The organism is Stenotrophomonas sp. YJH_SMC_14-1, assembly GCF_059372275.1.
In genome coordinates this window covers 55,317-276,946 of the sequence record NZ_JCAFVK010000002.1, presented here as the reverse complement: position 1 = coordinate 276,946, position 221,630 = coordinate 55,317, and the positions used below count along the sequence as shown (strand labels likewise).

The following is a 221,630-nucleotide window of genomic DNA, read 5'->3' as shown; positions in this document are numbered from 1 at the left end:
GCGGGTGCCGGGCGGGATGAATTCGGTCATGCAGGCATTCTAGCGGGGCCGCATGTGGAGCTGGCGACACGCTGGTTTCCATCGGCGATGCAGGTAGTGCCGGCCGCTGGCCGGCAACCTCGCAGGCGCATCACGATTCATGAGGTTGCCGGCCAGCGGCCGGCACTACCGCGGCGCGTTACGGGAAGCGCAGCTCCAGAACACCGTCGTGGGGCAGGCTCACCTTCACCGGCACGCTCTGCAGGTCATCCTCGCTGCGGTTAGCGCTGCCGGTGCGCGAGATGCGTGCCAGCACTTCCACTTCGCGATGGGCCGAGAGCGGTGCGGTTGGCATCGGGCTGTCAGCGTCACCCAGCCCGACCGTGGCCGGGAATCCGGCCAAGGGCAGCTTGCGTGCGGCCACCGGCATCGGCGGTCCACCCACGGCGCGGGCCAGCACGAATACCTGGGTGCTGGCCGGCCACTCGGTGCCCTTCAACGCAGGCAACTGCACGCGCACCTGCAACAGCGCCGGTGGCGCCGCAACGGCTGCATCGGACGGCTGACCGGCGGCTTCACGGGCGATGGCGATCTGCGCCTGCAGCGCCTGCGCGGCGCCGGGCTCAAGCCGTGGCAGCAGGCCGCTCCACACATCTGCGGCCTCGGCATTCTTTCCGCGCTGGCGCAGCGCGATCCCCAGCAGCCAGCTGGCACGCTCGGCATCGGGTGCCTGTGCACGCGCCTGCTGCAACCAGGCCATCGCGGTGTCATCGAACTGCTTGCCGGCATCGGCCTGCGCACGTGCCTGCGCCGCTTCCACCAGCACGCCGGGGTCTTCGGGGGCGAGAGCGGCGGCACGTGCGAAGGCGTCCGCCGCAGCCGCGGCGTTGCCCAGTTCGGCTTGCGACCGGCCCAGCAGCGCCCAGCCATCGGCCCGCTGTGGGTCACGCTTCAGTGCATCCTGCAGGGCCTGCACGCCATCGCGCAGGGTGGCTACCGAAGGCGTCGGTTGCATCTGTGCGGCACGTGGATCACCGACCAGCAGGTACAGGCAGGCACCGGCCACGCCCAGTGCGAATACGCCGACCACGAAACCGCGGCGGCCAGAGTGGCGCAGCGGCCACAGCACCAGCGCTGCCATCAACGCCGCAACCAGACCGGCCAGCACCGGCAGCCAATGGCTCACCATCCGTCTCCTTCATCGGCCTTGCCGGCCGCTGCGGCGCCAACCGTACGGCCACGGCGGCGGACGATGCCCAGCACCACCAGAGCACCCGCACCGAGCATCAGCAGGGGACCTCCCCACAGCAGCCAGGTGCCCGGCTGCAACGGTGGCTGATAGAGCACGAACTCACCGTAGCGCGCGACCAGGAACTGCTTGATCTGCGCGTCGTCGTGGCCCTGCTGCATCAGCTGCAGCACCTCGCGGCGCAGGTCCTGCGCGATCTGCGCGTTGGAATCGGCCAGCGACTGGTTCTGGCACTGCACGCAGCGCAGCTGCGCGGCCAGGTCGTGGAAGCGACGTTCTTCGGCGCCATCGCGGAACTGCAGCGGCTGCGGATCATGCAGCGGCTGCTGTGCCAGCGCGGCCAGCGGCAGCATCAGGAGCAGCAGCGCCAGCAGCCAGCGCATGGGCTCAGGGCGCCGTGTGCAACGTGCTGCCGGCATTGCCCTGGGCCTTCTCGATCTTCTCCAGCGCCGGGATCAGCTTCTCGTCGACCACGCGCTGGGTCATCGCACCGCTGTACTTCCAGCGCACGATGCCGCTGCCGTCGACAAGGAAGGTTTCCGGTGCGGCGGTCACGCCCCAGTCGATCGCGGTGCGGCCTTCCACGTCGCTGAGCACGACCATGAACGGGTTGCCCAGCTGTTCCAGCCAATGCAGGGCATCGGTCGGTTCATCCTTCCAGTTGTAGCCGATCACGCGCACACGCTTGCTCTCGGCGAAACGGGTCAGCACCGGGTGTTCCTCGCGGCAGGCCGCGCACCAGCTGCCCCACACGTTCAACAGGTACGGCGCGCCACGCAGTTCGTCGCTGTGCACGATCATTTCCGGGTCGTGCAGCACCGGCAGCGCGAACGCTGGCGCCGGCTTGTCGATCAGCGCCGATGGCAGCACGTCGCGCTGCGGATCACCCGATTTCATAACCCCGTAGATCATCAGCCCGAGCAGGCCGAAGAAAAACAGCACGCCGATCACGATGGCTACCGGCGGCAGCGGGCGGGAGGGGCGCGGGGCGGGGGACTCGGACATGGAAACTCCTACGGACGACGGAAACGGCGGTCGGCGGCGGCGATGAATCCGCCCAGGGCCATCAACAGCGCGCCCAGCCAGATCCAGCGCACGAACGGCTTGATATGCACCCGTACCGCCCATGCATTGTTGCCCAGCGGCTCGCCCAATGCCACGTAGACATCGCCGTCGAAGCGTGCATCGATGCCGGCCTCGGTCATCACCTGGCCGCCGCTGGCGTACTGGCGCTTCTCCGGGTGCAGCAGGGCCAGTTCGCGGCCGTCGCGGAATACCCGCAGGTGACCGCGGTCGGCGATGAAATTGGGGCCTTCGCGGTGGTCCACGCCCTCGAAGCTCACTTCGTAGCGACCGACCACCAGCTGCTGACCCGGGGCCAGCGCCACTTCGCGCTGCACGTTCAAGGCTTCCACCAGCAGCGCGCCGGCCAGGAACACGGCGATGCCGGCGTGGGCAACTATCATGCCGAGCATTTCGGCGGTGAAGCGGCCGTTGCCGCGCAGTCGCTGCCAGACGAAGCGTGCGGTACCGAGTGCGACCCAGGCCGCAGCGGCCACGCCGATGCCGGCCTTCCAGCCGTTCTGCGGCGCCTGCCACCAGGCCAGCGCGCCCAGCAGCAGCGCCAGGCCCAGCCACGGTGCCAGCAGCGCGAAGGCGCGCGAGGGCTGGTCACGCTGCCATTTCACCAGTGGGCCGAACGGCAGCAGCAGGATCATTGGCGCCATCAGCAGCAGGAACAGGCTGCCGAAGTAGGGCGGGCCGACCGAGATCTTGCCCAGCGACAGCGCATCGGCCAGCAACGGATACAGCGTGCCGAGCAGCACCATCGCGCAGGCCGTGGCCAGCAGCAGGTTGTTGGCCAGCAGCAGGGTCTCGCGCGAGGTGGCGGTGAAGCCACGGCGCGGGTCGTCGGCGTCCACGCTCAGCTGGCTGGCGCGCAGCGCGTACAGCAGCAGGCTGCCACCGACCAGCACCGACAGGAACACCAGGATGAACAGGCCACGCGAGGGATCGGCGGCGAACGAATGCACGCTGGTCAGCACACCGGAGCGCACCAGGAAGGTGCCCAGCAGCGACAGCGCGAAGGCCGCGATCGCCAGCAGCAGGGTCCAACTGCCGAACGTGCCGCGCTTCTCAGTGACGGCCTGCGAATGGATCAGTGCCGCACCGACCAGCCATGGCATGAAGCTGGCGTTCTCCACCGGGTCCCAGAACCACCAGCCACCCCAGCCCAGCTCGTAGTAGGCCCACCAGCTGCCCAGCGCGATGCCCAGGGTCAGGAAGCCCCAGGCGACGTTGGTCCAGGGTCGCGTCCAGCGCAGCCAGCGCGCATCCACGCGACCTTCCAGCAGCGCCGCCACCGCGAATGCGAACGGAACGGCGAAACCCACGTAACCGATGTACAGCATCGGTGGATGGATGATCAGCCCCGGGTCCTGCAGCAGTGGGTTGAGATCGCGCCCTTCCAGCGGCGCCGGGTTCAGGCGCAGGAACGGGTTGGAAGTGAATATCAGGAAGGCGAGGAAGCCAACGCTGACGATGCCCATCACCGCCAGTACGCGCGCCTGCACCGGTGCCGGCAGGTGCCGGGAGAACAGCGCCACCGCGCCGGTCCACAATGCCAGCACCAGCGCCCACATCAGCAGTGAGCCTTCATGCGCGCCCCAGACCGCCGAATAGCGGTAGATCATCGGAAGCAGCGAATTGGAGTTCTCGGCCACGTAGCGCACTGAGAAATCCTGCTGCACGAACGCGGCGGTCAGCACCGCGAACGCGCCGGCGAGCAGCAGCAGCTGCGCGAACGCGGCTGGCCGTGCCACCGCCATCCATGCCGTGTTGTTGCGATGTGCGCCGACCAGCGGCAGGCCGGCCTGCAGCAGCGAGGCCAGCAATGCGCACATCAGCAGGATCTGACCCAGTTCGGGCAGCACTCAGCGCACCTCGGGGGCCGTCACCGGCACATCGTGCTTGCGGTGGGCATCGCCCATCTTGTCGGCCACTTCCTTCGGCACGTACTTCTCATCGTGCTTGGCCAGCACTTCGTCGGCGACGAAGGTGCCGTCCTGCAGGCGGCCGCTGGCGACCACCGCCGTGCCTTCGGCGAACATGTCTGGCAGGATCCGCGAGGTGGTCACTGCCAGCTGCGCGTCGCCGTCGGTCACTTCGAAACGTGCTTCCAGCGAGCCGACCGGCCGATTGAAGGAGCCCTTCACCACCATGCCGCCCAAGCGGAAGCGCGACTGCGCATCGACATCACCGCGCAGCACTTCCGAAGGCGTGTACAGATAGGCGATGTTGCGCTCCAGTGCCATCGCCACCAGCGCAGTGGCCAGCCCGGAGGCGAGCAGGGCCAGCAGCACCCATGCCAAGCGGCGACGCTGTACCGGGGTCATCGTTCCAGCTCCGTCGACAGCGGCGCAGCTGCGTCCCGCCTGCCGGCGCGGGTCTGCTGCCGCTGCTGGCGGGCCAGCGCCAGCCGGCGTGCCACGCGCAGGCGCAGCCACGAACCGAGGGCATCGGCGCTGAGTACCAGCACGAATACGGCGTAGGCGCCGATCACATAGGGCAGGTGGGTCATGGCTGGGCCTCCCGTGAGGCGCGCGCCGCATCGACACGGCCGCCGACCCAGGCCTTGCCGGCCTCGCGGTCGAGATTGTCGGCGCGGGCCTTGGCCAGCACCGAACCGGCGAACCAGAACTTGGTGCCGATCACCATCCACCACAGCGGCGCGATCATCGCGCTGCTGATTGCCGATTCACCGAACACGTTGATCGACTGGCGCTGGTGCAGGCCACCCCACCAGTCCACCGAATAGCGGATCACCGGCAGCAGGCTGACACCTACAATGGCCAGCAGCCCAGCGGCGCGCGCGGCGCTGCGGCGGTCCTCGATGGCGTGGTACAGGCCGATCACGCCCAGGTACAGGAACAGCAGTACCAGTTCGCTGGTCATGCGCGGGTCCCAGTCCCACCAGGTGCCCCAGGTGCCCTTGCCCCAGATGCTGCCGGTCAGCAGGGTGATCAGGGTGAAGCCGGCGCCCATCGGCGCGCAGGCCATGGCCAGGATCTCGCAGACCTTGATCCGCCAGATCAGCGCGATGGCGGCATACAGCGCCATCAGCGCGAACACGAACAGGCTCATCCAGGCACTGGGCACGTGGATGTAGAGGATGCGGAAGCTGTCCAGCTGCTTGGCTTCCGGCGGCACCACCAGCAGCGCCTGCCACATGCCGACCAGCAGCACCGGCACCGCCGCGAGGTAGAACACCCGCGACCAGCGGGCAGCGAAACGGTCGAACGTGGGAGGCGAACCGAGTTGGTGGAACCAGCGGACAATCGGATTCATGCGTGGCGGCTATCCAGCAGGGGTGGATTGGCTCTCAGCTCGGTCAACTCAGAGAAATACGTATTGCAGCGGCAGTGGCCAGCGGCGCCAGCACCAGCGCGAGCAGCAGGCCAGCGCCCAGCATCAGCAGCGCACCGACTGGATCCTGCCCGCGTCCGGCTGCCGCCAGGCTGCCGGCGCCGAACACAAGCACCGGCACGTACAGCGGCAGCGACAGCAGCGCCACGAGAATACCAGAGCGTCGGATGCCAACGGTCAGTGCGGCGACCACGCCACCGATCAGGCTCAGCAACGGCGTTCCCAGCAGCAACGATGCCAGCAACATCGGCAGCTGGTCATGCGGCAGATGCAGCATTTCGGCCAACAGCGGGCTGACCACGATCAGCGGCAGCGCAGTGGTCGCCCAGTGCAGGAGCACGCGCACCAGCACCAGCCAGGCCAGCGGCACCGGCGCCAGCAGCCACTGTTCCAGCGAGCCATCTTCGGCGTCGGAACGGAACAGTGAATCCAGCGACAGCTGTCCCGCCAGCAGCACGGCCAGCCACAGCACCGCGCCGGCGGTGGCGGCCAGCAGCTGTGGTTCGCGGCCTTGGGCCAGCGCGAACAGCACCACTACCAGCACCGCGAACAGCAGTGGTTGCAGCGCATCGCCGCGGCGGCGCCAGAGCAGGCGCAGGTCGCGCTTGAGCAGGGCGCCTGCGGTCTGCCACAGGCCTGGTTCGGTACCCGGCGCGATCATGCGGCACCGCCGAGGTCGAGCTGGCGGGTACGCACCGGCGGTGCGGCATAGGCGCCATGGGTGGTGACCAGCGCAGCGCCGCCGGCACGCAGGTGCGCCGAGATCATCCGGTTGACCAGGGTGATGCCCTCCAGGTCGAGGTTGGCATAGGGTTCGTCCAGCAGCCACAGCGGCGCCGGCGACAGCCAGATGCGTGCCAGTGCCAGCCGCCGCTTCTGCCCGGCGGACAGATGCCGAACGAGGGTGTCCTCATAACCGGCCAGGCCCACGATGGCCAGCGCGTTGCCGGGCATCTGCCGCGCACGCCGTCCATGCAGGCCGCACAGGAAGTGCAGGTTCTCCAGCGTGTCCAGGTCTGGCTTCAGGGCCGGCAGATGGCTGAGGTAGGCCACGTAGCGTGCACGTTCGGCATTGCTCGCCGGCTTGCCGTCGATCCGCACCTGGCCGGCGCCGGGCCGGGCCAGGCCGGCCAGCACGCGCAGCAGGGTGGTCTTGCCGGCGCCATTGCCGCCCTGCACCAGCAGGGCTTCGCCGGCGTCCACATGGAAGTCCAGCGGGCCGAACACCGGCTCGTCATTGCGGGAGAAGCTCAGGCCGCTGGCGGCCAGCAATGCAGGGGTGTTCAAGGGGCAGGGGTCTTCATGCCGGAGTGCGATGGCAATTGTAGCGGTGAATGCCGATGGTAGTGCCGGCCGCTGGCCGGCAGATGCGACCCGGCGTCGCAGATCGTCCCAGGGGTGCTGGCCAGCGGCCGGCACTACCGACGCGCGGATTGCGTAAACTCGCAGGCCTGTTCCCCCACAGCCCAGGCCGATGCAACCGAACACCAAGCTGCCCAAGGTCGGTACCACGATCTTCACCGTGATGTCCCAGCTCGCCGCCGAACACGGCGCAGTCAACCTGGGCCAGGGTTTCCCGGACTTTTCGGCGCCGCAGCGCCTGATCGACGAGACCGCCAGGGCGATGGCCGCCGGGCTGAACCAGTACCCGCCGATGACCGGCGTGGCGCCGCTGCGCCAGGCCATCGCGCAGAAGGCGCTGGACTGCTACGGCGCGCAGGTCGATGCGGACAGCGAGATCACCGTCACCAGTGGCGGTACCGAGGCCATCTTCAACGCCATCCACGCCGTGGTGCGTGCCGGCGAGGAAGTGATCGTGCTCGACCCGGCGTATGACTGCTATGAACCGGCGATCGACCTGGCCGGTGCCAAGGCCGTGCATGTGTCGCTGGATCCGCAGACCTTCGCGGTCGACTGGGACCGCGTGCGTGCGGCGATCACCCCGCGCACCCGCATGCTGATCGTCAACACCCCGCACAACCCGTCCGGCGCGATGCTGTCGGCGCAGGACATGCAGGCACTGGCCGAGCTGCTGCGTGGCACGCAGATCTATCTGATCTCCGATGAGGTGTACGAACACATCATCTACGACGGCTGCCGCCATGAATCGGCGCTGCGCTACCCGGAACTGCGCGAGCGCGCGTTCGTCATCTCCAGCTTCGGCAAGACCTATCACTGCACCGGCTGGAAGATCGGCTATGCGATCGCACCGCCGGCACTGACCGCCGAGTTCCGCAAGGTGCACCAGTACAACACCTTCACCAGCTTCGGCCCGGCGCAGTATGGCTTCGCCGCGATGATCCGCGACGAACCCGAACACCACCTGGAGCTGGGCGCGTTCTACCAGGCCAAGCGCGACCGTTTCCGCGAGCAGCTGGCCGGCACCCGCCTGAAGGCGCTGCCGGTCCCCGGCGGCTACTTCCAGCTGGTCGACTACTCGGCCATCAGCGACCTGCCGGACCATGAGTTCGTGAAGTGGCTGACCATCGAGAAGGGCGTGACCGCGATCCCGCTGTCGCCGTTCTACGAAAACCCGCCGGCCGGCCAGCGCCTGGTGCGCCTGTGCTTTGCCAAGAATGAAGCAACGATGGACGCGGCGATCGAACGCCTGCGCCTGCTCTGAGCGAGGCTTGAACATGCAGGACCTGCGCATTTCCCTCGTCCAGGGCGACACCCGCTGGCACGATCCGGCCGGCAACCGCGCCTACTACGGCGCGCTGCTGGCACCGCTGGCCGGCACCACCGACCTGGTGATCCTGCCGGAGACCTTCACCAGTGGTTTCTCCAACGACGCCATTGCCCAGGCCGAAGGCATGGACGGCCCGACCGTGGCCTGGGTGCGCGAACAGGCCAGGACCTTGAACGCGGCGGTGATCGGCAGCGTGCAGCTGCGCGACGGCGAGGGCGTCTACAACCGCCTGCTGTTCGCCACGCCCGATGGCGACCTGCAGTACTACGACAAGCGCCACCTGTTCCGTTACGGCGGCGAGCACGAGCGCTATGCCGCCGGTCGCGACCGCCTGAGCGTGGAATGGAAGGGCTGGCGGATCAATCCGCAGGTCTGCTACGACCTGCGTTTCCCGGTGTTCTGCCGCAACCGCTACAACGTGGAGCGTCCGCAGCAGCTGGATTTCGACCTGCAGATCTTCGTCGCCAACTGGCCGTCGGCGCGCGCCTATGCGTGGAAGACCCTGCTGCGTGCGCGGGCGATCGAGAACCTGTGCTTCGTGGCGGCGGTGAACCGCGTCGGCGTCGATGGCAACCAGCTGCACTACGCAGGCGACAGCGCGGTGCTGGATTTCCTGGGCCAGCCGCAGGTGGAAATCCGCGAACGCGAACAGGTGGTCACCACCACCATCTCGGCCGAGGCGCTGGCCGCACACCGCGCGCGTTTCCCGGCGATGCTCGATGCCGATGCCTTCCACCTGGACGAACAGGCCTGAGCGACGGCCTGAACACTGCTGCACCAGCGCGTGCGCCTGCATCCAACGTGCACGCGCGCGCTGCTAGATTCGCCGGCAGTCCGACCGAACTGGAAGTCCTGCCATGAACAAGCCCTTCGCCCTGCTGCTTGCCCTGTCTGCCGCATCGCTGGCCCCGGCCGCGCACGCCGCTGGCAACCTCGACTGCGAGCTGCGCTACAACCTCTCTGGCTGGTCGCTGATCTACAAGACTGCATCCGGCAATGGCACGGTCACCTGCAGCAATGGCGCCAGCATGCCGGTGCGCATCCAGATGAAGGGCGGCGGCCTGACCGTGGGCAAGTCGAAGATCACCAACGGACGTGGCAGCTTCACCGGCGCAGTCAGCGTCAACGAGCTGCTGGGTACTTACGCCTCGGTGGGCGCGCATGCCGGTGCGGTGAAGTCCAGCAACGCGCAGGTGATGACCAAGGGCGACATCTCGCTGGCCCTGTCCGGTACCGGCAAGGGCTGGGATCTGGGCGTGGACGGCACCGCGTTCACCCTCAGTCGGCGCTGAGGCGCGACGGCGCGGCAGTTCCCCAGCTGATGCGGATGTAGTGCTGTTCGGAATCGCTCAACAACCGTTCGACACCGAAACCATTCTTCAGCAGCTGTGCGACCACATCTTCGACGAGCTGCTCGCTGGCCATCACCTGGCTGAAGCCGAACACGATGTAGCGGCGGCCATTTTCCGAGCCGATCTGGATGGCGTTGTCGAGATCGCGGTAGAACAGTTCGATCGGGCGCTTGGCGGCATCGACGTTGGCGCGGGCCTGTTCGGCGGTGATGGTGATCATGGGCATCTGCCTTGTGTGGGAGCGCGACGATAGCCAGCAACCGGATGTGAATTCCGGGCGTGGTGCACAACACCTCGTGTTTGCAGCAATTCCTAACCCGGGGTGTGAACATTGGGACAGGCACGAAATGTGCTGCGCGATGGTGGGCATCCTGCATCGACGTGAAGTCATCAGGAAGGGATGGGTGGCAGCCCCAGCGCAGGCGTGCAATGTCCCCGCCCACAAGGGATCCCGCCGTGATCCGGGGGCTGTGTGCGCGCAGCGATTAACGTTTCCTTGATCCCGCAGTAACCCTGCAGTGAATAACAGGGACATCCCAGCGATTCTGCTGGGATCATAGGAGACGCTGAATGGAGCTCAGAACGTCCGTGCTGCTCGTGGCCCTCATCGCCGCGCCCGCCATCGCCCACGCCGAAGTCTGCCTGTCCGACAGCGGAATCGTCGTGTCCTGTCCAAGGCTGTTGCCGCATCCCGTGACGTCCCGGTTCGAGATTGGGACCTTGCCGCGTGTGGCGGGCTCGCCCTCGGAAATCTACATCACAGGGGGCGGCCAGGTGGATGGAACGAGTAATTTCTCGGTGTATGCCAATGGCCAGTTCCTGTGCCGTACCAATGACAATCTCGACGGTGGCAACACCACGCCGATCCGACATTGCACCGCGACCATCGCAACGCCTGGAACCTACGTGATCTCGGCGTCGCGCAACAATGCCGGCAACTTCCTGGCGCCGATGGACGAAGTGATCAACGTCCAGTAGTCGGTTGCCCGCTGATCCTGGCCCCGGGGCAGGGACCCGGGGTCCCCATGGCCGCAGGAGCGGTTTCTTCACCGAGGCGCTGCACGTCCCGGGCTTTCGCCGTCAATTGACCGACCCCGCTTCAGCCAGAGCGCCAGCAGGCCACACGCGATAACGGTCGGTGCCAGCATCTGCACTGCACCGACCAGCGCCATCGCCGCACCGATCAACAGGTAGTAGAGCAGGCCGAACAGCGCGCCTGCGCTGCCACGACAGTGTGGATAGCCGCGCAGGGCCTGGCCGAGCACATTGGGAATGGCAAGGCCGAAGCCCGTCACCACCGGTACCATCGCCACGATCAGGGCCGGGTGATCATGCAGCAGCGCGGCCAGCAGGCCTCCCGTCAGGACCAGTCCCGCGGCGATGCGGATGCGCGTGGTTGCGGCAACGCCTGCACGCAGCAGGCGGCCATTGCCCCACGCGCCCAGTGCCGAGCCCAGTGCCAGCACCGCGCCGCTGGCGCCGAACCAGGTGGCTGGCCAGTGCAGGCGCGCAAACACGAAGGGGCCGAGCACATACCAGCTGTACATAGCCACGTTGAAGGCCATCACCAGCAACGCGTGTGACCAGATCCAGCGATCGCGCAGCAGTTCCCGCAGCAGCGGCAGCATGGGCACGTGCGGGATCTGTGCAGGGCGGCTTTCGCGCAGGCCCGCCAGGCATGCGACTGCCAGCAGGGCAGCGATCAGCAGCAGGCCGGACTGTACGCCGACATAGCCATGGGCGGCGACCAGCAGCGTGCCCAGTGCAAGGCCGATGGCCGGGCTCAGGGCCAGGGCCATGGCGATCCAGGAGAACGCCTGCGCCAACGCGAGTCCCTGCAGGTGGTCGCGTAGTACGGTCTGGGTTACCACCGAGGCCGCCGCCGCACCCAGTGCGGCCAGTGCCTGTGCCAGCAGGACCTGGCCGAAGGTGCTGGCCAGCAGGCCGCCGCAGGCGGCCAGTGCGAACACGGCCAGGCCGCATAGCAGGGCAGGGCGACGACCGATACGATCGGCCAGGCGCCCCCACAGCAGCACGCCTGCAGCGAAGCCGAACAGGTACAGGCTCATGGCCTGGCTGGCGGCACTCGGCGGCAGGGCGAAGCGTTCGGCCAGATCGGCCAGGGCCGGGCTGTACAGGGTCTGTGCCAACTGCGGGAACATCAGCAGTGCAATGGTGAGCAACAACAGGCGGCGCGACATGCGGGCGCTCCAGGAACAGGGCCGCGCATTGTGGTCGCGTCCGCAATGGCGCACTCTGTCTATCCTGTCATCGAATGTATGAAATCAGACATGGCCTGGTTGCAGCCGCACGCGCACTTCGACGCCGATGCCTGGAGTGCTCCGGTGCTGGGGATTGCAGCCTCACTGGCGGATCACGACTCGGGTTGGCACCAGCATGCACGCGCGCAGCTGCTGTACACCCGGCAGGGCTGCACGCGCCTGACCTACGGTGATCGCATCAGCCTGCTGCCGCCCGCGCGTGCCGCGTGGATTCCGGGCGGGCTGCTCCATCGCGCGCAGATGCGCCAGGCGGTCGACTACCGTTCGTTGTACTTCGACGCCGCGCTGTCGGCCCAGCTGCCCCGGCAGCCTGCGATCATCGGCGTGGGGCCGCTGCTGCAGGCCTTGCTGGAGCCGATCGCGCAGGCGCCGTTCGACCATGACTGGCAGTCGCCGCGCGCGCACCACCAACTGGCGTTGTGCGTGCTGGAAATCGCTGCTGCACCGGTGGCGCCGATGGACCTGCCTCTGCCTCGTGATCCGCGGATCGCACGGTGCCTCCCGGTGGCCGAACAGCTGCCGCCCGAACTGGGGGAGCTGGCCGCGCGCACGGGCCTGAGCGCGCGTACCGTCGGCCGGTTGATGCAGCGTGATACCGGCATGAGCTACCAGGCCTGGCGCCAGCAATGGCGCCTGATGCGGGCCATGGAGTTGCTGCTGCTTGGCCAACGCGTGGCGCACGTGGCGCAGGACACCGGCTTCTCCGCCGAGAGCCCGTTCATCGCCTTCTTCCGCGGCATGACCGGCACCACACCCGCCGCGTTCCAGCGCCACGCAAAAGGGGACGGAGGGGATTAAGTCGCTCTCGCCCCTTTGACACAGGCCGTGGCAAAAACGACTTAATCCCCTCCGTCCCCTTTTCAACGAAAAACCCCGGCCTGCGCCGGGGTTTTTCATTTCAGGCGTGCCGGTGATCAGCCGCCGCGCGGGCCGCTGCGGCGCGGGCCGCCCGGACCGCGGTTGCCGCCGGGGCCACCCGGGCCACGGTTGCCACCCGGACCGCCGGGGCCGCGATTGCCGCCCGGACCACGGTTGCCACCACCCGGCCCGCGACCGCCCGGACGGGCGCCCTGCGCCGGCTTGGGGCTGCCATACGGGTTGAAGCCCGGCGTGGCGTGGTCGGACGGGAAGCTCGGGGCATTGCCCGGATGACCATACGGGTGCTTGTTGCCATGGCCCTGCGAGCGGTTGCCGGCACCGGCCGGACGACCCTGGCCGCCTGCGCCGCCACGGCCTTCACCGCCGAAACCGCCACGGCCCTGTCCGCCACCGGCGCCCGGACCCTTCGGCTTGCCGTACGGACGGCCCTGGCCGCCTGCGCCCGGACCACGGGCACCCGGGCCGCGCGCGCCCGGACCGGCATTGCGATGGCCGCTCGGGCCCGTGCTCACGCCATCCGGCACGTACCAGGTGCGGAACGCGGCCGGGTTGCCTTCCGGCAGCGAACGGTCGTTCTTCTGGGTGCGCTGCTTGAACGGCTTCTGCGACTGCTTGGCTGCTGCTTCACCGCTGACCGTCAGGCCACCCTTGAAACCGCCGCCCTTGCCGCCGCGGCCACGGCCGCGGTCTTCGCGGACGTTGTCGAAGCGACGCAGCTCGCGGCCTTCGTCTGCGGTGTTATGGCCGTTGACGTAGGCATTGCCACGGCCACCTTCGCGCACGCGCACGGTGGTCTTGGCGGCGCGGCGCTGGCCGATCACCGGCTGCAGGGTCAGAGCCGACGGCGCGCCTTCTTCCAGCTTCAGCTGCGCACGCAGCGCTTCAACCTGGGCGGTGCCCAGTTCCACCGAATGGCCACGGGCCAGTTCGCGCGGCAGGCTCACCTTGCCGTAGCGGGTGCGCTTCAGGCGGCTGACCTGGCAGCCCTGCGACTCCCACAGGCGGCGCACTTCGCGGTTGCGGCCTTCCTTCACCACGACGCGGAACCAGTCGTGCGAGTCGGTGCCGCCGATGCGTTCGATCTCGTCGAACTTGGCCGGGCCGTCTTCCAGTGCCACGCCGCGTGCGAGGCGGTCGACGATGGCGTCGGAGACCTTCTCCTCGCCTTCCGGGGCGCGCACGCGCACCACGTACTCGCGCTCGACCTCGAACGACGGGTGCATCATGGCGTTGGCCAGTTCACCGTCGGTGGTGGCCAGCAGCAGGCCGGTGGTGTTGATGTCCAGGCGGCCGATGGCGATCCAGCGCGCGCCCTTCAGCGGCGGCAGCGATTCGAACACGGTCGGGCGGCCTTCGGGGTCTTCGCGGGTGGTCACTTCGCCTTCCGGCTTGTTGTAGACCAGCACGCGCGACGGTTCGGCCAGGGCGGTGGCGACGAAGCCGCGGCCATCCAGCTCGATCTTGTCGCCGCTCTTGACCGACATGCCGGTCTGCGCGACTTCACCGTTGACCTTGACCAGGCCTTCGGCGATGCGCTGTTCCAGCGCGCGGCGCGAACCCAGGCCGGCCTGGGCCAGCACCTTGTGCAGGCGCTCTTCCAGCTTGAACTGTTCGGAGGTGGCTTCGCGCTTCAGCGAGAGCTTGTTACGGGGGGTGTCACTCATCAGTTTTGCTCCGGCCGACGGTTTCGGGGTCGGCCTCTGGTTCGGAATCGGCTTGGTCAACAGCCACGGTCGTCATCGCGACGGCGTTGTCTTCGCGTTCGTTCAGGGGCACCGCGCGCTCGCCCGGCGCGGAATCGGGGTGCCCATCATCAAGGGGCGAAGGTGCTTGCTCATCGGAAGCCGGCGCAGTCGCTGCGTCGGCGGAATCGGGGATGTCGCTGCCGGCCAGGCCGGCGTCATCGTTGGCAGCAGCGCCATCGGCGCCAGCTGAAATGTCCGGACCCTCGGCACTGGCGGCGGCCGGTGCGTCGCGGTCCAGGGCCAGCTGGGGTTCCAGCTCGCCCAGGTCCTTCAGTTCCGACAGCGGCGGCAACTCGTCCAGGCGCTTCAGGCCGAAGTAGTCCAGGAAGCCCTTGGTGGTGCCGAACAGGGCAGGCTTGCCGGGCACGTCGCGGTGGCCGACCACGCGGATCCACTCGCGTTCCTCCAGCGCCTGGATGATGTTGCTGCTGACCGCCACGCCGCGCACCTGCTCGATCTCGCCACGAGTGATCGGCTGCCGGTAGGCGATCAGCGCCAGGGTTTCCAGGGTGGCACGGGTATAGCGGGTCTTGCGTTCGGTCCACAGCCGGCTGATCCAGCCATGCACTTCGCCGGTCACCTGGTAGCGGAAGCCGGAGGCGACCTCGACCAGTTCCACGCCACGGCCTTCGCAGGCTTCGCGCAGGCGCTCAAGCGCACGTTCGATGCTGCCCGGCGGTGCCGGCTCCTCTTCCGGGAACAGGTCTTTCAGCTGGGCCAGGGTGAGCGGCTGGCTGGAGGCCAGCAGGGCACCCTCGACAATGCGGTTGATCAGCGTTTGGTCCATCGGCAGTCAGCGCTCACTCGTTCTCGTTGGCGGCGTCGTTGTCGTCGAACTCGCTGCTGAACTGCAGCGGGGCATTGGTGTTACCGGCGGCCAGGGACTTCACGTAGATCGGCGCCAGCGGCTCTTCCTGGACGATGTCCAGCAGCTGTTCCTTGGCCAGTTCCAGCACCGCCAGGAACGTGACCAGCACGCCCAGCTTGCCTTCTTCTGCGGTGAACAGCCCTTCAAAACGGTAGAACTTGCCATCTTCAAGCCGGCCCAGCACTTCGCCCATGCGTTGCCGCACGCTCAGCGCCTCGCGCTTGATGGCGTGGCCACTGAACAGCTCGGCGCGCTTGAGCACGTCGTGCAGGGCCAGCAGCATTTCCTTCAGGTCCACCGGCGGCGGCAGCTTCACCGCAGCACGTTCGGGCATGAAGGCGTGTGCCACCGTGGTGTCGCGGTCCTGGCGGGGCAGGGCGTCGATGTCCTCGGCGGCCTGCTTGAAGCGTTCGTACTCCTGCAGGCGGCGCACCAGTTCGGCGCGCGGGTCGGCCTCATCGCCTTCCTCGCTGACCGGGCGCGGCAGCAGCATGCGCGACTTCACCTCGGCCAGGATCGCGGCCATGACCAGGTACTCGGCGGCCAGCTCGAAGCGCAGCTCGCGCATCACGGTGATGTATTCCACGTACTGCCGGGTGATCTCGGCCACGGGAATGTCCAGTACGTCCAGGTTCTGGCGGCGGATCAGGTACAACAGCAGGTCCAGCGGGCCTTCGAAGGCATCCAGGATGACTTCCAGCGCGTCCGGCGGGATGTACAGGTCCTGCGGAATCTGCAGGACCGGTTGCCCATGCACCACGGCCAGCGGCATTTCCTGCTGCTGGGGGGCGGGCGGCCGGGTTGGCGGGTTCGCGTCGAGCGCGAGTTCGGAAGTCATCTAATGGACATCAGGATTGCATCGGACCAGTCGCGGCAGCGGGTTCACCGGGCCAACGCCACGGCGCCCCACGGCACCAGACACGCCGGGATCGGCGCGATTCCACACATATCAAACAGCAGGACGCGCCGCAGGAAACGGCGGCGACGGAACTACGGGGAGGTCGTCTACGTGGCCCGGCCAGGTGGTCCGGTTCGAAGCAGCGGGACGGTCGTCGGGGGCTGCATTGGCCGCAGAAACCGACGGGCTGCTGCATCCAGCCACGTGCAATGGTGTCTAGGGTAAGCCTTTGTCGCGCCAGTGTCCAGCCGGGCTGGGGCGAGGGCGGCATTGGCTAGAATCTGCGCACCCGACAACGCAAGCGAGGAAATGCCGTGTGGTATGTGATTGAAGGCTATGACGGCCAGGACGTGCTGGCACAGCGACTGCAGGCACGTCCGGAACACCTGGCGCGCCTGCACGCGCTGCGCGACGAAGGCCGCCTGCTGCTGGCCGGACCGTGCCCGGCAGTAGACAGCGAGGACCCGGGCCCGGCCGGCTTCAGTGGTTCGGTGGTGATCGCGCAGTTCGAGTCGCTCGTGCAGGCCCAGGCCTGGGCTGATGCCGACCCTTACGTAGCCGCGGGCGTCTACACCCATGTACAGGTGCGTCCGTTCCGCAAGGTCCTGCCGTGAACGCGGAGCGGATCGAGCGGATGCGTGACGCACTGCAGCAGGCGCTGGCCCCCAGCGTGCTGGAAATCGAAGACGACAGTCATCGTCATGCCGGCCACGCCGGTGCGCGCGATGGCCGCGGCCATTTCAACGTGCATGTGGTCAGTGAACGCTTCGCCGGACTGGGTCCACTGGCCCGGCATCGCGCGGTCTATGCCGCGCTGGGCGCGATGATGGAGACCGACATCCACGCGCTGTCCATTCGCGCATTGACCCCGTCAGAACAGGGCTGAGCCCTTGTCCCACACTGTCCTGGCGGGTCCGTCTGCGGGCCCGCCACAGACAGATTTCCATGTCCATTTCAGGACATTCGCCTAACGGACTGTTTACAAGCCCAGATGGAAACGCTTACATTCCGCGCCAATGCTGGTAGGTCCAAGCCGTGGAGGGCGGCTTCGTGAACAAGGCAGCTATCACAATCAAAGACGTCGCTCGCGAAGCCCGGGTCTCCGTGGCCACGGTTTCCCGCGCGCTCAACGGGCATGAGAATGTCGCCGAACCGGTCCGCCAGCTTGTGCTGGAGGTGGCCGCACGGCTGCGTTACACCCCGCACGCCGCCGCCCGCAGCCTCAGCAGCCGTCGCACCAATACGGTGGGCGTGGTACTGCCTGACCTGTACGGCGAATTCTTCTCCGAGCTGATGCGCGGCATCGACAACGTCGCCCGCAACCGCCGCCAGCACCTGCTGGTGTCCAGTTACCACGGTGACCAGGAGCAGCAGGGCGCTGCCCTGCGCGCCATGCGCGGCCGCGTCGACGGCCTGCTGGTGCTCTCGCCCTATGCGGAGAGCCCGGGATTCCTGACCGACAACCTGCCGCAGTCATTGCCAACGGTGTTGATCAACACCTATCTGCCCGGGCAGGACCACCCGGTGCTGAGCATCGATGACCATGCCGGTGCGATGGCGATGACCCGCCATCTGCTTGACGCGGGTCACCGCCGTATCGCTTTCATTTCTGGCCCGGACCTCAACTTCGACGCGCGCGAGCGCCTGCGTGGCTTCCGTGACGCGTTGGCGGCTTTCGGCAGTGACGCCGAAGGCATCGAGCTGCCCGGTGATTTCGACGAAGCTTCCGGCCATCGCGCCGGTCAGGAGTTGTTGGCAGCCGGAGCGCTGCCTGATGCCGTGTTCGCCGCCAACGACATGATGGCGCTGGGTTGCCTGTATGCGTTCACGCAGGCAGGTGTCCACGTTCCGTCCGACGTCGCCCTGGCCGGTTTCGATGACATTCCACTGGCGCGTTTCGTCCACCCGTCGCTGACCACCATGCAGGTCAGCATCGCCGAACTCGGCGATCGGGCCATGACGCGCCTGATGCAGTTGATGGACGGCACCTCCACGGATGGGACAGGGGACAAGCAGACCCTGGTTCCCCGCTTGATAGTTCGCGATTCCACCACTCCGCCATCCGGCCGTTGAAGCCGGAGGCGTTCCTTCTTTTTTGATTGATCGCAGGGACCGCGCAAGCGGTTACCGCCACCCGGAGATTGAGTTGATGATGCACACCACCTTCCGCACGCCGGCACGCCGGCTGCTGAGCACCGCACTGGTCAGCTGCCTGATGCTGGCTGCTGCTCCGAACGTCATGGCGCAGTCGGCCAATGCCAGCCTGCGCGGCCAGGTTTCCGGCGCGCAGGCCGGCGCCGAGGTGACCGCCACCAACGTGGCCACCGGCACCGTCCGTCGCGGTACCGTCCGTGCCGATGGAAGCTACTCGCTGATGGGCCTGGACCCGGGCACCTATGACGTGGTCGCCAACGGCCAGTCGCAGAAGGTCACCGTCACCGTGGCCTCGACCGCTACCCTGAACTTTGCCGGCGCTGCCAGCAGCACCCCGGGTACGACCGCAGCCACCAACCTGGACACTGTCAACGTCGTCGCGCCGACCCTGCTGCAGGAAGTGCGCACGTCCGAAGTCGGCAAGACCGTCAGCCTGCAGCAGATCCAGACCACCCCGCAGGTCTCGCGCAACTTCCTGGAGTTCGCCGACGCGGTGCCGGGCATGATCTTCACCCGCGACGCCAAGGGCAACACCTCGCTGCGCGGCGGTGCCACCAACTCCGACGGCACCAACGTCTACATCGACGGTGTGGGCCAGAAGAGCTACGTCAAGGGCGGCGGCGTGGCCGGTCAGTCCGGCAGTGCCGGCAACCCGTTCCCGCAGCTGGCCATCGGCGAGTACAAGGTCATCACCGGCAACTACAAGGCCGAGTACGGCCAGGTGTCCAGTGCAGCGGTCACGGCCGCGACCAAGTCGGGTACCAACGAGTTCAAGGGTGAAACCTTCTACCGTTATACCAACGACAGCATGCGCGCGATGACCCCGGCCGAGCGTCAGCCGGGCAAGGGCAAGGAGGATTCGGCCGAGAAGGAATACGGTTTCGCCCTGGGCGGCCCGATCGTCAAGGACAAGGCCCACTTCTTCGTGACCTATGAAGCCAAGCGCTTCGATCTGCCGGTGACCATCGCACCGCATGGTTCGGTGACCAACAAGGCCAACCGCGTCCCGGCTGATGCCCAGGCCGGCCTGGGCCCGGCCAGCCAGCCGTTCCAGCAGGACCTGATCTTCGCCAAGGTCGACTTTGAGCCGACCGACAACGATCGCCTGGAACTGACCTTCCAGGACCGTGATGAAACCCAGCAGCAGTTCTCGGACCAGACCGCGCCGATGCACGGCAAGGAAACCAAGAACACTGACCGTCGTTACGCGCTGCGCTGGAACCACAGCGGTGAGCGTTACTACAACGAGCTGATGGTTACCCACGAGGATTCGTTCAACAATCCCAAGCCGCTGAGCATGGGCAACGGTTTCAACTACACCGCGCCGGACGGCAAGAGCGAGGAGCGCGCCATCGTCTCGATCGGTGGTTCCTCGGCAATGTCGTCGCAGGTGAAGGGCCAGAAGGGCTGGTCGATCGAAGACAACCTGACCCTGGATGGCATCCAGTGGGCGGGCGACCACACCATCAAGATGGGTGCCAAGTACAAGCAGATCGACCTGTACGCCTCCGATGCGGCGCAGATCAATCCGCAGTTCTACTACACCATCGACAACCCGACCTTCCCGGACAGCATCCCGTACAAGGCACAGTTCGTGAAGCCGGTCACCGGCGTGTCCGGCGTGTCCGGCGAAGTGCGCTCGAAGGTGAAGCAGATCGGTCTGTTCATCCAGGATGACTGGCAGGTCAACGACCACCTGCAGCTGAACCTCGGCCTGCGCTGGGACTACGAGAAGAACCCGTCCTATCTGGACTTCGTGACCCCGCCGGAAGTGGTCAATGCGCTGTTCGCGCAGGATCCGCGTGCCGCCGCTGGCCAGAGCTACGCCGACACGCTGGCGCTGAGCGGCCTGAACATCAACGATTACATCAGCAACGGCCACAACCGCAAGGCATTCAAGAATGCCTGGCAGCCGCGCCTGGGTTTCTCGTATGACATCAATGCCGACGAGCAGCACGTGATCCACGGTGGTGCCGGTCGTTCCTACGACCGCGACCTGTTCGACTACCTGCAGCTGGAAACCACCAAGCTGGCCCTGCCGCAGCCGACGATCTACTTCCGCAATCCGGCAACCGGTCAGTGCTTCCAGGGCAACGCCGCGTGCTATGACTGGAATCCGAACCTGCTCAACGGTATCGGCAACCTCCAGAGTCTGGTCGGTTCGACCAGCAATGCAGGCCTGGAAGTCGACCTGCTGAACAACAATCTGAAGGTGCCCTACGCTGACCAGTTCAGCCTGGGCATGAGCAACCAGATCGGCGACTGGCTGACCGACGCCACCATCTCGCGCACGCTCACCTATGACGGCTTCGCCTTCACCCTGGGCAACCGCTACCCGACCGGCAACTTCTTCGACGATCCGCGTCTGTGCGGTGGCACCGAAGCCGGTCTGGGTCAGGCGTGGAGCTGCAACGTGCCGGGCTTCGGCAGCCTGATCATCGGCCAGCAGGGCATCAAGACCCGTGCTACCCAGATCCTGTTGTCGGCGCAGAAGCCGTTCACCCAGGAAAGCGGCTGGGGCACCTCCATCGCCTATACCTGGACCACCGCCCGCCACAACCGTGACATCAACGAGCACTACGCGTTCGACCGTGGCGTGATCGGTGACTACCCGACCATCCGCTCCAACGGCGCGCCGCGTCACCGCCTAGTGGTGACCGGTTCGTATGCGGGCTTCTGGGGCATCACCTTCGGTGGCAAGATCACCCTGGCCACCCCGACCGCGATCAACGACTGGTACGGCGTGCCGCAGGCCAATGGTTTCGACCTGCCGACCCCGATGGCGGCGGTTCCGGGTGGCAACGGCAAGTTCCTGCTGGGTGGCAAGATCTTCGGTTATCGCTCGGTCGACCTGCAGGCGACGAAGACGTTCAAGATGCCGGGCGATACCGAGCTGTATGCGCGTATCGACATCATCAATGTGTTCAACTTCGACAATTTCTCGAACTACAACTACTACAAGAATGGCAAGTTGACCGCGAGCTACAACGAGACCGGCGACATCGTCGGTACGCCGCGCCAGGTCAAGGCCGAAGTGGGCTTCCGCTTCTAAGCCCGGATGGATGCATGACCCCGATGCCGCCGCTCCGCCGGCGGCATCGGTCGCGTGAAAACGGCAATGGCCGGCCCTGCGCCGGTCCATTGCCCATGCCGCTGCCGGTCAGGGGGCATCGGCATGGGCAGTGATCGCGGTGTCAAACCACGTTTTTCGTGGTTTTTTAAGAACGCACCTTGTAAACGATTTCAGATCATTGGACGGTATGCTTTCCCATCGATCAGACCACCGGAGAAATCGCGCCATGCAGGCACGTCATCTGTTGTCCGCCGCAGCGTTGAGCCTGGCCATGGCCGCCTGCCAGCCGGCCCAGCAGGAGCCTGCCAAGCCGCGGCCGCCGGTGATCCTGATCGAGGCCGATACACCGCCGCGGCCGATGAAACCTGAGCTGCCGCCGCTGTTCGATGACATCGAGCGCCGCACCTTCCAGTTCTTCTGGGATACCACCAACGAGATCAATGGCCTGACCCCGGACCGCTATCCGTCGCGGCCGTTCGCCAGCATCGCCTCGGTCGGCTTCGCACTGACCGCGTATCCGATCGGCATCGAGAACGGCTGGGTCAGCCGCAACCAGGCGATCGACCGCACCCTGACTACCCTGAAATTCTTCCGCGACGTGCCGATGGGCCCGCAGCGTACCGGCAAGGCGGGCTACAAGGGCTTCTATTACCACTTCCTGGACATGCAGGAAGGCCGTCGCTACGACAGCTGGGTCGAACTGTCCTCGGTGGATACCGCGCTGCTGATGATGGGGGTGCTGTTCGCGCAGTCGTACTACGACGGTGACGATCCGCGCGAGAAGGAAATCCGCCAGATCGCCGACACGTTGTACAAGAAGGTCGACTGGCCCTGGCTGCAGCAGCGTGCGCCGCTGATCTCGATGGGCTGGTTCCCCGAGAGCGGTTTCATCGACCACGACTGGATGGGCTACAACGAGGCGATGATGGTCTACATCCTTGCCCTGGGTTCGCCGACGCACCCGGTCAGCCCGGATGCGTGGACGGTGTGGACGCGCACCTATGACAACGACTGGGGGGTCTACCAGGGCCAGGAATACCTGTCCTTCGGCCCGCTGTTCGGCCACCAGTACAGCCACGTCTGGATCGACTTCCGCGACATCCAGGACGCCTACATGCGCGAGCGCGGCAGTACCTACTTCCTCAACAGCCGCTCGGCCGCACTTGCCCAGCGTGAGTACGCCATCGCCAACCCGATGCAGTGGAAGGATTACGGCGAGAACGTCTGGGGCCTGACCGCCAGCGATGGCCCGCAGAACACCACGCAGGAATACCGTGGCGAGCAGCGCCAGTTCCGCCATTACTCTTCGCGCGGCGCTGGCCTGCGCGAGAACTTCGATGACGGCACCATCGCTCCGACCGCCGCGATCGCGTCGGTGGTGTTCGCGCCGGAACAGGTGATCCCGGCCACGCTGGAGATGCACAAGCGCTACGGCGATTACATCTATTCCAGCTACGGCTTCCTGGATTCGTTCAATCCCAGCTTCAACTACGACATCCCGATCAAGACCGGTCGCGTGGTGCCGGATCGTGGCTGGGTCGCCAGCGACTACATTGCCATCGACCAGGGGCCGATCCTGACCATGATCGCCAACTACCGCAATGATTTCGTCTGGGAAGTGATGAAGAAGAACCCGTACATCCGCAAGGGCCTGGAGCGGGCGGGGTTCAGTGGTGGCTGGCTGGCGCCGGAAGGTTCGTTCCAGCCGCTGGAACTGCAGAAAGACGAAAAGGCCGCGGCGGCACGCGCGGTGGGTATCGCCGAATCACGCGCGGCTGCCGCGCAGGAACAGAAGAACAATGCCAACCGCAACACAGGCCAGGGCAAGTAACCCGATGCCGAACTGGATCGACCGTCTGCGCCGCTGGACACTGCCAGCCCTGGCCGCACTGGCCGTGGCCGGCTGCGCCCGCACCGAACCGGGCACCACCACTGTGCGCTTCTGGGCAATGGGCCGGGAAGCCGAGGTGGTCAGCGAACTGATCCATGAGTTCGAAGCCGAGAACCCGGGCATCAAGGTGGACGTGCAGAACATCCCGTGGACCGCTGCGCACGAAAAGCTGCTGACCGCGTTCGCCGCCGACGGCCTGCCGGACGTGTGCCAGCTCGGCAACACTTGGGTGCCGGAGTTCGCCGAGCTCGATGCGCTGACCCCGTTGCAGCCGTTCGTCGATCGCTCTGCCGTGGTCGATGAGAATGATTATTTCCAGGGCATCTGGGACACCAACGTGATCCACGGCGAGCTGGTGGGCGTGCCGTGGTATGTCGATACACGCCTGATCTACTACCGCAAGGACCTGCTGGCCAAGGCCGGCTACGACCACCCGCCGCGCACGTGGCAGGAGTGGGATGAGCAGATGGCAGCGATCAAGCGCATGCAGGGCCCGAACCGCTATGCGGTGCTGATGCCGATCAACGAGTTCGAGCAGCAGCTGTCGCTGGCACTGCAGCAGCCCGATCCGCTGCTGCGCGATGATGACACCCGCGGCAACTTCAGCAGCCCCGGCTTCCGCCGCACGCTGGCGTTCTACGCCAACATGTTCGAGCAGGGCTGGGCGCCGAAGATGTCCGAGACGCAGATCTCAAACGTCTGGGATGAGTTCTTCCGCGGCTTCAACGTCTTCTACATTTCCGGCCCATGGAACATCCGCGAGTTCAAGAAGCTGCAGCCGAAGGAACTGGAAGGGCAGTGGGGCACCGCAGCGCTGCCGGGGCCGGAGGGTCCGGGCGCGGGCATCGCCGGTGGCACCAGCCTGGTGATCTTCCGCAAGTCGCAGCAGAAGGAGGCGTCGTGGAAGCTGATCGAGTTCCTGTCGCGCCCGCAGATCCAGGCACGTTTCCATTCGATCATCGGCGACCTGCCGCCGCGCCGCAGCACGTGGAGTGCGCCGTCGCTGGCCAACGATCCGCTGGCCGCAGCGTTCCGTGACCAGCTGGAGCGGGTCAAGCCGACGCCGAAGGTGCTCGAATGGGAGCGCATCGTGCAGGAAATGCGCATCGTCACCGAGAAGGTGGTGCGCGGTGGCCTGCCGCAGGACAAGGCCGTCGAAGAACTCGACCAGCGCGTGGACAAGGTGCTGGCAAAGCGCCGCTGGATGCATGAACAACAACGCCTGCGGCAGCGCGTTCCGTCGCCGCAATCGAGCAGTGCCGTGGCCGCCGGGAGCGCGCAATGAAACGTACTTCACTCGCCGGCTGGATTTTCGCCGGTCCCTCGCTGATCGTGCTGGGCGTGTTCTTCGGCCTGCCGGTGGCTTCGGCGCTGGCGCTGAGCGTGACCGACTTCGACCTGTATGCCCTGGCTGACAGCAGCAACCTGCGCTTTGTCGGCCTCGGCAACTACATCGATCTGCTGCAGACACCGATGTTCTGGAAGTCGCTGTGGAATACCACTTACTTCGTGTTGATCGGCGTGCCCTTGTCGATCGGCGTGTCGCTGGGCGCGGCAATGCTGCTGAATGCGCCGGCCGCACGCTTCAAGGCGTTGTTCCGCACCGCGCTGTTCGCGCCGGTGGTGACCACGCTGGTGGCGGTGGCGGTGATCTGGCGCTACCTGTTCCATACCAGCTACGGCCTGGTGAACTACGGCCTGGGCCATCTGGGCATCAGTCCGATCGACTGGCTGGGTGATCCCAACTGGGCGATGCCGACCATCATGCTGTTCGCGGTGTGGAAGAACTTCGGCTACAACATGGTGATCTTCCTGGCCGGCCTGCAGGCGATCCCGCATGACCTGTACGAGGCCGCGCGCATCGACGGTGCCTCGCGCTGGAAGCAGTTCCTGCACATCACCCTGCCGATGCTCGGCCCGGTGCTGCTGGTGGTCGGCGTGATCACTGTGTCCGGCTACTTCCAGCTGTTCGCCGAACCCTACGTGATGACCCGCGGCGACCCACTGCAGAGCACCGTCAGCGTGCTGTATTTCATGTTCGAGGAAGGCTTCAAGTGGTGGAACCTGGGACGCGCCTCCGCCGTGGCGTTCCTGCTGTTCCTGATCATCCTGGCGGTGACCACCGTGATGCTGCGTTTCGGCCGCAAGAGGCAGTTGGTATGAGTCGTGAAATCGGCCAGTCGCGCTGGTACCCGTGGTTGATCAATGGTGTGTTGCTGGTGCTGGCCCTGGTCAGCCTGGCACCGCTGTTGTGGATGCTCTCGGTCTCGTTCATGCCGCAGGGCGAGGCCAGCCATTTCCCGCCGCCGCTGCTGCCTTCCAGCATCACCACGCACAACTACCATGAGCTGTTCGCGCGCACTGGCATGGGCGGCAACTTCGCCAACAGCCTGCTGGTGTCGCTCGGCATCACGGTCGGTTCGCTGCTACTCAACACCATGGCCGGCTACGCGTTCGCCAAGCTCAACTTCGTCGGCCGCGAGCGCCTGTTCCAGGTACTGATGGCGGCGCTGGTGATTCCGGCGCAGGTGGCGATGCTGCCGCTGTTCCTGCTGATGAAGCAGCTGGGCCTGGTCAACAGCTTCGGTGGCGTGATCGTGCCAGCGCTGGCCAGCGTGTTCGGCATCTTCCTGGTACGCCAGTACGCGCGTTCCATCCCGGACGAACTGCTGGAAGCGGCGCGCATCGACGGGGCAGGGGAGCTGCGCATCTTCTTCCAGATTGTGCTGCCGATGCTGAAGCCGGTGCTGGTGACCCTGGCGATCTTCACCTTCATGGGCGCATGGAACGATTTCATGTGGCCATTGATCGTGCTGACCGACCAGGAGCACTACACTTTGCCGGTGGCGCTGGCCACCCTCTCGCGCGAGCACATCATGGACGTGGAAATGATGATGGCTGGCGCGGTGGTCACCGTGGTCCCGGTGCTGGCGCTGTTCCTGGTGCTGCAGCGGTACTACATCCAAGGTCTGTTGCTGGGGAGCGTCAAGGGATGAAGCGAGCGATCGCCGTTGGACTGGGCCTGTTGTGGACTTCCCTGGCGATCGCCGCACCTCCGGCGCTGCCGGCACCGAAGGTGCTGGACGACTTCGACGACATCGCAGCCTGGACGCTTGTGCTGTCCGATCAGGTCAGCGGTTCGCTGCGCCCGGTCAGTGGCGCCGGTGGTGGCCGCGCGCTGTGCCTGGACTATGACTTCCACGATGTCTCCGGCTACGTCGGCATCCGCCGCGCGCTGAACATCGAATACCCGGTCAATTACCGCTTCGGATTCCAGCTGCGTGGCGAATCGCCGGGCAACGACCTGCAGTTCAAGCTGATCGATGCCAGCGGCGACAACGTCTGGTGGGTCAACCGGCCCGGCTACAGCTTCCCCAAGGCGTGGACGCCGGTCGAGTACCGCCGCCGCCAGATCGACAAGGCGTGGGGTCCCTCGCCCGAGAAGGAGATGGCACGAAGCGCCGCCGTCGAGTTCACGATCTACAGCAAGGTCGGTGGCCGCGGCACGGTGTGCTTCGACAAGCTGACCCTGCAGGGCCTGCCGCCGCAGGATGATTCGGCGTTGGTGCCATCGGTGATTGCCGATACGGCCACCGCGCTGCAGGACCGTATGATCGACGGCAAGAGCGACACGTTCTGGATCAGCGGTGGCGTCAAGCAGCAGACCATCAGCCTGGACCTGCACAAGAGCCGCGAGATCGGCGGTGTAGTGATCGATTGGCTGCCGAACCTGGAAGCCAATCGCTACACCGTGCGGACGTCCGAGGATGGCCGGGACTGGCGCACTGTGCGCGAGGTGACCGGCGGTGCGGGGGGGCGCGATTGGCTGGCGCTGCCGGATACCGACGCGCGCTACGTGCGTTTCGATCTGCGCGATGGCCCGAACTGGCGCTATGGCATCCGTGACATCGCACTCAAGCCGCTGGCGTTCGCCGCCACGCCCAATGCCTTCCTGTCCTCGGTGGCCGCCGATCTGCCGCGTGGCTCGTTGCCGCGTGCCTATGTGGGCGAACAGCCGTACTGGACCCTGCTCGGCCTCGATGGTGGCCAGGAGCAGGCGCTGATCAGCGAAGATGGCGCGCTGGAGCCGGCCAAGGGCAGCTTCAGCATCGAGCCGTTCATCCGCCTGGACGGCAAGCTGCTGGACTGGTCGAAGGTCGCCATCACCCAGTCGCTGCAGGATCACTACCTGCCGATCGCCACCGTCGACTGGGTGCATGAGAAGGCCGGGCTTTCGGTGACCAGTTTCGTGCAGGGCACGCCCGAGCGCGCGCAGCTGATCGGCCGCTACCGGCTGAGCAATCCAGACAAGGTCGCCCACGAGTACACCCTGGCGCTGGCAATCCGTCCGTGGCAGGTCAACCCGCCCACCCAGTTCCTCAACACCGTCGGTGGTTTCAGCCGCATCGATGCACTGGATGTGGGCGAACAGCTGGTTCGGGTCAACGGTGAGCCGCGCATCTATCCGCTGCAGGTGCCGGATGCGCGCTTTGCCAGTACGTTCGATGGCAAGCTTGATGCGATGCATCTGGAAAGCGGCAAGTACCCGGCCACGACCGCAGTGAAGGACAGCACCGGCATGGCGTCGGGTGCGCTGATGTACACGATCAAGCTCGAGCCCGGCCAGAGCCGCGAAGTGGCGGTGGTGCTGCCGCAGACCGGTGGCTGGGCGCCGCAGGCGCTGGACGTGGCCAGGGCGCAGGCGCAGGTGGCCGATCAATGGCGGCAGAAGCTGGGCGTGGTCTCGCTGCAGGTGCCGGCTGCGGGCCAGGCACTGGTCGATACCCTGCGCACGGCCGTCGCGCACATGCTGATCTCGCGGGTTGGCCCACGCCTGCAGCCGGGCACGCGCTCGTACGCGCGCAGCTGGATCCGCGATGGCGCGATGATTTCCGAGGGCCTGCTGCGCATGGGGCGCAGCGATGCCGTGCGTGACTACATCAACTGGTATGCGCCGTACCAGTTCGAGAACGGCAAGGTGCCGTGCTGCGTCGACGCGCGCGGCAGCGACCCGGTACCGGAGAACGACAGCCATGGCGAACTGATCTACAGCATTGCCGAGTATGGACGCTACACCGGCGACAGCACGTTCACCGAGCTGATGTGGCCGCACGTGCAGGGCGCCTACAACTACATGGAGCAGCTGCGCGCCAGCGAGCGCACCGAGGAGAACCGCGCGCGCAATCCTGCCTTTTACGGCATGATGCCGGCCTCGATCAGCCACGAAGGCTATTCGGCCAAGCCGATGCATTCGTACTGGGATAATTTCTGGGCGTTGCGCGGCTACAAGGACGCGGCATCGCTGGCGGCCCAACTGGGCAAGGTCGAGGCGATGCAGATCGCCGGATCGCGTGACCAGTTCCGTGATGACCTGCAGGCCTCGCTGCTGTCGGCGATGCAGCAGCACGACATCGACTACCTGCCGGGCTCGGCCGAGCTGGGCGATTTCGATGCGACCTCGACCACCATCGCGCTGGCGCCGGGCGGCGAGCAGGGCCGACTGCCCCAACAGGCGCTGGAGGCGACCTTCGAGCGCTACTGGAAGGAGTTCGTGGCCCGCCGCGACGGCAAGCGTGAGTGGAAGGACTACACCCCGTACGAGTGGCGCAACGTGGCGGCGTTCGTACGCCTGGGCTGGCGTGACCGCGCCTGGCAGGCCACCGAGTTCTTCTTCAGGGACCGTGCGCCGCAGGCCTGGAACCAGTGGGCCGAGGTGGTCTCGCGCACGCCGCGCAAGCCGTTCTTCGTCGGTGACCTGCCGCACGCCTGGGTAGCCTCGGACTTCGTGCGCTCGGCCTTGGACATGTTCGCGTACAGCCGTGACATGGACGATGCGCTGGTGCTGGCCGCCGGCATTCCGAGCGCCTGGCTGCAGGGCGAGGGCATCGCCGTGCAGGGCCTGCGCACGCCGCAGGGCCAGCTCAACTACCGCCTGCAGCGCAGCGACAAGCAGCTGGTGCTGGAGGTGCAGCCGGGCCTGGTGCCACCGCTCGGTGGCGTGGTGTTGCCGTGGCCGTACGCCGGTGATCCGGGCGAGGCGACCATCAATGGCGAAGCGGCCGAATGGGTCAACAAGGAACTGCACGTGCACCAGCTGCCGGCGCGGGTCGAGATCGATGTACCGAGCGCGGTGCGCCGCGCCGAGCGCAAGGGGCAGTAACGATGAAGCAGCAGGGGGCAAGAGTGCGCACGATCGTGCGCGCCCTGGGGCTGGCCACTGCATTGGCACTGCCGGGCGCCGCGATGGCGGCCGATCCAGCCGCCGGGGCAGCGGCTGATGTCGCCACCGCGCCAGGCATGAGCATGGTCACCTTCAATCTGCATCATGACCGCGAGGACTGGCCACGCCGGCGCCGCACCATCCTGGCCGAACTCAAGCGCCTGCAGCCGGATGCGGTTGCCCTGCAGGAGGTGATCCAACGCCGCAACGTGCGAAACCAGGCGCAATGGCTGGCCAGCCAACTTGGTTACAAGTACGTGTTCGTGTCCACCGATGCGGTCGGCGCGCCCAAGCGCTACGGCAATGCGCTTCTGACCCGGCGGCCGATCCTTGCCCAGGGGGATCATCTGCTGCAGCCCCTGGACGACTACCGCACCGTGGCCCACCTGCGCATCGACGTCGATGGCACGCCGGTAAACGTCTACGCCACGCATCTGAACGAGCGCAGTGATGAGAGCGGACAACGCATCCGTCGCAGCCAGGTCGAGGACCTGCTGCGCTTCATCAGCGCGACGTCGGCGGGCGCACCGGTGGTGATCGCAGGTGACTTCAATGCACTGGTGGATGCCGGCGATCTGAGCGAGCTCCGCAGCCACTACGGCGACAGTTACGGCAGCGTGCACGTCAACACCGATCTGTCCGGGGTCAGTACGCTCAACCGCCACTATTACCAGGCGCCGTCGCGGATCGACCACATCTTCTTCCAGCAGGACGAGATGGTCGCGCGCGAGGCGAAGATCCTGTTCGACCAGCCCGACGACAGCGGTCGCTGGGCCTCGGACCACTACGGCGTGTGGACCCGCCTGCAGTTCGCGCCGAAACCCTGACGGGACACGCTTGGGTAGGTGCCAACCTTGGTTGGCACGGGCGTGTCCGCGTGCACTCGATCAACGGCGCCAACCAAGGTTGACCTCTACCAAAGCGGTGGCCGTGCGCGGGTTGTGCCCTGGTGGGTGCCAACCTTGGTTGGCACGGAGGTGTCCGCTGGCGACCGACCCACGGCGCCGACCAAGGTCGGCCTCTACCAGTGCGCTGTGCGTGCATCAGGTGGGTGCCAACCTTGGTTGGCACGGTTCGGCCCGAAGCGCAAACAAAAACGGCGGGGATCATTGATCCCCGCCGTTTCGCTTTCACGCTATCAAGGAGCGATCAGTTCGCCGGCGGCGTGCGCTTGGCGGCCTCTTCGTCTTCTTCATCAGCCTTGGCTTCTGCAGCCTGGGCTGCAGCGTCGGCATGGCCATCGGCGACCGGATCGATCGACGGCGTCACCACCGCATCAGCGCTCGGGGCGGCGGCTTCGATCGGTGCGGCTTCGACCGCCACCGGAGCGACCGGCTGTTCCACGATCGGCGCAGTCTCGACGATCGGCGTGGCTTCAACGGCCGGGGCGGCCTCCACCACCGGGGCACTCTCACTGGCCACCGGCTTGGTTTCAACCACCGGGGTTGCTTCAACCACCTGCGGCTTCGATTCCACGACCGGCGCGGCCTCGACTGCGACCGGCTTCGCTTCGATCACCGGAGCGGCTTCAACCACCGCGGCCGTTTCAACCACAACCGGCTTTACTTCGATGGCCGGCGCAGCAGCGTCCACCACCGGAGTGGCGTTGGCGACCGGTGCGGCAGCGGCGACCGGCTGGACCGGGGTCGCGGCGTCGATGGCATCGAGCATGCTGGTCTGCACCGGCGAGGACACGGCTTCGGTCTTCGCCGCAGCTGCGACCGGGGCCTGCACTTCAGCCACGACCGGGGCGGCGGCTTCGACCACGGCGCTGCTCACCACCGCGACCGGCGCGGCGACAACGGCGGCGGAAGCACGGGCCGGCTTCTCGGCGTCGACAGCGGCGGGTTCGACTTCGTCATCGAAGTCGAACTCCGGCTGCGAACGCGTGGGCTGCACAGCCGCGACCAGCGCAATGCCGGCAGTGCTGTCGATGTTCGGCTCGGCGCTGTCGGCGTCATCACCGTCATCACCCTCGTCCTGGTCATCACCCAGGGCGTCGCTGCCGGCGGCGTTCTCGGCGCCACCGCGGCGACGACGACGGCCACCACGACGGCCACGGCGACGGCGGGTTGCGCCTTCGCCAGCCTGCTCGCCATTGGCGTCGGTTGCAGCCTCTTCACCGGCAACTGCAACCACGTCGGTCGCACTGGCCGCATTGGCAGCGGTGTCGACCGGTGCGGCCGCTTCCACCGGGGCGACCGGGGCGGTGGCTTCCTGCGCGTTCACCCCATTGGCGGCGACGGCCGTAGCGGCTACGGCTGCAGCTGCGGTCACGGCTTCGGCAGGTGCTTCGGCGGCATTGCGCTGCGGCTTCTCGGCCGGCTTGTCACCGTCCTGCTGCTGCGGGCGCGGCTGCTTGGGCTGCTTCAGCTTCGGCTGCTGCTGGTTCTGGCCCTGCTGCTCGTTGCGCGGCTTGTTCTGCTGCTGCGGCGGCTGCTGGCCATCCTTGTGCTGCGGCTCCTTCTGCTTGCCCTGCTGCGGCTGCTGCTGCGCATTGCCATTGTTGCCGTTGCGGCCGTCCTTGCGCTGCTCGCCGCGGTCCTTGCGGTTGCCGCCATCCTTCTGCTGCTGCGCGTTGCCATTGCCACGATTGTCGTCGCGACGGTCCTTGCGGTCCTTGTTGCGATCCTTGTTGCGGTCCTTGCGACCGCCGTCCTGCTGCTGGCGTGCAGCCGGGGCGGCCGGTGCCGGCGCGGGCGCCGGTTCGCCACCGAACACGCGCTTGAGCCAACCGATCACGCCGCCCGCCGGGGCCGGCGCAACAGGCGCTGCAGCGACCGGGGCCGGAGCGGCCGCGGCCGGCTCCACTTCCTCGCGCACCGGGGCCGGGGAAGTGTGCTTGACCTGGGTCACCGCCGGCGGCGGGATGTTCAGCTGGCCCTTGGTCAGCGCGTGCACCGGCAGCTTGCGCGGGGTGCCGCGCTGGTAGCTGGGCTTGCTGCTTTCTTCACCCAGCTCGTTCTCGCGCAGGCGGGTCACGGTGTAGTGCGGGGTGTGCAGCTGCTCGTCGGCGACGATCACGATCGGCGCCTCGTGGCGCTGTTCGATCTCGCGCAGGGCGCTGCGCTTCTCGTTCAGCAGGTAATTGGCGATCTCCACCGGGGCCTGCACCAGCACCTGCCCGGTGTTCTCCTTCATCGCATGCTCTTCAGCCACGCGGATGATCGACAGCGACAGCGACTCGACGCTGCGCATGCGGCCGTGGCCGTCACAACGCGGGCAGACGATCTGGCTGGACTCGCCCAGGCTCGGGCGCAGGCGCTGGCGGCTCATTTCCAGCAGGCCGAAGCGCGAGATGCGGCCGACCTGCACGCGCGCGCGGTCGTACTTCAGCGCGTTGGCGAGGCGGTTCTCGACTTCGCGCTGGTGCTTGTTGGAGGCCATGTCGATGAAGTCGATCACCACCAGGCCGCCCAGGTCACGCAGGCGCAGCTGGCGGGCCACTTCCTCGGCCGCTTCCAGGTTGGTCTGGAACGCGGTGTCCTCGATATCGCTGCCCTTGGTGGCACGCGAGGAGTTCACGTCGACCGCGGTCAGCGCTTCAGTCTGGTCGACCACGATCGAGCCGCCCGACGGCAGGCGCACGTTGCGCTCGTAGGCGCCTTCGATCTGCGATTCGATCTGGAAGCGGTTGAACAGCGGAATGTCGTCCTTGTAGTGCTTGAGCTTGCGCAGGGTCTGCGGCATCACCTGCTGCATGAATTCGCGGGCGTGCTCGTACATCTCCTCGGTGTCCACCAGGATCTCGCCGATGTCGGCGCGCAGGTAGTCACGCAGGGCGCGCACGATCAGGCGCGATTCCTGGTAGATCAGGAACGGGGCGGGCTTGCTCAGTGCCGCTTCGGCAATGGCGCGCCAGACATTGAGCAGGTAGTCCAGGTCCCACTGCAGCTCTTCCGCATCGCGGCCGACGCCGGCGGTACGGATGATCACGCCCATGTCGTCGGGGATGTTCAGCTTGTCCAGGGCGTCCTTCAGCGCGGCCCGGTCTTCGCCTTCGATGCGGCGCGACACGCCGCCGGCGCTGGGCGAGTTCGGCATCAGCACCATGTAGCGGCCGGCCAGCGAAATGAACGTGGTCAGGGCGGCGCCCTTGTTGCCACGCTCTTCCTTGTCGACCTGGACGACGATCTCCTGGCCTTCCTTCAGCAGCTCGCGGATGCCGGCCTTGTTGTGGTCGACACCGGCCTGGAAGTAGTCGCGGGAGATTTCCTTCAGCGGCAGGAAGCCATGGCGGCCACCGCCGTACTCGACGAAGGCCGCTTCCAGCGAGGGCTCGATGCGGAAGATCCGGCCCTTGTAGATGTTGGACTTCTTCTGTTCCTTCGACGGCTGTTCGATGTCGATGTCATACAACGACTGGCCATCCACGATGGCAACACGCAGCTCTTCAGCCTGCGTGGCGTTGATCAGCATTCGCTTCATTGTTGCGTTCCTCGCAAGCGGCTACCGCGCGGAACGCCATGGGGTTTCGCCTCTGGACACGGCTCGCCGCCCATTCGCGCAAGCGCGGGGAGGGCGGCTTGGGTTTCCAGCGCTACGACACCACGGCAGGCCGCGGGAGCGCTTCACTCTTATGGTTTTTGGGTGTTGCAGGGCCGCAGGCAGCTGTCAGCCAGGCTGGAGCGCCACGCGGGACATGTTCAGCACGGTTGCGTGTCAGGCATCCGGCGATGGCCGGGAAGGCCGGTGAGCCGCTAACATGGCCGCCCCGCGGGCGGTGGTCGCGCACTGTGCCGGATTCGTCGGAAGCTGGGCTTCTGGCCCTGAGTAACTTCCAACGAAATCAATCCCTTATCTCGCCCCCCGAGTGTAACAGAATAAACAGCCTGATGACCGCCCAAGACCCCACCAAGCCCGCTGGCGACAAGCCTTCCGTGCGCATGATCACCGTTCCCGCCGACCGCGCCGGCCAGCGCCTGGACAACTTCCTGCTCGGCCAGCTGAAGGGGGCCCCGCGCAGCCTGGTCTACAAGCTGGTGCGCAGTGGCCAGGTGCGGGTCAACGGTGGCCGCGCCAAGGCCGAGCGCAAGCTGGAGGCGGGCGACGAAGTGCGCGTGCCGCCGGTTCGTCTCACTGAAGAGGGAGACAAGGTGGGTCCCCCGGAGGCATTCATGCGCCGGCTGGAGCAGGCCATCGTCTTCGAGGACGCGCGCCTGCTGGCCCTGAACAAGCCCACCGGCGTGGCCAGCCACGGCGGCAGCGGCATCAGCTTCGGCGCCATCGAGACCCTGCGCGCGCTGCGCCCGGGGCAGACCCTGGAGCTGGTCCACCGGCTGGATCGCGACACCTCGGGCCTGCTGATCGTGGCCAAGAAGCGCTCGGCGCTGAGCGAACTGCAGGCGCTGCTGCGTGAAGACCACGGCGCCGGCATCCGCAAGCGCTACCTGACCCTGCTGGCCGGGCGCATGCCCGACGGGGTGATGACGGTCGATGCGCCGCTGCATGTCGGCCTGCGCCAGGGCGGCGAGCGCCATGTGCAGGTCAACGCGATCGGCAAGGAATCGATCAGCCACTTCCGGGTGCTGGAGCGCCGCGGCGGCCATTCCTATTGCGAGGTGCGCATCGAGACCGGCCGTACCCACCAGATCCGCGTGCATGCCCAGCACCTGGGTCATCCGGTGGCCGGCGACGACAAATACGGCGATCCGGCGGTCAACAAGCGGCTTCGTGAGCAGATCGGGCTGAAGCGTCTGTTCCTGCACGCGGCCTCGCTGGAGTTCGCGCTGGACGACGGCAAGAGCCCGTATGTGCTGAACGCGCCGCTGGCCGATGAGCTGGTCGAGGCGCTGGATCGCCTCCGCTGACAATGGCCGGGTAGCGCCGGGGCATGCCCGGCCGCTACCTTGTTCGGGTAGATCCACGCCATGCGTGGATGCGCCCTTCTGGGCCGTTCACCACTTGAACAGCACCAGGCTGATCGCCAAGGTGCCCATGCCGGCCACCAGGCCATATACCGTCTCGTGGCCCTTGGCATAGCGCTTGGCTGCCGGCAGCAGCTCGTCCAGCGCCAGGAACACCATCACGCCGGCGATCAGTCCGAACACCCAGCCAAACGTGGCGTGCGACAGCGATCCTGACAACAGCCAGTAGCCCAGCGCCGCGCCCACCGGCTCAGCCAGGCCGGACAGCAGGCTGGCACTGAACGCGTAGAGCTTGTTCTGGGTGGCGAAGTACACCGGCACCGCGATCGCGATGCCCTCGGGAATATTGTGGATGGCGATGGCGAACGCCAGCGGCATGCCCACCGACGGGCTTTCCAGCGTAGCGAAGAAGGTCGCCAGGCCTTCCGGGAAATTGTGCGCGGTGATCGCCACCGAGGTCAGCAGCGCGACCCGCTTCAGGTACTCGCGACTGTTTTCGCGGAATGCAGGGTCCTGTTTGTCCAGGCTGTCATGCGGATTGGGAATGAAGTGATCGATCAGCACGATCACGATCACGCCGGCCAGGAAGGCCAAGGTGCCGTAGGTGAAGCCGGTCCGCTCGCCATAGGCCAGGGCGAACGATGCGATGGACTTGTTGAGGATTTCCGATAGCGACACGTAGACCATCGCGCCGCCGGCGAAGGCCAGGCCGAACGCCAGCAGGCGCGGATTGGGGCGGCGCGAGAACAGCACCAGCAGGCTGCCGATGGCAGTGGCCAGACCGGCCGCGAGGGTGACCGCCAGTGCGATCCAGACATTTTCGGGGGGAATCTGCAGCATGTACCGACGCGGTCCTGGTCAACAGACAGCCGCCCCGGATGAGCCCGGGGCGGGGAGGGCGAGGCGGGCGTCGGCTGGCCTCGTCGGGGCGCGCGCGATCAGCCGCCGCGGCGCAGGCGTTCTTCGATGGCGAAGCACTGATCGGGCTTCGGCTGCGGCGGGTTGAAGCTGACCGGTACCTGGATGGTGGCCGGCACGGCAGCGCCGTTGCGGGTGGCAGCCTTGAACTGCCAGCCCTGAACGGCCGTTTTGGCCAGTTCGTCCAGCTGCGGGTTGCCGGCGCCGGTCAACAGGGCGACCTCGCTTGGCTTGCCGTCGGTGCCGATGGTCACCTTGAAGGTGCTGGTGCCGCCTACGCCCATGCAGGCCAGTTCAAGCGGGTACTGCGGTGGCGGCGTCTTCACCGCGGCTACTTCGGTCGGCGGCGGCGGCGGTGGTGCCGGCGGTTCCGACGGGCCACAGCCGGCCAGGCCGGTCGCAGCAATCAGGGACAGGCTCAGCAAGCGTACGTTCATGGCAGTTGCTCCGTCAGGGCCGAAGTCTTCGCAGCGCAGATGAAGTCGTTCTCGCTCAGGCCGCCCACGTCGTGGGTGGAAAAGCGCACCACAGCGCGGTCGTAGTGCACGCCCAGGTCCGGATGGTGGTCCTCGCGGTGGGCAATCCAGGCCAGCGCGTTCACGAAGGCCATGGTGGCGTAGTAATCCTTGAAGCGGAAGGTGCGCGTCAGGGCCTGTCCGCCCTCGCTCAGCTCCCAGCCGGGAATCTGCGGCAGCAGTTCGGCCAGGCGGGCTTCGCCGAGCTTGTGGTCGCTGCCTTTGCGCGGCACGCAACGGGCCTGGGCCAGTGGAATCAGGTCGGCCATGGGAATCTCCACCTCGTGTTGACTGAACAATGCGCCAGACGGTGTATAAATCGAATGAGCGGCTGACGCTTACTTGGCTAGAATAGCCTGATGATCCAGATCTCCGACACTGCCCAGACCCATTTCCGCAAGCTGATCGAACGCGAGGGCGTGCCCGGCATGGGTGTGCGCTTGAGCGCGGTCGATCCCGGCACCCCGCGCGCCGACGCCCGGCTGGAGTTCGCCGAACCGACCGACCTGCTTGGCGACGAGTGGGCGGTGGACTGCGATGGTTTCACGCTCTACGTTGATGCCGGCAGCGTCGGTTGGCTCGATGGCGCCGAGATCGACATCGTCGCCGGCAGTGCCGGTACCCAGCAGCTGACCATCAAGGCGCCGCGCATCAAGGGCGAAGCGCCCGGCGATGCCGCCTCGCTGGTCGAGCGCGTGCACTGGGTGGTGGAAAACGAAATCAATCCGCAGCTGGCCTCTCATGGCGGCAAGGTGGCCGTGCAGGAAGTTTCGGCCGAAGGCGTGGTGCTGCTGCGCTTCGGTGGCGGTTGCCAGGGCTGCGGCATGGCCGACGTGACCCTCAAGCAGGGCATTGAAAAGACACTGATGGGCCGCGTGCCGGGCGTGACCGCCGTGCGCGACGCGACCGACCACGACAGTGGCCACGCGCCGTATATCCCTCGCGGCAACGCCGCCTGATCGCTGACGCGTGCCTCTGACCCGGGCCGAGCAGTTCATCGACCTGCTGCTGGCCCGCCAGCAGCCCAGGGCCGTCCTCGAGAAAACCACGCGCCTGCCGTATGGCTGGGCGCTGTGGCTGCGCTCGCTCGGTCCGTTGCCGCGGCCGCTGCACGCCAGCGAGTTGATCGCGGTGCTGCTGCCGCGTCCGCTGCCGGGGCCACCCGGGCAGTTGCCCCGGTTGTCACCCTTGCAAGCGTTGCGCCGTCTGTTCTGGCAGGACTGGGATGCTGCGCCGCGCGACCAGCGCTGGATGCGTTGGGTCTCGGCCTTGGCCAGTGCGCTGCTGCATCTGCTGTTCTTCATGCTGCTGCTATGGGTGGCAGTGATCCGCACCTCGGCACCGGAAGAACAAGGCGCCGAGGGCGAGCGCGTGCAGGTGGAGTTCGTCGGTCGCGCTACCCAGGAGGGCGGTGGCGATCAGCCAGGTGCGGAAGCGGCGGCCGCTGCACCGCCGGGCCAGGTTGCAGCTGGCCAGAACGCAGGGGCCGCAACGGCGCCTGAGCCGCGTCCGGCGTCGGCATCGGCAGCTGCGTCCGCACCCGCTCCGGCTGCAGTGGCCAGCGTGCCACCGCCGCCCGCCGAATCCGAGCCGGCGCCGGTCGCGGCACCGCCGCCGTCTCCGGTGCAGGCCACCGAAGTAGCCGAGGCCAGTGCGGATTTCGTGGTGCCACCGGTCAGTGTGCCGCGCACCGAGGTCAGCATCGTGCCGCGCGACACCACACCGACGGTGCGCGAGCGCAGCGTGCAGCCGGTGCAGGCGCCGCCGACCCCAGCCACACTGCGTGCGCCGGAGATCGCGGTGCGGGCACCGCAGCTGCGTGACATTCCGGTGCAGGAGCGCGAAGTCAGCACGGTCGATGCGCCGGCGGTGTCGCAGCCGCTGCGCACGGCTGATGTACAGGTCCGTGTGCCGCAGCGCGACGTGCAGGTGCGCGAGCGCGAAGTGCAGGCCGTGGTCGATCCGCAGGTACGGATGGCTGCTGTGGCCGGGCGTGAGCCGACCGTGCGTGCGCCGGCGGGCCGTGACCTGCAGGTGCGCGAGCGCGAAGTTGCGTCGGCACCCGCGGCGGCGCCTTCAACGTCCAGCGGCAGCGCGCCAGCGGCAACGGCGGCGCCTGCGGCCGGCACTGCAAGCCAGGCCAGCAGCAGTACGCCACGGTCGTCCGCCTCCAGCACGACACCGGCCCAGGCCGGCGCGCGTCCGGCTCCCAACCCGGGCAACTGGGCCACGCCTGCCAAGGGCGACGACTGGGGCGCGTCGAGCCGCAACCACGACGGCGCCAGCAGCGGCGCAAGCCAGGCCAGTGCCGCCGGCAAGGGCAATGGCCTGTTCAATGCCGATGGCAGCGTGCGCATGCCGGGGCAGCAGGGTGACGGGCACGCCGAGCGTGGCGCCCCCGGTGGCGCCAACGATGGCTGGAGCAAGGAGCGCATCGCGCAGTCCGGTACCTGGTTGAAGCGACCGCCGTACGATTACACGCCGACCTCGTTCGACAAGTACTGGGTGCCGCAGGAATCACTGCTGGCCGAATGGGTGCGCAAGGGCATCAAGTCGATGGAGATTCCGTTGCCGGGCACCGGTACGAAGATCTCCTGCGTGATCTCGATCCTGCAGGCGGGTGGCGGCTGCGGCCTGACCAACCCCAACATGCAGGACCAGCCGGCGGTGGCACGGCCGCCGCCGGACATTCCGTTCAAGAAAGAGCTGCAGGAAGATAACGGGAGCCGCTAGGCGAGGGGCGCGCCACGCCCTGGCCGGCTCGCGTTTGGGTAGGTGCCAACCTTGGTTGGCACAGGAACGCCGACCAAGGTCGGCCTCTACCAGGGCATTGCCCTACGCGCTCTGCGACAGGAACACCCAGAACGGCACGTCGCGGCCGACCCAGTCGCGGCTGGCTTCGTCCATCACGTCCAGCAACGTGTCGAAATCCTTCTGTGTGGAGGCGCGCAACGTATCCACGTCGGCCAGGAACAGCGCGTAACCGTCGGCCGGCAGCCATTGCAGATCACGCAGGTTGTCCGACAGTGCATCCCAGTTGCCGCCGAAGCCAGCCGGGAAATCCAGCTGCGCCGCCAGCCGGGCGAGCAGGGTGCGTTTGTCGGCCACGCCTTCCAGGTCGATGCGGATCACCTTCAGGCCGGCATCGCGCATCGCTGCGGCCAGTGCGCCGATGTCGTCGCTGTCGATGGCGTAGACGCCGGCATTGTTGATGTCATGCAGGCCGAGGCCGAAATCATCGTGGCTCATCACTGCGCTCCCTGGGCCGGTACGGTGAAGCTGCGGAACGATGCGTAGTGGTCGTCGGTGTAGTACCACGCCTCCGGCGGATCGCCGCCGGTGACGATGCGGCGCGTGCCACGGGTGCGCGCGCCGGGGGTGTCCACGGTGTATTCGCGGTAGTAACCGCGCGGACGCTGCGGCAGCTGCTGTTCGCGGTTGCCGAAGGTGCTGCCATCCTGGCGGTGCGGGAACGGCCCGCCGCGCTGGATCAGCGCGATCGTCTGCAGGGCTTCGGCGGGCAGGAAGGCGGGCAGACCGTTGCCCTTGCCGGGCGTGGCCGTGGCCGGTGCGCGCGCGGCAGGCGCCCCCTGCAGGTCCGGCGCGAACTGCGGCGCCGGCGGGCGCTGCATGAAATGGTTGACGACCAGGCCGAGCAGCAGCAGGGCGATGGCGGTGATCAGCAGCCGGGGGTTGCGCATGGGCAAGGAAACGGGCAAGGGTGGTGCTCGCACTGTAGCGCCTGCGCGCTGCACGGTGCATGAGGACGGCGCTGCGTCACCGCTGCGTAACAATTGCCGTCGTGCTCACCGGCAGGACGCAATTTCCTTTACATCCCCCTTGGTAATCTGGCGGTCTGTCCCCATCATTCACCGCGCAACGCCCGACACCGTCGGGTGCCCTCGCAATCAGGAGATGCATCATGGCCTATACCCTGCCCAAGCTGTCCTACGCCTACGACGCGCTGGAACCGCATATCGATGCGGCGACGATGGAAATCCATCACACCAAGCATCACCAGACCTACATCAACAACGTCAACGCGGCGCTGGAAGGCACCGAGTACGCTGACCTGCCGGTCGAAGAACTGGTGAAGAAGCTCAAGTCGCTGCCGGAGAACCTGCAGGGTCCGGTGCGCAACAACGGTGGCGGCCATGCCAACCACTCGCTGTTCTGGACCGTGATGGCACCGAACGCGGGCGGTAACCCGGTGGGCGACGTGGCCAAGGCCATCGACAAGGACCTGGGCGGCTTCGACAAGTTCAAGGACGCCTTCACCAAGGCAGCGCTGACCCGTTTCGGCAGCGGCTGGGCCTGGCTGAGCGTGACTCCGGACAAGAAGGTGGTGGTCGAGAGCACCGGCAACCAGGACAGCCCGCTGATGGAAGGCAACACCCCCATCCTCGGCCTGGACGTGTGGGAACACGCGTACTACCTGAAGTACCAGAACCGCCGCCCGGAATACATCGGCGCGTTCTTCAACGTCATCGACTGGAACGAAGTCGAGCGCCGTTACCAGGAAGCGATTGCCTGATCTCGTTGGCTAGATGAAATGAAAAGGCCGGGGGAGACCCCGGCCTTTTTGTTTTCCGCATTGGTAGTGCCGGCCGCTGGCCGGCAGCCCTGGAATGCCGGCCAGTGGCCGGCACTACCTATTCGGCCGTGGCCGTATCGCCCTGCAGGCGCAGGGTGGCCATTACGCCCAGACGCAGGCCCGGCAGGTCACCGTCGGCCGGCAGCAGGATCGGCTGCTGGCGGATGCCGCCGAAGTGCTTGACCTGGAACAGCACGTCCAGGCCATGACCACTGGCGCCACCGCCGCTGGCTGCCGGCGGCTCGGGGCGGCCGCCGGGATTGCGCCGGGCCGGCTGGAACCCCGGGGTACTGCGCACGAGCTCGACGGTGGTTGCCGAGAAATCACCGGCGATCAGGCTGGGCATGCCCTCGGCGGTGGCGCCTATCCAGGTCATCAGGTCGCTGGTCTGGTGCTGGCGGGCAGTGGCCTCGTCCGGGTCCGGGCGCAGCCGTGCCACATAGATGTTGACCAGCGCCTGGCCCAGCTTCAGCCGCATCATGCCGGCGGCGCTGAAGGTTCCGGGTGGGTGCAGCAGGGTTACGCCATCCTCGCTGACCGGCAGCCGGGTCAGCATCGCGTTGCCGTGCCGCAACGGCTGGCTGGGCGGATCGGCGGTAACGAAGTCGCAGCTGTAGCGCAGCCGGCTGGCCAGCCAGCAGGCCGGATTGCGGCCCTGCTGCTGCAGCACCTGCTGTACGGAGATCACGTCCGGCTGCAGCTCGGTGAGCAGGTGCGCCACCTGTTCGCGGCGCTGCTTCCACTGCGCATCATCGCGGCTGGGCAGTTCCAGCGCGGCCACGGTCAGCTGCCGGGGCTCGGCCTCACCGCTGGCGGCGGCCGGTGCCTGCGGCCGCGCCTGTGCCTGCAACGCCAGCAGCAGCACGAGACAGCTGAGCAGGAGACGGGCGTGGGCGAGGGGGCGCATAACGATAAGTTTACGCTTTTGTCGTGCAGGTGCCGTGACTTCCGGCATGTAGTGACGTTGCCTGCCATGGATTGGCACCGTTGTCATGCAGCCCTGCAGCGTGCTTCGCAAGCCCCGCTTCCGGTAACCTTGCGCCTTTCGCTTTGCAGGATTGCCTTACAGGATGAGCCACGACGCAGTTGCCCCCATCGCCGGCCAGGGAAAGATGCCGCGCCAGATCCCGTACATCATCGGCAATGAGGCCTGCGAGCGGTTCAGTTTCTACGGGATGCGCAACATCCTGGTGCAGTTCCTGATCACCTCGCTGCTGCTGCAGGAAATCACTGCGGAAGGCCGTGCCGGTGAAGCCAAGGACATCATGCACAGCTTCATGATCGGCGTGTATTTCTTCCCGCTGCTCGGAGGCTGGCTGGCCGACAGGTTCTTCGGCAAGTACCACACCATTCTCTGGTTCAGCCTGGTCTACTGTGCCGGCCATCTGTGCCTGGCGCTGTTCGAGAACAGCCGCGAGGGCTTCTTCCTCGGTCTGGGCCTGATCGCGCTGGGTGCCGGTGGCATCAAGCCGCTGGTGGCCTCGTTCATGGGCGACCAGTTCGACCAGAGCAACAAGCACCTGGCCAAGATCGTTTTCGACGCCTTCTACTGGATCATCAACTTCGGCTCGCTGTTCGCCTCGCTGCTGATCCCGCTGGTGCTGAAGAACTGGGGCCCGCAGTGGGCGTTCGGCATCCCGGGCATCCTGATGTTCATCGCCACCTTCGTGTTCTGGCTGGGCCGCAAGCGCTACGTGCTGGTGCCGCTCCCGCCGAAGGACCCGCATTCGTTCGCCAACGTGGTGCGTACCGCGCTGACCACGCGCGTGGCCGGCCAGGGCCGTCCGGGCCTGGTGATCGCCGTACTCGGCCTGGTCCTGGCAGTGGCCTCGTTCGGCCTGGTTGGCTCGCTGGGCATCGTCATCTGCCTGTGCCTGGCGCTGGTGTCGATCCTGGCCGGTATTGGCGGTGGCACCTGGATGCAGCTCGATCGCGCCCGTGGCCTGCACCCGACCGAAGCCGTGGAAGGTGTACGCTCCGTGCTGCGCGTGCTGGTGATCTTCGCGCTGACCACGCCGTTCTTCTCGCTGTTTGACCAGAAGGCCTCGACCTGGGTCCTGCAGGGCCAGCAGATGCAGATGCCGAGCTGGTTCACCGCCTCGCAGATGCAGGCGCTGAACCCGCTGCTGGTGATGATCCTGATTCCGTTCAACAACCTGGTGCTGTACCCGGCCCTGCGCCGCTTCGGCTTCGAGCCGACCGCGCTGCGCCGCATGACCGCCGGCATCGCCTTCAGTGGCCTGGCCTGGATCGTGGTCGGCGGCATCCAGGTGGTGATGGACGGTGGCAATGCCATGTCGATCTTCTGGCAGATGCTGCCGTATGCGCTGCTGACCTTCGGTGAGGTGCTGGTCTCGGCCACCGGCCTGGAGTTCGCCTACAGCCAGGCGCCGCAGGCGATGAAGGGCGTGGTGATGAGCTTCTGGAACCTGACCACCACCATCGGCAACCTGTGGGTGCTGCTGTCCAACGCTGCTGTGCGCAACGATGCGGTGACCCACAAGATCGCCAGTACGGGCCTGAGCGAGGCGGCATTCCTGATGTTCTTCTTCGCCGGTTTCGCCTTCGTTGCGGCGTTGGCCTTCGGTTGGTACGCGAAACGCTATCGTATGGTCGACAACTACCGTAGCGCCTGAGCCTGACATGACCCCCGTCAATCTGCTGTTGATCGCCATCACCGCCCTCCTGTCGTGGATGGCGTTCAACAACCGCAAGCTGGCCGACCGCCTGATCCTGTGGCCGCCGGCCATCGACCGTCACCGCCAGTACGACCGGCTGGTGACCTATGGCTTCATCCACGCCGACTGGTCGCACCTGATCTTCAACATGATCACCCTGTTCTTCTTCGGGGGATTCATCGAGAGCGTGATGGTGCAGCTGACCGGCAGCTACCTGACCTATCCGGCGTTCTACATCGGTGCGCTGCTGGTCTCGATCCTGCCCAGCTACCTGAAGAACCAGAAGAACCCGAACTACCTCAGCCTGGGCGCGTCCGGTGCGGTGTCGGCGGTGTTGTTCGCCTTCATCCTGATCAAGCCGTGGTCGATCATCCTGGTGTTCTTCATCCCGGCACCGGCCATTGTCTATGCCGCGTTCTACGTGGGCTACAGCATCTGGATGGACAAGCGCGGTGGTGATCGCATCAACCACAGCGCCCACCTGGCGGGCGCGGCGTTCGGTGTGATCTTCATGCTGGCCATGCAGCCGAGCATCTTCACCCACTTCCTGCGCGAGCTTTCCAACCCGACCTTCCGCCTCGGCGGCGGTTGAGGGGGCTGGGGTCGGATCCACTGGATCCGCCCCCGGGGGCAGGGACCCGCTCCTGGTCAGGCGCGGGTCTGCTGGCCGTAGGTGTCCAGCAGGCGGGCGAATACCTCTTCGCCGATGCGCTGGAAATCCTGATCTTCGGTCTGCCCTTCCACCGCCAGCTGCAGCAGGCCCTCCAGCAGGGCGCGGTCGGTGTCGGAATGGGAATCGCTGGGGTGCATCGGAGCCTCCGCGGTGGTGCGCATGATCAACGGTCGCAAGGGCCGTGCCAGCATGGCCGTACCCCTCCACAGGCGATAGCGGCCGTCCTCGCTCCAGCTTGAGGGTCGAAAACTGACGTGAATGGATTGGACTTGCCCCTGTTCAGGCTTCACGCGATCATGGCGCCCGGCTGCGCACCATCCACGCAGTCGCCGCAGGAGACAGTTCCATGGCTTCGGTCACGCCCCCCGGTCTGGCCTATGAGGTCGAACACGACCTGGCCAACCATCGCTTCACCGCCCGTGTGCGCGGACAGCTGGCGGTGCTCGATTACCAGATCAAACGCAGGCGCATGGTCATCACCCACACCGAGGTACCCGAGCCGATTGCCGGCCGTGGCATCGCAGGTGAGCTGACCCGCGTGGCACTGCGCTTTGCCCGCGAGCAGAAGTACAAGGTGGTGCCGGCATGTTCCTACGCCGAGGCCTTCCTGCAGCGGCACGAGGAGTACCACGACCTGCTCGCTGGCTGAATGCCAGCGGGCCACGCTTCAGCCATGGCAGGCGATGATGTACAAACATGAACAGGGGATCCCGATGAAGATTGGAAACAACCGGCCATTGCACGGCAGCGTGCTGGCCGGCGTGGTGGGCGTGCTGTTGCTGGCCGGTTGCCAGCGTGAAAGCGAGCCGGCACCGGCGACCGACGCGGCCCCCGCCGCCGAGGCCACTGCCGCAGGTGAAACGCCGGCCCCGGAAGCGCCGCTGGACCTGCGCGACGTGATCGAGAACAACGAGCGCGAAGTGGTGGGCATCAGCTACCCGGCCGGCATCGATCGCTACCCGGGCCTGGCGCGCGCGCTGCAGAACTACGCAACCAGCGCACGCAGCGACCTGCAGCAGGCACTGGACGGGCTCGGCAATGACAAGCCGACCATGCCCTACGAACTGTCGTTGAGCTTCGAAAAGCTGCTGGAAACGCCGCAGCTGGTGGTGGTCAGTGCCGATGGCAGCCGCTATACCGGTGGCGCCCACGGCGAGCCGCTGGTGGCGCGTTTCGTGTGGCTGCCGGCGCAGCAGCAGATGCTCAGTGCCGACAAGCTGGTGGCCGATGCCAAGGGCTGGAAGGCGATCAGTGATTTCGTCGCCGACCAGCTGCGCGAACGCGTGGCCACCCGCCTCAGTGGCGAGGACATGGACCCGGCCCAGCTGCAGGAATCGCTGCGTAACGCATCGCGCATGATTGCCGACGGTACCGGCCCCCAAGCCGACAATTTCAGCCAGTTCCAGCCGCTGACCAACGACAAGGGGCAGATAACCGCGCTGCGCTTTGTTTTCCCGCCGTACCAGGTGGGTCCATACTCGGACGGCACACAGACCGCCGACGTACCGGCGGCGGTGCTGTTGCCGCACGTGGCCAAGGACTACGTGGAGCTGTTCGCACGCGGTTGACCGCAGTCGAGGAGGTGGCGTGGATACAGGGTTGCAGGAGCGGGTCGCCGGCCTGCTGCAGGAAGCCGGGGTCCGCATCGGCGGCACCCAGCCACAGGACATCCAGGTGCATGACCCGCGCTTTTTCGCGCGGGTCATGGCGCACGGCTCGCTCGGCCTCGGCGAGAGCTACATGGACGGTTGGTGGGATGCCAACGTCCTCGATGAATTCCTCGTCCACCTGATGCAGGCACACCTGGATGAACGGGTGCACGGTTGGCGCGAAGTGGCCGATGCGCTGAAGGCGCGCCTGTTCAACCTGCAGGTCGGGCAGGGCAGCTACGAAGTGGGCCGCCGCCACTACGATCTTGGCAACGACCTCTACCAGGCCATGCTCGGCCAACGCCTGGTGTACAGCTGCGGCTACTGGCGCAATGCCGGTGATCTCGATGCCGCGCAGGAGGCCAAGCTGGACCTGGTCTGCCGCAAGCTGGGGCTGCGCCCCGGGCAGCGTGTGCTGGACATCGGATGTGGCTGGGGTGAAGCCCTGAAGTTCGCAGCAGAGCGCTACGGCGTCAGCGGCGTCGGCGTGACCATTTCGCAGGAACAGGCCGGGTTCGCACGCGAACTGTGCGCCGGCCTGCCGATCGAGATCCGCTTGCAGGACTATCGCGAATTGGATGAGCCGTTCGATGCGATCTTCTCGATCGGCATGTTCGAGCATGTCGGCGACAAGAACTACGCCAGTTTCTTCGAGGTGGCCAGGCGCTGCCTGTCTTCGCGCGGGTTGCTGCTGCTGCACACCATCGGCACCAACATCTCGCGGCATCGCACCGATCCGTGGATCGCGCGCTACATCTTCCCCAATTCAATGCTGCCGTCGGCGGTGCAGATCAGCAAGGCGTTCGAAGGGCGCTTCGTGCTGGAGGACTGGCACAACTTCGGCACCGACTACGACCTCACCCTGCAGGCTTGGCGACGCAACGTGGAAGCGGCGTGGCCGCAGCTGGACGCGCGCTACGACGAGCATTTCCGCCGCATGTGGCGGTTCTACCTGGCCGGATCGATGGCCACCTTCCGCTGCCGGCACGCGCAGCTGTGGCAGCTGGTGCTGTCGCCGGAAGGCGTGCCGGGCGGGTACGTGGCGCCGCGCTGAAGCCAGCGCGGGGCGGAAACCCCGGGGTCAGATCCCTTTTCTCAGAAAAGGGCTCTGACCCCAACCACAACAAAAAACCGCCCGGTTTCCCGGGCGGTTTTTCGTTTCAGGCTACTGCGCGGGCGATCAGTTGCCGGCGCCGGTCAGGCCACGCTTTTCCAGCAGCGGTTCGATCTGCGGCTCGTGGCCGGCGAAATCGCGGAACAGCTGCATCGCGTCGACGCTGCCGCCCTTGGACAGCAGGGTGGCGCGGAAGTGGTCGCCGTTCTTGCGGCTCAGGCCGCCGTTGTCCTTGAACCACTTCTGGGTGTTGGCGTCGAGCACTTCCGACCAGATATAGGCGTAGTAACCGGCCGAATAGCCGCCCATGATGTGGCTGAAGTACGGGGTCTTGTAGCGCGGCGGCACCGGCGCGTAGTAGATGCCGTCCTTCTCCAGCGCGGCGCGCTCGAAGGCCATCACGTCCTTGGCGGCCGGCACCTGGTCGGCGCCGATCTGGTGCCAGCGCTGGTCCAGCATGGCCGCACCCAGGTACTCGGTGGTAGCGAAGCCCTGGTTGAACTTGGCTGCCGCCAGCACCTTGTCCAGCAGTGCCTGCGGCATCGCCGAACCATTCTGGTAGTGCTTGGCGTAGTTCTTCAGGATGACCGGGTTGTCGGCCCACATCTCGTTGACCTGCGAGGGGAACTCGACGAAGTCACGCGGCACCGAGGTGCCCGAGAAGTACGGGTACTTCACGTTGGAGAACATGCCGTGCAGGGCGTGGCCGAACTCGTGGAACGTGGTGTTCACCTCGTCCCAGGTCAGCAGGGTCGGCTGGCCGGCCGGCGGCTTCGGAATGTTCAGGTGATTGGCGACCACCGGCTTGAAGCCGGTCAGCTTGGACTGCGAGACGTAGGAGTTCATCCACGCGCCACCGCGCTTGGAGGCGCGTGCATACGGGTCGAAGATGAAGATCGCCAGCTGGCTGCCGTCGGCGTCGAACACGTCGTAGACGGTGACGTCATCGTGGTAGACCGGCAGGTCGGTGCGCTGCTTGAAGGTCAGGCCGAATTCCTGGCCCGCGGCGTAGAACACGCCGTTCTCCAGCACGTTCTTCATTTCGAAGTACGGCTTCAGCTGCGACTCGTCGAAGTTGTACTTGGCCTGGCGCACTTTCTCGCTGTAGAAGGCCCAGTCCCACGGTTCCAGCTTGAACGTCGGCTTGCCAGCGGCCTTCTGTTCCTGGTCGATCATCGCCTGCAGGTCGGCGGCTTCACGCTTGGCGTTGGCCACCGCGGCCGGGGCCAGCTTGCCCAGCATCGCGTTGACCGCTTCGGGGGTCTTGGCGGTCTGGTTGGTCAGGTTGTAGGCGGCGAAGTTCGGGAAGCCCATCAGCTTGGCCTTGTCGGCGCGCAGCTGCATGATGCGCGAGACCAGAGCGGTGTTGTCGAACTCACCGCCGCGGCTGCCGCGGCTCACCGATGCTTCGTAGATCTTCTGGCGCAGGGCGCGGTTGGCCAGGTTGGTCAGCGGCGGCTGGCCGGTGGTGTTGAGCAGGGTGATCACGTACTTGCCGTCCTGGCCGCGGGCCTTGGCGGCTTCGGCGGCGGCGGCGATCTGCTCCTTGGACAGGCCGTCCAGTTCCTTGACGTCGTCGACGGTGATCGCCGAAGCGTTCACCTCCGACTGCACGTTCTGGCTGAACTTGGTCCCCAGGTTGGCCAGCTCGGCGTTCATCTCCTTCAGCTTGGCCTTGTCGGCGTCGGACAGCCTGGCGCCTGCGCGCACGTAGTTGTCGTAGTACTTCTCGACCAGGCGCACGCCTTCGGCGTCCAGGCCCAGCTGGCTGCGGGTGTCATACAGCGCCTGGATGCGGGCGAACAGCTTGCCGTTCAGCGCGATCGCATCGCTGTGCGCGGCGAACTTCGCCGAGTAGTCGGCCTGCAGCTTCTTGCGGGTGTCGTTGGTGTCGGCACCGACCAGGCTGAAGAACACGGTGGTCGCGCGGTCGAGGACATCACCGCTCTTTTCCAGGGCGATGATGGTGTTGTCGAAGGTCGGCTTGGCCTTGTTGTTGGCGATGGCCTCCACTTCCTTCAGCTGCTGCGCCATGCCGGCGTCGAAGGCCGGGGCGAAGTCGCTGTCCTTGATCTTGTCGAACTGCGGGAAGTGCAGCGGCAGCGGGCTTTCGGCGAAGAAGGGATTGGCCTGCTGGGCGGTGCTGCTGGCGGCCGGGGTGGCGGCGCCGGCCGAGAAGGCGGGCAGGGCAAGGCCGAGGGACATGGCCACGGCAAGGGCAAGGCGGGTGGTCAAGGCAGGAACTCCGGTAAGGCAAACAAGGGCCCGAGGGTAACCCGGCCGGCGGCGCCCGCACTTGTGTCAAAAGGCATGTTGCCGCGGCCGGGCGCGGGTACCATGCATTCACCGCCCACGGTTCAGCGCCATGACCACTGCCTACGATTTCAGCTTCCGCGACCTCGACGGCCAGCCACAGGCCCTCGCCGGGTACCGGGGTCACCCGCTGTTGCTGGTCAATGTCGCCAGCCGCTGTGGCTTCACCCCGCAGTACACCGGGCTGGAACAGCTGTGGCAGGAGTATCGCGAGCGTGGCCTGGTGGTGATCGGCTTCCCATGCAACCAGTTCGGCGCGCAGGAGCCGGGGGACGCCGCGCAGATCCGCCAGTTCTGTTCGCTGGATTATCCGGTCAGCTTCCCGCTTTCGGAGAAGATCGAGGTCAACGGCGAGGGGGCTGATCCGTTGTGGGCATGGCTGTCACGCGAGAAGCGCGGCCTGCTGGGTAGCGCCCGCATCAAGTGGAATTTCAGCAAGTTCCTGGTCGATCGCCAGGGGCGGGTGGCTGCGCGCTTTGCGCCAACCACCAGGCCGGAACAGCTGCGCAGCGCGATCGAAGCGCTGCTGTGAAGGGGGTAGTGCCGGCCGCTGGCCGGCAATCCCGGAGCGCACGGAGAGCCGGCCGGCGGCCGGCTGCCGTTGCAGATCATTTCTCGACGAACGCGCGCTCGAACACGTAGTGGCCCGGCTGGCCGATGCGCGGCGAGACCTGGAAGCCGCGGGCATCGAGCACGCTGCGCAGATCAGCCAGCATCTGCGGGCTGCCGCAGATCATCGCGCGGTCGTTTTCCGGGCTCAGCTCCGGCAGGCCGAGGGTGCGCTGCATCTGGCCGCTTTCCATCAGCTGGGTCAGGCGGCCCTGGTTGGCGAACGGCTCGCGGGTGACCGCGGGGTAGTACAGCAGCTTGTCGCCGATCATCTCGCCCAGGAACTCGTGCTCACGCAGTTCCTTCTCGAAGTAATCGCGGTAGGCCAGATCCTTCTCGTAGCGCACGCCGTGGCAGAGGATCACCTTCTCGAAGCGCTCGTAGGTCTCCGGGTCCTTGATGACCGACAGCCACGGCGCCATGCCGGTGCCCGTGCCCAGCAGGTACAGGTTCCTGCCCGGGTGCAGGTCGCTGATCAGCAGGGTGCCGGTGGGCTTCTTGCCGACCAGCACCTTGTCGCCCGGCTTGATGTGCTGCAGGCGCGAGGTCAGCGGGCCGTCCTGCACCTTGATGCTGAAGAACTCCAGGTGCTCTTCCCAGTTGGCGCTGGCGATGGAATAGGCGCGCAGCAGCGGCCGTGCCTCGGTTTCCAGGCCGATCATCACGAACTGGCCATTCTCGAAGCGGAAGCCGCTGTCGCGGGTAGTGGTGAAACTGAAGTAGGCATCGGTCCAGTGACGGACCTCAAGCACCGTTTCGGCGCCGAAAGCGGAGGACATGGGCGTATCTATCGGAAGTCGTCGGGGGTGATTCTATCTCAAATGAGATGGGTTCTCATTGGGCGGAACGAGAGGCGTTCTCAGCGGTAACCCGCCGCCTGCAGCTCGAACAGCTCGGCGTACCGTCCTCCTTGGGCCATCAGCTGCGCATGGGTGCCGCTGGCCTCGATGCGGCCATCGGCCAGCACCAGGATGCGATCGGCCATGCGTACCGAAGAGAAACGGTGGGAAATCAGCACTGCCGTACGATTATCCGCCAGCTCCCTGAACCGCTGGAACACTTCGAACTCACTGCGCGCGTCCAGCGCTGCCGTTGGCTCATCCAGGATCATCACCTGCGCATTGCGCATCCACGCGCGGGCAATGGCGATCTTCTGCCACTGGCCACCGGACAGGTCCACGCCCTGCTTGAAGCGGCGCCCGATCAGCTGGTCGTAGCCGCCGGGCAGGTCGTCGATCACTTCCTCGGCCATGCCTCGTCGCGCGGCATCGGCGATGCGTGCCTGGTCGTCCATCGCCTCGACCTGGCCGACGCCGATGTTCTCGCCGGCGCTGAGGTTGTAGCGCACGAAGTCCTGGAAGATCACCCCGAGGTTGGCGCGCAGGTCGTCCAGGTCGTAGTCGCGCAGGTCGCGGCCGTCGAGCAGGATGCGGCCTTCGTCGGGCTCGTACAGCCGTGCCAGCAGTTTCACCAGCGTGGTCTTGCCCGCGCCGTTCTCGCCGACCAGGGCCAGCACTTCGCCGGCCTGCAGCTGGAAATCGAGGTGGCGCACCGCCCACTGTTCGGCATCGGGATAGCGGAAACCGACGTTCTCGAACACGAAACCCTGCTGGATCGGCTGCGGCACGCGCACCGCACCTTCGCGCGAGTGGATTTCCGGCTCGATCTGGAAGAACGAGAACAGGTCGTCCAGGTACAGTGCCTGGCTGGCCACCTGCGAGAAGCCGATCAGCAGGCCTTCCAGCAGCTGGCGCAGGCGCAGGAAGCTGCCGGCGAGGAAGGTCAGGTCGCCGATCGAAAAGTCGCCGCGTACCGTACGCCAGGCAATGTAGGCGTAGGCGGTGTAATACCCCAGCGTGCCCAGCGCGGCCAGCAGCGTGCCCCAGAACGCGCGGCGCCGGGCCAGTGCACGGTTGGCCTGGAACAGCGCCACCGACAGCCGCCGGTAGCGTTCCACCAGGAAGCGGTGCAGGTTGTAGATCTTCACTTCCTTGGCCGTTTCCACGCTGGCACCGAGCTGGCGCAGGTAGTCGAGCTGGCGGCGCTCGGGCGTCCACTGGAAGTTGAGGCTGTAGCCGGCCGCGTTGAAGTGCGATTCGCCGATGAAGGCCGGCACCAGTGCCAGCGCCAGCAGCAGGATCAGCCACGGCGCGTAGACCAGCAGGCCGACAGCGAGGCTGGCCACGGTGATCGCGTCCTGGACCTGGCCGAACAGCTGGCTCATCAGGTTCATCCGGCCCATGGTCTGGCGCCGCGCACGGTCCAGCTTGTCCTGCAGGTCCGGGTCCTCGAAGTCCTCCAGATCCAGCGTCGCCGCGTGTTCCATCAGCCGGATGCTGGTGACGTTGGCGAACAGCTCGGAGAGCAGGGCATCGGCGTAGCTGACCAGCCGGCCGAGCAGGTCCGAGGCGATGGCCAAGCCGAATTCCAGCGCCAGCAGGCCCAGCAGCGGGTTCAGCACGCCGCTGGACAGCGCTTCGCCCAGCGGCGGGAAGCCCGCGTCGTGCTGGCTCAGGTGCAGGGCGCTGTCGATGATCAGCTTGCCGACGTACAGCATCGCCACCGGCAGCAGCGCGCGGATCAGGCGCAGCCCCAGGCTGGCCAAGGTGAGCGCGGGACTGGTCTTCCAGACCATGCGCAGGAACGGCGGCAGGTTGCGCATCGCCCTGAAGCGCTGGCGCAGGCTGGGTTTCTTTGCGGCGTCAGCGCCAGCGGTGGGGGTGGCAGGCATGCGCGTATTGTGCGCGCCTGATACGTGCAGAGGGGGTCAGTGCAGGCGTGTGGCTGGCGCCGGGGTCAGATCCCTTTGCGCGGCAAAGGGCTCTCACCCCAGCGACCCACAGCGGGTCAGATCCCTTCGCGAAGCGAAGGGATCTGACTCTCCCGCATCCACGCGTAGCGTGGATCTACCGTGTCGACCAAGGTCGACACCTACCGGCAGCTCCAGTGAATTGTCGAAGGCGGGGTGGGTCAGGCCGGCAGCGGCGGCAGCAGGCCCGCACCCAGCCGGTTCCAGGCGTTGATCACCGCAATTCCCATGCTCAGGTCACTGATGCCCTTCTCATCGAAGTGCGGCGCCAATGCATCGAACGCCGCCTGCGACGGCGCGCCGTCGGTCAGCCGGGTCAGTGCCTCGGCCCAACCCAGCGCCGCGCGCTCGCGTTCGTCGAAGAAGCGGCTCTCGTGCCATGCCGGCAGCGTGTCCAGCTTGCGCGGCTCGATGCCACCCTTGCGCAGCGCCGTGCCGTGCATGTCCATGCAGTAGCCGCAGCCGTTGAGCTGTGACACGCGCAGGAACACCAGTTCCATCAGGGTCGGATCGATCGAGCTGTCATGCACCGCCTGGCTGGTGGCCAGCAGGCCCTTGAAGGCCTCGGCGGCCAGGCGGGTGTAGGGGACGCGGGGAGAAGTGTGATTGGACATCGGGGGCTCCACGGCGGCCACGATGGCCGCCTTTCACTACCAGGACGCCGCAGCGTCGCCGCGCGTGACAACCTTCGGCAACTTTTCCGGATTCAACACGCTGTAGACATTGGCGATGCGGCCGTCGACCACTTCGATGGTGGTGACCGAGTGCAGGCGCTCGCCGTGGAAGCGCAGGATCGCCGGTTCGCCGTTGACATAGCCCAGCTGCGCCGGATGCGCCGCGCTGCGGCGGGCGATGGCCCAGAACAGGCGGCCGATGCGCTCGGCGCCCCGCAGCGGGCGGATCGCGGCGGTAACCACGCCGCCACCGTCGGAGACCAGCAGCGCGTTGGCGTGCAGCAGGGCCTGGATCGCCTCGCTGTCGCCGCGCTGCGAGGCGTCCATGAAGCGCGCCAGCAGCTGCCGGTGCTGGCTGGCATCGGCGTTGAAGCGCGGCCGTCCGGCGTGCAGGCGCTGCCGGGCACGGTGTACCAGTTGCCGGCAGTTGGCTTCGCTGTGGCCGATCAGCTCGGCGATTTCGCGGTAGTCGTGGTCAAAGGCCTCCTTCAGCAGGAACGCGGCGCGTTCCTCGGGGCCGAGCTGTTCGAGCAGGGTCAGGAAGGCGACCGAGACGTCGTCGGCCAGCGCATGCAGCTGCGCCGGGCCGGGCGCCGGGTCGGGCTCCAGGGTGACCGCCAGCGGCTCGGCCAGCCATGGGCCGACGTAGTGCACGCGCTCGCGCTTGGCCGCGCGCAGCCGGTCCAGGCCGAGCCGGGTGGTGGTGGTGACCAGCCAGGCTTCGGGGTCGCGGACGGCCGCCGGGTCGGCGCCGGACCAGCGCAGCCAGGCATCCTGGAGCACGTCTTCGGCGTCGGCGCGGCTGCCAAGCAGGCGGTAGGCCAGGGCCATCAGGCGCGGGCGGTGGGTCTGGAAAGCGGTTTCGGCGTTCATGTGGGCAAGGACGCCGCAGTGGCGCGTGGCGTGACAGAGCGTCGGGGGAATCTTGCCGGCCAGCGGCCGGCACTACCACCCCGGGGCCGGGGGAGGGGGTAAAATGGGCGGATTACCCCCGCCAGCCTCGAGCAAGCGAGCAAGACGTGACATCGATCAAGCAGGAAGACCTCATCCAGTCCATCGCCGACGCGCTGCAGTACATCTCGTACTACCACCCGGTCGACTACATCAAGAACCTCGCCGCCGCTTACGAGCGCGAGGAGTCGCCGGCCGCGAAGGAAGCGATGGCCCAGATCCTGATCAATTCGCGGATGTGCGCCGAAGGCCACCGTCCGATCTGCCAGGACACCGGCATCGTCACCGTGTTCCTGGAAATCGGCATGGACGTGCGCTGGGACGACGCCACCATGGGCGTGGAAGACATGGCCAATGAAGGCGTGCGCCGTGCCTACATGCACCCGGACAACAAGCTGCGCGCTTCGGTGCTGGCTGATCCGGCCGGCAAGCGCATCAACACCAAGGACAACACCCCGGGCGTGGTCAACGTCAAGGTGGTGCCGGGCAACAAGGTCGACGTGATCGTCGCCGCCAAGGGCGGTGGTTCGGAAGCGAAGACCAAGTTCGCCATGCTCAACCCGTCCGACTCGATCGTCGACTGGGTGCTGAAGACCGTGCCGACCATGGGCGCCGGCTGGTGCCCGCCGGGCATGCTCGGCATCGGCATCGGTGGCACCGCCGAGAAGGCGATGCTGCTGGCCAAGGAAGCGCTGATGGAGCCGATCGACATCACCGAGCTGCAGGCCCGTGGTGCGTCCAACCGCATCGAAGAGCTGCGCCTGGAGCTGTACGAGAAGGTCAACGCGCTGGGCATCGGTGCGCAGGGCCTGGGTGGCCTGACCACCGTGCTCGACATCAAGATCAACGACTACCCGACCCACGCGGCCAACCTGCCGGTGGCGATGATCCCGAACTGCGCGGCCACCCGCCATGCGCACTTCACCCTCGATGGCAGCGGCCCGGTGATGCTGGACCCGCCGTCGCTGGAAGACTGGCCGAAGCTGACCTACGACGCATCCAAGGGCACCCGCGTGGACCTGGACACGATCACGCCGGAAGACGTGGCCAGCTGGAAGCCGGGCCAGACCCTGCTGCTCAACGGCAAGCTGCTGACCGGCCGCGATGCCGCGCACAAGCGCATGGTCGACATGCTCAACAAGGGCGAGGAACTGCCGGTTGATCTGAAGGGCCGCTTCATCTACTACGTTGGCCCGGTCGATCCGGTGCGCGACGAAGTGGTGGGCCCGGCCGGCCCGACCACCGCCACCCGCATGGACAAATTCACCGAGCAGGTGCTGGCACAGACCGGCCTGCTGGGCATGGTCGGCAAAGCCGAGCGCGGCCCGGCCGCGATCGAGGCGATCAAGAAGCACAAGTCGGCCTACCTGATGGCCGTCGGTGGCTCGGCCTACCTGGTGTCCAAGGCGATCAAGGCCGCCAAGGTGGTTGGTTTCGCTGACCTGGGCATGGAGGCGATCTACGAGTTCACCGTGCAGGACATGCCGGTGACCGTGGCAGTCGACTCCACCGGTGAATCGGTGCACAAGACCGGCCCGCGCGAATGGCAGGCCCGCATCGGCAAGATTCCGGTGGTGGTGGAGTAACTCCCCGCACGCTTCGGTCCAGACAACGGCGCCCGTGTGGCGCCGTTGTTGTATCCGGGGGGGAGGATTAACGCGCCTGTAGCCCTTGCTCTGCTACGGTCGGCACACCCTCGCACAGGACGTGTCCATGGCCCTGCATCGATTCATCGTGGTAGGCATGCTGCTGGCGCTGGCCGGCTGCAACACCCCAGCGTCGTACGAAGGCGCGGATTTCCCTGCATCGGCGCAGTGCCGCGTGCAGTGCCAGGCCGGCTATCGCAGCTGCATGGCGCAGAATGACTCTCTCGGCAGCCGCCAGAGCAATTGCGAGCAGCGGATGGTGCCGGCGCCGGACAAGCGCTGCAAGGACGTGGACAACCCCGACCTGCGCCATGCCTGCGAACTGAAGACGCATGACTGTACGATGCGCGCGCCGATGATGTCCTGTGGCGAACGCCGGGATTCCTGCATGAGCAGCTGCGGCTGAGCAACGATCGTGCGCGCGGGCGCATAATCGGCTGATCCACCTGTACAGGATCTTCTGCATGAGCACCACGCTGTATGGTTCGACCAGTACCGCCGCGCTGGTGGTGCACTGGCTGCTGATCGAGCTGGGCATCGAGCATGAACTGGTGCTGCTGGATTTCGACGCGCGCGAGCACAAGTCGGCGGGGTACCTGGCGCTGAATCCGGCCGGTGTGGTGCCGACACTGCTGATCGATGGCTTGGTACTGACCGAAGCGGCGGCCATTGCGTTGTACCTGGCTGATCGCCATCCGGACGCCAACCTGCTGCCCGCGCTGGGCACGCCGCAGCGCGCCGATGCCTACCGCTGGATGTTCTGGTGTGCCAATACGCTGCAGCCGGCCTATCGAGCCTGGTTCTATCCACACGAAATGGCGGGCGAGGCGAACATCGAGGCCAGCCGCGGGATGGCACGGCAGCGCCTGGAAGCGGCCTGGCAGCATGTGGCCGCGCACCTGCATGCACATGGCCCCTACCTGCTGGGCGCCACGCCCTGCGTGGTCGACTACATGCTGGTGATGCTGATGCGCTGGTCGCGCAACATGCCCAGGCCCACCGACACCTGGCCGGTACTGAAGGCGCACGCCACGTTGATGAAGGCGCGCCCGGCGTTCGCCGAGGTGTACCGCCGCGAAGGCATCACCGACTGGCTGTAAGCCAGCCGGGGAGGAGGGCGTCCGGGTAGAAGAGGGCGCTGGGGTAGAGTCGACTGTCAGTCGACTATCGCACGCAGTGCGGGCTTTTCCGCGGATGCATATGAAGGGTGAGGAGGGAGTCGACTAACAGTCGACTCTACCAACAGTCGACTCTACCAACACGCTCCGCTACGCGGCGGCGAGGCGGGTTACAGGATCTCCAGCACTGTTTCCGGTGGACGGCACAGGCGTGTGCCCTTGTCCGTGCGCACCACGGGGCGGTTGATCAGTCGCGGGTGTTCGGCCATCGCGGCCAGCAGCGTGGCCTCGTCCGCACCTTCCAGGCGCAGTTCGGCGAACTGCGCCTCCTTGCTGCGCACCAGATCACGTGCGCTCAATCCTGATTCGGCCAGCACCTGGCGCAGCGTGGGCACGTCCGGCGGGCTGCCCAGGTAGTCGACCACCACCGGCTCGAAGCCGGCATCACGTATCAGCTTCAATGCGCCGCGCGAGTTGCTGCAGGCCGGGTTGTGCCAGATCGTCACGGGCATCAGAACCACTCCAGCAGCGACACGCCCACGCCCACGTAGGTGGCCTTGTGGTTGTAGTCGATCAGGCTTTCGCCGTAACCGTCGAACACCTGCACATGCCCGCGCAGCAGGTTGCTGATCGGGAAGCCGTAATCCAGCTGCAGGGCACCGTGAGAGCGGCTGCCGGTGCGCAGCGAATGGCGCGCCATCAGCGAGACTTCGTGGCCGTTGCGGTTCCAGGTCAGGGTCGCATCACCGCGGCCCATGTAATCCTCGATGTCCGGATTGTTGTCGTCGCTGCGGGTCTCGGGAATGCGGTACCAGGGGCGCAGCACCAGCGCCCAGTTCTCGCGGTCAAGGCCGATGTTGAGCATCACCCGGTTCCAGCTGCGCGAAAGCGGGTCGGCGCGGCCGTTGGATTGGTGGTTCAGCGCGATGCCGGTCATGCGCCCGCGCCAGCCACCGATCGAGTAGCCGTTGCGGAACACCATCATCACTTCCGGCTCGTAATTGGTTTCGCGGAACGGGCGTGAATCCTCGCCGTTGTAGGCCTGCCAGCGCGAGCTCTGGGTGTAGCCGGCCCAGATGTCGCCGTTGTCGCCGAACAGGTTCTCGGCGATCTTGGTCTTGAAACTGATCTGGAACTTCAGCTCGGCACTGTCCAGCACCTGCGGCGTGGTGACCGTGTTGGCCGGGTTCGGCGAATGCGGCGTGGTGTTGCGATCGCTGGTCCAGAACGCCGGCAGCAGGTACACCGGCTTGTAGGCGCGCAGCTGGAACGGGCCCAGCTTGGAGTCCTCGGCCAGTTCCCAGCGGCTGTCCAGCAGCGAACCGCGGCCAGCATTGGCCAGTGCGCTGTCAGGGGCTGCTGGACGGAACAGATCGCTGACCCGCTCGCGCAGCTTCTCTTCGCCCTGGCTCACGCGTGCAGTCTGGCGTTCTTCGCGACGGGCCTGCGCGGCCGCCTCGGCCGCAGCGTCGGCCTCGGCAGTGGCCTGCGGGGTACGGCCGAACTGGCGGTCATAACAGGCCAGGCGGGCAGCATCGGTGGTAATCGCCGCGCACGCGGCCGGCGAGGCTTCGGCGCTGGGCGCGAACTCCTGCGCGGCCAGCGGCGCACTGGCCAGGGCCAGCGCCAGCGGCGCGAGACGGGGAAGCAGCGGAGACAGGGTCATTGCAGCAGGCCCTTAGGTGAATACGGGAATCGCACAGTGTGGCGGCTGCACCGGTTCACGGCCAGCCCCCCACGGTTTATGCACGGGCACCGCGTGCGCGCGGCGTGAAGGCAGTGCGGGTTACAGGAACCAGGCGAAGGCGAACAGGCCGAGCATCGCGATCACCACGGCCAGTTTCAGCGCCAGGCCGAGCAGGATACCGAGCCAGGTGGCCAGGCCTACCTTGGTCGAGCGCCCCAGTTCGCGGGTGTGCCAGTACTCGCCGGCCAGGGCGCCGATCAGGGGGCCTGCAAAGAGGCCGATCGGCATGAAGAACAGGCCGACGATGCTGCCGACGAACGTACCCCACAGCGCCTTGCGGCTGGCACCGACCCGCTGCGCACCCACCACCGTGGCCAGCACGTCCACCAGCAGCGAGAGGACGGTCAGTACGCCCAGCGCGACCAGGGTCGGCCAGCCGACGTGGGTGAAGCCGTCCGCCCAGGCCGCCAGCAGCAGTCCAATGAACACCAGCGGGATGCCGGGCAGGGCCGGCAGGATGATTCCGGCGATGCCGGCAAGGACAAAAATGACCGCTAGCAGATATAAGATGAATGAGAGTCCCATGCTGTCCCGTATGGTCGCCGTTTTGGGGTTGACAGTGAAAGATTTTGCCAGTTGCTTTTTCGTTTTGGGCGGGTTAAGTTGCAGTCGCTGAGCTTGGCAAGGTCACCGTGGATCGTGGCCTGATGAAGCAAGATCTTCCCGATCCGCTGCATCGATGCACCTCGCTTCCCCCTTGCTTGTCAGCCGCCCACCAGGCGTTTCCAACAACAAGAGAGAGTCACCAGGGAGTTAGTGAGATGTCTGATCGCGAGACCGGTACCGTCAAGTGGTTCAACGATGCAAAGGGCTTCGGCTTCATCAGCCGTGAAAACGGCGAAGACGTGTTCGTGCACTTCCGTGCCATCCAGACCCAGGGCTTCAAGAGCCTGAAGGAAGGCCAGAAGGTCACCTTCACCGTCGTGCAGGGCCAGAAGGGCCTGCAGGCCGACGCCGTGCAGCCGACCTGATCGCGCTGCAAGCCGTCACATGAAAAAGGCCCGCGCAAGCGGGCCTTTTTCTTTGCCGCCGGCCCGGCGCAGGTCAGCGCAGGATGACCTTGCCGTTGACCACGCGCACGTAGGTGTTTTCGCGGATGCCGCCGAGGTCGCGCTGGTTGACCACGATGGTGCGGCCATCGTCCATGCGTACGCTGATGTCGTAGGTATCACTGGTCACGTTCTTCTGGATCTGGTTGCCGGCCAGCGCGCCACCGACCGCGCCTGCGGCCGCAGCGATGTTCTTGTTGCCACGGCTGCCACCGGTGTGATCGGAGATCTCATGGCCGGCCACGGCACCGACGATGCCGCCGAGGATGGCGCCGGTCGCGCTGGGCGCGGTGCGGCCCGACGGCACGGTGTTGATGCGGGTGACGATGCCACAGTCAGCGCAACGGCTCTGGTTGTAACCGCCGTTGTTGCCGTAGCCACCATTGTTGTAGCCGTTGTTGTAACCACCGCCACCGTAGCCGGGCGAGGTGGCACAGCCAGCCAGGGCGAGGGTAGCGATGGCGCTGGCGGCAATGAGCTGGATCTTCATGGAGCGTCTCCTGGCCGTGAAGGCGGGTGTGTTGGGTGGTACTGCGTCATGCAGCAGGGTGGACGAATCCTCTCCTTTCGAACGTGAACAAGGTGCCAACCAGGCGTGCCTTGCCCGGCTACAGGATGAATGCGCGTCAGCGGAAGTCCTGGTGGCAGGCGCGGCAGTCGGCCTGCACGGTTTCCACGACCTTGGCCAGGGCGGTGCAGTCACTGGGCGGAGCCGCCAATGCGGCGTTGAGGTTGCCGCGCAGCTGGCTGGCGTGCTGCTGGAACCGGCCGTTGTCCTTCAGCCCGGGAAAGGCCAGGTCGAGGTCGTTGGACAGAAGGCGCAGGGCCTGCAGCCGCGGCACGCTGTCGGCCAGGCTGCAGCGGTTCTGCTGCTGGGCCTGCTGCAGCAGCTGCGATTGCCGCTGCATCACCTGCATCAGGCTGTCCGGGAACGGGTCGCGGCGGGCCTGCAGGGCGCGGCCGACCATGACCGTGGCGACCAGGCCGATCAGCAGGCCCAGGCACAGCACGAACAGGTACCGCTGGGCAGTGGACGGGCGGCGGGGCGGGCTGGCGTTCATGGCGGGCTCTCCGGGCGTGCAACGGTGGGTTCGATGCCGGCGCGCTGTAGGCACTGGCGCCTGCACGTTAAAATAGCCGCATGAACGAACAGGTCAAACAACGCTTCGCCGGCATCGAACGGCTGTATGGCGTAGGTGCGCTCGAGCGCCTGCAGGGCAGCCGCGTGGCGGTGGTGGGCATGGGCGGGGTCGGCTCGTGGGTGGTGGAAGCGCTGGCGCGTTCGGCGGTCGGCCACCTGACCCTGATCGACGCCGATGACATCTGCGTGTCCAACACCAACCGGCAGCTGCCGGCGATGGAAGGCAACTACGGACGCAACAAGGCCGAGGCGATGGCCGAGCGTTGCCGTGCGATCAATCCGGACATCGAGGTCGATGCCGTGCAGGCATTCCTGACCGTGTCGAACATGGCCGAGTTGCTGGACCGTGGCTTCGACCTGGTGATCGATGCCTGCGACAGCTTCCGGGTGAAGGTCGAGACGATCGCCTGGTGCCGCCGCCGCAAGCTGCCGCTGCTGACCGTGGGGGCTGCCGGTGGTCGCACCGATCCGACCCTGGTGCGCATCCGCGATGTCTCGCGCACCGAGCACGACGCCATGCTGGCGCTGATCCGCAAGAAGCTGCGCAGCGAGTTCAATTTCCCGAAGAATGCCAAGCGCTATTTTGGCGTACCGGCGGTGTACTCGCTGGAAAACGTGAAGTATCCGCAGGCCGATGGCAGCGTCTGCGGCATCCGCCCGAACCTCGGTGCGGATGCTGCATTGAAACTGGACTGTGGCGCAGGCCTCGGTGCGGCAACCCACATCACCGGTGCCTTCGCCTTCGCGGCGGTCGGCAAGGCGCTTGAAATGCTGCTGGAGCCGAAGAAGGTGAAGGCCGAAGTGGTCGAGGATCACGCCGACGCGTGACGGTAGTGCCGGCCGCTGGCCGGCATCTGCGCTGATCGAATCATTCCGGAGTTGCCGGCCAGCGGCCGGCACCTACCCGTTACATTGCCGGCAGCGCGAACAGGCGCCGCGCATTCTCCGTCGTGGCCTGGGCCACCGCGTCCAGCTCCATCCCGCGCAGTGCGGCCACGTGGCGGGCGATGACTGCCAGTCGCGCTGGTTCGTTGCGCTGGCCGCGGATGCCGGCGTCAGGCTGGTCGGGCGCGTCGGTCTCCAGCAGCAGCTGTTCCAGCGGCATCCCGCGCACCAGGCGCTGCAGCCGTTGCGCGCGTTCGTAGGTCAGCGGACCACCGAGACCGAGCAGGAAGCCTTGCCGATGCAGTTGCGCGGCCTGTTCCGGGCTGCCGGAAAAGCTGTGCACCACGCCGCGCAGGCCGCCGACGCGACGGATCGCGGCAATGACCGCATCCACCGCTCGTCGCGCATGCACGATCACCGGCAGCTCGAACTCGCGGGCCAGTTGCAGCTGGCCGATGAAGTACGCCTGTTGCGCCTCTGCATCAAGTCCCTCGACGAAGAAGTCCAGCCCGCATTCGCCGATCGCGCACGGGCGTTCGCGAACGATCCATTCGCGCAGCAGCGGCAGATGGTCGGGCCGGTGCTCGGCCAGGAACAACGGATGCAGGCCGTAGGCCGGGTACAGCCCCGGTGCCTGCCGGCAGACCTCGCGCAGCTTCGGCCAGCTGGCGGCCGTGACGGCCGGTACCACCTGCTCGCGCACGCCCGCGGCGCCCGCGCGCTCGATCACCGCCATGCGGTCAGCATCGAATTCACTGGCATCCAGATGGCAGTGGCTGTCGACCAGCGGGATCAACGCTGTTCCAGCGGCGGCGGGGCCGGGACTGTATTGCGGCTCTTCCAGTTGGCCAGCAGCAGGGTGCCGAAGCCCAGTACCAGCTCGTCGACGAACGGAATCGGGTCGGGAATGAACAGGGTCAGCACGAACAGGCCGGCGGTCAGCTTGAACAGGGTGGGGTAGCGCAGCCGGCGGGCCCATTGCAGTACCGGCAGCAGCATCGGGTTGGCCATGGCGTGGATCCTCGTGGGGAATATGCAAACGCTACCACGGGCCCAGCATTTCCCGATGCTGAATGGGTTACAGGAATGAGCAGGAAATGTGGAGATTCCGTTCAGGCAGTGCATGCTGCAATCTGGGCCGAGAACGTTGCGGATGGTCCGCAAGGAGCAGGTCATGAAAAGCACAACTACAACTGTCCTGGTCGCAGCGGGCGCGCTGCTGGTCGGTGGCATCGCCACCGCCGCCTTCATGAAGAGCGGTGACAAGTCGCCTGATTCCATCAGCGCCGGAACCCCCAACGGTGAATCGCGGCTGGTTGACGGCAATGCCGTTGACGATGGCGCGCGTGGTGACAAGCTCGACCCGTCTGCACCGCGCGGGCTGGAATACGCCGACGTGCTGAAGGTCGACCCGATCACCGAGAAGCAGAAGGCCTACGCCACCGTGATCGGCACCGATCCCGTGCGCGAGACCTCCACCACCCAGACCCCGCACGAGGTCTGCCAGGACGTGACCGTGCAGGAGCGCCTGCCGGAGCGTGACGGCAACGTCGGCGGCACCGTGGTCGGCGCGGTGGTCGGCGGCCTGCTCGGCAACCAGGTCGGCGGTGGCAACGGCAAGAAGGCCGCGACCGCAGCCGGTGCCGTGGCCGGTGGCTTCATCGGCAACCAGATCGACAAGCGCCACGTGGGTGGCCGCGTGGTCAACCGTACCGAGCGCCAGTGCCACACCGAGACCGCCACCTCTGAGTCGAGCCGTGTTACCGGCTACAACGTGACCTACCGCAACGAGGACGGCACCACCGGCACCATGCGCATGGCCAGCAAGCCGGGCAACCGCATCGCCATGGGCACCAATGACGTGGTGAAGGGCTACAACGTGACCTACCGCTACGACGGCGCCGAGAAGACCGTGCGCATGGACAACAAGCCGGCCAGCGATCGCCTGCCGGTGGTCGATGGCCAGCTGGTCACGCAGACCGCTGCTGCCGGCGCCACTGCGGCCACGCGCCAGTAATCCAGAATACTTGCTGTACCCGACGGGCCGGCGCATGCCGGCCCGTTTCGTTGCGAGCGCGGGCATTCATCCGTGTGGAGGCGGAATCCACCATCATGGTGGCCCCTTCGACATGGAGTCGGCATGAGCATCTTCGACCTGCGCCTGGAAACCGAGCGCCTGATCCTGCGTCCGCTGCTGCGCGAGGACTACGAACCCTATCTGGCGTTCTGCGCCGACGAGGAAACGATGCGCACCCTCGGTGGCGTGCAGCCGCCTTCGGTAGCCTGGCGCGGCTTCTGCAGCCTGGCTGGCGCCTGGCAGCTGTTCGGCTTTTCGATGTTCAGCGTGATCGAAAAATCCAGCGGGGACTGGATCGGGCGGATGGGCCCCTGGCAACCGCAGGACTGGCCGGGTACCGAGGTCGGCTGGGGCATCCGCCGCGCCAGCTGGGGCCGGGGCTATGCGCCGGAAGCGGCGGTCGCGGCGATCGACTGGGCCTTCGACACGCTGGGTTGGCACGAGGTGATCCATACCATCGCCGAGAACAATGACAACTCGCGGGCGGTCGCGCGCAAGCTGGGCAGCACGTTGCTGCGGATGGGCGAACTGCCGCCGCCGTACAACGACAAACCGATGCAGATCTGGGGCCAGTCGCGCGAACAGTGGCGGCAGCGTGCGCGCTGAACGTGACCCGGTAGTGCCGGCCGCTGGCCGGCAACCTCGCTGCAGCAGGATTCGTGCGATTGCCGGCCAGCGGCCGGCACTACCGGGGTGCCATGCTGCATCCGCGCTTGGCATTCCCTGGCGCACTTGCCAGACTGCACGCAGCCGGCCGCCGGCCGGATCCGATGGAGCAGGCAATGGTGGAAGAGCGCGTCCCGCTGACGGTGCATGGCATGTCGGTCTCGGGCAATTGCCACAAGGTCCGGCTGCTGCTTGAGCAGCTCGGCAGCCGTTACCGCTGGGTGGAAGTGGACAGTGCCCATGGCCAGACCCACACGCCCGAATTCCTGGCGCTCAACCCGAATGCCAAGGTGCCGCTGATCGTCCGCGACGACGGCCGCGTGCTGACCGAATCCAACGCGATCCTGTTCTGGCTGGCCGAAGGCACGCCCTACCTGCCCAGCGATGGCTGGGAGCGTGCGCAGGCGTTGAGCTGGATGTTCTTCGAGCAGTACACGCACGAGCCGTGCGTGGCGGTAGCGCGCTTCATCCGGGGCTGGACGGCGCCCGACTCGCCACGCCGTGCCGAACTGCCACGCCTGCACGAGCGTGCCGCCACCGCGTTGGCGGTGATGGAGCAGCACCTGCGCGAAGCGCAGTGGTTCACCGGCAGCGGATACGGCATTGCCGATATCGCCCTGTTTGCCTATACCGATGTGGCGGGCGAGGGCGGCATCAGCCTGGAGCCGTTCCCGGAAGTTCGCGCCTGGCTGCAGCGGGTGCGTGCGCAGCCGCGCTTCCTGCCGATGCCGGCGGTGACCGCCGAGGTGCGCTCGCGCTTCGAGGCGGCTTGATGCCCACAGGGTAGCGCCCGGTATTGCCGGGCGGAACGCAACAACGACACGGAGGGTGTTCGATGTTCGCTGTGGTTCCGGATCCGATTCCCGCGCGCATGCGGGGGCTCAACCGCGCCGAGGTGTGCGACGTCAATTTCCTTGAGGCGGTGCGCGGGTGGCGCGGGACGCCGCGTCCGCGACCCGCGGCAGATGCTCCGATCCTGCCGGGCAGTACGCTCACCGCTGCCGCCTTCGATGAACTGTTCGACTCGCAGCTGGCCAGCCGCCAGCTGGACCTGATGGCGCGCGTGCTGCGCGTGCAGAACAAGGTCTTCTACACCATTGGTTCGTCCGGCCATGAAGGCAACGCGCTGCTGGCGCGGGCCTGCCGGTACACCGATCCTGCCTTCCTGCACTATCGTTCCGGCGCCTTCATGGCCGAGCGTTCGCGGCAGGTGCCGGGCATCGACCCGCTGCGCGATGCGGCACTGTCCTTCGCCGCCAGCGCGGATGATCCGGCCAGCGGTGGCCGCCACAAGGTGTGGGGCAGCAAGCCATTGTGGGTGCTGCCGCAGACCTCGACGATTGCGTCGCACCTGCCCAAGGCGCTGGGTACCGCGCTGGCCATCGAGAGTGGCAAGCGGCTGGGGCAGGCGCTGCCCATTCCCACCGACAGCATCGTGCTGTGCTCGTTCGGCGATGCGTCGGCCAACCACGCCACCGCGCAGACCGCCTTCAATACCGCGATGTGGTCGGCCTACCAGAAACTGCCGGCGCCGATCCTGTTCGTCTGCGAGGACAACGGCCTGGGCATCTCGGTGAAGACCCCCGATGGCTGGATCGCCGAGCGCTTCAGCCACCAGCCGGGGCTGGACTATTTCTTTGCCGATGGCCTCGACCTGGCCACCGGGCACGCCCAGGTGCAGGCGGCGGTGGAACACTGCCGGCGCACGCGGCGGCCGACCTTCCTGCATCTGCGCACCACGCGCCTGATGGGCCATGCCGGCACCGACTTTGAAGTGGAATGGCGCGCGCTGCCGGAGCTGTGCGCGGCCGAGGCGCAGGATCCGCTGCTGCGCTCGGCGCAGATCGCGCTGGAATCAGGCTGGATGGATGCGGCCGCCATCGAAGTGGCCTACGAAACGATGCGCGCGCGCTGCATGGCCGCTGCCGCCGATGCCGAAGGCAGTGCGAAGCTGGAGTCGCTGCGGGAGGTGATGGCGCCGCTGGCACCGTACACCCCTGCAGCGGTGCAGGCCGAAGCGCAGCGCGAGGTCGCTGCCGAAGCACGCGGGGCACTCTATGGCGGTGCCGAGGCATTGCCGGAACGACAGGCGCCGCGGCATCTCGCAATCCAGATCAATCATGGTCTGCAGGAGCTGCTGGCCAAGTATCCGCAGAGCCTGCTGTTCGGCGAGGACGTGGCGCAGAAGGGCGGTGTCTACACCGTCACCAAGGATCTGCTGCGCCGCTTCGGGCCGCGCCGGGTGTTCAACACCCTGCTGGACGAGACCATGATCCTGGGCATGGCGCAGGGCCTGGCCAACATGGGCATGCTGCCGATCCCGGAGATCCAGTACCTGGCCTACCTGCACAACGCCATCGACCAGCTGCGTGGCGAAGCCTGTTCGCTGCAGTTCTTCTCCAACGACCAGTACCGCAACCCGATGCTGGTGCGGGTGGCCGGGCTGGGCTACCAGAAGGGTTTCGGCGGCCATTTCCACAACGACAACTCGGTCACCGCCCTGCGCGACATCCCCGGGCTGGTGGTCGGCTGCCCATCGCGCGGCGACGACGCGGTGATGATGCTGCGCACGCTGGCGGCGCTGGCCCGGGTGGATGGGCGCGTGGCGGTGTTCCTGGAGCCGATCGCGCTGTACATGAGCAAGGACCTGCATGAGCCGGGCGATGGCCAGTGGCTGTTCGACTACCCGGCCCAGGGCCGGGCACTGGTGCCGGGCGAAGGCCGTGTTTACGGGCCGGAGGCTGGCGACCTGGTGGTCTACACCTACGGCAATGGCGTGCCGATGGCGCTGCGCGCAGCGCGGGCCATCGAACAGCAACTGGGCTGGCAGGTACGGGTGGTCGACCTGCGCTGGCTGGTGCCGCTGGATGCCGGCTTCATCGCCAGCCAGGCCGCCAGCGCACGGCGCGTGCTGGTGCTGGACGAGGGCCGCCACAGTGGAGGGGTGGGCGAGGGCGTGGTCACCGCACTGGTCGAGGCCGGTTTCGGCCACCTGCCGCTGCGCCGGGTCTGCGGCGCCGATACCTATACCCCGCTGGCAGGGGCAGCAATGTTCGGGCTTCCAAGCGACAATGCGGTGATTGGCGCCGCCCTTGAACTGGCGCAGGAACCTTGATGCATGTGTGGATTGGCGGGAATGTTGTTGCCGGCGCCGGTGGCGTCGGCCGAGGTGCTGCAGGCGCAGGTCCTGGCCATGGGCGAGGCGCTGCACCACCGCGGGCCGGATGATGGCGGCAGCTGGGTCGATGCCGGGGCAGGCATCGCGCTGGCGCACCGTCGGCTGAGCATTCTCGATCTGTCGCCGCTGGGCCACCAGCCGATGGCCTCGTCCGATGGCCGCTACGTGATGGCCTACAACGGCGAGGTCTACAACTTCGCCGCCCTGCGTGCCGAACTGGAGCCGCTGGGGCATGCTTTCCGTGGCCATTCCGACACCGAAGTGCTGCTCGCGGCGATCCTGCAGTGGGGCATGGAAGAAACCCTGCAGCGTTGCAACGGCATGTTCGCCATCGCGCTGTGGGACCGCCAGGCGCAGTGCCTGTGGCTGGCACGCGACCGCGTTGGCAAGAAGCCGCTGTACTACGGCTGGGCCGGTGACACCCTGGTGTTCGGTTCCGAACTGAAAGCGCTGTGGCAGCACCCGGCGTTCGACAACGACATCGACCGCGACGCGCTGACCCTGTTGCTGCGGTTGGATTACATTCCGGCCCCGCACAGCATCCACCAGCGCTGCTACAAGCTGATGCCCGGCCGCATGCTGCGCCTGGACGCCGAAGCCGTGGCGGCGGGTGCATCGGCGCATCGCCCGGAGCAGGCGCAGCGCCCGTACTGGGATGCGCGTGCACGCATGCAGGCGGCACTGGCTGCGCCGTTCCAGGGCCGCATCGAGGAAGCAGAGGAGCAGCTGGACGGGCTGCTGCGCGACGCGGTGGCGCTGCGCATGGTGGCCGACGTGCCGGTGGGCGTGTTCCTGTCCGGCGGTACCGATTCGTCGCTGGTGGCGGCGCTGATGCAGGCGCAGAGCGGGCAGCCGGTGCACAGCTTCAGCATCGGCTTCACCGATTCGGGCCACGACGAGGCACCGCTGGCCAGGGAACTGGCCACGCATCTGGGCTGCGACCACACCGAGCTCTACGTCAGCGGCGCGGATGCACTGGCGGTCGTGCCGCAGCTGCCGGCAATGTTCGACGAACCCTTTGCCGATGCCTCGCAGGTGCCGACCGCGCTGGTCGCCCGGCTGGCGCGGCAGGGCGTGACCGTGGCGTTGTCTGGCGACGGCGGTGATGAGCTGTTCTTCGGCTATACCCGCTACGTGCGCGCGCTGCGCAACTGGCAGATGCTGGGCCGCGTGCCGGGCCCGCTGCGACGCTGGATGGGCGCGCGCGCGCAGCACCAGGGCGAGGCCTCGCGGACCGGCGGACTGGCCGCGCTGTTGGCCGAGTCCGGCGCGCGAGGCATTGGCGACGTGTACCGCAACCGCATCTCGCGCTGGCGCGACCCCGCCGCGGCAGTGCCCGGCGCACAGGCCGCCGGCAGCTTCTACGACCTGGCCGATCCGCTGCACGGTGCCGGCACGCCGGCCGACGCGATGATGCTGGCCGATTACGTGACCTACCTGCCGGATGACCTGCTCTGCAAGGTCGACCGCACCTCGATGGCGGTCAGCCTGGAGGCACGTGCGCCGCTGCTGGACTGGCGCGTGGCCGAGTTCGCCTGGTCGCTGCCGCTGGGCTTCAAGCGCAGCGAAACCACCAGCAAGGTGCTGCTCAAGCGCGTGCTTGGCCGCTACGTGCCGCAGTCGATGGTGCACCGGCCCAAGCGCGGGTTCGGCGCGCCGGTCAGCGACTGGCTGAAGGGCGACCTGCGGCCGTGGGCCGAAGATCTGTTGCAGCCGGCGCGCCTGGAGCGCGAAGGCGTGCTGTCGGCGGCGGCGGTGCAGCCGCTGTGGCAGCAGTTCCTGGGCGGCCAGCGCAAGTGGCATACCCACCTGTGGAACGTGCTGATGTTCCAGGCCTGGCAGGCGCATTGGCGCCAGGTGCGGACCCGCGTGACCGGGGGCTGATCTTCACCGGACGGCACGGGCCCGGCGTCTAGGCTGGGCCTCCCGCACCGTGAGGAGTATGTCCCTATGTCCGTCCCCACCATCGCCGTGTTCGTCGGCAGCCTGCGCAAGGATTCCTGCAACCGCAAGCTGGCCCATGCGCTGGAGAAGATCGCTGGCGACCGCGCGCGCTTCCGGTACGTGCAGATTGGTGATCTACCGCTGTACGACCAGGATTTCGATGGCCAGTACCCGCCTCAGGGCACCCGGCTGAAGGATCAGGTGCGCGCCGCCGACGCGGTGCTGTTCGTGACCCCCGAATACAACCGGTCGGTGCCGGGCGTGCTGAAGAACGCCATCGACATCGGCTCGCGCCCCTACGGTGACAGTGCGTTTGCCGGCAAGCCGGCGGCGGTGATCGGCGCCTCCATCGGCCAGATCGGCACCGCCGTGGCCCAGCAGCACCTGCGCAACAGCCTGGCCTTCCTGGACATGCACGTGCTCGGCCAGCCCGAGGCGTTCATCCATTTCAAGGACGGCCTGATCGACGCCGACGGCACGATCCACAACGAGGGCACGCAGAAATTCCTGCAGGGCTACGTGGACCGGTTCCTGGCACTGATCGCGGTGCACGTGAAGGGCGACTGAGACCGATGGGGTAGCAGCAGCCAGGCCGCGGGTCGGATCCCGGCGCGCAGCGGCGGGCCCTGGCCCCACGTTCCGCTGAGCACCGGAGTCCGTGCGCTGCACGGAATCCGACCCTGGCCGCCTGATCTGCGATAATGACCCACCCGGGCGCCGCAACGGCGCCCGTCGCAGGCACTGCGACGCCCCCGCGCCAGAGTGGCCAGGCACTGGCGGATATCCCCCGTTTCTCCACGGCTTATCCACAGGCTTGTCCATGGCTGCCGGGGTCGGCGCATGCCTACACTCGTCCGGCCCACTTTTGCAGGAAACACCGCAGCATGTCCGCTCGTTCCGGCTTCCGTTCCAACCGCAGAGAGCGCGGTGATGGCTTTGATCGTGATCGCGATGAATCGCGTATCGACCAGTTGCGCGTTCCGCCGCATTCGGTGGAAGCCGAGCAGGCGGTGCTGGGTGGCCTGATGCTGGCGCCGGAGGCCTACGACCGGGTCAACGACCAGCTGACCGAGGGCGATTTCTACCGCCGCGATCACCAGATGATCTACCGCGCGATCCGTGAGCTGTCCGAGCGCGAGCGGCCGTTCGACGCGGTGACCCTGGGCGAGTGGTTCGAATCACAGGGCAAGCTGGAGCTGGTGGGCGATGGTGCCTACCTGATCGAGCTGGCGAGCACCACGCCGTCGGCGGCCAACATCGTGGCCTATGCCGAGATCGTGCGTGACAAGGCCGTGCTGCGGCAGCTGATCCAGGTCGGCACCGACATCGTCAACGATGGCTTCCAGCCTGAGGGCCGTGACAGCAGTGAGCTGCTGGCCTCTGCGGAGAAGAGCGTGTTCGCCATCGCTGAACAGGGTGCACGCGGCCGTACCGACTTCGTGGCGATGCCTGGCGCGCTGAAGGATGCCTTCGAGGAACTGCGCAACCGCTTCGAGAACGGCGGCAACATCACCGGCCTGCCGACCGGCTACAACGACTTCGATGCGATGACCGCCGGCCTGCAGCCGACCGACCTGATCATCCTCGCCGCGCGCCCGGCCATGGGCAAGACGACTTTTGCACTGAACATCGCCGAGTACGCGGCGATCAAGTCGAAGAAGGGCGTGGCGGTGTTCTCGATGGAAATGTCGGCCTCGCAGCTGGCGATGCGCCTGATCTCCTCCAACGGCCGCATCAACGCGCAGCGCCTGCGTACCGGCCAGCTGGAAGATGAAGACTGGAGCCGCGTCACCAGCGCGATCAAGATGCTGAAGGAAACCAAGATCTTCATCGACGATACGCCGGGCGTGTCGCCGGAAGTGCTGCGTTCCAAGTGCCGCCGTCTCAAGCGCGAGCACGACCTGGGCCTGGTGGTGATCGACTACCTGCAGCTGATGAGCGTGCCGGGCAACAGTGAAAACCGCGCCACCGAAATCTCGGAGATCTCGCGTTCGCTGAAGGGCCTGGCCAAGGAACTGCACGTGCCGGTGATCGCGCTGTCGCAGCTCAACCGCTCGCTGGAAACACGTACCGACAAGCGCCCGGTGATGGCCGACCTTCGCGAATCGGGCGCAATCGAGCAGGACGCGGACATGATCGTGTTCATCTACCGCGACGATTACTACAACAAGGAAAATTCGCCAGACAAGGGCCTGGCCGAGATCATCATCGGCAAGCACCGTGGTGGCCCGACCGGATCGTGCAAGCTGAAGTTCTTCGGTGAGTACACCCGCTTCGACAACCTGGCCCACGACTCGGTCGGCTCATTCGAATAACCGTAGTGCCGGCCGCTTGCCGGCAACCACCCCACGGCTTGCAAACCATTCAGAACGCCAATCTTCCGTACGTGGCGTGTAAATGACATGTAACGCGAGGCTTCTACGATTCCGCCGCTGCTGCTCTTCGACGCCGCCCTTCGGCGTCCAGCGTGCCCAAGGAATCCGCCTCCATGCCGTCCCACGCTCCGCTTCGCCGCAATCTGCTGGCCCTGCTGGTCTGTGCTTCGCTGCCGTCGCTGGCTGTCGCTGAAACCGCCCCCGCGACCGACGCGCAGTCGGCCACGACCCTCGATTCGATCTCGGTGATCGGCCGCGGCGAAGCCCGCCAGGTGCAGCGCGTGACCGCCGAGGACATGAAGGTCCTGCCGCCCGGTGCCAACCCGCTGAAGCTGCTGGCGGCCAAGCCGGGCGTGCATTTCGAATCGGCCGATGCCACCGGCGCCTACGAATGGTCCACCAGCATCAGCCTGCGTGGCTTCAACCAGAATCGCCTGGGCTACACCCTCGATGGCATCCCGCTGGGCAACATGGCCTACGGCAACAGCAACGGCCTGCACATCAGCCGCGCGGTGATCAGCGAGAACCTGGGCGGTGCGGAGGTCTCCACCGGCATTGGTGCGCTGGGTACGCCGTCCACCAGCAACCTCGGCGGCGTGTTCCAGTTCTACTCGATCGATCCGTCCACCGAATATGGGGTCGTGCTGGCACAGAGCTTCGGCAGCGACAATGCGCGCCGCAGCTATGCGCGCCTCGATACCGGCGACCACCAGGGCTTTGCCGCTTACCTGTCCGGCGTGTATTCCGAAGGCGACAAGTGGAAGGGCAAGGGCTCGCAGGAACTGAAGCAGTTCAACGGCAAGGCCACCTACAACTTCGGCACGGACAGCAGGATCACCGCGCTGTTCAACGCTTCGCGCCGCGTCGAGGCCGACTACCAGGACCTGTCGCTGGAGATGATCGATCGCCTCGGCTGGGACTGGGACAACTACGCGCCGGACTGGGATCGCGCGGTGGCTGCTGCACGCGGAAAGTACAGTGGTGGCGTCAACAGCCCGTGGGACGCCTATTACTCCGGTCACGGCCTGCGCAATGACGATGTGTCCAGCATTGCCGGTGATTTCGGCCTGAATGAATCGATGCGCCTGAAGGTCAACGTCTACAACCACAGCAACCGTGGCCAGGGCCACTGGTTCAGCCCGTCCAATCCGTCCAACCCGGGCACCAGCCGTGAGATCCCGATCTCGATCCGCACCACCGAGTATGCGATCGACCGCACCGGCGTGACCTCGGCGTTCACCTGGAACGTGGCGGGCCACGAACTGGAGGCGGGCCTGTGGTACGAAGACAACGGCCACAGCGTGCAGCGCAACTTCTACTACATCGACGGCCCGATCACCGACGACTTCTTCCTGCGCAATCCGGACCAGCGCGTGTGGCACCAGCGCTACACCACCATCACCCGCCAGTTCTACGTGCAGGACCGCTTCCGCCTGTTCGGTGACCGCCTGACCATCGATATCGGCGCGAAGTCGCCGCACACCCGCACCCGCGTGCGCACGCCGCTGGGCAGCTATGCCAACAACAGCAGCCTGACCTCGAAGAAGGGCCTGCTCCCGCAGGCGGGCTTCAACTTCAAGCTCAACGAGGGCAACGAGATCTTCGGCTCGTTCGCCAAGAACGTGGCCGCCTACGCGCTGGGCGTGGGCAGCCCGTTCAACGTGCCGCAGGCCGCCTTCGATGCCAGCGCGAAGAACCTGAAGCCGGAACAGTCGCGCACCATCGAGCTGGGCTGGCGCGGCTACGGCCAGGGCTATGAAGCCTCGGTAGCGGTGTACGACGTCAAGTTCGACAACCGTCTGCTGGCCATCGCGCAGTGCGTGGGCATCCTCGGTTGCCCGGCGTTGTTCTCCAACGTCGGTTCGGTAACCAGCCGCGGCGCCGAGGCGACCCTGCAGCTGAAGCCGATGCAGGACCTGACCTGGTCCAACGCGCTGTCGTGGAATGACAGCACCTACGACAACGACTACGTCAACAACGGCGTGGTGCCGACCCGCGGCAAGAAGACCGTTGACACCCCCGAATGGATGTTCGCCAGCACCCTGGCCTGGACCCCGGGCCCGTGGGACCTGCGCCTGGCCGCCAACCATGTCGGCAAGCGTTACGTGACCTATACCAACGACGTGTCGGTGCCCAGCTACTGGCTGGTCAACGCTTCGGTGGCCTACGACTTCGGCAAGCTCGGCCCGGCGCAGAACCTGACCGTGGCGCTGAACCTGACCAACCTGACCGACAAGCGCTACCTGTCCTCGATCAACACCAACGGCACCTACGCCGCCGACCCGACCCGCAGCCTGGCGACCATGCAGGTTGGCGCGCCGCGGCAGGTGATGGCCACCGCCACCGTGCACTTCTGATGCGCGGCCCCGTCGATCCGGAAAGCCGTCGTCGCCTGTTGCGCATGGCGTGGCAGGGCACGGGGGCGGCGATCGCACTGGCGGCGATGCCGGGGCTGGCCACGGCCGGCCCGCGCCCGCGGTTGGGGCGTGATCCGTTCACCCTGGGCGTCGCCGCCGGCGATCCGGATCCGCAGGGAGCCGTACTGTGGACGCGTCTGGCGCCGGACCCGCTCAACGGCGGCGGCATGCCATCGCGGGCGGTGCCGGTGCGCTGGTTCGTGGCCGAAGACCCGGGCATGTGCCGGCTGGTGCAGCGTGGCGTCGCCGCGGCAGTGCCCGAGCTGGCGCATTCGGTGCACGTGGAGGTCAATGGCCTGCGCCCAGGCCGCGACTACTACTACCGTTTTGCCTGCGACGGTGACGAGGAAAGCGCGGTCGGCCACTTCCGCACCGCGCCGCTGCCCGACGCGCAGCTGCAGCAGCTGCGGCTGGCCCTGTGCACCTGCCAGGCCTGGAACAGTGGCTACTACCCGGTGCTGCGCGATATCGCGAAGAGTGATGTCGACCTGGTGCTGCATGCCGGTGACTACCTGTACGAGTACAGCCCACTGCAGAACGCGCGCGGATGCACGCTGGATGCGGAACGCTTCAGTGGCGAGACCGTCAGCCTGGAGCGCTACCGCGACCAGTACGCGCTGTACAAGCTCGATCCCGATCTGCAGGCCGCGCACGCCGCCCACGCGTTCGCGGTGATCTGGGACGACCACGAAGTGCAGAACGATTACTCCGGCATCCATCCGGAGAAGCCCGGCGCCTCGACGGAGGACTTCATCGTTCGCCGGGCGGCGGCCTACCGCGCGTTCTACGAACACCTGCCGATGCGTAGTACGCCTGCGGGCAACGGTGGCCTGCGCGTGCATCGGCGCCTGCGTTACGGCGATCTGGCACAGCTTGTGCTGCTCGACTGCCGCCAGTTCCGTCCGGCCAATCCCTGCGGGGTGGGCGAGTCGCCGCGCTGCGACGCTGCGTTGGATCCACGCATTGGCATGCTGGGCGTGGGCCAGGAAGCCTGGTTCGCGCAGTCGATGGCGGCCGCACGCGGCACGCGCTGGAACGTGGTGGTGCAGCAGCTGCTGATGGCGCAGCTGCGGCTGGACGGCGGCACGGCGCGCGAGCGCTTCTGGAACGATGCCTGGGACGGCTATCCCGCCGCACGCAAGCGATTGCTGCAGGCGATGCGGGCAGGCGGGCAGGGCAATGCCATCGTGCTCGGTGGTGACTGGCATTCCACTTTCGTCAACGACCTGAAGCTGGATTTCGACGCGGCCTGCGCGCCGGTCGTCGCCACCGAATTCATCGCTCCGGCGATCAGCAGCGGCGGCGACGACACACCGTACGGGCCGTACTATGGGCCGTCGATAGCGCAGAACCCGCACATCCGCTATTTCGACGGTGACCGCCGCGGCTGGTGGAAGCTGCAGCTGAACCGGCAGACCGTGGATGCGGAGCTGCGCTTCGCCGACAGCGTGCTGCGCGCGGATGCGCCGGTGCGCACTGCGGCGCGCTTCCAGGTCATCCACGGCCGCCCGGGCGCAGTGCCGGTGTGAATCCGTTCGGTCGTGCCGGCCGCTGGCCGGCAACCTGATCAATCTTCGGTTTCCCCACCACCGGATTCATCGCCCCGAGCCGGGTTTCGTCGCAAACCGTTTGCGGGCGGCCAGAGCGGGGCGCCAAGGTGTCCGCAGGCGGCAAGGTGCCGCCACAAGGAGACCGTGATGAAGACCCTGTTCGCACTCGGCGTGTGGTGCCTGGTGTTCGTGCTGTGCTGGCCGCTGGCGATCCTCGCCCTGATCGCCTGGCCGTTCGTGTGGCTGCTGAGCCTGCCGTTCCGCCTGGTCGGCATCACCTTCTCGGCGCTGTTTGCGTTCCTGCGCGCGCTGTTCATGCTGCCCGCGCGGTTGCTGGGTGGCCGGGCGGTGGCCGCATGAGGATGGTGCTGCTGGTGGGTCTGGTCCTGCTTGCGGGCCCGGTACTGGCCACACCTCCAGCACCGCCCTCGGTGTGGCTGGAACGGCAGCAGACCGCTGCGGCTGACGAGGCCAATGCTGCGGCGGTCTCTGCGCCGAAAGCCAAGGAGCGCTGCAGGGTCGCGAAGGAATGGAGGGTCGGCGATACGGTTGTGCAGCACAGGGTCTGCGAGGATCCACCGAAGAAGCCGGCTGGAAAGGTGTAGCGCCGAGCCCATGCTCTGCGCTACAGGGAAACGGGCAACAAAAAAACCCCGCCGAAGCGAGGTTTTTCGTATCCGGGTGATGCCGGCCAGCGGCCGGCACTACCAGCGAACGATCAGTTCGCCTTGTGGATGGCGCGCTTGCTGACCGCCATCGCCGCGTCGTGGATCACTTCCGACAGCGACGGGTGGGCGTGGCAGATGCGGGCCAGGTCATCGGCCGAGCCACTGAACTCCATGGTCAGCACGCCTTCGTGCACCAGCTCGGAGACGTTGGCGCCGACCAGGTGCATGCCGAGGATGCGATCGGTTTCGGCATGGGCCAGGATCTTCACGAAGCCCGCCGGCTCGATCATCGCCACGGCACGGCCGTTGGCGGCGAACGGGAAGCTGCCGGCCTTGTACGGGATGCCTTCGGCCTTCAGCTGGGCTTCGGTCTTGCCGACCCACGCCAGTTCCGGCTCGGTGTAGATGACCCACGGGATGGTGTCGAAGTTGACGTGGCCCGGCAGGCCGGCGATCAGCTCAGCCACCGCGATGCCTTCCTCGAAGCCTTTGTGCGCCAGCATCGGGCCGCGCACGCAGTCGCCGACCGCCCACACGCCGTTGACGCCGGTGTGGCAGTGCGCGTCGACTTCGATCTGGCCGCGCTCGTTGATCTTGACGCCGGTGCCTTCGGCCAGCAGGCCCTTGGTGGCGGCGCGACGGCCAACGGCCACCAGCAGCTTGTCCACGGTCAGGGTCTTTTCGCCTTCAGCGTCGGTGTAGGTGACGATGACTTCCTTCTTCTTGCCCTTGCCGGTGATCTCGGTCTTGGAAACCTTGGCATTGAGCTTGATGTCCAGGCCCTGCTTCTTGAATTCCTTGGCAGCGGTCTTGGCCACTTCGGCGTCGGCAGCCGCCAGGAACTCCGGCATGGCTTCGAGGATGGTGACTTCCGCGCCCAGGCGCTTCCACACGCTGCCCAGTTCCAGGCCGATGACGCCGGCGCCGATCACCGCCAGGCGGTTCGGCACTTCGGTGAAGTCCAGGCCGCCGACGTTGTCGACGATGGTCTCGCCGTCGAACTTGGCGAACGGCAGTTCGATCGAATCCGAACCGGCCGCGATGATGACGTTGGTGCCCTTCAGCTCGACGATGGAACCGTCATGCTGGGTGACCTTGACCACGTTGCCCGGCTGCAGTTCGCCAAAACCATAATAGGCAGCGACCTTGTTGGCCTTGAACAGCATGCCGATGCCGCCGGTGAACTGCTTGACGATCTTGTCCTTGCGGCCAACCATCGCCTCGACGTCGATCTTGGCATCCTTGAAGCTGATGCCATGGTCGCCAAAGATGTGGCCCATGTTCCAGAACTGGCGCGAGGAATCCAGCAGCGCCTTGGACGGGATGCAGCCCACGCGCAGGCAGGTGCCGCCGAGGGCCGGCTTGCCGTCCTTGCCCAGCGCCGCGTCGATGCAGGCGGTCTTCAGGCCCAGCTGGGCCGCGCGGATGGCAGCGTGGTAACCGGCCGGGCCGGCACCGATGACGACGACGTCGAATTGTTCAGCCATTGAATTATTCCTTGATGCATTACCAGAACCCCTCCGCGCAGGCGCGGAGGGGCGGGAGGTTTCTTACAGGCCGAACAGCATGCGGCCCGGGTTTTCCAGCTGGTTCTTGATGTCCACCAGGAACTGCACCGAGTCCTTGCCGTCGATGATGCGGTGGTCGTAGGACAGCGCCAGGTACATCATCGGCGCGATCACGACCTGGCCGTTCTGGGCGATCGGACGCTCCTTGATGGCGTGCATGCCCAGGATGGCGCTCTGCGGCGGGTTGATGATCGGGGTCGACAGCAGCGAACCGAAGGTGCCGCCGTTGGTCACGGTGAAGGTGCCGCCCTGCAGTTCTTCCAGGCCCAGCTTGCCGTCACGGGCCTTCTTGGCGTAGTCGGCGATGGTCTTCTCGATGTCGGCGAACGACATGCGCTCGACGTTGCGCAGGACCGGCGTGACCAGGCCCTTCTCGGTCGACACGGCGATCGAGATGTCCGAGTAGCCGTGGTAGATGATGTCGTCGCCGTCGATCGAGGCGTTGACCAGCGGGAAGCGCTGCAGCGCGTTGGCAGCGGCCTTCACGAAGAAGCTCATGAAGCCCAGCTTGATGCCGTGGGCCTTGACGAACTCGTCCTGCAGCTCCTTGCGCGCCGCCGACACCTTGGACAGGTCGACTTCGTTGAAGGTGGTCAGCATGGCGGTGGAGTTCTTCGACTCCATCAGGCGCTCGGCGATGCGCTTGCGGATGCGGGTCATCGGCACGCGCTCTTCTGGACGTGCACCACCGGCCTTGCCGGCGCCGCCGTTGCGGGCGAAGTTGACGATGTCTTCCTTGGTCACTGCACCACGACGGCCGGTGCCGTCGACGTCGGCCGGGTTCACGCCTTCGGTGATGGCGATGAAGCGGGCGCCCGGCGGCAGGGTGTCGGCGGCCGACTTGGCAGCCGGAGCCGGAGCGGCGGCAACGGCCGGAGCAGCGGCGGCCGGTGCGGCTTCAGCCTTCTTCTCCTCAGCGGCCGGGGCCGGAGCCGCAGCCACGGCGCCTTCTTCGATGATCGCCACGACCTGGCTGGAGGTCACGGTATCGCCTTCCTTGAACTTGATTTCCTTCAGCACGCCGTCAACCGGCGACGGCACTTCCAGCACGACCTTGTCGGTTTCCAGGTCAAGCAGGTTTTCGTCGCGCTTGACGGCGTCGCCCACCTTCTTGTGCCAGGTGGCGATGGTGCCGTCGGCGACGGATTCGGGCAGTACCGGGGCTTTGACTTCGGTGGCCATTGCGGGAGCTTCCTGGTTTGTCTTCTAAATAGGGGGAGGATTATTCAGCGAACGTGTCGTTGAACGGGTTGACCAGTGCGTCGGCAATCAGCTGCTGCTGCTCGCGGACGTGGTCAGCCATGTGACCGGCAGCCGGCGACGCCGAACGTGCGCGACCGGCGTAGTGCAGGTTCTGGCCATCGGCCAGGCAGAACTGCAGGTGGTGGCGGATCTGGTACCACGCGCCCTGGTTCTGCGGTTCTTCCTGCGTCCACACCACGTCGGTGGCCTTGCCGTACTTCTTCAGCTCGGCAGCCAGCAGCGCACGCGGGAACGGATACAGCTGCTCCACGCGGATGATCGCCACGTCGTCCTGGCCACGCTTGGCCTGGTCTTCCAGCAGGTCGTAGTAGACCTTGCCCGAGCACAGCACCACGCGCTTGACCTTCTTGGCATCGGCATTGGCGTCGCCGATCAGGTGCTGGAACTCGCCATTGGCCAGTTCGTCCAGGGTCGACACGGCCAGCTTGTGGCGCAGCAGCGACTTCGGCGACATCACCACCAGCGGCTTGCGGGTGGTCATGTGCAGCTGGCGACGCAGCATGTGGAAGGCCTGCGCCGGGGTCGACGGCACGACAACCAGCATGTTCTCCAGGGCGCACAGCTGCAGGAAGCGCTCCAGGCGCGCCGAGCTGTGTTCCGGGCCTTGTCCTTCATAGCCATGCGGCAGCAGCAGGGTCAGGCCCGAAATGCGGCCCCACTTGGCTTCACCGGCGGCGATGAACTGGTCGATCACCACCTGGGCACCGTTGGCGAAGTCGCCGAACTGGCCTTCCCAGATGCACAGCGTGTTCGGATCGGTGGTGGAGAAACCGTACTCGTAGGCCATCACCGCTTCTTCGCTCAGCAGCGAGTCGATGACGGTGGCCTTCTCCGTCGAATCCACCAGCTGCCGCAGCGGCATGTAGTAGTTGTCGGTCTTCTGGTCGTGCAGGATCGCGTGGCGGTGCGTGAACGTACCGCGGCCGACGTCCTGGCCGACCAGGCGCAGCGCATGGCCTTCGTCGAGCAGGGTGGCGTAGGCCAGGTTCTCGGCAAAGCCCCAGTCGCCCGGAATCTCGCCGGCGGCCATCTTGCGGCGGTCGTCGTAGACCTTGGCCACGCGCGAGTGCAGCTGCACTTCGTCCGGGATGGTGTTGATCAGCTTGGCCAGCTCGACCAGCTTGTTCTTCTCGACCTTGGTCGAGACCGGGTCGGACAGCTTGCCTTCCAGCAGCTTCGGCCAATCGACGAACAACGGGCTGCTCGGCGGGGTCTTCTCGACCTTGGCCAGCTCGGTGGTCACTTCACCCGCGTCCAGCTTCTCGCGGTAGGCATCGACCATGGCCTTGCCGGCACCGGCGGCGATCACGCCCGCCTTTTCCAGCTGCTCGGCATACATCTCGCGGGTGGTCGGGTGCTTGCGGATCACCTGGTACATCAGCGGCTGGGTGATCGCCGGCTCGTCGGCCTCGTTGTGGCCCCAACGGCGGTAGCACATCAGGTCGATGACCACGTCCTTGGCGAACTTCTGGCGGAACTCGAAGGCCAGCTGCGCGGCGAACACCACCGCTTCCGGATCATCGCCGTTCACGTGCAGCACCGGGGCGGCGATCATCTTCGCCACGTCGGTGGCATAGCGCGTGGAGCGCGTATCCAGCGGGTTGGAAGTGGTGAAGCCGACCTGGTTGTTGACCACGATGTGTACGGTGCCGCCGACGGCGAAGCCGCGGGCCTGCGACATCTGGAACAGCTCCATGACCACGCCCTGGCCGGAGAAGGCCGCGTCGCCGTGGATCAGGATCGGCATGACCTGCTTGCGTGCGGTGTCCTTGCGGCGCTCCTGGCGCGAACGCACGGAACCGGCCACGACCGGGTCGGCGATTTCCAGGTGCGACGGGTTGAACGCCAGCGCCAGGTGCACCGGGCCACCGTCGGTGGCCACGTCGGCGGAGAAGCCCATGTGGTACTTCACGTCGCCGGCCGAAGCGTGCTCGTCGTGTTCGAACTTGCCTTCGAACTCGTCGAACAGCTTGCGCGGGTTCTTGCCCAGGGTGTTGACCAGCACGTTCAGGCGGCCGCGGTGGGCCATGCCGATCACCACGTCCTTGACGCCATCCTTGCCGGCGCTGCGGATGATGGTGTCCATCATCGGGATCAGCGAGTCGCCGCCTTCCAGCGAGAAACGCTTCTGGCCGACGTACTTGGTGTGCAGGTAGCGCTCCAGGCCTTCGGCCGCGGTCAGGCGCTCCAGGGTGCGGCGCTGGGTGTCAGCGTCCAGCTGGTAGTTGCCACCGGCCGCTTCCAGCTTCTTGTAGATCCACTGGCGCTGCTCGACCTCGGAGATGTGCATGAACTCCGCGCCGATCGAGCCGGTGTAGGTCGCCTTCAGGCGTGCGAGCAGGTCGCGCAGCTTCATGCGCGGCTGGCCGCCGACGCCGCCGGTGCTGAACTCGCTGTTGAGATCGGCATCGGACAGGCTGTGGAACGGCAGGCCCAGGTCCGGGGTGTTGACCGGCGCGGCCAGACCCAGCGGATCGAGGCGGGCGTCCAGGTGGCCGCGCGAGCGGTAGGCGGTGATCAGACGACCGACATTGCGCTCGCGCTCGTCGCCCGCACCGGTGCCGGTGCCAGCTTTCAGCGCATCCTTGGCCGCGTCCGCGATGTGGGAGATGACGGCCGAGTGCGGAATGTCGCCTGCTTCGCGGCCCTTGAAGCCGTCGAAGTAGGTCTTCCATTTGGGATCGACACTGTCCGGGGAGACCAGGTACTGCTCGTACAGGTCCTCGACATAGGAGGCGTTGCCGCCGGCGAGCTGCGAAGATTGCGCAAACTGCTTCAGTTGATTGTCCACGATGGAGGGTGTTGATTCGCTTTGTGGGGTATGGCTTCAGAAGGACCCGGCAGGAAGATGAATAGCCCTGCGCGGGCGCGTTCAAACAGCCAAATTGTACCCCCATCCGGACACGAAGGGGCACCACCACAGGCATCCCGCGTCCCCCGGTGCCGCTTCCAGACAGGTTGAGTGGGCGGTGCCCGCTCAGATGCCGAGCGCACGCAGTTCGCTGCAATCGCGCGAACGGTCCCAGACCCGCTGCAATTGCTGCTCGAACGGCTGCGAACGTGCAGGCAGCGCGACGCCTGCCTCGCCGTCGAGGCGATGACCGATCAGACGAAAGTAGAAGTCGCCGGCGTCGTTGAGCAGGCAGGCCGAGGCCAACGCACGGTCGATCGGGTCGGTGACCTCGCGGAACTGGATCACGCTGGGCAGGCGCTGGGCCAAGGCCAGCAGCGGTGCCCCGGCAGAGGCGATGGCGGCGGCGTCGTGCACGATCACCCGCAGCTGCTTGTCGTGGCGGGCGGTGACGAAGCGGCGCAGGGCGGCCTGTACCGACGGCGCGTCGAGCAGTCCCGGGTCCAGCTGACGGCTGTGCAGCCACACTTGGCGGCGGGCGCGGTGGACGATGGCCGTGGTGATGGCCACCGCCTGCTCGCGGCTGTCGATGGCACTGGCCGCGCCCAACCGGCGGCGCATCTGCTGGTGGCCGATGCCGGCCTCCTCGAATACCTCGCCTTCCGGCAGGAAGCCCTGGCGGGCATAGAAATCGCGGGCGGGCAGCTGGGCGTGCAGGTGCAGCTCGGCCAGGCCGAGCCTGCGCCCGGCCTCGACCAGTGCCTCCAGCAGGGCCTCACCGACCCCGTGGCTGCGATGGCTGGCCAGCACCGCCATGCGGCCGATGCGGCCGTCCGGGGCCAGCCGACCGGTGCCGACCGGCTGGTTGTCACTGTCCAGCGCCAGCACATGGGCGCTGAGCGGGTCCAGCGCATCGCGTTCCAGTTCGGCGGCGATGCCCTGTTCCTGCACGAACACGCGTTGGCGCACGTCGTGGATGGCAACGTGGGCGTCGGCGTGGCTGACCTGCTGGACCCGGACCATGGCAGGGCTCAGGCGCGACCGTCGTCGCTGTCGTCTTCGTCGTGATCCTCGAAGTTGACGATGACCTCGATGCCGTCGTCGTGCACGGTCACGGTGTGGACATCGTCGGACACCGCGTCGGCGTCGATCGCGTCGACACGGTCACGGCCTTCGACCACTTCGCCGAGCACCACGGCGTCTTCGCCGTCATCCTCATCTTCAGCGTCATACACCTCGTTCGGATCGATCAGCTGGAACACGCCACCGACCAACAGCTGCTGGACCACCGCGCGGCCCTTGTCGGACAGGCCGCGATAGGCGGCGGCATCGAGCTGCTCGGCGCCGGCCAGGCGCTGCGCGTCCTTCACCGGCAGCGCGAAGTCCTGGCCACTGACGTACAGGCTGGCGCCGCGCTTGGCGCGGCGCCAGGCCAGGCGTGCCCACGGATGACGCTGCAGCAGCAGGCCCGAGGCCAGGGCCTGGACCACTTCCTCCAGTGCCGGTGCGGCCTGGTGAGCCATCACTTCGCCGGCCGCGCGGTAGGTGGTGATGAAACGGCCGAACCAGTCACCCAGCTTGTCCGGATCGTTCATGCGGATGGCGTTGAGCGCGGTGATCACCCGCGCCATCGCCACCGTGTCGATCTCGTTCGGGTCGGCCGGCACCTTCAGGTCGGCATCCTGGTAGCGGATGTTCTCGTCGGCATCGGCGATCAGGGTGTCCAGGTAGTCGCTGATCAGCTCGGCCGAGGACGGCGCACGCATGCCGAAGGAGAAGGTCAGGCAGGGGTCTTCGGCGACGCCGTGGTGCGGCACGTTCGGCGGCAGGTAGAGCATGTCGCCCGGCGCCAGCACCCAGTCGTGGGTGGGCTTGAACACCTTCAGCAGCTTCAGCTCCACGTCGGGGCGGAAGCCCAGCGGCGGCTGCCTGCCCTTGATCGATTCGCTGGCATCGATCTGCCAGCGGCGGTGGCCGTGGGCCTGCAGCAGGAACACGTCGTACTGGTCGACATGGGCGCCGACCGAGCCGCCGGTGGCGGCGAAGCTGATCATCACGTCATCCATGCGCCAGCGCGGCAGGAAGCTGAAGTGCTCGATCAGGGCGCGCACGTCCGGGTCCCACTTGTCCACGTCCTGTACCAGCAGGGTCCAGTCATGGTCGGGCAGGGCGGGGAACACGTCTTCCTGGAACGGGCCGGTACGCACGCGCCAGCCGTCCTGGGTCTTGTCGTGCTCGATCAGGCGCGCCAGCACGCCTTCTTCGCAGGCCAGCCCGGCCAGGTCTTCCGGCTGCACCGGGGTCTGGAAGTCGGGGAAGGCGTTGCGGATCAGCAGCGGGCGCTTCTGCCAGAAGTCGCGCAGGAAGGTGGCCGGCGCCATGCCCAGCGGCTGGCCGGGGCGGGCGGTGACTTCGATGAGGGGGGCGGAGGACTTGCGGGCGGCCATGGGGGGGAATCCTTGCAGCGGAAAGCGGGAGGGGCGGCGTGGCGGGCCGCCAAGGAGTCCATTGTCCGCCGTTCGTGGGGATTGCGCACGTGCGGTGGTTTGTCGCGGGGTTCCGGCCAACGGCGGAGCCCCTCGTGGCGGGGTGGTTGGTCGCGCAAAGCGCTGGCTTCATGGGCTGGGCCGGGCGGGGTGGGTTCGCGGGACACGCCGTGAACCCATCCATGGGGGCTCGATGGCGCCATCCATGGCGCCAACGGTCCCGCGAACCCACCCCGCCCGGCCCCTGACAGTTTCCTGCGCGGCCCGCCACGGAATGGAAGAAGAAAATCAAAGGCAACAGCGGGTCGCACGCTGCGCTTGCTCATCCCAAAACAAAAGAGGGACGCGGCGAAGCCGCGTCCCTCTTTCAAATTCCGTCCCGACAACCCCACGCTCTTCGATCCGTCACCGGAAATCTGTCAGAGGTGGGGCGGGAGGGGCCAGCGGGACCGTTGGCGCCATGGATGGCGCCATCGAGCCCCCATGGATGGGTTCACGGCGTGTCCCGCTGGCCCCTCCCGCCCCGCCCAGCCCCCAGCAACCCAGAGCCTGGATCGCTGTTGCTGTTGCTGTTGCTGTTGCCGTTGCCTGCCGCAGGCAGCGCTCGCGGCCGCCGCCGCAAAGGAAACCCCTTAGATCTTCTTCGCCAGCGCCTCGGCCAGGCCGGTGTAGCTGCCCGGGGTCATCTCCAGCAGGCGCTGCTTCGCATCCGCCGGCAGCTCCAGCCCCTGCACGAACGCACGCATCGACTCGGCCGTGATGCCCTGGCCGCGGGTCAGCGCCTTCAGCTGCTCATACGGGTTCGGCAGGCCGTGGCGGCGCATCACCGTCTGCACGGCCTCGGCCAGCACTTCCCAGGCCGCGTCCAGATCGGCATCCAGGCGCTGCGGGTTCACTTCCAGCTTGCCCAGGCCCTTGGCCAGCGAATCCAGCGCCACTTGGCTGTGGCCGAACGCGGTGCCCAGTGCGCGCAGCACGGTGGAATCGGTCAGGTCACGCTGCCAGCGGCTGATCGGCAGCTTCGCGCTGAAGTGCTCGAACAGCGCGTTGGCGATACCGAAGTTGCCTTCCGCATTCTCGAAATCGATCGGATTGACCTTGTGCGGCATCGTCGACGAGCCGACTTCGCCTTCCTTCAGGCGCTGCTTGAAGTAGCCCAGCGAGATGTAGCCCCAGATGTCGCGGGCCAGGTCGATCAGGATGATGTTGGCGCGGCGCGCGGCATCGCCGATCTCGGCAACATTGTCGTGCGGCTCGATCTGCGTGGTGTACGGGTTGAACACCAGGCCCAGGCCGGTCACGAAGCGCTCGGCGAAGGCCGGCCAGTCCACGTCCGGGTAGCTGGCGATGTGGGCGTTGTAGTTGCCGACCGCGCCGTTGATCTTGCCGGTCAGCTCGACCGCGGCGATCTGCCTGCGCTGGCGCTCCAGGCGCGCGACCACGTTGGCCAGCTCCTTGCCCAGCGTGGTCGGCGAGGCGGTCTGGCCATGGGTGCGCGACAGCATCGGCTGGCCGGCCTGGGCGTGGGCGAGGTTGCGCAGCGTGGTGGCGATGCCGTCCAGGGTCGGCAGCAGCACCTCGCGGCGGGCCTGTTCCAGCATCAGGCCGTAGCTGAGGTTGTTGATGTCTTCGCTGGTGCAGGCGAAATGCACGAATTCCAGCGCCGGAGCCAGCTCGGCGTCGTCCTTCAGCTGTTCCTTGATGAAGTACTCCACCGCCTTGACGTCATGGTTGGTGGTGCGCTCGATCTCCTTCACGCGCGCGGCCTGGGCCGGGCTGAAGCGGGCGGCCAACCCGCGCAGGCGGGCGACGGCGGCGTCGGAGAACGGCGCCAGTTCGACGATGCCCGGTTCGGCGGCCAGCGCCAGCAGCCATTCCACCTCGACCACGATGCGGGCCTTGATCAGACCGTATTCGGAGAAGATCGGGCGCAGGGCGTCGACCTTGCCGGCGTAGCGGCCATCGAGCGGGGACAGGGCGAGCAGGGCGGAATCGGACATGTCGGCAGGGCTGGGACGAGCGGCGGGGGCCATATTCTACGACGTGCCGGTCAGCGAGTGCCGGCCGCGGGCCGGCAACCACGCCCGGCCCTCGATTCCATGGATTGCCGGCCAGCGGCCGGCACTACCCTTGCGCGCGCAGAACGGCCGTGCAGGTGGAACGATCTGGCCCGCCCTCGTCATCCCATGCTGCGGGCAAGGGAGTATTGTGGCCGCAGCCGCCAGCCCGGGAAGCGACACCCTGCCAGCCGCCGCTTCCCTTTCCCCAACTGAAGTAGTGCGGAGTTGATGCAATGAGCAAAGCTGCAAGCAAGGGTTTCAGAATCGAACACGACAGCATGGGCGAGCTGCAGGTGCCTGCCGATGCCCTGTGGGGCGCGCAGACCCAGCGTGCCGTGCAGAACTTCCCGGTGTCGGGCCAGCGCATGCCGCGCGGTTTCATCCGCGCGCTGGGCCTGGTCAAGGGCGCGGCCGCCGGCGTCAACGCGGAGCTGGGCCACCTGCCGAAGACCGTGGCCAAGGCCATCCAGACCGCTGCCGCCGAAGTGGCCGCCGGCAACTGGGACGCGCAGTTCCCGATCGATGTCTACCAGACGGGTTCGGGCACGTCGTCGAACATGAATGCCAACGAGGTCATCGCCACCCTGGCCAACCGTGCCGGCAAGGCGGGCAAGACCACCGTGCATCCCAATGACCACGTCAACCAGGGGCAGAGCTCCAACGACGTGATTCCGACTGCGCTGCGGGTGTCGGCGGTGCTGGCGACGCACGAGCAGCTGCTGCCGGCGCTGGTGCACCTGCGCAAGACCCTGGACAAGAAGGGCCGCAGCCTGCGCAAGGTGGTCAAGACCGGCCGTACCCACCTGATGGACGCGATGCCGCTCACCTTCGAGCAGGAATTCGGTGCGTGGTCGGCGCAGCTGGCCTCGGCGCAGGAGCGCATCGAAGACAGCCTCAAGCGCGTGCGCCGGTTGCCGCTGGGCGGCACCGCCATCGGTACCGGCATCAACGCCGACCCGCGCTTCGGCGCGCAGGTGGCCAAGGCGCTGAAGCAGCAGACCGGTTTCAAGTTCGACAGCGCCGAGAACAAGTTCGAAGGCCTGGCCGCGCAGGACGATGCGGTGGAACTGTCCGGCCAGCTCAATGCGCTGGCCGTGGCACTGATCAAGATCGCCAATGACCTGCGCTGGATGAATGCCGGTCCGCTGGCCGGGCTGGGCGAGATCGAACTGCCGGCACTGCAGCCGGGCAGCTCGATCATGCCGGGCAAGGTCAACCCGGTCATTCCGGAAGCCACGGTGATGGCCTGCGCGCAGGTGATCGGCCACCACACCGCGATCACCGTGGCCGGGCAGACCGGCAACTTCCAGCTCAACGTCACCCTGCCGTTGATCGCGGTGAACCTGCTCGATGGCATCGGCCTGCTGGCCAATGTGTCCAGGCTGCTGGCGGACAGCGCGATCGCCGGGCTGAAGGTGCGCGAGGACCGCGTGGCCGAGGCGCTGGCGCGCAACCCGATCCTGGTCACCGCGCTGAACCCGATCATCGGCTACGAGAAGGCAGCGGCGATTGCCAAGCGTGCCTACAAGGAACAGCGCCCGGTGCTGGACGTGGCGCTGGAAGACAGCGGGCTTGACGAGGCCGAGCTGCGTCGCCTGCTAAACCCGACTGCGCTGACTGCTGGTGGCATCCAGGCTGGCGGTGGTGGCGCCGGGGGGTGATCTGCCGGTTGCAGAGTCGAGCCACGCTCGACGGTTGTTCCGGAGTCGGGCATGGTTCGACTCTACGGAAACGAAGAACGCCGCCCTCGGGCGGCGTTTTTCTTCAGCGACGGTCGGCGACGATGTTGCCGAAGGTGTCGGTGTAATCCTTGAACTCGGGGATGCGCTGGATCAGGTCGGCCGGGATCACCTCCATGCCCTCCGGCGGCTGGATCTTCACCGGCTGCATGTTCGGATCGGCCGGTGCGGCCACCAGCGTGTTCTGGCGCAGCACCTGCAGCTTGCCGAACATCGTCTGCAGCATCTGCTTCTGCCCGTCGTCCAGTGGAATCTGGATCTCGTCCACCTTCATCGTGCCGTCGCCGAGGATGATGATGTTCGGTGCCGGCGGGCGGCGCACGGTCACCATGCCTTCGCTGACGGAAATCTTGGGCTTGCCGCGCTCGGCGCGGTGATTGCGGTAATCCTTGTCGCAGCCGACCAGGCCCAGGCAGAGCAGGGCGGCCAGCAGCAGGAACAACTTCTTCATGGCGTTCGGTTCGGGGGCATCCGGGGGCCCCATTGTAAGCCCGCCGACAGTGCCCGACCGGCAACGGAAGGCCGCAGCCGGTCGGGTGCGTCGATTTGTCTCAGTTGGAGAACGTGACCGAGTTGTCCTTGCCGCAGTCGTCCACGTCGCTCTGGTCCATCGTCGCGTAGGGCTTGAATGCCGGCAGCTCGCGCGCCAGTGCCTGCTGGCTGGCCAGCATCGCCGGCAGGCGATCGCAGATGCGCTTGGCCTGGGCCTCGATCTTGGCGGCTTCGGCGTTGATGCGCTTCTCCACCCCTTCGCTGTCGCCGTTGAAGATGCCCTTCAGCGCTTCACCGGCGGCGTTGGCGCCGAGTTTGGCGCCGGCCAGCCCGACATCCATGCCCGCCATCGCAACGGCGACCACGTGACCGCGGTACTCCTGCAGGTGGCGGCGCTGGACGTCGTTGGCGGCGACCTCCTTGCCGGCGATCAACAGGCGGCCATCCGGCGTGATCTCCGCACGCGGCTGCTTGTCGGCCGAGATCTTGATGTTGCCCTGGGCGATGTCCTTGCGGGCATCGTCCATGGCTTCCTTGACGGTCTGGCCGACGCCGCTGGTGGCTTCGGCGACGCTCTTGCCGACGCTCTTGTCGGGGGCGGAGGACGTGCCACCACAGGCGATCAGCGGCAGGCACAGCAGGGTGGCGGGCAGCAGGCGCAACAGGTTCATGATGTTCCCCTGGACGTGTGTGGAAGAGGATTACTTGCTGCGCGGCAGGGTGACCCGGCCGCTGACGTTGCGGTGTTCGATATCGCCGCTGCCGCTGTGATCGACGGTCAGGCTGCCGCGTACGCCGTCCACCTGGATGTCGCCCGAGCCGTGGCTGCGCACATGCACGTTGCCGCCGATATCGGCCAGATCGATGCCACCGGAGCCGACCACGCCGACTTCGACGCTGCCCTGCACGCGCTTGAACTCGATGTCGCCGGAGCCGACCGTATCCAGGCGTGCGTTGCCACGCACATCGGTGATCTTCAGGTCACCCGAACCGACAGTGCCGGTGATGGCATCGCCGCCGATGTTGCGGACATTGACGTCGCCGGAACCCAATGACAGCAGATTCAGCGAACTGCCGCCATCGATGTTGAGGTCGCCGGAACCCACTGCAGCGTGGATGCTGCCACGGGTGCCGCGGGCGACTGCGTCACCGGAGCCGACGTCCACGCTGAGCGACTGTGCGTTCTCCACGCTGGCGTCACCCGAGCCGACCTTGAACTGTAGCGGCAGGTTGTCCGGCACGCTGCCACGGATATCCAGCCAGGCGTAGCTGTTGCCCAGGCTGATGCCGCTTTGGCGGCCGTCGCGGCGCAGGCTCACCACCAGCTTGTCGCCCACCTTGCGCTGGTCCAGTACCAGCTGGTCCAGCCATTCCTGGCTGGACGCGCAGGCGCGGCCGTCCAGCTGGCCGCCGCCAGCGCTGGCGACCACCTTCAGGTCGTGCTGGTTGACCTCGAACACCACCGTCTTGGCACCGGCCACGTCCAGCTTCAGCGCGCGGGCGGCAGTGAACTTGCAGTTCGGAGCATCGGCGGCCAGCGCCGACAGCGGCAACAGCAACAACGCAGAACAGGCGAGCAAAGAACGCATGGGTGGTGCCTCCGGGTGGATGGAATCAGATCTCGCCGGCGCGCTTGCGCAGGCGGATGGCGAGGAAGATGAACAGTGCCCCGACGGCCGCACCGATCCACAGCTCCGGCATCGCCAGCGACTTCAGCTGCGAGGCGGGGGACATCAGGCTGACCACCGAATCCAGGTCGCGGCGCGAACCTTCACCTGCGCCGAGGCGGTACAGCAGGTCCATGCCGGGCACGCCGCCCAGCAGCAGGCGGCCGACGATGTTCTGCCAGAACCAGCCGGTGGTCAGGCCGATCAGCGGCATGATCTTGGTGGTGCTGACGATGACGCCGGCAAACAGTGGCAGCATCACCGCCCACAGGAACGGCTTGCTCTTGGCCCAGGCCGAGCACAGCAGCAGCCACCCTGCAGTGGGCAGGGCCCAAAGCGCGTAGACCGGAATCCAGCTCAGGTGGCCAGCGGCCAGGGTCAACGGGCTGGCGGGCCCCCAGATCAGCGCCATCGGGCTGCCACCGTGCATCAGCGCGACGATGCTGATGATCAGCATGAAGCCGAACATGGTGATGATGCCGGCAATCACCGCGATCAGCGGTGCCACGACCAGTGCGCTGATGACCTTGGACAGCACGGTCTGGGTATCCGACAGCGGCAACGACTTCCAGAACAGGATGCTGCGGTCGCGGCGGTCGTCGTACAGGGCGCCGAGGCAATAGAAGAAGACCACGAAGGCCAGCACCAGGAACGGCCATGCCGAGCTGAGCACCAGGGTCAGGTCAAGGCCGTTACCGAGGTCGGCAAGGTCCTTGCCGTCGATGTTGCGGGTGAGCAGCGCCAGGTCCAGGCCATTGACGTTCACGCTCTCGCCATCGACATGCAGCGCACCGTTGCGCGCCGCGCGGTTCAGCGCAAACAGGCCGAAGGCGATGCCGACGGTGCTCATCACCAGCGAGATCAGGCCGGCGATCAGCGGGGCATACAGGAAACCGCCGCGGTTTTCCCAGTACTCGCGCTTGAGCAGCCAGCGCAGCGTGCCGAGGGGGCTGACGGGATGGTTGACGGCATTCATGCGTAGGTCCCCTTCATGACGGCGACGAACAGGTCGGCCAGGCCCGGGCTGCGGGTCTCGCCAAGGGTGGAAAGCTGGGCGCGCGGTACGCCGTCGAACAGCATTACGGTCTTGCCGAACGCCAGGCTGCGTTCGTCGATCGGCTTCAGGGCGCGTGCGGTCTCCAGCTGGTCGGCGTTGACCAGCAGTTCGGTGTAACGCTGGCCGACCTCGTCCATTTCCGCATCGAGCACGATGCGGCCATCACGGATGAACATGACGTCGCTGAGGATGTGCTCGATCTCTTCCACCTGGTGGGTGGTGACGATGATGGTCTTCTGCTCGTCGAAGTAGTCTTCCAGCAAGCGCTGGTAGAACTCCTTGCGGTACAGGATGTCCAGGCCCAGGGTGGGCTCGTCCAGCACCAGGATGCGGGCATCGATGGCCATCACCAGTGCCAGGTGCAGCTGCACGATCATGCCCTTGGACAGCTCGCGCACGCGCTGCTTCGGCTGCAGCTTGGTGTTGGCCAGGAAGCGCTCGCAGCGTGCGCGGTCGAAGCGCGGATGCACGCCGGCGACGAAATCGATGGCTTCGCGCACCTTCAGCCAGCGCGGCAGCACGGCGACGTCGGCGATGAAGCAGATGTCGTTCATCAGTTCGTCGCGGTGCAGCCGCGGGTCGCGCCCGAGCACGCTCAACTCACCTTCCACCGAGGTGAGGCCAAGAATGGCCTTCAGCGCGGTGGTCTTGCCGGCGCCATTGGGACCGATCAGGCCGACGATGCGCCCGCTCGGAATGCTGAAGCTGGCACTGTCGAGGGCAACGGTGGACTTGTAGGCCTTGCGCAGGCCGCGGGCGGTGATGACCGGTTCGCTTGCGGTGCTATTCATCAGACTTTCCCCTGGGGCAGCAATTCGTCGAGGCTCAGGCCCAGGCGCTGGATGCGCTCCAGCACGGCCGGCCATTCTTCATTGAGGAAGCGCTCGCGCTCGCTGCTGCGCAGCTGCGTGGCGGCCTGCTCGGTCATGAACATGCCCAGCCCGCGGCGCTTTTCGACCAGGCCTTCGTCGGCCAGTTCCTGGTAAGCGCGCGAAACGGTGATGGGGTTCAGTTGGTAATCGGCGGCCACCTGGCGCACCGAAGGCAGGGCATCGCCCGGCTTGAGGATTCCGTCGAGCATCATGGCGATCACGCGCTCCTTCAACTGACGGTAGATGGGAGCGCCGTCGCTCCACTGGATGTCGCTCATATTCAGCTCCGTGGGGTCAGCGGCTGGGCGAACGAGAAATACGGCATGGACAGGGAGCTGTGCAGCCGACGCGGGGGAGGGGGGGAGGAATCGGCGTTCCCGGCCGGTGTAGCGATTGCATCCTGCGCACTGTCAGGCGAGGCGGGGGCGGTGGGCGTGGCCAGCCAGGCCAGCCAGGCCAGCACGATCAGGGTCGAAACAGCAGCGGCCGCGGGTGGGGTGAGGTTGCGACGGATCCGGGCGTTCATGGCTTCCCCCTGTCTCAGGTGACTGGTGTTGTATGCAACTATAACACCGGCACGCCTACGTGCAACCCCTTGCCGTCCCCAACTGATGGCAGGGGTGGTCAAATCGCTGAAATATCCGCTTATCCGACTGATTCGGAGGGGAAATCAGGTTCTGGCGCGGGCCGACCCAGGCCCGCCTTCCATTCAGTATTGTCCATGCTATGTCATTACTGCGCCGTTGCTGGCGGGTCGTGCATGAAAGCGCCATGCAGCGCAAAGCCACAGGCGCCCCTTGCAACAAGGGGGAAGGGGGGCCGGTGCTATAGTTCGGCCGACTCCGGCCGCTACCGGCCGGCCCTGTGAATGGCCACCGCGGACTGCTCTCGATGCCCTTGCCGACCGTTATGCCGCGCCGCCTGCGCGGCCTGTCCCTGCTGACCCTGCTGGTAACCGGCCTGGCCGGTTCCACCCAGGTGCTGGCGGCCGATCTTCTCGACCTCGACTACCGCCCGCTGGCCAGCAAGCAGCAGGTCAACCTGCAGCAGCGCTACCACGGACAGGTGCTGCTGGTGGTCAATACCGCAAGCAAGTGCGGCTATACCCCTCAGTACGAAGGCCTGGAGGCGCTGCAGAAGCGCTATGCCGGCCGAGGTTTTGCCGTGCTCGGCTTCCCGTCCAACGATTTCAAGGGCCAGGAGCCCGGTGACGAGAAGCAGATCCAGGATTTCTGCACGCTCACCTACGGGGTCAAGTTCCCGATGTTCGAGAAGGTGCACGTGGTCGGTGCGGAGGCGACGCCGCTCTATCAACGGTTGACCGCGGCCACCGGCGTGGCACCGGGCTGGAATTTCCACAAGTACCTGGTCGGCCGCGATGGCAAGGTCATCGCCCAGTTCGCCAGCAAGGTGACGCCGGATGATCCGCAGCTGACTGCGGCCATCGACAAGGCGCTGGCCGCAGCGGCCGCACATTGATATCCGGCACGGATGCCTCGACATCGACGGCATGCGTGCGACAATGCTTCTTTTCGCGCCGACGTCGGCGCCCAGACACTTCCAGGAATGCAGCGAATGAAGATGGGAATGCGCGGCGCCGCGGCGTCGGTTCTGATTCTGGCGATGGGCACTTCAGGTGTCGCTCTGTCGCAACAATCGGCTGCCCCCGCAGCCGCCAAGGAGACCGCAACCTTGAATTCCCCCAAGCAGAAGCTCGGCTACGCCATCGGCCTGGACGTGGCCAAGTCGTTCACCCCGATCGCCGATGAGATCGACGTGGCCGCGCTGCGCACCGCCGTGGAGCGTTCGTTCGAAGGCCTGCAGCCGCAGATCACCCAGGAACAGGCCAAGGCCACCGACGCGGCCCTGCGCCAGGTCGTGATGGCCCGCAGCGGCCAGCAGGTGCCGGGCATGGCGCCGGGTTCGCAGCCGCCGAAGGTCGACCGCGTCAAGGTGTCGCAGATGATCGGTTCCTACTCTGTGGGCCCGTCGCTGGCGCAGCTGAAGGACGACATCGATGTTGCCTCGCTGTTTGACGCGATCAGCACCGGCCTGACCAAGGGCCAGCCGAAGATGACGGAAGCTGACGCGACCGCCACCATCCAGGCCTTCATGGGCAGCAAGCAGGCTGAAATGCAGGCCAAGGCTGCCGCTGCTGCGCAGACCAACCGCGAAGAAGGCAATGCCTTCCTGGCCAGGAACAAGACCCAGCCGGGCGTCGTGACGACGGCCTCGGGCCTGCAGTACCAGGTCATCCGCCCGGGTAGCGGCGAGCGCCCGTTGCCGAGCAGCAAGGTGCGCGTGAACTATGAAGGCAAGCTGCTCAACGGCACCGTGTTCGACAGCTCCTATGGTCGTCAGCCGGCCGAGTTCGGCCTGGACCAGGTGATCAAGGGCTGGACCGAGGGCGTTGCGCTGATGCCGGTCGGTTCGAAGTACCGCTTCTGGATCCCGGGCAATCTGGCTTATGGCGAGAACGGTACGCCGGGTGGCCCGATCGGCCCGAACGCGACTCTGACGTTCGACGTCGAGCTGCTGGGCGTCCTGCCGTAAGCCACCACGGAGCCTGCACGGACATGCGCGTTGCGATTTTCGGTACCGGTTATGTAGGTCTGGTGACCGGTACCTGCCTGGCCGATGTCGGTCATCAGGTGGTCTGCGTCGATATCGACCAGGCCAAGGTGGATGGCCTCAACCAGGGCATCATCCCGATCTATGAGCCCGGCCTGGAGCCGATGGTGAAGGCCAACCACGCCGCGTCGCGGCTGGCATTCACCACCGATGCCGCGTCCGCGATCGCGCATGGCCAGGTGGTGTTCATCGCCGTCGGCACCCCGCCGGACGAGGACGGCAGCGCTGACCTGCAGTACGTACTGGCCGTGGCCCGTACCATTGGCCGGCACATGAGCGTGCCGACCGTGGTGGTCAACAAGTCGACGGTGCCGGTGGGCACCGCCGACAAGGTGCGTGCGGCCATTGCTGAAGAACTTGCCGCGCGTGGCGCGGACATCACCTTTGACGTGGTGTCCAACCCGGAATTCCTGAAGGAAGGCGACGCGGTTGCCGACTGCATGCGCCCGGACCGCATCATCATCGGTGCGACCAGCGAGGAGTCGGTGGCGGTGATGCGTCGTCTGTATGCGCCGTTCAACCGCAACCACGACCGCGTGGTGGAAATGGACGTGCGCTCGGCCGAGCTGACCAAGTACGCGGCGAACGCGATGCTGGCGACCAAGATTTCGTTCATGAACGAAATCGCAAACATCGCCGAGCGCGTCGGTGCCGACGTCGAGCAGGTCCGCCAGGGCATCGGCTCGGACCCGCGCATCGGCTGGCACTTCATCTACCCGGGCGCCGGCTACGGTGGCTCCTGCTTCCCCAAGGACGTGCAGGCGCTGGCCCGCACCGCCCAGCAGCATGGTCTTGAGCCGAAGCTGCTGAACGCGGTGGAAGCGGTCAACGATGCGCAGAAGGGCCACCTGTTCGCCCTCATCCAGCGTCATTACGACAAGGGCGAGGACGAAGGCGTGCGTGGCAGGACCTTTGCCGTGTGGGGCCTGGCCTTCAAGCCGAATACCGACGACATGCGTGAAGCCTCCAGCCGTCGCCTGCTGGCGCAGCTGTGGGAAGGCGGTGCCACGGTGCGTGCCTATGATCCGGAAGCGATGCATGAATCGCAGCGCATCTTCGGCGAGCGCGATGACCTGGTGTTCTGCAGCAGTGCTGATGAGGCCCTCGAAGGGGCCGACGCGCTGGTGGTGGTCACCGAGTGGAAGCAGTTCCGCAGCCCCGACTTCCAGAAGCTGCGCGAGCAGCTGAAGGACGCGGCGGTGTTCGATGGGCGCAATCTGTACGATCCGGCCGAAGTGGAAGCTGCCGGCCTGGCGTACTACGGCATTGGCCGGGGGCGTTCGCTGCATGTCTGACCTGCTGCCGACCGAACGCGAGCAGGCGCTGGAAGCGCGCCTGGTTGAACTGGAAATGCGCGTGTCCTTCCAGGAACAGGCGTTTGCCGAATTGAGCGATGCGCTGGCCGATGCCCGCATGCAGGGCATGCGCAACGCCGACGTGCTGCGTGTGCTGCTGGAGGACCTGGGCAAGGTCCGCAACGCACTGAATTCTTCCGATCCGGCGAGCGAACCGCCGCCGCCGCACTACTGATCCGAATCCTATGAGCGATACCCTCCGCGACCAGCTGATGGGCCTGGGCTTCAAGCCCGCGCCCAAGCCCGAGCGCAAGAATGATGGCCCCCGCCGTGATGGCCGCCCGCAGGGCAAGGGTGGCAACGGCAATGGAAAGCCGCAGGGCGCTGGCAAGGGCGAGCACAAGCCCGGTGAGCGTCGCGGGCATGGCCACGGTGGCCCGGGCAGGCCCGCCCAGTCGCGTGGCCCGGGCCAGCAGGGTCCGCGCAAGCCGCGCAGCGCCGAAGAGATGGATCTGGCCAAGGCCTATGCCATCCGTGCGCAGCGCGAGAAGGAAGAGCGCATCGAGACCGAGCGCCTGAAGCAGGAAGAGGCACGCGTGCGTCGCGAGGCGAAGGCCAAGCTGGAAGAACTGCTGAAGGACAAGGGCCTGAACTCCGAGGCGGCTGATATCGCTCGCCACTTCCCGTATGGCGGCAAGATCAAGCGCATCTACGTGACCGCCGAACAGCTGACCGCGCTCAATGCCGGTGAGCTGGGCGTGGTCCAGCTCAATGGCCGTTACCTGCTGGTGACCGCCGAAGTGCTGGCACAGTCCGAAGCGGTGTTTGCCGCATCGGTGGCACTGAAGGTCGACCCGAACGCGCCGGCCGAGGAAGATCCCTACTCAGACCCGCAGTACCAGGTACCGGACGACCTGGTCTGGTAACTGCACCTGCTGCACGATGAAAACGCCGGGCATTGCCCGGCGTTTTCGTTACCGGACGCGCGCAGTGCTGTGGCGTGCACGGATCAACGGCAGGCTCAGCGCGAAGAAGCACAGCAGTGCGCCGACCAGAGCGAATCCGCTACCTGCGAGGAAGGCCGTGCGTCCCTCGTCGATCTTCCACAGTTGGCCGGCGATGAGCGCGCCCAGCACGCCGCCGACACCGGACGAGAAACCGTACAGCAGGCCCTGGCCATGGCCATTGAGGCGACCGGGGAAATAGGTCGCCAGCATCTGCATCGCCGCGGCGAAGAACGCGGCAAAGCCCAGCGCGTGCGCGGTCTGCGCCAGCAGCATCACCGGCAGGTTTTCCGGGAACAGCGCGGTCACGGCCCAGCGCAGGCAGGAGCTGACCAGGGCGATCAGCAGCATCCAGCTGGCGTCATAGCGGCGGAAGAAGCGGCCGATGGTGAAGAACACGCCCACTTCGAACACCACGCCGATGGTCCAGAGCAGGCCGAGCGTGGATGTGCGATAGCCCTGGTGGTCCATGTAGACCGAGAAGAAGGTGTAGTACGGGCCGAACGAGAGCTGCTCCATGAAAGCGGCCAGGAAGAACGCCAGCACCGGCGGGCGGCGCACGATCTGCCAGAAGCCGCTGGCATCGCCGCCGGTCCTGCCGATGTCGCGTGCGTAGTGGTTGCTGAAGGCCGAGGCGACCAGCAGGGCGAACAGCGGCAGCATCATCCAGGGCAGCAGCCCGGCGCGGCCGGCGGTGCCGTCACCTTCGATCAGCCAGCCGAACAGGGTGACGATGGCGATGAAGCCAAGCGAACCCCAGACCCGGATCAGGCCGTAGCGATGGCTGTCGCTGCCGAGATGGGTGAGGGTGATCGACTCGAACTGCGGCATCACCGCGTTGTAGAAGAAGCAGAACACGATCATCGCCGGATACATCCACGGCTGCGGCAGAGGCAGCAGGAATGCGGCGAAGCTGATCAGGGTCAGCACGCAGCCGATGCGCAACAGTCGGATCGGCCGCGGTGAGGTGGCTGCCAGCGAGGTCCAGGCACTGGGTGCAACCACGCGTGTGGCATACCACAGCCCCATCATCACGCTGATGGCGGTCACGCTCATCCCGCGTGCAGTGAGGAACAGGCTCCAGTACGGAGTGAACGCACCGAGTGCCGCGTAGTAGAAGAGATAGAAGCTGGAGAGGCGGGCAGCAGGAACATTCATCGCGGCATGATGAAGCAAAAAAGGGACGGAGGGGATCAAGTCATTTGTGCCACAAGCGACTTGATCCCCTCCGTCCCCATTCTGTGTCATTCGGGATCGTAGTCGAGGTTGGAGGCCAGCCAGCGCTCGGCCTGGGCGCGCTCCACGCCCTTGCGCCGGGCGTAGTCGGTGACCTGCTCGCGGCTGAGGCGCCCGACCACGAAATACTGGCTTTGCGGATGACTGAAGTAGTAGCCCGACACTGCGGCGGTCGGAAGCATCGCAAAGCTCTCGGTCAGTTCCATGCCGGCGTTGGCCTCGGCCCGCAGCAGATCGAACAGGCGCCGCTTCTCGCTGTGCTCGGGGCACGCCGGATAGCCGGGGGCGGGGCGGATGCCACGGTACTGCTCATCGATCAGGGCGTCGTTGTCCAGCGTCTCGGCCTGGTCATAACCCCAGAATTCCGTGCGTACGCGCTGATGCAGGCGCTCGGCCAGGGCTTCGGCGAAGCGGTCGGCCAGGGCCTTCAGCAGGATCGCGTTGTAGTCGTCATGCTCGGCTTCGAAGCGCGCCACGTGGGCATCGATGCCGATGCCGGCGGTGACCGCGAACGCGCCGATCCAGTCCTGCCTGCCGCTGTCGGTCGGGGCGATGAAATCGGCCAGGCAGAAATCCGGGCGCTCGGCCGGCTTGTCCACCTGCTGGCGCAGGAAGTGCAGGGTGGTCTCGCCCTGTGGGTGCTGCACGCGCACGTCGTCGCCGACGCTGTTGGCCGGCCACAGGCCGAACACGGCCTTGGCGGTCAGCCACTTCCCGCCGACGATGCGGTCGAGCATCGCGCGGGCATCGCGGTACAGCTCGCTGGCCTGGCTGCCGACGATCTCGTCGGTGAGGATCGCCGGGAACTTGCCGGCAAGCTCCCAGGCCTGGAAGAACGGCGTCCAGTCGATGTACTCGACCAGCTCGGCCAGCGGATAGTCATCGAAGACGTGCAGGCCCGGCTGCTTCGGTGCGGGCGGCGTGTAGTTCCCCCAGTCGCCCTGGAACTTCTGCCCGCGTGCATGTTCCAGCGACACCAGGCGCTTGGCATCGCCACGATTGCGGTGCCGTGCCCGGATCTCGGCATAGTCGGCCTCGTTGGCGGCAACGAAGGCTTCGCGCAGGTCGCGCGAGATCAGCGACTGGGCCACGCCGACCGCGCGCGAGGCGTCCTTCACCCACACCGTAGGCGCTTTGTAGTGCGGGTCGATCTTCAACGCGGTGTGCGCGCGCGAGGTGGTGGCGCCGCCGATCAGCAGCGGCAGATTGAAACCCTGGCGCTCCATCTCGCGGGCGACGTGGCTCATCTCCTCCAGCGAGGGGGTGATCAGACCGGACAGGCCGATCAGGTCGGCGTTGTGCTCGCGCGCAGCATCGAGGATCTTCTGCGCCGGCACCATCACGCCAAGGTCGACCACCTCGAAGTTGTTGCAGGCCAGGACCACGCCGACGATGTTCTTGCCGATGTCATGCACATCACCCTTCACCGTGGCCATGATGATCTTGCCGTTGCTCTTGGCAGTGTCGCCGCTGCGCGCCTTCTCCGCCTCGATGTACGGCAGCAGGTAGGCCACGGCCTTCTTCATCACGCGTGCGGATTTCACCACCTGCGGCAGGAACATCTTGCCGGCGCCGAACAGGTCACCGACGATGTTCATGCCGTCCATCAGCGGGCCTTCGATCACGTCCAGCGGGCGGCTGGAGGCCTGTCGGGCCAGTTCGGTGTCTTCTTCCACGAAGGCATCCAGGCCGTGCACCAGTGCATGCGCCAGGCGCTGCGCCACCGGCTTGTCGCGCCAGGCCAGGTCTTCGGTCTTCGCCGCACCCTTCCTGCCCTTGTAGCGCTCGGCGATCTCCAGCAGGCGCTCGGTGGCATCGCTGCGGCGGTTGAGGATCACATCCTCCACGCGCTCACGCAGCTCCGGCTCCAGCTCATCGTAGATCGGCATGGCACCGGCATTGACGATGCCCATGTCCATGCCGGCGGCGATGGCGTGGTACAGGAACACCGAATGGATGGCCTGGCGCACCGTTTCGTTGCCGCGGAACGAGAACGAGACATTGGAGACGCCGCCGGACACATGGCAGTGCGGCAGCGTCTGCTTGATGATGCGGGTGGCTTCGATGAAGTCCACCGCATAGTTGTCATGTTCTTCGATGCCAGTGGCGACGGCGAAGATGTTCGGGTCGAAGATGATGTCCTGCGGCGGGAAGCCGATCTCGTCGACCAGGATGCGGTAGGCGCGGGTACAGATCTCGACCTTGCGCGCACACGTATCGGCCTGCCCGCTTTCATCGAAGGCCATGACCACCGCGGCGGCGCCATAGCGCAGGACCTTGCGCGCGTGTTCGCGGAAAAGCGCCTCGCCTTCCTTCAGCGAGATCGAGTTGACCACGCTCTTGCCCTGCAGGCACTTCAGGCCGGCCTCGATCACGCTCCACTTGGAGGAGTCGACCATCACCGGGATGCGGGCGATGTCCGGCTCGGACATGATCAGGTTGAGGTAGCGGGTCATCGCCGCTTCCGAGTCGATCAGGCCCTCGTCCATGTTGACGTCGAGGATCTGCGCGCCGCTTGCCACCTGCTGGCGGGCCACGTCCACCGCTTCTTCGTAGCGGCCTTCCTTGATCAGCTTGCGGAACTGCGCGCTGCCGGTCACGTTGGTGCGTTCGCCGACGTTGATGAACAGCAGGTCCGGAGTGATGACCAGGGGTTCCAGGCCGGACAGGCGGGTAGGGCGGACAGGCGTCATGGCAGGCGTCGGCTCAGCAGCAATAGGGCGGGAAGTGCGGAACGGTGGCGGCGACATTCATGCGGCCTGCTCCCGGGTGCCGGGCAGTGCGCGCGGCGACAGCCCGGCCACAGCCGCGGCAATGGCGCGGATATGGTCGGGCGTGGAGCCGCAGCAGCCGCCGACCAGGTTCAGCAGGCCATCTTCGGCGAAGCCTCGCAGGGTGCTGGCCATGTCCTCCGGCGTCTCGTCGTACTCGCCGAAGGCATTGGGCAGACCGGCATTGGGGTGTGCGCTGACGTAGCAGTCGGCGACCTGTGCAAGGGTTTCCACGTGCGGTCGCATCGCATCGGCGCCCAGCGCGCAGTTCAGCCCGATCGACAGCGGCCGAGCATGCGCCAGCGAGGCATGGAAGGCTTCCGCAGTCTGCCCGGACAGGGTGCGACCGGAAGCGTCGGTGATGGTGCCGGAGATCATCACCGGCAACCGCGCGCCGCGCGCATCGAACGCTTCCTCCAGCGCATACAGCGCGGCCTTGGCGTTGAGCGTGTCGAAGATGGTCTCGACCATGATGGTGTCGGAGCCGCCGTCGATCAGGCCCTCGATGGCTTCGCGGTAGGTGTCGCGCAGTTCGTCGAAGCTGGTGTTGCGGAAGCCCGGATCGTTCACGTCCGGGCTGATCGAGGCGGTGCGGCTGGTCGGGCCGATCACCCCGATCACGAAGCGCGGCTTCCCCGGGGTGGTTGCGGCCGCGGCGTCACAACAGGTGCGCGCGACCGCAGCGCCGGCCTTGTTCAACTCGTACACCAGGTGTTCGAGGTGGTAGTCGGCCTGGCTGACCGAGGTTGCATTGAAGGTGTTGGTCTCGACCAGGTCCGCGCCCGCTTCCAGGTAGGCGGTGTGGATGTCTGCGACGATCTGCGGCCGGGTCAGCAGCAGCAGATCGTTGTTTCCCTTCAGGTCATGGCCCTCCGGCGTGCCGTGGTCGCAGCCGGGGCCATGGCTGTGATCGTAACCGCCGGCGAAGCGTTCGCCACGGTAATCGTCTTCCTGCAGGCCGTGGCGCTGGATCATCGTGCCCATCGCACCGTCGATGATCAGGATCCGCTCGCGCAGGGCGTCGAGCAGGGCGTTGGCACGCTCAGGATGCAACCAGGGCAGGGCAGGCATGGCGTTCTCGGGCTCAGGGTTTGTGGGCGATCAGCGAAATCACTTCGAAGTGCGGCGGACGCTTCTCGCGGGTGACCGTCTCCAGGCTGGATACCTGCAGGCCGGCCTTGTCGACGAACCTGCGCAGCTCCTTGTCGCTGAAGCCGAGGTTGACGTGGCCGTAGGCTTCCACCGCGGCCTTGTGTTCGTGGCGGGCCAGGCTGCACAGCAGCAGGCGCCCGCCCGGGCGCAGCACGCGCGCGCCTTCGGTCACCGCCTGCGCCGGCTTGCTGGCGTAGGTCAGCGCGTGCATCAGCACTACCAGATCGAAACTGTTGTCCTTGAAGGGCAGCGCATGCATGTCGCCCTCGCGCACTTCCACGTTGGGCAGACGGCGCAGGCGCTCGCTGGCGGCGGCGACCACGCGCGCGCTGGTGTCGATGCAGATGTAGCGCTTGGAATGCGGGGCCACCAGTTCGGCCAGCACGCCGTCACCAGAGGCGATGTCCAGCACGTCGCCGGTCTCCAGCAGCGGCAGCGCGGTACGGGCGAGGGCTTCCCAGGTGCGCCCCGGGGAGTAGTGGCGTTCCATGTCGCCGGCCACGCTGTCGGCCCAGTTCTGGTCGGAGGCGCGGTGGGCCAGCACGGCAGCGACGCGTTCAGCGTCCTGGCGCAGCAGCGGGTCATCGCTTCCGTTGCTCAATGCATGCCACAATGCACGCTGCGCCGGGTCCAGCTGGGCCTCGTCGAAGCGGTAATAGGCCGATACGCCCGCACGGCGGTCGCGGACCAGGCCGGCTTCCTTCAGGCGCGCCAGGTGGGTGGACACGCGTGGCTGTGCCAGCCGGGTGATCGCCGACAGTTCGGCCACGGTCAGTTCCTCCTGCTCCAGCAGCGCCAGCAGGCGCACGCGGGTCGCATCGGCGAACACCTTCAGGCGGGTCGACCAGTCTTCAAGATCCATAAATATCTACCTATCGCGATATAGAGATATATTCACTGAAAGGGCCCGTCGCGGTCAAGTCGCCAGCGTACGGAAACAGCCGGGCCCCGGTACAATCGGGGCACCTGGGCGCGCCGTATGTAGCCCATAACTTCATGTACCCGGGAGGGTGTTGTGGATTTCAGCTTTACCGAAGAGCAGTTGATGCTGCAGGACGTTGCGCGGCGCATCGCGCAGGAGAAGATCGCCCCGAGCGCGGAGCACCATGACCGTACCGGCGAGTTCCCGCTCGACAACATCCGCCTGCTGGGCGAGAACGGCCTGATGGGCATCGAAGTGCCGACCGAATACGGTGGCGCGGGCATGGACCCGGTTGCGTACGTGCTGGCGATGGTGGAGGTCGCCGCCGCCGACGCAGCCCATTCGACCATCATGTCGGTCAACAACTCGCTGTTCTGCAACGGCATCCTCACCCACGGTACCGAGCAGCAGAAGCAGACCTACGTGCGTGCCATCGCCGAGGGCGAGGCCATCGGCGCGTTTGCGCTGACCGAGCCGCAGTCCGGCTCCGATGCCACCGCCATGCGCTGCCGCGCGGTGAAGCAGGCCGACGGCACCTTCGTCATCAACGGCAAGAAGAGCTGGATCACCTCCGGCCCGGTGGCCAGGTACATCGTGCTGTTCGCGATGAGCGAGCCGGACAAGGGCGCGCGCGGCATCACCGCCTTCCTCATCGATACCGACAAGGCGGGCTTCGGTCGCGGCAAGACCGAGCCGAAGCTGGGCATCCGCGCTTCGGCCACCTGCGAGATCGAGTTCAGCGATTACGTGGCGCGGGCCGAAGACGTGCTGGGCCAGGAAGGCGAGGGCTTCAAGATCGCCATGAGCGTGCTCGATGCTGGCCGCATCGGCATCGCCTCGCAGGCCATCGGCATCGCCCGCGCCGCCTATGAGGCGACCCTGGAATACGTGAAGGAGCGCAAGGCCTTCGGCGCGGCCATCGGCACCTTCCAGATGACCCAGGCCAAGATCGCCGACATGAAGTGCAAGCTGGACGCAGCGCTGCTGCTGACCCTGCGTGCCGCGTGGGTGAAGGGTCAGGGCAAGCGTTTCAGCACCGAAGCAGCGGTGGCCAAACTGACCGCTTCGGAAGCAGCGATGTGGATCACCCACCAGGCGGTGCAGATCCACGGCGGCATGGGGTACTCGAAGGAGATGCCGCTGGAGCGTTACTTCCGTGATGCCAAGATCACCGAGATCTACGAGGGCACCTCGGAGATCCAGCGCCTGGTGATCGCGCGCAACGAGACCGGGTTGCGCTGATGGACACGACGGGGCGGCGATTGCCGCCCCGTTTCCCTTGTGCGATCAACGTGGCAATCGGCAAACGATATCCGTTCCGTTCCATTCACAGACGATCTGCAGCGACTCAGGTGGAGCACCGGGGAACATGTTCACCCCATAGAGGCGACCGGAGTCGATCCATCGATCCAGATCGTCCCGGCTGTTGAAGTTGTAGGTGCCGGCGAAGTGTTGGGCCAGGCCGGGGCTGGTTGCCGCGCCGTCGGGAATCATGTTGCCATTGGCGTCCTTGCTCTGGCCTTGCACGTATCTGGCGGTGTCCACTGACGAAGAGACGATGGCCAGCGTAGTCTTCGAGCCATCGCGCCAGGTGATCCTGTAGATTGCACCGTCGATTCCGAGGGCCTTGCTGACGAAGCTCAGGCCGATCGAGGACAGGAATGTCGCCATGCTGTTCCAGGCCCTCGACGATGTCGTGGCGCCTGTGAATGCCTTGCCCATGGCGCTCTCCAGCCTGAATCGCTCGGTTGCCATCTGCACGACATCGTAGGCGTTGAGGTTCTTGTGCTCTTCCGGGAAGCCTATGCCGCTGGCGTACTGCGGGTCATCAGGATGAACCTCGTACTGGACTCCTCTTCCGGCCCATTGCCGCGGCGCGAACTGTACGGTTGGCACGTTGTTGTCGAGCATCCCCATGACCCGATTGAAGGATGCGTTGATTGGCCCGGGAATCTGCGCCCTGGTGGCGCGATAGCGACACAGCTCGCGATCGTATTCCACATCGAAACCATGGAGCCGGCGCTGCTGGAAGTCGGCGACGATGGTGGGCCCCGTGCCCGAGGACAGCGCCAGCGCGCGTGGATCGCGACAGCTGTCACAGACGAGGACGCCTGCCGCATGTGCGTCCTGGACGCTGCTGGCCGCGAAGAGCGCGCCAAGCAGAAGGGCGGGGCGGCTGAAGCGTCGTAGTGGTGCTCTTTCCATGAACTGTCTCCTGGGCGGCATCGGATCGATTGCCGTGGAGGCATCTGGATAGCAACGATCCGGGCGTGCCGCACTTCTGCGCGCCCAGGAATCCAAAGCGCGGGCCTTATGCGAAACCGGTAGACGCCTTGAGCGCCTCGTTGTCGGCGCAGCAGTGGAAGGGACTTTTCAGTACAGGCCGTATGCGACCGGTCCCCGGGCAGGCGACATGCCAACGATTCATTGGCATTCCCGCTCCTTGGTCGCAGAATGCTCCACCGTTCATGGACACCACCAGATGCTCATCTATCGAGGCGCAGGGCTGCTGACCCTGCTCACACCGATCGCTGCCGTGCTGCTCATCCTCATCCTGTTCCCGGATCCAGCGGTGGGTCGCGGCAATACTTCACTCAGCCAGGTCCTGCTGGCGTTCGGCCTCGGCTCGGCAATCAACACGGTGCTGGGTTTCGTGCTCAATCGAAAGCCGCGTGCACCTGGGCAGCATGCTCCGCATCACTTCTTCTTCCTGCCGATGCAATGGCCTGCACTGGCGATTGTGGCGGCATGCGTGGTGATCGCAGTGTTGCGCTGAGACGCTGCCCGGACAGCGCCCACCAAGGTTGGCGACTACCGGGTATGCCGTTGCCCCGGTAGATGCCAACCTGGGGCGGCATGGATCCAGAAGCGGCAACAAAAAAGGCCCCGGATCGCTCCGGGGCCTTTCTCGTTTCAGTTCACCGCTGGATCAACGATCCGGACGGTGTGCTGCATCCGCGTCGCGCTGGCGTTCCATGAACTCCTTGGACGGTTCATCCAGCTTGTCGCCAAGCATGCGGCGCACGACCACGAAGAACACCGGGATCATCAACAGGCCGAGCAGGGTGGCGAACAGCATGCCGCCGATCACGCCGGTACCGATGGCGTGGCGGGAGTTGGCGCCCGCGCCGGTGGAGATCGCCATCGGGATCACGCCCATGATGAACGCGAACGAGGTCATCAGGATCGGGCGGAAACGCAGGCGGGCCGCTTCGATGGTGGCATCGCGCAGGTTCTTGCCGGCGGCGCGCTGCTCCACCGCGAACTCCACGATCAGGATCGCGTTCTTCGCCGCAAGGCCGATCACGGTGATCAGGCCGATCTTGAAGAACAGATCGTTGGGCAGGCCGCGCAGCATCGACAGGCCGAGGGCGCCGAGCACACCCAGCGGCACCACCAGCAGCACCGCCACCGGGATCGACCAGCTCTCATACAGCGCGGCCAGGCACAGGAACACCACTACGATCGACAGCACCAGCAGCAGCGTCGCCGCGTTGCCAGCCAGGATTTCCTGGTAGGACATGCCCGACCAGTCGTAGCCGAAGCCGGCCGGCAGATCGTCGTTGACGATGCTCTCCATGGTCTGCATCGCCTCGCCCGAGCTGGTACCCGGGGCCTGCGAGCCGACGATGTTGATCGCCGAGTAGCCGTTGTAGCGGCTCAGCGACGGCGGTGCCGACACCCATTCGGACTTGACCACCGTGTTCAGCGGGATCATCGAATTGGTGCCATCGGCGTTCCTGGTCAGGCTGGAGGGGCTGTAGAAGCTCTTCAGCGATTCCTGGCCGGTGCGGTACGGACCATCGGCCTGCATGGTCACGCGCTTGATGCGGCCTTCGTAGAAGAAGTCGTTGACGTACACCGGGGCCAGCATCAGCTGGATGGTGCTGTACACGTCCGACACCGACATGCCCATCGACTGCGCCTGCACGCGGTCCACATGCAGCTGCAGCTGCGGCGCGTTTTCCAGGCCGTTCGGGCGCACGCCGACCAGGTGGTCCGGCTTCTGCGCGGCCTGGCCGAGCAGGATGTTGCGGGCCTGCGTCAGCTGCTCGTAACCGGCACCGCTGCGGTCCTGCAGCCACATGTCGAAGCCGCCGAACTGGCCAAGGCCCTGCACGGTGGGCAGGTTGACCACGAAGATCTGCGCTTCCTTGATGCCGTAGAACGCGCCGTTCATGTTCTGGATGAATTCGGGCGCGGTGAACTTGCGTTCCTCCCACGGCTTCAGGCGGATGAAGCCCATGCCGACGTTCTCGCCGGAACCGACGAAGCTGAAGCCGGCCACCTGCAGCATGCCTTCATAGCCATCCTGCTTTTCCAGGATGCCACGCATCTGCGCGAACACTTCGTTGGTCTGGCCCTTGGTCGAGCCCGGCGGCAGCTGCACGATCGCCAGCGCATAGCCCTGGTCTTCTTCAGGCAGGAAGCTGCCCGGCATGCGGGTGAACAGGAAGCCGCACAGTGCGGTGAGCACCACGAACAGGATCATCCAGCGCGGCGCATGGCGCACCGCCGAGGTGATGTGGCCGACATAGGTGTGGCTGATCTTGTCGTAGTACTTGTTGAAGGTGCGGTAGACGATGTTCGGATTGTCGTTGTGCGTCGGCTTCAGGAAGGTCGCGCACAGCGCCGGGGTGAAGCCCAGCGCCAGGAACGCCGAGAACGCCATCGAAATGGCGATGGTCAGGGCGAACTGCTTGTAGATCTCACCGGCGGCGCCGCCCTGCAGGGCGGACGGGATGAACACCGCAGCCAGCACGACGGTGATCGCCACCACCGCGCCGGTGATCTGGGTCATCGCCTTCTGCGTGGCCGGCTTCGGCGCCAGGCCCTCCTCGGTCATGATGCGTTCGACGTTCTCGATCACCACGATCGCGTCATCGACCACGATGCCGATCGCCAGCACCATCGCGAACAGGGTCAGCTGGTTGATCGTGAAGCCGATCATCCACATGCCCAGGAAGGTACCGAGCAGCGCCACCGGGATGACCAGGGTCGGGATCAGCGTGGCGCGGAAGTTCTGCAGGAAGATCAGCATCACCAGGAACACCAGGAACACTGCTTCAAACAGCGTCTTGACCACTTCCTGGATCGAGATCTTGACGAAGGTGGTGCTGTCGTATGGCGAGAACCAGGTCACGCCGGCCGGGAAGCTGGGCTGCAGCTCGTCCATCTTGGCGCGCACCGCCTCGGCCACGTTCAGGGCGTTGGCGCCCGGCAGCAGCTGGATGGCGAAGGCACCGGTCGGCTTGCCGTTGTACTGGGTGTCGAAACCGTAGTTGTTGGCACCGAAGGCAACGCGGGCGATGTCCTTCAACAGCACCCGCGAGCCGTCAGCGTTGGCGCGCAGGATGATGTTCTCGAACTCCTGCGGCGAACTGAAGCGGCCTTCGGCCGAGACCGTGGCGGTGAAGTGCTGGCCTTCCGGCGACGGATCCGAGCCAAGCGCACCGGCGGCGAACTGCACGTTCTGCGCGCGCACCGCAGCCAGCACCTGGCTGGCCGACAGGCCATAACCCTGCATCTTTTCCGGGTTCAGCCAGATGTTCATGGCGTACTCGGAACCGAACTGCTGGGTGCTGCCGACGCCGGGGATACGCGAGACCTGGTCGAGCACGCGCGAACCAACGATGTCGTTCAGCGCATCACGGTTGATGGTCGGGGTATCGGACTGCAGCGCCACCACCATCAGGAAGCCGGCGTTGGCCTTGGCCACCACCACGCCCTGCTGGGTCACTTCCGAAGGCAGTCGGGGCGTGGCCAGCGAGACCTTGTTCTGCACCTGCACCTGGGCGATGTCCGGATCGGTACCCGTCTCGAAGGTCAGGGTGATCTGCGCACGGCCGTTGGACGACGAGGAAGAGCTGAAGTACAGCAGGTGATCGATACCGGTCAGCTGCTGCTCGATCACCTGGGTGACCGATTTTTCCGTGGTGTCGGCACTGGCGCCCGGATAGGTGGCCGAGACGGTGACCTGCGGCGGGGCGATGTTGGGATAGGACTCCACGCCCAGGTTGAGGATCGCGATCACGCCGCTGAGCGAGATCAGGATCGCCACCACCCAGGCGAAGACTGGATGTTCGATGAAAAATTTAGGCATGACGGAAGGTTCCCGTTACTGCTTGTTCGAATCGGTGGCGGCCGGCTTGGCCGCATCGGCCTGCTCGGGCTTGGCCGCGTCGGCCGGTGCCTTGCCAGCAGCCGGTGCGGTGCCCGCCGCAGCGGCGCCGCCTGCGGCCGGCTTGCCGTTGGCGTCCTGCCCCGGGGTCCACGGCTTGGCGACCGCCGGTGCACCTTCCTTGACCTTCTGCACGCCGGCCACGATCACCTTGTCGCCGGCGGCCAGGCCGTCGCTGACCAGCCAGTTGCCGTTCTGCGCGCCATCGGTCTTCACGTTCTTGCGCGCGACCTTGCCGTCGGCGCCGACCACCATCACGTAGCCGCCGGTGGTGTCGCGCAGCAGGGCCTGCTGCGGTACCAGGAAGGCATTGTTGCGTTCGCCCAGGTTGGCCTGGAAGCTGACGAAGGCGCCCGGCAGCAGGATCTGCTGCGGGTTCGGCAGCAACGCGCGCAACGAGACCGCACCGGTGGCCGGGTCGACCGTGGTCGAGGAGAAGTCCAGGGTGCCCGGCTCACTGTAGGTGCTGCCGTCGGCCAGCTTGACGTTCACCGTGGCCTTGCCGTCGCCCGACAGCGCCAGCGCGCCCTTGGCCTGTTGCGCGCGCAGCTGGGTCAGCTCGTCCACGCTCAGCGAGAAGTTCACGTACAGCGGGTCGAGCTGGTCGACGGTGGTCAACAGGGTCACATCGCCCTGGCCGACCAGCGCGCCTTCGGTGACCTGCTGCTTGTTGGCCACGCCGCTGATCGGTGCGGTTACTTCGGTGTAGCCCAGGCTGATGCGCGAGGAAGTCACCGCTGCTTCGGCCTGCTTGACCGCCGCCAGCGCGGTACGCTCGGCCGATTCAGCGTTGTCCAGGTCGGACTTGGAGACGAACTGCTGCGGCGCCAGCGAACGTGCACGGTCGGCGGCCACCTTGGCGTTGGCGTAGGTCGCGCGGGCCGAGGCCAGCTGTGCTTCGGAGGCGTTGAGCGAGGCACGCAGCGGCGCTGGGTCGATCAGGAACAGGGTCTGGCCCTGCTTGACCTGCGAGCCTTCCTGGTAGACGCGCTTGAGCAGCACGCCCGGCACGCGCGCACGCACGTCGGCGCTGCGGAACGGCGACAGGCGACCGACCAGCTCGCGCTGCAGCGGCAGGGTCTGCGGCTTGGCGTCGATCACGCCCACCTCCGGCGGCGGGGGCGTCTGCTGTTCCGGCTTCTTGCAGGCAGCCAGCGCGACAGCAACGGCGCACGTCAAGGCAAGGGTGCGGAGTGGGGCGGTCATCAGGAGGAACTCCGGGGTTGGTTTGAAGACGGGGCCGGCGACGGCTGAGGCGCGAAGGCGCGCAGGAAGCTGTCGACGGAGAACTCTGCCCAGCGCCGACGCAGCCGCGCGTCATCACGATGGGGGGTATGGAAACGCTGTTTGTCGAAATCCTGACCGGCAATCATGCTCAGCAGCAGTTCGGCCATGAAGTGCGGGTCGTCATGCCGGAGCTGGCCACGCATGCAAACGGTTTCAATCCATTCAGCAAGATGAAGTGTCAGTGCGCCGGCTCCGTGCCGGTACAGCGTACGCGCCTCTTCGGGAAACTGGGCCGCGTCGGCGGCGATCAGCCGGCAGGCCTGGCCCACGTGCGGTTGGTTGAAGTGCTCCAGGAAGTCGGTGGCGAACTGGAGCAGGCTGGCACGCAGGTCGTCAGTGCGGAGTGCACGAACCATGGCGCCGGTAGCGTGGCCGACGTGGCGCTGCATCACCCGGCGCAGCAGTTCCTGCTTGCTGCCATAGCGCGAGTACAGGGTCTGCTTGGAGCAGCCGGCGTGCTGGGCAACCGCCTCCATGCTCATCTGCATGCCCTGCTGGGCCAGCAGTTCGCGTACGGCGTCGAACACACGCTCATCGCGTGCATCGAGGGCAACGGGGAGGTAGGCCGGGTTCACGCGGTGGACTATACCGTCCAGTTCAGGATTGTGGAATCGCATCGGCGTCGCCGCGTGTGTCTTCCGGTAACACGTTTTGCCGATCCTGTCGGCAGTGCTGAAACAGGCGCCAGCACCATACCGGTGCGAACTGAATAGGCGTTTGAACCGCAGCAAACCCGAATCTGCTTATTCCGTCCTGCAGCAAGGCCTTTTCGCGCGGTAGGGCTACAATTTCATTTTCCCAACTGAGCAAGCGCATCGCTCTGCCATGAAACCGCAAAAAACCGCAGCCAAGACCGTGAAGAACAAGACGAAACCAGCAGAGTCGGAGGTCGCAGTGACCGCTGGTTTCTCCCTGGAGCCGGTGTACACGGCCTTGCGCAAGCGCTACCCCGCGGCCGCACAGGCCGAAGCAGTGGCCTTTGCCACTGACTTCTACAAGCGCATGGAGTCGGACGAGTTCCCGCACCACAGCGCTGAAGAGTGGGCCGCTCTCGCGGCTGAGACGCTGGAATTCGCGCGTGCCCGCAAGGCCGGCAAGGCCAACGTCCGCGTGTTCAATCCGACCGCGAAGGCCAACGGTTGGGAATCGCCGCACACCGTGCTGCAGATCGTCAACGATGACATGCCCTTCCTCGTCGATACGGTCACCATGTCGCTGGCCGAGCAGGGCGTGGGCGTCCACGTGCTGGGCCACCCGGTGCTGCGCTTCACCCGCGACAAGGCCGGCAAGCTGGTCAAGGTCGGCGAGGGTGATGCCGAATCGGTGATGCTGCTGGAGATCGACCGCCAGCCGGCCGAAGCCATGGCCGCCATCGAACAGGCCATCAACAAGGCGCTGGACGAAGTGCGCGCGATCGTGCGCGACTGGCAGCCGATGAAGGACAAGGCGTTGGCGCTGGCCGACGACCTGGGCAAGCGCCAGCTGCCGGTCGACGATGCATCGCGCAAGGAAGCACAGGAGTTCCTGCGCTGGGCCGCCGACAACCACTTCACCTTCTTCGGCTACCGCGAGTACCGCGTCGAGAAGCAGGGCAAGGAAGACGTACTGGCGCCGCTGAACGACACCGGCCTGGGCCTGATGCGCGGCAAGGACAAGTCCGCCGCCCGTCCGGTCAAGACTCTGGCCGCGCAGGGCCTGAACGCCACGGCCGGCCTGAAGGATGCGCTGATCCTGACCAAGACCAATGCCCGTTCGCGCGTGCACCGCGCCGGCTACATGGACTACATCGGCGTGCTGGAATTCGACGCCAAGGGCAAGATCATCGGCGAGCAGCGCTTCCTTGGCCTGTTCACCTCCAGCGCCTACAACCGTCGCCCGTGGGAGATCCCGCTGGTGCGCCAGCGCCACGAGCACGTGATGAAGCAGTCCGGCCTGGCCCCGGCCAGCCACAGCGGCAAGGCCCTGCGCCACATCCTGGAAACCCTGCCGCGCGAAGAGCTGTTCCAGTCCAGCGAGGACGAACTGTTCCGCACCGCGATGGGCGTGCTGGGCCTGCAGGAGCGCGTGCGCAGCCGCCTGTTCCTGCGCCGCGACAAGTACAGCCGTTTCATCTCCGCGCTGGTCTACCTGCCGCGCGAGCGCTTCAACACCGACGTGCGCCTGCGCATCGAAGCGATGCTGAAGGACGCGCTGCACGGCGAGTACGTGGACAGCTCGGTGGTGCTGGGCGAATCGCCGCTGGCCCAGGTGCACCTGATCGTGCGCCCGAAGCCGGGTGAAATGCTCGACGTTGATACCGCCGAACTGGAGCAGAAGCTGGCCCAGGTGCTGCGCAACTGGCAGGACGACCTGCGCGAAGCGCTGGTGGCCCGCCACGGCGAGACCGAAGGCCTGCGCATCGCCGCCCGTATCGGCAAGGCCCTGCCGGCCGGCTACATCGAAGACAACAGCACGGCTGTTGCGGCCAACGATGTCAGCCAGCTTGATGCCCTGACCGGCCCGGACGACCTGCGCCTGAGCCTGCAGGCCGTGCCGCGCGAAAGCGGCGATGGCCTGCGCCTGAAGCTGTATCGCCAGCTCGACGACATCCCGCTGTCGGACGCGCTGCCGATGATGGAAAACATGGGCCTGCGCGTGATCGCCGAGCGTCCGTACCGCCTGTCGGTCGACAACGCCCCGGTGTACGTGCAGGACTTCGAGGTCGAATCGACCGCCGGCGCGATCGATGCCGCCAGCGTCGATGAAGCCTTCGGCGAGACCTTTGCCCGCGTCTGGCACGGCGATGCCGAGAACGACGGCTTCAACCGCCTGGTGCTGGCTGCCGGCCTGCACTGGCGCCAGGTCGCCATGCTGCGTGGCTACTGCAAGTACCTGCTGCAGACCGGCGTGCCGTTCTCGCAGGCCTACGTGGAAGGCACCTTCGCGCGCTACCCGCTGCTGGCCCGACTGCTGGTCGAGCTGTTCGAAGCGCGCTTCGATCCGGCTACCGGCCACGAGAGCAAGGACGACATCGCCGCCGGCCAGGCCCAGCTGAAGGCTCACTTCGATGTGCTGGCTGCTGGCGACGACGCCACCCTGAAGGTGCTCAAGACCGTGGTCGACGCCCGCAAGGGTGACCGCGACGCGCAGATGCAGGCCGCGCGCGATGCGCTGCTGAAGCTGATGGACCGTGTGTCCAGCCTGGACGAGGACCGCATCCTGCGCTCGTTCATGGGCGTGATCGACGCGACCCTGCGCACCAGCTACTACCAGACCGATGCCAACGGCCAGCACGGCCATGTCATCAGCTTCAAGTTTGATTCGGCGCTGGTGCCGGACCTGCCGAAGCCGCGCCCGTACCGCGAGATCTTCGTCTACGGCCCGCGCGTGGAAGGTACCCACCTGCGCTTCGGCGCGGTCGCCCGTGGTGGCCTGCGCTGGTCGGACCGTCGCGAAGACTTCCGTACCGAAGTGCTGGGCCTGGTCAAGGCACAGATGGTCAAGAACACCGTGATCGTGCCGGTCGGCGCGAAGGGCGGCTTCTTCGCCAAGACCCCGCCGGTGAACGGCGACCGCGACGCGATCTTCGCCAACGGCGTGGCCTGCTACAAGCTGTTCATCCAGGGCCTGCTGGACATCACCGACAACATCGTCAACAACAAGATCGTGCCGCCGGTGGATGTCGTGCGCCACGACATGGACGATCCGTACCTGGTGGTGGCCGCCGACAAGGGCACCGCGACCTTCTCCGACATCGCCAACGGCCTGGCCATCGCGCACGGCTTCTGGATGGGCGATGCGTTCGCCTCCGGTGGTTCGGTTGGCTATGACCACAAGGGCATGGGCATCACCGCGCGCGGCGCGTGGGAATCGGTCAAGCGCCACTTCCGCGCGCTGGGCCGTGACAGCCAGACCCAGGACTTCACTGCGGTCGGCGTCGGCGACATGTCCGGCGACGTGTTCGGCAACGGCATGCTGCTGTCGCGCCACATCCGCCTGGTCGCTGCCTTCGACCACCGCCACATCTTCCTGGACCCGAACCCGGATGCGGCCACCACGTTCGTCGAACGTGAGCGCCTGTTCACCGTGCCGCGTTCGAGCTGGGCGGACTACGACGCCAAGCTGATCAGCAAGGGCGGCGGCGTGTACCCGCGCAGCCTGAAGTCGATCGAGATCACCCCGCAGGTGCGTGAAGCGCTGGGCCTGGATGACAACGTCAAGGCGCTGTCGCCGAACGATCTGATGAGCGCGATCCTGAAGGCACCGGTCGACCTGCTGTGGAACGGCGGCATCGGTACCTACGTGAAGGCTGCCAGCGAGCAGCACAGCGATGTCGGCGACCGCGCCAACAACGCCCTGCGCGTGAACGGGGGCGAGCTGCGCTGCAAGGTGGTGGGCGAGGGCGGCAACCTGGGCATGACCCAGCTGGGCCGCATCGAAGCCGCCCAGGCCGGCGTGCTGCTCAACACCGACTTCATCGACAACTCGGCCGGTGTCGACACCTCCGACCACGAAGTCAACATCAAGATCCTGCTCAACGATGTGGTGCGGGCCAAGAAGCTGACCGTCGAGCAGCGCAACAAGCTGCTGGCCTCGATGACCGATGAAGTCGCCGAGCTGGTGCTCAACGACAACTACCGCCAGAACCAGGCGCTGAGCCTGATGGAGCGGATGGCGGTCAAGCGCCTGGGTTCCAAGCAGCACTTCATCCGTACCCTGGAACAGCAGGGCCTGCTGGATCGCCAGATCGAGTTCCTGCCGTCCGACGCCGAGCTGTCCCAGCGCAAGGCACGCGGCCAGGGCCTGACCCGCCCGGAACTGTCGGTGCTGCTGTCCTACTCGAAGCTGGTGGCGTTCGCCCAGCTGCTGGAATCGGACATCCCGGAAGATCCGTACCTGTCCAAGGAACTGCAGCGTTACTTCCCGACCCCGCTGCAGAAGAAGTACGCCGACGCGATGGAGCGTCACCGCCTGAAGCGCGAAATCATCGCCACGGCCGTGACCAACCAGACCATCAACCGCATGGGCGCCACCTTCCTGATGCGCATGCAGGAAGACACCGGCCGTTCCATCGCCGAGGTCGCCAAGGCCTACACCATCAGCCGCGAAACACTGGATGCGCGCGCGCTGTGGGCGCAGATCGATGCCCTCGACGGCAAGGTGCCGGAGTCGGTGCAGATCGACGCACTGGAAGTGATCTGGAAGCTGCAGCGTTCGTTCGTGCGTTGGCTGCTGTCGCGCCCGGGCGCGATGCCGGGCATCACCGAAGCGGTCAACCGCTACCAGGGTCCGTTCAACGACATCCGCGTTGCCTCGGGTGTGCTGCCGGATTCGCAGCGTCCGACCTACGAAGCCCTGGTGGCCGAGTGGAAGGAAAAGGGCCTGCCGTCCGCGCTGGCGCAGCAGCTGGCCGAACTGCACTTCCTGGAGCCGGCGTTCGACATCATCGAACTGGCCCGCACCCGCAAGCTGAAGCCGGTGGACGTGTCCAAGGTCCACTTCCGTCTGGGCGATGCCCTGCAGCTGCCGTGGCTGTTCGAGCAGGTCGATGCGCTGGAGGTCAACGGTCGTTGGCACGCCGTGGCACGTGGCGTGCTGCGTGACGAGCTGGCGGCCAACCACCGCAACCTGGCCGGCCAGGTGCTGGGCACCAAGGGCAGCAGCGCGGAGGCCAAGGTCGCAGCCTGGATGGGCCGTGACGACAACAGCCTGCGCTTCACCCTGGCGATGCTGGCCGAACTGGCCGAGCAGAAGACCCTGGACTACCCGACCGTTTCGGTCGCGGTGCAGCGCCTGGGCCAGCTGGCTGCACATGGCGCGTAAGTGAAGTAGTGCCAGGCCATGCCTGGCATGCGTGAACCGGAACGGCCCCGCGAAAGCGGGGCCGTTCTGTTTCTGCCCTTGACCTTTGCGACCATCTGACCCGACGCCGGCCGTGAATCTGCCAGGTGGATGACCGGCCCGTCCGCCGGGACCGTGAGCGCCATGGATGGCGCGAGCGAGCCCCCATGGATGGGTTTACGGCGTGTCCCGGCGGACGGGCCGGTCATCCGCCCAGCGGGGTCCAACCCCCGGCGCTCGGTTATGCTCTTCCTCATGCCTTCCCCCCGGATCCACCGATGAGCGACACCCCCCGCATCGCTTTCCTGGCCAGCACCGCCGAGCCCGCGCAGATCGCCCGCGCGGCGATGATCTCGCGTTATGGCGATCACGCGCCGGAGCAGGCCGACGTGCTGTGCCCGCTGGGGGGCGACGGCTTCATGCTGCAGACCCTGCATCGGCATGGGCACCTGGGCAAGCCGGTGTTCGGCATGAAGCTGGGCACGGTCGGCTTCCTGATGAACCAGTACCGTGGAGACGACGACGTGCAGGCCCGCATCGCACGCGCAGAACCGGCCAACCTGCGCCCGCTGGAAATGGTGGCGCTGACCGAGTCCGGCACCAGTACCGGTTCGCTGGCCTACAACGATGTTTCGCTGCTGCGCCAGACCCGGCAGGCCGCGCATATCGGTATCGATCTGAACGGCCAGGAGCGCGTGGCCGAACTTATCGGCGACGGCGTGCTGGTGGCCACCCCGGCCGGCAGCACCGCCTACAACTATTCCGCGCATGGTCCGGTGCTGCCGCTGGGCTCGCACACCATCGCGCTGACGCCGTTGGCCCCGTACCGGCCGCGGCGCTGGCGCGGCGCGATCCTGAAGGCCGATACCGAAGTGCGCTTCCGCGTGCTCGATCCGTACAAGCGCCCGGTCAGCGTGACTGCCGATTCGCACGAGACCCGCGACGTGGTCGAGGTGACCATCCGTGAGTCGAAGGACCGCCGCGTGACCCTGCTGTTCGACCCGGAGCACAACCTGGAAGACCGGATCCTGAGCGAACAGTTCGTTTTTTGAGGACAATGGGCAGCCGGCCGTGCCGACCGCTTGAAGGACCCCCACCGATGGGCGACAACTCCCCCCGTTTGCTGACCGTCGCGGTGACCTCGCGCGCGCTGTTCGACCTCGAGGAAAGCCACGCGCTGTTCGAGAGCGATGGCGTGGCGGCCTATGCCGAATTCCAGCGCCAGCACGAGGACGATATCCTCGGCCCCGGCGTGGCCTTCCCGGTGGTGCGCAAGCTGCTGGCTTTGAACCAGGGGGCCAGCCCGGAGAATCCTCGCGTCGAGGTGATCCTGCTGTCGCGCAACTCGGCCGATACCGGCCTGCGCATCTTCAATTCGATCCAGCACTACGGCCTGGGCATCATCCGCGCAACGTTCACCGCCGGCGAGCCGACCTGGCCGTACGTGAAGCCGTTCGGCACCGACCTGTTCCTGTCGGCCAACCCGGAATCGGTGCGCAGCGCGCTGCGCCACGGCATCGCCGCAGCGACCATCCTGCCCAAGCCGCCTGGCGAAACCGCCGCCGCGGCGGCCGACCAGATCGATACCGGTCGCCCGGCCGGCCAGTTGCGCATCGCCTTCGACGGTGACGCAGTGATCTTCGGTGACGAGAGCGAGCGCATCTCACGCGAGCAGGGCGTGGAGGCGTTTGGCCGGCACGAGCGTGAACGGGCCCGCGAACCCCTCAGCGGCGGCCCGTTCCGCGGTTTCCTGTCGGCCCTGCATACGCTGCAGGAAGTGTTCCCGGCCGGCGAGAGCGCACCGATCCGCACTGCGCTTGTGACCGCACGCTCGGCACCGGCGCATGAGCGGGTAATCCGCACCCTGCGCGAGTGGGGAGTGCGCCTGGACGAAGCGCTGTTCCTCGGCGGCCGCCACAAGGGGCCGTTCCTGCAGGCGTTCGGTGCCGACATCTTCTTCGATGATTCGCAGCACAACATCGACAGTGCGCGCGAACACGTGGCCGCCGGCCACGTACCGCACGGTGTCGCCAACGAGGGGTGAGACCACGCCGGATGGGTGCCAACCGTTGGTTGGCACTGCCATGCATCGACGCCCACCAAGGTGGGCATCTACCAGAGCGCTGTACCGCGGTAGTCGCCAACCTTGGTTGGCGCCGTCCTGGATCCATGCCCACCAAGGTGGGCATCTACCGAAAGCAGCACCGTCGAAGGGCATGACCCGTCACGGGGTGGCCGACATCCCCAACTGCAGATCCACCACCTTCCAGCGCAGGCCCTGCGGTTCCAGCACCACTTTCATCGGCGGCTGGTCGGGGCCGCGATCGACGTCGATCACGAAGCGGTCCAGCGCTTCGAAGTGATGCTCGGCGTTCTTCAATGGCCGTGCCGGCTCGGTCGCGCCGAAGGCATCACCGCCCTGCAGTTCATTGCGGCCGCGCTTCCACAGCACGTGGCCCTGCAGCATTGCGCCGATGCCGGTCGGGGTCACCATGGTTTCCACCGCTGCACCGCCGAGCTGGTCGCCGAGGTCGTAGAGCAGGGCGCCGAACGGGCTGGCGGCCACGTCCGGGCCGGCCTGGCGTACCAGATAGTCGTTGAGCTGGGCGCGCAGGCTGCTGCGCACGCGAGGGAAATCGACATAGCGTTCCAGTCGCGCCGTGTCGCGTTCTTCGATGGCCTTGGACAGGCCGTGCACGGCCATGTACGGGCCGCCGAACCACCACGCAGCCAAGGCCAGGACCAGCAGCACAGCCAGTGCAGTGAGCTTCTTCATGCTGTCCAGACTGCCGCAAGTGAGGCAGCCAGTGGTGAACGGCAGGTGATGCGGCTCAGAACTCCAGGTCCAGCGCCGCGCACAGGTAGTCAACGAACGGGCCGAGCCCAGCCAGGTCCTTGCCCAGCGTGGACAGCAGGCGCGGGCCGGTCATGGTGGCATCGTCCAGCGAGCGCCACATCACCCAGTTGCGGTGCTTGAGGTCGTCGATGAACTCGAAGTCGGCCGGGAAGCCACGCGGGGGCCGCACCAGCTTTTCGCTCTCCTCGAAATCGAAGCGTTTGCGCAGGGCCGGTGCATGCGCGGCGGCCTTCCAGCTGCCCGGATTGTCGAGGATGAAGTGGCGTACGCGGCGCTGGGTTTCCGGTTCCGGATGCCACAGGCCGGCGCCGACGAAGCTCTCGCCCGGCTGCAGGTGCACGTAGAACGAGGGCGCGGCCACTTCGCGGCGGCGCTCATGGAACAGGCGTGCACCCTGCCAGGTCTTGTACGGCGACTTGTCGTTGGAAAAACGCGCGTCACGATGGATGCGGAACAGCGAGCCACCGACGCCACGGGTATCGGCGCGGAAGTGCTCGCTGACCTCGGCCAGCGCCGGCTGCAGGTCGCCCAGCAGGCGCAGGAACGGCTGCCGCACGTGGTCTTCGTACTGCTGGCGGTGATCGTTGAACCAGGCCTTGTCGTTGTGCCGCGCAAGGCTGCGCAGGAACTTGAAGCTGGCGTCCGAGAAATAAGTGCTCACAGCGTCTCCTGCAGGTGCTGGCCCCAGTCGCGCAGCGATTGCAGCAGGGCCTGGCGCCGGGTGTCATCGGGCGCTTCGGCGGCCAGTGCATCCAGCTGCTGCTGGTACTGGGGCAGGTTGAGTTCGCCCAGGCCGCCGTCTCCGAGCAGGCGCTGGCGGCGGTAATCCTGCCAGCGCTGGCGTTCAGGCGGCGCGAGGCTGTCGGGATGATTGCGCGCGCGGTAGCGGAACAGCAGCTCCGGCAGGCGCGGGTCGCGGAAGCGACCTTCCAGCGCGGCCAGCTGCTCGGGCGCGGTGGTGCGTGCGAGCGCAAGCAGCGGCTTGTCACCGTTGCCGAGGAAGCCGTCGTACAGCGAGGCATCGACGTCGGCCACGGTGGCGGCGCGGGGCTGGTTGTAGACCTGCCGGGCTTTTTCGGCCAGCTGCGGGGCGAACGCGCGCAGGCGCTCCACCTTGGCTTCGATCGCAGCCACATCCAGGCCGAGGCGCGCGTGGTCATCGGCGCGCAGGTGGTTCCAGGCGATCAGCGCCGGCACCTTGTTCAGATGCACTTCCTTCAGCGGTACCCGTGCCGCGCCTTCGGGCAGCTCGCTGGCGCGCATGTACAGGCGCTGTGCGATCACCTCGGCCGGCAGCTCCAGCAGATCGTCGATCTCGCCTTCCAGGTCGAACACGATCACCCGGTTGTTGATGGTCGGGTGCACGGCCAACGGCAGCACCGGTGCCGCGCACAGGCGGCTGGCCGGGTAGCGCATGGAAATGTGCAGCACCGGCTTCATCGCGGCCACGTCCAGCAGGCCGCCGACGAAGCGCTTGTCGCGCAGCTTCAGGGCGTAGTCCCACAGGCGTGGTTGCGACTGCTTGAACAGCCGCGCCATGCCGATGGTGGCGCGCACGTCGGACAGTGCTTCGTGTGCATCGCCTTCGCGCACGTGGTTGGCCTCGGCCAGGTGCTCAAGCTTGAACGAGGTGGCGCCATCCTCGCGCAGCGGCCACTGGATGCCGTCCGGGCGCATCGCGCGCATCAGCCGCAGCATGTCCAGCAGGTCCCAGCGCGAATTGCCGTTGCGCCACTCGCGTTCGTACGGGTCGTGGAAGTTGCGGAACAGCCCGTAGCGGACGAACTCATCGTCGAAGCGCAGCGTGTTGTAGCCCAGCGCGCAGGTGCCGGGGCGCGACAGCTGCTCGTTGATGCGGTCGAAGGCCTCGGCCTCGCTGATGCCCTCGGCCAGTGCCTGCTGCGGGGTGATGCCGGTAACCAGGGTGGCCATCGGCGAGGGCAGCAGGTCATCGGCCGGGCGCACGAAGAAGCTGACCGGGGTGTCGATTTCGTTGAGATCGGCGTCGGTGCGGATGGCGGCGAACTGCGAGATGCGCGTGCGCCGCGGGTCCTGGCCGAAGGTTTCCAGATCGTAGAACAGGAAGCTGTCAGCCATCAGTGCGCGCCCTCCAGGACCGGCAGCTGCGCGTGAATCTGCGCTTCCAGCGCGGCCCAGTCGATGTTGTCCAGTGAATCATGGCCGGTGGTGGCGGCCACCAGCATGTCGCGTTGCAGTTCGGTGCGGCGCAGCGCCTCGGCGTACGGCGTGTGCAGGAAGGTGACCATGGTGTAGTGCGGCACGAAGCGGGTCGGCCAGCGCCGCTGCAGTTCCTGTTCCAGTTCGCGCTGCAGCAGGAATGCAGGGTCGGCGACGCGGTCGCGCATTTCCAGGTAGTTCTCCAGCGCCATCTGCTGGATGGCACGTGCATTCGGCTTGCGCTCGGCTTCGAACGCGGCGAACGCACCTTCCAGATCATCGGCCTCCATCAGGTGGCGGGCCAGCGCAACGCAGTCCTCGAACGCGCAGTTCATGCCCTGGCCGTGGAACGGCACCATCGCATGCGCGGCGTCGCCGATCAGCACGGCACGGCCCTGCTGGTGCCAGCGATCGAGCGTCAGCGTGCCAAGCAGGCCCGGCGGGTGCTGTTCCCAGTCTGCGCGCAGGTTCGGGATCAGCGGCAGGGTGTCGGCGAACTCGCGCGCGAACAGCGCCTCGGCCTGCGCGCCGGTATTGATCGTGGCGAAGCTGGGATCGCCCTGGTTGGGCAGGAACAAAGTGACGGTGAAGGTGCCTTCGTGATTGGGCAGGGCGATGCACATGTAGTGGCCGCGCGGCCAGATATGCAGCGCGTTGCGCTCGATGCGGAAGCTGCCATCGTCGGCCGGCGGAATTTCCAGCTCCTTGTAGGAGTGATCGAGGAACGCGATGTCCTCGCCCAGCGGCGCCCGCCGGTTCATCGCCGCGCGCAGGGCCGAGCCTGCACCATCGGCACCGATCAGGGTGTCGAAGCGGATGTCATGCGGGCTGTCGTCGCGGTCGTCGATGAAGCGTGCGTAGCCGGCGTCGAAATCGACGGTGTGCAGGCGGCGGTGGAAGTGTACGGTCGCGCCAGCCTGTTCGGCCAGTTCCAGCAGCGTGGTGTTGAGGTCGCTGCGATGGATCGACCAGATCACTTCGCTGTCGTCGCGGCCATAGCGCTGCAGCTGCGGTTCGCCTTCGCGCGGATGCACCATGCGTCCGCGCATCATCACCGCGCGCGCCATGACCTCGTCTTCCACACCGGCCTGGCGCAGCGCATTGCGGCCACGCTCGGCCAGCGCCAGGTTGATCGAGCGGCCGCTCTCATAGTCGGCCACGCGTGGATCGCCACGGCGTTCGTACAGGGTGATGCGCCAGCCCTGGCGTGACAGCAGGATGGCCAGCAGCGACCCGGCGAGGCCGGCACCGATAATGCTCAACGAGCGGGAAGCATGTGCGATCAACGAACTGTCCAGCAGTAGGGGAGGGACCGGCTCAGAGGCCGGCCCAGGCTTCCACTTCCTCGACGAAGTGGTGCACGTCCAGGTAGCGGTTGTAGAGCGGGGTGGGCGAGATGCGGATCACGTCCGGCTCGCGCCAGTCGCCGAGAACGCCGATGCCGCGCAGGTGCTCGAACAGCGCACGGCCGCGCTCGCGGCCACCGATCACGCGCAATGACAGCTGGCAGCCGCGGCGCTGCGGCTCGGCCGGGGTGATGATGTCGAGCACGCCGGAAAGGCGTGCACGTACAAGCGCTTCGAGCATGCCGGTCAACGCCAGCGACTTGTTGCGCAGTGCCTCCATGCCGGCGCGCTCGAACAGGTCCAGCGACGCGCGCAGCGGCGCCAGGCCAAGGATCGGCGGATTGCTGAGCTGCCAGCCTTCGGCACCGATGGCGGGGGTGAACTGCGGTGCCATCTGGAAGCGGGTGGCTTCCTCATGGCCCCACCAGCCGGCAAAGCGCGGCAGCGTGGTGTCGCGGTGATGGCGCTCGTGCACGAACGCGCCGGCCACCGCACCCGGGCCGCTGTTGAGGTATTTGTAGTGGCACCACACGGCAAAATCGGGTGCGACGTCATGCAGGCGCAGCGGCAGGTTGCCGACCGAGTGCGCCAGGTCGAAGCCGATGCGCGCGCCCTGCAGGCGGGCAGCACGGATGATTGCATCGAGGTCGAAGGCCTGGCCGGTGCGGTACTGCACGCCGGGCCACAGCACCAGTGCAAGGCGCGGACCGTGTTCGGCGATGGCGCGCTCGATCGCGGTGAGCGAGATCGTTCCGTTGGCTTCGTCCGGCTGCACTTCCACCAGGCACTCGGCCGGGTCGAACCCGTGGAAACGGATCTGCGCTTCGACCGCGTGTCGGTCGGTCGGGAATGCACCGGCTTCCATCAGGATCACCGGGCGCTGCGCGGTCGGTCGGTAGAAGCTGACCATCATCAGGTGCAGGTTCACGCTCAGCGTGTTCATCGCCACCACTTCGCTGGGCAGTGCACCGACCACGCGGGCCAGCTGCGCGCTCACCAGACGGTGGTAGGACAGCCACTGCGTCGGGCCGGTGAAGTGGCCTTCCACCGCCAGCTCGCCCCATTGCTTCATCACTTCCTGCACCGCGGCCTGGGCGCCACGCGGCTGCAGGCCCAGCGAGTTGCCGACGAAGTAGGTCTGCTCGCCACCGCCATGTCGCGGAATCAGGAATTCGTTACGCAGCGGGCGCAGCGGATCGGCGGCGTCCAGGGCAATGGCGTGGGTGCGGCTGAGCAGGTCGGACATGGTCGGGCAACAGGCTGCAACGGGACCGCCAGTGTAGCGCCTGGGGCATGGCCCGGTAGACGCGGCCACGCTTCGAGCGCCGCGTTTCCTGGTAGCGGCCAACCTTGGTTGGCGCGCGTGGATACATGCGCCCACCAAGGTGGGCGCCTACCGGTGTGGGCGTCAGCCCGCCGCCGGCACCGGCAGCGGATCCACATGCCCGCACTGGCTGCAGGTACGCAGCTCCAGGCTGGCGTGATAGTGCGCAAACACCTTGGGCAGGTCGGTCTCGATGTTCTGCAGCGGGAAGAACTCTTCGTGCAGCTTGTGGTTGCAGCGTTCGCAGTGCCAGATCACGCCGTCCTTCTCGTGCGGCAGGCGCTTGCGCTCGACCACCAGGCCGATGCCGCCGGGCGGGCGCCGCGGCGAGTGCGGCACCCTGGGCGGCAGCAGGAAGATCTCGCCGGCGCGGATCGGGATGTCGCGCACCGCGCCGTCCTCCTGCACCTTCAGCACCATCTCGCCCTCGAGCTGGTAGAACCACTCCGGGCCTTCGTCGTAGTGATAGTCGGTGCGCGAATTCGGCCCGCCCACGACCATCACGATGAAGTCGCCGTTGTCGATCATCTTGTTGCCCACCGGCGGCTTCAGCAGGTGGCGGTTTTCTTCGATCCAGGCGTGCAGGTTGATCGGCGAGGCGAGCATGGTCGTGGTCCGTAGTGAGGTCAGTCGCGCCGGCCCTGGCGGGGCACGTAGGACAGTGCCTTTTCATAGGCTGGCTTCAGCTCTTCCGGTCCACCGACATCGATGCCCATTTCGCTGACCCGGCCGTTCTTCAGGCTGTAGACCCAGCCGTGCACCATCAGCTTCTGCCCACGTGCCCAGGCGTCCTCGACGATGGTCGAGCGGCACAGGTTGGCGACCTGCTCGATCACGTTCAGTTCGCACAGGCGCGCGTGCTTCAGCTCGTCATCCTCGATCGCATCGAGGATGCCCTGGTGCTTCTGCACCACGTCACCGACATGGCGCAGCCAGTTGTCGGCCAGGCCGACGCGGGTATTGTGCAGGCAGGCGTGCACGCCGCCGCAGCCGTAGTGGCCGACGATCAGGATGTGCTTCACCTTCAACTGGTCCACCGCGTACTGCACCACGCTCAGGCAGTTCAGGTCGGTGTGCGCGACCACGTTGGCGACGTTGCGGTGCACGAACACTTCACCCGGGGCCATGCCGATGATCTGGTTGGCCGGCACCCGCGAGTCGGAGCAGCCGATCCACAGGTATTCCGGATGCTGCTGCTTGGACAGCTGCTGGAAGAACCCAGGGTCTTCCTTGGCGATGCGGTCGGCCCAGTCGCGGTTGTTCTGCAGCAGGCGGTGGATGTCTTTCATGTGCGGTATCCCTGGCGTCGGGTGGGGGCAAGGCGCGGCCGTTCTGGTCGCGCCGTCGCGGGAAGCTGGGGTGATCAGCCGCTGGAGGCGGACTGTTCACGGTGCCAGCGCATCCACTGCGCCAGCTCATGGGAGGACGGGGAGGCGAGCGCTTCCAGTGCGGCGATCACGGCCTGCTGGTTGGCGTCGGGATGGTTCTGGCTGAGTTTCAGCTTCAGCTGCACGTGTTCCACCTGGAAGCGGAAGCCGACGATGGCGCGCAGCTCCGGGCCGTGTTCGGCGCGCGCGGCATCGAACTGCCAGGCCTGGCCGACGCTGGCTTCGAAGCGGTCGCTGATCGCGCCGACCAGTTCGGCCAGCGCATCAGCGTCGTCGAAGGTCTGCAGCTGGCCACGCAGCTCGGCAGCGGCGTAGTTCCAGGTGGGTACCCGCGCGGCGGGCTCCTTGTCCGGATACCAGCTGGCCGACACATAGCCGTGTGGGCCATCGACCAGTACCTTGGCCGCGCCGCTGTGGCGCGACTGCGGGTTGGCGCGGGCCCAGTGGCCGCGCAGTTCGATCTGGTCGCCGTCACGCCGGTACAGCACCGGCATCCGGGTCAGCTCCGGCAGGCCATCGCTGCCGGCGGTGAGCACGGTGACGAACGGGTCGCGCGCCAGCAGGCGGTCCAGCCAGAGCAGGTCGGTCTCGGCGAAGGCGCGCGGGGTGAACATGCAGGGATCAGGCGCGCCCGCCCAGCGACTGGATCATGCGGCCACGCAGACCCTCGTCGCTGTCGGCCTGCGGCGGCTGCACTTCGTGCAGGCTGAAGCCGCGCACCAGTGCGTCCTCCTCGTCCAGGCCGTCGTACTCGACGAACTCGGCGTCGAACAACTGCGAACGGGCGGTGTCTTCGCTGTCGTAGCTCAGCGTGTTGCCATCGCTGTCGAGCACTTCGGCGGTGCCGGCCGGGCGCACGCGCAGGCGCGCCCAGATTAGGGTGTTGCCGAGGCTGGCCAGCCACCAGCTGTCGCGCGAGGTGGTGATGTCATTCATGGGTGTATTACCAGAGCGAGGCCAGCCAGAGCAGGGCGGCCATGCCCAGTCCGGCCAGCAGGGTCAGCAGCGATACCCACGCAGGTGTCGCCAGCCCGGACAGCGAGCGGTCCGGTTGCTGCCGATAGTCGCGGCGCAGCAGCCAGGCCAGGGCATCGGGCTTGAGGAAGGCGCCGCTGCCGAAGCGCGCGGCGAGCGCCGGATGGCGGTCGCGCACGTGCACCAGGGTCAGCGGCCAGAAGATCACGAAGGCACTGAACCCGGCCACTGCAACGCCGACGAAACAGAGGGCGAAGAACAGGGTCATGGGGGCAGTACCTCCGTGGTCGTATGGGGCTTAGAAGTCCGCGCTGCCTGGGGCGCGCGGGTAGGGGATCGCATCGCGGATGTTGGACAGCCCGCAGACGTACACCACCAGTCGCTCGAAGCCCAGGCCGAAGCCGGCGTGCGGCACCGAGCCATAGCGGCGGAAATCGCGGTACCAGCTGTAGTGCTCGCGATCCAGGCCGAACTGGGCCATGCGCGCGTCCAGCACGTTCAGGCGCTCTTCGCGCTGGCTGCCGCCGATGATCTCGCCGATGCCCGGGGCCAGCACGTCCATCGCGGCAACGGTCTTGCCGTCGTCGTTCAGGCGCATGTAGAAGGCCTTGATGTGCTCCGGATAGTTGGTCACCACCACCGGGCGGCCGACGTGTTCCTCGGTCAGCCAGCGCTCGTGCTCGGTCTGCAGGTCCAGGCCCCATTCGACCGGGAAGTCGAACTTCCTGCCGGACTTCTGCAGCAGGCTGACCGCGTCGGTGTAGTCGATGCGCTCGAACGGTGCGTTGATGAAGTCTTCCAGCTTGGTGATCGCGTTCTTGTCCACGCGCTCGGCGATGAAGGCCAGGTCGTCGCTGCGCTCGTTCAGCACCGCACGGAACAGGTACTTCAGGAACTCTTCGGCCAGGCGTGCGTCTTCGGCCAGGTCGGCGAAGGCGATTTCCGGCTCGATCATCCAGAACTCCGCCAGGTGGCGGGTGGTGTGGCTGTTCTCGGCGCGGAAGGTCGGGCCGAAGGTGTAGACCTTGCTCAGCGCCAGGCAGTAGGCCTCGACGTTCAGCTGGCCGGACACGGTCAGGAAGGTTTCCTTGCCGAAGAAGTCGCGGCTGAAATCGATCGCGCCCTTCTCATCGCGCGGCAGGTTCACCATGTCCAGGGTGGACACGCGGAACATCTGGCCGGCGCCTTCGGCGTCGGAGGTGGTGATGATCGGGGTGCTGATCCAGTTGAAGCCGTTCTCGTGGAAGAAACGGTGCACGGCCTGGGCCAGGCAGTTGCGGATGCGGGTGACCGCGCCGAACAGGTTGGTGCGCGGGCGCAGGTGCGCCACTTCGCGCAGGAACTCCGGCGACATCGGCTTGGGCTGGATCGGGTAGGTGAGCGGGTCTTCGACCCAGCCGACCACTTCCACTGCACTGGCCTGGATCTCGAACGACTGGCCCTTGCCCTGCGACTTCACCAGGGTGCCGGTGGCGATGACCGAGCAGCCGCTGGTCAGGCGCTTGATCTCGTCGAAGTTGGCCAGGCTGTCGCCGGCCACGACCTGGATCGGGGCGAAGCAGGAGCCGTCGCTCACATTCACGAAGGCCAGATTCGCTGAACCGCGCACCGTGCGCACCCATCCGCGTACCGTGACTTCGCCGCCTTCCGGGATCTTCCCGGCAAGCGCATGTTCAACGCTGACCACCGTCATGACTTGAATCCTCTGCTGATCGACTCGATCTGTGAACACGGGAGTTTACCGGTTGCAGCGTTCTGCTTGCGAGGCATTTTTCGCGGCAACGGCTCCTTATAATGTCCCCGTACCTCTGGAGTAGCCCCATGGCCGTCAGCCTGACCCCCATTGCCTTCGAGCGCGTGCAGCGCTTTGTCGCCCAGACCCCCGGTGCGCTGGGCCTGCGTTTCGGCGTGACCAAGACCGGTTGCTCCGGCTGGGGCCACATCACCGACCTGGCACGCGACGAGCGCGAGGGCGATACCGTGTTCGAGCAGGACGGCGTGAAGATCTATGTCGACGCCAAGAGCCTTGCGCTGGTGGACGGCACCGTGATCGACTTCGGCAAGCACGGCCTGAGCGAGACCTTCACGTTCAGCAACCCCAATGCCACCGCCGAGTGTGGCTGCGGCGAGAGCTTCACCACCGACGCCGACAAGGCCTGACGGCCCGGCGCGTCCCGGTAGCTGCCGACCTTGGTCGGCACGCGGGGCTCGGCAGGGACCCCGCCGATGGAACGACCGGCTTTTACCTATCACCCCAACGCCTACGCCCTCTCCTTCGAAGAGGTCGACGGTATCTGTGACTGCTGCGGCCAGCCGCGCACACTGCGCTACCGGGGGCCGTTCTACACCCGTCTGCGTCCGGATTACCTTTGCCCTTGGTGTATCGCCGACGGCAGGGCGGCGGCCAGCTACGAGGGTGAATTCACCGGCTGGAGTGATATCGAAGGGGTCTCGCCAGACCCCGTCGACCCGCCGCCGAGCATCGCCCGTGAGCTGCTGCTTGAGATCTGCGAGCGCACCCCGGGCTACCCGTCCTGGCAGCAATCGGTCTGGCTGAGCCATTGTGAACGGCCCTGTGCCTTCCTCGGTTTCGCCGGCAGCGACGATCTGCTGCCCATCCTCGACCAGGTCCGGCCCGATGTGGCGGAGGTCAATCCGCGCGACGCCGACTGGGTGCTGGCGCACCTGAGCCGGGACGGGATGATGGTCGGCTGCCTGTTCCAGTGCCTGGAATGCGGCCAGCACCGCCTTCACGTCGACCTGGGGTGAATCCAGGCGGATTCGTGGACTGTACGGGGCTCCGGTAGCGGCCAGCCTGGGTCGGCATGGGGGGGGGGGGGCTGCGCCCCCGGTTCAGGTTGCCCTGTGACCCGCCGGTTGCCCGGTACCCCCATCTGCGCCATAATGCGCGGCTTCCTGCCTCCCCGGCGGGAATCCTTGCCCCACCGCGGTATCAACGGCGGGGGGCTGTCCGGCCGCAAGGCCACATCCGAAAGGTAGAAAAAAACATGAGTCGTCATTACGAAATCGTGTTCATGGTCCACCCGGACCAGAGCGAGCAGGTCCCGGCCATGATCGAGCGCTACAAGTCGCTGGTCGAGAACGGCAACGGCACCATCCACCGTCTGGAAGACTGGGGCCGCCGCCAGCTGGCATACCCGATCCAGAACCTGGTGAAGGCCCACTACGTGCTGATGAACATCGAAGCCGACCAGGCCGTTCTGAACGAACTGACCGAGAGCTTCCGCTTCAACGACGCCGTGCTGCGCAACCTGGTCATCAAGCGTGACGAGGCTGACACCGAGCAGTCGCTGATCATGAAGAGCAAGGACGAGAAGGGTGACAAGCCGGAGCGCGGTGAGCGCCGTCGTCGTGACGACGAAGAAGGCGAGTCCAACAACACCGCTGACAACGAAGCCGGCGACGACGCCGCTTCCGCCGCCTAAGGAGCCTTCCCATGTCCAAGTTCTTCCGTCGCCGCAAGTTCTGCAAGTTCACTGCTGAAGGTGTGAAGGAGATCGACTACAAGGATCTCAACACCCTGCGCCAGTACCTGACCGAGAACGGCAAGATCGTGCCGAGCCGCGTCACCGGCACCAAGTCGAAGTACCAGCGCCAGCTGGCGACCGCCGTCAAGCGCGCTCGCTTCCTGGCCCTGATCCCGTACACCGACAACCACGACGTCTGATGCCGGCGGGGCGGCCCGGCGCCGCCCCCGCTGTGCCAGCTATTCGGACAGCCTTTGTTGCGGGGCATCGCCTCGCTAACGAATAACTTATCTGGAGCAATACCATGCAGCTGATCCTCCTGCAGAAAGTCACCAACCTCGGCAACCTGGGCGACCTGGTCGACGTGAAGCCGGGCTACGGCCGTAACTTCCTCGTGCCGCAGGGCAAGGCCGTGCCGGCCACCGAGAGCAACAAGGCCGAGTTCGAAGCCAAGCGCGCCGAATACGAAGCCAAGGCCCAGGCCATCCACGCTGACGCCGAAGGCCGCAAGGCCAAGCTGGAAGGCGCGAGCGTGACCATCGCCGCCAACGCTTCGACCGAAGGCAAGCTGTACGGCTCGGTTGGCCCGCGCGACATCGCCGAGGCCTTCACCGCCGCCGGCCTGCCGCTGGAAAAGAGCGAAGTCATCCTGGGCGAAGGCGCCTTCCGCAACATCGGCGAATACGACGTGCTGGTCCACCTGCACGCCGACGTCGAGACCACCGTCAAGGTCGTCGTCGTCGCCGAAGCCTGATCCCACGCCGCAAGGCCTGGCATCACCGCAGAACGGGCGCCCGCAAGGGTGCCCGTTTTGTTTTTGGCGCCGTTCCGCGGTGTCGGGCCAGGTCCGTCCGACGGGGTGGGCAATGTTCCACGCCCATTCGTAGAACACGTCCACATCGGTATACTCAGGGCGTCACACCCGTTCCACGGGCATCGATCCCAACAGGATCAATGGCTTGGAGGGTAAACGCAGGCCGCTTGCCGGCCCCAGTCCGGAACCCCTATGCGTCTTTCCACGATCAAGCTGTCCGGCTTCAAGTCGTTCGTCGATCCGACCACCCTGCACCTGCCGACCAACATGACCGGCGTGGTGGGGCCCAATGGCTGCGGCAAGTCGAACATCATCGACGCCGTGCGCTGGGTCATGGGCGAGAGTTCGGCCAGCCGCCTGCGTGGCGACTCGCTGACCGACGTGATCTTCTCCGGGTCCAATGCCCGCAAGCCGGTGTCGCAGGCCACGGTCGAGCTGATCTTCGACAACTCCGACCACACGATTTCCGGCGAGTACGCCTCGTTCAACGAGATCTCGGTCAAGCGCACGGTCAGCCGCGACGGCACCAGCAACTATTACCTCAACGGCACCAAGTGCCGTCGCCGCGACATCACCGATCTGTTCCTCGGCACCGGCCTGGGCCCGCGCAGCTACTCGATCATCGAGCAGGGCATGATCAGCCAGATCATTGAGGCGCGCCCGGAAGACCTGCGCGTGTACCTGGAAGAGGCGGCCGGCATCTCCAAGTACAAGGAGCGCCGCAAGGAGACCGAGACCCGCATCCGCCACACCCGTGAGAACCTGGACCGGCTGGGTGACCTGCGCGACGAGATCAGCAAGCAGCTCGAACACCTCAAGCGTCAGGCCAAGCAGGCCGAGCAGTACCAGGCCCTGCAGGAAGAGCGCCGGATCAAGGATGCCGAGTGGAAGGCGCTGGAATTCCGTGGCCTCGATGGGCGCCTGTCGAAGCTGCGCGAAGGCCTGTCGCAGGAAGAGACCAAGCTGCAGCAGCTGATCGCCGATCAGCGCGACGCAGAGGCCCGCATCGAAACCTCGCGAGTGCGTCGCGAAGAGGCCGCCGATGCGCTCAACACCGCGCAGGCGGCGGTCTATCAGGTCGGCAGCACGCTGGCCCGGCTGGAGCAGCAGATCCAGCACCAGCGCGAGCTGTCGCAGCGCCTGCACAAGGCGCGCGACGAAACCCAGCAGGCCCTGGCCGAACTGGGGCAGCACATCAGTGGCGACGAGGCCAAGCTGAGGGTGCTGCGGGAGGCGGTAGAGGCTGCCACCCCGCAGCTGGAAGAACTGCAGGAAGAAAACGAGATCAAGCAGGAAAGCCTGCGCGAGGCTGAAGACCGGCTGGCCAGCTGGCAGCAGCGCTGGGAACAGCACACCTCGCAGAGTTCGGAAGCCTCGCGCGCCGGCGACGTCGAGCGCACGCGCGTGGACTACCTGGACAAGCAGATCCTCGATGCCGACCGGCGTCGTGAAGCCCTGGCCGCCGAGCGCGCCGGGCTGGACGTGGACGCGCTGGAAGAAGCCTTCGAGCAGCTGCACCTGCAGCACGACACGCAGAAGACCGCGCTGGATGAACTGAGCGAAGACGTCGAGCTGCGCAAGCAGGGCGTGGCGGCGGTGCAGGAACAGCAGCGCAATGGCCAGAACGAGCTGGCCGAACTACGCAAGCAGGCCAATGGCCTGCGCGGTCGCCTGGCTTCGCTGGAAACCCTGCAGCAGGCCGCGCTGGGCCAGGAGCAGGGTGCTGCCGTGGCCTGGCTGAAGGCGCGTGGGCTGGATTCGGCGGCGCGTGTCGGCGAACGCCTGGATGTCGATGCCGGTTGGGAAAACGCGGTGGAAAGCGCGCTCGGCCAGTTGATCGAAGGCGTGCTGGTCGATGACCCGGCCAGCCTGGTCGACGCGCTGGGCGAACTGGGCGAGGGCCACATTGCGCTGGTCGCCAACGATGGCGCGGACCTGAAGGTCGCGCCGACCTCGCTGGCTGCACGCGTGCGTGGCCCGGCAGCGATCCGGCGCCTGCTGGCACACCTGCACGGTGCCAGGGATCTGTCCGAGGCCAAGGCGCTGCAGGCCAGCCTTCCGGAAGGCGATTCGATCATCACCCAGAGTGGCGAGCGCCTGGGCCAGGGCTGGCTGCGCGTATCGCGTTCCGGTGCCGCCGCGCAGGGCGCGCTGCTGCGCGAACGTGAGATCCAGGAACTGCGTGAGCAGATCGAGCAGCTGCAGGACCGCGAGGCCGAGCTGGAAGAACAGCTGGCCGGCTTCCGAGAGCAGCTGCAGGCTGCCGAACAGCAGCGCGAAGACGCGCAGCGTGCGCTGTACCAGGCCCATCGTGCGGTGTCCGAACTGGCCGGCCAGCTGCAGGGCCAGCAGGGCAAGGTGGAGGCAGCGCGCACGCGCATCGATCGCATCGAAGGCGAGCTGAAGCAGCTGCAGGAAACCATTGAAGCCAACAACGAACAAGCGCGTGAAGCGCGCTCGCGGTTGGAGAACGCGGTCAGCAGCATGGGCGACCTGGAATCGACCCGGCAACGGCTGGAGGGCGAGCGCCGCCAGTTGACCGAGGCGCGCGACCTGGCTCGCGACGCCGCCCGTGCGGTACGCGAGCGAGCGCACTCGCTGGCCCTGACCCTGGAATCGCAGCGCGCGCAGCTGGCCTCGTTGAGCCAGGCGCTGGAGCGCATGGGCACCCAGCGCGGGCAGCTGGATTCGCGCCTGGGCGAACTGCATTCGCAGCTGGACGAAGGTGATTCGCCGGTCGAAGCGCTGCAGGCCGAGCACCAGAATGCGCTGGAAGAGCGCGTTCGGGCCGATCGCGTGCTGACCGAGGCGCGCACGCTGCTGGACGGCATCGACGCCGAGCTGCGCAACTACGAACAGACTCGCCACCAGCGCGACGAACAGGCATTGGCCCAGCGTGAGCGTATTTCGCAGCGCAAGCTTGACCAGCAGGCGCTGGTGCTCAGCGCGGATACCCTGCAGGCGGCGGTGGAAAAGGCCGGTTTCGTGCTGCAGGACGTGCTCAATGCACTGCCCGAGGACGCCCGCCTGGGCGACTGGGAGCAGGCCGTGCACCAGATCGATGGCCGCATGCGCCGGCTGGAGCCGGTCAACCTGGCCGCCATCCACGAGTATGGCGAGGCCTCGCAGCGCTCGGACTACCTGGATTCGCAGCACGCCGACCTGACCACAGCGCTGGAAACCCTGGAAGATGCCATCCGCAAGATCGACCGCGAGACCCGCGGCCGCTTCAAGGACACTTTCGACCGTGTCAACGCCGGCGTGCAGGCGCTGTACCCGCGCCTGTTCGGTGGCGGCCACGCCTACTTGGAATTGACCGGTGAAGACCTGCTCGACACCGGCGTGACCATCATGGCGCGCCCGCCGGGCAAGCGCGTGTCCAGCATCTCGCTGCTGTCCGGCGGCGAAAAGGCGATGACCGCAGTAGCGCTGGTGTTCGCTATCTTCCAGTTGAATCCGGCACCGTTCTGCCTGCTGGACGAGGTGGACGCACCGCTGGATGAAGCCAACGTCGGTCGCCTGGCCAACATGGTCAAGGAAATGAGCGAGAAGGTGCAGTTCCTGTTCGTCAGCCACAACAAGGCGACGATGGAGGCTGCGCACCAGCTGTCGGGCGTGACCATGCGCGAACCGGGCGTCAGCCGCCTGGTCAGCGTGGACCTGGAAGAAGCCGCACGATTGGCGGGCGCGGCCTGACGTGCCATCCTAATTACCTGAATGAACTAGCCGGAGAACCTATCGAATGTCCGACACGGCACTGTTGCGCATCGGCATCCTGGCCGCCGGCCTGCTGTTGATCGCTGCGATCTTCCTGTTTGGCCGTCCGAAGAAGAAGCCCCAGGGGCGTCGCGTGGAAAGCGCGGAACCGACCGGCGGCGAGCGTCGCGAGCCGGTGCTGGGCGATGATGGCGTCACTGTGGCCGATGGCCGCGTAGAGCCGGGCATGGGCTCGGAAGGCGAGCAGGCCGAGCTTGGCCTGGCCGACACCGACGCCGGCGCGGCCAGCGACCTTGGCAAGCGCGCCACCCAGGACTTCGACAAGATCGTGTCGCTGTTCGTGGCCGCTCGCGCCGGCGAACAGCTGCGTGGTGAAGACATCGTGGTGGCGGCGGAGAAGACCGGCCTGGTGTTCGGCCACATGAACGTGTTCCACCGCCTGGTGGAAGGCCACCCCGAGCGCGGCCCGATCTTCTCGATGGCCAGCATAATGAAGCCGGGCAGCTTCGACATGGCCAACATCCGCGCCATGGAGACCCCGGCCATCGCCTTCTTCCTGACCCTGCCGGCGCCGCTGACCGCGCTGGATGCCTGGGAGAAGATGCTGCCCACCGTGCAGCGCATGGCCGAGCTGCTCGACGGCGTGGTGCTGGACGACAGCCGCAACGCTCTCGGCCGGCAGCGCATCGCGCACATCCGTGACGAACTGCGTGCCTATGATCGCCAGCACCAGGCGCCGCCGCTGACCAAGACCCCGCGCTGGTGAGCGCCATGGTGTGCCGACCAACGGTCGGCACCCACCCCGACCAGCGGTCGGCACCCACAACAGTAGATCCACGCCATGCGTGGATGGGGCGAACCAAGGTTCGCCCCCACCAACAGGGTCAGGCCGGTACGCCGGCGACCTTGGCAAATGCCCTGCGGAACGCGGCCATTTCATCTTCGGTGCCGACGGTCACGCGCACGCGCTGCGGCCAGATCGGCCAGCTGCGCCCGATGATCACGCCGTTGTCTGCCATCGCCTTGGCAAAGGCGGCACCGTCGCGCTGCACATCCACCACGAAGCAGTTCGCTTCCGACGGCACGCAGCTGAAACCACGCTTGCCCAGCCACGCGACGGTGGCCTGCCGCACCTTGGCATTCTGCAGGCGCCGCTGCGCGATCAACTGAGGATCCTGCAGGCTGGCCAGTGCCGCGGCCAGTGCTGGCACGGGTAGCGGGTTGTCGCCCAGGCTGGCCAGTTCGCGCAGGCGGTCGGGATGCGCGGCCGCCACGCCCAGGCGCAGGCCGGCCATGCCATACAGTTTGGAGAACGTGCGCAACACGATCAGGTCATCGCGCTGCGCCACCTGCGCGATCAGGCTCGGCTGCTCGCTGTACTGCAGGTAGGCCTCGTCGACCAGTACGCGGGTGGACGCAGGCTTGTGGGCCAGCAGCCAGGCGAGCTCATCCGGCGGGCTGATCGAGCCGGTCGGGTTGTTCGGGTTGCACACATACAGCAGCCCGGTCGGGCGCGCGTGTGCGGCGGCGACCATCGCGCGCAGGTCATGTGCGCCGTCGTCGCGCAATGGCACTTTCTGCACGTGCGCACCGTGTGCGGCCGCGACCTCGCCCAGCGTCTCGAAGGTCGGATCGGCGACTACCAGTCCCGCCTGCGGGCCGGTCCACAGCACGGCGGCACGGTTCAGCGGTTCGCTGGAACCCGGATAGAGCCGCACGTGATCGGCCGGAATGCGCGCCTGTTCGATGAAGGCGTCGCGCACCTGTCCGGCCAGTGCGAAACGGTAGCGGCCGCAACCGGCGATGCTGTCGCGCGCGGCCTGCTGGGCAGCGGGCGAGGGGCCGTAGGGGCATTCGTTGAAATTCAGCAGCACCGCACCTTCGGCGGGGGCCGGGGCGGCTGTCGGGGGTTGGGCATGGCCGAGTCGCGGCAGCCCGCTGCCGGCGACGGCGAGGCCGGCACCGGCCAGTTGCAGGAAGCGTCGACGGGAAGCGGGCTGGGGCACGGGCAGGATTCCGAAGGGCAGACCGTCGCACGCTAGCGCCGGTGAGGGTGAGCGGCAAGCTGCTTTTTGTGGCGTCGGGCCATGCAGATGTGCCAACCAAGGTTGGCACCTACCGGAACGAGGGAGAAGGTTGGCACCTGCCGGAACGAGGAAGAAGGTTGGCACCTGCCGGAGCGGGGAGTGCCCGTCGAGCACGCTCGACGCTGCAAAGGCGGAGGCGTTACAGGGCCTGACGGCCGGGCGCGGTAGAATCCCCGGCCATCCCAGAACCACCGGATCCCGATGAGCCCCAGCCCCGCCGAACGCGCCGAAGACCTTCGCCGGCAGATCGCCCAGGCCAACCGCGCCTACCACGAGCTGGACGCGCCGGAGATCCCCGACGTCGACTACGACCGGATGGTGCGCGAGCTGGAAGCGCTGGAGCGCGAGCACCCGGAACTGGCCCGTGCCGACAGCCCGACCCAGCAGGTCGGTGCGCGCCCCTCTGGCCGCTTCCCGGAAGTGCGCCACGCGGTGCCGATGCTGTCGCTGTCCAATGCCTTCAGCAACGAGGAAGTGGCCGATTTCGTGCGCCGCATCGACGAGCGCCTGGGCCGTCGCAGCCTGCAGTTCTCGGCCGAGCCGAAGATGGACGGCCTGGCGATCAGCCTGCGCTACGAGGACGGTCATTTCGTGCTCGGCGCGACCCGTGGCGATGGCAGTACCGGCGAGGACGTGACCGCCAACCTGCGCGAAATCGGTGACATTCCCAAGCGCCTGCACGGCAAGGACTGGCCGGATGTGCTGGAGGTGCGCGGCGAGGTCTACATGGCCCGCGCCGACTTCGAGGCCTACAACGAACGTGCGCGCCTGCAGGGCGGCAAGGTGCTGGCCAATCCGCGCAACGCGGCGGCCGGTTCGCTGCGTCAGCTCGACCCGAAGATCAGTGCGCAGCGCAGGCTGAGTTTCTTCGCCTACGGCACCGGCGAAGTGCAGGGCGGCGAGCTGCCGGACACCCATTCGGGCACCCTGGCCCAGCTCGGCGCCTGGGGCTTCCCGGTCAGTGAGCTGTGCAAAGTGGTGGAGGGCACCGACGGCCTGCTCGGTTACTACCGCACTATCGGTGAACGCCGCGACGGCCTGCCGTTTGATATCGATGGCGTGGTCTACAAGCTGGATGACCGGGCGGGTCAGCAGGCGATGGGCTTCGTCTCCCGTGCGCCGCGCTGGGCCATCGCGCACAAGTTCCCTGCGCAGGAACAGAGCACCACGGTGGAGGCGATCGAGATCCAGATCGGCCGCACCGGTGCTGCCACGCCGGTCGCGCGACTGGCGCCGGTGGCTGTGGCTGGCGTGATCGTGTCCAACGCCACCCTGCACAACGCCGACCAGATCGCGCGCCTCGATGTGCGCGTTGGCGACAGCGTGATCGTGCGCCGCGCTGGCGACGTGATTCCCGAGGTGGTCAGCGTCATTCTCGACCGCCGCCCGCAGGGCACCACGCCGTGGCAGATGCCGACGCGCTGCCCGGTGTGCGGCTCGGAGATCGTGCGTGAGGAGGGGGCGGCGGCGTGGCGTTGTTCGGGCGAACTGTCCTGCCCGGCGCAGCGCAAGGAAGCCATTGCCCATTTCGCTTCGCGCCGCGCCATGGACATCGACGGTCTCGGCGACAAGTACATCGAAACCCTGGTCGACGCGGGCATCGTCAAGAGCGTGGCCGACCTGTACCGGCTCAGCCGCGATACGCTGCTGCACCTGAAGCTGGTGCTGGACGCCGAGGAGCCGTCGGCGCTGGCAGCGGCGCTGAAGCTGCACCTTCCCGCCGAGGGCAGTGGTGCGGTGCTCAATGCGGTGCTCAAGCTGGACGGCAACGATCCGGGCTGGCGCGCGCAGGCGCTGGCGCAGCCGGCCAGCTTCGAATGGAACACGAAGAAGATCGCCACCAAGTGGGCCGACAACCTGATCGCAGCGATCGACGCCAGCCGTGCGGCCACGCTGGAGCGCGTGCTGTTCGCGCTTGGCATCGAGCACGTGGGCGAGAGCACGGCCAAAGCGCTGGCGCAGTGGTTCGGTGACCTGGAGCTGATCCGCCACCTGCCGTGGCCGTTGTTCAAGCGTGTGCCGGACATCGGTGGCGAAGTGGCGCGTTCGCTTGGCCACTTCTTCGAGCAGCAGGGCAACCAGCAGGCCATCGATGACCTGCTGCAGGTCGGCCAGGTGCGCATCAGCGACGTGCATGCGCCCAGTGCCAAGCTGCGCGACGGGCTGGATCTGGCGCAGTTGCTGGTCGAGTCGGAGATCCCCGGGATCACCCGCCTGCGCGCCGAAAAGCTGGTGGCTGCGCTTCCCGGCGCACAGGCGGTGCTCGATGCCGAGCATGGCCAGTTCGTCAACGCCGGTCTGCCCGATGACACCGCGCGCGGTCTGGCCGAATGGCTGGACGCTGATGGCCACGGTGCGATGCTGTTGGCCGCCGAGAACGCGATGCGGGAGATCCTGGCCAAGGCGCCGGCGCTGGCCGAGATCGTGGCGGGTCCGCTGGATGGGCAGACCGTGGTGCTGACCGGCACCCTGGCCCAGCTCACCCGCGATGCCGCCAAGGAACGCCTGGAAGCGCTGGGTGCCAAGGTCTCCGGCAGTGTGTCGAAGAAGACCAGCTTCGTGGTTGCCGGTACCGAGGCCGGCTCCAAGCTGGACAAGGCACAGTCGCTGGGCGTGCCGGTGTGGGATGAGGACCGCCTGCTGGCCTATCTTGCCGAACACGAATGATGACGCCACCGGGTGCCCGGCACCCGGCATGAAGCACAAAGGAACACCGATGCAGACTGCCCCACTGGATTTCCGCCTGGCCACCCGTGCCGACGAAGAACTGTTGATCGCGTTGATGCGCGAGTTCTATGCCGAAGACAGGATCGACTTCGACGACGCGCGCGTGCGTCGCGGCGTGGATGCGCTGCTGGCCGACCCACGCAACGGCGAAGTGCTGCTGTGGCTGGACGAGGCGGCCGAGGTGGTCGGTTACGCAGTGATCGCGATGGGCTTCAGCCTGGAGCAGGGCGGCCACTTCATGCTGCTGGACGAGCTGTACCTGAGCCATCGTGCGCGTGGTCGCGGCCGCGGCAAGCAGGCGCTGGCCATCTGCGAACAGCGGGCACGGGGCCGCGGCGTAAGCCGCCTGCGCCTGGAAGTGAACCACCACAACGAGCTGGCCCGTCGCCTCTATCTGGCGAGCGGTTACATCGATGACACCCGCGATCTGCTGACCCTGCCGCTGGACCACCCGCGCCCGGAGGGCATCCTGTGAGCGAGGCCCTGCTGCGCGCGCTGCAGCAGCGCGCCGCGCTCAATGCGCTGGTGCGCCGCTTCTTCGCCGAACGCGATGTGCTGGAAGTGGAAACGCCGATCCTGTCGGTGGCCGGCAACACCGAGCCGAACATCGACAGCTTCCATACCGATTTCACCGGCCATGTCGATGCCGGCGGACGCCGCCGCTGGCTGCGCACCTCGCCGGAGTATCCGCTCAAGCGCCTGTTGGCGGCGGGCGTGGGTGACTGTTACGAACTGGGCCGCGTGTTCCGCAATGGCGAGGCGGGCGGCCGCCACAACCCGGAATTCACCATGCTGGAGTGGTACCGGGTTGGCTGGGATCATCATCGCCTGGTGCAGGAGACCGCCGAGCTGGTCGGCCAGGCGCTGGCGCTGGTCGGGCGCAGTGCGACCCTGCGCGTGCTGAGCTACCGCGAGCTGTTCCAGCAGCATGTGGGCGTTGACCCGTTCAAGGCCGATGAGGCTGCATTGCGGGCCGCGCTGGGTGATGTGCACATCGATCCGGTCGGTTTGACCCGCGATGACTGGCTGGACTTGTTGATGACCCATCGCATCCAGCCGCAGTTTGATGACGCAGTGATGACCGTGGTCCATGACTGGCCGGCCAGCCAGGCGGCGCTTGCGCGCATCCGTGCCGGTACACCACCCCTGGCCGAGCGTTTCGAGTTGTATCTGGGCGGGGTGGAGCTGGCCAACGGCTATCACGAACTGAACGACGCCCACGAGCAGCGCGCGCGCTTCCAGCGTGACCTGCAGCGACGCCATGAACGTGGCCAGGTGCAGCCGGCGCTGGACGAGGCGCTGCTGGCCGCGCTGCCATCGATGCCGGCGTGCGCGGGCGTGGCGGTGGGGGTTGATCGCCTCCTGATGGCGATGAACCGCACGCCGCGCATTGCCGACGTGCTGGCCTACGACTTTGCCCACGCATGAGCGACCTGCGTTCCTGAACGTCAAAGACTGAACGGAATTCCGCGATTCCGCGCTTGCTTCGGTAAGCAGGATGATGCTTTTATCACGGCAGATGCCGGACACTGGCACGCAGTTCATCCATTCCTGCTGGGGAAGGCTTTGGTCAAGTGGTTTGCGGTTGTCGCTGCACCGGTTTACTCCATCGCGCTCTGGGGTGCCTGGCTGCCGTCATCGGCATCTGCCCAGCAGGCCGGCTACGACGGTGAAGTGGTGACCTGCGAATCACGCGACATGGGCTGGGTGCATTGCGATATCGATGTCAGCAACGGCGTCGACCTGGTGCGCCAGCTTTCCAACAGCAGTTGCATCCGTGGCAGCGAATGGGGCACCGACCGCAGTGGCGTGTGGGTCACGCTGGGCTGCCGCGCCGAGTTCCGCGCACGCCGCGCTGCGGTTGGCGCACCGGTAGCCAGCGAGGGCAAGCGCCTGGTCCGCCGCGTGGTGCGTTGTGAATCCAATGGTCGCCCGCAGAGCTGCCCGGTGCGCCTGGATGGCGCGCCAGTGCGCCTGCTGCGCCAGCTGTCGGCGCTGCCATGCCGCGAAGGGCAGGGCTGGGGCTACAAGCGCAATGAAGTCTGGACCAGCCGCGGTTGCCAGGGGGATTTCGAAGTGGCTGACGAGGACGGCCGATTCGTTGACGTACCACGCCGGCTGACCTGTGAATCGAAGTCGAAGAAGCGCCGTTTCTGCGGCGCGAGCATTTCGGTCGGCGCCGTCGTCACCGAACAGTTGTCCAGCACCCCGTGCGTGGAAGGCAGTACCTGGGGCTGGAACCGCAACGGCATCTGGGTGGACGGTGGCTGCCGCGCCGAGTTCTCGGTGAATTGAGCCCGGGCGGGCTCCAACCCCGGGGGGCGTGGCCCTACAATGGGCCCATGAACACTGCCTCCGACATCGACTACGCCCGTTACGACCATATCCGCCCGATCCTGTGGACCGGCGATGCCCTGCAACTGCTGGACCAGCGCAAGCTGCCGTTCGTGGTCGAGCATGTGGTCTGCCATGACAGTGACGAAGTGGCTGCAGCCATTCACGCGTTGACCGTGCGCGGTGCGCCGGCCATCGGCATCGCCGCCGCCTGGGGCGTGGTGCTGGCCGCACGTGACGTGCAGGCTGCAGACGGTGCGCACGCGCTGCAGCAGCTGGAACCGGCGCTGCAGCGTCTGAACGCTTCGCGTCCGACTGCCGTCAATCTGGCCTGGGCGCTGGCGCGCATGCGCCGTTGCCTGCATGCCGCCGGTGCTGACTGGAAGGCGAAGCTGGAGGCCGAAGCGCAGGCCATCGCCGAGGAAGACCTGGCCGCCAATCGCCACATGGGCGCGCTGGGCGCAGGCCTGATCGAAGCCGGCAGCGGCGTGCTGACCCACTGCAACACCGGCTCGCTGGCCACCGCCGGCTTCGGCACCGCGCTGGGCGTGATCCGCGCCGGCATGGCCCAGCACCGCATTGCCCGCGTGTTCGCTGGCGAGACCCGTCCGTGGCTGCAGGGCGCGCGCCTGACCGTGTGGGAGCTGCAGCAGGATGGCATTGACGCCACGCTGATCGCCGATTCGGCCGCCTCGCACCTGATGAAGACCGGCGCTGTGCAGTGGGTGATCGTCGGTGCCGACCGCATCTGCGCCAACGGCGATACCGCCAACAAGATCGGGACCTACCAGCTGGCCATCGCCGCCCGCCATCACGGCGTGAAGTTCATGGTCGTGGCGCCGTCCTCGACGGTGGACATGGAGACCGTGGACGGCAGCCAGATCGAGATCGAGCAGCGCGATCCGGGCGAGCTGTACGGCGTGGGCGGCACCCGCACGGTGGCAGAGGGCATCGCTGCCTGGAACCCGGTATTCGACGTCACCCCGGGTGAGCTGATCGACGCCATCGTGACCGAGCGCGGCGTGATCCTGAACCCGACCCCGGAGAACATGCGCGCCGCCTTCGGCGGCTGACGCGCGGGGGGAGGGGCCGCGTGACCTCCGCCCCGGTGGTGCCGGCCGCGGGCCGGCAACCCCCTAAGTTCCTGATTTGTGCAGGTAAAATACCCGTAAAGGGAGGCGGAAAACGGCCTGTTGTGGTAATATCCGCAGGTTGAATCGAGGTTCCGGCACGACCCCCTCCCGCAGGGGGCTGCGCCGGACTGGACCGCTACCAGACAACGGAACCCGAATGGCAGAAACCGCCAAGGAAATCATCCAGGTCAACCTGGAAGACGAGATGCGCAAGAGCTACCTCGATTACGCCATGAGCGTGATCGTGGGCCGCGCGCTCCCGGATGCGCGCGACGGCCTCAAGCCGGTGCATCGCCGCGTGCTGTTCGCGATGAATGAACTCAACGCGCACAGCAACAAGCCCTACTTCAAGTCGGCGCGTATCGTCGGTGACGTCATCGGTAAGTACCACCCGCATGGCGATCAGTCGGTGTACGACACGCTGGTGCGCCTGGCACAGCCGTTCTCGCTGCGTTACATGCTGGTCGATGGCCAGGGTAACTTCGGCTCCATCGATGGCGACTCCGCCGCGGCAATGCGATACACCGAAGCGCGCATGTCGCGCCTGGCGCATGAGCTGATGGCGGACATCGACAAGGAAACCGTCGATTTCCAGCCCAACTACGACGAAAAGGAACTGGAGCCGACGGTCATGCCGACCCGGTTCCCGAACCTGCTGGTCAACGGTTCGGCCGGTATCGCGGTGGGCATGGCGACCAACATCCCGCCGCACAACCTGAGCGAATCGATCAACGCCTGCATCGCGCTGATCGACAACCCGGAAATCGACGTCGACGGCCTGATGGAGTACATCCCGGGCCCGGATTTCCCGACCGCCGGCATCATCAACGGCACCGCCGGCATCGTCGCCGGCTACCGCACCGGCCGTGGCCGCGTGCGCATCCGTGCCAAGGCCGATATCGAAGTGGCCGACAACGGCCGCGAATCGATCATCGTCACTGAAATTCCTTACCAGGTGAACAAGGCGCGTCTGATCGAGAAGATCGCCGAGCTGGTCAAGGAAAAGAAGATCGAAGGCATCAGCGAGCTGCGCGATGAGTCCGACAAGGACGGCATGCGCATCTACATCGAGATCAAGCGCGGTGAATCTGCCGAGGTTGTGCTGAACAACCTGTACCAGCAGACGCAGATGGAATCGGTATTCGGCATCAACATGGTGGCGCTGGTCGATGGCCGCCCGCAGTTGATGAACCTCAAGCAGATGCTGGAGGCGTTCGTCCGCCACCGTCGCGAAGTGGTCACCCGCCGTACCGTGTTCGAGCTGCGCAAGGCGCGCGCCCGTGCCCACGTGCTGGAAGGCCTGACCGTCGCGCTGGCCAACATCGACGAGATGATCGAACTGATCAAGACCTCGCCGAACCCGAACGAAGCACGCGAGCGCATGCTGGCCCGCGTGTGGGAGCCGGGCCTGGTCGGTGCGATGCTGGGTGCCGCCGGCGCCGAAGCCTCGCGCCCGGAAGACCTGCCCAAGGGCGTGGGCCTGATCGAGGGCGGCTACCAGCTGACCGAGATCCAGGCTACCCAGATCCTGGAAATGCGCCTGCACCGCCTGACCGGGCTGGAGCAGGACCGCCTGACCGATGAGTACAAGCAGCTGCTGGAAGTGATCGCCGGGCTGATCCACATCCTGGAAGATCCCGACCGCCTGCTGCAGGTGATCCGCGAAGAGCTGGTCAGTGTGAAGGCCGAATTCGGCGACGAGCGTCGTACCGAGATCCGCCACAGCGAAGAAGACCTGGACATCCTCGACCTGATCGCGCCGGAAGACGTGGTGGTCACCGTGTCGCATGCCGGTTACGTGAAGCGCCAGCCGGTGAGCGTGTACCGCGCGCAGCGCCGTGGTGGTCGTGGCCGTAGTGCGGCGGCGACCAAGGAAGAGGATTTCATCGAACAGCTGTGGCTGGTCAACACGCATGACACGCTGCTGACCTTCACCAGTTCGGGCAAGGTGTTCTGGCTGCCGGTCTACCAGCTGCCCGAAGCCGGTTCCAACGCCCGTGGCCGTCCGATCATCAACTGGATCCCGCTGGAACCCGGCGAGCGCGTGCAGGCCGTGCTGCCGGTACGCGAGTACGCCGATGGCCAGTTCGTGTTCTTCGCCACGAAGAACGGTACGGTCAAGAAGACCCCGCTGGGCGAGTTCGCCTTCCGTCTGGCCCGCGGCAAGATCGCGATCAACCTGGACGAGGGCGACGCACTGGTCGGCGTCGGCCTGACCGACGGCCAGCGCGACATCCTGCTGTTCGCCTCCAACGGCAAGACCGTGCGCTTCGGCGAGGACAAGGTCCGCTCGATGGGCCGTACCGCCACCGGCGTGCGGGGCATCAAGATGCCGGCCGGCGAGGAAGTGGTCAGCCTGATCGTGGCCGAAAGTGCCGGTGGCATCGAGGACGAGAACGAGGACGACAACGGTGTCGAAGAAGCCGCGGCCAATGGCGATGCGGTGATCGACGGCGCTGACGACGCCAGCGTGCAGTACATCCTGACCGCCACCGAGAACGGCTATGGCAAGCGCACCCCGCTGCCGGACTACCCGCGCAAGGGCCGTGGTACGCAGGGCGTGATCGGCATCCAGACCACCGAGCGCAACGGCAAGCTGGTCGCCGCGGTGCTGATGGGCTCCAGCGACGAAGTCCTGCTGATCTCCGATGGCGGCACCCTGGTGCGTACACGTGGCTCGGAAATCAGCCGTGTCGGCCGCAACACCCAGGGCGTGACCCTGATCCGCCTCTCCAAGGACGAGAAGCTGCAGGCGGTGGAGCGCATGGATGCCTCGATCGACGAGGACGAGGACGAGGTGGCTGCCGCCGCCCCGGCCACGGCCGACGGCGCACCGGCTGCTGCCAGCAGCGAGGACGCCGCGCAGGAGTGATCCTGCCGCGAGCCTGAGGTACCCGACGACGCCGGCCCTGTGCCGGCGTCGTCGTATCCGGATGCCACGCATACGCGCGCGCTTCACGCAGGCGGTGGGATAACGGCGCATGCTGCCCCCGGAGATCGACGATGTCCGCCACGCCGCAGTCCGCTCCTGCTCCCGTCCGCGCCTCCCGGCATCCCCTCGTCACCGTGCTGTCGCTGCTGCTGGTCGTGCTCGGCCTGGTTATCGGTGGCCTCGGTGCGTGGCTGCTCAGCCTTGGCGGCTCGGCGTACTACGCCATCGCCGGGCTCGGCCTGCTGGCCAGCGGAATCCTGTTGTTCGGCAACCGCCGCAGCGGCGCGCTGCTGTATGCGCTGGTGTTCATCGGCACGCTGCTGTGGACCTGGTGGGAATCGGGCAGCGACTACTGGCGCTGGGTACCGCGGCTCGGGCTGGTGACCGCGCTCGGCATCGTGCTGGCGCTGCTGTCGCCGACGCTGCGCGAGCCGGTTTCAAAACGCCTGTCGCGCAGCGTGGCGGGCGTGCTGATGCTTGTGTTCGTGGCCGCCTTCGGCCTGGCCTTTGCCCCGCATGGGGAAGTGGACGGGCACCTGCCGTTCCCGGATGGCGCAGTCAGCGCCGGACTGGAACCTACGCGGGATACCACGGGCCTGCAGCCGGCTGACCAGCCCGCCGAGGGCGACTGGCCGGCGTGGGGCCGCAGCAATGCCGGCACCCGCTATTCGCCGCTGCAGCAGATCACCCCGGCCAATGTGGCCACGTTGCAACCGGCCTGGCAGTTCCGTACCGGGGATATGCCGAAGAAGCGCTGGGGTGCCGAAACCACGCCGCTGAAGGTCGGCGACCGCCTGTACCTGTGCACCGCACGCAACCGCCTGATCGCGCTTGATGCTGCCAGCGGCAAGGAACTGTGGCGGTTCGATCCAAAGGTGAAGGATGCTTCGATTCCCTATACCGCTGCCTGTCGTGGTGTGAGCTATTACGAGCAGCCCAGCACGCCGACCCTTGCCGACGCGGCATTGGCCGATGTCGCTGCCGATCTGGCCCTGCCGGAGCCGCCGCCCACTGTCACCCGCAGTGCTGCACCGGGCAGTCGACCGGCGTGCTGGGCGCGCATCATCGAAGGCACGCTGGATGGTCGCATCATCGCGGTGGACGCGGACAGCGGCCATCCCTGCGCCAACTTCGGCAACAACGGCCAGGTCGACATCACCCTGGGCATGGGCGAGGTGCCACCCGGTTACGTGTCGATCAACTCGCCGCCGGCCATCGTGCGCGGCGTGATCGTGACCGGCCACCAGGTGCTGGATGGGCAGCGCCGCGATGCGCCGTCGGGCGTGATCCAGGCGTACGACGCCATCACCGGCAAGCTGCGCTGGGCGTGGGACATGGACCAGCCCGAGCGCAGCGGCCTGCCGCCGCGCGAGCAGACCTACACGCGGGGCACGCCCAACATGTGGACCACGGCCACCGGTGATGAGGCGCTGGGCCTGGTCTACCTGCCGCTGGGCAATGCCGCGGGAGACTATTGGAGTGGTTCGCGCACGGAGAACCAGAACCGCTACGCGACCTCGCTGGTGGCGATCGACGTGGCCACCGGCAAGCCGGTCTGGCATTTCCAGGCAGTGCGCAAGGATGTGTGGGACTACGACCTGGGGTCGCAGGCCAGCCTGATCGACTACCCGACGGCGGCGGGCAAGGTGCCGGCGATCCTGCTGCCGACCAAACAGGGCGACATGTACATCCTTGATCGCCGCAACGGCCAGCTCCTGACCGCCGCCGAAGAGCGCAAGGTGCCGGTCGGCGGCGTCGAACCCGAGCAGCGTTCTCCCACCCAGCTGTTTTCGCTGTACCACACGCTGCGCCGCGAACATGACCTGACCGAGCGTGACATGTGGGGCATCACCCCGATTGACCAGCTGGTCTGCCGCATCCAGTTCCGCAAGGCGTACTACGAAGGGTTCTACACGCCGCCGAGCAGCGAGCGCCATTCCATCGAGTACCCCGGCTACAACGGCGGCTCGGACTGGGGCAGCGTATCCATCGATACGCGCCGCGGCGTGATCGTGGCCAACTACAACGACATGCCCAACTACAACCGGCTGGTGCCTCGCGCGGAGGCCGACCGGCTGGGCTGGCTGCCACGCGAGAAGGTCCGGTTCGACAAGGGCGGTGCCGAAGGCGCGGGCGACCCGCAGGTGGGTACGCCCTACGCCATCCAGGTCAACGCCGGCTGGCGGCTGCCGTTCACCGGCCTGCTGTGCAAGCAGCCGCCCTATGGCGGTATCCGTGCCATCGACCTGCGCACCGGCAAGCTGCTGTGGGACCGACCGTTTGGCAGTGCGCGCGGCAACGGACCGTTCGGCATCCGTTCCGGTCTGCCGATCGAGATCGGCACGCCGAACAACGGCGGTTCGGTAGTGACCGCCAGCGGCCTGATCTTCATCGCCGCCGCCACCGATGACCTGCTGCGTGCCATCGATCTGAAGACCGGCAAGGAACTGTGGCACGCCAAGCTGCCTGCCGGCGGCCAGGCCAACCCGATGGTGTACGAGCAGGGCGGGCGCCAGTACGTGGTGATCATGGCTGGCGGCCACCATTTCATGGAAACCCCGAACGGCGATTACGTGATGGCGTTTGCGTTGCCCAGGTAGGCCGACGGGGTAAAACCGGCCGGGTAGAGCCGACTCCACATCCCCGGACGCTGCATCGAGATGGTCCCTGATCCTGACGTTGGCAGTGAACCGATGTCGAGCATCCATCCTGGCGGGCATTCTCGAACTCATGCCCAGCCCTCAACTGCTTGCCGGCCGCCGATCCATAGTCGGCAACGTCTACACCATCACCATGGTGTGCCGGAACCGCCATCGCGTTTTCGATAGCCCTGCCAATGCCGACCTTGCCATGCAGCTCCTCGGATCGATGGATCGGGAAGGCCTGACTGCATCGTTTACCTGGGTGATCATGCCGGATCACATCCACTGGCTGGCTCAACTACGTGGCCATTCGCTGGGCTACTGCGTGCAGCGCTTCAAGGCGCGCAGCAGCTTTCCAATCAACCGGCGGCGAGGGAGCCAGGGTGCAATCTGGCAGGCGGGTTATCACGATCATGCGATCCGCAGTGACGCGTCGCTGCACAGGCACCCTTGCTACATTCTGGCAAATCCCGTTCGAGCCGGTCTTGCCGCGCAGATCGGTGACCATCCGTATGGATGGTGCCGCTGGCCGTTGAGCGAGCTTGAGTTGGCAGGCGAACGCGCATGGTGATGGAACCGACCGGGTAGAGTCGACCCGGTAGAGTCGACTGTTAGTCGACTGCCTTTCTCAATGCCGCCGAAGAGCCCGCACTGCGTGCGTTAATCGACTAACAGTCGACTCTACCAGTCGCCGCTACGCGCTAGGTGCCGGTACCCGCACCATCTTCGTCATCAAGTGTTCCACCACACCCGCAGGGTCCGCCGTGCGGCCCACATGCGTGCTCGACATCTGCACGATCGAGCTGCGCTTGGCGGTAAGGAAGTGGAAGCGGGCACGCGCGGGCAGTTGCGCGATGGGCCCGGCGCTGGCGTCGCCGCGGCAGATGGCCACGATCGCATCCAGCCATGGTTGCAGCGCCTCCTGGTCCAGCGCCGGCGCGAAGGCCTGCAGGCGCGCAGGATCGATCTCGATGGCCGCTTCCAGATGGCGCGCGCCAGGGCAGGAGACGATCACCCCGACGTTGATGAACTCCTCGCGTTCCACCCGCGGTACCACGCGGATGATCGCGTAGTCATACGTGTGCAGCGTGGGCACGGATGGCCTCCTGCACGAACACCGCACGCACTTTCAGGCGGTGCTTGAGATAATCGATGTAACCCTGGCGGTAGGCTTGGGGGCTGTCGAACGCCGGCTCGTTGACCAGCCAGCTGTCCGGCACCAGGCCGACGATGCGCTCGATCTCGGCATCAGTCAGGCGCGCGGCCAGCTCGGCATCCACCTCGGCGATGCGACTGGCGAACGACAGCAGCACATGGTCGCGGATCAGCACGAACGGCTTTTCGCACGCATCGCCGGCGTTGGCCCAGTCGTGATGGAAGTACATGGCCGCACCGTGATCGATCAGGTACAGCTTTCGATGCCACACCATCAGGTTCGGGTTCCGCGTGGTGCGATCGACATTGCTGGTGAACGCATCGAACCAGACGATGCGCGAGGCCAGGTCTGCATCCACCGGCATTGCCGCCGGATCGTAATTGATCGCACCGGGCAGGTAGTCCAGGCCCAGGTTCAGGCCTTCGCTGGCGCGGATCAGCTCCTGGATTTCCGGGTCGGGCTCGGTGCGGGCGAACTCGCGGTCCAGCTCGACGAACAGGATTTCCGGAATCGGCAGGCCCAGCGTGCGTGCCATCTCGCCGGCGATCAGCTCGGCGATCAACGCTTTCGGGCCCTGGCCGGCGCCACGAAACTTCAGCACGGCCATGCCGTCGTCGTCGGTCTCGACCACGGCCGGCAGGGAGCCACCTTCCCGCAAGGGCGTGATGTAGCGGAGGGCATGTACGGTGCGCATGCGTGCATTCTAGCGTGGGTGCAGGCGCAACCCTCTGACCGGCGAGGACCGATTTCGGCCTTCACCTGTCCCTTCCGCCTGCGATGGCAGCATCCTGCTACAGGAACCCTTGGGTTCATGGGCGTACTGGCACTCTCGATGCAGAGGCTCCAGGCTGGGTACCTGCTCGGCTGCCAGCGACGCGCACTGCGAAGCGGAAACCTCATCCACGATGTCCTGCAGGCTACGGAGGTGCACCGATGAGCGACGAATTCACTCCCATTCTGCCGACCTTGGACGATGCCAAGGCGGAAGAAATGATCGGCAAGGTCGTCCTGGTCGGGGTCACCCGCTATGGCGGCGACGGCCAGGTGAAGGGGCTGGAGCAGTACGCCGGCACGGTGTTGCGCATCAGCGCCGACGAGGGCGTGGTGCTGGCCGACGAGAATGATGGCCACGAGCGCTATCTGCCGCCGATGCTGGACCAGTACCAACCAGCCGAGCCCGGCGAGTACCGCATGCGCACCAGCGGCATGATCGTGGTCGATCCCGATTACCTGGCCACCTGGGACCTGCACGCGCAGCAGTAGTGCCAGGCCACGCCCGGCAGATGCCGGCCCGTTGCCGGCCTGCCGGGCTTGGCTCACTTTGCCCCATCCGGCCACTAGTCCTTCCGGCCCATTCACGACAACCCCTGCGGTGCTAGATTCGGGTCCATGCCCGATTCCGGGCGCCCATTCACACTCCAGGGGATAAGGATGCTCATCCGTCGAACCTCTCTGGCGGCGGCTGTTGCCGTTGCCACCGTCGGCCTGCTGGCCGCTGGACCGGCTTTCGCTGATTACGCGAAGCCGCCGGAACACCTGCTCAAGGTGCTGAAGGCGCCGCCGCCGCCGGCGCCGAACGTGGCCCCGGGCGGGCAGCGCCTGCTGCTGACCACCGCGCAGACCTACCCGTCAATCAGCCGCGTCGCCCAGCCCTATCTGAAGCTGGCTGGCGTGCGCTTGGAGCCGAAGAACCGCAGCCGCCATGACACGCCAGGTGGCTACGGCATTCCGGCCTGCGTGGCCGATTTCACCCTGGTCGACATCGGCAGCGGCAAGGAGACCAAGGTCAACCTGCCGCAGGGCTGCGCCACCGGCGCGCTGTGGTCGGCCGATGGCAGCCATTTCGCCTTCCAGAATGCGGTCGATACCAGCGTGCAGCTGTGGGTGGGCGATGCGGCTACCGGGCAGGTGAAGCAGGTGCCGAATGTGCAGCTGAATCCGATCTTCGGCAACACCGTGCAGTGGCTGGGCGGCAGCCAGAACCTGCTGGTGAAGCTGGTGCCGGCCAACCAGGGCCCGGCACCGTCCAACGGCGGCGTACCGACTGGCCCGGATGCACAGGAGTCGCTGGGCAGCAGTGGCGAGAGCAGCACCTACGAAGCCCGCGACACGCTGACCAGCGTGCATGACGAGAAGCTGTTCGCTTATTACGGTGCCTCGCAGCTGGCCGTGGTCGATACCGCCGCCAACAGCGTGCGTCCGGTCGGGCAGCCGGCGCTGTTCAACGACGTCAGCGCCGCACCCGATGGCGTGCACGTGCTGACCGAATCGATCAAGGCGCCGTACTCGCATGCGGTGACCTACCAGCGCTTCGCCAACGACGTGGCCGTGCTGGACATCGCCAGCGGCAAATCCACGCCGATTGCCAGCCTGCCGTTGGCCGACCGCGTGCCGGTGCATGGCGTGCCGGAAGGCCCGCGTGGCTTCGACTGGCGTGCCACCGATCCGGCCACCCTGGTCTATGCCGAGGCACTGGACAAGGGCGACTGGAAGGTCAACGTGCCGCACCGCGACCGCGTGCTGATGCTGAAGGCCCCGTTCAACGGCAAGCCGACCGAAATCACCCGTACCGCGCAGCGATTTGAGGGCTTCGCGTGGACCGCCGATCCGGCCGTGGCGTTCCAGTACGAGAACGACGAGAACCGCCACTGGATGCAGACCCGCATCGTCGATGTGGACCAGCCGAAGAAGGAAGGCCGCCTGCTGTGGGACATGTCCAGCGACGAGCTGTATGGCAACCCCGGCAACCTGGTCTTTACCCGCCTGCCGAATGGCGCGCAGGTGGTGCGCCGTGAGGGCAACCATGTGTTCCTCAGCGGCCGTGGCGCGTCGCCGCAGGGCGACCGTCCGTTCCTGGACCGCCTGGACCTGGGCACCCTGAAGAGCGAGCGCCTGTTCCGCAGCAGTGCCGACGCCTACGAACAGTTCCTCGGTTTCAGCAGCACGCCGGGGCGCTACCTGACCTGGCACCAGTCGGTGATCGATCCCCCGAATGCCTTCATCCGCCAGCAGGGTGAGGCAGTGGCTGATGCGAAGACCGGCGAGGCGCAGTTCGCGTCCACCGCGACCGCGCTGACCAGGCTGGTCGACCCGACCCCGGAGGTGCGCCAGATCAAGAAGCAGCTGGTGACCTACAAGCGTGCCGATGGCGTGGACCTGTCGTTCACCCTGTACACGCCGCCGGGCTACAAGGAAGGCCAGCGCGTGCCGGCGATCCTGTATGCGTACCCGGCCGACTTCGCCAATGCCGCGCAGGCCGGCCAGGTGTCCGGTTCGCAGCAGACCTTCACCCGTCTGCAGCCGTACCGCCTGATGCTGCTGGCCGGCTACGCGATCATCGACAACGCCTCGTTCCCGATCGTCGGCGACCCGAAGAACGCGTACGACACTTATCTGGAGCAGCTGGAAGCCGATGCCAAGGCGGCGGTGGACAAGGCCGTGGACATGGGCGTGGTCGACCGCAACCGCATCGGCGTGACCGGTCACAGCCACGGTGGCCTGATGACCGCCAACCTGATCGCGCACACCAAGCTGTTCAAGGCCGGCGTGGCGACCAGTGGTTCGTACAACAAGACCTTCACCCCGTTCGGCTTCCAGAACGAACGCCGCTCGGTCTGGCAGGCGCAGGACGTGTACCTGAAGGCCTCGCCTTTCTTCTATGCCGACAAGATCAAGCTGCCGCTGCTGCTGGTCCACGGCGAGGACGACGCCAACCCGGGCACCGAGCCGTTCCAGTCGCGCAAGCTGTACCAGGCGATCCGCGGCAACGGCGGTACCACCCGCCTGGTGATGCTGCCGAACGAGCCGCACTGGTACACCGCGCTGGAGTCGAACGAGCAGCTGGTATCGGAAATGCTGAACTGGTTCGACACCTACGTGAAGAACGCCAAGTAGTGGAACAGGAAGGCCACCTCCGGGTGGCCTTCCTGCATCCTGCTGTAGCGCCGAGCCCACGCTCGGCTGTAACCAGCCGCACGTGCTCTGCAATCAACTGTGGAGACTCGGTAACGACGTGTTACCGGCACATTCGCATGCCACGCAGTTGGGCTAGGCTGACCCTGTGAGTTCGTCCCGGGTCGGTGCAATGAAAGCCATCGTTCTTGCTGCAACGTTGTCGTTGGTCCTGGTTTCAAACGCCCATGCCCAGTCGCTGCCCACCGAGCTGGCGCAGCTGGGGATCATCGCCGGCATGCCCTACGCCAAGGCCAAGCGCCTGCTGGATGCTGCGGGATGGCAGGTGAAGCCGGCGCAGGGCGCGCCGGAATCGCTGGAGGGCTTTCCGGAAGTGGGGTGCCAGAAGGGCGGGAAGCAGTGCGCGACGACCTTCGAGAAGGGTGAACAGCAGATTGCGCTGCGGCTGGGCACTACCCTGGCAGGGCAGCCGTTCGTGCAGAGCGCTGATTGAGCACCCGAGCTCACGCCAACGGCAGGCGGTCCTGCGCATGCGCCAACCGGTCGTGCAGTTCGCGCACGTGCTCGGCCTTGGCATGGATGCGCGTGGTATCACCGAAACTGCGCAGGTAGGCGCACGCGGCGAAGCCGGCACTCTTCTTTTCGTACTCGGCAATCCAGGCCAGGCGATCCGGGTTGTTGGCCTGCTCGGCTGACCACGCGGCCACCGGCGGACGGATGCGGTACCTCAGGCCAACGCGCCACGGCTTTGGTGTCAGGCGCGCACGGAAGCAGTGCTGCAGCCGGCACATGCGCGCGTACAGGGTGTCGGCGCCCAGCGTTCTGAAGAACGCCTGCAGCTGCTCGTCTTCGGGCAGGAACGTGGCATGCATGGCCAGCACGCGCAATCCAGCCGGCGTGCGGTACGCACGCAGATGCCAGTCCGGATGCTGTTCGCTGAAGGCCGCGACCCGCTGCAGGGCCATGCCTTCGGCGCCACCGGCCGCGGCCAGGCGCCGCTTGCGCTGCATCAGCATCGCCGTGTTGACCAGCAGCACCGCTGCCACCCCCAGCACCAGTCCCACCAGCCAGTGCCAGAGCAGAGTGCCGATGATGGCGCCAGCGAACAGCAGCACTGCAGCGATGATTGCAGGCATCACGCAACCGGCAGGTGGCTGCGCATGATCGATGTCGGCGAACAGCACGTCCGGGGTGTTCAGGCACAGCGCACCGTAGCTGTTGCGGGTGATGATGACGTCGCCGTCGCGCTGCACGATCTGCTCGCGGATCGGCACGCCCTCCACGCCGTAGTTGCTGCGCACTTCGCGTCGCGGCAGCGCCTGCCCGGCGAGGATGGCATTGAGGGCTTCGTTGGCGCGGCGATCGGCGTGCATCTGCGCCTCGGCAGAGCCTTCGTCGGACCAGCCGAAGCGGCGAACGACCACCGGCCGGCCACGGAAACGGGCCTGCAGGCGGGCTTCGGCCCAGTACGCGGGAACGATCATCATCGTGCGGTGCTCCATCTTCCATGGCAGGTGCCGAAGCGAGTCTGGCACAGCGCCGGTGCGCCCGCATCCGCCTGCTGCAGTGGGCCGGGCGGAGTGATAGATTGCGCGCTTCGCATGCACTCCACCAAGGACGGAGCGATGTTCATGATCCTGCGCGGCCTGTTGGCCCTGGCCTGTGCCGGGGCGGTAGGCGTGGCCACCGCAGCGGTACCGGCAGGGCCGCAGATCCTCACCGAGGATGTCAACCGTTTCTATGCACTTTATGACAGCGCTGGCGGCAAGCCCGGCGTTGCGCAGCTGCGTGGATACCTGGCCGAGGGTTCGGCCGGCCTGGCCGAACTGGCCAAGGCGCGCCGGGTCACTCCCGAACGCATTGCCGAGTCCATCGCCAGCCAGCCCGAGCTGTATGCACAGGGACGAAACTGCCTGGCCGAACTGCCCGCGGTGAAGCAACGGTTGGTACAGGTGTTTTCCAACCTGCAGGCGATCTACCCGCAGACCCGGTTCCCGCCGGTGACCATCGCGGTGGGCCGCGGCCGGCCGGTCGGGCTGACCTCTAAAAGCGGCGTGATCATTGGTCTGGAAGCGCTGTGCGCGGCCGACTTCATGCATGCCAATGTGCAGGATCGCTTCGTGCACGTGATCGCACACGAATACGTGCACATCCAGCAGACCGGCCTGATCGACTTCGAGCCGGGTGACCCGCGTGCCACGGTGCTGCGCGTGTCGTTGGGCGAAGGCATCGCCGAATTCATCACCGAGCTGATTTCCGGCAACGTCGGCAATGGGCGTCACGCGGCCTGGACCCGTGGCCGGGAAGTGCATATCGAAAGCGCGTTCGCGCTGGATCTGGACAGCACCGATCTGTCGCCGTGGCTGTACAACTACAAGCCTGGCTCGCAGGAACCCTACGACCTGGGGTACTGGGTGGGTTACCGCATCGCCAAGGCCTATTACCTGCAGGCCAAGGAGAAGCGTGATGCGGTGCGTGCGCTGATCCAGCAGGACAACCCGAAAACGATCCTGGCCGCCAGCGGCTGGACGCCGGGCATGTGGATGCCGGCGAAAGTCACGGGTGTAGCGGCGCGTACGGCTGCACGCTGAGCACAGGGCAGGGCGTTAGACTGCGCAAGATGATTTCAGGAGTACCCGCATGCGTGGACCTGTTGAGCTTGCCGCTGCAACCGTCGTGACGTTGGGTCTCGCGTTGGCTTCTCCGCTGGGTGCCGCCGAAGTCGTCGCAGTCAATCCGCTGCTGCAGACGCCCATCGACCAGTTGCGCCCCGACGAGGTTCGTTTCATGCAGCAGCGCCTGGCCGATTTTCCGGAGTTGCAGCGCTATCGTGATGCCAACGCGCGACTGCCTGCGGCCGTGCCGGGCCAGCCGCGCGTGGTGTTCTTCGGCGACTCGATCACCGAAGGCTGGGGTGCGGAAGGCAGCGCTGGATTCTTCCCCGGCAAGGGCTGGCTCAACCGCGGCATCAGCGGCCAGACCACGGCGCAGATGCTGGTGCGCTTCCCGCAGGACGTGCTGGCACTGAAGCCACAGGTGGTGGTGATCCTGGCCGGCACCAACGACATTGCCGGCAACACCGGCCCGTCCACGCAGGCGATGATCGAAGACAACCTGCACGCGATGGTGGACCTGGCGCGTGCACATGGCATCGCCGTGGTGCTGGCATCGGTGCTGCCGGTCAGCGATTACCCGTGGCTGCCGGGCACGGCACCTGCGCCCAAGGTGCGCGCATTGAACACGGCATTGAAGCGCTATGCCGATGCGCAGCAGCTGGTCTATCTGGACTACTACACGCCGATGGTCAATGCCGCCGGAGGACTCGATCCGCAGCTGGCCGAGGATGGCGTGCATCCGACGGCGAAGGGCTATGCGGTGATGGCGCCGTTGGCCGAGGCAGCGGTCAAACGCGCGTTGGAGCATGGAAACTGATCACCAGCGGATCGGCTATGCCGATCGGGTGCGACATCCAACTGCAGCGCGGGCCGCCAGCGTCGCGGGGGAAATCACCCCATGCAGATAGCCGCCATCTGAAGCTCAGGCGTCGTCCTGCTTCAACGCCGCATCGGCCGCCAGCAGCGCCTCGGCGGCTGCACTGAGCGGCGGCGACGGCGGGGCAACCACGCCGATCGCTTCCATCATCCTCGGCATGCTCAGGAACTGGCGCGCGCGACGGTCGTAGATGCCGGTGACCAGCAGCGCACGGGTGGCGATCTTCTGCTCGGGCCCGATCAGCACGCGCTGCTCCATGATGCCGCGCGAGCCGATCCAGCCGACCAGGCGTGTTTCCAGGGTGAAGCGCTGGAACGGCTTGAGTTCGCGGCGGAACTGGATGGTGCCGGCGCCGACGATCGGTGCCCACTTCTCGCGCAGCGCCACCCGGCCCAGGCCCATGCGCAGGATCAGGTCCAGCCGGCCCAGATCGAAGATGTTCCAGTAGCGGCCGTTGGTCATGTGCAGGTTGCTGTCCAGGTCGTTGGGCAGTACCCGGAACTGCAGCCGCGAGACCCCGAACGGCGCCTCCAGCTTCGGCCGGAACAGGCTGCACAGCAGCAGGTGGAGCAGGCGGAACCAGAGATTCATGGTTATGACGACTGTTATAGAATCGCCGATACGCTAATTTATGACGACCGTCCTGGCAAGGAGCCTGCCGTGAGCCCGCGCCCCTCTGATGCGCCACAACGCGTGATTGATGCTGCGGCACAGATGCTGGCGCGCGTGGGTCTCAATGCCACCAGCATCCGTGAGGTGACCAAGCTGGCCGAGGCGCCGCTGGGTTCCACCTATCACCACTTTCCCGGCGGCAAGCAGGAGCTGCTGGCGCGCGCCACCCACATGGCTGGTGACAAGGTGGAGGCGCTCCTCGTTGAGTTGTTGAAGGTTGGGGCCGTGCAGGGTCTGCAGCAGTTCCTGGCGATGTGGCGCGAGCGCTTGCTGCGTTCCGGGTTCCGCGCGGGCTGTCCGGTGCTGGCCGCGGCAGTGGAGGAGCCGGTGGAGGCCGTGCCCAGCCAGCCACGTGTTGCCGCTGCCGAAGTGTTCGCGCGCTGGCAGCGGCATCTCGCCGCAGCCTTCATTGCCGACGGCCACGAACCTGCGGCGGCGGATGGACTGGCCAGCCTGGTGATCGCCAGCGTGGAAGGCGCCGTGGCGATGTGCCGCGCACTGCAGGACATCGCTCCGTTTGATCGGGTAGCAGCGCAGTTGCTGAAGGCCGCCGCGCCTCCTTGATCTGGCTATACGTGTGCGGAAGACGCGCAGCAGGTCATCGGAAGATCATCAGGTAGCCCCAGCCGAGCACGATGGGCAGGAAGGCACCGATGGCCGACGCGCCAAGCCAACGCAGGTAGCTGCGGGAGGCGGGGGATCCCTGCCGCTTGAGGGCCCAGGCATGCGTCGGGAGCACCAGCAACGCCTGCATCGCAAAGGTGGCCACGGCGGCAAGCCATGCCACCAGGACGCCGAGGCAGCCATCGCTGAAGCAGCGGCTACCAAACCACGAACCCCAACTGGCGAGGCCAATCATTGGAACGAACATCACGAGCGCGGTGGCGCGGGTGAACTGGGAGGCGTGCATGCCGTGGCGCATAGCTCTTCTGGTGGAAAATCATAATCCAGCCGCCGGCGCGCGGGTACAAGGCCGGCGCCAGTGCGGACTGTGGGTGATGGACCCACGGCCCCATCGCGCTAGAATCCGTCCACCACCGCCTACGCGTGCCCGGCAAGGATGTCCGCATGCAGTATCAGGTTTCTGAGGTCCCTGGCCGCAATGCCACGCGCCCGCTGGCGGCGGCATGAAGAACTTGCGCCATTTTTCCATCAGTGCATTGAGGTTGCCCAGGAGCCGCGGCAGTGAAGTCGTGCGTGCGGCTGGCCGCGCACGCGGTGGCCATGATCGTCGCGTTGACCGGCGCCACCGTTTCCCATGCCTCGGGTCTGCAGTGCGCGGCCGCTGTCGATGCAATGCCGCTGCGCTACCCGATTGCGGTAGTGCTGGCCGGGTAGTACTGCAATTCCGGGCGATTTCCTCTGTGCTTCACTTTTTCCAGGATCTTCATGCGACAGCGCATTGCACGGAAACGCGCCCTGGCCACAACGGTCGTTCTATCGATGGTTGCGGTCGTAGCGCTGATGGCCAGCGTGCGCCCGCAGTGGCGGCGGGAAGTCGGCCCGCCGCCGATCAATCTGGGAACGGCACGGATGCAGGCCGAAGTGATGGCAGAGCTCATCGACCTGCGACCGACACCGCCAGGAAAGCCGCCGGTTCCACCGACTCCAATGAAGAGAGTCTCCTCCCCGATGCTGGCCGGAAACAGTGGGTTCGCGACCGCAGCGGTGCGGTTGGAAGACGTCGCGCCAGCACACTTCGAGCCGCCCAGCTGGGAGCCCGACATTCCATTCGCTGTGATGGAATGGACTGCGCCTTCCTGCGGTGAAGGATATCCCGCCCCGGTCTGCCAGGTTCGTCACAGCGTCGTCGAGTGGCGCGATGATGACAGTGCGGCGTCCTTTCAATTGCAGCAGCATCTGGAGTCGATGCTGCAGGTTGCGAACCGTCGGGCTTCACGGGTACCCGGTCTCGCGTTCGAGCTTGCACACGTGCGGGCGCAACGGATGACGTGGGACGAGCTTCAGCAACGGCGCGCGCGCGGTATCGAGGGATGCACGGGTGGCCCGGGCAATCCGGATCTGGGCGTTGTCTATCTGCAGCGTCCTGTGTTCAGCCTGGACGGGAACTGGGCAATGGCATCGGTCGCCTCGGATCGGTGCAGTGGAGGAACGGCGATGCGTGTCCTCTACCTTCTGCATCGCAGGAAGGGCGGCTGGGAGCGTGTTCGAGTGGAGCCTGTCCGCTATACGAGCTTTGGACAGGGCCTGTGGCCAGCGTTGCCGAAGTCGTGATGACAGCTACCTCGTTCAAGCCAAACCGTGACTGCCAACAACGGATCGCCTGGCGACGCATTGCATCGCTGGCGGCGGCAAGGTGCCCAGCGCACCGCAGACGCCGTCCACGCGCGTCGATCGATGGCGCCTGCAGGAGCAGCCGCAGTTGACCGACCCGGTGGGGGAGGACATCTACGTGATGGAGCAGACCTTGCCCTATTGCTGGGCGGGCAGCAGTGCCTCGACCTGCCAGGAGGTGGACGATCTGGTCCTGCCGCTGGACGACCGGTGGCCGCCGGACATCCATGCGCTGCGATTGCAGCTGCAGGCGGACCTGGTTCCCGCCAATCGCCGGTCCACGCCAGTACCTGCGGGCGCATTGGCCGGTGCGCAGCGGATGGACGGCGCGGGGCTTCGAGCGCTGCGGGAGCAGGGGTGCAGGGCAACGGTGCATGGGCCGATTCGGACATACGACCACGTCGCCTATCTGACCCGGCCCGTTTTCAGTGTCGATGGGCAGTGGGCTATGATCGCGGTCGCCTGGGATTAGTGTTCCGGCGATTTCGTCTACCGGGAGCTTGTCGTACTGCGTCGGGAACAAGGACGCTGGATGGCCGCCCCCACGGAACGAGGTCTGGGCGGCGTATGGGACGGCCGTGTGCTGCGGCCCTGGACGTACAACCACTGACGAGGAAGAGCGCATGGATGTCGCTGCACGCAGGAACAGGACGTTGTTTCGTTGGATCATGGTGACGCTGCTGGCAGTATTGATGCCGTTTGCGGCACTGGCGCAGCCCGCAGCCCGGCAGGCCGATGGCGCCGAAGCCGCCACTGCCGCGGAAGAGGCGCGATGCCGCGCCTGCAGCTATGAGCGTATCGGGCACAAGGTCGATATCGGGCTGGTTGCACTGGTGTCGCTGCTGGTGGTGGGCCTGCTGGTAGCGGCGTCCCGCGAGTGGGGCACCACCTCGCAGCGATGGACCTGCCGCACGCTGGCTCTGTTGCTGGTGGGTGTCGGTGTGGCATTGCTGTGGTGGGCTGGCAGCGTCGTCTACCTGGGCTACAACCCGTGGCAGGAAATGGCCGCCCCCGTCGATGGTTCGCTTACCTCGACACTGCTCAACACCTCACCGAAGTGGCTGGCGGCGCTGGCGTTGATTGGTTTCGCACCTTCCATCTGGAAGCGCAGCGAGCGCCTGCCGGCCTGGCGTATCGGCTGATCCTGGAACGACGGCGCCGGATCACACCCGGCGCCGCCTGCGGTCATCAGTCAAACCGCAAACGCACACCAGTGTAGATGCCACGGCCTTCGCCCGGCGTCGAGCGGGCAATATCCCTGCCTGCGTCGTCGTAGCCCGGCGTGACCGTGGCGGCGTAGTGGCGGTTGCCGAGGTTGCGCATCTCCGCCCAGGCCTGCCAGCGGCCACCGGGTGCGTCGTAGCCGATGCGGCTGCCGAAGATCACGTGGCTGTCGGCCCAGTAGCTGTTGGCGTAGTTCACGGCGATGCGCGAGGCGTATTCGGTATTGAGCGCGGCGTACAGGCCGGATGCATGATCGAAGCGCAGCTCGGCCTGGTAGGCGTGGCGCGGCAGGCCGGGCAGGCGGTTGCTGCCGAAACGCGCGTCGTGGCGATAGCGGAAATCGCTGAAGGTATACGCCTGGCGCAGCGACAGGCGGCCCGGTGCAGCCTGCCACAGCGTGCTGTCCAATCCGGCCTCGATGCCGCGGTGAACGGTGGGGCTGGCGTTGTTCTCGGCGATGAACAGGTTCGGCACCGGTTGCAGTTCGACGCTCAGCAGTTCGTGGTTCACGTGTGCGTAGTAGCCGGTCAGTTCCCAGCGGCCCAGCGCCGCGTCACCGCGCGCGCCCAGTTCCAGCGTGGTGGCGGTCTGGTTCCGCATCGGCACCGGCGCGCGCTGGCGGCCGCTGGACGGGCCATTGCCTGGCCCGAAGTACTGGTTCGAGCCCCAGATCATCGACCATGGATGTGGCGCCTCCACCGAGCGGCTGAGGTTGCCGAACCACTGGGTCTGGGCGCTGTGCTGCCAAGTGAAGCCCAGTCGCGGCGCGTAGTCCCAGTCGTGGTCGCGAAGGCGGCCGCCGCTGCTCGGCCAGGTCACCTGCACATCGCGACGGGTGTTGATCAGTGCCAGCCCGGTCTGCATGCGCAGGCGGTCATTGAAGGTGAGGGTATTGCTGGCGTGCAGCGTGCTGTCGGTGCCGTGGTGGCGGAAGTCACGCGTGCGCGTACCGGCGGCATAGCCGTTGCTGGCAAAGCGCAGAGACTCGCGCACATCGGCGTCCAGATCGTGGGTGACGCGCAGGCCGACCGTGGTCTCGCTGTCCAGGCCGAACGGCCGGTGGCGGCGGCGGTAGTCCAGCGTGGCGTTGAGGTTGGCGTAGTCCAGCTGCTGCCGGTACAGGCTCTCGTTCAAGTCCATCGGGTACTTGTGATAGACCAGCCCGGCCTGCAACGAGGAGTCCTCATCGATCTGCAGCGTGGTGACGTTGCCCACCCAGGTGCTGCCCGGCTGCGGGCGACGCGCATCGATGGCCAGGTTGGCCGCATTCGCGGCACGCGGATCGTTACGGATCTGGTCGCGGGTCAGGCGGCCGGGCGTTTCATGATTGGTTTCGCGATAGCGCACGAAGAAGCGCGTCTGCAGGTCGGGCGTGATCTGCCAGCCGATGTTGGCCATCGCACCCTTGCCGTCGCCGCGCGAATGACGCTGGTAACCGTCGAACTCGGTATCGGTGTAGGCCAGGAAGTAGTCGACATCACCACTGACGCCGCCCCAGCTGATGCCGCGCTTCTGGTAGCCACGGCTGCCGGCTTCGTAGTGCAGCTGCACGCCCGCCGAATCACGACCGCTGCGGCTGACGTAGTCGATGGCACCACCCAGCGCCAACGCACCGCGCTCGAAGCCGTTGGCGCCGCGCAGGACTTCCACGCGCGACAGCCACAGCGGTTCCAGCAGCTCGTAGGGCGTGCCGCCCGGGCCGGTCAGTGGCAGGCCGTCGATCGACACCGCAATACCCGAGGCGTGCGCGCCCGGGCCCCGGTTGATGCCCGAGCCACGGATCGAGATCTTGGTGCCCTCGTTGCCCGGCGACTGCGCGCTGATACCCGGCTGGTAGGCCAGCACATCGGCATTGCTGGACAGTCGGCTGTCGGCCTTGGCCACGTCGATGACGTTGCTGGCGCCGGGTACGCGCTTCAGCGCCTCGCGCGCCTGCGCGCTGGCATCGCCAGCAGCGGTGACCTGCACCGCATCCAGCGTGGTGGCCTGCGGGACTGCAGCGGCAGTGGAGGCGAGGCCAAGGGAAACGGTCAGAGACAGCAGCGAGGGGATGGGGCGGTACGACGAGAGCGACATGCGGAAATGCTGTAAACCACGAAGGTGTCGCGCAAGTTAACAGGTCGACGGCGCCACGTCACCCATCGGCGGCGTACGGCCGCCCGCCGCGTTCCTGTAGAGCCGAGCCCACGCTCGGCTGATCGCGCGCAGCGCGGGTTGTCTGCCATCGCGACGAAGAGCAGCCGAGCATGGGCTCGGCTCTACAGCAGGGTTTATGGCGAGGGTTTCGTCATCGTCTTCGACTTTGCGTAGAACCGATCAGCTGCTTCCTTCTCGCCCAATGCCGCATGACACTCGGCCAGGCTGTCCCACACATTGGCCGAATCCGGATACAACTCGGCGTTGAGCGCGAACACTTTCAGTGCCTTGCTGGCACCCAGACTCTCGCGGATGGCATAGCCATCGGCATTGATCGCACGTTCCAGTTCATCGGTGAGAACGCCATTGCTGTTGCGCAGCCAGCTACGCATCCGCGGTTTCGCATCGGTGCTGTCATCCACCGCATAGCCGATCAGCCGCTCGGACAGCACAGCGTGCGGAAACTCCCCGGGCGCAACCACCGCCATCGTGCTCTCCACCAGCGTGCTGGACCAGACATTGCGGGCGCTGCCGTTGGTCAGGTACACGAACACCCAGTAGCCGTTGGCCAGCGTGCCCTTGTAGGCCAATCGCGCACGTACACTCGTGCCACCATCGTGACCTACCTGGGTGTAGCCGTCGCTTCGGGTGGTGTCCCAACCGGTGGAGAAGAAATTGCTGCCGCCACCGACCAGCTTCTGCGGCTGCCAGAGCTTTTCCAGGGTCGCCGTGCGCACCAGCTTGCCGCTCGCCAGCGCCTGCAGGAAACGGTTCATGTCGCCCACGGTGGTCTGCAGGTCGGCATGGCCCCAGCCGTAGTCCGGCCAGGGATCTTCATTGGCGGGCTGCAGTTGGCCATCCTTGCCGATGTACGGCACCGCCGCGCGCCGGGCCGGCACGCTGGCACCGCCCCACGAGGTGCTGGTCATCTTCAATGGCTGCAGGATGCGTTCGCGCGCGATGGCCGGGTAGGGCTTGCGGTAGTGCGCTTGCAGCAACGCCGTCAGCACCAGGTAGTTGGCCTGGGTGTACTGCACGCGGCTGCCGGTGGCGAACTGCATCGGTGTCGCGCCGGCTACCTTCAGTGCAGCGCCAAGGTCAGGGGCTACACCGGGGTAGCCCTTGCTCACCCAGCGGTTGTTCACGCGGTCGTAGTACTCGCCGATACCCGAGCTGTGGTTGAGGAAATCGCGCACGTGGATTGCCTGCCATACTGCAGGCAGGTCCGGCACATAGCGGCTGGCCGGTGCATCCAGATCCACCTTGCCCTGGTCGACCAACTGCATCACCAGCGTGCTGGTCAGCAGCTTGGCCATCGACTGCGCGGCGAAGATGGTCTCGACGGTGGCGGGCGCATGGGTAGCGGGATCACGTTCACCGCTGGCGCCCTGGTACAGCACCTGGCCGTTGTGGGCGACCAGCACCGCCTGGCCGGCAATGCCGTAGCGCTCGCGGTTGGTCTGCAGCTGGGTGCTGAGCTGCTTGGAAAGATCGCCGGCAGTTTCAAGCGCCGAAACGGGTGGGATCGCAAACAGCGTGCAGAGCAATGCAACGGCCAGGGTGCGGTACATCGCGGTGATCCATCAGCGGTGATGGCGCATGTTGGTCACGGCGGGAGTTGGGGTCAAGTCAGGCCGGATCTCTGTTCCACTCAGGCACAAAGGTGAGCAGGGATGAAGCAAGGCGGAAGCCTTTGGTAGCAGGTCTGTCGCGATTGCCCCTTCTGGCGCGCGGGGCCTTCAGATACAACGTCGGACCGGAGCGCGGCGATCTTGGATCAGGCCCCAGCCGGATAGACCTGTCCATTGAAGGTCTGTTGGCCGCGTCGCCACCTCGTAACACTGTGACTGCCGGATCGAGTAAATCTGCGGTCGCCCGCAACTGGAAGAAAATAATGGCCAAGCCCCGTGAATTCAAAAAACTGGTGGCATACCTGCAGAAGATTCCTGCGATGTCCGGGCCCATCCACTGGCAGCGCTGCGACGATGGAACTTGGTCAGTCGGCTTTTCGCTTGCCTTGGAACACCCGCTGGCGTGGAGCGCGGTGCAGGAGCTGGCGTATGTGCTCAACACGCTTTCTGTGTCGGAGCTTCTCCCCACTCGCTTCCTGCCCACGGCGCCACCGCCCTATCTCAATGGTCCCGCATGCTGGTATCTGGGCTGGCGCATCGAATCGACGCTACCCGGCATCAAGCCTGATGAGGTGCTTGAGTGGCTTGAAGGGCGATTGCCACAGCCAGTAGACGACGAATCGAAGTGGATCCCATCCATTGTTGAAGACTGCGAATCGCCTGACGATGGGGAGTGAGCCGGGCTGGCATGCCGACCTCTTGCTGCTGTTGGTTCAGTGGGATACCACTCCGCTGATGCTCCGGTGCAAGTAATGCCAGGTTCCGCCAACGAAGCTGTGATGAAAGACCAACTTCTGGACGAGCTGCTGCGGGCTTCGCGAATGATGCTTACTTCAGAAGAAGTTGCCGCATTTGACCGGACGGTTCAGGCGCTATCAGGCCTGGAATTCGCCAATCGCGAGCTGGGAGTCCTCTTCTCGATGTTCGCCGATGACACTCCACATCATGAAGTCATCTGGGGGCTTCTTCATCTCGTCGAGACAAGTGACAGCGAGATTTTGATTTCCGCGCTTGTCCAATCAACTCCGTACATGCGTCGCGTGGCACCAGAATGGTTGGAGACTTTCATCTGCAGGTTGCTTAATAGTGATCTACACAGAAATGTGTTGATTGCTTACCTGAAGAGCATGGCCTCGACGAAGGGTGCAGTAGAAGTCGTCTCCTTGATCGAAGCGCTGAAGGATGATACGTCGGACAGGATTCGAGCAAAGGCATCGGTGGTCGCCTCGGCACTGATGTAGCGGAGTGAGCGCCGACCAAGGTCGGCATCTACCAGAGCGTCCCCGCATCAGGGGGGGGGGGCGGACGGCGGACGGCGGCACGGGCAATGCTTGGGCGGTGCCGGCCAGCGGCCGGCACTACCCGGACCTCGATCAGCCGAGAATGCCCGGCAGATCCAGTCCCTTTTCCTTCGCGCATTCAATCGCGATCTCATAGCCCGCGTCAGCATGGCGCATCACGCCGGTGGCCGGGTCGTTCCACAGCACGCGGCCAATCCGCTTGGCCGCCGCCTCGGTACCGTCGCAGACGATCACCATGCCGGCGTGCTGCGAGAAGCCCATGCCGACGCCACCACCGTGATGCAGCGACACCCAGGTCGCGCCGCTGGCGGTGTTGAGCAGGGCGTTCAGCAGCGGCCAGTCGGACACCGCATCGGAGCCGTCGGCCATCGCTTCGGTTTCGCGGTTCGGCGAGGCGACGCTGCCACTGTCCAGATGGTCGCGACCGATCACCACCGGCGCCTTCAGTTCGCCGTTGGCGACCATCTCGTTGAATGCCAGGCCAAGTCGATCACGATCACCCAGGCCGACCCAGCAGATGCGCGCCGGCAGGCCCTGGAACTTGATCTTCTCGGCCGCCATGTCGAGCCAGCGGTGCAGGTGCGGGTTGTCCGGAATCAGTTCCTTCACCTTGGCATCGGTCTTGGCGATGTCTTCCGGGTCGCCACTCAGTGCCGCCCAACGGAACGGGCCGATGCCGCGGCAGAACAACGGGCGGATGTAGGCCGGCACGAAACCCGGGAAATCGAAGGCATTGGCCACACCTTCTTCCAGCGCCATCTGCCGCAGGTTGTTGCCGTAGTCCACGGTCGGCACGCCCAGCGCGTGGAAGCCGAGCATGGCGCAGATGTGGTTGGCCATCGATGCGCGCGCGGCCTTCTCCACTTCCTTGGGGGCGGAAACGCGCTTCTCGTCCCACTGCTCGACCGTCCAGCCCTGCGGCAGGTAGCCGTTCACCGGGTCGTGCGCGGAGGTCTGGTCGGTCAGCAGGTCCGGCTTCACGCCGCGCTTGAGAAGTTCGGCCAGCACGTCGGCGACGTTGCCGAGCAGGCCCACCGACTTCGGCGTACCGGCCTTGCACGATTCATCGATCAGGCGCAGCGCTTCGTCCAGGTTGTCGGTCCAGGTATCCAGGTAGCCGGTGCGCAGGCGCATGTCGATGCTGCTCTTGCGGCACTCGACGGCCAGGCAGGAGGCGCCGGCCATCACGGCAGCCAGCGGCTGTGCACCACCCATGCCGCCGAGGCCACCGGTGAACAGCCACTTCCCGGTCAGGTCGCCGCCGAAATGCTGGCGCCCCATTTCCACGAAGGTCTCGTAGGTGCCCTGCACGATGCCCTGCGCACCGATGTAGATCCAGCTGCCGGCGGTCATCTGGCCGTACATGGCCAGGCCCTTCTTATCCAGCTCGTTGAAGTGGTCCCAGTTGGCCCAGCGCGGCACCAGGTTGGAATTGGCGATCAGCACGCGCGGTGCATCGGCGTGGGTGCGGAACACGCCCACGGGCTTGCCGGACTGCACCAGCAGGGTCTGGTCATCGTCCAGGCGCTTGAGCGTTTCGACGATGGCGTCGAAGCTCTCCCAGTCGCGTGCGGCGCGGCCGATGCCGCCATACACCACCAGTTCCTGCGGGCGCTCGGCCACGTCCGGGTGCAGGTTGTTCATCAGCATGCGCAGCGGTGCTTCGGTCAGCCAGCTCTTGGCGTTCAGCGTGGTGCCGGTCGGCGCGGCGATGGTGCGGGACGGGTCGTTGCGGGTCATGCGGCGCTCCGGTTCGTAGCGAATTCAAGGCAGGCGTTGAGCACCTGCGCCAGGGTGTGGCGCAGTGGTGCGGCGTGGTCGGGGTCGAGCGGGGTGGGCCAGCTGTGTTCGTCCACCTGGTCCGGCAGGGGTTCGTGCATGTAGCCGCGGCAGGCAAGCTCCATCTGCAGGCTGTGCACGCCGCCGGCGATGTTGCTGTAGTGGCGGGTGATCCAGCCGCCCTTGAAGCGGCCGTTGCGCACCTGGCTCATGCCACTGATCTTCAGCAGGTTCTCCACCACGTCGCTCAGGGCGTTGTCGCAGGAGGTGTCCGGTGCGCCGGACGGACCGGCAGTCCCCAGGTTGAACTGCGGCAGTTCGCCCTCGAACAGGTGCGGGATATGCGAGCGGATCGAGTGCGCGTCGTACACCACCACGGTGCCGTGGCGTGCACGCAGGCGCGTGATCTGCGAAGCCAGCGCATCGTGGTAAGGCAGGAAATACGTGTCGCGACGACGGGCGATTTCTGCTTCGTCCGGTTCGTGCCCGGCGTGGTACAGCGGCTGGTTGTCGAAGGTCGTCAGCGGACACAGGCCGGTGGTGTTCTGGCCCGGGTACAGCGACACGCCGCTGGGATCGCGGTTGAGGTCGATCACCGAACGCGAGATCGCCGAGCGCACCGTGGTCGCGCCCATGCCGCGCACGAAGTCGTACAGCTCGTGCACCCACCAGTCGGCATCGCGGCGGGCCAGCCACGGCGAGTGGTAGTCGCCGATCAGGTCGTGCGGCAGCTCGCTGCCGGTATGCGGGAAGCTGACGATGAGGGGGGCATCGCCCTCGTGCACCGTCAACCATTCAGGAAGAGTCGTCATGCCTGCGGTTCCACAGTCGGCAACAGATCGCCCAGGCCCTGCGCCAGCGCGCCACTGCGCACAAGATTCGTGGCGGTCACCATGTCGGGGTGGAAATAGCGGTCTTCTTCCAGCGTCGGCACCTGCGCACGCAGGGTGGCGCGCACCGTTTCCAGCGCGGCGCTGGAGCGCAGCGGCGCATGGAAATCACAGCCCTGCGCGGCGGCCAGCAGCTCGATGCCGATCACGTTGGCGGCGTTCTCGGCCATCTGCATCAGCCGGCGCGCGCCATGCGCGGCCATCGACACATGGTCTTCCTGGTTGGCCGAGGTCGGAATCGAATCAACGCTGGCCGGGTAGGCGCGCTGCTTGTTTTCCGAGACCAGTGCAGCGGCGGTCACCTGCGGAATCATGAAGCCGGAATTCAGGCCCGGGCGCGGGGTCAGGAACGCCGGCAGGCCGGACAGGGCCGGGTCCACCAGCATCGCCAGGCGGCGCTCGCTGATCGAACCGATCTCGCACACCGCCATCGCCAGCATGTCGGCGGCGAAGGCCACTGGCTCGGCGTGGAAGTTGCCACCGGACAGCGCTTCGCCGGTGTCCGTGAACACCAGCGGATTGTCGGACACGCCGTTGGCTTCAATTTCCAGCGTGGTCGCGGCCTGGCGCAGGATGTCCAGCGCCGCGCCCATCACCTGCGGCTGGCAGCGCAGGCAGTACGGGTCCTGCACGCGCACGTCGTTGTCGCGATGCGACTCGCGGATGTCCGAGCCCTGCATCAGCGCGCGCAGGGTGGCGGCGGTGGCGATCTGCCCGCGCTGGCCGCGGATCGCGTGGATGCGCGGGTCGAAGGGCGTGTCGGAACCCTTGGCAGCTTCCACCGACAGCGCGCCGGTGACCAGTGCGGCCTGGAACACGGTCTCGATCTCGAACAGGCCCGCCAGCGCATAGGCGGTGGAGAACTGGGTGCCGTTGAGCAGCGCCAGACCTTCCTTCGCGCCCAGTTCGATCGGCTGCAGGCCGGCACGTGCCAGTGCGTCGGCTGCCGGTAGGCGCTCGTCACCGATGAAGGCTTCGCCTACGCCCAGCATCACGCTGGCCAGGTGCGAGAGCGGCGCCAGGTCACCCGAGGCACCCACCGAGCCCTGTGCGGGCACCACCGGCAGCACGCCCTTGACCAGCATCGCTTCCAGCAGCAGCAGCGTCTCCTCGCGAATGCCTGACGCACCCTGCGCCAGGCTGACCAGCTTAAGCGCCATCATCAGGCGCACCACGCTGGCCGGCATCGGCTCGCCCACGCCGGCGGCATGCGAGAGCACGATGTTCCGCTGCAGGGTGGCCAGATCTTCGCGCTCGATGCGCACGCTGGCCAGCTTGCCGAAACCGGTGTTGATGCCATACACCGGCGCGCCCTTGGCGACGATGGCGGCCACCGCCGCAGCACTGGCGCGCACCACCGGCAGCGCGGCCGGGTCCAGTGCAAGCGGCGCACCGCGATAGACCTGCCGCCACTGGGCAAGAGTGACATGGCCGGGGCGAAGAACCAGGGTGTTGCTCATGTGTTGCTCCAGGAGGCAGGCAGGTCGGGCTGTCCGCGCACCACGCGCGCGTGCAGCGGGTTGAATCCAATGCGATAGACCAGGTCGGCGGGGGCATCGATGTCCCAGATCGCCAGGTCGCAGTCCAGGCCCACGGCGAGGCGGCCGATGCGGTCGCTGCGTCCGAGCGCGCGCGCCGCTTCACGGGTGAAGCCGGCGATGCACTCATCCACGGTCAGGCGGAACAGGGTGGCGCCCATGTTCATCGCCAGCAGCGGGCTGGTCAGCGGCGAAGTGCCCGGATTGCTGTCGGTGGCCAGCGCCAGCGGCACGGCGGCCGCACGCAGCGCAGCGATCGGCGGCAGGGTGGTATCGCGGGTGAAATAGAAGGCACCGGGCAACAGCACGGCGACGGTGCCGGCGGCGGCCATCGCGGCGATGCCGGCATCGTCCAGATGTTCGATATGGTCGGCCGAGAGGGCACCGAAGCTGGCGGCCAGTTCGGCGCCATGCTGGTTGCTCAGCTGCTCGGCATGAATCTTCACCGCCAGCCCGTTGGCGCGCGCCGCTTCGAAGACCTGCCGCGCCTGCGCCGGCGAGAAGGCGATGTTCTCGCAGAATACGTCCACCGCTTCGGCCAGGCCTTCGGCGGCGATGGCCGGAATCATCACGTTGCACACCTCGTCGGTGTATTCCTGCGCCTCGCGGCCTGGCGGAATCGCGTGTGCGCCGAGGAATGTGGTCACCACGTTGACCCGGCACTCCTCGCCCAGCGCACGCGCTACCTGCAGCTGCTTGCGTTCGTCGGGCAGGGTCAGGCCGTAGCCGGACTTGATCTCGATCGTGGTCACGCCTTCGGCACGCATCGCCAGCAGGCGCGGCCGGCTTTCGCTGGCCAGCTGTTCCGGGGTGGCAGCACGGGTGGCGCGCACGGTGGAGACGATGCCGCCGCCGGCACGGGCGATCTCGGCATAACTGACGCCCTGCAGGCGCTGCTCGAATTCGTTGGCGCGGTTGCCGGCGTAGACCAGGTGGGTGTGGCAGTCGATCAGGCCGGGCGAGATCCAGCGGCCTTCGCCATCGATGCGGGTGGTCGGCTGCAGGTGGGCGTCGCTGCCGGCCGGGCCGACATGGACGATGCGGCCGTCGGCGCAGGCCAGCACGCCATCGCGGATGACACCCAGCCCCTCGCCATCGAGGGTGATCAGGTGGACGTTGGACCAGAGGGTATCGACGTGCATGGCATCCACAACGCGGCTGTGCTTATATGTCTATACAATATAGGCGTCCATTTCGGGTTGTCCAGCCATGTCCGATTCGCGTTCCCCGCTCTGTTTCCATGCCACCCACGCCCTTCTGGCCGATGGCTGGGCCCGCGATGTCCGCCTGCAGGTGCAGGACGGCCGCATCACGGCGATCCACATGGGGCAGGGCGCCCAGCACGGCGACTCCCGCGTCGGCATCCTGGTGCCGGGCCTGCCCAACCTGCACAGCCATGCCTTCCAGCGCGGCATGGCCGGGCTGACCGAGATCGGCGGCGGTGACGGTGACAGCTTCTGGAGCTGGCGTGAGCTGATGTACCGTTTTCTGGCCCATCTGCGCCCGGACGCAGTGCAAGCCATCGCCGCCCAGGCCTACATGGAAATGCTGGAAAGCGGCTTCACCCGCGTCGGCGAATTCCATTACCTGCACCACGACGCCGAGGGTCGCGCCTATGCCAACCGCGCCGAGATGAGTGCACGGATTGCTGCCGCCGCCGACCAGACCGGCATCGGCCTGACCCTGCTGCCGGTGTTCTATGCACATGCCGATTTCGGCGGGGCGCCGCCGAATCCGGCACAGCGTCGCCTGATCCACGACGTGGACGGTTTCGCGCAGCTGCTGGACGCCGCCAAGCCGGCACTGGCCGCGCTGCCGGATGCGGTGCTCGGCATCGCGCCGCACAGCCTGCGTGCAGTCACCGGCGAGGAATTGAGTGCGTTGCTGCCGCTGACCGACGGCCCGGTGCACATCCATATCGCCGAGCAGGTGCGTGAAGTCGAGGCCTGCCTGGCCTGGAGCGGCCAGCGTCCGGTGCAGTGGCTGTACGACCATGCACCGGTGGATGCGCGCTGGTGCTTGGTGCACGCCACCCACATCACCGACGATGAGCGCGCCGCCATCGTGGCCAGCCAGGCCGTGGCCGGCCTGTGCCCGATCACCGAAGCCAATCTGGGCGACGGCCTGTTCCCGATGCAGGCGTTCGCGCGCGAGGGCGGGCGCTTCGGTGTCGGCTCCGATTCCAATGTGCTGATCGATGCGGCCGAAGAACTGCGCCTGCTCGAATACGGCCAGCGCCTGACCCTGCGCGGTCGCAACGTGCTGGCCCCGGATGCCACCCGCAGTACCGGCCGCTTCCTGTTCGAAGGCGCACTGCACGGTGGTGCACAGGCGCTGGGCGTGGCCGCTGGCCTGCAGGTCGGCGCCAGTGCCGACCTGGTCGAACTGGATGCCGGGCACCCGGCGCTGCAGGCGCGACAGGATGACGCATGGCTTGACAGCTGGGTGTTCGCCGCACGTAATGGCGCGCTGCGATCGGTCTGGCGCCAGGGCCGCCAATGCGTGGCCGAGGCCCGCCACCTGCAGCGCGAGGCGATCACCACCGCCTTTACCGCCGCCCTGCGTGGCGTGCTGGGCTGATCGCCTCCCGCTACCGAGACCCCATTACGTGAAGGCCAGCAAGTCCGCCACGCTCAACCAGCGTATCCGCAGCGATCTGGAAAGCCGCATCCTCAGCGGAGAATGGGCGCCGGGCTTCCGGATTCCGTACGAGCACGAGCTGATGGAGCAGTACGGCTGCTCGCGGATGACGGTGAACAAAGTGCTGACCGCGTTGGCCGAGAGCGGCATGATCGAGCGTCGCCGCCGTGCCGGTTCGTTCGTGGCGCGGCAACCCCCGCACCTGGAGCAGGTGGCGCTGGAGATCCCCGATATCGCGATGGAGGTTGGCTCGCGCGGCCACCAGTACACCTATCGCCTGCTGCAGCGCGACCTGCGCCTTGCCGATGCCGGCAATGCCGGTGAAGTCGAGCTGGCCGGGCAGGAAAACCTGCTGGCGATGCGCTGCCTGCACCTGGCCGATGGTCGCCCGCTGGCGCTGGAGCATCGCCTGATCAGCCCGGTGGGGGTGCCGGAGGTGTTGGAGGTCGACTTCAGTACTACCGCGCCAGGCAGCTGGCTGCTGCAGAACGTGTCGTGGACCCGTGCCCAGCACCGCATCAGCGCCTGGGGGGCAGATACCGCCACCGCCAGGCTGCTGGACGTGAAGCCCGGCACCGCCTGTCTGGTGATCGAGCGCCTGACCTGGCGTGGCGAACAGCCGATCACCCGCGTGCGCCAGGTGTTCCTTGGGGATGCCTGGGACCTGGTGGCGCGCTTCGCGCCGGGCGCGCGATAGGGATTCCATCCACGCATGGCGTGGATCTACCAAGGGGTTCGCTCGATGCGCGATGAGTCGAGCGTGGCTCGACTCTGCAAAGGCGCCCACGCATGGCGTGGACCTACCAAAGATTCGTGCATCGGGATTCAGTAGATCCACGCCATGCGTGGATGTTGGTCCCAATCAATACGTGGCGCATTGCCGCCAGCGTACCGGCTCATTCACGCCCGGGCGGGCATTGAGCTGGATGCGCACGTTGCGCAGGGCGGGGTAGTGCAGCACTTCCTCGCAGACCTGCGGCCACACCGCGTCCAGCTCGCCCGTGCGGTTGATCGCCAGCGTCTGGCGGGTCAGCCAGACCCCGCTGGCGATACCGGGCTTGCCGGCCAAGGCGCGGGAAAGATCGGCCTGGAAGCGCTCCAGCGTGGCGGCATCCGGGTTGGGGTTGCTGCGCGCGTCGGCTGAGGGCGCGGCCGGTGCAGGCGCAGCGGCCGGCGGCGTGGTGGCGGGGGCCGGTGCCGGTTCGGGTGCCGCTTCAACCATAGGCGCAACCGGCGCGGGGGTATCCGCCACCTCGGCAACAGGCGCGGTGTCCTGCACATGCAAGCCTTGCAGGCTCAATCCCACCAGCAGGCCCAGCGTGACCGCGCCGAGCGCGGCAATGGCGATCCGGCGCAAGGCTTCATGGCGGGCGCTGGCGCGCACACGGGTTTCGATTTCCGCCGGCAGGTAGGGCTGCAGCAGCGGCCACAGGCGCGGACCGTCCAGTACTTCTACCGCCTGCTTCTCGGCAGCGCTGCGCCCGTCGCGTTCCATCCGGCCTTCGGTCAGCAGCACGCCGCCCTTGGCGCCGGCCAGGCGCGCAGCAGCCCCCAGCTCGTTCACTGCGGCGGTGCCGATACGGTAGGCAAGGCCATGCTTGCAGGACACCAGCCACTGGTTGGGGCCGTCGCTGAGCAGGAAGTCGCTGCTCGGCTCGCGGGATTCCTCCGCCGGATCATTCAGTTCACGCAGGCCGCGCTGTTCGCGCAGCATGCGCTTGACCAGTACCGAGAACTCGCGCCAGTGCATGCCGGCCAGCGCTTGCAGGCCGAGTTGCATCTCCTTCTGCCGCCGCTTGATCCACCACAGATAGACAACAGCCAGGGAACAGGTAAGCAGGGCCGACAGCAGGGCCAGGATCCAAGGGAGCATGCAGGAGGTGCGCGGAAGGGGCGAATGCGGAAGACGACAGTGTAAAGGTCGCACTATCCGGCTGGGTCAGGACGTTCCTGACAGGAAGCGTGATGGAACGCTCAGATCGGCATACGGCGGGCACGAAAAACCCGCCAATCCTGAAGCCGTGAGGGGAGGGAACAAACGGCAGCCGAAGCGATTGGCGGGTTGCTCGCGATTGTCAATCAAATTTTATTGCATTGCAACAATGGCCGTCAGGGCACGCTGCCTGGCGACTGATGGCTGCCCGGGGCGGGAGCATCGGCGCCCGAGGCCGCACGGTTTTCCAGCTTGGCCAGCCGCGCGTGCAGGGCGTCGATACGGGCTTCCAGCGCGGTCACCTCATCGGCAGTTGGGACATGCAGGCGCTTGAGCACGCCCTGCACCTGGTCATCGAAGGCCTTTTCGACCTTGTTCCAGGTGCCAGAGGCCTTCTCGCGGGCCTCATCCAGCGAGGATTCCACGTTGTCGCGCCAGCCCGGACCCTGTTCGCCGTGGCGTTCACGGCGGCGGGCCTCCCAGGCTTCGCCTTCCTTCACCAGGCCGTCGAAGAAGCGGCTGCCTTCGGCCTGTGCACGGCCAAGAGCGCCCAGGCCGGCCAGCCAGACCTGCTGCGCCGAGTCACTCAGCTTGCGCGAGAAGCGCTCGGCCTGGTCACCGAACGAGGCGTCGTCGTTGCGGCGGTCATCGTTTTCGTACTGGTTCATCGCACTTCCCGTGGGAGTTGGGCCTGCCCCGAGAGTAGCGTGCACTGGCGTTGCACGGCCGTGACGGCCGCCGCCGGGGTTCAGCCCAGCTTTTCCTTCAGCACGCGCTGGATCTCGCCCTCGACCATGCCCTTCATCGCCGACAGCAGGAAGCCCAGCTTGGCGGTCACGCGCACGGCGCCCGGCTGCAGTTCGATCGCACCGTCCACGCCGCTGCCGGAGAAGTTCAGCACGTCGGCGGCCCAGGACGACTTCAGGCCGAAGCGCTCGGACAGCTTGGCGGCGACCTGTTCGATCGCGGCGCGTGCCTGTGCGTCGGGCAGGGCGTGGGCGTGGCGGACATCGATGGTGGACATGCAGGCTCCTGGCGCAGGGCGGGGATGATCAATGAGGGCGAGCATTGTGCGCATCGAGGGCCGTCGCGCCAAGCACTCATCGCAGGTTCTTCTTCGTTGGCGGCCAACCTGCTAGGCTGCGCCGCGTGCAGAACCTGCTTGTTCACTTCAGTCAACAACAACAGCCCGACCAGCCGCTGCGGCCCGGGGTGCAACGCATCGTGCGCCAGGCCAACGGCAGCGTGCGGCTCGGCGACGCCGGCCACGGCGCCCTGCTGCTGGCGCAGTTCTGCATGGACGATCGCGGCCTGTGGCTGCAGGTCGGCAACGGTATCCGTGGCATCCACGTGAATGGTCGGCCGGTGCGCCGCATGGCGCTGCTGCGTGCAGGCGATGCGGTCTATGTGGACGGCGTGGAGATGGTGCTGCAGGGCGAGGTCGAGAGCCTGCTGCAGGCACCCGCGCCGAAGAACGACGATGGCACCGATGAGCAGCAGCGCCTGCTGCGCGGTGTCGGCGGCCTGCATCATGGCCGCAGCTATACGCTGTCGCGGGCACGGTTGATCGGCCGCGGCAGCGACGCCGACATCGCCATCGACGATCCGGCCTTCGCCGAACAGCACGCCCGCGTGGAAGTGCACGGTGATCGTGTGCTGCTGCGCGACCTCGGCAGTGCCGACGGCACCCGGGTCAACGGCGTAGCCGTGCGCCACTGCTGGCTGCAGGCCGGCGACCAGGTGGTGTTCGATGGCCAGCATCGTTTCGTGCTGGAAGTGCCGCATGATCCACGTCGGCGGCCGTTGCCGGCCGAGGACGAGTCCGGCGACGACGCGGAACAGGCGCCGGTGCTGCCGGTGACGCCGCGCAGGGTCCGGCGCTGGCCGTGGCTGCTGGCCAGCGCCTTGTTGCTGGCGGCAGTGCTCAGCCTGCTGCTCTGGTTCGGCGCGCGCTGACGGTCGCGCGGTGACGGTAGTGCCGGCCGCTGGCCGGCAACCGCCGCCCTGAATCCATGAGGTTGCCGGCCAGCGGCCGGCACTACCCGGTCGCGTCGCCAATGGATTCCAATGAAACCAAATTTCCCTTGCGCCACAAGGCCGCAAGGCTGGTGCACTGCGGCATACTAGCGGTCTTGCCCCACAGGTGTGACATGACGCGCGCGTTCAACTTCAGTGCCGGCCCTGCGACCTTGCCGGAATCGGTCCTGCGCCAGGCGCAGGCGGAAATGCTGGACTGGCACGGGTCCGGCGCTTCGATCGTGGAAATGAGCCATCGCGGCGCGGAATTCATGTCCGTGGCCGCCGAAGCCGAGGCCGACCTGCGTCGCCTGCTCGACATCCCCGACGACTATGCGGTGCTGTTCCTGTCCGGTGGCGCCACCACCCAGCAGGCGCTGATCCCGCTCAACTTCGCCAGCCCCGGCCAGCGTGCCGACTACGTGGTCAGTGGTCACTGGGGCAAGACCGCGGTCAAGCAGGCCGGGGTCTACGTCGACGTCAACATCGCCGCCAGCAGCGAGGCCCACGGCTACCGCGAGCTGCCGGCGCGTGCCGACTGGCAGCTGTCGCGCGATGCCGCCTACGTGCACATCACCGCCAACGAGACCATCCACGGCGTCGAATTCCGTGATGTGCCCGATACCGGCAACGTCCCGCTGATCGCCGACTTCAGCTCGTCCATCGCCAGCGAACCGCTGGATGTGCGCCGTTATGGCGTGATCTACGCCGGCGCGCAGAAGAACCTGGGCCCGGTCGGCATCGCGGTGATGATCATCCGCCGCGACCTGCTCGAGCGTGGTGGCCAGCCGCGCGCGGACATCTTCGATTACCGCTCGCACGTCGCCCGCGATTCGATGCTCAATACGCCGCCGACCTGGAACTGGTACCTGGCCGGCCTGGTGTTCAAGTGGATGCTGGCCGAAGGGGGCGTGACCGAGTTCGCCAAGCGCAACGCCGCCAAGGCCGCGCTGGTGTACGGCGCCATCGACGGCTCCGGCGGCTTCTACCGCAATGAGGTCGCACATGCGGCCCGTTCGCGCATGAACATTCCGTTCTTCCTGCCCGATGCCGAGCTTGACGCCCGCTTCGTCGCCGAAGCCAAGGCCGCTGGCCTGCTGGCGCTGAAGGGCCACAAGGTGGTCGGCGGCATTCGGGCTTCGCTGTACAACGCCATGCCGCTGGCCGGGGCCGAGGCGCTGGTCGCCTTCATGGCCGATTTCCAGCAGCGTCACGGTTGAGCAATGAACGGCGCGCACCGTCGGGTGCGTGCCCCGCAACAGGGAATTCCGATGGCAAGCAGCAAATCCAGCAAGAAGGCGCCGAAGAAGGCCGAACCGGCCAAGGACAGCGCCTCCACCAAGGCCAAGGGCAAGAGCACGTCCAAGGCTGCGTCGAACCCGGCGCCCACCTTGGCGCCGCTGGCGCTGGCCGATGTGCGTTCGAAGATCGACCAGATCGACCGCGACATCCAGAGCCTGATCGCCGAGCGCGCGCGTTTCGCCCACCAGGTCGGCAAGGCCAAGGGCAAGCTGGCTGCTGCCGTCGACTACTACCGCCCCGAGCGCGAAGCGCAGGTGCTGCGCATGGTGGTGGACCGCAACGAAGGCCCGCTCAGCGATGAGCTGCTGGTGCACGTCTACCGCGAGATCATGTCGGCCTGCCTGGCCCAGCAGGAGCCGCTGAAGATCGGCTACCTCGGCCCGGAAGGCACCTTCAGCCAGCAGGCGGTGCTCAAGCACTTCGGCCGCTCCGCGCTGGGCCTGCCGATGGCCAGCATCGAGGAAGTGTTCCAGGAAGTGGAAGCGGGCAACGCCGATTTCGGCGTGGTGCCGGTGGAGAATTCGGGGCAGGGCACCATCCAGATCACCCTGGACATGTTCCTGACCTCCAACCTGAAGATCTGTGGCGAAGTGGAACTGCGCGTGCAGCAGTACCTGATGTCGCGCAGCGGCCGCATCGAGGACATCGAGCGCATCTACGCACACCCGCAGTCGTTCATGCAGACCTCGGCGTGGCTGCGCGCCAACCTGCCGAAGGCCGAGAAGATTCCGGTGTCGAGCAATGCCGAAGGTGCGCGCCGTGCGCGCAACGCCGATGACGCAGCGGCCATCGGTGGCGAGAGCGCCGGCCACGTGTACGGCCTGAAGAAGGTGGTCACCAAGCCGATCCAGAACGATGCCGACAACACCACCCGCTTCCTGGTGGTGGGCCGCAACATCTTCCCGACCTCCGGCCACGACCGCACCTCGGTGCTGGTGTTCATCCATGACAAGCCCGGTGCGCTGTTCGACGTGCTCAGCCCGTTCGCCCGCCACGGCATCAGCATGAACCGCATCGAGTCGCGGCCGTCGCACCACGGCAAGTGGGAGTACGGCTTCTTCATCGACCTGGCCGGCCACATCGACGACGCGCCGATGCAGGCCGCACTGGCCGAACTGGAAGCGCACTCGGCGCAGATCAAGGTGCTGGGCTCCTATCCGGTGGCCGTGCCCTGAGTGCTGCTGCGGCGGCCATGGCCGCCGCTCCCCTGATGCATCGCCGGCGCTGCCGGTGTTTACGGAATGATCGAACGATGAGCAACGCGCAACACTGGATCGCCCGCAAGGGCCAGCCGCTGCAGGGCAGCCTGACCATTCCCGGCGACAAGTCGGTCTCGCACCGCTCGGTGATGTTCGCCGCGCTGGCCGATGGCACCTCGCATATCGAAGGCTTCCTGGAAGGCGAAGACACCCGCGCTACCGCGCGCATCTTCAGCCAGCTGGGCGTGCGCATCGAAACCCCCAGCCCGTCGCAGCGCATCGTGCACGGCGTCGGTATCGACGGCCTGAAGGCGCCGGATGCGCCGCTGGACTGCGGCAACGCCGGTACCGGCATGCGCCTGCTGGCCGGGTTGCTGGCGGGCCAGGCGTTCGACTGCACGCTGATCGGCGACGAGTCGCTGTCGGGCCGACCGATGCGCCGCGTCACCGGCCCGCTGTCGCAGATGGGCGCGAAGATCGACACCCAGGATGACGGCACGCCGCCGCTGCACGTGCATGGCGGCCAGACGCTGCATGGCATCGACTTCGCCTCGCCGGTGGCCAGCGCGCAGATCAAGTCGGCGGTGTTGCTGGCAGGCCTGTACGCACAGGGCGAAACCAGCGTTGTCGAGCCGCACCCGACCCGCGACTACACCGAACGCATGCTGTCCGCGTTCGGCGTGGACATCGAATTCTCGCCGGGCAAGGCGCGCCTGCGCGGCGGCCAACGCCTTCGTGCCACGGATATCGTGGTGCCGGCCGACTTCTCGTCTGCGGCGTTCTATCTGGTGGCTGCCAGCATCATCCCGGGCTCCGAGCTGCGCCTGAAGCAGGTTGGCCTGAACCCGCGCCGCACCGGCCTGCTGCACGCGCTGCGCCTGATGGGCGCGGATATCACCGAAGAGAACCCGGCCGAGCAGGGCGGTGAACCGGTGGCGGACCTGGTGGTGCGCTACGCCCCGCTGAAGGGTGCTCGCATTCCGGAAGCACTGGTGCCGGACATGATCGACGAGTTCCCGGCGCTGTTCGTGGCGGCAGCTGCTGCAGAAGGCCAGACCGTGGTGACCGGCGCCGCCGAGCTGCGGGTGAAGGAATCCGATCGTCTCGCAGCGATGGCCACTGGCTTGCGCGCGCTGGGCATGCAGGTGGACGAAACTGAAGACGGTGCCACCCTGCATGGTGGCGTGCGCCTGGGCAGCGGCACCATCGAAAGCCACGGCGACCACCGCATCGCCATGGCGTTCGCCATTGCCGGCCAGATCAGTGACGGCGAGGTGCGCATCAACGATATCGCCAACGTCGCCACGTCCTTCCCGGACTTCGACGGCCTGGCCCGCAGCGCCGGATTCAACCTGGCCTGATCGTTACTGCATCCGCCGGGTCATGCCCGGCCGATCGCAATGCCCGGTAGGTGCCAACCTTGGTTGGCACGCTCACATCTCCCGGTAGGTGCCAACCTTGGTTGGCATGCTCACATCTCCTGGTAGGTGCCAACCTTGGTTGGCACGCTTTCCCGCATAAAAGGACGGAGGCCGAAGCCTCCGTCTAAACATCACGAACCCCTCGTCCGCGATCAACGCTGCTCGGTACGGAAGTCCACCGGGACCCGCACTACGCTTGCTACTGCGCGGCCGTCATGCACCGCCGGCTGGAACTTCCAGTTCTGCACGGTATTGAGCACCGCACGATCCAGATCGCGACTCCGCTCGCCGCTGCGCGAGACGATCGCAGCGCTGGCGACGTTGCCGCGGGTATCGACATTCAGGCTGGCGATCACGCTGCCCTGCACGCCACTACGTAGCGCGGCGGCGGGGTAGGTGGGCATGCGGTTGCTGGCCAGCGGGCGGGCTTCACGATTGCGCACTGCCGGCGCGGCCTTCCGCGAAGCAGTAGCCGGGGTTGCCTGGCGCGCGGCAGGGGCCGCTGCATCTGTCACCGCGGGCTGCTCAGGGGCCGGCAGCATGCGCTCACCGACCGGCGCCGGTGCCACGTCTTCCTGGTTCGAATGACGCAGCCAGAGCAAGGCGCCGGCAAACATCGCCATGATCAGCGCGATCCACATCCAGGGCGACGTGGGCTTGTGCTGCGCGCTTGAATCCTGCGGCAGCTGCGGCGAATGAAGGTCTTCGTGGGTGGTGGCGGTCATCGCAAACTCCTTCCGTCAATGGACGACGTGGGCAGTGTTGCCCGAGCCACGGACGGGAAGTGTCAGCGTTGCGTCAACGCCACCGGCAGGGTTCAGTTTGCCTGCCGGGAAGCGTTCAGTTACTGCGTCTTGAAGTCGAACGGCACTTCAATGCTGCCGGGTACGGCCTGGTCGTTGCTCTGCGCCGGAGTGAAGCGCCAGCGGCGCACAGCGTCGGTGGCGGCACGGTCGAGCTCGCGTGAACCGCTGCGCTGGATCACCGTGGCGTTGTTCGGATAGCCGGTGGCGTCCACGTCCACGCGTACCACCACCGTACCGGTTTCACCGGCGCGCAGGGCGGCGGCGGGATAGGACGGTGGCGGCGACTGTCCGGCAATCGGCATCGGCTGGCTGTTGCCGGTGGCCGCCGGCGCAGGGCCCGGTGCAGCCGGGGCCGCTTCAGCCACGGGCGCGGGCGGCGGCGGGGCCGTTTCCACCAGCTTCGGCGCTTCTTCCTCCACCGGTGCCGGCTTGGCATCGGGCATGTCGCTGGAACCGGCGGCAGCGGCCAGCGGTTCCGGCAGGGGCTCGATCTGGGCGGTTTCCTGCGGGGTCTGGGCAGCCGGATCGGCGCGGAAGAACTCCTTGTCGCGGCCGGTCAGCCAGACCAGCACGAACAGCAATACGCCCACGCCGAAGGCGATGCCGGCGATCTTCAGGGCGTTGCGCGGGATATGCACAGTGAACGACTTGGCGGACGACGAGCGGGGTGCAGACATGGACCGGACCAGTACGGAATGGCTCGATTCTGCCACGGCGGGAATGAACCGGGCGGCAGAAATCCGTATAACAAGCGATAATCCCATCCCTGATACCCACCACGACACCTGCCATGCTTGATCCAGCCCTGCTCCGCCACCAGCCCGCCGACCTCGCCGAACGCCTGCGCACCAGCCGCGGCTTCGAGCTCGACGTGTCTGCCCTGGAGTCCCTGGAGGCCGATCGCAAGCGCATCCAGGTGCGGACCCAGGAGCTGCAGAGCCTGCGCAACAGCCGTTCCAAGGCCATCGGCCAGGCCAAGGCCAAGGGCGAGGACGTCTCGGCCATCATGGCCGAGGTCGCTGCCTTCGCCGACGAGCTGAAGGCCTCGGAAGTGGCGCTGGACGAGCTGCGCGAGAAGATCGAAGCGATCTCGATGGGCATTCCGAACCTGCCGGCCGATGACGTGCCGGCCGGTGCCGATGAGAACGACAACGTCGAGCAGGCACGTTGGGGTACCCCGCGCCAGTTCGATTTCAAGGTGCTCGACCACGTCGAACTGGGCGCCCGCAACGGCTGGCTGGACGGCGAGACCGCGGCCAAGTTGTCCGGCTCGCGCTTCACCGTGCTGCGCGGCTCGATCGCGCGCCTGCACCGTGCGCTGGCCCAGTTCATGGTCGACCTGCACACCGGTGAGCACGGCTACGAGGAAACCAACGTGCCGCTGCTGGTCAACGCCGATTCACTGCGTGGCACCAGCCAGCTGCCGAAGTTCGAGGACGATCTGTTCAAGACCGCCGTGGGCGACTCCACGCGTTACCTGATCCCGACCTCGGAAGTGCCGCTGACCAACATCGTGCGCGACGAGATCGTCGAGGCCGAGCGCCTGCCGCTGCGCATGACCGCCCACTCGATGTGCTTCCGTGCCGAGGCTGGCAGTGGTGGCCGCGACGTTCGCGGCATGATCCGTCAGCACCAGTTCGAGAAGGTCGAGCTGGTCTCGATCTGCCGCCCGGAAGACAGCGACGCCGAACACCAGCGCATGACCCGCTGCGCCGAAGTGGTGCTGGAGAAGCTGGGCCTGCCGTACCGCAAGGTGCTGCTGTGCACCGGCGACATGGGCTTCTCGGCCATCAAGACCTACGACCTGGAAGTCTGGCTGCCGTCGCAGGAAACCTATCGCGAGATCTCCTCGTGCTCGAACTGTGGTGACTTCCAGGCCCGCCGCATGCAGGCGCGCTGGCGCAACCCGGCCACCGGCAAGCCGGAACTGGCGCACACGCTGAACGGCTCGGGCGTGGCGGTTGGCCGCGCGATGATCGCAGTGATGGAGAACTACCAGAACGCCGACGGCAGTATCACCGTGCCGGAAGCGCTGCGCCCGTACATGGGTGGGCTGGAAACCATCGCCTGATTCTCTGATCGGGTGGGTGCCATGCATGCATGGCACCGCTGTAGCTCTGGTGGGTGCCATGCTTGCATGGCACCGAATCCACGCATGGCGTGGATCTACTGGAGGATGTTGCACGCGCCCGGCATGAATTCACCGATGCCTCAGGAGATCCACGCCATGCGTGGATGAACCCCGCGATTACCGCATGGCCCGCAGCTTCTCCAGCGGCACCCATCCCGGTTCGCCGGTCTCCGGCACGCACCACGCCCAACCATTGAGCGTGCGCTGCCCACGCAGCACCTGCCCGGGATCCACATCCAGCTCCCGTGCGCAGTAATCCTCGGTGGCAAACGCGTCACCCTGCGCAGTGCGACCGATCACGGGCGCCGGCACGAAACCGGGCTGCTGCCCTTCGGCTTCGCACAGGAACCAGTCGTCCCAGCCCTCCGGGCCTTCATAGCGTTCGCCCACCACCAGCGCCTGGCCACGGCGCAGGGTGATCGGGTGCGGAAATTCGCTGCGGTGTGCAGTGGTCACGATGTAGTTCATGGCCCCAGCCTAACGTTCTGGTGAGCGCCGCGCATGGCACCGAATCCACGCACACGTGCAGTAGATCCACACCGTGCATGGATGGCGAGCCCTCGGACCAGACACAGAAAAGCGGCCCCGCAAAGCGGGGCCGCCAGGGTGGGCCGGGATGGGGGAGGGGATCCCGGCCCGCGTTCAGCGCCCAGACGAGGAGAGAGGGGCACCGAACGCTGGAACGCTTATGCAGCGGCGGCTTCAGCCGCTTCGTGCGACGGCAGGGCCGCCAACGCGCCAGCGATGGCGTCTTCACGGTGCTGCGGCGAGTAGGCGATGCCTTCGGCACGTACGAACTCGATGTCGTTGATGCCCCAGAAGGCGAACGTCTGGCGCAGGAACGGTTCCTGGAAGTCGGCCGGCGAATCGGTGTAGATGCCGCCGCGGCTGCTGACCACGATCACGCGCTTGCCGCCGGCCAGGCCGATCGGGCCGTTCTCGGTGTACTTGAAGGTGCGCCCGGCCACGGCCACGCGGTCGATCCAGGCCTTCAGCGTGGACGGGATGCTGAAGTTGTACATCGGCGCGCCGATCACCACGATGTCCGCGGCAAGGAACTGCTCGAGCACCTGTTCAGCATCGGCGGCTTCGGCCGCGTCCGCCTTGTCCAGCGAGCTGCTGCGAAGATGCGGTACCGGATTGGCGTCAAGATCGCGATAATCGATCTGCAGGCCTTCGATCTGCTGCTTGAAGCGGGCCACCACGGCGGCGGTCAGGTGGCGGGAGACGGAGTTCTCGCCAAGCACGCTGGCGTCGAGATGCAGAAGCTTCATGGCAGTCACCTATGTTCTGGGAGGGAGGGGCGGGGTGGCCCCGCCGACGGAGAGAACGATAGGTTGTTGCAAAGGCGGGATAAAGGTGTTTGAATGCCACGTATTGTTCTAGATATGGAACTCGGGCATGCATGACCTGAATGATCTGTACTACTTCGCGATGGTGGTCGACCACGGCGGATTTGCTGCCGCCGAGCGTGCGCTGGGCATCCCCAAGTCGCGCCTGAGCCGCCGCATCAGCCAGCTGGAGACCGACCTGGGCGTGCGCCTGCTGCAGCGCTCCACGCGCCGTTTCGCGGTCACCGACGTCGGCACCAGCGTGCACCGCCATGCGCAGACGATGCTGGCCGAGGCCCAGGCCGCGCGCGAAGTGGTGGACCGGCTCAGCGCGGAGCCGCGCGGCGTGGTGCGCGCCAGCGTGCCGGTGTCGCTGGCGCAGATGCAGCTGCCCAAGCTGCTGCCCAAGTTCCTTGAGCAGTACCCGAAGGTGCGCCTGCAGCTGAACATCAGCAACCGCCGCGTGGACATCATCAACGAAGGCTACGACGTGGCCCTGCGCGTGCGTTCGCGCCTGGACGATGACGGCAGCCTGGTGATGCGCAGCTTCGGCCAGGTGCAGGAACTGCTGGTGGCCAGCCCGAAGTACCTGGACCGCGCCGGCCGGCCGAAGGATCCGGAAGAGCTGACCCAGCACGTCACCCTCAGCATCAGCGAAGACGAAGCCCGCCAACGCTGGGAGCTGCACGGGCCGGAAGGCGAAGTGCGCCGGGTCGACCTGCAGCCGCGCGTGGCCGGCTTCGACTTCCCGCTGCTGCAGAGCATGGTGAAGGACGGTTTCGGCATCACCATGCTTCCGGAAACCGTGTGCGCCGACGCCGTGCGCAACGGCGAGCTGGAAGTGGTGCTGCCGGACTGGTCGCTGCCGCAGGGCGTGTGCCATGCCGTGTTCGCCTCGCGCCGCGGCCTGCTGCCGGCGGTGCGCGTGTTCATCGACTTCCTGGCCGAGCACCTGCCGCCGCAACTGGAGGCCTCGCGCCTGGATTGCGGTGGCGCCTGTGAAAAGGCCAAGGAGCGGATCAAGGCCAGTGCGCTGGGCGCGCTGGCGGTGGACGCGGGCTGAGGCACCCACCCGCAACTGCACCGCCAATCCGTGAAACGGTAGCGCCGGGCCATGCCCGGCGTTGCTGCCTTCCGGCCCCGGTCAGTTCCGGCCGAACAGCCGTTCCCAGAAGCTGCGCCGCGGCGGTGCGACCGGCCTGGGCCCGGCAATGACCGGTGCTTCCAGCACCGCCATCAGTTCCGCGCTGCGTGGCTTCTTCAGGAAGCGCGCGTAGTCCAGGTAACTGGTCACCTTGCTCATGTGCAGGCGCTCCGGCATCGCCGGCAATGCGCCGCCCTGCAGCAGTACCCGCAATGCCTGCGGACGGTCCAGGCGGATCGCCTCGAACACGCCGGTGCCGCCGCAGCCCGGTTCGATCTGGTTGGCGCGCTGCGGCGCATTCTTCAGCAGGTCGCGCAGTGCGTTCGCATCGTCGCGTTCCACCGCCGCTACCAGTCGTGCCAGTGCTTCGGCTTCTTCAGGCGGAAGGCTGTCGCGATAGGCTTGGTCGGCGATCTCGCGCTGGTCGCGCCCATCACCGCCCTGGATGCACAGGAAATCTGTGACCAGAGCGACCTGAATGCCGGACGTATCCAGCGCCCAGTAGCTCGGATAGACGCCGTCGCCCCAGCCGCTGGTGAACACGACCAGGCCATGCGGTGAGTCCTCGCCCCAGGGGCGGTATTCTGCGCCTTCGTCCAGGCCATCATGGTCGATCAGCGCATCCGAGCACTCGCTGCCTTCGTCGCCATCGGCCCGTTCGATCAGGGCCAGCAGTGCCTGCTGGGTGTCGGTGTCCATAAAGCAGCCGATGCCGGCGTCGACCGGGTAGCCGATGAAGCTGTGCTCATCCAGGCCGGTCAGGTCCTGCGTGGTCCAGCGCGCCATCTGCCAGTGCAGGGCAGACGCAGTGAGGGCTTCGCGGGGTTTGAACCAGACCACGGCCAACGCCGGGCGGCCGCTGTGCACGATGATTTCGACCGGATGCCGGCCCAACGGCGCGGTGTAGTCGGCCAGCGCCGGCGCCTCGGCCTGCACCAGCGGATCGCAGACCACCAAATGCCCGCTGTTGACCGGCAGGTGTCCGGCGAAGGTGCGATGCAGGGCCACTGCGGCCAGCTGGGTATCGTCCAGCAGGGTGGTGCGCAGGTTGGCCAGATCGAGGTGGGCCATGGGGGCTCCAGATGCAGTCCAGCCCCCACCGTGCCGGATGCGAGGGGCGGGGGCAAGGGTGGTCTTGGGCAAATGCCCTTCACGTGCGAGAATACGCCGCTGCCCGGGCGACCGGGACCCGATTGGAGAGATGGCCGAGCGGTTTAAGGCACCGGTCTTGAAAACCGGCGAAGGGTTAAACCTTCCGTGGGTTCGAATCCCACTCTCTCCGCCAGTCTTTGCAAAATGCTCCTAGAAATAGGGGCTTTTTCGTTTCTACAGCCTTCGCTACCCGCCCGTTTACCCATCCACCTGCAAAGGTCGATTCTGCGCGATCTGCTGCCGAACCCAGCCTTGCACCTCGGATTGTATCCAGAGTGCGCGGCGACCGATGCGGATAGCGCGCGGGAAGCGGCCGGCCTTGATCTCTCCGTAGATGAAGGTCGTGCCCATGCCGGTCATCTGGCGCACGCGATCGAGCGATAGCAGCTCTTCCAGTCTTTCAGCCGCGCCCATGATGGCCTCCGATGCGGCGAGCCTTAGTAGGACGGTCGGCCAGCCCCAGCTGGAACTGCAGAACGTTGTCGATCGGCATATCGACCGATGCAGAGCGCGCGCTGCGGGCCGGGCGGTTAAGTCGACGCCATGCAGCAATGGCCGCATCGGGGTCGGCATGCTTGCTGGTCGACCTGCAGGCGCACTCGACCAGGTGACCGCCGCCGGCGGACGCACAGCGCTTGTCGTGGATGTGACGCGCGCGGTGGCCGGCGGCGCAGTTCGGCAACGCCTCTGGGTGGCTGATATGTTCCTGGGTCATGGCTTTTTGCACTCCTCGATATGGACTTCGAGCTGTTCCAGAAGGACGGCTGCTTGTGTGGCGCCAATCACGCGGCGACCGTCACGCACGGGTGGTTTCCTTCGGGCATTGGTTGCACGGTGCTGTGTGGGGCGCGCGCAGGGAGAACCTTGTGCCGCGCACGTGCTCACCTGGGCGGATCACGACGTGGCCGCACGACAACAGACATTGGAATCGAGCGGCAAGGACGCTCGAGCCGGGCGACGCAATGAACCGCGCGCTGGTGACGTTGCGTACCGGTGCAGCGGTACGGAGCTGGTCAGCCATGTGTGTCTGCCTCGTCTTCTTCCAGTTCCTCGTCCTCGTCCATGCATGTAGAGCAGGTGTGTTGGCCGTGATGCCAAGAGCCGCATTCGTTCCAGCAGAAGCCGTTGCCGCAGGACTTGCAGACGCCTGCGTCGGCGAGGTCGAGCGGGTCATCGCAGACGCCGCACAGGCCGATTGGCATTCCCTTACCCATGGATTACCCCCACTTGATCCGCGCGGGAAGTTCGGCCAGCATCCGTCGCGTCACCACCGGAGAAGCGGTCATGGAGAGCATCCAGCACTACATGCGGGATGGCGAGTACAAGGGAATCGGTTTCGACGTGGAGATTTGGCAGTTTGAGACCGGGGAAATTGCGGTTCAGGCTGTTTACGTGGATGGATTCCCCAGCCGCAGACTGTCCGACGGACACCGCGAAGAATTCAGCAGCGTCCAGGAAGCTTTCGACTACGGATCGAAGCTTGCGCGGGAGTTGATCGACCAGCCCTGATTCCTGCAACTTAGCCATTGCTCATGCCTGCATGTCCTTGCTGTGGGTGGAGCGCGCGCTGTGCGCGGCGAGGTGTTCCCAGCGTTCGGCTTCGCCCACGTAGTAGTCGTGGCGCTCCTGGCGCACGGTTGCGGTGAACTGCACATCGTTCAGGGCGCGCTCGGCGGCGGCGCGGTTGGCCGCTGCCATGCGGGCTGCGTCGTGATCGAAGATGTCGAGCTGGTTATGCACGACATACCTCCCAGGCTGGGGCCATGGCAGAATGCCGGCGAGTCCACAGGGGGATCTTCAGATGAGTGTCTTGGTGCACGTAGGTAAAGCTGCGACGACTGGACTTGACTGGACCGCCATATCGGCCGTTGCTACTGGCTTCGCGGCGGTAGTTGCTCTGCTTGTAGGCATCCTGCCCGTATGGATCGATCGCACAGCGAAGAAGAGGCAGGCGATTGCGCTTGCGAAGGTGCTCGCCGATGACCTTGCAATTCAGGCGATTACTATCCGCGCCGTACTCGAACTGCCCACAGCGGGGGTGGCCGATGCGTGGGAGTACGATCAGATGGCCAAGTCTCTCTCCGTACTTAGTTCGGCTCAGGCACGGGAACTGATTCCTTTTAGCCAATACATGCCTAGACATGTTGAGAACGAAGTAACGAAGGGAGTGGCAGTGCTCTCTGCCGCTGAGAAGCGGCGAGTCCACCTGTTTACGCCTGAGCCAGGTCAGCGGTACAACGTAGAGGGCGACTTGTCTTGGTACAGAGAAGTTGCTGAAGGACTCTCCAATCTCCGGCAGGCCTTGGCGACCTGGCTCAGCATTGAACTTGTGGCTATCGAGGAGCCTGGAATGAACCTCGGCAAAGGACTTAAAGAGAACGCAGGCGCAGATCGTACGGATTGGCAAGGCGCCAAGAGGCTCGCGCACATTGCACGCAAGTACGAGTAGCAACGGTGGCTTGATCACGACGACGGCGCAGTAGATGGGCAGGGCCAGGTGGCGCATCACTCGGCCCCGCACAGGAAGCCCGGGCTGGCTTCTTCCAGCCAGGTCCGCATGGTCGTCATCTCGCCGGTCGGCCGTTCGTCTTCGCCGAATTCGGGGATCGACCGATCCAGCTCTGCGGCGGACACCTCGCGGGGATAGCCGTCATCGCAGGGATCGCCCACGTCTTCCTCATACAGACGGGCGGCCTCTTCAGCCGTCGCGGCGGCGTAGATGGTCGGCATGTCATCGACGTAGAAGGCTTTCAGCTGGGTCATGGGGATTGCTCCTGGTTGATGGCGTAGAACGTGCCGTCGGCGGCTCTGCCGACTTCGATGCGCGTGTCGGGGCCGTTGGCCAGATCGATGCCAATCCAGACTGGAGCCGGCGCCGCAGGGGCCTTGATGGGCGGGATGCCGACGGCCATGGCGGCGCAGAAGTCGTGGTCGGTCACGCGGAACCGCCTTTGCTACGCGCGAGGGCGCGTTGGCAGCGAGGGCAGGTCACCGGATGCGATTCGCAGGCGGTCCAGCCCACGGAACGGCGGCCTGGCGCTGCTCCGCACAGCGCCTTGCCGGTGGCTTCGACATATCCACCGTGGCGCCGCACCTGCGCGGATGGGATCGCGTGCAGGTTGGTGCCCTGTCCACGCTCGAGGCCGTTTGAGCATCGGCCGGCGAGCTTCGCCGCCAGCACTTCCGCAGCGGCGCTCATGCAGCACCTGCCTGTGCGCGCGCTGCGCGGCGGGCCGCAGCGACAGCACCTGCTGCGCTCTTGCCCTGCCGCAGGACGGCATTGGCGGCGATGCTGGCGACTACGACGACCTGGTAGGGCAGCAGGCCCCAACGGCGCCCGGCGCGGGCGACGATGCCTGCGGCGGCTGCCGCGCGCTGTGCGCTGGAGTGGTGGGCGAGGGCGGCGCTCATGCAGCTGCGCCCTGCTGCGCGGCGCGCAGCTGCTTGGCAGCTTCCAGTAGCTGGCCGGCGTAGCGCTCGGCTTCGTCAGCGGACTGGAGGAGGCGGGCGGCGCCGAGGTCGGAAACCACCTTGGCGTTGTGGTTGTCGGCAGTGACGGTTGGCGTCGACTGGCGAACGCCGAGGGAAAGGGTGGACATGCTGATCTCCTGCGCCCGGCCCCGGGATGGGGTGTTGGTGGGCGGCTGGAGCTAAAGTTAGTCGAGAGCTAATCGTTAGTCAACAGCTATCAGCTAATGAATTGATGAATTGAGTTAGGTGGTGTTTCGGCCGTGCTAACGTTCCCGGTCTATACGAGGAAGGATCAACTATGGAGTGGGGTTCTACGGGCGTGACGCTTTTCTTTGTGGTGATGGGCCTGGTCGTGACCGTCCTGTGGATCTTCGTTCCGTTCGCAATCTTCGGCATCAAGCCGCTTCTGCAGGGCATTCTTGTGGAGCTGCGCAGAGCGAACGCGATCGCGGAGGCGCGCGATCCGGGCGTTGCTGCTTCGTCGCCTTCAGTGACTCCCGCCCGAGAGGCGGAGCCACATGGTGCATTGGCTACTATGCGCGCTGCCATTCGGCAAGCCGACCGGCCGTGACTGAGAAAAAGAAAAGGCCCCGCACTGGCGGGGCCTCTTCTTCTCGCTAGCACAGACCGGGACCTAGAATTTACGCAAACCTGCGTGGATTAGTGCCTTCCCCAGGATGCTCACATCGCCAGGATCTGGCCGATAGGCCGGGAAGTCAGTGTTGACGCTTACGACGTAGAGACCGTCGCCGCGCTTCTGCAGCATCTTGATCTGCGTCTCGCCACCGATGTTGATCAGGTAGTAGTCGTCACCGTCGAAGAAGTCGCAGCTGGTGTCGATCCAGACAATGTCGCCGTCTTCGAGCTTGGGCCGCATCGACGGCCCACGGCCGGTGATGATCTGGATCCTGCCTGGCTTAGGTAGGTAACCGAGCTTCCTGCGGACTTCCCATTCTGCAACCTCGATGGTCTTCACCACCTCTGGGTAGTCCTGGTTAACCATCCCTACGCCCATCCCTGCACTCCCTTCAAACAAGTCGAAGCGAACATAGCCGGGTGGCGTCTCATTCTCCGGGATTGGTGAGACGGATACCTCCCCGTCTTCACCCCACTGGGGTCGATCCATCCAGCCATGGTCCTTCCCCAGGGCGCTGCTGATCTTCTTCGCCACATCGTCGCCGATGTACTTCCCGCCGAGCAGCTGGGACACGTAGGACGCAGACAAGAAGCCGCCCAGCTGGGCGCCTTGATCCCGGCGGCCCTTGACCCCCTTCATTTCAAGGGCATCGATCAGGTGTCGAAAATTGCGGCTGCGGATTTCTCGAATGTCCATCACTGGAGGTTAGCTGGTAACTAATCGAATTCGTGCAGCTGCCAGCTTGCAATAAGCTATTAGCTGTGGACTAATAGCTGGCATGAACATGTCAGCCCTCGATAGAGCAGTTCAGTCGGCAGGTAGCCAGCAGGCTCTTGCTCAGCTCCTCGGCATCAAGCCGCCGTCGGTATCCGGCTGGTACGACCGCTGTCGCGTCCCAGCAGAACGTTGCATCGCAATTGAAATGGCGACTGGCGTCTCCCGTCACCAGCTCCGCCCGGACGTCTTCGGGCCAGATCCGGCCGAATCCCAGGGTGAGGTAGGCGCGCAGTTGCGCGTAGAGGTGAAGGGCGACATTCGCCTCAGTAAGCGCGCGCTGCGCGACAGGCTCGGTATTGGCAGCGACAAGCACCTCGCCGTCCTGCTGCAGCTGACCGTAGAAGAGGTCGAGGCTTGGGCGGAGGAGGGTGCTCTGCCCGCGCTGCCTCAGATCCAGCGCCTGCTCGGTGTTGAGGCTACGCCAGTGGCCGAGCCCGCAAACGATGATCCGGACGCCCACCGTATTGGGCCCGTCGACAGCGCCTGAAAGGCCATCCCTGGCCGTCATCCCTGACTTGTTGATCTGCATGGCGCCCATCGTGCGCCACCCGGGCCCAGCCCGAAACCTTGAAACACAGCCTTCCCCAAGGTGACCCATGACCTGCCGCACATCCGCTCTCAACTGGCTCGACGTTCTCTACAACTCCGTGCGCAAGACGCCCGGCGGTGTCGTGGACGCAGCCGCCTTCCTGGCCGACCGCCGCGGCAAGTCCATGCACCCGGAAACGCTGCGCGCCAAGCTGCGCGGGCTGGAGGGTGAATCGGTGACGCTGGAAATTGCCGAACTGTTGACCGAATGGATGCAGGAGAAGGCAGGCGGCAACGACTACGCCTTGGACTGGATGCAGGCGCTGGCTGGGCAGTTCGGCATGGCCGTCGCCACGGTCCCGCCGGCGCCGGAGGGAGGCTGGTCGGACGAGATTGGCGCCATCCAGACGAAACTGCTGGAGATCACCACGCGGGTGGGGCGGCTGTCTGGCACTGCAGTGGATGCGATGGCCGATCGCCAGATCGACAGCGACGAAGCGCGCCTGATGGTGGAAGAGGCTAACTCGCTGATCACGATGGCGCATCGCCTCATCCGCAACGTGTCGCGCGCTGCGGCGAAGGGGAGGGCACGTCGATGAACCATCCGGCCCGATCAACCGACCTCAGCACCAGTCACGAGGCCGCACGCTACGTCGTTCAATCCGGTTTGCAGGGAGACCAGCAAGCCGCAGCAGCCTCTGCAGTGAAGCGTCATCCCGGCCTTACCAGCCATGAGCTTGCTCAAGAGACCAACATTTGCCGATACGTGCTGGCACGCCGTCTCCCCGAGCTGGCCGAAGCTGGCCGTGCTTGGCGCGGGCCGAAGAAGCCCTGCTCGATCTCGGGCCGGAGCGCCTGCACCTGGTGGCCGGTTGCGCCGGGCGAAAACATGACGCTGGGGCTCTGACATGTCGACCATCATCATGTCGCAGTGCTGGCCGCTGCAGGGCCTGAGCGTCACGCAGAAGGCTGTTCTGATCTCGCTGGCTGACCAAGCCAACGACGACGGCGTGTGCTGGCCAGCCGTCGGCACAATCGCCTCGCGCTGCTGCATGTCGGCGCGCGCTGTGCGCAGCGCCATGGATCACCTGGAGGCCGTTGGCCTGCTGGCGCGTGATCGCCGGTTCAACAGCAGCACGGTCTATTCGGTCACGCCGGCCAAGTTCAACGCGGCCGCTGCGCCGTCCAAGGGCACCCGCAAGACCGCAAAGAACGGTGCTGCACCGGGCGCAGGTGCTGCGCCCCATGCAGGGGGTGCGCCCGGTGCAGAAGGGGATGCGCCCGGCGCAGGGGGTGAGGCAGCGGGCGCAGGTCTGGAGGTGCGCCCCGTGCCGCCTAACCGTCATATAACCCCCATTGAACCGTCAGATGAACCGCCAGTTGCGCCGCCGGTGGCGACGCCGCCGACGAAGGCGGAGCTGGAGGAGCAGATGCAGCTGGCCTGCAAAGCGACGTGGGGCGCCTACCGAGCCGCCTACCGCAATCGCCACGGCGTGGACCCCGTCCGCAACGCCAAGGTCAACACCAACGTTCGGGATCTGGTGAAGCGACTGGGACGTGACGAGGCGCCGCTGGTGGCTGGGTGGTTCGTGAGCGTCAACGAGCAGTACGCCGTGAAGCGCATGCACGACCTGGGTGTGCTGCTGGCCGGCGCTGAAGCGTACCGGACCCAGTGGGCCACCGGTCGACAAGTGACCGCCACCATCGCCCTGCAGCAGGACCAGACCCAGGCCAACGCCTCGGCCGCCGACGACGCCAAGGCGCTGCTGCGCCGCATGAAGGGGAGCGCCAATGCTCAGTGATGCCGATCAGGAGAGGCTGGTCGAAATGCTGGTGGCCACGGCTGAAGTGATGGGCGAGCAGATCCGTCCGGCCGCTGCGGCCTACATGGTCACCGACCTGGCGACCTATTCGCTGCCGGTGCTGGCCAACGCGCTGACTGCCTGCCGGCGCGAGGTGAAAGGCAAGCTCAGCCTGGCCGCGATCATGGAGCGCATTGACGACGGACACCCGGCACCCAACGAAGCATGGGCCGTGGCCATCCGCGCCGCTGACGAGGCGGTAACGCTGGTGTGGAGTGAGCAGACCCGTGATGCGTGGACTGCGGCACTGCCGCTGGTAGAGGCTGGCGACAAGATTGCGGGCCGGGCCGCATTCCTGGAGGTCTATACCCGGTTGGTGAAGGAGGCGCGCGCTGCAGGCGGCTGCGCCGTCTACCAGCCGTCGCTGGGCCACGACGCTAGCGCCCGCGACGCAGCGCTGCAGCAGGCAGTCAACGCTGGCCGCCTGGCGCATGAGCAGGTGGCCGAGTACCTGTCGCTGCCACCGGCCACGCCGGCGTTCAACCCGCTGGCGCTGTTGGCCGGCCGAGTCGAGGCGAGCCCGGAAGCAAACGAACGCACGCGGAAGCGGCTGGCCGAGATCGCCGAGCTGTTCGGCTCCGCTCAGGACGCCGCGGCATGAGTCAGGACCACGTCGAACTGGAAGTGCGCCCGGTGTGCGAGCCGGTGGCGGTGGCCGGCTGGTATTTGGCCTATGGGTACGGGATCAAGCCGCTGGTGCTGTACGCCACCCGTGGCACCCGGGTGTGGCGCGATGGCATGCGGCAGATTCCGATCACGCGCTACGCCGGCCCGATCCCGGAGTTGCGTTGATGTGGTCGAAGGCACCACCACCGACAAGGGAAGAGAGCGCCCGCATCGAGCTGGCCAAGACCGGCCCGTGCATGGCCTGCCTGGTGCTGCTGCAGCAGCAGCTGCTGGAGCCGGAGCTGGTGGTCTACGGCTGCGACTACAACCACACCAAGAGCGGGAACCTGCGGCGCGGGCACATGGACGGCTTCGCCCTCTGCAAGTGGCACCACCAGCGCTACCCGATGGAGGGGAACACCTTCGCGACGATGCGCCAGATCTACGGCCCGAGCCTGATGGATGGCTCGCGGATCTTCCACGAGACGTACGGCTCAGACGATGAGCTGATTGCAAACCAGACCTACATCAACGAACTGAGGGCAGCAGCATGAAGAACACGAAGGTCATGGCGCCGAGGGTCAATCCCCAGCGGGCGCCACGCGAGCGCCGGATGGACCACAACACCGTTTCCCGGCCCAAGCGAGCAAAGGCCGCGAGACGCGCTGGCTGCCCAGCCGAGACCGTGGAGCAGTTCAAGGCGCGTGGCGGCGAAGTGCAGCACCTGACGGCAAGCTGGGAGCAGCGAGCATGACCGCCGCACTCGCGGCCCGGCCGGATGTTCCTGCGTGATCGACCCTCACCTGGTCCAGATAGAGGCCCTCAAAAGGGCCGCATTGAGTAAACACCTGGCGCGATCGCGCGCTGCACGAGCAAACCACCAAGGGGAAGGCGAATGCGACTGAACGATGCCCGCGAACTGCTGTCCAGCCGGACTGGCCCAAAGTCGATGAGCTTTGATGGAGTCGGCGGTGGTCCGTCGACGCAGGAGATCGTCGCTGCGCTGGCAGACGTTCCTCAAGGCCTGGGGCATGAGCTGCTGCAGGCGTTGTGGTGGCCCGAGAGCGGCCTGCGCCGTCGGGAGCAGCTGCGGCAGGCAGTCGTTGCGTTGGTCGCGCCCGAGTTCACTCGACAGATGCACGCACTTGCCGACGCGCGTACGGAGTTCGGGATCGCGAAGGCCAGTATGGGCTGGTGCGGGGGCGTGGTTACGGATACCCAACGGCGGGAGGTTCGCCGGTCCGAACAGGCGCTGGAAGATGCGCGTTCGGCGGCATGGCCGAACAACACGATGGAGCAACTCGGGGTGCTGGCTGGGGCGGTCATCGCCGAGATGTCCGGTGCATGCGATTGCTCGCGCTGCGCTGGGAAGAAGGTTCTGCCGGATCCGGCGGGAGCAGGCATCGTGAGCTGCGGGGACTGTGGCGGAAGCGGCTTTGAACACCTGAGCGGTCGTAAGCGTGCGGCTGCCATCGGGGCCGATTGGTCGGCCTACAGCCGGTTCTGGAGACCTGTCTATGAGTGGATGTTGGCCAACTTCCGCGCTGCCGAGGCGCGCGCTGCAAGGCAGTTCAACAAGGCGCTTACGCACGCTGCCTAACGATGACTTCCTAGGTCATCGAAAAAGGCGGCAATCTTCCCAGCATCCAGACGCAAGCCCCGGCCCAGCCGGGGCTTTTCTATTTCGGAGACGCCATGGCGCAGATCACTCCCCAACAGGCTGGCGGCGTGAACGTCGTGGCCTTCCTCGACATGCTGGCCTGGTCCGAGGGGACCGATAACGGCAAGCAGCCCACCAAGGACCGCGGTTATGACGTGATCGTTGGCGGGCGGCTCTTCACGAACTACGGTGACCACCCGCGCGTGCTGGTGGATCTGCCTAAGCTCAAAATCCAGTCCACTGCGGCCGGCCGCTACCAGGTGCTGCGCCGCTACTTCGACGCCTACAGGAAGACCCTCGGCCTGAAGGACTTCACGCCGTTGAGCCAGGACCTGATCGCGCTGCAGCAGATCCGGGAGCGCCGCGCGCTGCCGCTGATCCAGGCAGGCAAGATCCCGGAGGCCATCAAGGCGGTCAGCAACATCTGGGCGAGCCTGCCCGGCGCCGGGTACGGCCAGCACGAACACCATCTTGCTGACCTGGTGGCCGTCTATCGCAAGGCCGGCGGGACGGTGACGCCGTGACCGGGCTGGACGTGGACTGGCAGGCAATCGGCACTGCCGTCGGAGGGCTGATGGTTGGCGCCGGCGGTGTGGCGTTGTGGTGGCGCAAGCAGTTCGTAGAGACAGCCAGGGAAGGGGCCGAGGTCAACGTGATCCAGCTGATGCGTGAGGAAGTGACCAGGCTGGGCGAACGAGTAGGGCGGATGGAAGCCAGAGAGCTTCGCCTGATCCGCCATATCTACAGGCTTGAAGGTCTCATGCGCGCGGCCAGCCTGGAGCCGCCACCGTTCGACCCGGACAGCGACACGATCAGGGCAGGAGGCTCCGAATGAACCGCATTGCCATCGCAGCCGCCGCGTTCGCCCTGTGGTCCGTCGCCATGTTCGGTGCTGGCTGGACTTGGCGCGGTGATCGGGCAGAGGGCAGGGAAGCCGACCAGCGTGCCGCCGGCGCCCAAGCACTGGCGGACCAAGTGAACCAGACCCGAGCCAGCGAGCAGAGCAAGGCTCTGCAGCTGGCCGTCATTGGAGCGAAGCATGAAGAAGACCGCACTACGGCCGCGACCGTCCCTGCTGCTGTTGTTGCTGGCGTGCGTGATGGCAGCCTCCAGCTGCGCGACGACCTCGCCACCTGCAATACCGCTCGCCTGTCCGAAGCCGTCGCCGGCGCCGTCGAACGTGATGCGCACGCCCAACTACGAGCAGAGGTCGCGGGTGCTCTTGTTCAAATCGGGCGTGACGCCGACGACCAGGTCCGCGCCTGCCAAGCGGTAATCGCAGCTGACCGGCAGCCGGTGACGCAATGAACCGTCGAGTGCTCGCGCTGGGCCGGCTGAAGACCGGCGAGATGAATAAGACCGAGGCGGCGTATGCCGAGCGGCTGCGCGCGCTGCAGGCCACCGGTGAGGTGCAGTGGCACCGCTTTGAGGGCATGAAGCTGCGCTTGGCCGACAACACGTTCTACACGCCGGACTTTGCGGTCATGGCTGCCGACGGCGTCATGGAATGTCACGAGGTGAAGGGCCACTGGCAGGACGATGCAAGGGCCAAGATCAAGATTGCCGCCGCCATGTACCCGTTTCGCTTCATTGCGGTGAAGGTCCGGCCCAAGCGAGACGGCGGTGGCTGGGAAGTGGAGGTGTTCTGATGCCTGCGAACGTGACGGCGTCTGTCCGCATGAGGTGGTGGCTGCGGTGGTATCTGGCCGCCTTGGTCCGGGTTGCCAGGGCCAAGGGCATGGAACCGAACTGGGAGCGGGTCGAGCGGTGGATACGCCGCGGCCTGGTACTGCGAACGACAAGGGTTGGTGATGGACGCTGCACGGATTGAAGAGGTAGCGCGCGCTGCTGCTGTCGCAGCCTTGGCGGGGCTGATCGAGAGCAGCACCGACAGCCGTATCGATCGACTGGTCGGGATCATCGAGCAGCAGGGCAAGCAGATCGCCGAGCTGGCCATGCACGTTGGGCTGCTGGTGCAGGCGGTGGCGCAGCTGCTGGGCGAGGAGGCCGGCGCACCAGTGCAGGACGAAGGTGCCGAGCCTGCGCGTCTCGACCTGGACGGGATGCCTTACTGATGCCCACCCGGCCACCGCAACATCGTGCGTCCGGGTGGCGCCCCTACAAGGAGACCAGCGCTCAGGTCCGCAAGAGACAGGCGCGCCGCGCGCTGCCCACCAACTCCTCACTGTGGCGCCGGATCCGTGCGGTGGTGCTGGCTCGTGAGCCCCTGTGCAGGTGTTGCGCTGAGCAGGGTAGGGTGCGCGCGGGCACTGAGGTCGACCATATCGACGGGGACGACTCCAACAACGCCGACAGCAACCTGCAGCCGTTGTGCCGGCCGTGCCATAGCGCCAAGACAGCGCGGGAGAACGGCGGATTCGGCCGGGATCTCAGCCCGCAGGGCGCGCCTGCATGGGGCGCGAGTTATCCACAGAAATCTGAACGAAAAGGGAGGGGGGAGGGCCAAAGTTGAGGGCCTTCCTCGCCCGATACGCGCGCCCCCCTTTCTTCTCGCGTCCACAGAATTTGAATTTTGGATTTGGAGCTGACCGGCGATGGCCAGGCACAAGCAGCCCGCCGAGCTGGCAAAGCTCAAGGGGGCGGACAAGCGCAACCCGCAGCGTTACAGGGCCGAGGTGCCAAAGACGGGGAAGGCCCTGGGCAAGGTGCCCGGCCATCTGCCGGACGAGGTCGCGGTGGTCTGGAAGGAGCTGGAGAAGTGCGCCCTGCCTGGCGTCCTGACCAGCGCAGACCGTTTCATCATGGAGGTGGCGTCATCGCTGCTTTCCGAGTTCCGTGCGAACCGCGGCGAGTTCGTTGCGGCCAAGTACTCCCACCTGATCGGCTGCCTGGCGCGCCTGGGCCTGACCCCGGCTGACCGTCAGAAGCTGGGGACCGAAAAGACCCCGGAGGGCAACCCATTCGACGAGTTCTGATCCATGACGCCGAGCGAATCAGCCAAGGCATACGCCAAGGGCGTCACGTCAGGAAAGATCCCGGCCGGCGAGTTCATCCGTCTGGCGTGCCAGCGCTTCCTGGATGATCTGAAGCGCAAGGGGGCCGACTGGCCCTACAAGTACGACACCGAGAAGGCGGACCGCGCGGTGCGGTTCATGGAGAAGATGCCGCACACGAAAGGAAAGTGGGCGGCACAGAAGCGCCTGCTGGTGCTGGAGCCCTGGCAGCACTTCATCGAGTGCAATCTGTTCGGCTGGGTCCACAAGAAGACCGGCCACCGGCGCTTCCGCCGCGCATACGAGGAGATCCCGCGAAAGAACGGCAAGTCGTTGCGACTGGCTGCCCGTGGCCTGTACCTGTTCTGCGCTGACGGCGAGGCGGGCGCGGAGGTCTACTCGGGCGCTACCAGCGAGAAACAGGCGTACGAGGTGTTCCGCCCGGCCTGGCAAATGGTCCAGAAACTGCCGGCGCTGCGTGCCCGCTTCGGTATCGAACAGGCGGGCAACCCGAAGAACCCGGGCCCGCTGTTCGTCATGGAGGACATGTCCAAGTTCGAGACCATGATCGGCAAGCCCGGCGACGGCTCCAGCCCGCATGCGGCCTTGGTGGACGAGTACCACGAACATGACGATGACCACATGGTCGACGCCATGGAAACCGGCATGGGCGCGCGCGAGCAACCCCTGCTGTCGATCATCACCACGGCGGGCACCAACCTCTCCGGCCCATGCTTCGAGATGCGGGGCGATGCCATCCGCATCCTGCGCGGTGAGGTGACTGACGAGACGGTTTTCGCGGCGATCTACTGTATAGACGAGGGCGACCGCTGGGACGATCCGGCGAGTTTGCGCAAGGCCAACCCGAACTACGGCGTTTCCGTGTTTGAGCAGTTCCTGCTCGACCAGCTCGCCAAGGCAAAGCGGTCGGCCAGTAAGCAAAGCGCGTTCCGTACCAAGCACCTGAATGATTGGGTCGGCGCCAAGCTGGCATGGATGAACATGCTGGCCTGGCAGCGGCAGAAACGCCGGTTTGAGGTGTCGGACTTTGCGGGCTGTCCGTGCTGGGTCGGCGTCGATCTGGCATCCAAGCTGGACGTGGCTGCCGTGGTGCTGCTGTTCGAGAAGGGCGATAGCTACTACGTCATTCCCCGGTTCTACGTGCCGGAGTCGGCCGTGGAGGAAAACGAGAAGTACCAGCAGTTCCTGCTGGACGAGCTGATCGTGTCCACGCCGGGGAACATGACGGACTACGCGTTCATCGAAGAGGAGCTGAAAGAGCTTGCGGCACAGGGCGTCGACGTGCGGGACATTGCCTTTGACCCGGCCCAAGCGGCGTACCTGATGACGCGCCTTGAACAGGAAGGGCTGCCGACCGTGGAGATGGCGCAGTCAGTGCGCAATCTGTCCGAGCCCATGAAAGAAGTGGAGGCGCTCATCCTGTCGCGGCGCCTGTGGCACGACGGCAACGCGGCCATGACCTGGATGATGGGCAACGTAGTGGCGCGCGTGGATGCCAAGGAACACGTCTATCCCCGCAAGGAAAAGATGGAAAGCAAGATCGACGGCGCGGTGGCGCTAATCATGGCCATGGGCCGCGCCATGCAGGCGCGGGACACCGGCACAACCCAACAAGGCTTCGTGGTGATCGACTGATGTTCGGACTATTCGAGAAGAACCGGCGGGCCGATGCCCGCGACCGTATCGAGCCGACGATCAGCAACCTGGTCGACGGCGAGGTGATCCAGTCCTCCGACATGCGCATGTTCGAGGTGTTCGGGAACCCGACGACGGCCTCCGGAGCCGTGGTCAGCCCGGAATCGGCGATGCGGGTTTCGGCGGTGTTCGCTGCCGTTTCGCTGCTGGCCGGCGCGATCGCCCAGCTGCCGCTGCCTGTGTTCGAGCGGGTGGACGGCCATCGCAAGCGGGCGGAGCACGACTACTGGTGGCTGCTGAACGAGCAGTTCTCCTCCGGCTGGTCGAGCGCTACCGGCTGGGAGTTCATCGTCGGGCAGATGCTGCTGCGCGGTGACGGCGTGGTGTACGTGACGCGCAACCGCGCCGGCATGGCGACCGGGCTGATTCCCTGGCCACGCGACAGGGTGATGATCCTCAAGCAGGAAAAGACCAGCCCGCGCGAACCGACGCGCCTGCAGTACACGTTCCATGACGCGGACGGGTACTTCACCGTTGACCAGGACGATGTGCTCCATTTCCCTGGCTTCGGTTTCAACGGCGTGCACGGCATGTCGGTTATCCAGTGGGGCGCGCGGAATGGCATCGGCATCGCCATCCAGGGTGACGAGCACGCCGGCAAGTTCTTCAGTGAGGGCGGCAAGCCCGAAGTGGCCATCCGAACGCCCAACAAGATGACCAAGGAGCAGCAGGACGATTTCCGCGACGCCTGGGTCAAGAAGTACGGCGGGGTGCAGGGCAACCGTCGGATCCCCTTGGTCCTGACCGAGGGGCTGGAGGTTCACGAGCTGACCATGTCGGCGGTCGACCAGCAGCTGCTGGAGTCCCGGCAGTGGCAGGTGATCGATGTGGCCCGCGCCTTCGGTGTGCCGCCCCACATGATCGGTGAAACCACCAAGGCGACCAGCTGGGGCAGTGGCATCGAGAGCATGGGCATCGGCTTCGTGAAGTACACGCTGGGCCCGCACCTGAAGCGGATCAAGGACGAGTTGAACCGCAAGCTGTTCCGCGCGCCGCGCTACTTCGTTGAGCACAACGTGGACATGTTCATGGCCGGCGACTCGAAGACGCAGGCCGAATACTTCAGCAAGGCATTGGGTGGCCCTGGCACCCAAGGCTGGATGGTCGTCAACGAAGTCCGCCGCCTCAAGAACCTGCCTCCCATCGAGGGCGGCGACAAGCTCTACCAACCGAAAGAACCCGCGCCACCGGCCAAGGCGGGCGGAGATGACCCTGAAAGGAACCCTGACGATGCCGATTCCTAAGCTGCTGCAGCTGGCCAAGAACAACGCCGGCCAGTCCAAGCCCATCCGGGCGGAGACCGAAGGTAAGGAGGCAACCATCTACCTGCACGGCGTCATCGGCGGGTGGTGGGGCGACATTGACGAGACGATGTTTGCGCAGGCCATGGCCGGCATCGATGCTGATGTGATTCATCTGCGCATCGACTCGCCCGGCGGTGACGTGTTTGCGGCACGATCCATGATGACTGCCATCGCCCAGCACAAGGCCACTGTCATCGCCCACATCGATGGCTTGGCTGCCTCGGCTATGACCGGAGTCTGCATGGCGTGCGACAAGGTCGAGATCAGCCAAGGCGGCGCGTTCATGATCCACAACGCATGGACCATCACGGTCGGCAACAAGGCCGACATGACCAAGACCGGTGAGCTGCTGGCCAAGATCGATGCCGGCCTGGCCGGCGACTACACCCGTCGTACTGGGAAGGATCAGGAGCAGATCGTCCAGTGGATGGACGAGGAGACCTGGTTCACGGCCGACGAAGCCAAGGAACACGGCTTCGCAGACGAGGTGGTGGAGATCGTGGGCAAGAAGAAGGCATCCAACACCTGGGACCTGTCCGCCTACGACAACGCGCCTGCCGCACTGGCCAACCGTGCCACCGAACCCGACGACGGCGCCGCCGCCGCCGCCCACAAGGCAAACCTGTCGCGCCGTCTGGCGCTGCTGGAACGCTCCGCTGCGTAAGCGACTCCCGCCCGCAGTTCATCCTGACCGCCGAAAGGCGGTTTTTTTTCGACACGAGGAAATCACCAATGCCCTTCAACATTCAGGCCGAGCGGGAGCGCCGCACCGCGCTGGCAAAGGAAACCCGCAATCTGCTGGATACCAGCACCGGCGACGGCAACAAGTGGACGCCGGAGAACCAGGCCAAGTACGACAACAACATCGCCGAGATCGAGCGCATCGACGCGGCGATCGAGCGTCATCAGAAGGTCATGGACCTTACGGCCGACGAGGCACTGCGCGAACAGGGCGTGCGTGAGCACGACACTGCTAACCGCGGCGGCCGTGAACTCTCCAACGAGGAGCGCCTGTTCGACCGCTGGGCGCGTGGCGGTGACAGCGCCCTGAGCGCCGAGGACTGGAAGCAAGTCAACGCGGCCATGTCGAGCAATCCGGCCGTCAACCCGGAGCAGGGTGGCTACACCGTTCCGACCACGCTGGCCGAGCAGATCCTGGATGCTCTGAAGGCATTCGGCGGCATGCGCCAGGTGGCTGATGTGTTCAGCACTTCCGGCGGCGAGCCGATGCAGTATCCGACCAGCGATGGCACCTCCGAAGAGGGCGAACTGGTCGCTGAAAACCAGTCGGCCAACGACCAGGACGTGGCCTTCGGCACCAAGGGCCTGCAGGTGTACAAGTACAGCTCCAAGGTGGTGACCGTGCCGTGGGAGCTGCTGCAGGACAGCACGGCCGATATCGCCGGTTTCATCGAGAAGCGCCTGCAGACCCGCCTGGGCCGCGTCACCAACCGCCACTACTCCGTCGGCACCGGCGTTGGCCAGCCGATGGGTGCCTTTACTGCCGCGACGGTGGGCAAGATCGGCGCTGTCTCGGCGCTGCCGATCGTCACCTACGACGACCTGGTCGACCTGGAGCACAGCGTCGACCCGGCGTATCGCCAGCTGGCCAAGTGGATGTTCCACGACGACATGCTGAAGCTGATTCGCAAGGTGAAGGACGACCAGGGCCGGCCGATCTTCGTGCCGGGCTACGAGCAGGGCAATCCGGGCGGTGCGCCGGATCGTCTGCTGAATCGCGATATCCAGATCAACCAGCACGCCCCGGCCCCGGCCGCAGGCGCCACCTCGATCGCGTTCGGCGACTTCAGCTACTACAAGATCCGCGACGTGATGGCCGTGACCCTGTTCCGCTTCAACGACTCGGCCTATGTGAAGAAGGGCCAGGTGGGTTTCATGGCCTGGATGCGCTCTGGCGGCAACCTGGTCGACGTGGGCGGCGCGGTGAAGACCTTCAAGCACGGCGCTGCGGCTTAACCGCCTCGGCCCACGAACGGAGGGACGCCCCAGCGCGGGCGTCCCTCGGAGACGATCATGGCAAAGCAGAAGAACACCTCCGCGCAAGCGGCCAGCGGTCCGGCCGACGCGCAGGAAGCGCCAGCTGCGGTAGTGGACGCAGCGGCTGGTCAGGGCGAGCAGCCGGACGCCGCAAGCCCCGACGCTGGCGCGGCAGATGCCGTCAGTGAGCCGGAGACGGACGAGGGCGGAGACAGCCAGAGGCCCGAAACCGTGGAGGCGGACAACGACCTGCCGCCATCGGATGAAGTACCGGCTCCGCCGGAGGGCGAAACCGTGCCGGCGCTGGTTCTCAGTAACAACCACCTCGGGAAGGTTGGCCAAGTGATCCAGGTCAGCGCGGCACACGTTGAGGCGCTGCGCCTTGGCGGGCTGATCGACCCCCACCCCAATGCCATCAAGTCGGCCACGCCGGAGGAATGACCCATGCTGCGCACGTTGACCCCGGCGGCAGAGGAACCCGTGTCGCTGAGCGAAGCGAAGGCGCACCTGGTAGTTATCCACGATGCGGACGACGCGCTGATCGGCGCCTTCATCACCGCCGCGCGTGAGTCGGTGGAGCGCACCACGGGGTATGCGTTGGCAGCCGCGACCTATGAGTGGACCCCGGTCGGCGAAGGTCGCTCTCCGCTGCCGATCGAGCCAGCCACGCTCGACAGTGAACCAGAAGCCTATCCGGTGAAGTTCACGACGACACCTGGCCCGCTTCCGGGGCCGCTGCGCGCGGCCGTACTGCTGTTGCTGGGTGACCTGTACGCCAACCGCGAGGCGGTGGTGGCTGGCTCGCAGTTGGCTGAGAACCCGACCCTGGACCGGCTGATGTTCCCCTACCGGCGGGTACTGCCATGAGGCGGGCCGGCAAATACCGGCATCGGATCGAGCTGCAGGACTACGGCCCGGTGCGTGATCCGCTCGGCGGGGACGTTAAGCAATGGCGTAGATGGCGGGCTGACGTGCCGGCAGAGGTGGTTCCGCTCTCGGGTCGGGAGTTCACCGCGGCCGCAGCCGAGCATGGAGAGGTGACTGCACGCATCGAGATCCCTTACCTGCCCGGGGTAGTGCCGGTCATGCGCGTGGTGTTCGACGGGCAGGTGTACGCGATTCGTGCGGTGCTGCCGGATGCGACAGCACGCGGGCATATCACGCTGATGGTCGATGCCGGGGTGTCCGATGGCTGAGCAAGTAAAGATCGACGGCCTGGACGGCCTCCTGCGTTCACTGCGAGAGGCACCCAAGGCGATTCAAGGGCGAGCCGTGCAAGCCGGTATGCGCAAGGGTGGCAACGTCATCCGCGACGACGCCCGGCGCCGGGCTCCGAGAGCATCGGGGTTCATGGCCTCGCAGATCGTCACCCGTCGGGCCAACACCAAAAGCCGGCAGCGCGCAGGTGTAGGCCAAGGCGGCGAGTACTTCACGGTTGGGGTTAAGACCGGTCGCCGCCGCAAGTACGCCAACACCAAGCGCAACCGGCGCCGTGGCCGCGTCGGGAAGGTCTATGAGGAGGCGGGCTGGGCCTATTACTGGCGTTTCAAGGAATTCGGCACCAGGAAGATGAGAGCCGAGCCGTTCCTCACGCCGGCAGGCGAGGCCAAGGGGCCGGAGGCGGCGCAGGTGATCATCAATGAAACCTGGGCGGCGCTGGACAAGCAGCTGAAGAAGGATGGCTGGCGATGATGGTTCCCCTGATCCAGTCCCTGCTGCAGGGTGATGCAGCGGTTCGGCACATGCTGGGCGACCCGATCCGATTGTGGCCGGGAACCGCGCCACAGGATGCAGCACTCCCCTACGCGACTTGGGAGGTGGTCGGCGGCTCGCCCACTGCGATGCTGTCCGAGGCGCCGCCGGCCGACGGCTGGCGAGTCCGATTGACCGTGTGGGGCGAAGCCCTGACGCAGGCCAACGGCGCGGCCGTCGCCATCCGCGACGCAATCGAGCGCGTGGGCAGCATCGAGTCCTACAACCCGACGCCTGACAGCGACGGCACGGACGCCTTTGGCATCTCCTTCGACGCCAGGCTCCTGCAACTGCGCTGAACCACACAACGGCAAACCACTGGCCCCGTAAGGGGCCTTTTTCATGCCCGGCGACGGGCGCAACACAAAGGAAACCCCTATGGGACAGGTAATCAAGTCGAAGCACTCCCAGCTGTTCGTCGCCATCGGCGCGGCCGAGGTCATCAAGGTGACCCGCCTGCGTTCGGTCGGCTTCCCCGATGGCCAGGCATCGGAGATCGATATCTCCGACTACGACGACGACTGGGACCAGTTCGTCGCTGGTCGCAAGCAGACCGGCAGCACCAGCATTGAGATCATCTACGACAGCGTCGACCACGAGAAGCTGGAAGAACTGCACGAGACCGGCGCCGTCGTGAACTGGCTGGTGACCGCGCCGAAGTCGGAAACCGAAGGAGTGGCGAAGCCGGCCGCAATCGCCGGGAAGATCACCCCGCCCACTGACGTGCTGTCCAAGCAGTTCGACGGCTTCGTGCAGAACTTCGCGGTGACCAGCCAGGACAACGACGTCTGGAAGGCGACGATCACCATCCGCGGCTCCGGCGCCGTCACCACGCACCGCCCGACGCCGTAAGGCTGCGGCAACGGCGTACACCCAGGTCCGCTTCGGCGGGCCATCTCTCTGACGGGGCGCGCGGATCCTCCGCGGGTTAGCCGTGCGCGGCCCGCGCGCCCTGTCGCCATTCGAGGAAACGGCCAATGAGCAAGACCAATGACACCCCCCAAACCCAGCCGCAGCAGCCCCTGAGCGTCCTGCAGTCGTTCACCAACCTGGGCATGTTCGCGTCCAAGGACGTGCACGCCGACACGATCACCCTGCCCAACGGAGCCAAGGCGCAGTTCCATGTCCGCGAGCTGCCGGATGCGGAGTTCCGCAAGCTGTGGGGCGAAGGTGACCGCGCCAAGCTGATCGCAGCGACCATCTGCGACGAGGACGGCAAGCCCGTCATGAACGTGGAGCAGGCCGCGCAGCTCAAGCCGCTGGTTGCCGCTGAGCTGCAGCGTGTGGCCATGAAGCACTCCGGCTTCGGCGAGGATGCTGCCCAGGCACAGGCCGACGCGGGAAACGGCTAAGGCAGCGCGGCGAGGACTGGTTCTGGAAGGTCCTCGCCGGTCACCTGCACCGGACGGTGTCGGACCTGCGGGCCACCATGTCGCGCCGCGAGTTCCTGGAATGGTGGGAGTTCCACAAGCGGAACCCCATCGACCCTGTGAGCCTGTACATCAAGCCCGCTGCCTTCGCCGCGTATATAACCGCCTCGCACAGCCAGGGCGGGACAAAGCGCTCCTTTCAGCACTACCTCGACGCTCTCGTGCCACGGTCCGATGAGGACGAGGCGCAGGACTGGTTCGATGGACTGGGATGACCATGACCGACACTTTCGGGCGGTTCGCCGCCACGCCCATTGGCCCGTTACTCGCTGCGCGAGATGGCGGGCTTACCCTGGCCACCACCGGCGCCACCACGCTGGCCAGCCACGCGCGCTCCGACTTCGGCCTTGATGCCGGCACGGTGGGCGTGGAGTTTGCCGTGTGGGGCGATGACGCCGTTGCAGCCCTCGTAGGCTTCGCCACCGGCCCCGCAGCGCTGAACAAGGCGCTGGGTGCGGACCTCGCCAGCATCGGCTGGGATCTCGCGGCCGGGCGCCTGCTGCAGGCGGGCGGTGCGATCGCCACTGGCCTGCCGACAGCGACCCACGGCGACATTGTCGGGCTGCAGGTGGTGTTCTCGACCCCTCGCCAGCTGCGGCTATACCTCAACGGCGCGCAGATCCTGGTGCGCGAGCTGCAGCTGTCCGGGCCGCTGTTCTTCGCCGCGTCGCTTGCCGCCACCAAGGCCGGTGGGCTGTGCCTTGCGGTCAACGCAGGGCAGTGGGGGCCGCGAAGCGACGCGGCTGCAGCCGGTTGGCGGCTCCCCAGCTCAACCGCTAGCCCCACGCGCTTGGCCGACGTGGACTGGCTGTCTGCGCCCGGCGATAGCCCGGCGAACGTTCGCTACGAGGGATTGGTGGCCGAGGGCGTCAACCTGATCCAGGAGCTGGCGTTCTGGCCGTGGGGCGGTGACCCGGTATCCCAGGCCGCGGCCGCCGAGTGCGTCTTGGTCGATGCGGAAGGATTGCTGGACGGAATGGCTGGCACTGGTGCCTCAGGCAGTTCGGTGCAGATCCTGCTAGCACCTGAGAGCTGCATGCGGGCTGACGCCGTCCCAGCTTTCCGTTGCGCGATCGAACAGATCGAGATCAACGACGACGGCACCAAGACGCTGCACCTGCGCGATGCGCACGACTATCTGGACGAGACGCTCAACCGGGGCGTTTTCTTGCCGAACATCGCGTCCCTGGCATGGAAGCCGCAGCCCGTGGTAATCGGGGCAGTGGCGAGCATTCCGGCGATGGGGGCCAACTCCGACGCTACCTCAATGTTCGTGGCCGACGGACGGGTCTACGTCGACGCCGTGATGGACCGCGGCGACCTGATGGAGGTCGGCACCTACAGCGAGGCGCCGGACGGGCAACAGGTGTTGCTGAAGTCACCACCGGTGACGCCTGTGGTCGTGGATGCTTCCAGTGTTGGCGCTGGCATGATGCCCGCCAGTCTGGAGCAGGCAGTAGGAGACGTGATGGCGCGGCTGGGCCGCGAGGCGTGGTCGGCCAGCGACTGTGTGGCGATCGATCAGGCCACGGGCTACATGGGTATCGGATACTACGCGGGCTCGGCGATCACCGGTCGCGCAGTATTGAATGCCCTGCTGCCCAGCTACGGCGCCGGGTGCTATCAGGATCCGGCCGGAGTGCTGCGCTTCGTTCGCGTGATCGCGCCCGAAACCCACGCAGGGCCGTTCGCCTTTGATCTGTCTGAGGCAGACGATCTGGCGGCTGACCTGGTCATGGTGCCCGATGATGCTCCGAACCTGACCCGGCGTATGGCCTACCGCCCGAACGCCCAGGCGCTGGCCGCATCGGATCTCGTCACCGACGTGGTCGACGTTCCGCAGGCGCGCCGCGATGAGCTGACTGGCCTCTACCGTGGGCAGGTGTATGGGGCTGGCCCGCTGCATGCCCACTACCAGCGGGCGGAAGCTGCTGATCCTGTCATCTCGCTGTTCTGGCATGCGGCCGACGCGCAACAGGAGATTGATCGCGTCCTCGGCCTGTACCGGGTGCCGCGCCACTTCTACCAACTGGCGGTGCGCGGTGATCAGGATTTGGCGCCGCTGCCAGGTCAGATCGGCAGGCTCACGTACAGCCGGTATGGGCTGGAAGACGGCAAGCCGGTGCTGGTGCGCCGAGTAGAGCGCAACCCTGCCACGGGGGACGTGGTGCTGACAGTGTGGGGATGATGACGTGTTGATTGGATATGGCATGCCGGCTGTCACGACGGTGACCCTCACCGGTGGCACGTGGCTCAGTGCGGACCAGGGCTCGGCGCTGTTCGATGGAAAGCCTGGCAGGGCGTCTCGGATCCGCCGCACCAGTTCGATGGCGATCACGATCACCCTGGCCGAAGCTGTTGTGCCGGGGATCATCGCGATTCTCGGCCTCAACATTCCGCCCGGCGTCCAGGTGAGCGCCGCCGGCGCGAGCGCCACCACCGTGCGACTGCCAGACGGCAGTGTCTGCGCCTGGCTCTTCCCGAAGGCCAGCGCCTTGGTATCAACGGTGTCCGTCGAGATCGACACAACTGCCACGAACGTCGACGTGGGCGAAATTGCGATCTTCCGGGCAGTCGAGGTGGGTATCAGCGACGGTTGGGCGGTGGCCACAATCGACACCAGCGCGCACACCCGCACCAAGGGCGGCCAGGTCAACACGGTTCCTGGAACCCTGTACCGCCGGCTGACGTGCACCCTGTCGGGTCGGGCCACTGCTGCAGTGCGCGGCGGTGGACTTGGCGGGTCCGATTGGGAGACGGTGGCGGCAGCGATCGCGGGACGCAGGCGCTCCTGCGTTGTGCCGCAGTACCGGGACATGGTCAGCAAGGCGTTCGACCCGCGGCTGGCGGCGCGCTCGGCGCTCTACGGCTATCCGAAACAGCTGCCGTCGGCGGAGAACATCAGCCGGCAGTACTTCTCAGGGTATATGGAGTTTGAAGAAATCCCAGCCTAGGCCGCTATCGCTTCTAGTCGGAAGATGGAATTCTTTTATGGACAAACACGATGTCAAGTTTGCTGAAGATTTGAAGAAGTCGGCGAAGTTGTGGTTGTTCTGGGCTGCGGTCAGTTTTTCTCTACTATTACTCTTTCAGCAAACCATCCCTGGGGTTACGGCCTCTGCCTCTGAACTGTTGCGATCTGGGATAATCGGCCTCTCATCTGCCTCGGTTGTAGTCCTTTGCGGAATACTAGTTGTAATGGGCTGCTTGATCAGAGTGATGCTTGGTCTCATACCCCCAGCAGGGCGATTCTTTCAGAATGGATTGGACATTTTCATTGAATCCGAGTCCGGTCTCGCCGCTGCATGTTTTGGCGTCTATGTCGGATCTTCAGTATTCATGAATTCCTCGATGGGAGGAATTGCGGAGGCGGCCGCGACGCTTCTTTTTACAGTTTGCTTGCTGGTCGTCAAAGGAGTGATGAGGGTTCTGTACGACGCGGACTTCGAATATCCAGTTCTAGTCCAGACAGTCTTATCGCTAGGCAGCGCATTTGCCCTGTTCTCACTCGTTCTGGATGTGCTGCCGCTTCTCGATGTGCTATTGCCCTAGACCATCCAAGTAGTACCAATAAGCCCCGCTATATGCGGGGCTTTTTCGTAATGGACCCCCTATGTCTCTATACACTCTTACCGTTGATCTTCTGCTTAAGACGGGATCGTTTGAGCGCGATGGCGGCAAGGCTGCGCGCCATTTTGATCAGCGAATGCAGAGCATGCAGGGATCCGCGCGGCGCGCCGGTACGGCGATCGGCCTGGCAATCTCCGCTGGCGTGACGGCCGGTGGTGCCGCCATGGTTCAGTGGACGCGTCAGGTCGCCGATCTTGGCGTGGAGTACGACAAGCTTGGCAAGCTTTCGGGGACGACCTCGGAGCAGTTTCAGCGCATGGCGGCAGGCGCAAACACTGTTGGCATGAGCCACGAGAAGCTGGCGGATATCTTCAAAGACGTTCAGGACAAGATTGGCGACTACGTCCAAACCGGGGGCGGAGCCCTTGCAGATTTCTTCGACAATATCGCCAAGCGAACCGGTGTAACCGCCGAACAAATGCGCAAGCTGTCGGGGCCTGATGCGTTAGGGCTCTACTTCAAGAGTCTTGAACGGGCGAACCTGTCGCAGACGGAATTGACCTTCTACATGGAGGCTATTGCCAGCGACGCATCGGCGCTTATCCCGCTGTTGCGCAACAACAGCGCTGGGTTCCAGCAGTGGGGCAATGCAGCGCAAGCGGCAGGGGCCATCATTGATGGAAAGACCAACAAGGCGACCGAACGCCTCCGCAAGGTCACACTTGAAGCCGATCTGGCGTTCAAGGGGCTAAAGGTAAGCGTGGCGGAGGAGATCATTCCGGCACTATCGGATTTCTCTGAACTCCTGAACGACCCTGATTTTCGGCAAGGGTTCGGTGTAATTGTCCAAGGCTTGGCCACAGTAACGACCAAGGCCGCCGAAGCTGCGTCGATGATTGGAAATCTCTCATCGCTAATAGCGCAAGGATTTAAGTCTGTTCCAGATAAAAGCTATGCCGGTCTGATCCAGGAGCGCATGCGGATCGAGGAGCAGATCGCCGGCGCAAAGGACGTTGCGGCCAGAGCCCGAGCGGGGAACGCATCATGGTGGGAAGGAGGGCTGTTCCAGAACACCAACAGCGAAGCTAACGCGAAGTCATGGGACAAGTACGTCCGTGACCGAGAGGCGGATCTTGAACGTGTGGACGCTGCCCTAAAGCGACGCCGCATGAAGGACCTGGCTGACAGCGTCGTTGTAATTGACAACGGGCAGACACTGCCGGAATCCGCGCTCAAGCCGGATTCCGTGGGCTATCGGCTGACTGGGAACATTGGCAAGGCGGAGCGTGAAAGGGCGGATCGTGACGCCAAACAGCGGGCAGAGGAGATCGCCCGATACCATCGCCAGGCACAGGAGGCTGCTGGGGCTATCGAGGGCCCATTGGCTGAGGCGATGGGTAAGCACCTCGGCAACATGTCCGAGTACAACAGCCTGCTTGTCAAGGGGAACATCGCCCAAGCCGACGCCAATGTGCTGATGGCTCAGAGCGCGCTTGAGTACTCCAAGGTAGCGGCTGAAGTGGAGAAGGCTCTGGCCGGCCCCGAGACACTCCTTGCGACTATGGATGCCGAGGTTGCCATGCTCGGCAAGGTGGGCCGTGCGCGCGAGCTTTCGCGGCGCGAGATGATGAACGAACGGGACATGCGGCAGGAGCTGCAGAAGGCGGTGGACGCCGCTGGCAGCAAGGAAGCGCTGGCGCTGTCCAAGGGGGCAGCGAGCTACGAGCAGTACGAGCAGGCCATGCTGGGCGCCGCCCGAGCATCGGCCGATCTGTCGCTGCGCGTGGAGGAGGCCGCGGCCAACGTTGAGGCGTGGGCCGGCGTGGTCGTTAACGGCGTGAGCGATGCCGCAGACGCCATGGCCGACTTCGTTGCCGGCGGCATGCGGGACTTCGACAACCTGTGGGATGAACTGAAGGACGCGGCCAAGCGGGGCCTGCGCGATCTGGCTCGGGAGTTCCTGCAGCAGAAGCTGGTGATCCCGATCCAGACGCAGATCCTCAACGGGATGAGCGGGCAGGGCGGTGGCCTGAACCTGCAGAGCCTGATGGGGTTGTTCGGCGGCAACGGCTCTGCGGCCGGTGGCCAGAGCGTGAGTACGGTGGCCGGGCTGCTTTCCAAGGGCCAGGGCCTGTTCGGCTTCGGCCGCTCGGCAGGTGCCGCAGCGGGCACCCTGACTGGCTTCGGCGACGTGACCAGCATGGCCGGGATGACAGGTTCCAGCTTCTCGGGGCTGATTGGCGGCGGGAGCGCCGGCGCTGGTGCCGGTGCCGGAGTTGGTGCGGCCGGCTCGGCGGCTGCGGCGGTGCCAATCATTGGTTGGATTGTCGCCGGCATGATGAAGAACGCCCAGCTGTTTGACCAGGGCTGGAACATCGCCAACGGGGAGAGCTGGGCCGGCAAGATCGCCACCGCCGGCGCTGTGGGCTTGGCCGACAAGGGTTTCAGTGCCCTTGGCTTCAACGACAAGGTCGCGTCGATCCTGTCCGGCTCCAGCATCCACGCCAAGCTGTTCGGTCGACAGTCGCCCAAGGTCACAGGCCAAGGCATCACCGGCAGCTACGGCTTCGGCGGGTTCGATGGCCAGAGCTATGCGGATATCAAGGCCAAGGGCGGCCTGTTCCGCAGCGACAAGAAGTGGACGCAGTTCGGCGCGCTGGATCCTGGCATCGATCGCACGTTCGATATGGCCGCGCGCCAGGTGCGTGGTGCTGCCACCGATCTGGCCAAGCAGTTGGGTGTGGACCTTACCCAGAAGCTCGGCAGCGTGAAGGTTGACCTGGGCAAGCTCCAGTTGTCGGCCGATTCCACCGAGGCCAAGGCGCAGCTGGAGGCTTACCTCAGCGACATGACCAATCGGTTGTATACCGAGGCGGTCAAGGCGGCGGGGTTCGGTGGCCAGCTCGACGGGTACTTCGAGTCGGCGGACGTATTCACCGCGCTCAGTGCGTCGATCGCGCTAGCCGTGGGCAATGCCGATGAGCTGGGCCGAGCGCTCAACGGGCTGGAGGTCGAGAGGGTCAACAAGGCGGTCGACTACTTCCAGGACCTGGCCAGCGTCGCCGGCACAGACCTGGCCACCCAGGTCGAGAAGGTGACCGGGCTGCTCGGCAACTACGCCAGCCTCATGGCCGACGTGAGCACCCAGCTGATGACGGCCAACCTGACGCAGTACCAGTCGCAGGCGCTGTCGATCGAGCGCACGTATCGCCAGCAGGTGAAGTCGGCCAACGACTACGCCAAGGCGCTCGGCTTGTCGGGCGCTCGGGCGGAGGACCTAGCCAAGATCGAGGCGCTTCGTGCCACAAACATGGGCAAGCTGCAGGCGCAGATCGACAAGGACAAGAAGGCCACGCAGTACGGCCTGTCGATCAGCGATCTTTCGCCGCTGACGGACCAGGAGAAGCTGGGCGAGGCGATGAAGGAGCTGGAGCGGGCGGTGTCCGGTGGCGACACCAGCGCCGCGCAGGCGGCCGCTCAGGCCGCACTGGGCTTTGGTCGGAACCTGTACGCCAGCGGGCAGGACTACAACAGCCTGTATGGCCGGGTCACCGGCCTCATCGACGGCATGAAGGTCGGCGACCTGAACACCGACGACGGCACCAGCATGGGCGCGCTGGCCGACGCCATCGAGGCGTTGCCGGACAACTTCAGCCGGGCCGTGTTCGACCTGGTCGTGAACAACGACGCTCAGACGCAGACCACCGCCGCCATACAGCAGAGCAACGCTCTGCTCGCCGAACAGAACCAGCTGCTCCGGCAACTCGTGTCCACCACTACCCAGGGCGTACGCAACGCCAGCAGTTCAGCGCTGCGCGAAGCACTCAACGCGAGGTAATCAGCAATGCAAGCAAGGAAACTCACGCTGGTGGAAATCGGCGTGGGCGGGCTGCCGTCCGCGTCTCCGGTGGCGCCGCGCTTTTCCACGTGGTTCCCGGTGCCCTTCAAGGCGCCGGACGTGCCGCCGGCAAATGGGGTCAATCCTACGCCGGTGGCCGACGGCGTCGTGCTCGAATGGGACGCCGTCGATCTGGAGGGCGTGATCTACGTCATATCGCGCAGCGAGAGCCAGGACGGCCCTTGGACGGAGATCCACCGCACCACCGAGACGCGGTACGTCTATAGCGACGGCAGCGGCAAGACCTGGTGGTTCCAGATCACCCCGACCATGCGCGGCAAGACAGGCACGGGAACCGTGGTTGGCGTTGTTCCGCCCACCACCTCCAAGCACCTGGCTGAGCAGCAGGCGAAGCTGGCGGCGGAGATCAGTGCCCGCATCCAAGCGATCGCAGACGAGGCAGCGGCACGGGCCGCAGGGCTGGCACAGGCGGCGCAGGACCTGGTCGCCGAGGCGCTGCTGCGGCAGCAGGGCGTGACCGAAGCCATGCAGGCGATCAGCGCCGAGGCCCAGGCACGGATCGATGCGCTGCTGAACGAGAAGATGGCGCGCGAGGCGGCGATCACCCGCGAGGAACAGCTGCGGCAGAGCGCGGACGAATCGCTGGCGCGCGCGGTGTCGGAGGTCGCGGCCGGCAGCGGGACGCAGTTCGACAGCATCAAGCTCTGGCCGTTCAATCAGACCATTGAAGGGTGGACGGGCAACGGCGCGCCGACGCTCGTGGACGGCTGGCTGCGGCCCGCCAACCATGCCACCGCACCGTGGGTTCAGTCGCCTGTGGCGCTGGCCGTGGACGGCAGCGCCTATCGCTTTGTGAAGCTGCGTCTAAAGCGCGTGGGCTCGCCGACATGGAAAGGCCTCCTGCAATGGATCACCACCGTTGATCAGGATTGGAACGCGGCGAAGAGCGCCAGTGCACGAGAGCCTGTATGGGACGGTGATGGCGTGGCCACGATCGACGTGCAGGACGTTGCCTGGTGGCCGGCAACCATCGACGCAATCCGCCTTCAAGTCGGGGATGCTCAGACCGTCGCGGACTACTACCTTATCGACTACGTTGCGGTGGGACGTCCGCAACCCGGCGCGTCGGTCGCCCTGGTGCAGGAGGAGACCCTAGCTCGAATCGCCGCGGACTCAGTCGAGGCGCTCCAGCGATCATCGCTTGCCGTGCAAATGCGAGGTGATTACGAAGGAAGCGATGTGGCTGGCGTGCGCTCGGGCCTGGTGGCCAGTGAGCGTGAAGCACGAATCAGCGGCGATGGGGTCAATGCCCAGGCAATTCAGCTTATCAACGCTCGTATGCCGGATGGAAACGGCAAGACAGCAAGCGAGGCGAGCGTCCAGCAACTGGCACAAGCCAACGCGGCCGAGCACGCTGCGATGGGCCAACAGATCGATCAGATCGGTGTGAGCCTCGGTGAGAAGGCGGACAGTACGGTTGTGGCTCAGCTTAGGTCTGAGGTGAACACGATCGACGGGCAGGTTCGGGCGAACTCGCAGAGCCTCACCAGCCTTACCGATCGGGTGTCCTTTGCGGAGGGCGGCGTTTCCGCCAATTCGTCAGCCATCAGCGGGCTTGCATCCACGGTGAGCCAGCAGGGCGAGACTGTCTCTGCGCACACAGAGCAACTCACTCAGATCGGCGGAAAAGTCACGGATCTGGAAGGCAAGGAGCTTGCCAACTCCTCGGCTATCAGTGGGCTCACCACTAAGGTTACGCAGCAAAGTGGGCGACTCGACAGTCAGGCTGAGCAGCTCACGCAGTTGTCGTCGCGTGTTGGCGATGTGGATGGCAAGGCCAACGCCAACGCATCGGCGATTGGCGGGTTGACCACACGCGTCACGCAGACGGAACAGGGTCTCGCCGCGCAGGTGACGCAGACAGGCCGGCTTGAGGCAAGGCTGGAATCGTCCAACCCGAACCTGCTCCAGAACCCGAAGTGGTCGGACGGTCTGACGAATTGGGCAGGTACTGATGGGATTATTGTTAGCTACACCGATTGGAGCGGTACATTTCTGCAACTCCTCGCTCGCCCTGGTGACTACCGCTACCTGTTCCAAGCAGTCCCCTTCGGTGGAGCTTCCTACACTCCATTCACCGGAAGCGTAGACATGTACCGAAACAACGTTCGCGGTGCAGTGTTTGCGCAGATGGAGTTCTTCGACGCTGCCAATAACCGCATCGGAACGACTCCCCGTGCAGACGCAACCCATACTCCGGGCACCTGGAAGCGCTACGAGTTCACTGGCGAAACTCCCCCAGGTTGCGCCAAGGTGCAGATCGTAGTCTATAGCTACGACACCGACTCCAACGCGTCATTCCGTCGTGCCAAGTTGGAGACGGGTCGATACGCTACTACGTTCGACGAAGGCCGTAACGTAGATGCACTTGCTAGCGGCTTCAGCACCCTAAACGCGACCGCTACGCGCCATGATGGTCAGATCACGGCCAACGCCAGCGCGGTGCAGGGTGTGCAGGCACAGCTTGGTGGCAAAGCCGATTCGGCGGTTGTAGTGACGATGGACGCCACCATGAATTCGCTGGGTGCGTCTGGCAATCTACTGCCTAATTCCACCTTCCCAATGTGGAATCGCAACGGTTGGGGCTGGTGGGGTAACGCGGGTGACTGGTTCAACGAGCTTGGGAATCCGACCGGCGGCAACGCCTGGAACCAGTCGGGTGTCACTGGTTTGGGTTCGGTAGCCAAGGGCGGCACGGCAGTTGGTGAAATTCGAGTGTTCGGTATGGATACCGACGTTGCAATCGAACCCGGCAGAACCTACGCCATTTCGGCATACATGCAGCTTCACCGCTGCGACTCGCAGCTCGCATTGTTCTTCTATGATTCTGCGGGCAACCAGTTGGCATCGCCGTCTGGCACCTGGGTGCCGTCGAATTGGGGTAACTCCGCCACCAGTGGCCTTACTAGCCTCCCGCGCCCCTTCGTGATCTCCAAGGCCCCGCCGGGCGCCCGTCGTGCGCGCATGGCGGTCTACATCCGCGCAGCGGCAGGTGCAGATACGTCTGCTCCCTACTTCTGGATGTTCCGTCCGATGTTCAGTCAGGTCCTTGACGGAGCAACCACCGCGCCAGCGTGGGCAGCAGGGGGCCAGGAGGCATCCGCACAGTGGGGAGTGAACGTGCGTGCTGACAAGAAGATCGCTGGCGTGCAGCTATCCGCTACGGGTGAGATATCTGCCTTCGACGTGCTGTCTGACATGTTCCGTGTGTCATCTCCAAGCGCCGGTATGCGCACTGAATTCAGCGACGGAAACTGGCGTGTTTACGACCAGAACGGGCGTCTGCGTATGCGATGGGGTGTTGTGCCGTGATCAACCAAGAAGGGCTGGGAACCCGGCCCTCCGCAACCGACAGGAGGCGGCATGCAGATTGTGATGGAAGTGAACGATGAGAACGGCAATCGGCTATGGGACCTCGCCAGCCGGTTGGGCCTGCTGTGCGGTGTGGCGTGGTCGGATGCTACGCCTGGCAATGGCTTTGCTGCCAATCTGCCGCCTGGGGAGTTCTTCTATATCCCCATCATTCCCTCCGACTCGCTTGGCTACGTTCCCGTGGTTGGTTACGCGAATGGCCGGGTGTATTGGGCGTTGAACAAGAATGGCAGCGGTCAGTTCGTCGGCACTATCAAGCCGGTCAAGTTCTACTACGGAGTGCGATGATGGCAAAGGCAGCGGTGGAGATTCTGAGCGACGCTGGGACCATGCTGATTAGCGAGGACACCCCGTCGCTCGTACTGAAGCAGAAAATACGCATCGACGTGTTCCCGGTGATGTACCCCGGTAACAACCCGGGAGGCAACTGGAAGTATGCGGAGATGGTGATCAATGCCGAGGCTCCGATGGTTGCATTCATCGGCGACCCCTACCCATTCTTCCCGCAGCTTCAGGAGATCGGCGCAAACCAGTTCAGGCTGACGCTGTGGACGAACACGCCCGCGCGCCTACAGGGCTGGGCCTACGTGTTCGATCGCCCCGCCAACGAGGATGCGCAGTATCTGGCATTGTGGGATGCGAACGGCCGTCTGACGTATGCGCTGGGCGCAAAGCCCATGCGGATCATCGGTGTGGGCGGCGTCTTTCCCAATGGTGGTATGGAAGAGGACAGGTTCCCTGACTTCACCGGCAAGACGGTCGCCGGGGTGATCTGCGCGCCGGCGACCAGCACGTTCCAGAACAGCTTCACCGTGATGGGGATCGGCAACGGGCAGGGCGTTAGCGGGAAGCACGGCCTGTTCGGTAACGCCATCACCATTCCGAAGATCGGAACAGGCGGCTCGCCAAACCAGGCCGTGGTCGGGATCGTGATGGCCGTGGATGTGACGAACTACTGACCGGTTGCACTGGACCGAGATGCCCCTGGGGTTCGGTTGAAGCGCGCCTATGCGACCTGCTGCAGCAGGTCTTCGACGTTGTTCCGCGGCGTGTTCACCGCGCGGCCGACCCGGCAGGCCAGCTACTGCTGGTGGCTTGCTGCGCCTCCCGTTCATTATTTTCGTGTCGTATCGCAGTGTAGTAACGAG

221 protein-coding genes and 1 tRNA gene (1 of these 222 only partly in view) are annotated in these 221,630 nt (G+C 66.3%); 126 read left to right on the top strand and 96 right to left on the bottom strand.

Annotated elements, in window-relative coordinates:
• From metX to ccmA, 10 genes are all read right to left on the bottom strand, one after another.
• Positions 1-30 carry the beginning of a homoserine O-acetyltransferase MetX gene (metX, locus tag AC5P9P_RS06270; protein ID WP_049454323.1) on the bottom strand. The gene continues 1,083 nt to the left of window position 1, outside the view, so only the first 30 of its 1,113 coding nucleotides appear in the window; the start codon lies at positions 28-30; its stop codon lies beyond the left edge, outside the window.
• A gap of 148 nt (positions 31-178) precedes the next feature.
• Positions 179-1,168 (bottom strand): tetratricopeptide repeat protein, encoded by a 990-nt coding sequence (locus AC5P9P_RS06265; RefSeq protein WP_164208675.1) that lies wholly within the window; start codon positions 1,166-1,168, stop codon positions 179-181.
• Positions 1,162-1,611 (bottom strand): cytochrome c-type biogenesis protein, encoded by a 450-nt coding sequence (locus tag AC5P9P_RS06260; RefSeq protein ID WP_005413991.1) that lies wholly within the window; start codon positions 1,609-1,611, stop codon positions 1,162-1,164. The genes AC5P9P_RS06265 and AC5P9P_RS06260 overlap by 7 nt, the downstream gene beginning before the upstream one ends.
• A 4-nt stretch (positions 1,612-1,615) precedes the next feature.
• Complete coding sequence (locus tag AC5P9P_RS06255; protein WP_005410345.1) at positions 1,616-2,233, bottom strand: DsbE family thiol:disulfide interchange protein; 618 nt, start codon at positions 2,231-2,233, stop codon at positions 1,616-1,618.
• An 8-nt stretch (positions 2,234-2,241) separates the two neighbouring features.
• Positions 2,242-4,161, bottom strand: a complete 1,920-nt coding sequence (locus tag AC5P9P_RS06250; protein WP_049432757.1) for a heme lyase CcmF/NrfE family subunit — start codon at positions 4,159-4,161, stop codon at positions 2,242-2,244.
• The gene (gene ccmE, locus AC5P9P_RS06245; RefSeq protein ID WP_005410343.1) at positions 4,162-4,623 is read right to left on the bottom strand and encodes a cytochrome c maturation protein CcmE; all 462 of its coding nucleotides are present in this window, start codon (positions 4,621-4,623) and stop codon (positions 4,162-4,164) included.
• Positions 4,620-4,808: a heme exporter protein CcmD gene (locus tag AC5P9P_RS06240; protein WP_033832946.1), complete on the bottom strand. Its 189-nt coding sequence runs from the start codon at positions 4,806-4,808 to the stop codon at positions 4,620-4,622. Before AC5P9P_RS06240 ends, ccmE begins: the two co-directional genes overlap by 4 nt.
• Entirely contained in the window at positions 4,805-5,575 is a 771-nt protein-coding gene (ccmC, locus tag AC5P9P_RS06235) for a heme ABC transporter permease CcmC (protein WP_033832945.1), read from the bottom strand. The genes AC5P9P_RS06240 and ccmC overlap by 4 nt, the downstream gene beginning before the upstream one ends.
• Before the next feature lie 43 nt (positions 5,576-5,618).
• Complete coding sequence (ccmB, locus tag AC5P9P_RS06230) at positions 5,619-6,314, bottom strand: heme exporter protein CcmB (protein ID WP_005410340.1); 696 nt, start codon at positions 6,312-6,314, stop codon at positions 5,619-5,621.
• Positions 6,311-6,880: a heme ABC exporter ATP-binding protein CcmA gene (ccmA, locus tag AC5P9P_RS06225; protein ID WP_407070841.1), complete on the bottom strand. Its 570-nt coding sequence runs from the start codon at positions 6,878-6,880 to the stop codon at positions 6,311-6,313. The genes ccmB and ccmA overlap by 4 nt, the downstream gene beginning before the upstream one ends.
• A gap of 247 nt (positions 6,881-7,127) precedes the next feature.
• Here ccmA and AC5P9P_RS06220 point away from each other — a divergent pair, with 247 nt between their 5' ends.
• From AC5P9P_RS06220 to AC5P9P_RS06210, 3 genes are all read left to right on the top strand, one after another.
• Positions 7,128-8,276 (top strand): pyridoxal phosphate-dependent aminotransferase, encoded by a 1,149-nt coding sequence (locus tag AC5P9P_RS06220; RefSeq protein ID WP_164133351.1) that lies wholly within the window; start codon positions 7,128-7,130, stop codon positions 8,274-8,276.
• Positions 8,277-8,289: 13 nt separating this feature from the next.
• On the top strand, positions 8,290-9,096 hold the full coding sequence (locus AC5P9P_RS06215) for an amidohydrolase (RefSeq protein WP_032966922.1): 807 nt from the start codon (positions 8,290-8,292) through the stop codon (positions 9,094-9,096).
• A 103-nt stretch (positions 9,097-9,199) separates the two neighbouring features.
• A complete protein-coding gene (locus AC5P9P_RS06210) occupies positions 9,200-9,634 on the top strand; it encodes a hypothetical protein (RefSeq protein WP_005410336.1) in 435 nt (144 codons plus the stop codon).
• On the opposite strand, the gene AC5P9P_RS06205 is transcribed toward AC5P9P_RS06210, so the two are convergent.
• Entirely contained in the window at positions 9,621-9,914 is a 294-nt protein-coding gene (locus AC5P9P_RS06205) for a hypothetical protein (RefSeq protein ID WP_049402653.1), read from the bottom strand. The two genes, AC5P9P_RS06210 and AC5P9P_RS06205, sit on opposite strands and share 14 nt — an antisense overlap.
• 350 nt (positions 9,915-10,264) lie before the next feature.
• Here AC5P9P_RS06205 and AC5P9P_RS06200 point away from each other — a divergent pair, with 350 nt between their 5' ends.
• Positions 10,265-10,672: a hypothetical protein gene (locus AC5P9P_RS06200; protein WP_033832942.1), complete on the top strand. Its 408-nt coding sequence runs from the start codon at positions 10,265-10,267 to the stop codon at positions 10,670-10,672.
• A gap of 68 nt (positions 10,673-10,740) precedes the next feature.
• On the opposite strand, the gene AC5P9P_RS06195 is transcribed toward AC5P9P_RS06200, so the two are convergent.
• Complete coding sequence (locus tag AC5P9P_RS06195) at positions 10,741-11,895, bottom strand: MFS transporter (RefSeq protein ID WP_495232654.1); 1,155 nt, start codon at positions 11,893-11,895, stop codon at positions 10,741-10,743.
• 90 nt (positions 11,896-11,985) lie between these two features.
• Here AC5P9P_RS06195 and AC5P9P_RS06190 point away from each other — a divergent pair, with 90 nt between their 5' ends.
• On the top strand, positions 11,986-12,774 hold the full coding sequence (locus tag AC5P9P_RS06190; protein ID WP_049402655.1) for an AraC family transcriptional regulator: 789 nt from the start codon (positions 11,986-11,988) through the stop codon (positions 12,772-12,774).
• 116 nt (positions 12,775-12,890) lie between these two features.
• On the opposite strand, the gene AC5P9P_RS06185 is transcribed toward AC5P9P_RS06190, so the two are convergent.
• The 3 genes from AC5P9P_RS06185 to AC5P9P_RS06175 are packed head-to-tail and all read right to left on the bottom strand — an operon-like array spanning position 12,891 to position 16,306.
• Positions 12,891-14,519: a pseudouridine synthase gene (locus tag AC5P9P_RS06185; protein WP_322534840.1), complete on the bottom strand. Its 1,629-nt coding sequence runs from the start codon at positions 14,517-14,519 to the stop codon at positions 12,891-12,893.
• On the bottom strand, positions 14,512-15,387 hold the full coding sequence (gene scpB, locus AC5P9P_RS06180) for an SMC-Scp complex subunit ScpB (protein ID WP_164133354.1): 876 nt from the start codon (positions 15,385-15,387) through the stop codon (positions 14,512-14,514). The genes AC5P9P_RS06185 and scpB overlap by 8 nt, the downstream gene beginning before the upstream one ends.
• A gap of 13 nt (positions 15,388-15,400) precedes the next feature.
• Entirely contained in the window at positions 15,401-16,306 is a 906-nt protein-coding gene (locus AC5P9P_RS06175) for a segregation and condensation protein A (protein ID WP_005410330.1), read from the bottom strand.
• Positions 16,307-16,680: 374 nt separating this feature from the next.
• On the opposite strand from AC5P9P_RS06175, the gene AC5P9P_RS06170 reads away from it, so the two are divergent.
• The 10 genes from AC5P9P_RS06170 to AC5P9P_RS06125 all read left to right on the top strand — a co-directional run bounded on the left by AC5P9P_RS06170 (position 16,681) and on the right by AC5P9P_RS06125 (position 30,531).
• Positions 16,681-16,980: a YciI family protein gene (locus tag AC5P9P_RS06170; protein WP_005410329.1), complete on the top strand. Its 300-nt coding sequence runs from the start codon at positions 16,681-16,683 to the stop codon at positions 16,978-16,980.
• Between the two features lie 20 nt (positions 16,981-17,000).
• Positions 17,001-17,252 (top strand): BolA family protein, encoded by a 252-nt coding sequence (locus AC5P9P_RS06165; RefSeq protein WP_032963317.1) that lies wholly within the window; start codon positions 17,001-17,003, stop codon positions 17,250-17,252.
• Between the two features lie 149 nt (positions 17,253-17,401).
• Positions 17,402-18,439, top strand: coding sequence for a LacI family DNA-binding transcriptional regulator (locus tag AC5P9P_RS06160; protein WP_012480808.1), 1,038 nt, complete (start codon positions 17,402-17,404; stop codon positions 18,437-18,439).
• A 76-nt stretch (positions 18,440-18,515) separates the two neighbouring features.
• Complete coding sequence (locus AC5P9P_RS06155; RefSeq protein ID WP_033832936.1) at positions 18,516-21,572, top strand: TonB-dependent receptor; 3,057 nt, start codon at positions 18,516-18,518, stop codon at positions 21,570-21,572.
• A 292-nt stretch (positions 21,573-21,864) separates the two neighbouring features.
• Positions 21,865-23,424 (top strand): glucoamylase family protein, encoded by a 1,560-nt coding sequence (locus tag AC5P9P_RS06150; RefSeq protein ID WP_370488136.1) that lies wholly within the window; start codon positions 21,865-21,867, stop codon positions 23,422-23,424.
• Positions 23,425-23,428: 4 nt separating this feature from the next.
• Positions 23,429-24,769 (top strand): sugar ABC transporter substrate-binding protein, encoded by a 1,341-nt coding sequence (locus AC5P9P_RS06145; protein WP_495232653.1) that lies wholly within the window; start codon positions 23,429-23,431, stop codon positions 24,767-24,769.
• Positions 24,766-25,647 carry a carbohydrate ABC transporter permease gene (locus AC5P9P_RS06140; RefSeq protein ID WP_005410323.1) on the top strand — a complete coding sequence of 294 codons (882 nt, stop codon included), beginning with the start codon at positions 24,766-24,768 and terminating at the stop codon, positions 25,645-25,647. The genes AC5P9P_RS06145 and AC5P9P_RS06140 overlap by 4 nt, the downstream gene beginning before the upstream one ends.
• Positions 25,644-26,480: a carbohydrate ABC transporter permease gene (locus tag AC5P9P_RS06135; RefSeq protein ID WP_266192485.1), complete on the top strand. Its 837-nt coding sequence runs from the start codon at positions 25,644-25,646 to the stop codon at positions 26,478-26,480. The genes AC5P9P_RS06140 and AC5P9P_RS06135 overlap by 4 nt, the downstream gene beginning before the upstream one ends.
• A complete protein-coding gene (locus tag AC5P9P_RS06130) occupies positions 26,477-29,644 on the top strand; it encodes a discoidin domain-containing protein (protein WP_266192486.1) in 3,168 nt (1,055 codons plus the stop codon). Before AC5P9P_RS06135 ends, AC5P9P_RS06130 begins: the two co-directional genes overlap by 4 nt.
• Before the next feature lie 2 nt (positions 29,645-29,646).
• On the top strand, positions 29,647-30,531 hold the full coding sequence (locus AC5P9P_RS06125; RefSeq protein WP_288469666.1) for an endonuclease/exonuclease/phosphatase family protein: 885 nt from the start codon (positions 29,647-29,649) through the stop codon (positions 30,529-30,531).
• Between the two features lie 322 nt (positions 30,532-30,853).
• On the opposite strand, the gene AC5P9P_RS06120 is transcribed toward AC5P9P_RS06125, so the two are convergent.
• Positions 30,854-34,132 (bottom strand): Rne/Rng family ribonuclease, encoded by a 3,279-nt coding sequence (locus tag AC5P9P_RS06120; RefSeq protein WP_495232652.1) that lies wholly within the window; start codon positions 34,130-34,132, stop codon positions 30,854-30,856.
• A 407-nt stretch (positions 34,133-34,539) separates the two neighbouring features.
• On the opposite strand from AC5P9P_RS06120, the gene AC5P9P_RS06115 reads away from it, so the two are divergent.
• Positions 34,540-35,514, top strand: a complete 975-nt coding sequence (locus AC5P9P_RS06115; protein ID WP_012480803.1) for an RluA family pseudouridine synthase — start codon at positions 34,540-34,542, stop codon at positions 35,512-35,514.
• 87 nt (positions 35,515-35,601) lie between these two features.
• Here the strand turns inward: AC5P9P_RS06115 and zupT are convergent, their stop codons facing one another.
• The 3 genes from zupT to AC5P9P_RS06100 all read right to left on the bottom strand — a co-directional run bounded on the left by zupT (position 35,602) and on the right by AC5P9P_RS06100 (position 37,273).
• Positions 35,602-36,411, bottom strand: a complete 810-nt coding sequence (gene zupT / locus AC5P9P_RS06110) for a zinc transporter ZupT (RefSeq protein ID WP_033832930.1) — start codon at positions 36,409-36,411, stop codon at positions 35,602-35,604.
• A 98-nt stretch (positions 36,412-36,509) separates the two neighbouring features.
• Positions 36,510-36,926, bottom strand: coding sequence for an energy transducer TonB (locus tag AC5P9P_RS06105; RefSeq protein ID WP_005410316.1), 417 nt, complete (start codon positions 36,924-36,926; stop codon positions 36,510-36,512).
• Positions 36,923-37,273 (bottom strand): 4a-hydroxytetrahydrobiopterin dehydratase, encoded by a 351-nt coding sequence (locus AC5P9P_RS06100; RefSeq protein ID WP_005410315.1) that lies wholly within the window; start codon positions 37,271-37,273, stop codon positions 36,923-36,925. The genes AC5P9P_RS06105 and AC5P9P_RS06100 overlap by 4 nt, the downstream gene beginning before the upstream one ends.
• Positions 37,274-37,363: 90 nt before the next feature.
• On the opposite strand from AC5P9P_RS06100, the gene AC5P9P_RS06095 reads away from it, so the two are divergent.
• Positions 37,364-37,963: an NfuA family Fe-S biogenesis protein gene (locus tag AC5P9P_RS06095; protein WP_005410314.1), complete on the top strand. Its 600-nt coding sequence runs from the start codon at positions 37,364-37,366 to the stop codon at positions 37,961-37,963.
• 10 nt (positions 37,964-37,973) lie between these two features.
• Positions 37,974-39,737, top strand: a complete 1,764-nt coding sequence (locus AC5P9P_RS06090) for a hypothetical protein (RefSeq protein ID WP_164133356.1) — start codon at positions 37,974-37,976, stop codon at positions 39,735-39,737.
• A gap of 102 nt (positions 39,738-39,839) precedes the next feature.
• Here AC5P9P_RS06090 and AC5P9P_RS06085 read toward each other — a convergent pair whose 3' ends face one another.
• Complete coding sequence (locus AC5P9P_RS06085) at positions 39,840-40,253, bottom strand: barstar family protein (protein WP_005410312.1); 414 nt, start codon at positions 40,251-40,253, stop codon at positions 39,840-39,842.
• Entirely contained in the window at positions 40,253-40,705 is a 453-nt protein-coding gene (locus AC5P9P_RS06080; RefSeq protein WP_033832926.1) for a guanyl-specific ribonuclease, read from the bottom strand. Before AC5P9P_RS06080 ends, AC5P9P_RS06085 begins: the two co-directional genes overlap by 1 nt.
• Positions 40,706-40,926: 221 nt before the next feature.
• On the opposite strand from AC5P9P_RS06080, the gene AC5P9P_RS06075 reads away from it, so the two are divergent.
• A complete protein-coding gene (locus AC5P9P_RS06075) occupies positions 40,927-41,538 on the top strand; it encodes a superoxide dismutase (protein WP_005410310.1) in 612 nt (203 codons plus the stop codon).
• A gap of 118 nt (positions 41,539-41,656) precedes the next feature.
• Here AC5P9P_RS06075 and AC5P9P_RS06070 read toward each other — a convergent pair whose 3' ends face one another.
• Positions 41,657-42,505 (bottom strand): endonuclease/exonuclease/phosphatase family protein, encoded by an 849-nt coding sequence (locus AC5P9P_RS06070; RefSeq protein WP_032965923.1) that lies wholly within the window; start codon positions 42,503-42,505, stop codon positions 41,657-41,659.
• Positions 42,506-42,668: 163 nt separating this feature from the next.
• On the opposite strand from AC5P9P_RS06070, the gene AC5P9P_RS06065 reads away from it, so the two are divergent.
• Both AC5P9P_RS06065 and AC5P9P_RS06060 read left to right on the top strand, forming a co-directional pair.
• A complete protein-coding gene (locus tag AC5P9P_RS06065; protein WP_033832923.1) occupies positions 42,669-44,234 on the top strand; it encodes a POT-type proton-dependent oligopeptide transporter in 1,566 nt (521 codons plus the stop codon).
• 7 nt (positions 44,235-44,241) lie between these two features.
• Entirely contained in the window at positions 44,242-44,868 is a 627-nt protein-coding gene (locus AC5P9P_RS06060; RefSeq protein WP_005410307.1) for a rhomboid family intramembrane serine protease, read from the top strand.
• 56 nt (positions 44,869-44,924) lie between these two features.
• Here AC5P9P_RS06060 and AC5P9P_RS06055 read toward each other — a convergent pair whose 3' ends face one another.
• A complete protein-coding gene (locus AC5P9P_RS06055) occupies positions 44,925-45,086 on the bottom strand; it encodes a hypothetical protein (RefSeq protein WP_005413966.1) in 162 nt (53 codons plus the stop codon).
• A 209-nt stretch (positions 45,087-45,295) separates the two neighbouring features.
• Between AC5P9P_RS06055 and AC5P9P_RS06050 the strand changes: the two genes are divergently transcribed.
• From AC5P9P_RS06050 to cfa, 3 genes are read left to right on the top strand one after another with little or no spacing between them, the layout of a single operon-like run.
• Positions 45,296-45,598 (top strand): GNAT family N-acetyltransferase, encoded by a 303-nt coding sequence (locus tag AC5P9P_RS06050; protein WP_005410305.1) that lies wholly within the window; start codon positions 45,296-45,298, stop codon positions 45,596-45,598.
• 37 nt (positions 45,599-45,635) lie between these two features.
• Positions 45,636-46,517: a DUF3298 and DUF4163 domain-containing protein gene (locus AC5P9P_RS06045; RefSeq protein ID WP_049402270.1), complete on the top strand. Its 882-nt coding sequence runs from the start codon at positions 45,636-45,638 to the stop codon at positions 46,515-46,517.
• A gap of 19 nt (positions 46,518-46,536) precedes the next feature.
• Positions 46,537-47,652, top strand: coding sequence for a cyclopropane fatty acyl phospholipid synthase (gene cfa, locus AC5P9P_RS06040; RefSeq protein ID WP_005413964.1), 1,116 nt, complete (start codon positions 46,537-46,539; stop codon positions 47,650-47,652).
• A gap of 126 nt (positions 47,653-47,778) precedes the next feature.
• Here the strand turns inward: cfa and AC5P9P_RS06035 are convergent, their stop codons facing one another.
• Positions 47,779-49,947: a M3 family metallopeptidase gene (locus tag AC5P9P_RS06035; RefSeq protein ID WP_111173136.1), complete on the bottom strand. Its 2,169-nt coding sequence runs from the start codon at positions 49,945-49,947 to the stop codon at positions 47,779-47,781.
• Between the two features lie 130 nt (positions 49,948-50,077).
• On the opposite strand from AC5P9P_RS06035, the gene AC5P9P_RS06030 reads away from it, so the two are divergent.
• Positions 50,078-50,557, top strand: coding sequence for a glutathione peroxidase (locus tag AC5P9P_RS06030; protein WP_005413962.1), 480 nt, complete (start codon positions 50,078-50,080; stop codon positions 50,555-50,557).
• 76 nt (positions 50,558-50,633) lie between these two features.
• On the opposite strand, the gene AC5P9P_RS06025 is transcribed toward AC5P9P_RS06030, so the two are convergent.
• From AC5P9P_RS06025 to AC5P9P_RS06010, 4 genes are all read right to left on the bottom strand, one after another.
• Positions 50,634-51,413: a ferredoxin--NADP reductase gene (locus AC5P9P_RS06025; RefSeq protein ID WP_005410300.1), complete on the bottom strand. Its 780-nt coding sequence runs from the start codon at positions 51,411-51,413 to the stop codon at positions 50,634-50,636.
• A gap of 80 nt (positions 51,414-51,493) precedes the next feature.
• Positions 51,494-53,365: an ABC transporter ATP-binding protein gene (locus AC5P9P_RS06020; protein ID WP_005410299.1), complete on the bottom strand. Its 1,872-nt coding sequence runs from the start codon at positions 53,363-53,365 to the stop codon at positions 51,494-51,496.
• Positions 53,366-53,604: 239 nt separating this feature from the next.
• Complete coding sequence (locus AC5P9P_RS06015; protein WP_005413960.1) at positions 53,605-54,057, bottom strand: carboxymuconolactone decarboxylase family protein; 453 nt, start codon at positions 54,055-54,057, stop codon at positions 53,605-53,607.
• Positions 54,058-54,093: 36 nt separating this feature from the next.
• Positions 54,094-54,990 (bottom strand): RNA polymerase sigma-70 factor, encoded by an 897-nt coding sequence (locus AC5P9P_RS06010; RefSeq protein ID WP_033832917.1) that lies wholly within the window; start codon positions 54,988-54,990, stop codon positions 54,094-54,096.
• A 146-nt stretch (positions 54,991-55,136) separates the two neighbouring features.
• On the opposite strand from AC5P9P_RS06010, the gene AC5P9P_RS06005 reads away from it, so the two are divergent.
• From AC5P9P_RS06005 to AC5P9P_RS05995, 3 genes are all read left to right on the top strand, one after another.
• Positions 55,137-56,654 carry a fumarate hydratase gene (locus tag AC5P9P_RS06005; RefSeq protein ID WP_033832916.1) on the top strand — a complete coding sequence of 506 codons (1,518 nt, stop codon included), beginning with the start codon at positions 55,137-55,139 and terminating at the stop codon, positions 56,652-56,654.
• A 127-nt stretch (positions 56,655-56,781) separates the two neighbouring features.
• A complete protein-coding gene (locus AC5P9P_RS06000) occupies positions 56,782-57,120 on the top strand; it encodes a hypothetical protein (RefSeq protein ID WP_005410295.1) in 339 nt (112 codons plus the stop codon).
• Between the two features lie 58 nt (positions 57,121-57,178).
• Positions 57,179-57,814, top strand: coding sequence for a glutathione S-transferase family protein (locus tag AC5P9P_RS05995; RefSeq protein ID WP_049402267.1), 636 nt, complete (start codon positions 57,179-57,181; stop codon positions 57,812-57,814).
• Positions 57,815-58,002: 188 nt separating this feature from the next.
• Here AC5P9P_RS05995 and arsC read toward each other — a convergent pair whose 3' ends face one another.
• From arsC to AC5P9P_RS05980, 3 genes are all read right to left on the bottom strand, one after another.
• Complete coding sequence (gene arsC, locus AC5P9P_RS05990) at positions 58,003-58,344, bottom strand: arsenate reductase (glutaredoxin) (RefSeq protein WP_049402266.1); 342 nt, start codon at positions 58,342-58,344, stop codon at positions 58,003-58,005.
• Positions 58,344-59,498 carry a phospholipase A gene (locus tag AC5P9P_RS05985; RefSeq protein ID WP_005413953.1) on the bottom strand — a complete coding sequence of 385 codons (1,155 nt, stop codon included), beginning with the start codon at positions 59,496-59,498 and terminating at the stop codon, positions 58,344-58,346. The genes arsC and AC5P9P_RS05985 overlap by 1 nt, the downstream gene beginning before the upstream one ends.
• Before the next feature lie 120 nt (positions 59,499-59,618).
• Positions 59,619-60,104, bottom strand: a complete 486-nt coding sequence (locus tag AC5P9P_RS05980; protein WP_049402265.1) for a DUF456 domain-containing protein — start codon at positions 60,102-60,104, stop codon at positions 59,619-59,621.
• A 236-nt stretch (positions 60,105-60,340) separates the two neighbouring features.
• Here AC5P9P_RS05980 and AC5P9P_RS05975 point away from each other — a divergent pair, with 236 nt between their 5' ends.
• Complete coding sequence (locus AC5P9P_RS05975) at positions 60,341-60,550, top strand: cold-shock protein (RefSeq protein ID WP_005410290.1); 210 nt, start codon at positions 60,341-60,343, stop codon at positions 60,548-60,550.
• A 73-nt stretch (positions 60,551-60,623) separates the two neighbouring features.
• Here AC5P9P_RS05975 and AC5P9P_RS05970 read toward each other — a convergent pair whose 3' ends face one another.
• Complete coding sequence (locus AC5P9P_RS05970) at positions 60,624-61,118, bottom strand: glycine zipper 2TM domain-containing protein (RefSeq protein WP_049402264.1); 495 nt, start codon at positions 61,116-61,118, stop codon at positions 60,624-60,626.
• A 136-nt stretch (positions 61,119-61,254) separates the two neighbouring features.
• On the bottom strand, positions 61,255-61,689 hold the full coding sequence (locus AC5P9P_RS05965; RefSeq protein WP_005413950.1) for a cytochrome c: 435 nt from the start codon (positions 61,687-61,689) through the stop codon (positions 61,255-61,257).
• 80 nt (positions 61,690-61,769) lie between these two features.
• Between AC5P9P_RS05965 and AC5P9P_RS05960 the strand changes: the two genes are divergently transcribed.
• Positions 61,770-62,597: a tRNA threonylcarbamoyladenosine dehydratase gene (locus AC5P9P_RS05960; RefSeq protein ID WP_033835434.1), complete on the top strand. Its 828-nt coding sequence runs from the start codon at positions 61,770-61,772 to the stop codon at positions 62,595-62,597.
• A gap of 79 nt (positions 62,598-62,676) precedes the next feature.
• Here the strand turns inward: AC5P9P_RS05960 and AC5P9P_RS05955 are convergent, their stop codons facing one another.
• Positions 62,677-63,450, bottom strand: coding sequence for a TatD family hydrolase (locus AC5P9P_RS05955; RefSeq protein WP_080240788.1), 774 nt, complete (start codon positions 63,448-63,450; stop codon positions 62,677-62,679).
• Positions 63,447-63,665 (bottom strand): DUF6116 family protein, encoded by a 219-nt coding sequence (locus AC5P9P_RS05950; RefSeq protein ID WP_005410285.1) that lies wholly within the window; start codon positions 63,663-63,665, stop codon positions 63,447-63,449. Before AC5P9P_RS05950 ends, AC5P9P_RS05955 begins: the two co-directional genes overlap by 4 nt.
• A 163-nt stretch (positions 63,666-63,828) precedes the next feature.
• Between AC5P9P_RS05950 and AC5P9P_RS05945 the strand changes: the two genes are divergently transcribed.
• The 11 genes from AC5P9P_RS05945 (at position 63,829) to AC5P9P_RS05895 (ending at position 77,466) form a co-directional block, all read left to right on the top strand.
• Positions 63,829-64,671 (top strand): glycine zipper 2TM domain-containing protein, encoded by an 843-nt coding sequence (locus AC5P9P_RS05945; RefSeq protein ID WP_005410284.1) that lies wholly within the window; start codon positions 63,829-63,831, stop codon positions 64,669-64,671.
• Between the two features lie 123 nt (positions 64,672-64,794).
• On the top strand, positions 64,795-65,337 hold the full coding sequence (locus tag AC5P9P_RS05940) for a GNAT family N-acetyltransferase (protein ID WP_005410283.1): 543 nt from the start codon (positions 64,795-64,797) through the stop codon (positions 65,335-65,337).
• Between the two features lie 176 nt (positions 65,338-65,513).
• Positions 65,514-66,170 (top strand): glutathione S-transferase family protein, encoded by a 657-nt coding sequence (locus tag AC5P9P_RS05935; RefSeq protein ID WP_005410282.1) that lies wholly within the window; start codon positions 65,514-65,516, stop codon positions 66,168-66,170.
• Between the two features lie 62 nt (positions 66,171-66,232).
• Complete coding sequence (locus AC5P9P_RS05930) at positions 66,233-68,512, top strand: transketolase C-terminal domain-containing protein (RefSeq protein ID WP_033835433.1); 2,280 nt, start codon at positions 66,233-66,235, stop codon at positions 68,510-68,512.
• Between the two features lie 3 nt (positions 68,513-68,515).
• Positions 68,516-70,459: an asparagine synthase (glutamine-hydrolyzing) gene (gene asnB, locus AC5P9P_RS05925; RefSeq protein WP_049432775.1), complete on the top strand. Its 1,944-nt coding sequence runs from the start codon at positions 68,516-68,518 to the stop codon at positions 70,457-70,459.
• A 66-nt stretch (positions 70,460-70,525) separates the two neighbouring features.
• Positions 70,526-71,086: an NADPH-dependent FMN reductase gene (locus AC5P9P_RS05920; RefSeq protein ID WP_353949874.1), complete on the top strand. Its 561-nt coding sequence runs from the start codon at positions 70,526-70,528 to the stop codon at positions 71,084-71,086.
• A gap of 317 nt (positions 71,087-71,403) precedes the next feature.
• Complete coding sequence (locus AC5P9P_RS05915) at positions 71,404-72,834, top strand: replicative DNA helicase (RefSeq protein WP_005410278.1); 1,431 nt, start codon at positions 71,404-71,406, stop codon at positions 72,832-72,834.
• A 173-nt stretch (positions 72,835-73,007) separates the two neighbouring features.
• Positions 73,008-75,251: a TonB-dependent receptor family protein gene (locus AC5P9P_RS05910; protein ID WP_049452166.1), complete on the top strand. Its 2,244-nt coding sequence runs from the start codon at positions 73,008-73,010 to the stop codon at positions 75,249-75,251.
• A complete protein-coding gene (locus AC5P9P_RS05905; RefSeq protein WP_495232651.1) occupies positions 75,251-76,840 on the top strand; it encodes an alkaline phosphatase D family protein in 1,590 nt (529 codons plus the stop codon). The genes AC5P9P_RS05910 and AC5P9P_RS05905 overlap by 1 nt, the downstream gene beginning before the upstream one ends.
• Positions 76,841-77,008: 168 nt before the next feature.
• Positions 77,009-77,221: a hypothetical protein gene (locus AC5P9P_RS05900; protein ID WP_111187901.1), complete on the top strand. Its 213-nt coding sequence runs from the start codon at positions 77,009-77,011 to the stop codon at positions 77,219-77,221.
• A complete protein-coding gene (locus AC5P9P_RS05895; protein ID WP_111187900.1) occupies positions 77,218-77,466 on the top strand; it encodes a hypothetical protein in 249 nt (82 codons plus the stop codon). Before AC5P9P_RS05900 ends, AC5P9P_RS05895 begins: the two co-directional genes overlap by 4 nt.
• A 113-nt stretch (positions 77,467-77,579) precedes the next feature.
• On the opposite strand, the gene lpdA is transcribed toward AC5P9P_RS05895, so the two are convergent.
• The 6 genes from lpdA to purB form a co-directional block, all read right to left on the bottom strand.
• Positions 77,580-79,016: a dihydrolipoyl dehydrogenase gene (gene lpdA / locus AC5P9P_RS05890; protein ID WP_005410273.1), complete on the bottom strand. Its 1,437-nt coding sequence runs from the start codon at positions 79,014-79,016 to the stop codon at positions 77,580-77,582.
• A gap of 63 nt (positions 79,017-79,079) precedes the next feature.
• A complete protein-coding gene (gene sucB, locus AC5P9P_RS05885; RefSeq protein ID WP_495232650.1) occupies positions 79,080-80,279 on the bottom strand; it encodes a dihydrolipoyllysine-residue succinyltransferase in 1,200 nt (399 codons plus the stop codon).
• A 40-nt stretch (positions 80,280-80,319) separates the two neighbouring features.
• On the bottom strand, positions 80,320-83,151 hold the full coding sequence (locus tag AC5P9P_RS05880; RefSeq protein WP_495232649.1) for a 2-oxoglutarate dehydrogenase E1 component: 2,832 nt from the start codon (positions 83,149-83,151) through the stop codon (positions 80,320-80,322).
• A gap of 186 nt (positions 83,152-83,337) precedes the next feature.
• Positions 83,338-84,234 carry a GNAT family N-acetyltransferase gene (locus AC5P9P_RS05875; RefSeq protein WP_111108417.1) on the bottom strand — a complete coding sequence of 299 codons (897 nt, stop codon included), beginning with the start codon at positions 84,232-84,234 and terminating at the stop codon, positions 83,338-83,340.
• Between the two features lie 8 nt (positions 84,235-84,242).
• On the bottom strand, positions 84,243-85,658 hold the full coding sequence (locus AC5P9P_RS05870; protein WP_049397917.1) for a ribosomal protein uL16 3-hydroxylase: 1,416 nt from the start codon (positions 85,656-85,658) through the stop codon (positions 84,243-84,245).
• Between the two features lie 671 nt (positions 85,659-86,329).
• The gene (purB, locus tag AC5P9P_RS05865; RefSeq protein ID WP_495232648.1) at positions 86,330-87,697 is read right to left on the bottom strand and encodes an adenylosuccinate lyase; all 1,368 of its coding nucleotides are present in this window, start codon (positions 87,695-87,697) and stop codon (positions 86,330-86,332) included.
• A 293-nt stretch (positions 87,698-87,990) separates the two neighbouring features.
• Here purB and AC5P9P_RS05860 point away from each other — a divergent pair, with 293 nt between their 5' ends.
• Entirely contained in the window at positions 87,991-89,418 is a 1,428-nt protein-coding gene (locus AC5P9P_RS05860; RefSeq protein WP_495232647.1) for a class II fumarate hydratase, read from the top strand.
• A gap of 103 nt (positions 89,419-89,521) precedes the next feature.
• Here AC5P9P_RS05860 and AC5P9P_RS05855 read toward each other — a convergent pair whose 3' ends face one another.
• From AC5P9P_RS05855 to AC5P9P_RS05825, 7 genes are all read right to left on the bottom strand, one after another.
• On the bottom strand, positions 89,522-89,947 hold the full coding sequence (locus AC5P9P_RS05855; protein ID WP_033833950.1) for a hypothetical protein: 426 nt from the start codon (positions 89,945-89,947) through the stop codon (positions 89,522-89,524).
• Positions 89,948-90,047: 100 nt separating this feature from the next.
• On the bottom strand, positions 90,048-90,659 hold the full coding sequence (locus AC5P9P_RS05850) for a YggN family protein (protein ID WP_495232646.1): 612 nt from the start codon (positions 90,657-90,659) through the stop codon (positions 90,048-90,050).
• 30 nt (positions 90,660-90,689) lie between these two features.
• Positions 90,690-91,577, bottom strand: a complete 888-nt coding sequence (locus AC5P9P_RS05845) for a DUF4097 family beta strand repeat-containing protein (protein WP_049403130.1) — start codon at positions 91,575-91,577, stop codon at positions 90,690-90,692.
• Positions 91,578-91,602: 25 nt separating this feature from the next.
• Positions 91,603-92,631, bottom strand: a complete 1,029-nt coding sequence (locus AC5P9P_RS05840) for an ABC-2 transporter permease (RefSeq protein WP_049403129.1) — start codon at positions 92,629-92,631, stop codon at positions 91,603-91,605.
• Entirely contained in the window at positions 92,628-93,503 is an 876-nt protein-coding gene (locus AC5P9P_RS05835; RefSeq protein ID WP_005410262.1) for an ABC transporter ATP-binding protein, read from the bottom strand. Before AC5P9P_RS05835 ends, AC5P9P_RS05840 begins: the two co-directional genes overlap by 4 nt.
• Positions 93,503-93,862 carry a GntR family transcriptional regulator gene (locus AC5P9P_RS05830; protein WP_005410261.1) on the bottom strand — a complete coding sequence of 120 codons (360 nt, stop codon included), beginning with the start codon at positions 93,860-93,862 and terminating at the stop codon, positions 93,503-93,505. The genes AC5P9P_RS05835 and AC5P9P_RS05830 overlap by 1 nt, the downstream gene beginning before the upstream one ends.
• 2 nt (positions 93,863-93,864) lie before the next feature.
• On the bottom strand, positions 93,865-94,110 hold the full coding sequence (locus tag AC5P9P_RS05825; RefSeq protein ID WP_495232645.1) for a hypothetical protein: 246 nt from the start codon (positions 94,108-94,110) through the stop codon (positions 93,865-93,867).
• Between the two features lie 365 nt (positions 94,111-94,475).
• On the opposite strand from AC5P9P_RS05825, the gene AC5P9P_RS05820 reads away from it, so the two are divergent.
• The 5 genes from AC5P9P_RS05820 to AC5P9P_RS05800 all read left to right on the top strand — a co-directional run bounded on the left by AC5P9P_RS05820 (position 94,476) and on the right by AC5P9P_RS05800 (position 98,436).
• Positions 94,476-95,063: a glutathione peroxidase gene (locus AC5P9P_RS05820; protein WP_049453780.1), complete on the top strand. Its 588-nt coding sequence runs from the start codon at positions 94,476-94,478 to the stop codon at positions 95,061-95,063.
• Between the two features lie 96 nt (positions 95,064-95,159).
• Complete coding sequence (locus tag AC5P9P_RS05815) at positions 95,160-96,137, top strand: FKBP-type peptidyl-prolyl cis-trans isomerase (RefSeq protein ID WP_005410258.1); 978 nt, start codon at positions 95,160-95,162, stop codon at positions 96,135-96,137.
• A 23-nt stretch (positions 96,138-96,160) separates the two neighbouring features.
• Complete coding sequence (locus tag AC5P9P_RS05810) at positions 96,161-97,510, top strand: UDP-glucose dehydrogenase family protein (RefSeq protein ID WP_005410257.1); 1,350 nt, start codon at positions 96,161-96,163, stop codon at positions 97,508-97,510.
• The gene (locus tag AC5P9P_RS05805; protein WP_495232644.1) at positions 97,503-97,745 is read left to right on the top strand and encodes a SlyX family protein; all 243 of its coding nucleotides are present in this window, start codon (positions 97,503-97,505) and stop codon (positions 97,743-97,745) included. The genes AC5P9P_RS05810 and AC5P9P_RS05805 overlap by 8 nt, the downstream gene beginning before the upstream one ends.
• 10 nt (positions 97,746-97,755) lie before the next feature.
• The gene (locus AC5P9P_RS05800; protein ID WP_049403128.1) at positions 97,756-98,436 is read left to right on the top strand and encodes a DUF2058 domain-containing protein; all 681 of its coding nucleotides are present in this window, start codon (positions 97,756-97,758) and stop codon (positions 98,434-98,436) included.
• Positions 98,437-98,484: 48 nt separating this feature from the next.
• Here the strand turns inward: AC5P9P_RS05800 and AC5P9P_RS05795 are convergent, their stop codons facing one another.
• The 4 genes from AC5P9P_RS05795 to AC5P9P_RS05780 all read right to left on the bottom strand — a co-directional run bounded on the left by AC5P9P_RS05795 (position 98,485) and on the right by AC5P9P_RS05780 (position 104,535).
• The gene (locus AC5P9P_RS05795) at positions 98,485-99,672 is read right to left on the bottom strand and encodes an MFS transporter (protein WP_049403127.1); all 1,188 of its coding nucleotides are present in this window, start codon (positions 99,670-99,672) and stop codon (positions 98,485-98,487) included.
• 86 nt (positions 99,673-99,758) lie between these two features.
• Positions 99,759-102,443: a methionine synthase gene (metH, locus tag AC5P9P_RS05790; RefSeq protein WP_111108340.1), complete on the bottom strand. Its 2,685-nt coding sequence runs from the start codon at positions 102,441-102,443 to the stop codon at positions 99,759-99,761.
• 57 nt (positions 102,444-102,500) lie between these two features.
• Entirely contained in the window at positions 102,501-103,592 is a 1,092-nt protein-coding gene (locus AC5P9P_RS05785) for a homocysteine S-methyltransferase family protein (RefSeq protein ID WP_049403125.1), read from the bottom strand.
• A 13-nt stretch (positions 103,593-103,605) separates the two neighbouring features.
• Positions 103,606-104,535, bottom strand: coding sequence for an ArsR/SmtB family transcription factor (locus AC5P9P_RS05780; protein WP_049403124.1), 930 nt, complete (start codon positions 104,533-104,535; stop codon positions 103,606-103,608).
• Positions 104,536-104,688: 153 nt separating this feature from the next.
• Between AC5P9P_RS05780 and AC5P9P_RS05775 the strand changes: the two genes are divergently transcribed.
• A complete protein-coding gene (locus AC5P9P_RS05775) occupies positions 104,689-105,837 on the top strand; it encodes an acyl-CoA dehydrogenase family protein (RefSeq protein ID WP_049403123.1) in 1,149 nt (382 codons plus the stop codon).
• 45 nt (positions 105,838-105,882) lie between these two features.
• Here AC5P9P_RS05775 and AC5P9P_RS05770 read toward each other — a convergent pair whose 3' ends face one another.
• Positions 105,883-106,800 (bottom strand): hypothetical protein, encoded by a 918-nt coding sequence (locus AC5P9P_RS05770; protein ID WP_049403122.1) that lies wholly within the window; start codon positions 106,798-106,800, stop codon positions 105,883-105,885.
• 277 nt (positions 106,801-107,077) lie between these two features.
• Here AC5P9P_RS05770 and AC5P9P_RS05765 point away from each other — a divergent pair, with 277 nt between their 5' ends.
• Complete coding sequence (locus AC5P9P_RS05765) at positions 107,078-107,371, top strand: hypothetical protein (RefSeq protein WP_033833585.1); 294 nt, start codon at positions 107,078-107,080, stop codon at positions 107,369-107,371.
• Between the two features lie 153 nt (positions 107,372-107,524).
• Here the strand turns inward: AC5P9P_RS05765 and AC5P9P_RS05760 are convergent, their stop codons facing one another.
• The 3 genes from AC5P9P_RS05760 to AC5P9P_RS05750 are packed head-to-tail and all read right to left on the bottom strand — an operon-like array spanning position 107,525 to position 112,638.
• Positions 107,525-110,698: a multidrug efflux RND transporter permease subunit gene (locus tag AC5P9P_RS05760; RefSeq protein ID WP_049403121.1), complete on the bottom strand. Its 3,174-nt coding sequence runs from the start codon at positions 110,696-110,698 to the stop codon at positions 107,525-107,527.
• Positions 110,699-110,713: 15 nt separating this feature from the next.
• Positions 110,714-111,982: an efflux RND transporter periplasmic adaptor subunit gene (locus tag AC5P9P_RS05755; protein WP_005413920.1), complete on the bottom strand. Its 1,269-nt coding sequence runs from the start codon at positions 111,980-111,982 to the stop codon at positions 110,714-110,716.
• Positions 111,982-112,638 carry a TetR/AcrR family transcriptional regulator gene (locus tag AC5P9P_RS05750; protein WP_005410245.1) on the bottom strand — a complete coding sequence of 219 codons (657 nt, stop codon included), beginning with the start codon at positions 112,636-112,638 and terminating at the stop codon, positions 111,982-111,984. Before AC5P9P_RS05750 ends, AC5P9P_RS05755 begins: the two co-directional genes overlap by 1 nt.
• Before the next feature lie 250 nt (positions 112,639-112,888).
• On the opposite strand from AC5P9P_RS05750, the gene AC5P9P_RS05745 reads away from it, so the two are divergent.
• From AC5P9P_RS05745 to AC5P9P_RS05735, 3 genes are all read left to right on the top strand, one after another.
• Positions 112,889-117,865: an NAD-glutamate dehydrogenase gene (locus tag AC5P9P_RS05745; protein WP_049403120.1), complete on the top strand. Its 4,977-nt coding sequence runs from the start codon at positions 112,889-112,891 to the stop codon at positions 117,863-117,865.
• 296 nt (positions 117,866-118,161) lie between these two features.
• The gene (locus tag AC5P9P_RS05740) at positions 118,162-118,935 is read left to right on the top strand and encodes an NAD kinase (RefSeq protein ID WP_495232643.1); all 774 of its coding nucleotides are present in this window, start codon (positions 118,162-118,164) and stop codon (positions 118,933-118,935) included.
• Positions 118,936-118,982: 47 nt separating this feature from the next.
• The gene (locus AC5P9P_RS05735) at positions 118,983-119,927 is read left to right on the top strand and encodes a 5'-nucleotidase (protein WP_005410242.1); all 945 of its coding nucleotides are present in this window, start codon (positions 118,983-118,985) and stop codon (positions 119,925-119,927) included.
• A gap of 180 nt (positions 119,928-120,107) precedes the next feature.
• On the opposite strand, the gene AC5P9P_RS05730 is transcribed toward AC5P9P_RS05735, so the two are convergent.
• From AC5P9P_RS05730 to asnS, 11 genes are all read right to left on the bottom strand, one after another.
• Complete coding sequence (locus AC5P9P_RS05730; RefSeq protein ID WP_049453802.1) at positions 120,108-120,659, bottom strand: DUF2939 domain-containing protein; 552 nt, start codon at positions 120,657-120,659, stop codon at positions 120,108-120,110.
• Positions 120,660-120,714: 55 nt separating this feature from the next.
• Complete coding sequence (locus AC5P9P_RS05725) at positions 120,715-121,401, bottom strand: DUF2461 domain-containing protein (RefSeq protein ID WP_005410240.1); 687 nt, start codon at positions 121,399-121,401, stop codon at positions 120,715-120,717.
• Complete coding sequence (gene sbcB / locus AC5P9P_RS05720; RefSeq protein ID WP_049403118.1) at positions 121,398-122,837, bottom strand: exodeoxyribonuclease I; 1,440 nt, start codon at positions 122,835-122,837, stop codon at positions 121,398-121,400. Before sbcB ends, AC5P9P_RS05725 begins: the two co-directional genes overlap by 4 nt.
• Positions 122,837-124,204, bottom strand: coding sequence for an FAD-dependent oxidoreductase (locus AC5P9P_RS05715; RefSeq protein WP_012480765.1), 1,368 nt, complete (start codon positions 124,202-124,204; stop codon positions 122,837-122,839). The genes sbcB and AC5P9P_RS05715 overlap by 1 nt, the downstream gene beginning before the upstream one ends.
• A gap of 31 nt (positions 124,205-124,235) precedes the next feature.
• The gene (gene kynU, locus AC5P9P_RS05710; RefSeq protein ID WP_495232642.1) at positions 124,236-125,510 is read right to left on the bottom strand and encodes a kynureninase; all 1,275 of its coding nucleotides are present in this window, start codon (positions 125,508-125,510) and stop codon (positions 124,236-124,238) included.
• A gap of 162 nt (positions 125,511-125,672) precedes the next feature.
• Positions 125,673-126,194, bottom strand: coding sequence for a 3-hydroxyanthranilate 3,4-dioxygenase (locus tag AC5P9P_RS05705; protein ID WP_495232641.1), 522 nt, complete (start codon positions 126,192-126,194; stop codon positions 125,673-125,675).
• A 20-nt stretch (positions 126,195-126,214) separates the two neighbouring features.
• On the bottom strand, positions 126,215-126,877 hold the full coding sequence (gene can, locus AC5P9P_RS05700) for a carbonate dehydratase (protein WP_033835127.1): 663 nt from the start codon (positions 126,875-126,877) through the stop codon (positions 126,215-126,217).
• A gap of 74 nt (positions 126,878-126,951) precedes the next feature.
• Positions 126,952-127,590, bottom strand: coding sequence for an FMN-binding negative transcriptional regulator (locus AC5P9P_RS05695; RefSeq protein WP_495232640.1), 639 nt, complete (start codon positions 127,588-127,590; stop codon positions 126,952-126,954).
• Positions 127,591-127,597: 7 nt separating this feature from the next.
• Positions 127,598-127,912 (bottom strand): hypothetical protein, encoded by a 315-nt coding sequence (locus AC5P9P_RS05690; protein WP_019660373.1) that lies wholly within the window; start codon positions 127,910-127,912, stop codon positions 127,598-127,600.
• Between the two features lie 7 nt (positions 127,913-127,919).
• On the bottom strand, positions 127,920-128,219 hold the full coding sequence (locus AC5P9P_RS05685; RefSeq protein ID WP_005410232.1) for a hypothetical protein: 300 nt from the start codon (positions 128,217-128,219) through the stop codon (positions 127,920-127,922).
• A gap of 30 nt (positions 128,220-128,249) precedes the next feature.
• On the bottom strand, positions 128,250-129,644 hold the full coding sequence (gene asnS / locus AC5P9P_RS05680; RefSeq protein ID WP_184013603.1) for an asparagine--tRNA ligase: 1,395 nt from the start codon (positions 129,642-129,644) through the stop codon (positions 128,250-128,252).
• Positions 129,645-129,772: 128 nt separating this feature from the next.
• On the opposite strand from asnS, the gene AC5P9P_RS05675 reads away from it, so the two are divergent.
• The 7 genes from AC5P9P_RS05675 to zipA all read left to right on the top strand — a co-directional run bounded on the left by AC5P9P_RS05675 (position 129,773) and on the right by zipA (position 136,736).
• Positions 129,773-130,111 (top strand): HesB/IscA family protein, encoded by a 339-nt coding sequence (locus AC5P9P_RS05675; RefSeq protein ID WP_005410230.1) that lies wholly within the window; start codon positions 129,773-129,775, stop codon positions 130,109-130,111.
• Between the two features lie 66 nt (positions 130,112-130,177).
• Complete coding sequence (locus AC5P9P_RS05670; RefSeq protein WP_049403114.1) at positions 130,178-130,720, top strand: CbrC family protein; 543 nt, start codon at positions 130,178-130,180, stop codon at positions 130,718-130,720.
• 239 nt (positions 130,721-130,959) lie between these two features.
• Positions 130,960-131,397 carry a 30S ribosomal protein S6 gene (rpsF, locus tag AC5P9P_RS05665; protein WP_005410228.1) on the top strand — a complete coding sequence of 146 codons (438 nt, stop codon included), beginning with the start codon at positions 130,960-130,962 and terminating at the stop codon, positions 131,395-131,397.
• Positions 131,398-131,408: 11 nt separating this feature from the next.
• Entirely contained in the window at positions 131,409-131,639 is a 231-nt protein-coding gene (rpsR, locus tag AC5P9P_RS05660; RefSeq protein WP_002804494.1) for a 30S ribosomal protein S18, read from the top strand.
• Positions 131,640-131,743: 104 nt separating this feature from the next.
• The gene (rplI, locus tag AC5P9P_RS05655) at positions 131,744-132,193 is read left to right on the top strand and encodes a 50S ribosomal protein L9 (protein WP_005410227.1); all 450 of its coding nucleotides are present in this window, start codon (positions 131,744-131,746) and stop codon (positions 132,191-132,193) included.
• A gap of 252 nt (positions 132,194-132,445) precedes the next feature.
• Positions 132,446-135,949, top strand: coding sequence for a chromosome segregation protein SMC (gene smc / locus AC5P9P_RS05650; RefSeq protein ID WP_005413908.1), 3,504 nt, complete (start codon positions 132,446-132,448; stop codon positions 135,947-135,949).
• A gap of 46 nt (positions 135,950-135,995) precedes the next feature.
• A complete protein-coding gene (gene zipA, locus AC5P9P_RS05645) occupies positions 135,996-136,736 on the top strand; it encodes a cell division protein ZipA (RefSeq protein WP_005410225.1) in 741 nt (246 codons plus the stop codon).
• Positions 136,737-136,854: 118 nt separating this feature from the next.
• On the opposite strand, the gene AC5P9P_RS05640 is transcribed toward zipA, so the two are convergent.
• Positions 136,855-137,976, bottom strand: a complete 1,122-nt coding sequence (locus tag AC5P9P_RS05640) for a pyridoxal phosphate-dependent aminotransferase (protein ID WP_049433278.1) — start codon at positions 137,974-137,976, stop codon at positions 136,855-136,857.
• A gap of 276 nt (positions 137,977-138,252) precedes the next feature.
• Here AC5P9P_RS05640 and ligA point away from each other — a divergent pair, with 276 nt between their 5' ends.
• The 8 genes from ligA (at position 138,253) to AC5P9P_RS05600 (ending at position 150,396) form a co-directional block, all read left to right on the top strand.
• Positions 138,253-140,724: an NAD-dependent DNA ligase LigA gene (gene ligA / locus AC5P9P_RS05635; protein WP_184013634.1), complete on the top strand. Its 2,472-nt coding sequence runs from the start codon at positions 138,253-138,255 to the stop codon at positions 140,722-140,724.
• A 49-nt stretch (positions 140,725-140,773) separates the two neighbouring features.
• The gene (locus AC5P9P_RS05630; RefSeq protein WP_005413904.1) at positions 140,774-141,259 is read left to right on the top strand and encodes a GNAT family N-acetyltransferase; all 486 of its coding nucleotides are present in this window, start codon (positions 140,774-140,776) and stop codon (positions 141,257-141,259) included.
• Positions 141,256-142,212 (top strand): EF-P lysine aminoacylase EpmA, encoded by a 957-nt coding sequence (gene epmA, locus AC5P9P_RS05625; protein ID WP_049403109.1) that lies wholly within the window; start codon positions 141,256-141,258, stop codon positions 142,210-142,212. Before AC5P9P_RS05630 ends, epmA begins: the two co-directional genes overlap by 4 nt.
• Positions 142,213-142,350: 138 nt before the next feature.
• Positions 142,351-143,079: a DUF3011 domain-containing protein gene (locus AC5P9P_RS05620; protein WP_049403108.1), complete on the top strand. Its 729-nt coding sequence runs from the start codon at positions 142,351-142,353 to the stop codon at positions 143,077-143,079.
• Between the two features lie 47 nt (positions 143,080-143,126).
• Positions 143,127-144,191 (top strand): S-methyl-5-thioribose-1-phosphate isomerase, encoded by a 1,065-nt coding sequence (gene mtnA / locus AC5P9P_RS05615; protein WP_049403107.1) that lies wholly within the window; start codon positions 143,127-143,129, stop codon positions 144,189-144,191.
• 217 nt (positions 144,192-144,408) lie between these two features.
• The gene (gene gyrA, locus AC5P9P_RS05610) at positions 144,409-147,123 is read left to right on the top strand and encodes a DNA gyrase subunit A (protein ID WP_049403106.1); all 2,715 of its coding nucleotides are present in this window, start codon (positions 144,409-144,411) and stop codon (positions 147,121-147,123) included.
• A 131-nt stretch (positions 147,124-147,254) separates the two neighbouring features.
• The gene (locus AC5P9P_RS05605) at positions 147,255-149,783 is read left to right on the top strand and encodes a membrane-bound PQQ-dependent dehydrogenase, glucose/quinate/shikimate family (RefSeq protein ID WP_495232639.1); all 2,529 of its coding nucleotides are present in this window, start codon (positions 147,255-147,257) and stop codon (positions 149,781-149,783) included.
• Between the two features lie 130 nt (positions 149,784-149,913).
• On the top strand, positions 149,914-150,396 hold the full coding sequence (locus tag AC5P9P_RS05600; protein WP_495232707.1) for an REP-associated tyrosine transposase: 483 nt from the start codon (positions 149,914-149,916) through the stop codon (positions 150,394-150,396).
• Positions 150,397-150,519: 123 nt separating this feature from the next.
• Here the strand turns inward: AC5P9P_RS05600 and AC5P9P_RS05595 are convergent, their stop codons facing one another.
• Positions 150,520-150,921, bottom strand: coding sequence for a DUF3037 domain-containing protein (locus AC5P9P_RS05595; protein WP_049403103.1), 402 nt, complete (start codon positions 150,919-150,921; stop codon positions 150,520-150,522).
• A complete protein-coding gene (locus AC5P9P_RS05590) occupies positions 150,899-151,675 on the bottom strand; it encodes a HipA family kinase (protein WP_021202746.1) in 777 nt (258 codons plus the stop codon). The genes AC5P9P_RS05595 and AC5P9P_RS05590 overlap by 23 nt, the downstream gene beginning before the upstream one ends.
• Positions 151,676-151,914: 239 nt before the next feature.
• On the opposite strand from AC5P9P_RS05590, the gene AC5P9P_RS05585 reads away from it, so the two are divergent.
• From AC5P9P_RS05585 to AC5P9P_RS05575, 3 genes are all read left to right on the top strand, one after another.
• Entirely contained in the window at positions 151,915-152,244 is a 330-nt protein-coding gene (locus tag AC5P9P_RS05585; protein ID WP_005413891.1) for a hypothetical protein, read from the top strand.
• A 168-nt stretch (positions 152,245-152,412) separates the two neighbouring features.
• Positions 152,413-154,875: a S9 family peptidase gene (locus AC5P9P_RS05580; protein WP_495232638.1), complete on the top strand. Its 2,463-nt coding sequence runs from the start codon at positions 152,413-152,415 to the stop codon at positions 154,873-154,875.
• Positions 154,876-155,065: 190 nt separating this feature from the next.
• The gene (locus tag AC5P9P_RS05575) at positions 155,066-155,386 is read left to right on the top strand and encodes a hypothetical protein (protein ID WP_164208665.1); all 321 of its coding nucleotides are present in this window, start codon (positions 155,066-155,068) and stop codon (positions 155,384-155,386) included.
• A gap of 10 nt (positions 155,387-155,396) precedes the next feature.
• Here the strand turns inward: AC5P9P_RS05575 and AC5P9P_RS05570 are convergent, their stop codons facing one another.
• On the bottom strand, positions 155,397-156,380 hold the full coding sequence (locus tag AC5P9P_RS05570; RefSeq protein WP_322535169.1) for a hypothetical protein: 984 nt from the start codon (positions 156,378-156,380) through the stop codon (positions 155,397-155,399).
• Positions 156,381-156,518: 138 nt separating this feature from the next.
• Between AC5P9P_RS05570 and AC5P9P_RS05565 the strand changes: the two genes are divergently transcribed.
• The gene (locus AC5P9P_RS05565; RefSeq protein WP_322535179.1) at positions 156,519-157,484 is read left to right on the top strand and encodes a DUF2268 domain-containing putative Zn-dependent protease; all 966 of its coding nucleotides are present in this window, start codon (positions 156,519-156,521) and stop codon (positions 157,482-157,484) included.
• A gap of 49 nt (positions 157,485-157,533) precedes the next feature.
• Positions 157,534-158,325, top strand: a complete 792-nt coding sequence (locus tag AC5P9P_RS05560; protein ID WP_111188237.1) for an SGNH/GDSL hydrolase family protein — start codon at positions 157,534-157,536, stop codon at positions 158,323-158,325.
• Positions 158,326-158,430: 105 nt separating this feature from the next.
• On the opposite strand, the gene AC5P9P_RS05555 is transcribed toward AC5P9P_RS05560, so the two are convergent.
• On the bottom strand, positions 158,431-158,976 hold the full coding sequence (locus AC5P9P_RS05555; protein WP_049403099.1) for a thioesterase family protein: 546 nt from the start codon (positions 158,974-158,976) through the stop codon (positions 158,431-158,433).
• A 69-nt stretch (positions 158,977-159,045) separates the two neighbouring features.
• Between AC5P9P_RS05555 and AC5P9P_RS05550 the strand changes: the two genes are divergently transcribed.
• Complete coding sequence (locus tag AC5P9P_RS05550; protein WP_184013596.1) at positions 159,046-159,621, top strand: TetR/AcrR family transcriptional regulator; 576 nt, start codon at positions 159,046-159,048, stop codon at positions 159,619-159,621.
• Positions 159,622-159,655: 34 nt separating this feature from the next.
• Here AC5P9P_RS05550 and AC5P9P_RS05545 read toward each other — a convergent pair whose 3' ends face one another.
• Positions 159,656-159,967: a hypothetical protein gene (locus AC5P9P_RS05545; RefSeq protein ID WP_239501095.1), complete on the bottom strand. Its 312-nt coding sequence runs from the start codon at positions 159,965-159,967 to the stop codon at positions 159,656-159,658.
• A 275-nt stretch (positions 159,968-160,242) separates the two neighbouring features.
• Between AC5P9P_RS05545 and AC5P9P_RS05540 the strand changes: the two genes are divergently transcribed.
• The 4 genes from AC5P9P_RS05540 (at position 160,243) to AC5P9P_RS05525 (ending at position 162,494) form a co-directional block, all read left to right on the top strand.
• Entirely contained in the window at positions 160,243-160,395 is a 153-nt protein-coding gene (locus AC5P9P_RS05540; protein ID WP_161770769.1) for a hypothetical protein, read from the top strand.
• Between the two features lie 51 nt (positions 160,396-160,446).
• Entirely contained in the window at positions 160,447-161,292 is an 846-nt protein-coding gene (locus AC5P9P_RS05535; RefSeq protein WP_184013595.1) for an energy transducer TonB, read from the top strand.
• A gap of 82 nt (positions 161,293-161,374) precedes the next feature.
• A complete protein-coding gene (locus tag AC5P9P_RS05530; RefSeq protein WP_322535165.1) occupies positions 161,375-161,824 on the top strand; it encodes a hypothetical protein in 450 nt (149 codons plus the stop codon).
• Between the two features lie 151 nt (positions 161,825-161,975).
• The gene (locus tag AC5P9P_RS05525) at positions 161,976-162,494 is read left to right on the top strand and encodes a hypothetical protein (RefSeq protein WP_049403096.1); all 519 of its coding nucleotides are present in this window, start codon (positions 161,976-161,978) and stop codon (positions 162,492-162,494) included.
• 46 nt (positions 162,495-162,540) lie between these two features.
• On the opposite strand, the gene AC5P9P_RS05520 is transcribed toward AC5P9P_RS05525, so the two are convergent.
• On the bottom strand, positions 162,541-164,652 hold the full coding sequence (locus tag AC5P9P_RS05520; RefSeq protein WP_495232637.1) for a TonB-dependent receptor family protein: 2,112 nt from the start codon (positions 164,650-164,652) through the stop codon (positions 162,541-162,543).
• Positions 164,653-164,846: 194 nt separating this feature from the next.
• Entirely contained in the window at positions 164,847-166,283 is a 1,437-nt protein-coding gene (locus AC5P9P_RS05515; protein WP_495227199.1) for a serine hydrolase domain-containing protein, read from the bottom strand.
• A 323-nt stretch (positions 166,284-166,606) separates the two neighbouring features.
• On the opposite strand from AC5P9P_RS05515, the gene AC5P9P_RS05510 reads away from it, so the two are divergent.
• Both AC5P9P_RS05510 and AC5P9P_RS05505 read left to right on the top strand, forming a co-directional pair.
• Positions 166,607-167,020 carry a hypothetical protein gene (locus AC5P9P_RS05510; RefSeq protein WP_188239404.1) on the top strand — a complete coding sequence of 138 codons (414 nt, stop codon included), beginning with the start codon at positions 166,607-166,609 and terminating at the stop codon, positions 167,018-167,020.
• Between the two features lie 102 nt (positions 167,021-167,122).
• On the top strand, positions 167,123-167,584 hold the full coding sequence (locus AC5P9P_RS05505) for an Imm30 family immunity protein (RefSeq protein WP_495227200.1): 462 nt from the start codon (positions 167,123-167,125) through the stop codon (positions 167,582-167,584).
• Positions 167,585-167,716: 132 nt separating this feature from the next.
• On the opposite strand, the gene hutU is transcribed toward AC5P9P_RS05505, so the two are convergent.
• The 4 genes from hutU to hutI are packed head-to-tail and all read right to left on the bottom strand — an operon-like array spanning position 167,717 to position 172,993.
• Positions 167,717-169,384 (bottom strand): urocanate hydratase, encoded by a 1,668-nt coding sequence (gene hutU, locus AC5P9P_RS05500; protein ID WP_495232636.1) that lies wholly within the window; start codon positions 169,382-169,384, stop codon positions 167,717-167,719.
• Positions 169,381-170,235, bottom strand: coding sequence for an N-formylglutamate deformylase (hutG, locus tag AC5P9P_RS05495; protein WP_005413876.1), 855 nt, complete (start codon positions 170,233-170,235; stop codon positions 169,381-169,383). Before hutG ends, hutU begins: the two co-directional genes overlap by 4 nt.
• A complete protein-coding gene (gene hutH, locus AC5P9P_RS05490) occupies positions 170,232-171,773 on the bottom strand; it encodes a histidine ammonia-lyase (RefSeq protein WP_024956379.1) in 1,542 nt (513 codons plus the stop codon). The genes hutG and hutH overlap by 4 nt, the downstream gene beginning before the upstream one ends.
• Entirely contained in the window at positions 171,770-172,993 is a 1,224-nt protein-coding gene (hutI, locus tag AC5P9P_RS05485) for an imidazolonepropionase (protein ID WP_049403141.1), read from the bottom strand. Before hutI ends, hutH begins: the two co-directional genes overlap by 4 nt.
• A gap of 67 nt (positions 172,994-173,060) precedes the next feature.
• Between hutI and AC5P9P_RS05480 the strand changes: the two genes are divergently transcribed.
• Both AC5P9P_RS05480 and hutC read left to right on the top strand, forming a co-directional pair.
• Positions 173,061-174,431 carry a formimidoylglutamate deiminase gene (locus tag AC5P9P_RS05480; protein WP_495232635.1) on the top strand — a complete coding sequence of 457 codons (1,371 nt, stop codon included), beginning with the start codon at positions 173,061-173,063 and terminating at the stop codon, positions 174,429-174,431.
• A 28-nt stretch (positions 174,432-174,459) separates the two neighbouring features.
• Positions 174,460-175,188: a histidine utilization transcriptional repressor HutC gene (gene hutC, locus AC5P9P_RS05475; protein WP_049403089.1), complete on the top strand. Its 729-nt coding sequence runs from the start codon at positions 174,460-174,462 to the stop codon at positions 175,186-175,188.
• A 165-nt stretch (positions 175,189-175,353) separates the two neighbouring features.
• On the opposite strand, the gene AC5P9P_RS05470 is transcribed toward hutC, so the two are convergent.
• From AC5P9P_RS05470 to AC5P9P_RS05460, 3 genes are all read right to left on the bottom strand, one after another.
• Positions 175,354-176,364, bottom strand: coding sequence for a restriction endonuclease (locus tag AC5P9P_RS05470; protein WP_495232634.1), 1,011 nt, complete (start codon positions 176,362-176,364; stop codon positions 175,354-175,356).
• A 236-nt stretch (positions 176,365-176,600) separates the two neighbouring features.
• The gene (locus AC5P9P_RS05465; RefSeq protein ID WP_024956383.1) at positions 176,601-177,092 is read right to left on the bottom strand and encodes a phasin family protein; all 492 of its coding nucleotides are present in this window, start codon (positions 177,090-177,092) and stop codon (positions 176,601-176,603) included.
• Positions 177,093-177,172: 80 nt separating this feature from the next.
• Positions 177,173-177,448, bottom strand: coding sequence for a polyhydroxyalkanoic acid system family protein (locus AC5P9P_RS05460; RefSeq protein WP_005410185.1), 276 nt, complete (start codon positions 177,446-177,448; stop codon positions 177,173-177,175).
• 125 nt (positions 177,449-177,573) lie between these two features.
• Here AC5P9P_RS05460 and AC5P9P_RS05455 point away from each other — a divergent pair, with 125 nt between their 5' ends.
• The 4 genes from AC5P9P_RS05455 (at position 177,574) to aroA (ending at position 182,302) form a co-directional block, all read left to right on the top strand.
• Positions 177,574-178,380 carry an FHA domain-containing protein gene (locus AC5P9P_RS05455; protein ID WP_049403088.1) on the top strand — a complete coding sequence of 269 codons (807 nt, stop codon included), beginning with the start codon at positions 177,574-177,576 and terminating at the stop codon, positions 178,378-178,380.
• Positions 178,381-178,574: 194 nt separating this feature from the next.
• The gene (serC, locus tag AC5P9P_RS05450; protein ID WP_049403087.1) at positions 178,575-179,660 is read left to right on the top strand and encodes a 3-phosphoserine/phosphohydroxythreonine transaminase; all 1,086 of its coding nucleotides are present in this window, start codon (positions 178,575-178,577) and stop codon (positions 179,658-179,660) included.
• Between the two features lie 51 nt (positions 179,661-179,711).
• Entirely contained in the window at positions 179,712-180,917 is a 1,206-nt protein-coding gene (gene pheA / locus AC5P9P_RS05445) for a prephenate dehydratase (RefSeq protein ID WP_005410182.1), read from the top strand.
• A 77-nt stretch (positions 180,918-180,994) separates the two neighbouring features.
• Positions 180,995-182,302 carry a 3-phosphoshikimate 1-carboxyvinyltransferase gene (gene aroA / locus AC5P9P_RS05440; RefSeq protein ID WP_099529901.1) on the top strand — a complete coding sequence of 436 codons (1,308 nt, stop codon included), beginning with the start codon at positions 180,995-180,997 and terminating at the stop codon, positions 182,300-182,302.
• 212 nt (positions 182,303-182,514) lie between these two features.
• Here the strand turns inward: aroA and AC5P9P_RS05435 are convergent, their stop codons facing one another.
• Both AC5P9P_RS05435 and AC5P9P_RS05430 read right to left on the bottom strand, forming a co-directional pair.
• Positions 182,515-183,087, bottom strand: a complete 573-nt coding sequence (locus AC5P9P_RS05435) for an energy transducer TonB (protein ID WP_111108327.1) — start codon at positions 183,085-183,087, stop codon at positions 182,515-182,517.
• Between the two features lie 119 nt (positions 183,088-183,206).
• Positions 183,207-183,845 carry an energy transducer TonB gene (locus tag AC5P9P_RS05430; RefSeq protein ID WP_495232633.1) on the bottom strand — a complete coding sequence of 213 codons (639 nt, stop codon included), beginning with the start codon at positions 183,843-183,845 and terminating at the stop codon, positions 183,207-183,209.
• Between the two features lie 113 nt (positions 183,846-183,958).
• Here AC5P9P_RS05430 and serS point away from each other — a divergent pair, with 113 nt between their 5' ends.
• Positions 183,959-185,239: a serine--tRNA ligase gene (gene serS / locus AC5P9P_RS05425; protein ID WP_111108325.1), complete on the top strand. Its 1,281-nt coding sequence runs from the start codon at positions 183,959-183,961 to the stop codon at positions 185,237-185,239.
• 177 nt (positions 185,240-185,416) lie between these two features.
• Here the strand turns inward: serS and AC5P9P_RS05420 are convergent, their stop codons facing one another.
• Together AC5P9P_RS05420 and AC5P9P_RS05415 are read right to left on the bottom strand one after the other, a co-directional pair.
• Positions 185,417-185,767 carry an SH3 domain-containing protein gene (locus AC5P9P_RS05420; protein WP_019337278.1) on the bottom strand — a complete coding sequence of 117 codons (351 nt, stop codon included), beginning with the start codon at positions 185,765-185,767 and terminating at the stop codon, positions 185,417-185,419.
• A gap of 218 nt (positions 185,768-185,985) precedes the next feature.
• Positions 185,986-186,573, bottom strand: coding sequence for an FMN-dependent NADH-azoreductase (locus AC5P9P_RS05415; RefSeq protein WP_495232632.1), 588 nt, complete (start codon positions 186,571-186,573; stop codon positions 185,986-185,988).
• A 127-nt stretch (positions 186,574-186,700) separates the two neighbouring features.
• Here AC5P9P_RS05415 and AC5P9P_RS05410 point away from each other — a divergent pair, with 127 nt between their 5' ends.
• On the top strand, positions 186,701-187,693 hold the full coding sequence (locus tag AC5P9P_RS05410; RefSeq protein WP_005410175.1) for a LysR family transcriptional regulator: 993 nt from the start codon (positions 186,701-186,703) through the stop codon (positions 187,691-187,693).
• A gap of 81 nt (positions 187,694-187,774) precedes the next feature.
• On the opposite strand, the gene AC5P9P_RS05405 is transcribed toward AC5P9P_RS05410, so the two are convergent.
• Positions 187,775-188,845: a DUF4241 domain-containing protein gene (locus AC5P9P_RS05405; protein ID WP_495232631.1), complete on the bottom strand. Its 1,071-nt coding sequence runs from the start codon at positions 188,843-188,845 to the stop codon at positions 187,775-187,777.
• Between the two features lie 124 nt (positions 188,846-188,969).
• Between AC5P9P_RS05405 and AC5P9P_RS05400 the strand changes: the two genes are divergently transcribed.
• A tRNA-Ser gene (locus AC5P9P_RS05400) sits at positions 188,970-189,059 on the top strand.
• A 65-nt stretch (positions 189,060-189,124) separates the two neighbouring features.
• Here AC5P9P_RS05400 and AC5P9P_RS05395 read toward each other — a convergent pair.
• The gene (locus AC5P9P_RS05395) at positions 189,125-189,340 is read right to left on the bottom strand and encodes an AlpA family phage regulatory protein (protein WP_197567640.1); all 216 of its coding nucleotides are present in this window, start codon (positions 189,338-189,340) and stop codon (positions 189,125-189,127) included.
• Entirely contained in the window at positions 189,327-189,641 is a 315-nt protein-coding gene (locus AC5P9P_RS05390) for a hypothetical protein (RefSeq protein ID WP_197567642.1), read from the bottom strand. Before AC5P9P_RS05390 ends, AC5P9P_RS05395 begins: the two co-directional genes overlap by 14 nt.
• 497 nt (positions 189,642-190,138) lie before the next feature.
• On the opposite strand from AC5P9P_RS05390, the gene AC5P9P_RS05385 reads away from it, so the two are divergent.
• Positions 190,139-190,435 (top strand): hypothetical protein, encoded by a 297-nt coding sequence (locus AC5P9P_RS05385; RefSeq protein WP_197584379.1) that lies wholly within the window; start codon positions 190,139-190,141, stop codon positions 190,433-190,435.
• A 21-nt stretch (positions 190,436-190,456) separates the two neighbouring features.
• Here AC5P9P_RS05385 and AC5P9P_RS05380 read toward each other — a convergent pair whose 3' ends face one another.
• Positions 190,457-190,666, bottom strand: coding sequence for a hypothetical protein (locus AC5P9P_RS05380; protein ID WP_197567646.1), 210 nt, complete (start codon positions 190,664-190,666; stop codon positions 190,457-190,459).
• 61 nt (positions 190,667-190,727) lie between these two features.
• Here AC5P9P_RS05380 and AC5P9P_RS05375 point away from each other — a divergent pair, with 61 nt between their 5' ends.
• Positions 190,728-191,375, top strand: coding sequence for a hypothetical protein (locus AC5P9P_RS05375; protein WP_197567647.1), 648 nt, complete (start codon positions 190,728-190,730; stop codon positions 191,373-191,375).
• Between the two features lie 56 nt (positions 191,376-191,431).
• Here AC5P9P_RS05375 and AC5P9P_RS05370 read toward each other — a convergent pair whose 3' ends face one another.
• Genes AC5P9P_RS05370 through AC5P9P_RS05350 form a run of 5 tightly spaced genes read right to left on the bottom strand, consistent with a single transcriptional unit; the run spans position 191,432 to position 192,525 of the window.
• Positions 191,432-191,689: a hypothetical protein gene (locus tag AC5P9P_RS05370; protein ID WP_197567648.1), complete on the bottom strand. Its 258-nt coding sequence runs from the start codon at positions 191,687-191,689 to the stop codon at positions 191,432-191,434.
• Complete coding sequence (locus AC5P9P_RS05365; RefSeq protein WP_197567649.1) at positions 191,686-191,865, bottom strand: hypothetical protein; 180 nt, start codon at positions 191,863-191,865, stop codon at positions 191,686-191,688. The genes AC5P9P_RS05370 and AC5P9P_RS05365 overlap by 4 nt, the downstream gene beginning before the upstream one ends.
• Positions 191,862-192,125 carry a hypothetical protein gene (locus AC5P9P_RS05360; RefSeq protein WP_197567650.1) on the bottom strand — a complete coding sequence of 88 codons (264 nt, stop codon included), beginning with the start codon at positions 192,123-192,125 and terminating at the stop codon, positions 191,862-191,864. The genes AC5P9P_RS05365 and AC5P9P_RS05360 overlap by 4 nt, the downstream gene beginning before the upstream one ends.
• Entirely contained in the window at positions 192,122-192,337 is a 216-nt protein-coding gene (locus AC5P9P_RS05355) for a hypothetical protein (protein WP_197567651.1), read from the bottom strand. The genes AC5P9P_RS05360 and AC5P9P_RS05355 overlap by 4 nt, the downstream gene beginning before the upstream one ends.
• Positions 192,334-192,525, bottom strand: coding sequence for a hypothetical protein (locus AC5P9P_RS05350; RefSeq protein ID WP_197567653.1), 192 nt, complete (start codon positions 192,523-192,525; stop codon positions 192,334-192,336). Before AC5P9P_RS05350 ends, AC5P9P_RS05355 begins: the two co-directional genes overlap by 4 nt.
• A gap of 170 nt (positions 192,526-192,695) precedes the next feature.
• Between AC5P9P_RS05350 and AC5P9P_RS05345 the strand changes: the two genes are divergently transcribed.
• On the top strand, positions 192,696-192,968 hold the full coding sequence (locus AC5P9P_RS05345; RefSeq protein ID WP_197567655.1) for a hypothetical protein: 273 nt from the start codon (positions 192,696-192,698) through the stop codon (positions 192,966-192,968).
• A gap of 63 nt (positions 192,969-193,031) precedes the next feature.
• On the opposite strand, the gene AC5P9P_RS05340 is transcribed toward AC5P9P_RS05345, so the two are convergent.
• Complete coding sequence (locus AC5P9P_RS05340) at positions 193,032-193,730, bottom strand: S24 family peptidase (protein ID WP_197567657.1); 699 nt, start codon at positions 193,728-193,730, stop codon at positions 193,032-193,034.
• 82 nt (positions 193,731-193,812) lie between these two features.
• Between AC5P9P_RS05340 and AC5P9P_RS05335 the strand changes: the two genes are divergently transcribed.
• From AC5P9P_RS05335 to AC5P9P_RS05165, 35 genes are all read left to right on the top strand, one after another.
• On the top strand, positions 193,813-194,298 hold the full coding sequence (locus AC5P9P_RS05335; protein WP_197567659.1) for a YdaS family helix-turn-helix protein: 486 nt from the start codon (positions 193,813-193,815) through the stop codon (positions 194,296-194,298).
• A 109-nt stretch (positions 194,299-194,407) separates the two neighbouring features.
• Positions 194,408-194,938, top strand: a complete 531-nt coding sequence (locus tag AC5P9P_RS05330; RefSeq protein ID WP_197567661.1) for a phage regulatory CII family protein — start codon at positions 194,408-194,410, stop codon at positions 194,936-194,938.
• Entirely contained in the window at positions 194,935-195,246 is a 312-nt protein-coding gene (locus AC5P9P_RS05325; protein ID WP_197567663.1) for a MarR family transcriptional regulator, read from the top strand. The genes AC5P9P_RS05330 and AC5P9P_RS05325 overlap by 4 nt, the downstream gene beginning before the upstream one ends.
• Before the next feature lies 1 nt (position 195,247).
• Positions 195,248-196,141 carry a helix-turn-helix domain-containing protein gene (locus tag AC5P9P_RS05320; RefSeq protein WP_197567665.1) on the top strand — a complete coding sequence of 298 codons (894 nt, stop codon included), beginning with the start codon at positions 195,248-195,250 and terminating at the stop codon, positions 196,139-196,141.
• Complete coding sequence (locus tag AC5P9P_RS05315; protein WP_197567667.1) at positions 196,131-196,802, top strand: hypothetical protein; 672 nt, start codon at positions 196,131-196,133, stop codon at positions 196,800-196,802. Before AC5P9P_RS05320 ends, AC5P9P_RS05315 begins: the two co-directional genes overlap by 11 nt.
• Positions 196,799-196,993 (top strand): hypothetical protein, encoded by a 195-nt coding sequence (locus AC5P9P_RS05310; RefSeq protein WP_197567669.1) that lies wholly within the window; start codon positions 196,799-196,801, stop codon positions 196,991-196,993. The genes AC5P9P_RS05315 and AC5P9P_RS05310 overlap by 4 nt, the downstream gene beginning before the upstream one ends.
• The gene (locus tag AC5P9P_RS05305) at positions 196,993-197,361 is read left to right on the top strand and encodes a Ref family recombination enhancement nuclease (protein ID WP_197567670.1); all 369 of its coding nucleotides are present in this window, start codon (positions 196,993-196,995) and stop codon (positions 197,359-197,361) included. The genes AC5P9P_RS05310 and AC5P9P_RS05305 overlap by 1 nt, the downstream gene beginning before the upstream one ends.
• Positions 197,358-197,561, top strand: a complete 204-nt coding sequence (locus tag AC5P9P_RS05300; protein ID WP_197567671.1) for a hypothetical protein — start codon at positions 197,358-197,360, stop codon at positions 197,559-197,561. Before AC5P9P_RS05305 ends, AC5P9P_RS05300 begins: the two co-directional genes overlap by 4 nt.
• A 141-nt stretch (positions 197,562-197,702) precedes the next feature.
• A complete protein-coding gene (locus AC5P9P_RS05295; RefSeq protein ID WP_197567672.1) occupies positions 197,703-198,407 on the top strand; it encodes a hypothetical protein in 705 nt (234 codons plus the stop codon).
• A 95-nt stretch (positions 198,408-198,502) separates the two neighbouring features.
• Complete coding sequence (locus AC5P9P_RS05290) at positions 198,503-198,991, top strand: glycoside hydrolase family protein (RefSeq protein WP_197567673.1); 489 nt, start codon at positions 198,503-198,505, stop codon at positions 198,989-198,991.
• The gene (locus AC5P9P_RS05285) at positions 198,988-199,302 is read left to right on the top strand and encodes a hypothetical protein (protein WP_197567674.1); all 315 of its coding nucleotides are present in this window, start codon (positions 198,988-198,990) and stop codon (positions 199,300-199,302) included. The genes AC5P9P_RS05290 and AC5P9P_RS05285 overlap by 4 nt, the downstream gene beginning before the upstream one ends.
• Positions 199,299-199,775 carry a lysis system i-spanin subunit Rz gene (locus AC5P9P_RS05280; protein WP_197567675.1) on the top strand — a complete coding sequence of 159 codons (477 nt, stop codon included), beginning with the start codon at positions 199,299-199,301 and terminating at the stop codon, positions 199,773-199,775. The genes AC5P9P_RS05285 and AC5P9P_RS05280 overlap by 4 nt, the downstream gene beginning before the upstream one ends.
• Positions 199,772-200,116, top strand: coding sequence for a DUF1064 domain-containing protein (locus AC5P9P_RS05275; RefSeq protein WP_197567677.1), 345 nt, complete (start codon positions 199,772-199,774; stop codon positions 200,114-200,116). The genes AC5P9P_RS05280 and AC5P9P_RS05275 overlap by 4 nt, the downstream gene beginning before the upstream one ends.
• 162 nt (positions 200,117-200,278) lie before the next feature.
• Positions 200,279-200,542, top strand: a complete 264-nt coding sequence (locus tag AC5P9P_RS05270; RefSeq protein ID WP_197567679.1) for a hypothetical protein — start codon at positions 200,279-200,281, stop codon at positions 200,540-200,542.
• The gene (locus AC5P9P_RS05265; RefSeq protein WP_197567681.1) at positions 200,542-200,940 is read left to right on the top strand and encodes an HNH endonuclease signature motif containing protein; all 399 of its coding nucleotides are present in this window, start codon (positions 200,542-200,544) and stop codon (positions 200,938-200,940) included. The genes AC5P9P_RS05270 and AC5P9P_RS05265 overlap by 1 nt, the downstream gene beginning before the upstream one ends.
• Positions 200,941-201,022: 82 nt before the next feature.
• On the top strand, positions 201,023-201,403 hold the full coding sequence (locus tag AC5P9P_RS05260; protein WP_005408955.1) for a hypothetical protein: 381 nt from the start codon (positions 201,023-201,025) through the stop codon (positions 201,401-201,403).
• A gap of 3 nt (positions 201,404-201,406) precedes the next feature.
• Positions 201,407-203,077, top strand: coding sequence for a terminase large subunit (locus AC5P9P_RS05255; protein ID WP_100438254.1), 1,671 nt, complete (start codon positions 201,407-201,409; stop codon positions 203,075-203,077).
• Positions 203,077-204,381 (top strand): phage portal protein, encoded by a 1,305-nt coding sequence (locus AC5P9P_RS05250; protein ID WP_495232630.1) that lies wholly within the window; start codon positions 203,077-203,079, stop codon positions 204,379-204,381. The genes AC5P9P_RS05255 and AC5P9P_RS05250 overlap by 1 nt, the downstream gene beginning before the upstream one ends.
• Positions 204,368-205,105, top strand: coding sequence for a head maturation protease, ClpP-related (locus AC5P9P_RS05245; protein ID WP_049431050.1), 738 nt, complete (start codon positions 204,368-204,370; stop codon positions 205,103-205,105). The genes AC5P9P_RS05250 and AC5P9P_RS05245 overlap by 14 nt, the downstream gene beginning before the upstream one ends.
• Positions 205,106-205,173: 68 nt before the next feature.
• Entirely contained in the window at positions 205,174-206,418 is a 1,245-nt protein-coding gene (locus tag AC5P9P_RS05240) for a phage major capsid protein (RefSeq protein WP_197567685.1), read from the top strand.
• 57 nt (positions 206,419-206,475) lie between these two features.
• The gene (locus AC5P9P_RS05235) at positions 206,476-206,880 is read left to right on the top strand and encodes a hypothetical protein (RefSeq protein ID WP_111187867.1); all 405 of its coding nucleotides are present in this window, start codon (positions 206,476-206,478) and stop codon (positions 206,878-206,880) included.
• Positions 206,881-206,883: 3 nt separating this feature from the next.
• Positions 206,884-207,306 (top strand): head-tail connector protein, encoded by a 423-nt coding sequence (locus AC5P9P_RS05230; protein ID WP_111187868.1) that lies wholly within the window; start codon positions 206,884-206,886, stop codon positions 207,304-207,306.
• Positions 207,303-207,635 carry a phage head closure protein gene (locus AC5P9P_RS05225; RefSeq protein WP_049431037.1) on the top strand — a complete coding sequence of 111 codons (333 nt, stop codon included), beginning with the start codon at positions 207,303-207,305 and terminating at the stop codon, positions 207,633-207,635. The genes AC5P9P_RS05230 and AC5P9P_RS05225 overlap by 4 nt, the downstream gene beginning before the upstream one ends.
• The gene (locus AC5P9P_RS05220) at positions 207,628-208,131 is read left to right on the top strand and encodes an HK97-gp10 family putative phage morphogenesis protein (RefSeq protein WP_111187869.1); all 504 of its coding nucleotides are present in this window, start codon (positions 207,628-207,630) and stop codon (positions 208,129-208,131) included. Before AC5P9P_RS05225 ends, AC5P9P_RS05220 begins: the two co-directional genes overlap by 8 nt.
• A complete protein-coding gene (gene gp17, locus AC5P9P_RS05215; protein WP_049431032.1) occupies positions 208,128-208,490 on the top strand; it encodes a tail completion protein gp17 in 363 nt (120 codons plus the stop codon). Before AC5P9P_RS05220 ends, gp17 begins: the two co-directional genes overlap by 4 nt.
• 79 nt (positions 208,491-208,569) lie before the next feature.
• Positions 208,570-209,043 carry a phage tail tube protein gene (locus AC5P9P_RS05210; protein WP_197567686.1) on the top strand — a complete coding sequence of 158 codons (474 nt, stop codon included), beginning with the start codon at positions 208,570-208,572 and terminating at the stop codon, positions 209,041-209,043.
• Between the two features lie 125 nt (positions 209,044-209,168).
• Complete coding sequence (locus AC5P9P_RS05205) at positions 209,169-209,543, top strand: hypothetical protein (RefSeq protein ID WP_005408966.1); 375 nt, start codon at positions 209,169-209,171, stop codon at positions 209,541-209,543.
• Between the two features lie 56 nt (positions 209,544-209,599).
• Positions 209,600-209,836, top strand: a complete 237-nt coding sequence (locus AC5P9P_RS05200; RefSeq protein WP_231914711.1) for a hypothetical protein — start codon at positions 209,600-209,602, stop codon at positions 209,834-209,836.
• Between the two features lie 2 nt (positions 209,837-209,838).
• Positions 209,839-211,809 (top strand): hypothetical protein, encoded by a 1,971-nt coding sequence (locus AC5P9P_RS05195; RefSeq protein ID WP_329772349.1) that lies wholly within the window; start codon positions 209,839-209,841, stop codon positions 211,807-211,809.
• Positions 211,810-211,831: 22 nt separating this feature from the next.
• Positions 211,832-212,575: a hypothetical protein gene (locus AC5P9P_RS05190; RefSeq protein WP_197567688.1), complete on the top strand. Its 744-nt coding sequence runs from the start codon at positions 211,832-211,834 to the stop codon at positions 212,573-212,575.
• A gap of 37 nt (positions 212,576-212,612) precedes the next feature.
• The gene (locus AC5P9P_RS05185; RefSeq protein ID WP_197567689.1) at positions 212,613-213,173 is read left to right on the top strand and encodes a hypothetical protein; all 561 of its coding nucleotides are present in this window, start codon (positions 212,613-212,615) and stop codon (positions 213,171-213,173) included.
• A gap of 61 nt (positions 213,174-213,234) precedes the next feature.
• Positions 213,235-217,029: a phage tail protein gene (locus tag AC5P9P_RS05180; RefSeq protein ID WP_197567690.1), complete on the top strand. Its 3,795-nt coding sequence runs from the start codon at positions 213,235-213,237 to the stop codon at positions 217,027-217,029.
• A gap of 6 nt (positions 217,030-217,035) precedes the next feature.
• Positions 217,036-220,422, top strand: a complete 3,387-nt coding sequence (locus tag AC5P9P_RS05175) for a hypothetical protein (RefSeq protein WP_197567691.1) — start codon at positions 217,036-217,038, stop codon at positions 220,420-220,422.
• 51 nt (positions 220,423-220,473) lie between these two features.
• Positions 220,474-220,770: a hypothetical protein gene (locus AC5P9P_RS05170; RefSeq protein ID WP_005408972.1), complete on the top strand. Its 297-nt coding sequence runs from the start codon at positions 220,474-220,476 to the stop codon at positions 220,768-220,770.
• The gene (locus AC5P9P_RS05165; RefSeq protein WP_329772354.1) at positions 220,770-221,441 is read left to right on the top strand and encodes a hypothetical protein; all 672 of its coding nucleotides are present in this window, start codon (positions 220,770-220,772) and stop codon (positions 221,439-221,441) included. The genes AC5P9P_RS05170 and AC5P9P_RS05165 overlap by 1 nt, the downstream gene beginning before the upstream one ends.
• Positions 221,442-221,630: the final 189 nt, after the last annotated feature.

What these genes read in the sequence shown, in the direction of transcription:
- AC5P9P_RS06265 (WP_164208675.1), bottom strand. Translation starts at nt 1,168, where the DNA reads ATGGTGAGCCATTGGCTGCCGGTGCTGGCCGGTCTGGTTGCGGCGTTG.
- AC5P9P_RS06260 (WP_005413991.1), bottom strand. Translation starts at nt 1,611, where the DNA reads ATGCGCTGGCTGCTGGCGCTGCTGCTCCTGATGCTGCCGCTGGCCGCG.
- AC5P9P_RS06255 (WP_005410345.1), bottom strand. Translation starts at nt 2,233, where the DNA reads ATGTCCGAGTCCCCCGCCCCGCGCCCCTCCCGCCCGCTGCCGCCGGTA.
- ccmE (WP_005410343.1), bottom strand. Translation starts at nt 4,623, where the DNA reads ATGACCCCGGTACAGCGTCGCCGCTTGGCATGGGTGCTGCTGGCCCTG.
- AC5P9P_RS06240 (WP_033832946.1), bottom strand. Translation starts at nt 4,808, where the DNA reads ATGACCCACCTGCCCTATGTGATCGGCGCCTACGCCGTATTCGTGCTG.
- ccmC (WP_033832945.1), bottom strand. Translation starts at nt 5,575, where the DNA reads ATGAATCCGATTGTCCGCTGGTTCCACCAACTCGGTTCGCCTCCCACG.
- ccmB (WP_005410340.1), bottom strand. Translation starts at nt 6,314, where the DNA reads ATGATCGCGCCGGGTACCGAACCAGGCCTGTGGCAGACCGCAGGCGCC.
- AC5P9P_RS06220 (WP_164133351.1), top strand. Translation starts at nt 7,128, where the DNA reads ATGCAACCGAACACCAAGCTGCCCAAGGTCGGTACCACGATCTTCACC.
- AC5P9P_RS06215 (WP_032966922.1), top strand. Translation starts at nt 8,290, where the DNA reads ATGCAGGACCTGCGCATTTCCCTCGTCCAGGGCGACACCCGCTGGCAC.
- AC5P9P_RS06210 (WP_005410336.1), top strand. Translation starts at nt 9,200, where the DNA reads ATGAACAAGCCCTTCGCCCTGCTGCTTGCCCTGTCTGCCGCATCGCTG.
- AC5P9P_RS06205 (WP_049402653.1), bottom strand. Translation starts at nt 9,914, where the DNA reads ATGATCACCATCACCGCCGAACAGGCCCGCGCCAACGTCGATGCCGCC.
- AC5P9P_RS06200 (WP_033832942.1), top strand. Translation starts at nt 10,265, where the DNA reads ATGGAGCTCAGAACGTCCGTGCTGCTCGTGGCCCTCATCGCCGCGCCC.
- AC5P9P_RS06195 (WP_495232654.1), bottom strand. Translation starts at nt 11,895, where the DNA reads ATGTCGCGCCGCCTGTTGTTGCTCACCATTGCACTGCTGATGTTCCCG.
- AC5P9P_RS06190 (WP_049402655.1), top strand. Translation starts at nt 11,986, where the DNA reads ATGGCCTGGTTGCAGCCGCACGCGCACTTCGACGCCGATGCCTGGAGT.
- AC5P9P_RS06185 (WP_322534840.1), bottom strand. Translation starts at nt 14,519, where the DNA reads ATGAGTGACACCCCCCGTAACAAGCTCTCGCTGAAGCGCGAAGCCACC.
- scpB (WP_164133354.1), bottom strand. Translation starts at nt 15,387, where the DNA reads ATGGACCAAACGCTGATCAACCGCATTGTCGAGGGTGCCCTGCTGGCC.
- AC5P9P_RS06175 (WP_005410330.1), bottom strand. Translation starts at nt 16,306, where the DNA reads ATGACTTCCGAACTCGCGCTCGACGCGAACCCGCCAACCCGGCCGCCC.
- AC5P9P_RS06165 (WP_032963317.1), top strand. Translation starts at nt 17,001, where the DNA reads ATGCGTGACGCACTGCAGCAGGCGCTGGCCCCCAGCGTGCTGGAAATC.
- AC5P9P_RS06155 (WP_033832936.1), top strand. Translation starts at nt 18,516, where the DNA reads ATGATGCACACCACCTTCCGCACGCCGGCACGCCGGCTGCTGAGCACC.
- AC5P9P_RS06150 (WP_370488136.1), top strand. Translation starts at nt 21,865, where the DNA reads ATGGCCGCCTGCCAGCCGGCCCAGCAGGAGCCTGCCAAGCCGCGGCCG.
- AC5P9P_RS06145 (WP_495232653.1), top strand. Translation starts at nt 23,429, where the DNA reads ATGCCGAACTGGATCGACCGTCTGCGCCGCTGGACACTGCCAGCCCTG.
- AC5P9P_RS06140 (WP_005410323.1), top strand. Translation starts at nt 24,766, where the DNA reads ATGAAACGTACTTCACTCGCCGGCTGGATTTTCGCCGGTCCCTCGCTG.
- AC5P9P_RS06135 (WP_266192485.1), top strand. Translation starts at nt 25,644, where the DNA reads ATGAGTCGTGAAATCGGCCAGTCGCGCTGGTACCCGTGGTTGATCAAT.
- AC5P9P_RS06130 (WP_266192486.1), top strand. Translation starts at nt 26,477, where the DNA reads ATGAAGCGAGCGATCGCCGTTGGACTGGGCCTGTTGTGGACTTCCCTG.
- AC5P9P_RS06125 (WP_288469666.1), top strand. Translation starts at nt 29,647, where the DNA reads ATGAAGCAGCAGGGGGCAAGAGTGCGCACGATCGTGCGCGCCCTGGGG.
- AC5P9P_RS06120 (WP_495232652.1), bottom strand. Translation starts at nt 34,132, where the DNA reads ATGAAGCGAATGCTGATCAACGCCACGCAGGCTGAAGAGCTGCGTGTT.
- AC5P9P_RS06115 (WP_012480803.1), top strand. Translation starts at nt 34,540, where the DNA reads ATGACCGCCCAAGACCCCACCAAGCCCGCTGGCGACAAGCCTTCCGTG.
- zupT (WP_033832930.1), bottom strand. Translation starts at nt 36,411, where the DNA reads ATGCTGCAGATTCCCCCCGAAAATGTCTGGATCGCACTGGCGGTCACC.
- AC5P9P_RS06105 (WP_005410316.1), bottom strand. Translation starts at nt 36,926, where the DNA reads ATGAACGTACGCTTGCTGAGCCTGTCCCTGATTGCTGCGACCGGCCTG.
- AC5P9P_RS06100 (WP_005410315.1), bottom strand. Translation starts at nt 37,273, where the DNA reads ATGGCCGACCTGATTCCACTGGCCCAGGCCCGTTGCGTGCCGCGCAAA.
- AC5P9P_RS06095 (WP_005410314.1), top strand. Translation starts at nt 37,364, where the DNA reads ATGATCCAGATCTCCGACACTGCCCAGACCCATTTCCGCAAGCTGATC.
- AC5P9P_RS06085 (WP_005410312.1), bottom strand. Translation starts at nt 40,253, where the DNA reads ATGAGCCACGATGATTTCGGCCTCGGCCTGCATGACATCAACAATGCC.
- AC5P9P_RS06080 (WP_033832926.1), bottom strand. Translation starts at nt 40,705, where the DNA reads ATGCGCAACCCCCGGCTGCTGATCACCGCCATCGCCCTGCTGCTGCTC.
- AC5P9P_RS06075 (WP_005410310.1), top strand. Translation starts at nt 40,927, where the DNA reads ATGGCCTATACCCTGCCCAAGCTGTCCTACGCCTACGACGCGCTGGAA.
- AC5P9P_RS06070 (WP_032965923.1), bottom strand. Translation starts at nt 42,505, where the DNA reads ATGCGCCCCCTCGCCCACGCCCGTCTCCTGCTCAGCTGTCTCGTGCTG.
- AC5P9P_RS06065 (WP_033832923.1), top strand. Translation starts at nt 42,669, where the DNA reads ATGAGCCACGACGCAGTTGCCCCCATCGCCGGCCAGGGAAAGATGCCG.
- AC5P9P_RS06060 (WP_005410307.1), top strand. Translation starts at nt 44,242, where the DNA reads ATGACCCCCGTCAATCTGCTGTTGATCGCCATCACCGCCCTCCTGTCG.
- AC5P9P_RS06055 (WP_005413966.1), bottom strand. Translation starts at nt 45,086, where the DNA reads ATGCACCCCAGCGATTCCCATTCCGACACCGACCGCGCCCTGCTGGAG.
- AC5P9P_RS06050 (WP_005410305.1), top strand. Translation starts at nt 45,296, where the DNA reads ATGGCTTCGGTCACGCCCCCCGGTCTGGCCTATGAGGTCGAACACGAC.
- AC5P9P_RS06045 (WP_049402270.1), top strand. Translation starts at nt 45,636, where the DNA reads ATGTACAAACATGAACAGGGGATCCCGATGAAGATTGGAAACAACCGG.
- AC5P9P_RS06030 (WP_005413962.1), top strand. Translation starts at nt 50,078, where the DNA reads ATGACCACTGCCTACGATTTCAGCTTCCGCGACCTCGACGGCCAGCCA.
- AC5P9P_RS06025 (WP_005410300.1), bottom strand. Translation starts at nt 51,413, where the DNA reads ATGTCCTCCGCTTTCGGCGCCGAAACGGTGCTTGAGGTCCGTCACTGG.
- AC5P9P_RS06020 (WP_005410299.1), bottom strand. Translation starts at nt 53,365, where the DNA reads ATGCCTGCCACCCCCACCGCTGGCGCTGACGCCGCAAAGAAACCCAGC.
- AC5P9P_RS06015 (WP_005413960.1), bottom strand. Translation starts at nt 54,057, where the DNA reads ATGTCCAATCACACTTCTCCCCGCGTCCCCTACACCCGCCTGGCCGCC.
- AC5P9P_RS06010 (WP_033832917.1), bottom strand. Translation starts at nt 54,990, where the DNA reads ATGAACGCCGAAACCGCTTTCCAGACCCACCGCCCGCGCCTGATGGCC.
- AC5P9P_RS06000 (WP_005410295.1), top strand. Translation starts at nt 56,782, where the DNA reads ATGGCCCTGCATCGATTCATCGTGGTAGGCATGCTGCTGGCGCTGGCC.
- AC5P9P_RS05995 (WP_049402267.1), top strand. Translation starts at nt 57,179, where the DNA reads ATGAGCACCACGCTGTATGGTTCGACCAGTACCGCCGCGCTGGTGGTG.
- arsC (WP_049402266.1), bottom strand. Translation starts at nt 58,344, where the DNA reads ATGCCCGTGACGATCTGGCACAACCCGGCCTGCAGCAACTCGCGCGGC.
- AC5P9P_RS05985 (WP_005413953.1), bottom strand. Translation starts at nt 59,498, where the DNA reads ATGACCCTGTCTCCGCTGCTTCCCCGTCTCGCGCCGCTGGCGCTGGCC.
- AC5P9P_RS05980 (WP_049402265.1), bottom strand. Translation starts at nt 60,104, where the DNA reads ATGGGACTCTCATTCATCTTATATCTGCTAGCGGTCATTTTTGTCCTT.
- AC5P9P_RS05975 (WP_005410290.1), top strand. Translation starts at nt 60,341, where the DNA reads ATGTCTGATCGCGAGACCGGTACCGTCAAGTGGTTCAACGATGCAAAG.
- AC5P9P_RS05970 (WP_049402264.1), bottom strand. Translation starts at nt 61,118, where the DNA reads ATGAAGATCCAGCTCATTGCCGCCAGCGCCATCGCTACCCTCGCCCTG.
- AC5P9P_RS05965 (WP_005413950.1), bottom strand. Translation starts at nt 61,689, where the DNA reads ATGAACGCCAGCCCGCCCCGCCGCCCGTCCACTGCCCAGCGGTACCTG.
- AC5P9P_RS05960 (WP_033835434.1), top strand. Translation starts at nt 61,770, where the DNA reads ATGAACGAACAGGTCAAACAACGCTTCGCCGGCATCGAACGGCTGTAT.
- AC5P9P_RS05950 (WP_005410285.1), bottom strand. Translation starts at nt 63,665, where the DNA reads ATGGCCAACCCGATGCTGCTGCCGGTACTGCAATGGGCCCGCCGGCTG.
- AC5P9P_RS05945 (WP_005410284.1), top strand. Translation starts at nt 63,829, where the DNA reads ATGAAAAGCACAACTACAACTGTCCTGGTCGCAGCGGGCGCGCTGCTG.
- AC5P9P_RS05940 (WP_005410283.1), top strand. Translation starts at nt 64,795, where the DNA reads ATGAGCATCTTCGACCTGCGCCTGGAAACCGAGCGCCTGATCCTGCGT.
- AC5P9P_RS05935 (WP_005410282.1), top strand. Translation starts at nt 65,514, where the DNA reads ATGGTGGAAGAGCGCGTCCCGCTGACGGTGCATGGCATGTCGGTCTCG.
- AC5P9P_RS05930 (WP_033835433.1), top strand. Translation starts at nt 66,233, where the DNA reads ATGTTCGCTGTGGTTCCGGATCCGATTCCCGCGCGCATGCGGGGGCTC.
- asnB (WP_049432775.1), top strand. Translation starts at nt 68,516, where the DNA reads ATGTGTGGATTGGCGGGAATGTTGTTGCCGGCGCCGGTGGCGTCGGCC.
- AC5P9P_RS05920 (WP_353949874.1), top strand. Translation starts at nt 70,526, where the DNA reads ATGTCCGTCCCCACCATCGCCGTGTTCGTCGGCAGCCTGCGCAAGGAT.
- AC5P9P_RS05915 (WP_005410278.1), top strand. Translation starts at nt 71,404, where the DNA reads ATGTCCGCTCGTTCCGGCTTCCGTTCCAACCGCAGAGAGCGCGGTGAT.
- AC5P9P_RS05910 (WP_049452166.1), top strand. Translation starts at nt 73,008, where the DNA reads ATGCCGTCCCACGCTCCGCTTCGCCGCAATCTGCTGGCCCTGCTGGTC.
- AC5P9P_RS05905 (WP_495232651.1), top strand. Translation starts at nt 75,251, where the DNA reads ATGCGCGGCCCCGTCGATCCGGAAAGCCGTCGTCGCCTGTTGCGCATG.
- AC5P9P_RS05900 (WP_111187901.1), top strand. Translation starts at nt 77,009, where the DNA reads ATGAAGACCCTGTTCGCACTCGGCGTGTGGTGCCTGGTGTTCGTGCTG.
- AC5P9P_RS05895 (WP_111187900.1), top strand. Translation starts at nt 77,218, where the DNA reads ATGAGGATGGTGCTGCTGGTGGGTCTGGTCCTGCTTGCGGGCCCGGTA.
- lpdA (WP_005410273.1), bottom strand. Translation starts at nt 79,016, where the DNA reads ATGGCTGAACAATTCGACGTCGTCGTCATCGGTGCCGGCCCGGCCGGT.
- sucB (WP_495232650.1), bottom strand. Translation starts at nt 80,279, where the DNA reads ATGGCCACCGAAGTCAAAGCCCCGGTACTGCCCGAATCCGTCGCCGAC.
- AC5P9P_RS05875 (WP_111108417.1), bottom strand. Translation starts at nt 84,234, where the DNA reads ATGGTCCGGGTCCAGCAGGTCAGCCACGCCGACGCCCACGTTGCCATC.
- AC5P9P_RS05870 (WP_049397917.1), bottom strand. Translation starts at nt 85,658, where the DNA reads ATGGCCGCCCGCAAGTCCTCCGCCCCCCTCATCGAAGTCACCGCCCGC.
- purB (WP_495232648.1), bottom strand. Translation starts at nt 87,697, where the DNA reads ATGTCCGATTCCGCCCTGCTCGCCCTGTCCCCGCTCGATGGCCGCTAC.
- AC5P9P_RS05860 (WP_495232647.1), top strand. Translation starts at nt 87,991, where the DNA reads ATGAGCAAAGCTGCAAGCAAGGGTTTCAGAATCGAACACGACAGCATG.
- AC5P9P_RS05855 (WP_033833950.1), bottom strand. Translation starts at nt 89,947, where the DNA reads ATGAAGAAGTTGTTCCTGCTGCTGGCCGCCCTGCTCTGCCTGGGCCTG.
- AC5P9P_RS05850 (WP_495232646.1), bottom strand. Translation starts at nt 90,659, where the DNA reads ATGAACCTGTTGCGCCTGCTGCCCGCCACCCTGCTGTGCCTGCCGCTG.
- AC5P9P_RS05845 (WP_049403130.1), bottom strand. Translation starts at nt 91,577, where the DNA reads ATGCGTTCTTTGCTCGCCTGTTCTGCGTTGTTGCTGTTGCCGCTGTCG.
- AC5P9P_RS05840 (WP_049403129.1), bottom strand. Translation starts at nt 92,631, where the DNA reads ATGAATGCCGTCAACCATCCCGTCAGCCCCCTCGGCACGCTGCGCTGG.
- AC5P9P_RS05835 (WP_005410262.1), bottom strand. Translation starts at nt 93,503, where the DNA reads ATGAATAGCACCGCAAGCGAACCGGTCATCACCGCCCGCGGCCTGCGC.
- AC5P9P_RS05830 (WP_005410261.1), bottom strand. Translation starts at nt 93,862, where the DNA reads ATGAGCGACATCCAGTGGAGCGACGGCGCTCCCATCTACCGTCAGTTG.
- AC5P9P_RS05825 (WP_495232645.1), bottom strand. Translation starts at nt 94,110, where the DNA reads ATGAACGCCCGGATCCGTCGCAACCTCACCCCACCCGCGGCCGCTGCT.
- AC5P9P_RS05820 (WP_049453780.1), top strand. Translation starts at nt 94,476, where the DNA reads ATGCCCTTGCCGACCGTTATGCCGCGCCGCCTGCGCGGCCTGTCCCTG.
- AC5P9P_RS05815 (WP_005410258.1), top strand. Translation starts at nt 95,160, where the DNA reads ATGAAGATGGGAATGCGCGGCGCCGCGGCGTCGGTTCTGATTCTGGCG.
- AC5P9P_RS05810 (WP_005410257.1), top strand. Translation starts at nt 96,161, where the DNA reads ATGCGCGTTGCGATTTTCGGTACCGGTTATGTAGGTCTGGTGACCGGT.
- AC5P9P_RS05805 (WP_495232644.1), top strand. Translation starts at nt 97,503, where the DNA reads ATGTCTGACCTGCTGCCGACCGAACGCGAGCAGGCGCTGGAAGCGCGC.
- AC5P9P_RS05800 (WP_049403128.1), top strand. Translation starts at nt 97,756, where the DNA reads ATGAGCGATACCCTCCGCGACCAGCTGATGGGCCTGGGCTTCAAGCCC.
- AC5P9P_RS05795 (WP_049403127.1), bottom strand. Translation starts at nt 99,672, where the DNA reads ATGAATGTTCCTGCTGCCCGCCTCTCCAGCTTCTATCTCTTCTACTAC.
- metH (WP_111108340.1), bottom strand. Translation starts at nt 102,443, where the DNA reads ATGACGCCTGTCCGCCCTACCCGCCTGTCCGGCCTGGAACCCCTGGTC.
- AC5P9P_RS05785 (WP_049403125.1), bottom strand. Translation starts at nt 103,592, where the DNA reads ATGCCTGCCCTGCCCTGGTTGCATCCTGAGCGTGCCAACGCCCTGCTC.
- AC5P9P_RS05780 (WP_049403124.1), bottom strand. Translation starts at nt 104,535, where the DNA reads ATGGATCTTGAAGACTGGTCGACCCGCCTGAAGGTGTTCGCCGATGCG.
- AC5P9P_RS05770 (WP_049403122.1), bottom strand. Translation starts at nt 106,800, where the DNA reads ATGGAAAGAGCACCACTACGACGCTTCAGCCGCCCCGCCCTTCTGCTT.
- AC5P9P_RS05765 (WP_033833585.1), top strand. Translation starts at nt 107,078, where the DNA reads ATGCTCATCTATCGAGGCGCAGGGCTGCTGACCCTGCTCACACCGATC.
- AC5P9P_RS05760 (WP_049403121.1), bottom strand. Translation starts at nt 110,698, where the DNA reads ATGCCTAAATTTTTCATCGAACATCCAGTCTTCGCCTGGGTGGTGGCG.
- AC5P9P_RS05755 (WP_005413920.1), bottom strand. Translation starts at nt 111,982, where the DNA reads ATGACCGCCCCACTCCGCACCCTTGCCTTGACGTGCGCCGTTGCTGTC.
- AC5P9P_RS05745 (WP_049403120.1), top strand. Translation starts at nt 112,889, where the DNA reads ATGAAACCGCAAAAAACCGCAGCCAAGACCGTGAAGAACAAGACGAAA.
- AC5P9P_RS05740 (WP_495232643.1), top strand. Translation starts at nt 118,162, where the DNA reads ATGAGCGACACCCCCCGCATCGCTTTCCTGGCCAGCACCGCCGAGCCC.
- AC5P9P_RS05735 (WP_005410242.1), top strand. Translation starts at nt 118,983, where the DNA reads ATGGGCGACAACTCCCCCCGTTTGCTGACCGTCGCGGTGACCTCGCGC.
- AC5P9P_RS05730 (WP_049453802.1), bottom strand. Translation starts at nt 120,659, where the DNA reads ATGAAGAAGCTCACTGCACTGGCTGTGCTGCTGGTCCTGGCCTTGGCT.
- sbcB (WP_049403118.1), bottom strand. Translation starts at nt 122,837, where the DNA reads ATGGCTGACAGCTTCCTGTTCTACGATCTGGAAACCTTCGGCCAGGAC.
- kynU (WP_495232642.1), bottom strand. Translation starts at nt 125,510, where the DNA reads ATGTCCGACCTGCTCAGCCGCACCCACGCCATTGCCCTGGACGCCGCC.
- AC5P9P_RS05705 (WP_495232641.1), bottom strand. Translation starts at nt 126,194, where the DNA reads ATGCTCGCCTCGCCGATCAACCTGCACGCCTGGATCGAAGAAAACCGC.
- can (WP_033835127.1), bottom strand. Translation starts at nt 126,877, where the DNA reads ATGAAAGACATCCACCGCCTGCTGCAGAACAACCGCGACTGGGCCGAC.
- AC5P9P_RS05695 (WP_495232640.1), bottom strand. Translation starts at nt 127,590, where the DNA reads ATGTTCACCCCGCGCGCCTTCGCCGAGACCGACCTGCTCTGGCTGGAC.
- AC5P9P_RS05690 (WP_019660373.1), bottom strand. Translation starts at nt 127,912, where the DNA reads ATGAATGACATCACCACCTCGCGCGACAGCTGGTGGCTGGCCAGCCTC.
- AC5P9P_RS05685 (WP_005410232.1), bottom strand. Translation starts at nt 128,219, where the DNA reads ATGACCCTGTTCTTCGCCCTCTGTTTCGTCGGCGTTGCAGTGGCCGGG.
- asnS (WP_184013603.1), bottom strand. Translation starts at nt 129,644, where the DNA reads ATGACGGTGGTCAGCGTTGAACATGCGCTTGCCGGGAAGATCCCGGAA.
- AC5P9P_RS05675 (WP_005410230.1), top strand. Translation starts at nt 129,773, where the DNA reads ATGGCCGTCAGCCTGACCCCCATTGCCTTCGAGCGCGTGCAGCGCTTT.
- AC5P9P_RS05670 (WP_049403114.1), top strand. Translation starts at nt 130,178, where the DNA reads ATGGAACGACCGGCTTTTACCTATCACCCCAACGCCTACGCCCTCTCC.
- rpsF (WP_005410228.1), top strand. Translation starts at nt 130,960, where the DNA reads ATGAGTCGTCATTACGAAATCGTGTTCATGGTCCACCCGGACCAGAGC.
- rpsR (WP_002804494.1), top strand. Translation starts at nt 131,409, where the DNA reads ATGTCCAAGTTCTTCCGTCGCCGCAAGTTCTGCAAGTTCACTGCTGAA.
- rplI (WP_005410227.1), top strand. Translation starts at nt 131,744, where the DNA reads ATGCAGCTGATCCTCCTGCAGAAAGTCACCAACCTCGGCAACCTGGGC.
- smc (WP_005413908.1), top strand. Translation starts at nt 132,446, where the DNA reads ATGCGTCTTTCCACGATCAAGCTGTCCGGCTTCAAGTCGTTCGTCGAT.
- zipA (WP_005410225.1), top strand. Translation starts at nt 135,996, where the DNA reads ATGTCCGACACGGCACTGTTGCGCATCGGCATCCTGGCCGCCGGCCTG.
- AC5P9P_RS05630 (WP_005413904.1), top strand. Translation starts at nt 140,774, where the DNA reads ATGCAGACTGCCCCACTGGATTTCCGCCTGGCCACCCGTGCCGACGAA.
- mtnA (WP_049403107.1), top strand. Translation starts at nt 143,127, where the DNA reads ATGAACACTGCCTCCGACATCGACTACGCCCGTTACGACCATATCCGC.
- gyrA (WP_049403106.1), top strand. Translation starts at nt 144,409, where the DNA reads ATGGCAGAAACCGCCAAGGAAATCATCCAGGTCAACCTGGAAGACGAG.
- AC5P9P_RS05605 (WP_495232639.1), top strand. Translation starts at nt 147,255, where the DNA reads ATGTCCGCCACGCCGCAGTCCGCTCCTGCTCCCGTCCGCGCCTCCCGG.
- AC5P9P_RS05600 (WP_495232707.1), top strand. Translation starts at nt 149,914, where the DNA reads ATGCCCAGCCCTCAACTGCTTGCCGGCCGCCGATCCATAGTCGGCAAC.
- AC5P9P_RS05590 (WP_021202746.1), bottom strand. Translation starts at nt 151,675, where the DNA reads ATGCGCACCGTACATGCCCTCCGCTACATCACGCCCTTGCGGGAAGGT.
- AC5P9P_RS05585 (WP_005413891.1), top strand. Translation starts at nt 151,915, where the DNA reads ATGAGCGACGAATTCACTCCCATTCTGCCGACCTTGGACGATGCCAAG.
- AC5P9P_RS05580 (WP_495232638.1), top strand. Translation starts at nt 152,413, where the DNA reads ATGCTCATCCGTCGAACCTCTCTGGCGGCGGCTGTTGCCGTTGCCACC.
- AC5P9P_RS05575 (WP_164208665.1), top strand. Translation starts at nt 155,066, where the DNA reads ATGAAAGCCATCGTTCTTGCTGCAACGTTGTCGTTGGTCCTGGTTTCA.
- AC5P9P_RS05570 (WP_322535169.1), bottom strand. Translation starts at nt 156,380, where the DNA reads ATGATGATCGTTCCCGCGTACTGGGCCGAAGCCCGCCTGCAGGCCCGT.
- AC5P9P_RS05565 (WP_322535179.1), top strand. Translation starts at nt 156,519, where the DNA reads ATGTTCATGATCCTGCGCGGCCTGTTGGCCCTGGCCTGTGCCGGGGCG.
- AC5P9P_RS05560 (WP_111188237.1), top strand. Translation starts at nt 157,534, where the DNA reads ATGCGTGGACCTGTTGAGCTTGCCGCTGCAACCGTCGTGACGTTGGGT.
- AC5P9P_RS05555 (WP_049403099.1), bottom strand. Translation starts at nt 158,976, where the DNA reads ATGAATCTCTGGTTCCGCCTGCTCCACCTGCTGCTGTGCAGCCTGTTC.
- AC5P9P_RS05545 (WP_239501095.1), bottom strand. Translation starts at nt 159,967, where the DNA reads ATGCACGCCTCCCAGTTCACCCGCGCCACCGCGCTCGTGATGTTCGTT.
- AC5P9P_RS05535 (WP_184013595.1), top strand. Translation starts at nt 160,447, where the DNA reads ATGCGACAGCGCATTGCACGGAAACGCGCCCTGGCCACAACGGTCGTT.
- AC5P9P_RS05525 (WP_049403096.1), top strand. Translation starts at nt 161,976, where the DNA reads ATGGATGTCGCTGCACGCAGGAACAGGACGTTGTTTCGTTGGATCATG.
- AC5P9P_RS05520 (WP_495232637.1), bottom strand. Translation starts at nt 164,652, where the DNA reads ATGTCGCTCTCGTCGTACCGCCCCATCCCCTCGCTGCTGTCTCTGACC.
- AC5P9P_RS05515 (WP_495227199.1), bottom strand. Translation starts at nt 166,283, where the DNA reads ATGTACCGCACCCTGGCCGTTGCATTGCTCTGCACGCTGTTTGCGATC.
- AC5P9P_RS05510 (WP_188239404.1), top strand. Translation starts at nt 166,607, where the DNA reads ATGGCCAAGCCCCGTGAATTCAAAAAACTGGTGGCATACCTGCAGAAG.
- AC5P9P_RS05505 (WP_495227200.1), top strand. Translation starts at nt 167,123, where the DNA reads ATGAAAGACCAACTTCTGGACGAGCTGCTGCGGGCTTCGCGAATGATG.
- hutU (WP_495232636.1), bottom strand. Translation starts at nt 169,384, where the DNA reads ATGACCCGCAACGACCCGTCCCGCACCATCGCCGCGCCGACCGGCACC.
- hutG (WP_005413876.1), bottom strand. Translation starts at nt 170,235, where the DNA reads ATGACGACTCTTCCTGAATGGTTGACGGTGCACGAGGGCGATGCCCCC.
- hutH (WP_024956379.1), bottom strand. Translation starts at nt 171,773, where the DNA reads ATGAGCAACACCCTGGTTCTTCGCCCCGGCCATGTCACTCTTGCCCAG.
- hutI (WP_049403141.1), bottom strand. Translation starts at nt 172,993, where the DNA reads ATGCACGTCGATACCCTCTGGTCCAACGTCCACCTGATCACCCTCGAT.
- AC5P9P_RS05480 (WP_495232635.1), top strand. Translation starts at nt 173,061, where the DNA reads ATGTCCGATTCGCGTTCCCCGCTCTGTTTCCATGCCACCCACGCCCTT.
- AC5P9P_RS05470 (WP_495232634.1), bottom strand. Translation starts at nt 176,364, where the DNA reads ATGCTCCCTTGGATCCTGGCCCTGCTGTCGGCCCTGCTTACCTGTTCC.
- AC5P9P_RS05465 (WP_024956383.1), bottom strand. Translation starts at nt 177,092, where the DNA reads ATGAACCAGTACGAAAACGATGACCGCCGCAACGACGACGCCTCGTTC.
- AC5P9P_RS05460 (WP_005410185.1), bottom strand. Translation starts at nt 177,448, where the DNA reads ATGTCCACCATCGATGTCCGCCACGCCCACGCCCTGCCCGACGCACAG.
- serC (WP_049403087.1), top strand. Translation starts at nt 178,575, where the DNA reads ATGACGCGCGCGTTCAACTTCAGTGCCGGCCCTGCGACCTTGCCGGAA.
- pheA (WP_005410182.1), top strand. Translation starts at nt 179,712, where the DNA reads ATGGCAAGCAGCAAATCCAGCAAGAAGGCGCCGAAGAAGGCCGAACCG.
- aroA (WP_099529901.1), top strand. Translation starts at nt 180,995, where the DNA reads ATGAGCAACGCGCAACACTGGATCGCCCGCAAGGGCCAGCCGCTGCAG.
- AC5P9P_RS05435 (WP_111108327.1), bottom strand. Translation starts at nt 183,087, where the DNA reads ATGACCGCCACCACCCACGAAGACCTTCATTCGCCGCAGCTGCCGCAG.
- AC5P9P_RS05430 (WP_495232633.1), bottom strand. Translation starts at nt 183,845, where the DNA reads ATGTCTGCACCCCGCTCGTCGTCCGCCAAGTCGTTCACTGTGCATATC.
- serS (WP_111108325.1), top strand. Translation starts at nt 183,959, where the DNA reads ATGCTTGATCCAGCCCTGCTCCGCCACCAGCCCGCCGACCTCGCCGAA.
- AC5P9P_RS05420 (WP_019337278.1), bottom strand. Translation starts at nt 185,767, where the DNA reads ATGAACTACATCGTGACCACTGCACACCGCAGCGAATTTCCGCACCCG.
- AC5P9P_RS05415 (WP_495232632.1), bottom strand. Translation starts at nt 186,573, where the DNA reads ATGAAGCTTCTGCATCTCGACGCCAGCGTGCTTGGCGAGAACTCCGTC.
- AC5P9P_RS05410 (WP_005410175.1), top strand. Translation starts at nt 186,701, where the DNA reads ATGCATGACCTGAATGATCTGTACTACTTCGCGATGGTGGTCGACCAC.
- AC5P9P_RS05405 (WP_495232631.1), bottom strand. Translation starts at nt 188,845, where the DNA reads ATGGCCCACCTCGATCTGGCCAACCTGCGCACCACCCTGCTGGACGAT.
- AC5P9P_RS05395 (WP_197567640.1), bottom strand. Translation starts at nt 189,340, where the DNA reads ATGGGCGCGGCTGAAAGACTGGAAGAGCTGCTATCGCTCGATCGCGTG.
- AC5P9P_RS05390 (WP_197567642.1), bottom strand. Translation starts at nt 189,641, where the DNA reads ATGACCCAGGAACATATCAGCCACCCAGAGGCGTTGCCGAACTGCGCC.
- AC5P9P_RS05385 (WP_197584379.1), top strand. Translation starts at nt 190,139, where the DNA reads ATGGATTACCCCCACTTGATCCGCGCGGGAAGTTCGGCCAGCATCCGT.
- AC5P9P_RS05375 (WP_197567647.1), top strand. Translation starts at nt 190,728, where the DNA reads ATGAGTGTCTTGGTGCACGTAGGTAAAGCTGCGACGACTGGACTTGAC.
- AC5P9P_RS05370 (WP_197567648.1), bottom strand. Translation starts at nt 191,689, where the DNA reads ATGACCCAGCTGAAAGCCTTCTACGTCGATGACATGCCGACCATCTAC.
- AC5P9P_RS05360 (WP_197567650.1), bottom strand. Translation starts at nt 192,125, where the DNA reads ATGAGCGCCGCTGCGGAAGTGCTGGCGGCGAAGCTCGCCGGCCGATGC.
- AC5P9P_RS05355 (WP_197567651.1), bottom strand. Translation starts at nt 192,337, where the DNA reads ATGAGCGCCGCCCTCGCCCACCACTCCAGCGCACAGCGCGCGGCAGCC.
- AC5P9P_RS05350 (WP_197567653.1), bottom strand. Translation starts at nt 192,525, where the DNA reads ATGTCCACCCTTTCCCTCGGCGTTCGCCAGTCGACGCCAACCGTCACT.
- AC5P9P_RS05345 (WP_197567655.1), top strand. Translation starts at nt 192,696, where the DNA reads ATGGAGTGGGGTTCTACGGGCGTGACGCTTTTCTTTGTGGTGATGGGC.
- AC5P9P_RS05340 (WP_197567657.1), bottom strand. Translation starts at nt 193,730, where the DNA reads ATGGACATTCGAGAAATCCGCAGCCGCAATTTTCGACACCTGATCGAT.
- AC5P9P_RS05335 (WP_197567659.1), top strand. Translation starts at nt 193,813, where the DNA reads ATGAACATGTCAGCCCTCGATAGAGCAGTTCAGTCGGCAGGTAGCCAG.
- AC5P9P_RS05330 (WP_197567661.1), top strand. Translation starts at nt 194,408, where the DNA reads ATGACCTGCCGCACATCCGCTCTCAACTGGCTCGACGTTCTCTACAAC.
- AC5P9P_RS05325 (WP_197567663.1), top strand. Translation starts at nt 194,935, where the DNA reads ATGAACCATCCGGCCCGATCAACCGACCTCAGCACCAGTCACGAGGCC.
- AC5P9P_RS05320 (WP_197567665.1), top strand. Translation starts at nt 195,248, where the DNA reads ATGTCGACCATCATCATGTCGCAGTGCTGGCCGCTGCAGGGCCTGAGC.
- AC5P9P_RS05315 (WP_197567667.1), top strand. Translation starts at nt 196,131, where the DNA reads ATGCTCAGTGATGCCGATCAGGAGAGGCTGGTCGAAATGCTGGTGGCC.
- AC5P9P_RS05310 (WP_197567669.1), top strand. Translation starts at nt 196,799, where the DNA reads ATGAGTCAGGACCACGTCGAACTGGAAGTGCGCCCGGTGTGCGAGCCG.
- AC5P9P_RS05305 (WP_197567670.1), top strand. Translation starts at nt 196,993, where the DNA reads ATGTGGTCGAAGGCACCACCACCGACAAGGGAAGAGAGCGCCCGCATC.
- AC5P9P_RS05300 (WP_197567671.1), top strand. Translation starts at nt 197,358, where the DNA reads ATGAAGAACACGAAGGTCATGGCGCCGAGGGTCAATCCCCAGCGGGCG.
- AC5P9P_RS05295 (WP_197567672.1), top strand. Translation starts at nt 197,703, where the DNA reads ATGCGACTGAACGATGCCCGCGAACTGCTGTCCAGCCGGACTGGCCCA.
- AC5P9P_RS05290 (WP_197567673.1), top strand. Translation starts at nt 198,503, where the DNA reads ATGGCGCAGATCACTCCCCAACAGGCTGGCGGCGTGAACGTCGTGGCC.
- AC5P9P_RS05280 (WP_197567675.1), top strand. Translation starts at nt 199,299, where the DNA reads ATGAACCGCATTGCCATCGCAGCCGCCGCGTTCGCCCTGTGGTCCGTC.
- AC5P9P_RS05275 (WP_197567677.1), top strand. Translation starts at nt 199,772, where the DNA reads ATGAACCGTCGAGTGCTCGCGCTGGGCCGGCTGAAGACCGGCGAGATG.
- AC5P9P_RS05270 (WP_197567679.1), top strand. Translation starts at nt 200,279, where the DNA reads ATGGACGCTGCACGGATTGAAGAGGTAGCGCGCGCTGCTGCTGTCGCA.
- AC5P9P_RS05265 (WP_197567681.1), top strand. Translation starts at nt 200,542, where the DNA reads ATGCCCACCCGGCCACCGCAACATCGTGCGTCCGGGTGGCGCCCCTAC.
- AC5P9P_RS05260 (WP_005408955.1), top strand. Translation starts at nt 201,023, where the DNA reads ATGGCCAGGCACAAGCAGCCCGCCGAGCTGGCAAAGCTCAAGGGGGCG.
- AC5P9P_RS05255 (WP_100438254.1), top strand. Translation starts at nt 201,407, where the DNA reads ATGACGCCGAGCGAATCAGCCAAGGCATACGCCAAGGGCGTCACGTCA.
- AC5P9P_RS05250 (WP_495232630.1), top strand. Translation starts at nt 203,077, where the DNA reads ATGTTCGGACTATTCGAGAAGAACCGGCGGGCCGATGCCCGCGACCGT.
- AC5P9P_RS05245 (WP_049431050.1), top strand. Translation starts at nt 204,368, where the DNA reads ATGCCGATTCCTAAGCTGCTGCAGCTGGCCAAGAACAACGCCGGCCAG.
- AC5P9P_RS05240 (WP_197567685.1), top strand. Translation starts at nt 205,174, where the DNA reads ATGCCCTTCAACATTCAGGCCGAGCGGGAGCGCCGCACCGCGCTGGCA.
- AC5P9P_RS05235 (WP_111187867.1), top strand. Translation starts at nt 206,476, where the DNA reads ATGGCAAAGCAGAAGAACACCTCCGCGCAAGCGGCCAGCGGTCCGGCC.
- AC5P9P_RS05230 (WP_111187868.1), top strand. Translation starts at nt 206,884, where the DNA reads ATGCTGCGCACGTTGACCCCGGCGGCAGAGGAACCCGTGTCGCTGAGC.
- AC5P9P_RS05225 (WP_049431037.1), top strand. Translation starts at nt 207,303, where the DNA reads ATGAGGCGGGCCGGCAAATACCGGCATCGGATCGAGCTGCAGGACTAC.
- AC5P9P_RS05220 (WP_111187869.1), top strand. Translation starts at nt 207,628, where the DNA reads ATGGCTGAGCAAGTAAAGATCGACGGCCTGGACGGCCTCCTGCGTTCA.
- gp17 (WP_049431032.1), top strand. Translation starts at nt 208,128, where the DNA reads ATGATGGTTCCCCTGATCCAGTCCCTGCTGCAGGGTGATGCAGCGGTT.
- AC5P9P_RS05210 (WP_197567686.1), top strand. Translation starts at nt 208,570, where the DNA reads ATGGGACAGGTAATCAAGTCGAAGCACTCCCAGCTGTTCGTCGCCATC.
- AC5P9P_RS05205 (WP_005408966.1), top strand. Translation starts at nt 209,169, where the DNA reads ATGAGCAAGACCAATGACACCCCCCAAACCCAGCCGCAGCAGCCCCTG.
- AC5P9P_RS05195 (WP_329772349.1), top strand. Translation starts at nt 209,839, where the DNA reads ATGACCGACACTTTCGGGCGGTTCGCCGCCACGCCCATTGGCCCGTTA.
- AC5P9P_RS05190 (WP_197567688.1), top strand. Translation starts at nt 211,832, where the DNA reads ATGCCGGCTGTCACGACGGTGACCCTCACCGGTGGCACGTGGCTCAGT.
- AC5P9P_RS05185 (WP_197567689.1), top strand. Translation starts at nt 212,613, where the DNA reads ATGGACAAACACGATGTCAAGTTTGCTGAAGATTTGAAGAAGTCGGCG.
- AC5P9P_RS05180 (WP_197567690.1), top strand. Translation starts at nt 213,235, where the DNA reads ATGTCTCTATACACTCTTACCGTTGATCTTCTGCTTAAGACGGGATCG.
- AC5P9P_RS05175 (WP_197567691.1), top strand. Translation starts at nt 217,036, where the DNA reads ATGCAAGCAAGGAAACTCACGCTGGTGGAAATCGGCGTGGGCGGGCTG.
- AC5P9P_RS05170 (WP_005408972.1), top strand. Translation starts at nt 220,474, where the DNA reads ATGCAGATTGTGATGGAAGTGAACGATGAGAACGGCAATCGGCTATGG.
- AC5P9P_RS05165 (WP_329772354.1), top strand. Translation starts at nt 220,770, where the DNA reads ATGGCAAAGGCAGCGGTGGAGATTCTGAGCGACGCTGGGACCATGCTG.